Source organism: Brevibacterium sp. NPDC056726 (assembly GCF_042790515.1).
GTDB classification, from domain to species: Bacteria; Actinomycetota; Actinomycetes; order Actinomycetales; family Brevibacteriaceae; genus Brevibacterium; species Brevibacterium sanguinis.
In genome coordinates, this window is sequence record NZ_JBHTYZ010000001.1 from 442,912 (window position 1) to 673,597 (window position 230,686).

Consider the following 230,686-nt stretch of genomic DNA (forward strand, 5'->3'; position numbering starts at 1 on the left):
CTCGGCGCCGCCTCGGCGGACCTCGAGTTCACTCCGGTCCCCTTCGACCACCCGCTCGTCATCCTCTTCTCCTCCGGGACGACGGGGAAGCCGAAGGCGATCGTCCACTCCCACGGCGGGATCCTCCTCGAGACGCTGAAGAACCACGGGCTCCACTTCGACCTCGGTCCCGGCAGCACGTTCTGCTGGTTCTCGACGACGGCGTGGATGATGTGGAATGCCCTCGTCGGCGGGCTCGTCGTCGGGTCCGCGATCGTCATGATCGACGGCAACCCCAACCATCCGGATGCCAAGGAGCTGTGGAGACTCGCGGCGCGCACCCGGGCCACGCTCATGGGCATGGCCCCGGGCGCGATCATGGCCGCCCGCCGTGAGGGCCTGGACCCGACGACGGAGTTCGACCTCTCCGCTGTCGAGCAGTTCGGCGTCGCCGGGGCCCCGCTGCCCGCCGAGGGCTACACGTGGATCCAGGAGCAGTTCGGCGACGGGGTCCTCCTCAACGTCGGGTCCGGCGGCACCGACGTCTGCTCGGGAATCCTCCAGGCCTCACCCCTCACCCCGGTGTATGCCGGGCGGATGTCGGACACCTCGCTCGGCTTCGCGGCCACCGCCTTCGACGCGGACGGCAACGAGGTCCGCGACGAGCTCGGCGAACTCGTCATCACCGCGCCCGTCCCCTCGATGCCCGTGACGTTCTGGGGCGAGGACGGCGACGCCCGCTACCGCGCCGCGTACTTCGACACCTACCCGGGCGTGTGGAGGCACGGTGACTGGGTGGAGTTCTTCAGCGACGGCGGCGTCGTCGTCACCGGACGCTCCGATGCCACCCTCAACCGGGGCGGGGTGCGACTCGGGACCGCCGACTTCTACTCCGTCCTCGACACCGTGCCCGGGGTCCGCGACTCCCTCGTCATCCACCTCGAGGATCCCGCCGGCGGGATGGGTGAACTCGTCCTCTTCGTCCAGTTCGACGACGGGGGTCCCGTGTCGCCGGAGACGGCGGCGAGCCTCCGCGCGGCGCTCAAGACCCGTCTCTCTCCACGCCACATCCCCGACGACATCGTCGGGGTGTCCCGGATCCCCCTCGGTCGCACCGGCAAGAAGCTCGAAGTCCCGGTCAAGCGCATCATCCAGGGTGCCGCGGCGGACTCCGTCGTCAGCCCCGGATCCCTGCAGGATCCGCGCTCCCTCGAGGAGTACATCGCCTACGCGTCCCGGTTCTCACGCGAGGAGGCACCGGCATGAGGACGGCGATCATCGGCACGGGCGTCATCGGCGCGGCGTGGGCGGCGGGGTTCCTCGCCGCCGGTCACGAGGTCACCGCGTACGACCCCGCCCCTGGGGCCGCGGACCGCCTGCGCGACGACGTCCGCTCCGCACTCGAGACCACCCATCCCGAGGTGCTCGGCCGCCTCGCGCAGCTGAACTTCTCCGGCTCCCTCGCCGAGGCGGTCGGTGAGGCCGACTTCGTCCAGGAGAACGGTCCCGAACGGCTCGAGGTCAAACAGGCCATCCTCGCCGACATCGATGCGGCCGCGCCGGACTCGGCGATCATCGCCTCGTCGACCTCGGGCTTCGGTCCCTCGGCGATCGCGGCGAGCGCCGAGGTCGCCCCGCAGCGGATCGTCGTCGGACATCCGTTCAATCCGGCCCATCTCATCCCGCTTGTCGAGGTCGTCACCGCACGGGGCGCACCGGAGGAGATCGGCGAGCGGGCCGTCGAGGTCTATCGCGCGATCGGGAAGAAGCCGATCCGCCTGCGGGCCGAACTCCCCGGCCACGTCGTCAACCGACTCCAGGCCGCCCTCTGGCAGGAGGCGTACTCGCTGATCGACCGCGGTGTCGTCTCCGTCGAGGACATCGACACGGCGATCTCCTACGGCCCGGGACTGCGGTGGGCGGTGCTCGGTCCCCTAGCCATCCAGCACCTCTCCGGCGGGCCTGGCGGGATGCGCCATCTCCTTGAGCACCTCGGGCCGCCGCAGGAGGTGTGGATGCACGATCTGCGGCAGGTCCACCTCGGCGAGGAGCTCACCGAGAAGCTCGTCACCGGCGTCGAGGAGGAACTCGACGGACGCAGCACCGCAGCGCTGATCCGCGACCGCGATGCCATGCTCGCCGAGCTCATCGCCCTCAAAGAGCGTTACCCGACGCTGCCGTGAACCCGTCAGACCGCGGCGACCGCCGCACCCCCGCCGGCCCTCAGGAGGACTGCCCCCGATGAGATACGAACCCGCGATCGACACCGCGACGATCACCGCGCTCGACGTGCACACCCACGTCGAATCCGACGGCCACGACCACACCTCGCTCGACGACGAACTCCTCGCCGCCTCGGCGGATTATTTCCGGGCCGCGGTGCCGCGGACACCCACGGTCGCCGACCTCGCCGCCTACTACCGTGAGCGCAGCATGGCCGCGGTGATCTTCACCGTCGATGCGACGACGGCCCTCGGCGGCCATCCCCCGGTGTCGAGCGAGATGATCGCCGAGCAGGCCGCCGAGCACAATGACACCCTCATCCCGTTCGGCTCCGTCGATCCCCGCCGGCCCGCCGAGGCGGTCGCCCGGATCCGGGAGCTCGCGACGGACTACGGGGTGCGCGGGATGAAGTTCCACCCCAGCCTGCAGGGCTTCGACCCCAGTGAGCGGGAGTACTACGGGCTCTACGAGGCGTGCGCTGAGCTCGGGCTGGTCGCGCTCTTCCACACCGGGCAGACGGGGATCGGGGCCGGACTGCCCGGCGGTCGCGGCATCAAGCTGCGCTACTCGGATCCGATGCTCCTCGACGATGTCGCCGCCGACTTCCCCGACCTCACGATGATCCTCGCCCATCCCTCCGTCCCGTGGGCCGATTCGTCGATCTCGATCGCCACCCACAAGGCGAACGTCTACCTCGACCTCTCGGGCTGGTCCCCGAAGTACTTCCCACCGCAGCTGGTTCGGGCCATCGGTTCGATCCTCAAGGACAAGGCGCTCTTCGGGTCCGACTTTCCGCTCATCACCCCCGAGCGCTGGATGAGGGACTTCGAGGACCTCGGCATCCGGCCCGAGGCCGTTCCGCTCATCATGAAGGACAACGCCGTGCGCGTGCTCGGACTCTGAGCGTCCCGCGGGCTCACTGAGGGTCGGGATCGTCGGGGAGCAGGCTCACGGCCGGGCTCACTGAGCGGCGGTGCTCACTGGGGGTCGGCGTCCTCGACCCCGTCGGCGATGCCGAGCTGGCGGATGAGCGCCAGTCCTTCCCGGGCCCACCGGATCTCTCCGCGAGCACGCGCGGCAAGACCTTCGTACGAGTAGCGCTTGAAGGCGATGGTCGCCTCCCGGTCCTCGTCCTCGGTGACCTCGAGACGACGATTGAGCATCGGCGAGGTGAGGGTGTCGATCTTGCAGATCTCCTCCTCGACGGTCTCCAGCTCGACCTGCCAATGGCGGATATGACCGTTGAGGAACTCCTCGATCGCCTCCGGGTCGGCGGCCTCGAGGTACGCGGCCCGCAGATGCGCGGCGTCGCGGGTGCGCTGGTACTTCAGCGGAGCATTCATCCACTCGAGGAACTCCCGCTCCCCCGCCTCGGTGACGTGGTAGACCTTCCGCATCCCCGACGCTCCCCTGGCCTGCTCTTCGGCGGTGAGGAGACCCTGGTCGGCCATTTTGCGCAGCTCCGGGTAGATCTGGGAATCCGGAGCATGCCAGACGTGCCCGACGGACTGGGAGAACTGCTTCTGCAGGTCGTAGCCCGACATCGGTCCGATGCGGAGGAGCGCGAGGATCGCGTTCCGCAGACTCATGGCTTGCTCCTAGGATTCGACTCTGACCACTCGACAACGACGGAAGGGCCCGGGCTGTGTGCCCGAGCCCTTCCAGACTATAGCCGTCAGGAGTTCTGACCCGTGCGCCATCCCCCGCGGTAGGTCTGGCGGGCCACGGTCGAGTACGGCACCGGGCTGACGACGGCCTTGACCTGAGTCTGCTCGTGCGGTTCGACCGAGGCCTTGTTCGTGCCGCCGTCCGGCTCGCCCCAGACGACCGAGAGCTCCGCACCCTCAGGGACGTCGGGGTTGACGGTGGCCAGCGAGAGACCGCGGCGCTCGTTCGCCGAGTAGCCGGTGAACATCGAGAACCCGACGACGTTGCCGTCGGCATCGACGACCGAGTCGTAGTTCGCCGACCCGTAGTTCGCCAGCGGCAGGTCGAAGAACTTGTAGTTCGGTCCGTCGACGTCGAGCAGCGAGGTCCACACCTTGCCGAGGTCCTCGGCGTCCCACGCGAGCGTGACCTTCCGGCGCTGGGCGGCGGGGTCCATCTTCTCGAGCGCGTCGCGACCGATGAAGTCGTGGTCGAATTTCACGAACGAGCCGTAGCCGAGTTCCCACGGGGTGAGGTAGTAGTCCTTGATGTTATCGGAGACGAACGACCCGGCCAGGGTGCCGGTGGCCTCGTAGCTGTCGGCGCCGAGCCATTCGCGGAACGGCCGCTCGGCCTCCCCGGTGTAGATCGCCGGCAGCGGCGAGGGGATCCACCCGGATTCCAGGGTGTTCGACGGGTAGGCGCGCGATCCGACGGGCAGCAGACCGAACTCGGCCCCCGCCTCGACGATGGCGTCGCGGATGACGTCGTGGTCCTCGTACGGTCCCCAGATCTCGAGACCGGGGGCACCGGCCATGCCGTGGCGCAGCGTGCGCACCTCCTTGCCCGCGATCGTCATCGTCGACATGTTGAAGAAGCCGAGCTTCTCCAGCGGGCCGCCGTTGAGCTTCTCGATGACCGACCAGGCGTTGGGTCCCTGGATCTGGAACCGGTAGTACTGCCGCGAGACCGCATGACCGTAGGGACGCGACGGCGAGCGGCGGTCGACCTCGATGTCGAGGTTGGGGTAGTCACCGGTCTCGGCGTGGAAGAGCAGCCAGTTCGAGGCGGGTGCCCGGCCGACGTAGACGTACTCCTCGTCGGCTTCGCGGAAGAGGATGCCGTCGCCGATGACGTGACCGGAGGCCGTCGTCGGCACGTACTGCTTGGCCTTGTTCACCGCGAAGTTCGCCACCGAGTTGATCGCGGTGTCGGAGATGAGCTTGATCGCGTCGGAGCCCTTGAGGAACACGTTGTCCATGTGGTGGGACTGGTCGTAGAGCACAGCGGTGTCACGCCATGCCTTCTGCTCCTTGATCCAGTTCGTGAAGTCCGCGGGGACCACGGGGTAGATGTAGGAGCCGATCTGGGAGTTGCGCAGAAGGTCGACGGGATTGGTCGAATCGAGGATCTGCTGCAGGTTGTCGGACATGGTGGTCAAACCTCTCTGTTCTTGTCTCTCTTGCGTGGGAGTCTCTGGGGTGGGGTGGGGTGGCAGAGCGGGGAGGGGGTGCCGGGAGGACGGGTCAGGTGAAGACGATCGTCTGGTTGCCGTGGCGGATGACGCGGTCCTCGGCATGGAGGCGCACGGCCCGGGAGAGCACGGCGCGTTCGACGTTGGCGCCGCGCGTCTGCATGTCGGCGGCCGTCATCGTGTGATTGACGCGGGTGACGTCCTGTTCGATGATCGGCCCCTCGTCGAGGTCCTTCGTCACGTAGTGGGCGGTCGCGCCGATGAGTTTGACTCCTCTCTCCTTGGCCTTGCGGTAGGGCGCGGCGCCGATGAATGCGGGGAGGAACGAGTGGTGGATGTTGATGATCGGCACCTCGGCCTCGTCGATGAACGACTCCGAGAGGATCTGCATGTACCGGGCGAGGACGACGAAGTCGACGTTGCCGTCGAGGAGCTCGAGGATCCGCGCTTCGGCCTCCGACTTGTCCTCCCCCTGGGAGGGGACGTGGAAGAACGGAATCCCGAAACGGCGCACCTCCTCGGCGAGGTCGGAATGGTTGGAGATGACGAGGGGGATCGTCACCGGCAGCTCTCCGCGCTGGTGCCGCCAGAGGAGGTCGAGGAGGCAGTGGTCGCTCTTCGACGCGAGCACCGCCATGCGCTTGAGCGCACTGCCCTCGACGAGGCGGTAGTCGATCTCGTGGGGCCCGAGGGTCGCGGCGAGGTCGGCTTCGATCTCCGGCAGCGCCGCACTCAGGCCCTCGCGGTGGAAGACGACGCGCTGGAAGAAGTCGCCGCCGCGCGGATCGGTCGTGTACTGGTCGAGGGAGATGATGTTGCCTTTGTTGCGCGCGATGAGGGCGGTGATGAGGGAGACGAGTCCCGGCTGGTCGGGGCAGGTGACGATGAGCGTCGCGAAATCGCGTCGGCTCGCGGCGAGCTGGTTCACGGTCTACGCCTCCCCGACGAAGTCGCGGACCCATTCGGCTGTCGCCGCGAGGCCGCCGAAGGTGTAGAAGTGCGCTTTCACCGTCCCAGCGTCCCCCGCGCCTGCGAGGTCGGTCGCGAGTTCGCTGACGAAGCGATCGGGTCCGGCCGTGCCGACGAGGTTGGTCAGGGAGAATCCGTACTTCCGCACGATTCCCGCGCTCGCTCCGACCCCGAAGCGCCGGGCGTAGCCCATGAGCCGCTTGACCCCGGCCGGTCCGGGCACGCCGACGCGGATCTCGGCGTCGATGCCGGCGGCCCGCACCTCCTCGATCCAGGCCGTCACCCGGTCGGCGTCGAAGGCGAACTGGCTGAGCACGACCTGCCCGAGGCCCTGATCGGAAAGCGATGCGGATTTCGCCGCCAGGTGCTCGGCGAGAGTGGCCGAGTCGATGTCGGGGTGCCCTTCGGGGTAGCCGGCGATGCTCACCTCGCGCACCCCGTAGTCCTGGAGGATGCCCGAGCGGATGATCGTCAGCGAATCGGGGTAGGGGCCTTCGGGGACGGCCGGGTCTCCGCCGACGACGAAGACGTGCTCGCTGGCTCCGACGTCCTGAAGTGCGGAGAGGAACTCGCGCAGGCTCGGCTCGGAGGCGATGCGGCGGGCCGAGATGTGGGGAACGGGGACGAACCCGAGCTCGCGCACCGCCTCGGCGGCGGCCACGCGCATCGGAAGATCCTCATTGCCGAGGTAGGTGACGTTGATCCTCGTCCCGGTGGGGATGACCGCAGCGGCCTCCCGCAGTGCGTCGACATCCTTGCCGGTCATCTCGAGCGAGAAGTCCTCCAGAAGTCGAACCGCCGTTGACTCAACCATGGGGTCAGTTCCTTTCGTGAACACTGCCGTGGGTTCCCTCGCACTATAGGCACAATCATTTACCTATGTCCATAGGTATCCAGAAGATTTGCATTTCGCCTCTGTTTTGCTGAATAAGTTCTGAGACGGTAATGCGGATCACGTCGTTTTTCCCTATGCTTATAGCCATCTCGCACCGTCGCGGGATGAACTGCTTGCAGAATCGGAGACCAACGTGGATCTACGCGAACGCATCGACACCTCACGGATGTCGCCCTACCAATGGCTCATCGTCGGCATCTGCACCTTCCTCAATGCCCTCGACGGCTATGACGTCCTGGCGATCTCCTTCTCGTCGAACCAGGTGACCGAGGAGTTCTCCCTCTCGGGCACCGCCCTTGGCCTGGTGATGAGCGCGGCCCTGCTCGGCATGGCCGTCGGCGCACTCATCCTCGGCCCGGTGGCCGACCGCATCGGCCGCCGGCGGATGACGATCATCGCCCTCATCGTCAACTGCGCCGGGCTGTTCCTCTCGGCCACAGCCACCTCGGCGACGGAGCTCGGCATCTGGCGGGTCGTCACCGGGCTCGGCATCGGAGGCATCCTCACCGGCACCAACGTCATCTGCGCCGAGTACGCCTCGCGGAAGCGACGCGGACTCGCCATCAGCATCTACACCGCCGGCTACGGTGTCGGCGCGGCCGTGGGCGGGACCATCATGGTCTCGCTCATCAGCAGCTTCGGCTGGCGCTCGGTGTTCGTCTTCGGCGGCGTGCTGACGATCGTCGCGCTCATCCTCGTCATCGTCCTCATTCCCGAGTCCCCGTCGTTCCTCTACAACCGACAGCCGGCGAACGCACAGCGGCGGCTCGACACGATCGCCCGCCGCCTCGGGCAGACGGGCCCGGTCGAGCTCATGCCGGTGCCCGCCCTGGCACGCACGGATCGCGGCATTCCCGCACTGTTCAACGCCCGCAACCGCCGGGTCACCATCGTCGTGTGGGCGTCGTTCTTCATCATCATGTTCGGCTTCTACTTCGTGAACTCGTGGACACCGCGGCTGATGAACGAGACCGGCCTCAGTCCCACCCTGTCACTCATCGTCACCGTGGCCCTCACCCTGGGCGGGGCGATCGGGTCGGTGGCCTTCGGTCTCTTCACATCCCGGTGGTCGACGCGCGAGGTGCTCATGACGTTCATCGTCATCGCCGCCGTGCTCATGGCGGTCTTCATCTTCACCGCCCAGTGGGTCGCCCTCGTCATCGTCGTCGGGCTGCTCGTCGGCATGGCGATCAACGGCTGCATCGCCGGCCTCTACGTCCTCACCCCGCAGTCGTACGCCTCGAGCCTGCGCTCGACCGGCGCCGGGTGGGGCACCGGAATGGGACGGTTCGGCGCGATTCTCGCGCCCACCGTGACCGGAGCGCTGCTCGACGGCGGGTGGAGTCCGCAGGCGATCTACATCCTCGTCGGCGTCATCCTGCTCCTCGCCGTGGTCGCGCAGCTGGGCCTGCGCGGCGCCGACATCGAAGCCAACCGCAGGCCGACACAGCGCGCCGAGGCGGTTGTGGCCGACTAGGCGGTCGTGGCCGACTAGGCGATCGCGGCCGGCCGGGCGCGGTCACCGCCGGCCTGGCCGATGCAGCGCGCCTGAGGCAGGTCACGACCGGCCAGGGACAGCCCCCACACCGCGGGCCCCGGGACCAACAGTGGTCTCGGGGCCCGCGGTGTCGTGCGGCCTCAGTCGGTGCGCGGCGCGCCGAGGCCGAAGTTCATGAGGTCCTCGCCGACGACGAGGTTGCCGGAGAACCCCTCCTGCGCCCGCTGGAACTTCTCGACCGGGCCGTCGGCGGGGACGATGTGGGTGAGCACCACGGTGTCGACCCCGGCGGCCTCGGCCTGCGGTCCGACCTGCTCGATCGACGTGTGCGCGGCGAGCATGTGCTGCATGAGATTGTGGTCGGGATGCGGCGAGGCCTCGCCGATGAGTCCGTCGATCCACTCCATGTCGATGACCTCGTGGATGAGGATGTCGGCGCCCTCGGCGATCGTCACGAGGTTGTCGCAGACTCCGGTGTCCCCGGAGATGACGATCGACCCGTCCGGGGTGTCGAACCGGAAGGCGAAGGCGGGGAAGATCGGCCGGTGGTCGACGAGGATCGCGGTGACCCGCACGTTCTCGTCCGCGTAGACCTCGAACGGCTCCATCGCCGGCGTCGGGTCCCCGTTGGGATCGGAGCCGGTCGTGCCCGGCAGCTCGATGTCGTGGAACTCGAAGATCTCCCGCAGATCCTGTTTCGCGTTGTCGCGCATCCGGTCGTTGATGTCGAGCGCGTACCCCTGCAGCAGCCGCTGGGAGGACTCGACGAGACCCGGCGTCGGCGATTCCGGATTGAACACCTCGGGGATGGGGTCCCTGTTGTCCTCGTCGAAGATCGGCGGCAGGGTCCCGCGGTCGCCGGGCCCGAAGATCTGCACCGGCTGCCGGAGTCCGTCGGATCCGTTGTGCCACGCGAGGATGAGGAGATTCGGGTAGTCGACCATGTGGTCGGAGTGGTGATGGGTGATGAAGACGCTGCGGAGATTGTCGATGCCCTTCTGGAACCCCGTCGGGCCCAGTCCCGCCTTCCGGAACTGCGGCCCCCATCCCTCACCGCAGTCGATGAGGTAGACGGCGTCACCGACCGTGATCGCCGTCGAGATCCCGTGACGGTCCGAATCATCCCACCACGGCGGGCCGCCCGCGGTCCCGAGGAGTGTGACCTTGGTGCGGTAGGCGGAGGCTTCGGCGGCGGTGAGCGGACGATGAGCTGGCATGGTTCCTGCTTTCTGTGCGGGCCCGCCGAGGCGGACGCTGGGGATTCGTGGGCTCCTGGCTCACCCGATGCTCGCGTGTGACTGTGCGGCTTGGATGAGTTCGAAGACTTCGGTGCGGTACTCCGCGTAGGCGGGCAGACTCTTCGTCTCGACCTGGTTCCGCGGCTGCGGCAGAGCGACGTCGATCGTGCGGGTCACGGTGGTCGGAGCCCCGGAGAGGACGGTGACGGTGTCGCCGAGGTAGACCGCCTCGTCGATGTCGTGGGTGACGAAGACGATCGTCGTGTCGAAATCGGTGCGCACCTGGAGGACGAGGTCCTCGAGCTCGATCCGCGTCTGCGCATCGACGGCGGCGAACGGCTCGTCCATGAGGAGGACATCGGGCTGGAAGGCGAGACCGCGGGCGATCGCGGCGCGCTGCTGCATGCCGCCCGACATCTGCCAGGGGTAGAGGTCGCCTTTGCCGGTGAGTCCGACGGCATCGAGCACCGAGGTGACCCGGTCCCGCCGTTCAGCGGCGGGCACCGACTTGAGCAGGGGAAGGGCGACATTGTCGGCGGTGCTCAACCACGGCAGCAGCGACCGCGAGTAGTCCTGGAAGACGACGGCGAGTTTGGCCGGGGGCCCGGTCACCGGCTCCCCTTCGAAGACGGTCTGCCCGCCGGAGGGTGCCAGCAGCCCGGCCATGCAGCGCAGCAGGGTCGTCTTCCCCGACCCCGAGGGGCCGACGATGCAGACGAACTCGCCGCGGCGGATGGCGACGTCGATGCCGGCGAGGATCTCGACGTCCCCGTAGGACTTGCGCAGTCCCCGCAGTTCGAGGAGGACATCGGTGGTCGTGTCGGAGGTCATGATCATCCTTTGCTGGTCAGCGCACGCATGCCGTACTGCCAGCGCAGCACGAAGCGTTCGAGTCGGAGGAAGGCGAGATTGGCGAGGTAGCCGAGGATGCCGAGCAGGAGGGTGCCGGCCCACGTCTCGGCCACGGCGAAGGTCTGCTGCGAGTTGAGGAGATAGAAGCCGATGCCGCTCGTCGACGCCACCATCTCGGAGACGACGATGAGGATGATGGAGATCTGCAGGGTCGTGCGCAGGCCCGCGAAGATCTGCGGTCCGGCATTCGGGAGCAGGACGAACCGGATGTACTGCGGCATCGTCAGCCGGTAGGACCGCGACATGTCCTTGACGAGCGGATCGAGCGACCGCACACCGTCGACGGTGTTGAGCAGGGTCGGCCAGATCGCGCCGATGACGATGATCGCCACGCTCATCGACGGCCCGATCCCGAAGAGGAGCAGTCCGATCGGCAGGAGGACCGGGGGCGGCAGGGACCGGAGGAACTGGACGATCGGCTCCGTGGCCGCCCGCAGCGCCGAGGACATGCCGATGCAGATGCCGAGGACGATGCCGAGGACGGCGGCGATGGCGAAGCCGAGGAGGAACTTCGCCACACTCGGCAGGACATCGGTGACCAGTCCGTCGACGAGGAGGCCCGACCACAGTGTGGACAGGATCGTCTGCAGCGGAGGGAAATAGAGCGAGGTGCTGTTCGCCGAGGCGACCCACCAGACGGCCACGATGCCGACGGGCAGCCAGGCTCGGGTGAAGAACAGGGTGAGGTGGTTCGGGGCGCTCATGCCGCCTCCTCTCGGTGGGAGGGATGCCAGAAGAGCAGCGGCACCTCGGCGATCCTAAAGAGGCCGTTGATGGCCAGTCCGAGCAGCCCGGTGGCGAAGATGAGCGCATACATCTGAGGCAGCGCTCCCGCGGTCTGGGCGACGACGATCTCCTGGCCGAGGCCGGCCGCCCCGCCGATCATCTCCGTGACCACGGCGACGATCACCGCGATCGCCGCCGAGATGCGCAGACCGGTCATCGCGAACGGCAGCATCGAGGGCACGACGAGGCGGCTCGTCGTCAGCCACCAGCCGAGCCGGTAGCTGCGGGCCATGTCCGCGCTCGTGCCGCCCACCTCGCGGACGCCGTAGACGAGCTGGGTGAGCAGGGGCCAGATCGCGCCGAGGATGATGAGGAAGAGCTTCATCCCCGGGCTCGGCCCCCAGAGGAGGAGACCGAGCGGGATGAGGGCGACGGGTGGGATCGGTTTGAGGAATTCGATGACGAACCAGGCCGATTCCTCGGCGAAGCGGACGAGGCCCAGGAGGATCGCCAGCGGGGTGGCGATGACGATGATGAGGACGAGGCCGACGAGGACCACGGAGATCGTCGACCACAGGGCCGACCAGAAGACCGCCGAGCCGAGCAGGGTGAAGAACGCTGCGAGCATCTCCAGCGCCGAGGGGAGGGACGCCGCGGGCAGAACGCCGGTGACGGAGAGGAGCTGCCAGACGACGAAGACGGCGAGGACTGCGCCGAGGCCGAAGAGGAAGCGGCCCGCCGGGGTCTCGGCGGCGAGATTGATCCTGCGCGTCAGCCGATCGGTGGCCCGCCGACCGGTCGGCGTGGTGCGGGAGATGGTCGCGCTCATGGCCGCATCAGTCCCTTCGTGTCGACCGGCGCGGGGAGGAAGCCGAGGTCGGTCATGAGGTTCGCGGTCGTCTGCACCGCTTCGGGGTCGACCTGGGTCGAATACTGCGGCAGGAGCATCGTCTCGGCGACGGACGGGGCGAGCTTGCCGTACTTTGTGAGGACCTTCCGCACCGCTTCAGGGTCCGCGGCCGCCTTCTCGTTGGCCTGGTCGACGGCGCGGACGAAGGCGTCGACGACGTCGGGGTTGGCCTCGGCGAAGGGCTTCGCGGTGAAGGCGACGGCGAACGTGGCGTCGGGCGGGAAGGTCTCGAAGAGCGGATGGGAGATGATCCGGCCGCCGGCGGCCACCACCGGTCCCTGGAACGGTTCGGCGGTCGAGGCGGCATCGACCCGACCGCTCTCGACCGCGGCGATGCCGTCGGGCAGCGACATGACGACGTATTCGACTGTGCTCGGATCACCGCCGTCGGCGCGCACCGCGGCGGCGGTGCCGATCTGCGTGATCGCGCCGAGCGCGTTGATCGCCACCGTCTTCCCCTCGAGATCACGGGGGCGCTGGATGGGGCTGCCGGATCCGACGACGATCGCCGTCGGATCGGTGTCGGCCGTCGGAGCATTCGACGCGGCGTTCGCGACGATCTGCAGCGGCAGGCCCTTCTCGTAGGCGATGACGAGAGGCGGAGTCGCGGTGGTGCCGAACTGGAGTTGGCCGTTGATGACCGAGGGTGCGATGGCCGAGGCCGACTGCATCACCTTGGTCTCGACGTTGAGTCCCTCCTCGGCGAAGTAGCCTTCTTCGACGGCGAGGTAGATCGACGCGTAGTCGGCGACGGGAATGACTCCGACGGTGATCGTATCGCCGTCGCCGATGCTCTTGGCGCTGCCCATTCCGACTCCGCAGCCGGAGACGGCGAGGGTGAGCAGCACGGCGAGGACGGCGGCGCCGAGGCGGCGGGTGGTGGTGCGCTGGACAGAGGTCAGCAGGGTGGGAGTGGGCCGGGTGGTGATCGTCATCGATCCTCCTGGACGGGGGTGAGCCGTGATCGACGTCGATCGGCTCCCCACCAGCTTCAGGCCTGCACTGGTAGATGACAAATATCTTTATTCTGCTAACCCCATACAATGAACGACTATGAACCTCACGCGTCTCAAGTACTTCCTCGCCGTCGTCGACGAGGGATCGATCTCGGCTGCGGCGCAGAAGCTGCACATGACGCAGCCGCCGCTGAGCCAGGCGATCCTCGCGTTCGAGGCGGAGCTCGGGGTCAGGCTGCTCGACCGGCTGCCCCGCGGGGTGGCGCCGACTCCGGCGGGCCGTCAGCTCGCCAGGGACGGGGCACGGCTCGTGCAGTGGGGCGATGAGATCGCCGAGCGCACCCGTGCGCTCGGGTCCGGGACGGCCGGAGTGCTGCGGGTGGCGTCGGTGCCGACGTTCTCGTGGTCGCGGCTGCCGCCGCTGCTGCGGACGTTCCGGGAGACCGCGCCCGGGGTCGCCGTCGATCTCTCGGATCCGTTCCCCGCCCGGGTGCTCGACCTCGTCTCGGAGGGGCGGGTCGACATCGGCTTCGTCGCCACCTCCGATGTCGACGCGCTGGCCGCGAACTTCCCGGCGCTGACGATGCGCGGAGTGGCGACGATGCCGCTGGCGATCGCGGTACCGCCGGGCCGAGCGAACATGGGCAGGGCGGAGTTGGAGGCGGCGCACTGGGTCATCCCGTCGCAGATCCCCGGGTTTCCCGGGCTCGTGGAGATCTCCCAGCAGCTGTGGGATCTGCTCGGCATCGCCCCGGGCAGCGTGCAGCAGGTCTCGACGCTGCAGACGGCCCTGCCGCTCGTCGCCGCCGACCTGGCCGTGGCGCTCATGCCCCTCGACGGCGTCGGGGTCGTCTGGGGAGCGGTCAACACGGTCCCTGTGCCGCGCGAGCTGCCCCCGCTCTACGGCGTCATGGTGCGCTCGGCCCTCTTCGATCCGGGACCCACCCTCGAGGTGTTCCTCGACGTCGTCGATGCCGCCTTCGCCGAGGCGGGGGCCGGCGACGAGGCCGAATGACGGCGGGCCGCCTCGGTGGTGAGCGGGGGGATGCTGCGCCCGCCCCTGCCGCTCAGAGCAGTTCGATGAGGTCCGGAGCGAGGGAGGCGCGCACCGCTTCCCGGGCCGAGGCCGGCGTCTCCGCTGCGAGCGCCGCTGCGGCGAGAGCCCGACAATCCTCCTGCGAATGTCGTCGCAGTGCCAGTCGAACTGCGCCGATCCTGCTCGGGGCCATCGACAGACTCGTGATGCCGAGGCCTGCGAGGACCAGCGCCAGGAGCGGATCGCCAGCCGACTCACCACAGACCCCGAGCGGCTTGCCGGCTTCCTCGGCCCCGTCGGCCGCCGTCGCGATCATGGCGAGCACAGCGGGCTGCCACGGGTCGAGCAGCTCGGAGAGCTCACCCTCCATGCGATCGGCCGCCATCGTGTACTGCGCGAGGTCGTTGGTGCCCAGACTTCCGAAGTCGACGGCCTCGAGCACGCTTCTGGCGCGCACGGCGGCTCCGGGCACTTCGATCATCACCCCGGGTGAGGACAGGCCGTGGGCTCGCACCTGCTGGGCGAACCAGCGAGCCTCGGAAGCCGTCGAGACCATGGGCGCCATGACTTTGACGTCGGCGCCTGTGGCCGCTGCGGCTGCCGCGAGCGCCTGCAGCTGCGCGTCGAGGATCTTCGGGCGAGCCTGTGACAGCCTCAGACCCCTGCGGCCGAGAGCCGGGTTCTCCTCCGGACCGAGGTCGGCGAAGGCCAGCGGCTTGTCCGCGCCGGCGTCAAGGGTGCGCACGACGACCCGACGGCCGGAGAAGGGGGCGAACACCCGGCGGTAGATGTCCGTCTGCTCCTCGACCGTCGGGGCCACAGCGGCGGAGAGGAAGACGAACTCGGTGCGGAAGAGACCGACTCCTTCGAGATCCTCGGCGCCGGCGAGCTCAGCGTCCTCTACGCCTCCGATGTTGGCGAGCAGGGCGACCCGGTGGCCGTCGGAGGTCTCTCCGGGACCGGATACGCCGGCGAGCGCGGCGGAGAGCTGCTGACGACGTCGGCGCTGAGCGTCGACCGCCGCCGGGTCCGGTCGCAGGACGACGTCACCGCTGCCGCCGTCGATCGAGACGAGAGTGCCGTCGGGGATCGTCGTTGCGTCGGGCAGCTGCACCACTGCGGGAATGCCCATCTGCGCCGCGAGAATCGCCGTGTGACTCGTCAGTCCCCCTGCCCGGGTGATGATTCCCAGCACGAGAGACCGGTCGAGCGTGGCCGTCTCCGCGGGAGCGAGGTCGTCGGCCGCGACGATGCTCGGCTCGGCGAGGTCGGGCAGTCCGGGTGCCGGTTCGCCGAGCACCGCGGCGATGGTGCGCGCCCCCACATCACGGAGGTCGGTGACACGTTCGGCGAAGTATCCTCCGAGCGCTTCGAACCGTGCGGCGAACTCATCGATCGCCTCGGCGATGGCTCGGGTCGGGCCGCTGCCCGCGTGCAGGCGCTTGGTGACCTCACGGTGCAGCGAGCGATCACGGGCGATCATCGCCGTGGCCTTGAGGATGTCGCGGGCCGTCGGATCGGCCCTCAGCGCCTTCGCATCGAGGTCGTCCGCGACGTCCATGAAACTGGCGATGGCCGTCTCGGCCGCTGCTGCGGGATCCTCTGCGGCGGGCTCGTCGGCGGCGGGCATCACCGGTGCGGCCGCCTGCGCGATGGGACCGTACGCGGTTCCGGGGCTCACACCGATTCCGTGGAGGACGGCGGTGCCGCCTTCGGTCACCGCTGCCGTGCCGCGGGTGCTCATTGCGCGTCCATGTCCGTGGCGAGCAGAGCGACGAGGCGGTCGAGAACGGCGTCGGCTCCCTCGGCATCGGCTGAGAGTTCGACCTCCTCCCCGTGCTTGGCGCCGAGCGCCATCACGCCGAGGATGCTGCCGGCGTCGACGGCGTCTTCGCCGGGACGGCTGATCTCGACGTCGATCCCAGATTCGGTGACGGCTTCGACGAAGAGGGACGCGGGCCGAGCGTGGAGTCCGACGGCCGATGCGATGGTGACGGTGCGAGTTGCCATGATCTCTCCTTGGGTTGTGTTCATCGTGAGGTGTGCTCGGTCGCGAGCACGGGCCCGTCTGGCGGGCGGTTGAATCGTCGGGTCATGCGGCGACCATCGTGGTGTCGAGGTCCCGGTTCGCGGCCTTCGCAGTGCGCCGCCGAGCGGCCATCGCCTTGAAGAGCACGACGAGTGCGGCGGTGATGACCACGCCGACGGCCAGGGCGAGGACGAAGAGCAGCGGCTGCCCGATGAGGGGCAGCACCCAGATGCCGCCGTGCGGCGCGAGGAGTGTCGAGCCGAAGAGCATGACGAGGCCGCCGGTCGCCGCCGAGCCGATCGTCGAGGCGATGATGATCCGGATCGGATCGGCCGCGGCGAACGGAATCGCGCCTTCGGAGATGAAGGACGCGCCGAGCAGCCACGCCGCCTTTCCGTTCTCGCGCTCCGGTGCCGAGAAGAGCTTCGGGGCGATCGCCGTCGCCAGCGCCAGGGCGAGCGGGGCGACCATTCCTGCCGCCATGACTGCGGCCATGATCTTCAGCTGCGGTGCGTCCATCGCCGTGCCGGCCGCGGAGAGGCCGGCGGTGGCGAATCCGTAGGCGACCTTGTTGACCGGGCCGCCGAGGTCGAAGCCCATCATCGCGCCGAGGATCAGTCCGAGGACCAGCACTCCCCCGCCGGTCAGTCCGCTGAGCCCCTCGTTGAGACCGTTCATCAGGGCGACGATGGGTCGCCCGAGCACTGTGATGAACAGCCCTGCGGTGATGAGTGCTGAGAGCAGCGGAATGACGACGACCGGCATGACGCCGCGGACGCCCTTGTGCACCTTCCAGCCGGCGATCCATTTGGCGACGGCACCGGCGAGCAGGCCGGTGACGATGCCGCCGAGGAATCCCGCGTCCATGGTCACCGCCACGGATCCCCCGACGATGCCGGGAACGAGGCCCGGCCGGTCGGCGATCGCGAAGGCGATGTATCCGGAGAGGATCGGCACGAGGAATCCGAACGACGCGGCACCGATTACATAGGCGAGAGCGGCCCACGAGGTGAGGCTCGTGAGATCGAAGTTCTGTGCGATGTTGTACTGGTCGTCGCCGATGAGACTGTACTTGACGATCTCGATGGCCCCGTTCTCGCCGAGAGCGATCTGCGCGAGCATGAACGAGACGGCGATGAGGATGCCGCCGGCGGCGACGAACGGGATCATGTAGGAGACACCTGTCATCAGCCACTGTCGCAGCTTGGTGCCGAACCCGATCTGCTCGTCTCCGTCGTCGGCTCCGGTGCCGGCGGTGGTCGCGGCCGAACTGTCGGCGTCGCCGGGGCCACCCGATGCCGCGAGTTCTGCGGCCCTGCCGATGAGCTGCGGCGCATCGGAGATCGCCTTCTTCACCCCCACATCGACCGTCGGCTTGCCCGCGAAGCGAGCGCGCTCCTTCACTTCGACGTCGTGGGCGAAGATAACGGCATCCGCCGCGGCGATCTGCGCCGGCGTCAGCGGCGTCGAACCGGCCGACCCCTGAGTCTCGACGACGATCTCATGGCCCGCGGCGGCAGCGGCATTCTCCAGCGACTCCGCAGCCATGTACGTGTGCGCGATGCCGGTGGGGCACGAGGTCACGCCGACGAACCTCAGTCGGCGCGCGGACTGGTCATCCGGCTGTCCATCGGGAGTCGTTTCCGGTGCGGTGTCGGCCTGTTCGTCGCGAGCGGGCGGGGCCGCGGGTTCGGAGACGGACGGTGCCGGCGGTCCGGGTGCGGGTGGTCCCGCGGGTGCGGGACTCTCGGTCTCGGCGGCCTCGTCGAGATGGACGTGGTCGCCGACGATCTCGACGACGTCGGCGGGCGTCTGAGCGGTGAGCAGGGCGTCTCTGAAGTCCTCCCGCATGAGCGCGCGCGCCAGCTGCGGCAGAACCTTCATGTGGGCGTCGCCGCCGTCTGCCGGTGCCGCGATGAGGAAGACGAGGCGGGCGGGACCGTCCTTCGCACCCCAGTCGATGCCCGCTGCGGTCCGTCCGAAGACGAGGGAGGGTTCGGTGATCGCCGCGCTGCGCGCGTGAGGGATCGCGATCCCTCCGGGCAGCCCGGTCGCGGTCTTCGCCTCGCGTTCGTCGACGTCGGCGGCGAAGAGGTCGAGATCGGTGCAGCGGCCGGTCGCCACCAGGCATTCGGCAAGCCTGCGTGTTGCTTCGCGCTTGTCGCCTCCGGTGAGGCCGAGCACAACCTGTTCGTCATTGATCAGTGGCATGTCGATTCCTTTCGTGATCCGCGCCCGTCGGTGTGGCGTCGGATCAGTCGTCCAGTGGCAGGGCGAGCTCGGGGTCCTCCGAGATCGTCACCGCAATGTCGATGAGGTGATCGGGTGTCGGAACCGCAGTGCCCTGAAGCCTGACGGCGGCGGCTCCCCAACGCACTCCCTGGCCGAGAGCGCTCGGGAGGTCGGCGCCGCTGTCGAGGCCGTGGAGGAGTCCGGCGAGCATGCAGTCGCCGGCCCCGACTGTGGAGACCGGATCGGAGATGACGGCTGTCGCGTGCACTGCGGAGTCAGCGGTGACGAGCACCGCCCCGTCGCGGCCGAGACTCACCGCGACGCAGTCGATGCCCGTGCTGACGAGTTCCCGTGCGGTGTCGACGACGGCCCCGAGCGTGTCGAGGGGCCGACCGGTGAGTTCGGAGAGTTCGACGCGATTGGGCTTGATGAGGGTGGGTCCGGCCGCGACGGCGGCGTCGAACGGGGCGCCGGAGGAGTCGATCGCCACCCGCGCGCCGCGGGCCTGTGCCTCGCGCACAAGCGTTGCGTAGAGATCGGTCGGCACACCTGGGGGCAGGCTTCCGCAACCGGCGATCCAGACCCCGGGCGCCGCAACCTCGAGCGTGGCCTCCACCAGCGATGCGACCTCGCCGGGGGCGAGTTCGGGTCCCGCCTCGTTGAGCTTCGTCGTCGTGCCGTCGGGTTCGAGCACGCTGACGTTCATCCGCATGCTCTCGGCGATGGGCACGACCTCGGCGCGGATTCCATCCGCTCTCAGCAGCGTGTCGAACAGAGTGCCTTCGGGGCCTCCCGAGGGCACCACGACGAGCGGTCGGACTCCCATGGCGGTCAGGGCGCGCCCGACGTTGACGCCCTTGCCCCCGGGGTCGACCCGGGATGAGGCGGCACGGAGAACGTGTCCGCGGCGCAGTGCACCCACCGTGACGGCACGGTCGACACTCGGGTTCGGAGTGAGCGTGACGATCATACGGTCACGAGGTCCGGGCCGGAGTCGCGGAGAGACTCCGCAGCGGACTCGTCGAGGTCGGTGTCGGTGATGACGAGGTCGACGTCGGCGAGTTCGGCGAAGCGATGGAGGTGGACCTGGGAGGCCTTGCTCGAGTCGGCGACGAGCACAGTGGTGCGGCACGCATCGACCATTGCCCGCTTCGTCGCAGCCTCCGATTCGTCGGGAGTCGTCAGCCCGCGAAGGGCGTCGAAGCCGTTGGTGCCGATGAAGCCGACGTCGATGGTGAGGTCGGCGAGCGCCTCGGTGGTCCAGCGTCCGACCGCCGCACCGGTCCGCGCACGGACCCGTCCGCCGAGCTGCAGGAGTGTGATGCCGGGCTTCGAGGCGAGGACGGCGCAGATCATCGGGCTGTTGGCGACGACCGTCAGCGGCAGCTCGTCGGGGATCGCATGGGCGATGGCGAGGGTGCTCGTTCCCGCGTCGAGCAGGATGCTCCCGCCGTCGGGAATCTCCTCGAGAGCCCGCAGCGCCACCCGCTGCTTCTCCGCCGCACGGTGTCCGATGCGCTCATCGAGCGCGGGCTCCGGAGTCAGCGCATCCGCGGGGATGGCACCGCCGTGCATGCGCGTGAGCAGTCCGCGGCGTTCGAGGACGGTGAGGTCGCGACGGATCGTCTCGGCCGTGACGTTCAGCTCATCGGCGAGCGAACTGACTTCGACCCGGCCCTGCGAGCGAGCGGCCGCGAGGATCGTCTTCTGGCGTTCAGCAGCGTACACAGTTTCATGATGCCACACATACAGACATAAACACAGCGAAAACAACATTTATTTGGACCCGCGAACGAAGCGGGCATGCCGATGGCCCGGAATCCGCGGGTTCGACGACGAGGAGCCGAGCGTCAGCGAGTCAGTGGACGGCGGCTCAGACGCACAGAGGCCCTGTGATCCCTCCCTGACAGGGGATCACAGGGCCTCTTCACGCGCACGGTCCTGCCCGGACCGCTCGCGCGGGCTTGACGACGTCGGCTGCCGGGTCAGCGCTCGAGTCGGCCGGCACCGCCGAAGGCGCGCTGGAGCGGGATGCTCCCGTCCTGCCACGGGGTGATCGCCCAGACGACGAGGTAGGCGCCGACGCCGAGGACCGGCAGGAGGAACGAGGCGAGCACGAGGAGACGAACGATCCAGACATTGAGTCCGGTGACCTTGGCGAGGCCTCCTGCGATGCCGCCGACGATCCGCTCGGGGCCGCGGCGATAGCCGATCTTGCGAATGGAATCGAAGAGTGAGTTCATGTCTTCGACACTACGCCGCCAGCGAGCGGCCCCACAGGGTGATGACCTGAGACTCGACTGAGGAAACCCATAATCTTCCGGCCCCCGACCCGTGGAACGGTCGCCCCGGGCGCCTCAGGCGGCGCGCCGCAGGGACGCTCCCGACACCTTCTCCGTGACGTCGAAGCGCTCGCGGTAGCGGCCGGTGAGCAGGCACCACTGCGAGTAGAGCGCGGTGCCGGCGTTGAAGATCAGCAGCGTGAGCGGATAGAGCAGCCACTGCAGCCACATCGTCACGCTCCGCGAGACCGGCACGTGCACCGGCCGCGGCGGCAGGAGGGCACGGAAGACGAGCACCGAGACGAGGAGCGCGATCATGCCGATCTGCTGGATGAGCCCCACGGTCATCGGCATCGCCTCGATGAACTCGCTCGCCTGCCCGGTGTGCGAGGCGACGACGAACGGGATCCACCCGCCCACGGCGATGATGACGGAGATCGACGCGAGGCTGACGTGCCCTTCGAGGAGGGACAGGAAGCGCAGGAACCCGGGCCAGAACGGCGACTTCGCATCACCGGCGAAGACCCGCACCCCGACATAGGGGACGTCGCTGGCCCCGTACGACCAGCGGCTGAGCTGCTTGAACTGGGCGACCATCGTCTCCGTGAAGCTCCCGGCGAGCACCGCGTCCTGATAGATCGGCACGTGGATGGGCACGACCCGGTAGTCGCCGTCGAAGTGGAACCAGCTGCGCCAGTACTGGTGACCGTCCTCGACGATCGTCCGCGTCGACCAGAACCCCATGTCGATGAGCGCCGGCAGCGGCTGGGAGTGCGACGCGAAGTTCCGCAGCGCGAAGTGCCGCACCGTGGTCGTGAGATTCCAGAAGCAGTTGGCGCTCGCCACGACCCGCGACGGCGCCGGAGCGTCCCAGATGTTCGTCATGTAGAGGCTGATCGGCTGGAACGACAGCCGCGCCCGGTCGGGTGCCGTCGCGTACTCATAGGCCACATAGTCGAAGTACGACTCGTGCGGGGTGTTGTCGCAGTCGAGACTCGTGACGATGACCCGCTCCGGGTCGATCCCGCGCTCCCGCACCCAGCTCGCCAGCTTCCGCCCGGCATGGGTGATGTTCGCCCCCTTCCCGGCGATCTCACCGGGCACACCCGCCGGGTGCGGGACCGGGACGAAGGCGAAGAAGCCGTCCCCGTACTCGGCGGCGAGGCGGCGCGCCGTCTCCGCCATCACCGGCCCGCCCCGCTCCTCGAACGCGAAGAAGACGACGATCTGCCGCGGCGAGGTCGACGTGTGCAGCAGGGTGCGGATGGTGCCGGCGATGACGTCGAACGGCTCGTTGTACGCGGCGACGACGACGGCGTGGAGCAGCTGGGAGGGGCGCATCACCGCCTGCGGGTCCTCGCGCACCCGCGTGACGGTCGCCGCATGGTCGGCGGCCCGGAAACCGCACTGCGGGGACGGCAGGGCGGGCAGTCCGGCGATGGCGCGTTCGAGGTCGACGAGTCGGGCGCTCCAATCGACGCGGGCGCTGCGCCGGTACCGGTTGAAGCCGCGGGCGACGTCGACAGCCCCGCGCAGCGCCCGCACGAACGTCAGCCCGACGATCGTGAGGACGTAGACCGCGCCGACCATCGGATCGATGAACGGCAGGATGAAGACGAGCGCGATCGCCGTATAGCTGATGACCGCCGGCAGCGCTTCGAAGACGCGGTAGACCGGGGTGCGACGGCCCGTCGGCAGCTCGAGTCCCTGCACTTCACGACGCGAAGGGCGCCGAGGCGGGACGACGTCGATGACGGGCAGGCCGGCCCCCTGGGGTGCGGGAAGGCTGCGGTGGAGGGACAGGTGCTCCGACCTCGGACGGCGGTCGAATCCGGACGACGGTTCGCGACTGGTTCTCACAGTCCCGATCCTGCGCAAGGCATCTGACCACGGGCTGATCCGCAGATGCCGGTCAGGTGAACAGTTGTCGTCGGCAAGCTGACTTGCAGACGACCGTCACACCCAGAGAACGGCCTCCTGGGCACGGATCTGCTCGGCGGCGATGAGGCTCGCGAGCACGAGCGCACCGGCGAGCGGATCGCCGCCGGGTTCGACGACGGTGATGTCGGGGTCGATCCGCGCCGCCTCCGCACCGAACTCGGCAAGGAGGGCTTCTCCCGCCCTGGTCAGACCCCCGGTCAGGGCGATGCGGGAGGCGCCCGAGGCAGACGCTGCCGCGACTGCGCTGCGCGCGGCCTCCTGTCCCGCCTCGGCGAGGAGAGCCACGGCCACCGGATCCTCGACGCGGGCGAGTGCTGCGACGTCGACGGCGAACTCCGCGAGGAGGCCCGCGCGGTCGCTGCGGGTGTAGAACGTCGCCGGCCACGTGCTCGGATCCCCGAAGCGCCCGGTCGCCGCGGCGAGGAGGGCGGCCCCGCGCCGATCGACCCTGTCGTGCGCGCGCAGGGCGGCCTCGAGGGCGTGCCGACCGATCCACGCGCCGCCCCCGCGGTCGCCGAAGAGGTGGCCCCAGCCGTCGACGCGCGACCACTGCGCACCGAGGATCCCGTCGTCGTCGGCTCCCGGGTGCGCGATCGCGATCGCCCCGGTGCCGAGCACGGCGATCGCCCCGCCGGCGCCGCCGAGCGCACCGAGGTGCGCGGTGACCGCGTCGATCGTCACCGCGGTCCGCGCGTCCGCCTCGGCGGCGATGACCTGCGCGAGCACGGTGGGATCGGCGGCCAGGGACGCGATCCCGGTAGCCCCGATCCCGATGCCGGTCACCCGGGAGAAAGGCTCCGGCCAGGCCTGCCGGGCCGCGGCGACGAGCCGTCGGATGACGACGGGAGCGCTGGTGCCCTCGGCCCCGATCTCGACGCGGGGGCCGGTGAGTGTGCCGAGGATGACCTGGTCGCCGAGGCGGTCGGCAGCGGGCGCGGCGAGCGCGACGCGGCTGCCGGTGCCGCCGACGTCGATGCCGAGGACGAGGTCACCGGTGGCAGAGCCGGGCATCATGCGCCGGCCCCGGCACCGGGGCTGCTCTCCGCGGGGCCGTCGGCGGTGGTTGCCGCGGCGGCGATCGCCGCTCTCACCGAGCCGTCGTGCCCGGCGAGCAGCTCGGCGGCAGCGGCGGGGGCCACCTCGGCGAAGGAGACGACGAGCGCCGTCTTGAGGTCACCGTCGCACCGGGCGAGGAGCTCACGGGCAGCGTTGTCGTCGAGGTCCGCGGCCTCCCGGAGGATGCGGACGGTGCGCTCGCGCAGCTTCGCGTTCGTCGCGACGACGGAGACCATGAGGTTCTGCCACGTCCGCCCGAGGGCGACCATGAGCGCGGTGGAGAACCCGTTGAGGGCGAGCTTCTGCGCGGTGCCGGCCTTGAGCCGGGTCGACCCGGTGACGACCTCGGGTCCGGTGTCGAGGACGATGTGGGCCGCGGCCGCCTCGGCGACGGGCGCCTGCGGGTTGTTCGAGATGAGCACGGTGTGGGCACCGGCCTCCCCGGCGGCCTCGAGGGCCCCGCGGACGTAGGGGGTCGACCCGCTCGCGGCGATCCCGATCGCGACGTCCCGCTCCCCCAGCCCGGCGCCGTCGCGGCGCCCGTCGGCCAGCGAGTCCTCGGCGTTCTCGATGGCGTTGACGAGTGCCGGCTCCCCGCCGGCGATGTGTCCGACGACGCGGCCGGGCTCGAGGTTGAACGTCGGCATGAGCTCACTGGCGTCGAGGACGCCGAGGCGACCGGAGGTGCCGGCCCCGAAATAGTGGACGGTACCGCCGGCGCGCATCCGCTCCGCCGCGAGGTCGACGAGCGCGGCGAGATCCGGCAGGGCCGCGGCGACCGCGTCGAGCACAGCTTGGTCCTCGGCGTTGAGCAGGGTGAGCACGCCGAGGCTGTCGAGGTCGTCGAGGCCCGCGCTGCGCGGATTGCGCCGCTCAGTCGGCGAGAGCCCCGGCTGGGACTGCGGGTGAGCACCCGAGGGGCGCGCGCCGGGATCCGACTCCGGGGGCTGGGACTGTGCCGTGGTCATCGCAGGCTGCCCTCCGCCTCGGCGACGGCGGCCACGGGTGGGGCCGGATGCCGCAGGGACAGCAGCCCGCCGACGGAGACCATGACGAGGACGCCGAGGAGGGGATACCACTGCCACGCCACCCAGACCTCACCGGTGACGTACTTCTCCATGACGAAGAAGAACGCGTTGACGGCGATCGCGAGGGTGAAGGCGATGTTCGCATCGACAGCGGTCGCCCGCTTGTTGACCATGCCGAAGACGAAGGCGCCGAGCAGCCCGCCGTAGGTGATACCGGCGATGCCGAGGGCGAGGATGACGATGTTGCCGGAGTCGGATTCGAAGACCGTGGCCGGGAGGATGAACGCCACGCCCCACGCGATCGTCGCCCAGCGTCCGACCCTGAGCCCCTCGGCGTCGGTGAGCGGGGTCCTGCGGAAGCGGGCCCAGACGTCGTTGACCGTCGAGGACGACAGTGCCGAGAGCGACGAGGACAGCGTCGACATCGCCGCGGCGAGGATGCCGGCGAGCAGCAGCCCGGAGATGCCCGGCGGCAGGCCCTCGATGATGAAGAGCGGGAAGATCTCGTCGTCGCGGGTGAGCCCGAGATCGGCCGGCAGCGCCTGGTCGTAGTAGGCCCACAGGGCGAGGCCGACGGCGAGGAAGATCGCGAACTGGACGAAGACGACGATGCCCGACCAGATGAGCGCCTTCTGCGCATCGACCTTCGTGCGGCAAGCGAGCAGCCGCTGGACGATGATCTGATCGGCCCCGTGGGAGGCCATCGCGAAGACCGCGCCGCCGACGAACGAGGGGATGAACGATCCCGCGGCATTGATCGGGTTGCCCTCGAAGACGAACATCTGCAGCTTCCCGGCGGCGGCCGCCTCGGCGAACCATCCCCCGCCGACACCGGCGGTGATGACGATGATCGCGAGGATCCCGCCGAAGACGTAGAGGAACATCTGGGCGACGTCGACCCAGACGACGGCCTTGATGCCGCCGATGAACGTGTAGACGATCGTGACGAGGGAGAGGACGACGATGATGACGAAGTAGTTCGTGTGGATGCCGAGCCCGTCGAGGATGACCTTGAGCGGGATCGCGGCAGCGAGCACGCGGATGCCGTCGGCGAGCAGGCGGGTGAAGAGGAACGTGATGCCCGCGGTCGTCTGCGTCGACTGGCCGAAGCGCTTGCCGAGGTACGCGTACGCCGTGATCATCTCCCCGTCGTAGTAGCGCGGCAGCATGAAGAACGCGACGAGGACGCGGCCGACGATGTAGCCGAGCGCCAGCTGCAGGTAGGAGATGTCGCCGAGGTAGCTCATCACAGGAATGCCGATGACGGTGAGCGCACTCGTCTCGGTCGCGACGACCGACAGGCACACCGCCCACCAGGGCAGCTCCCGCCCGCCGAGGAAGTAGTCCTTGAGCCCGGTCTGTCGGCCGCTCAGCTTCAGGCCCAGCCACGCGGTGGCGACGAGGTAGACGACGATCACCAGGAGGTCGATGATCTGCATGGTCGTGACTCCTTCTCAGTGCGGCGGTCTCGGCTGCCGGCGTCCTTGCCGGTGAGGGCCGCGTCGGGGGTTGCGGTGGGGTGGTTGGCGGGTGGTTGGCGGTCGAAGTGGTTGCGGTCGGGGCGGCTGGTGCTTTCGGACCTGCCGGGGCCGGCGTCAGGTCCGGTTGTCGATGCGCATCCGTCGGGGTCTTCGGTGCAGCGGTGCGGGCAGCGCGAGCGGTCTCCATCCCGGGGTGAGCCGGCCGGCGATGCTCGGTCGGCTTGCCCCGGTCAGGCTCGGTTCGGTGGACGGCAGGCCGTGCCAGCTCAGCCAGCCGATGAGCGCCATGAGCAGTCCCTCCTTCGCGCCCTCGGGCAGGCCGAGTGCCGCATCGGTCGTCTCGAGCGCGACGCCGGGGCCGAGCGCGGTGTCGAGGGCGGCCATGAGCGTCGGATTCCGGGTCCCTCCCCCGGACGCGATGACCGCGGTGACCCCGTGACTGCCGGCCGCCTCGGCGATGGTGCGGGCGGTGAGCTCCGTGACCGTGGCGATGGCGTCGACCGCGCCGAGGTGGGGGTGGGCTGCGAGATGTCCGTCGAGGTAGGCGGCATGGAAGAGCTCCTTGCCCGTCGACTTCGGGGCGGGCCGCCGGTAATAGGGGTCGCCGAGGAGGTCGGCGAGCAGGGCCTCATCGACCCGGCCGCTCGCGGCGAGGGCGCCGCCGACGTCGCAGGACTGCGCACCGTCGGTGATGCGGCGAGCGAGGACGTCGATGAGCGCATTCGCCGGGCCCGTGTCGAAGGCGAGCGGCGCACGGTCGGGGGCGATGACGGTGAGGTTCGCGATTCCGCCGAGGTTGAGCAGCGCGGTCGGGCTCGTCACCGCGCCGAGGAGCATCGTGTCGAGGATCCCGACGAGCGGGGCGCCCTGCCCGCCGGCGGCGATGTCGGCGGAGCGGACGTCGGAGAGCACGGGGACGCCGAGGCGCTCGGCGATCCAGGCGGGCTGACCGAGCTGCAGGGTCGATGAGACCTCACCGTCGACGACGTCGTGGCGCACTGTCTGACCGTGGGAGACGACGAGGTCGGGGACGACGCCGGTTCTCGCGCAGACCTCGGCGAGCGCCTCGGCGGCCATCCTGCCGAGTCGGCCGTCGACGTCGCTGACGAGGGCGAGCGGAATGTCGCCGGGCTCGAGGAGGCGGAGGATGTCGGCGTGGAGGTCCGCGTCGAAGGGGACCTCGACAGCGGCGAGGAGGCGCACCGACAGGTCGTCGGGAACCGCGGGGTCGTAGGTGAAGTCGGCGAGGACGACGTCGAGTCCGTCGGCCGAGGTGCCCGTCATCAGGCCGGCGATGATCATGGTCGCGGCCCCTCGGCGGCGCTGCCCTCGGGGCGGACGGGCACGGTGAGTTCGGTGCGGACCTTGTAGCGGTCGCCGCGATAGACCGAGCGGACGAATTCGAAGGGCACCTCGTCGGCGCTGCGCGAGGTGCGCTCGAAGAGCAGGGCCGGGGCCTGGAGCGGGGCGCCGAGGTGGTCCGCTTCCTCCTCGTCGAGGAGCGTCGGTTCGATCGTCTGCACGCTGTGGGCGAGGTCGATGCCGAAGCGGGTGTGGAGGAGTTCGTAGAACGAGGCGTCGACGAGGTCGGCGGCGACGAGTCCGGGCACGCGCGCGGCGGGGATGTGGAGCTCCTCGAGGGCGATCGGTTCATCGTCGGCGAGGCGCAGGCGGAGGATCGTCAGCACCTCGTCCCCCTCGCCGAGGTGGAGCTTGCGTCCGATGTGCGCCCCGGCCTCCCCGCGGTCGAAGGAGAGCACCCGGGAGCCGGGATGCAGTCCGCGGGCGAGCATGTCCTCGGTGAACGAGCTCGCGGCCAGCGGCTGGTCGAACTTCGGGCCGAGGGCGAAGACCCCGGCCCCATGCCGCCGGCGGACGACACCCTTCGCGACGAGGTCGTCGAGGGCCCGGCGCAGGGTCATCCGGGAGATGCCGAGCTGCTGCGCGAGCTGGCGCTCGGGCGGGAACTGCTCTCCGGCGGCCATGCCGTCGAGGCGATCGAGGAGCTGATCCCGAATCGAGTGGAATTTCGTCACTCCCCCATTGAGTCACAGCTCACACGCGAAATCAAGACCACTGGTCTACTTTGGGGGCGCGGCGGGGCGCGACGGGGTGTGACGCCGCTGACGCACTGCCGGCGAAAAGCACGAATGCTTGCGAAAAGTTCGACACGCAGACCGGATGGCGGCGAAAAGTGTTTCTGCACGGTGACTAGTCGTGGCCGAATCGACTTTCGGCGAGCAGCCCGGCGCGTGTCACCCCAGCAGGCGCGCCTCACCTCGGCGCGACGACCCGGCTCAGCCCGCTCGGCACCAGCGCACCGGCCCCGAGGCGGTCGACGCGACGCGCCCCGCAGCGCGCGCAGCGGACGTAGACGATCAGCCCGGTCGAGACGCGGTGCTGCGACTCGGTCTGCCAGCCGTGCTCGCAGTCGCCGGCGGAGGCATAACCCCCGACGGCGGCGCCGTTGTCACGAGTCGCGCGGGTCTCACGTCCTGCTCTGGTGTCCATGCTGTCCACCCTGGTGTAATGGTCTTATGCAACTCAACCCTTACGGCGAATACGCGGTGCTGCTGGCGGCGTCACTCGCCGACGACTGGCCGAGTGATCGCGATGGGATCGAGACGCGCACCCGGGAGTTCGGGATGACGATGGGCTTCGACCCGACGCCGACCGACCTCGGCGACACGCGCGCCGTCATCGATGAGTGGCTGACGGTCGTCGACGCCGCCGACCCTCAGCGCCGGGCGGAGATCCTCAACGCGATCATGGCGAATGCCGCGGCCTACCCGCGTCTCGTCGACCACGACGATGAGGGCTGGCACCTCCACTACCGGGATTCGAACCAGTCGCTGGCCCATGTCCTGCGCGCCGTCATCTGCGTCGGCACGGCGCTGCACCTGACGACCCGCGGCATGCACCGGCTGGGTCGCTGCGCGGCCGGCCTGAGCCCTGGCGACCCGTGCGACAACGTCGTCGTCGACATCACCCGCAACGGCCGCCAGCGCTACTGCTCGGTCCGCTGCGCCAACCGCGACGCCGTCCGCCGCCACCGCGCGAAGGGCGCAGGGAATTCCGCCTGAGGGGTTTCCGTCCCGGCGATGTCTTTCTAGCATGGTGCCATGGCTGAATACAGAGGACAGGAACTGCAGGACAAGCTCGCCGAGGCGGGGCTGAGCGATTGGAAGGGCGGCTCGGACAGCATCACCGCGAAGTACCTCACCGGGGACTTCGCGACCGGACTCGATCTCGTCAACCGCCTCGGCGCCGCTGCCGAGGAGGCCAACCACCATCCCGACATCACTCTCACCTACCCCGTCGTCGAGGTGGTGCTCACCAGCCACGACACCGGCGCGGTGACGGAGCGGGATCTTCAGCTGGCGGCGACGTTCAGCGACATCGCCGCAGGTGCGGACATCTCCGCCGATCGCAACGGACAATCCTCGTGACCTAAGCTGAACGCGACCGCCTGTCACCAACTCCCGGGAGACGATCCGTGTACACCGCTGCCGATGACCGCTACGAGTCGATGACCTATCGCCGAGTCGGGAGCTCCGGACTCGTGCTGCCGGCCCTGTCGCTGGGGATGTGGCACAACTTCGGCGACGACGTCGCGTTCAACGAGCAGCGCGCACTGGTCCGCCGGGCCTTCGACCTCGGCATCACGCACTTCGACCTCGCGAACAACTACGGACCGCCGCCCGGGTCGGCCGAGATCAACTTCGGTCGTCAGCTGCGTGAGGACCTCGGTCGCTACCGCGATGAGCTCATCATCTCGACGAAGGCCGGCTGGGTCATGCACCCGGGCCCCTACGGCGGGCCGGGCGGCAGCCGCAAGTACCTGCTCTCGAGCCTCGACGCGTCGCTGGGTCGCCTCGGCCTCGACTACGTCGACATCTTCTACTCGCACCGCCCCGATGCCACGACCCCGCTCGAGGAGACGATCGGCGCGCTCGACACCGCGGTGCGCTCGGGTCGCGCCCTCTACGCGGGCATCTCCTCCTACTCGGCCGCCGACACGGCGCGGGCGGCGCAGATCGCCCGCGATCTCGGCACGCCGCTGCTCATCCATCAGCCCTCGTACTCGATGCTCAACCGCTGGATCGAGGACGACCACCTCCTCGACACCACCGCCGAGGAGGGCCTCGGCGTCATCGCCTTCTCCCCGCTCGCCCAGGGCCTGCTCACCGGCAAGTACCTCGACGGGGTGCCCGTGGATTCGCGCGCCGGGAAGGAGACCCCGTCATTCAAGGACGGATTCCTCTCCGCGGACAACCTCGACCGGATCCGCGGACTGGCCGACATCGCCGAGGCGCGCGGTCAGTCTCTCGCGCAGATGGCCCTGTCGTGGGCGCTGCGTGATCCGCGCGTCTCCTCGCTCGTCATCGGCGCCAGCCGCGTCGATCAGCTCGAGAACAATGTCGCCGCCCTGAGCGCGGGCCCCTTCACCGATGACGAGCTCGCCGCGATCGACTCCTTCGCCATCGACTCGGGCGTCGACATCTGGGGCGATGCCCGCCGCAGCACGCAGGACTGACGTTCCCGTGCCCGGCCGCTGCGCCGGGTCGGCGGCCTCACTCCGCGGCCGCGTCGAGCAGCGCTCCGGTCCGTGCGGCCCATCGCGGGCGGAACGCGTAGACGCAGACCAGCCTGAGGAGGCTCGCGCGTTCGTAGAGCCGAAGTCGTGACCGGTCGTACCCTCCTGCCGAGGTGACCCCGGCTATCGCACGGGTGACGGCCGCCGCCTCGGCGGGCGACCAGATCCCCTGCGCGCGCCGCCATGTCGCATGGGCGGACAGGTTGCCGAGATCGAGTTCGCGCTCACCACGGCAGGCCGTATCGACGTCGAGGAGACCAGGACCGGCAGCCTCATCCCACATCAGCTGCTTGTCGTGAAGATCGCGGTGCACCGGCCCCCACCGCAGCGGGCGAGCGGAAGCGCGCAGCTGCATGGTCACCTCGGCGAGGAGCGCATCGAAGCGCTCGGCGAGTCCGCCGAGCAGACCGTCGGACCGGTCCCGCCAGTCCTCGAGGACACCGGCCTCATCGTCGGCCGTGTGAGTGGGCATCGAGTCCGGAAGCGCCTGTGCGTCCGCGCGGTCCCATGCGCCGAGGCAGTCCGTCCAGGCCCGCTCCCAGTGCGCGCCGAGTGCCCTCGGGTCGTGGAGTTCGACCCCGGGGACCCGAGAGAGGAGGACGGTCGCATCGTCGGCATCGAGCACCCGCGGCAGGGTGAACCCGGCGGCGAAGGCGAGGGCCCTGTCCTGCCCGGCGAGGATCGCCCCGGCCTTCCCGCGGCGCACGCATTTCGCGAAGGTGCCGTTGGCGAGAGCGACGACGGCTCGACGTCCCGGCCGGTGGGAGACGAGCCGGTTGCCGCGGGCGGTCGGGCCGTCCAGGAGCCGCGCGAGGCCGGGGAGATCCGGGTCAGTGCCGGCCGGCAGCAGTGTCACTGCCGCGGTGGGCGGTGCTGTCGGTCGGGTGCCGACGGGTGAGGGTTCGCGGGAACCGGAGTGCGATGGTTCACGGTTGTCGCCGAGCGGTGTCTCTCCGGTGCCGGCATGCGGTGTCGCTCGAGTGCCGACGTGCGGGGTGCCCCGGGGCGTCGGGTCGAGGAACCCAGCGCGGATGCCGTCGGCTGTCGTCGCTTCGAACGCGATGCGGCCCTTCTTCGCCGGCCACGACCGGCGGATGTCGACCTCGGTCCCGTCGATGCGGATGGTCGCGGGGATCGGTGCGGAGCCGGGCCGAGTGCTGACAGTGGGCTGAGGCTGCTTCTCCAGCGCCTCCTCGGCGAGGTCGAGGTGCCGTTCGGTGTGCTCGCGCCAGGCGGGACGGCAGGTGCGCCAGGGCTCGACCGCAGTGAGGAGCAGCGCCCAGGCTGCCCAGATGTCGGTTCCGGCGATCCGTGGCGGACGCGCTGTGGTTGCGACCACCTCCTCCTCCGACGCCGCCTCCCCGGTGCCGGTGTCAGGGGCGGCGTGCGACACGGTGCCAGGGACGGGGCCCAGCGCAGCAGCACCGTATCCGCGGAGGAATCCGGTCTCCAGCCTCCGCCCGGCGGCGTCACCGCGCAGGCGGCACGCCGCGATCCACCGACCCAGGTCCATGCCGATCGGTCCGACGCCGGCTCGATCGAGGTCGATGATCCGGAAGTCCCCGCCGCCGACGAGGATCTGGTCCGGACTGAGGTCACCGTGGATGTCGGAGAGTTCCGTGAGAGCCCCATTCCGGTCGGTCGAGCTCAGCTCTGCGGCGATGGTGCGTGCGAGTCGTCCCGCGCGTGCGACCTCGGCATCGGGAAGCAGCCGGCTCAGCGTGCCCACGGTGTCATCGAGCATCGCAGAGGCATCGCCGACGGTGAGAGCACCCGCATTCGGCGCCCCCGCACGGTCGACATCGGCAACAGTGCGCCGGTCGACCATGGCGACAGTGCGGTCGTGAGAGCCGGCGACGCTGCGGCGGTGGAGGGCGGCGATGGTGCGGCCGACCGCCTCGGCGATCTGCGCATCCGGGTGCCCGGCGAGGTCGCCATCGCCCCACCACGGCGAGCGCACTGCCGTGGCATCCGCGCCGAGGCGGGTGACGGGCAGGGTGGGCAGCCCACGCCGCTGCCAGTCCTCGGCGGCGGTGAGCAGCCGCTGGTAGGGGTCCGTGCCGATCCGCACGAATTCGCCGGCGTGTTCGAGGAGGAGGCGCCTGGCCGGGTTGTAGCCGACGACGGTGCACGCGTCGAGGTCGAGGTCACCGCGCACCCGCGCGAGCGATGCTCCGAGCTTCGGATCCCCGAGCACTCCCCCGCTGAGGAGGGTGAACTCGCGTGCCTCCGCGGGCCGGTCCCGTCCCGGCGCGGCATCGTCAACCGCCGACGCGGCGTCGTGAGCTGCCGACGCAGCGTCGTGACCTGCGAACCCGCCAAGGTCCGTGACGATGGCGTGGACGTGCAGGGGCTGACTGCGCCGATCCGCCCGCCGCCGCAGGTTGGCCAGCTTGTCGGGGTCGCTCATCACCGTCGCCCAGCCCCATCCGGCCAGGCCGGGCACGTCGTCCCGCCGCCAGGCGACGATGGCGCTGCGACCGGGCTTGACGCGCAGCCGCACGGGCCGGGCGGCGAACCCGAGCAGTCGACTGAGCGCCGCCGCCTCACGCAGGTGATCGAGGAAGGGGATCCCCATGCCTGAGGATGCGTCGACGGACGCGGCCGCCGAACCGGCCCGTGCCGTCGGCGTCGCGGCAGCAGCGAGGGCTGCGTCGACCGCGGTCATCGGCGGACTCCGGTTCCCACGACCGGACGGTGCTCCGGCGGTGCGGGGTGAGCGGTCGGCAAGTGCCCGGTCACGGTGCCCGACGCGACGGGGGCGTCCGCCTCGGCGCTCTGTTGCGGGTTCGCTTCCTCCGCCTGATCGCGCAGCCATGCCGCCACCCGCGTCGTGGGATCGGCCGCGAGCTCAGCCGGTGAGCCGTCCTCGACGATGCGGCCGTCCTCGAGCCAGACCACGCGGTCGAGGCCGCGGACCATCGCCGCGTCGTGGGTGATGACGATGCCGGTGCGCCCCTCGGTGAGATCCCACAGCGCCTCCGTCACCTGCGCCCGGGTCGCCGGGTCGAGGCCCGTGCTCGCCTCGTCGAAGACGACGACCGGGGCCGACCGGACGAGGGCGCGCGCGATCGCCAGGCGCTGCCGCTGCCCACCGGAGAGCGTGTCCCCGCGGTTGCCGAGCACCGTGTCATAGCCTTCGGGCAGCTCCCGGATGAACTCGTCGGCGCGGGCGGCACGGGCCGCCGCCTCCACCTCGGCGTCGGTGGCGTCGAGGCGACCGTAGCGGATGTTCTCCCGCACGCTGACGGCGAAGAGCACCGACTCCTGGAGGAGGACGGAGACGTTGCCGCGCAGGGACGCACGCGTGACGTTGCGCGTGTCGTATCCGTCGAGGTAGATGTGCCCGGCATCGGGCTGGCTGAGGCGGAGCAGGTAGCTCGTCAGCGTCGACTTGCCGGCTCCCGAGGCACCGAGGATGCCGATCCTCTCCCCGGCGGGGATGAGCAGGCTGAGGTCGTCGAAGAGGCGACGGCCGTGTCCGTCGCGGGAGGTCACGCCGTCGAAGACGACATCGCCGGCGACGGGTCCCATCGTCACCGCATCGGGGCGGTCGTCGATCTCGATGGGTTCGTCGAGGAGGTCGGCGATGCGCTCCCCCGAGGCGGTGGCCCGGGCGATGCGGCCCGTGTACTTCGCCATGTCGCGCAGCGGCTTCATCGCGATCTTGAGGTAGAGGAGGAAGAGGACGAGGTCGCCCGGGGTCATCGCCCCGCGCAGCACCTGGTAGCTGCCGAACGCGAGGACGAGGGCCTGCGAGACGCCGACGAGGACGTCCGTGGAGCGTTCGAGACCCGCGGCCAGCCGGCGGGCGCGCACCCCGGCTTTGAGCGCGCGTTCGTTGCCGTTGGCGAATTCGGTGGCCACCGTCCCCTCGAGTCCGTAGGCCTGGACGACGCGGATGGCGCCGAGCGCCTCGGCGGCGGATCCGACGAGGTGGCCCTCGCCTTTGCGCGTCGACCGGGAGGCGGTGGTGATCTTCGGGGTCGCGACCCGGGAGAGCAGCCCGTAGACGACGGCGGTGGCGAGGACGATGGCCGAGAGCACCGGGTCGAGGACGACCATGACGACGAGGAGGACGGCGAGGGTGATGACGTTGCCGACGAGCGGCAGCCCCGCGGTCACGGCGACCTCCTGGAGGCGGCCGATGTCGCCGACGAGGCGCTGCGAGGTGTCCCCGATCGACGCCTTCGAGTGGTATTTCAGCGACAGCGCCTGGACATGGTCGAAGACCCGGGAGCGCAGCTGGGTCGCGACCCGCGCGCCGACGAGGGCGAAGCAGATCGTCGAGGCGTAGTTCGTCACCGCGCGGCCGGCGACGATGACGGCGAGACCGATCGCCGCGGCCACGAGCGTCGTCGCCACCCCGGAGCCGATGCCGAGGCTCGGGGCGATGTCAGCGCCGAGGGCGGCGGTGACGGCGTCGACGGCGATCTTGATCGGCCACGGCTCGAGGATGCGGAAGACGACGTCGGCGAGCAGCGCGGCGAGGCCGGCGAGGATGAGCCACCTGTGCCGGCCGAGGTGGGGGCGGATGATCGTCAGCGTCCGCTTGAGGGCGCTGGCGCTCGGAATGGTTCGGGACGTCATGCGGTCTCCACGAGGACGGGGGCGAGGATGTCACGGCACCGGCTCTCCCAGGAATGGCGGGCGATCGCCTCGGCGCGGGCGGCCCGACCCATCCGCGTCCGCCGGGCGGGATCGTTCAGGAGGGTCTGCAGCGCCGCGGTGAGTGCGGCGATGTCGTCGGGGGCGACGAGGATTCCGGCGTCCGTGCCGGCGAGCAGCTCGGGGATCGATCCGACCCTCGATGCGACGGTGGGCACCCCGGCGGCGAGGTATTCGTAGATCTTCAGCGGCGAGAAGTAGTTCGGGCCGGCCGGGTACGGGGCGACGGCGATGTCGAAGCGCCGCAGGTGGGCGGGCACGTCGGCCGGGGCGACGACACCGTGGAAGGTGATGCGGGTTCCCAAGCGGAGGCGCTCGGCCTGGGCGGCGAGCGCCTCGGCCTCAGGTCCGTGTCCGACGATGTCGAGGTGGAACGGCCCGTCGAGGTCCGCGCACGCCGCGAGGAGGCGGTCGGTGCCGTGCCACGGTTTGAGGGTGCCGACGAAGCCGATGCGCACGGGTGCCTGAGCCGACGGGACAGTGCCGCGGACGGCTGGGTCGGCGTCATGGACGGCGGTGTCGGGGGTCCCGGGCGCGATGCGGTCGGTGTTGACCCCGTTGGGGACGACGACCACCTCGGCGAGTCCGGGATAGTCGCGCCGCACCCAGTCGGCCACGGCGTCGCTCACGCACACGATCCGCGCGGCCCGCCCGAAGCTCGCGGCGGTCGAGCGCTGCGCATGCTCGGTGTGGACGAGTCCGCGGTGGGTGCGCTGCTCCTCGATGAGCGGCGCGTTGACCTCGAGGATGAGGGGAACGCCGAGGCGGTCGCTGAGCGCCGCGCCCGCGGTCGAGAAGAGCGAGTACCGCTCGTAGACGAGGTCGAAGCCCCCGCGGGTCGCGACGAGATCGGCGAGCAGGTCGGAGACCCGCAGCAGCGCGATCTCCCGGCAGCCCCGGTCGAGGCCCGGAGGCAGGTCGAGGCGGACGACCTCGAGGTCGGCGAGGTCGCCGGGCATCGCGTCGTCGGTGCGGGTGCAGAACACCGTGACCTCGTGGCCGAGCCGGCGGAAAGCGCGGATGACCTCTTGGGCGTGGACGCTCGCGCCCTTCGTGCCGAAGATCCCGATGCCGGGGTCGAGGAGGATGTAGGCGATTCTCATGAGGCACGCTCCCAGGCGTCGAGGGTGTCGCCGTCGAGGGCTGCACCGTCGCAGACGTCGCCTCCGGGGGCGTCGTCGCTGCGGTCTGGTGCCGTCACGGCGGAGACGGGAGCCTCGCCCCTGCCGATGAGGGCGGCCAGCTCGGCGGCCTGGACTCGGGAGTCGTGGAGGGCGCACACCCGCGCCCGCGCGGCATCGGTGACGGAGGTCAGCGAGGCGGGGTCGGCGACGGCCCGCCGGACCACCTCGGCGACGGCGGCGGCGATCGCGGTCGGATCGGTCCCGTCGACGAGCCACCCGGTCTGACCGTCGCTGACGATCTCGGGCACAGCGGTGACGTTGCCGGCCACGCAGGGGATGCCGGCGGCCATGCCCTCGAGGAGGACGGTCGGCAGTCCGTCGACGTTGCCGTCGGAGCCGTCGACGAAGGGGGCGACGAGGACGTCGTGGGTGTCGAACATCTCCCGCACCTCCTGCTGGGTCAGGGCGCCGTGCAGCGTCACGGCGTTGTCGAGTCCGAGTCCGCGCACCTGAGCGGCGAGGTCGGCCTCGAGCGGGCCGGTGCCGACGAGGTCGAGCCGGACCGGCAGCCCCGTGTCGCGGAGGACGGCGAGTGCGGAGAGGAGATGGCCGAAGCCCTTCTTCTCGACGAGGCGGCCGACGGCGAGCAGCGCGGGGACCTCCGCCCGGTCCCGGTGCGGCCGGTACGGGAAGCGGTCGAGTTCGAGGCCGTTGCGCACGACGGTGATCCGCTCGGCGAGCTCGGGCCCGAGGGTCCGGGCGAGGTAGTCCCGGTTGAAGTCGCTGATCGCGATGACATGGTCGGCGGACGCGGTCTTGCGGGCGAGGTCGGAGGCCTCGACGCTGTTGTGGAAGATGTCCTTCGCGTGCGTCGTGAACGAGTACGGGATGCCGGTGAGCTGGGAGGCGGCGCGGGCCACCGTCGTCGACACCGAGGCGAAGTGCGCGTGCAGGTGGGTGACCCCGTGCTCGCGAGCGAGCCGGGCGACGGTGAGCGCCTGACCTGCGTCATCGTGGTCGAGGGCGAGGAGTTCGCCGAGGTGGTCGGCGGCACCGGCGGCGATACCGGGATCGGCCGTCGCCTCCTGCCAGACCTCCCAGAAGCCGCGGGCGCTCGAGGAACGTCCGACGTGGACGACGGGGGCCTTGACGCGGGCGAGCTCCGGGTGGAAGCGCGCGTCGGTGCAGGGGCGCAACGAGAAGATGACGATGTCCTCTCCGGCGGCTTCCCGGGCGAGGATCTCGGAGACGATGAACGTCTCGGAGAACCGGGGGTACATCTTGAGGACGTAGCCCACGCGCGTGTGGGGGTTCGCCACGGTCAGGGCGGTCTCAGACGGCACAGCGGACCTCCTCGGTCAGCGTCGGACGGGAGTGGGCGAGCGCGGAGACGGCGGGCACGGCGGCGGCATCGATGAGGTCGGCGGCGAGAGCGGCCACGGTGCGCAGACCGTCGCGGTCGATGTGGTCCCGGGACGACTGCGTCCCGGCGCGGCGGGCGAACCACGCGGTGAGGAACTCCGGTATCGCCTCGTTCAGGTCGCAGGTGTCGAGGGCTCCGGCGGCGGCGAGCGCCGCGGCCCGCCGGGGCTGCTCCTCGCGGTGGCCGACCCGGGGGACGACGAGCGCGGGGGTGCGGGTGGCCATGACCTCCGAGAGCGTGTTGTAGCCGCCCATGCACACGAGTGCCGCAGCGCGGGCGATGAGTCCGGGCATGTCGGCGGTATGCCGGAGGATCTGTGTGTCCGGGCGGGCGAGGTCGCGCAGGCGCTCGACCTCGGGCAGGTCCATCTGGGGACCGACGACGACGAGGTGGGTGTGCCCGGGCGGCGGGGTCGCGGCGATCGCGCGTTCGGCGAGGCCCGCCCCGTCGGAGCCCCCGCCGAGGCAGGTGAGAACGAAGGGCTCATCGGCGTCCGGCAGCCCGGTGAGGGTCGCGGCCTCCTGCCGGGCGAGCGCGAGGTAGCCGGTCAGCGTCGCGATCTCGGCGAGTTCAGCAGGAACCTCCCCGGTCGCGCGGGGATCGTAGACGGCGGCATCGCCGTAGACCCAGACCTCGTCGAAGGCCGCGGCGACGCTGCCGGGGCCGCCGACTCGCTCCCACTCGGCGGCGATGACGGAGGGGGCGTCGAGGACCTCGCGGAGGCCGAGCACGGTGCGGGTGCCGCGGGCGCGGACGTGGTCGATCACCTCGGCGAGCTCCCCGGCGACGCCGAAGGGGTGCCGGTCGACGATGAAGAGGTCGGGCTGCTGCTGGTCGAGGACGGCGGTGATCGCCGCCGACCGCAGACTGCGCAGTCCGTCCATCGTCGCCGCGAGCGCCCGCGGCGCATAGCCGCCGGGGGCAGGGGTGACGCCGGGGAGGATGACCCAGTCCCACCCAGTGGGCAGGTCGAAGCGGGCGGCCTCGGGACTGCCGGCGATGAGGAGTCCGCTGACGGGACGTCCGGTGCGCTCGGGCAGCTGCGCGGCGAGCGCGAAGGCGAGCGCCCGATTGCGGCGGAGGTGCCCGAGTCCCAGTGAGTCATGGGAGAAGAGCGCGATTCTCAGGTTCTCTGTCATGGTTCCCAGCTTCGTCGCTGAGATTAAGGCCGAGATGAGACGCAGATGAGAACCGTCTTAGGAACGTTCTCCGAGGTGGGAGGGCCGAGAAGGCCAATCGATGGGATCAGGAGACTTGTTTCCAGTGGGTGCCCACAGGTTTCGCGGTGCCGCTCAGTCGACGCGGTAGCCGAAGCCTCGGACGGTGGTGACGAAGTCAGAGCCGAGCTTCTTGCGCAGGTAGCCGACGTAGACGTCGACGACGTTGGAGCCGGGGTCGAAGTCGAAGCCCCACACATGGGACAGCAGCTGTTCGCGGGAGAGGACGTTGCCGCGGTTCTTCAGCAGGATCTCGGCCAGTGAGAGTTCGCGGGCGGAGAGGTCGACGACGCGCTCGCGCACCCAGACCTGCCGGCTGAGCAGGTCGATGCGCACGTCCCCGCGCACGAGCTCGGTCGTCGGCGCCTCCTGCACGGTCTCCTTGAGGCGCAGCCGGATCCGGGCGAGCAGCTCACCGAAGCGGAAGGGTTTGATCATGTAGTCCACGGCCCCGGATTCGAGGGCGTAGATCGTGTCCTCGGCGTTGTCGCGGGCGGTGAGGACGAGGACGGGCAGTGTGGGGCGCTGGTCGCGCAGCTGCTCGAGGACGCTGAAGCCGTCGAGTCGGGGCAGGCCGATGTCGAGGACGAGGAGATCGAAGTCCCCGGTGATCGCAAGGTCGCGTCCGGTGAGGCCGTCGGCGGCGATCTCCGTGCTGAAGCCCGCGGCACCGAGCCCCTTGGCGATGAACGAGGAGATGCGCGCTTCGTCCTCGACGACGAGGATTCTCTTCACTGGCGTCCTTTCGGCAGGGTGAGACGGAACTGGGCTCCCACCTCGGTGGGGTCGAGGGTGACGGTCCCGCCGTGGGCGCGGGCGATCGCGTCGACGATGGAGAGGCCGAGCCCGAACCCGTCGCCGTCGGCGGTTCCGCGGTTGAAGCGGTCGAAGATCTCGTCGGCGATCTCGGCGGGCACGCCCTCTCCGTCGTCGCGGACCCAGAGGTGGACGTCGGCGGCGTCCTCGGAGGCGCCGAACGTGATCGTCTGGCCGGCCTCGGTGTGATCGACGGCGTTCGCAGCGAGTTGGAGGAGCGCCTGGGTCAGGCGCTGGCGGTCGGCGGTGAGGACCGGGAGGTCGGTGATCTCGACCTGCCAGTTCCGCGGACCGAGCCCGGTCGCCTTCGCGAGCACCCCGTGGAGGAGCGCGGAGACGTCGACGGATTCGGGGCGGACGAAGTCGGGACGGCGGGACCGGGCGAGGACGAGGAGCTCCTCGACGAGCCGTGTCATCCTGTCGGTCTCGTCGAGCAGGAGTGCACGGGTCTCGTCGACATCGGCGACGTCCTCGGAGTTCATCGTCTCGAGGTGTCCGCTGAGGATCGTCAGCGGGGTGCGCAGCTCGTGGCCGACGTCGTCGAGGAAGCGGCGCTGGGTCTCGAAGGCCGCTTCGAGCCGATCGAGCATCGCGTTGAAGGTGCGTCCGAGTTCGGCGATGTCGTCGCTGCCGCGCGTCTCGAGCCGGTTGCTCAGGTCGCCGCCGGAGATCGACTGCGCGGTCTGACGCAGCTGGGTGACCGGTGAGAGGAGGCGGCGGGCGAGCACGGAGGAGATCCCGGAGATGATGAGGGCGGCCAGCAGCGCGACGATGACGTAGATCTGCATGAACTGGATGAGGTCGGCGCGGCTCGCGGTGACGTTGTGGACGACGACGAAGGAGCCGTGTTCGCTCGCCGGCGGAGGTGCTCCCCCTGCTGCGTCGTTCGCCGAGGCGACCGCTGAGACGGGGAGGACGTAGCCTTCGTAGTCGTTGCCCTCGATCTGCAGTTCGATCTCCCCGCCGTCGGTCGCGACCCGCGACACCGCGTCTTCGAGGGCGCGGGAGCCGCCGAGGAGGGTGTCCGGTTCGCCCTGGTAGAGGACGCGGCCGTCGCTGAGGTAGGCGAAGAGGGATTCGTAGGAATCCGGCTGGTTCTGGGCGAGGAACTGGCTGAGCATCTGGTCGACCGAGGTGAACGGCTGACCGGTCTCGGGGTCGACTCCGGTCTTCGCGAACGACCGCATCTCAGCGACTTCCTGATTCATCGACCCGGAGATCCGGTTCGAGACGTTGTTCGACTCGACGGAGTAGAGCACCACGCCGACGATCGTCAGGGCGAGGACGGAGAGGACGGAGACGGCGATCGTCAGTCGGTTCTCGACGGTGAGTCGGATGCGACGATCAGTCGTCGTCATCGTCACCGCCGTCATCGTCGTCATCATCATCGTCGCCGTCGTCGTCATCATCGTCGTCGTCGTCGGCATCGTCATCGCCGTCGTCGCCGTCGGCGGGGACTTCGCGCGGCGGGTTGGGAGCGGGTTCGTACGAGTGCTCGATCTGGCCGGAGCCGCTGCCGCCTCCGCCGTCGGCGCGGCCGGCATTGTCGCCTCCGGCCCCGGCACCGGATCCCCCGCCTCCGGATTCGGTGCCGTCATCGACGGAGGTGTCCGGGTCGCCTTCGGCCGCTGCCGCACCGTCGGGAGCCGCGGACTCCGCAGAGTTCGGCGAGACCTGGATCGGGGTGAGGTCGGGGGTCTCGGACTGCGAGGTGCTGCGCACGATGATGAACGCGAGACCGGCCAGGACGACGACGAGTCCGGCGACGACCGCGCTGAGCACACTCGATTGCTTCCCCACACCATCAACCCTGCCCAAGGCGCACGCGCTTTGTCGAGCGATCGGCAATGAGAGTCTTCTTAGTCAGCCGGAGTTCATCGTCACAGGCGGGCAGGTCTTAGGCGCGCAGATGGAGGGCGTGCGATACTGAGAGCGCCCCGAATCGAGCCTCACCGAGGAGCCCCCATCAGCGAAGACCGCCGTCCCGACGACGAACTCGCCCGACCGGCTGCCGACCCTGCCGCGGGGTCCGAGGCAGCGGCGACTCCCGAATCCGAGACGCAGGAGTCAGAGGCGCGGGATTCGGAGACGCGGGCACCTGAGGCGCAGGCCCCGTCCGCTGAGGGCACCCGCAAGGAGAACCCGTGGGCGGCGATCACGCCCTGGCAGGGCAGAGCCAAGCCGCTCGACAAGTTCCTCCTCTTCATCATCATCGGCGTGCCCGTCATCTACCTCGCCCTGCTGCCGCTGCGGCCGTGGATGCTCGTCAACGCACCGGTCCTCCAGGAGTTCATCAACGGCGCGAAGACCGCGATCGTCGCCGCCGGGGCCTATGCCGCCGTCGGGGAGATCCCGCTGTGGCTCGTCATCGTCGCCGGGTTCGTCGGGATGGTGAAGTTCAACTGGGCGTTCTGGCTCGCCGGTCGCCGGTGGGCCGACGGCGTGCTCCGTCTCTTCGCCCAGAACGATCGCCAGCTGGCCCGCATCGAGCGCCTGCGCTCGATTCCCAGTTGGGCGCTCTTCCTCATGACGATGATCGCCCGCTGCCCCGGTGTGCCGGGCACCCTCGTCTACATCGTCGCCGGGTGGACGAGGATGCGGTTGTCGCTGTTCCTCATCGCCGACTTCCTCGGGTGCCTGATCTTCACGCTCATCTGGACGATCCTCGGCTATCAGCTCGGCGAAGCGGCCGTCTCCGTGCTCTCCGTCATCGACAAGTACTCGCTGTGGGTGACCTTGGCGCTCATCGCCGGCATCTTCGTCTTCGCCGTCATCAAGGAGAACCGCAAGGCGAAGTCGCAGGACTGAGCCTGTTCACGGCCCGAGGCTGAGGAACGTCTCCCGCATCCGCTGCGGGTCTGCGGTCATCCCGCTGAACAGTGCGAAGGCGTCGACAGCCTGATTCACCGCCATGCCCGACCCGTCGAGGGTGCGGCAGCCGATCGCGCGGGCGTCCCGCAGGAGCTGAGTATCCAATGGGAGGTAGACGACATCGGCGACCCACAGCTGCGGCCGGAGCAGCGCCGCATCGACGGGACTGCCCGGGTGGGCGCGCATTCCCACCGGGGTGGCGTTGACCAGCCCGTCGGCGACCGACAGAGCGGGCCCGATCTCGCCGAGGGCGACGACCCGCACAGCGTCGCCGACGTCCGCGGCCAGTGCCCGCGCCCGCTCCTCGCTGACATCGGCGATGACGAGTTCGCCGACTCCCGCCGCTGCCAGCGCGAAGGCGACCGCCCTCCCGGCACCACCGGCCCCGATCTGCACGACGCGCTTCCGGTCGGCTCCCGCGAGGCCCGCATCGAATCCGCGGGCGAAACCGGTCACGTCGGTGTTGTGGCCGCGAGTGCGACGGTCGCGGTCGATGACGACGGTGTTGACCGACCCGATCCTCCGCGCCTCTTCGGACACCTCGTCAAGAAGGCTGATCACCTCCTGTTTGAACGGGTGGGTGATGTTGAGCCCGTCGAACCCGAGGCGGATCGCCGCGGTGAGGAGATCCTCGAGAGACGCCGAGGCGACGGCGGGCTGGGCTGTGTCGACAGCACGGTAGATCGTCGGAACACCTAGACGAGCCCCTTCGAGCTCGTGCATCCGCGGTGTCCGCGACGCTGTGATGCCGTCGCCGATGAGGCCGAGCAGCAGGGAGCGGACCGGGGTTGTCGCAGGCAGGGGCATGGTCACCTCGGGAGTCGGGCGGCGATGGCAGCCGCAGTGGTCGTGAGTTCTGGTGTGAGAGCGACAAGATCCTCGAGTGAGCGCCGGAAGACCGGGGCGGCCAAGGCCAGTGCCGCGAGCAGCCGTCCGTCGAGATCGAGGACGGGGACGGCGACCGCGTTCATGCCGATGTCATTCTCCTCCGATTGTCCGGCCCAACCGTGTGAGCGCACTTCGTCGAGCCGCTGACGCAGCTGACCGGGGTCGGTGATCGATCGCGGGGTCCGCGCACTGAGGTCGAGTCGCTCGATGGACGCATCACGGTCGGAATCGTAGGCGAGCATGATCTGGCCCAGGGACGAGGTGTGCAACGGCGAATAATCGCCGGGATCGGTTGTCGTGCGGAACTGGGGGCCGTCGACAGCCACCACCGTGAGTGCCGCATCACCCCGGCGCACGGACAGGATGCTCGATTCGCCCGTCGAGACGGTGAGCTCGCGGAGGAGGTCCTTCGTGGCACCGTCGAGTCCACGACGGTGCGCGACCTTCTGACTGAGCCTGAAGACCTCGATGCCGAGCGTGTAGAGCTTCGAGTGCGCATCGAATGATGCGTACCCGGATTCGACGAGGCCCCCGAGAAGTCGATAGGCGGTGCTGAACGGGTAGCCCGTGATCTCAGCGGCCCGCGCGGCACTGATCCCGTCGGAGAATTCGCCGAGGAGTTCGAGCATCTCGAACGTCTTCGTCACGGAGTTCGATCCTTTGGCCGGCATCTGCGTGCCCCTCCTCGTCTGCTGAGCTGACGACTGCGCCATTGACAGTCGGTGTCGCCTCGGTCACACTGTAATCCATAATGTAACAGCAACTGCCATATTGTGGCAATACAACAATGCGAGGAAGCATGGCACACGCGATCGGCGAAGCTCGCCCGACTAAGACTCCATTGCGAGCGGCGCTGTCCAGTTGGACGGGTTCAGCGCTCGAGTACTACGACTTCGCGGTCTACGGGACCGCGGCGGCCCTCGTCCTCAATGTCCTCTTCTTCCCCGAGTCGACCGAGCCGGGAATCAGAATCCTCCTGGCCATGGCCACCGTCGGCGTCGCCTACGTCGTCCGTCCGCTCGGCGCCCTCATCATGGGTCCGCTCGGCGACCGGTACGGGCGCAAGTTCGTTCTCATGCTCACGCTGTTCATGATGGGCATCTCGACGTTCATCGTCGGCTGTCTGCCGACCTACGACCAGGTCGGCATTCTCGCTCCCATCCTGCTCGTCCTCTGCCGCATCGTGCAGGGACTCTCCGCGTCGGGCGAGCAGGCGAGCGCCATCTCCGTCTCCCTCGAACACGCGGCGGAGACCAGACGGTCGTGGACCACGGCATGGACCCTGCATGGGACGCAGTTCGGCACTCTCCTCGCAACCGCGGTCTTCATCCCCTTCACCGCTCTCCTTCCCGACGACCAGCTCTTCAGCTGGGGATGGAGGGTGCCGTTCTGGTTGTCAGCCGTCGTCGTCCTCACCGCCTGGCTGATCCGCCGGGGCCTCGAGGAACCGCCGGCGTTCAAGGCGGCACGGCCCAGCAGCCCACCGCTGCGGGCGGTGTTCACGTGGCACAAAACCGCAGTCCTGCGCGTTGCGGCGTGTGCGATGGTCAACACCGTGAATATGGTCTTCACCGTCTGGTCGCTGTCGTTCGCCACCTCGATCGTGGGACTTGAGCGCTCGACGATGCTCCTCGTGTCGGTGACGGCCAACGCGGTCGCGCTCCTGGCGATTCCCGTCGCGTCAGCCCTCGCCGATCGCGTCGGCCGCAAGCCGGTCTTCATCATCGGTGCGCTGTGCTCCGGGCTGATGATGTTCCCCTATCTCGGGGCCGTCTCGGCTGGCAACTGGACGCTCATCTTCGTCACCGGCGCGCTCATGGCCGGAGGCTTCTACTCGATGGCCAACGGCATCTGGCCGTCGTTCTACGCAGAGATGTTCCCGACATCCGTCCGCGTCACCGGCCTCGCCCTCGGCACTCAGATCGGATTCGCCGTCTCGGGCGGCCTGGCTCCGGCGCTGGCCTCGGCTGTCGCCGGTGCGTCGGGAGAGAACTGGGTGTCCGTCGCCGCAGTCACAGCCGGAGTGTGCCTCCTCGTCGCCCTGGTCGCGTTGACTGCCGGCGAGACCAAGAACCTCTCGCTCACCGACATCGATGAACTGCACGAAGCGCGGGCCGGGGTCTCAGCAGAACCGCCGGCCCGGACGAAGGAGGAGAAGTGAGGACATCGATCGCCACCGTCTGTCTGTCCGGAACTCTCGAGGAGAAGCTCCGGGCTGCGAGTCGCGCAGGATTCGACGGCGTCGAGATCTTCGAACAGGATCTCATCGTCAGTCCCCTGTCACCGGAAGCGGTCCGGGAACTCGCCGGCGATCTCGGCATCACCCTCGATCTCTACCAGCCCTTCCGAGACTTCGAAGGCGTCGACGAGGAGCAGTTCGCAGCCAATCTCGACCGGGCACACGCGAAGTTCACGCTCATGCGACGCCTGGGGATCGGCACCATGCTGCTGTGTTCGAACGTCGGCACGGCGACGATCTCCGACGACGCCGTCGCAGCGGGGCAACTGCACCGCCTCGGGGACCTCGCCGCGCAGTTCGACATCGATGTCGCGTACGAAGCGCTTGCGTGGGGGCGATTCGTCTCCGAGTACGACCACGCCTGGCGGATCGTGGAGCGAACGGACCATCCCCGCATCGGCACCTGCCTCGACAGCTTCCACATCCTCTCCCGCGACACGGACCTCGACCTCATCGCAGAGATTCCCGGCGAGAAGATCTTCTTCCTGCAGCTTGCCGACGCTCCCGCGCTCACCATGGACGTCCTCAGCTGGTCACGGCATCACCGGGTGTTCCCCGGCGAAGGGGCCTGGGACCTGCCGGACTTCCTCGCTCGGGTGGTGGACAGCGGCTACCGCGGCCCGGTGTCGCTCGAGGTGTTCAATGATTCGTTCCGGCAATCCGATACCGACCGCACGGCCGTCGACGGCCTGCGCTCGCTGCGATGGCTCGAAGCGACGACCGCGGACCTCCGCGCCGCCGCCGTCGCTCCGGCGCACGGAGTCGTGACCGACGGGGAGCAATCCCGTCCCAGTGGTGCCGACGGCTCCCGTGACCGGGGACGGATCGACCTGCGTCAGCTGCCCGAGGTCGCCGAGCCGCACGGCGTGGACTTCGCCGAGATCTCCACGACCGATCTCGGGGCGGTCACCCGTCAGCTTCATCAGCTCGACTTCCGCTTCACCGGGTATCACCGAAGCAAACCACACGTCCAGCTGTGGCAGCGCGGGAGTGCACGCATCATCGTCTCCGAGATCGACAGCGCCTCGACCGTCCACGCGCTGACGTTCCTTCGCGGCATCGGCTTCTCCGTCAGTGATGCGGAAGCCGCCATGGACCGCGCTTCTCTCCTGCTCGCCGCCGAAGTGCCGAGGAGGCAGACGCACGATGACGCAGTCCTGCGCGGGGTGTTCGCACCCGACGGGTCTGAGGTCTTCTTCCACACCGACCGCGGAGACACCCCTGGGTGGACGGCAGAGTTCGGCACCGTGAGCGACGACCGCCGGTCCGCGATCGACCACATCAACCTCTCGCAGCCCGCACAGCACTTCGACGAGGCGGTCCTCTTCTACACCTCGCTCCTCGACCTCCGAGCCCAGACCGCTCAGGAGTTGCCGAGCCCCACCGGCCTGGTTCGCTCCCAGGTGATGTCGAACGCGGACGACTCCGTGCGCATGCCGCTCAACGTGGCACCCCAGGCAGCCACCGGATCGAAGCTCGGCGGTCTCTCGCCGACCGTGGCCGCCCAACACCCCGAACACATCGCGATCTCCTGCGACGACATCTTCGACGCCGCCTCGACCGCGAGAGCACGCGGCCTGGACTTCCTGGTCATCCCCGACAACTACTACGACGACCTGGACGCACGATTCGCTCTGCCCGCGGACCTGCTCGCGCGCCTGCGCGACCATCACGTCCTCTACGATCAAGACGCGCACGGTGAATTTCTCCACTTCTACACGTCGACGACCGGTGCCGTCTTCTTCGAGATGGTGCAGCGAACGGGCGCGTACTCAGGGTTCGGAGCTCCGAACGCGCCGGTGCGCCTGGCGGCCCAGCATCGCCTCAGCTCTCCCCTCTGACCCTCACACCTTCGCCTCGGCGAGCACCGCGTGCGGCTCAGTCACCGCCAGGATCCTCCGATGCGCCGCCTGCCAGACGAGCCGTCCGACTTCGCCGGTGCCGAGTCCGAGGAGCCCGGCCGCCTCGGCGATGAGCTCTCGCGCCTCATCGGGCTGCAAGGTCTCGCGGTTCGGAGATTCCATCTCCATCGCGGAAGCGCCGCCATCGGGTGCCACCGGAACGCCGATGTCGGGGGCAGCACCACTCTCAGCACCGGAGGACTCCGCATTGCCGGCATCGCGTTCAGCACCGTCGGCGACAACCTCGGTGAGATGCCGGAGGACGGCACGATCCGATTGGAGATGATCGGATCCGGCCAGGGCGAGCAGATGGAAGTACGTCACGGCCGAGCTCTGGCTCGGCAGGGTCCGCCACGCGCTGATGACGGCGTTGTCGGCCGGATCCGCAGCGACCGCGGAGAGCAGATCGGGGACCGTCTCGATGTCGTGGTCGGCCATGAGCCGGGTCGCCTGGTTGACGACCTCCGCCTTGAGCGGTGCCCCGGGGTGCGTGTTCGCGGGTTTGAGGTTGTGGGCAACGGTCTCCGCCCATGCTCGCGATCCGCCTGCGGCAGCGATCGAGTAGCGCAGGGACTTCGCGCCGTCGACGAACCCGTGCCGGGCGACGTACCGGGCGATGATGTGCGCGACCGCCGTGGGATGGGACCCGGTCGCATAGATCGCGTCGATGAGGCAGAGTGCGAGGCTGGCGGGATAGCCGATCGGCGGCCTCTCCCCCGGCACGCCATCGAGCAGCCCCCGGCAGTGCTCGACCAGTCGGCGGACGCTGTCTGTCGTGATCTCCATTGGTCTGACCTTCCGTCAGGCACCGCGGGTGCGGTGCGTCGGTCCTGACCCCTGCGGCCAGGAAGGTGACGTCGACGGTAAGCGACGGCACTGACACGACATGATCCAGCGTGATTCGAACGTCAATGAATGACGGATTCACTGACACATGAATATTCTGCGGCTTCGCGGCCTCGCGGACGGTCTCACCAGGGGTGACAGCCGCCTTGGCAGTCTCCTCGTCCGTCTGGCAGGGTTAGGGCATGAGCAGCGAAGAGATCATCATCGACGGCCCCCTCGCCCGAGCCGCCCGCATCCTGTGCCAGGTCTCGGCGAAGGATGTGGCCGATCAGGCCGAGATCGAGAAGGCCGACCTCAAGGACTACGAGAAGTGCCGCGACGATCTCACCGCGGAACAGGAGCGGCGACTCATCCTCGCCCTCGAGCACTACGGTGCGCGCTTCATCCCCGATGACAGCGACGGCGGCTACGGTGTGCGCCTGAAGTTCAACCGCCTCAAGGTCCGCGCCGTCGAACGCTGGGAGAACGAAGGCGGAACTCCGGGCGCCGACGACGTCTGAGCCCGGAGACGAGTCCGGTCGCCGCTGGCTCGCAGGCAAAGACCGGCAGTGACAGACAGAGTGGGGCGCTCCTCGATTCCGAGGAGCGCCCCACTCTGCTCTGGTGACCTCAGTCAGCTGCGGCCGATGAACTCGAGGTTGTCGACGACGCGGTTGGAGAAGCCCCACTCGTTGTCGTACCACGCGACGACCTTGACGTGGCGGCCGTTGTCGACGCGGGTGAGCTCGGCGTCGAAGATCGACGACGCCGGCTGACCGACGATGTCGCTCGAGACGACGGGCTCCTCTTCGTAGTCGAGGATGCCGTTGAGCGGACCGTCGGCGGCGGCACGGTAGGCGGCGAGCACCTCGTCGCGCGTGACGTCCTTCGAGACCGTGGCGTTGAGCTCGACGATCGAGCCGACGGGCACCGGCACGCGCATCGCGTCACCGCTGAGCTTGCCGTCGAGCTGCGGGAGGACGAGGCCGATCGCCTTCGCCGCACCCGTCGAGGTCGGGATGATGTTCGCCGCAGCTGCCCGCGCCCGGCGCGGATCCTTGTGCGGGCCGTCCTGGAGCACCTGATCACCGGTGTAGGCGTGGACCGTCGTCATGAAGCCGTGCTCGATGCCGGCGAGGTCGTCGAGGACCTTCGCGAGCGGCGCCAGGGCGTTCGTCGTGCACGAGGCGTTCGAGATGATCGTGTGCTCGGGCGAGTAGGCCTCCGAGTTCACACCGTAGGCCAGCGTCACATCGGCACCCTTCGACGGGGCGCTGACGAGGACCTTCTTCGCTCCGGCATCGAGGTGCGCACGGGCCTTGTCCGCCTTCGTGAACCGGCCGGTGGCTTCGAGGACGATGTCGATGTCGAGGTCGCCCCACGGCAGCTTGGCCGGATCCTTCTCCGCGAAGACGCGGATCGAATGCCCGTTGACGACGATGCTGTCGCCGGAGACCTCGACGGTGCCGGGGAAGCGGCCGAGCGTCGTGTCGAACTTGAGCAGGCGAGCCAGCTCTTCGAGGTCACCGAGATCGTTGATCGCGACGACGTCGATCTCGCTGTTGCGCTCGCTGAGGGCGCGCAGCGTGGCGCGACCGATGCGACCGAATCCGTTGATGGCGATGCGAGTCAATGTCACTCCTTGGGAGGGTCTGATAACCGTTACATCACCATGATGGCGACTTCTCGCGCGCGCCAACAGTGGCCAGAGCGACAGTCTGCGAAAGGTTCTTGCCAGACTTATTGCCAGATACTGAAAGAATCCAGCCAGTGGTCGCGGCGCGACGGCCAACTGTCCCGGCGCGACGGACGGCGGGAGCTGCTCGACTGTCGGCGCGAGCGACTCCAGGACGAAATGGACAGATTTTTCTGCCGATTCTCTGTCCAGATCGTCCTGAAGTCGGGGGCGCGGGAGGCGGCGTGGGGCGATGCACGGGCGCGGTCGGCGCGGGGGCACTCACCTCACCCGGCGCCTCACCCGGAGAAGGTGTGCCGGTATTCGTTCGGGGAGATCGAGAGGATCCGCTGGAAGTGCATCCGGAGGTTCGCCCCGGTGCCCAGCCCCACCTGGTCGGCGATCTGCTCGATGCCGAGGTCGCTGTTCTCCAGCAGCTCGCGGGCGAGGTCGACCCGGGCTCGGAGCACCCACTGCATCGGCGTGTACCCGGTGTCCTCGACGAACCGCCTGGAGAACGTGCGCACCGACACTCCGGCGTTCGCCGCGAGCTGGGCGAGCGTGAGCTCCTCTCCGATGTGCTGGAGCGCCCACTGCCGGGTGTCGGCGAAGACGTCGCCGAGCGGTTCCGGAACGCTGCGCGGCACGTACTGCGCCTGGCCGGCGCTCCGATACGCGGCCGCGACGAGCCGCCTCGCCACCTGGTTGGACAGCCCGACTCCGTGATCGCGGCGGATGAGGTGGAGGCAGAGGTCGATCGCCGAGGCGGCCCCCGCCGAGGTGAGCAGCTGCCCTTCGTCGATGAAGAGGACGTTCTCGTCGACGTCGATCGTCGGGTACCGGCGGGCGAGCGCCAGCGCCGTCGACCAGTGCGTCGTCGCGCGCCGTCCGGAGAGCAGTCCGGTGCGGGCGAGGACGAAGGTGCCCGTCGAGAGCGCCGCGATGCGTGCCCCGCGTTCGAATGCCGACAGGAGTGCACCGACGACGGCTGCGGACGGTTCCCCGTCGACCACCGAGGCGGCGCCCGGGATGAGGATCGTGTCCGCCTCGGTGAGTGCGTCGAGTCCCCGATCGATCGCGTAGGCCAGCCCATCGGCGCCGGTGACCGTGCCGTCGTCGACACCGCACACGGTCACCGAGTACGGCCACTCCCCTGTCGTCGTCGACGCCGATCCGGTCGCCGTGGACGGGGTATTCGACTCGGCGCCGAAGACCTGCACGGGCACGCCGAGGTCCATCGCGGAGACCCCGTCGAGGGCGAGGATCGCGATCCGGTGAGGCGCGGCCGCACTGGGGCGGCGCTGAGGAGAAGAGAGGGCGTCGGCAGTCATCGTGTCACCCAGTCTAGGCACGCAGGAGGCTTCGTTCGGTCTCGCTCGGGACCGGACGGCGCTGTGCCGTGAGGGCTGTCAGTATGCGTACCCGCCGGGAATGATGCCCGGCACGGCGGCGACGCCGACGCCTCCGCCGACGGCATTGCCGTTGCCGACGAGCAGTCCCGCAGCCGTTCCCGCGGCGCCGTTGCCGGCAGGCGATCCCGCACCCGAGGCCGCCGGACCTGCCGGCCCGCTGGTTCCGGGATTCGGAGTCTGCTCAGCAGTCCCGGGCACAGCCGGGCGCGGAACCTCGGCGGCGTGGACCTCGGCGGCCGGTGCCGCCCCACCACCCGGCGCATCGGGATCGGCACCCGGAACCGAGGTCGCCGGTGTGCCGGTCGGCGCGCTGCCCGGCGCACCGGCGGGACCAGCCGGAGTCGTTGCGGGAACCGCCTCCGCGGCCGGTGCGCCGACCGCGGCCCCACCGACCGCCGCACCGAATCCATCGGTCAGCGGTCGGGTGTGGACGGGTTGGCCGGTCACCGTGGTCGGCGTCGGCGGGACGACGTCGAGGGGCACCGCCTCGGTGATCGCCTCGAACATCGCCAAGGTCCCGTGCTGGGCGGCGAGGCTGACCGGTTCGGGGTCATGGGCGAGCTTGACGCCCACGGTCTGCGTGGCCCGGTCAATATAGAGCATCTGGCCGTGGATGCCGATGCCGATGACGACGTCGCGGCTGGCCGAGGGCACCCAGAACTGGCTGCGATACATCCCGCCGGGGTAGGACTGGGCGGAGGCGGAGTCCGCGAAGACCTGAGTCGAGTCAGGGCCGCCTGAGAAGATGTCGTCGATCCAGGCCTGCGAGACCACGCGCGTGCCGTCGACGGTGACCCCGCCGCGGGCGATCATCTCGCCGAAGCGTGCGAGGTCGCGCAGGGTCGTGCTGATCGCGCCGTCGGCGATCGACCCGCCCCAGCGGTCCTGGCAGACCTGGGCGGCGTGGGCCGCACCGACCCGGGACCATACGAATTCGCTGGCCACGACGGCGAAGGGGCGGCCGACGACGTTCTCGCAGACCCAGGCGAGCACGTCGGTCTCACAGCTGCGGTAGACGAAGGACGAGCCGTGTTCGCGCTCCTTCGTCAGTCCGGTGAGGAAGGCCTTGATGCCGTTCGCCGAGGAGGGCGTCCGCGGCGCGAAATCGACGGCCTCGAACAGCGCACGGATCTCCGAGCCCTTCGTCAGGTACTCCTCGGAGAACTTCACGCCCGAGCGCATGTCGAGGAGATCGCGGACCGTGGCACCGGCGTAGCCGCTCTCGGACAGGGCGGGGATGTGGGTGGTGACGAGGTCGTCGACGCTGAGCAGGCCCGCGTCGGCGAGCGCGCCGACGACGATCGAGACGATCGACTTGGAGACGGAGAAGAGCATGTGGCGGCGGGCCGGCTTCATCGGCCACGCGTACTCCTCGGCGATGGCGACACCGCCGCGGGTGACGAGCCAGGCGTCCGTGTACGTGCCCTCGAGGACGTCGCCGACGGTCGACCAGCCCTCGTCGTCGGCCGCCGTCCACTTCTTCGCGTCGATGCCCAGCGACCGGAAGTCGTGCTCCTGGGTGACGTATTCGCGCACCGGTCCGATGCCGCGGGGGATCCCTGCGCTGGGGAAGATCTCCTCCATCCGGGTGAGCGCGAACGCAAAGTACTCCGGCCACTTCCAGGAGTCGAGGTCGATGCTCTCGAGGATCGCCTCGGAGGGGTCGACGATCGCGTCCTCGCTCGCCGAGGTGAGCTCCCCGACGTGCGGCAGCGCCGGCCGATTCGGGCCCGCATCCCCGTGGTCCGCGCCGGAGTCGTCCGGTGTGCGGCCGTCCCCGGAGCTGCCATCCCCGGTGTCGTCCGGTGCGCGGTCTTCCCCGGAGCTGCCGGTGCCGTGACCCGAAGATGCGGTACCGGTGCCGTCGCTGGGTGCCGCCGGACCCTCGCCTGGTGCCGCCGGACCCTCGCCGAGGCGGTCGTCGCCCGTGCGCGGGGACCGCTGCGAGTCTGTCGGGGAGTCGGTTCCGTCGGCGCGCTCGGCAGCGCTGTCCCTGTCCGTGTCGATCCCCTTGGTGTTGCCGGACAGAGCCCCGATGCGTCGGGTTGCGGGATTATGAGTCAGGCTGTGGAGCACCTTCTTCATATCCGCCATCTCTGCCTCCGTCAGTCGTCTTGTGCACGGTTGAGCCTACCTGTCGCACATGGACGACAACAGTCTTTCCGGTGTCCAGACGCGCTCATCCGCACCCCGCCTCAGCCCCGGCACCCCTGTCACCAGGCGGGACTCAGCCTGTGGTTACTCTGCAGTTATTCAACTTACAACCATCGGCCATCCGGTGTTCAAGTCATGGTCGTTCAGGTCACGGTCGTCCGCATTCACGTCCCGACCGGCTGGGCCGATCACACCGGCGAGTCGAACCGCAGCGGGAGCGCAGTCGGCGAATGGAACCGCAGCGGGAGCGCGGGCGCTGAGGCTCCGCACCGGGCGCACGCATCGGCTAGTCTCATGGGCAGAAGGAAGTCGACGACGATGTGAGGAGCTCACCGCACATGCCTCTCAGAGAACTCAGCGCCGACAGCTCAGCCGACACCCTCACCATCGCCTGGGAGCTGCCCGCGTCACCGGAGACGGTGTGGGCGCACCTGCAGAACGTCGAGACGTTGAGCGAATGGCTCGGCCGTCCCCTGACCTTCGACAGCCGCGTCGGCGGTGAGATCATCATCGACCACGACGACAGCTACCTCTGCCGCTCCGAGGTCCTCACCGTCGACGGTCACAGCGCCGAGCTGACGTGGTCGTTTCCCGACGAACCGACGAGCCGCGTCGCGGTCACCGTGACGGCCGCAGCGCCGCCGACCGACCGCGGCCCCGCTCCGCAGGCTGCCGAGGCCCGCGCTGCCGAGCCCCGGACAGACGCTCCTCCCGCCGCGGACGCACCGTCGGTGCTCGTGCTGCGCCATGCCGGACTCGGGGATCTCATCGACTCCTACCGTACCGGGTGGATCGCGCACCTTTCCTTCTTCGAGGCGTCCCTGGCCGGCACTCCCCTGCCGTCGTCGCAGTTCTGGCCGCTGTGCTCGACCGTCGATCGCCTCCTCGAACGCGGGGACGGCTGAGCGCCGACGGTTCAACCACCTCGGCGGCATTCCTACCTGTCGACGACGGCCCACATCGTCGTCGACCGCTCACCGCTGACCAGGGCGAATCGCGAACCGGATGTCAGGGTCGCGAATTCGGGTGCCGGATGCTCGGACACCGTCGTGCCCGTCGCCGCATCGTAGAAGCTCGTCGTCTGCGCATCCGTGACGACGGCGAGACCGAGCTCGGGAAGCACGCCCTGACCGCCCCACGTGGGGCCGGAGTCGTCGGTCTCCGCAGCCGAGGACGCGGGGGAACGGGTCACCGGGGCACCCGCTGTCCACGCAGTCTCTCCGGTCGCCGCGTCGAGGGCCATGACGCTCGTATCGAGTCCCGGCACGACGACGAGCGCCCGCTCACCGGCGTCGACGGGCACCGACTGCGGTGCGCCGGGCAGTCCGATGACGTCGAGTGCGGTCTCCGGCGCATCGGCGAACCACCCCTGCGGTCCCCCATCCGAACCCTGGTACTTGATCGCCGAGGCGAAGAGCTCGGTCTCCACGCACGTCGGCTGACCAACGGCGGTGAACTTCACGTCGGCCGCGCAGACGGGATCGACCGTGTCGGCCATCGCCGCCTCAGCGACACCGTCGCCGACCTGCAGCACGGTGCCGTCGGTGGGCTCGAGCCCCGTGGATACCGTGAGATCGGCGGCGCGCGTGATCATGGAGCTGAAGGGATCGTCGGGGTCCTCGGCGCCGTAGACGTAGATGAGCGCCTCCGGGTCGGCCGTCGGATAGACGTCGTAGTGGTCCGCGCCGGAGTCGTCGGCTTTCCGCACCTCGGTCAGGGACACCGTGGCATTGGCTCCGGTGCTCAGGTCGATCCGTGAGAGCACCGAGTCCTCCCCGTCGGCGCTGGCCGATGCCCGCCCGTCGGCGAACGAGAGGTACCCGACGGAGCGATCGGGTGAGATGTTGACCTCGGTGCCGCCGAACATCCTGGCCTGCGGTCCCGTCGACAGCGCCGGCCACGCCTCCTTTCCCGTGGCCGGGTCGAGTGCGATGACCGCGACGCTGCCGTCCTCGCTCGTCGGTGTGCACCCGGGTTCGTCAGCGACGCCGAGGTAGGTGAGGAGCAGGAGATCACCCTCGCCGAGTTGGGAGCTGACTCCCGTGGTCTGGGAGCCGAACGACTCCGGCCGGTGGCAGGACCGGGCGTCCCCGGGGATCGCATACGACCACTGCTCGCTGCCGTCGGCCCACGCGTAGGCCGTCGTCCCCGTGTAGTCGTGGACGATGACGGAGTCACCGGCCGAGTACGCTTCGGCGCCGCCGCGTTCGTCGTCGATGACCGCGTCCATGCTCCACAGCTCGGTGCCCTGCGCATCGATGGCCCGCAGCTTCTGCGCGCTCCAGTCGGTGACGAGTGCCCGACCGACTCCGTCATCGACGACGAGCGCGGCCGGGTAGTCGAGCACGATCGGCTCGGCGAGTTCGGGGGTGGTCGTCGGCGTCGGCGAGGGATCGGCGCTCGGCTGACCCGGAGTGCAGCCGGCGAGCAGCAGCGCCGCGGCGGCGAGGGCGAGGACAGGGCGGCGCATCGGTGAGGTCATGGACAGATCATAGGTCACCTGTAGTCTCGTCGTTCGTGTCACCCCTCGCCGCTACGATGGGCCCATGAGCACCGAGGCACCGACATCGCGCAGCGTGGGCATCCTCCTCTTCGACGGCTTCGAACTCCTCGACGTCTTCGGTCCCGTCGAACTGCTCAGCGTGCTGCCCAAGGAGTACCGGATCACGTACATCGCCCCCGAGGTCGGACCGATCCGCAGCAGTCAGGGCGCCGAGGTGGTCGCCACTCAGTCGCTGTCCGCGGCCCCCTCACCCGACATCGTCCTCGTCCCCGGCGGGAACGGCACCCGGCGGCTCGTCACCGACCCCGAGTTCCTCGCCCGCCTGTCCACGTGGGCTCGCGCCTCACCGCTGGTCACCTCGGTGTGCACCGGGTCCGCCGTGCTCGCCGCCTCCGGTCTCCTCGACGGGTATCGCGCCACGTCGAACAAGCTGGCCTTCGCGTGGGCGTCATCGCAGGGCGACGACGTCACCTGGGTGCCGCACGCCCGCTGGGTCGAGGACCGTGACCGCTGGACGTCGTCGGGAGTGGCGGCGGGGATGGACATGACCGCCGCCCTCATCGCGCAGCTCTCCGGCGCCGAGGCGGCGGCCGATGCCGCCCGGTACGTCGAGCTCGAGGTCCATTCCGACCCGGACTGGGATCCCTTCGCCGAGCACTACGGTCTCGGGAAGTAGCTCACGGCAGGACAGGGCGCTGGCTCACGGCAGCGGAGGGCGCTGGATCGGCAGCGCAGGGCGCTAGACGAGCCCCGTGTCCTCGGCGACGCGGATCGCCCGCGCCCGCGAGTCGACGCCCAGCTTCGCGAAGACGTTGACGAGGTGGCTCTTCACGGTCGCCTCGGTGACGAAGAGCTCCTGCGCGATCTGCGCGTTCGACGCCCCCGTCGCGAGGAGCTTGACGACCTCGCGTTCGCGCCGGGTCAGCTGCGGTCCGGGATTGCGCATCTGTGCGATCGCCTTCGCACTGATCTCCGGCGGCAGGTACGTCTGCCCTCGGGCCGCCTGCTCGATCGCGACGGTGATCTGCGCCGGTTCGATGTCCTTGAGGAGGTACCCGGCGGCACCGGCGCTCAGCGCAGCGACGATCTCCGCGTCATGGTCGAACGTCGTGAGGATGAGCACGGCCGGCGGGTGCGGCAGGGCCCGCAGCTGCGTCGTCACGGCGATCCCGTCCATGCCGTCTCCCAACCGCAGGTCGCAGACGACGACGTCCGGGGCGGTGCTCGCGGCGAGGGCGAGCGCCTCGGCGCCGTCACCGGCCTCCCCGACGACCTCGATGTGCTCGGGTGCGTCGATGACCGCGCGCAGGCCGGCGCGCACGACCGGATGGTCGTCGACGAGGATCACGCGGATCGTCATCGGCCCACCCCTCTAAGCGGCACGGTCGCCGAGATCGCGAATCCGGCACCGGGACTCGTCTCGATGACGAGGTCCCCGCCGAGTTCGCGCATCCGCGCGGCGATGAAGTCGAGCCCGAACCCCGACTCCGAGCCTCGGGTGCGCGAATCACCGGCGTCGACCCCGACCCCGTCGTCGACGATGTCCATGCGGATCGTGCCCTCGGAGTCGGCGAGGCTGACATTGACCCGCGACGCCTGCGCGTGCTGGCGGACGTTGGCGAGAGCAGACTGGGCGGTGCGCAGCAGCGCCACCTCCACCTCGGCGGGCAGCGCGGTGATCGTCTCGTCGACGTCGAGTCCGGTGGTCATCTCGGTCTCCTCCTCGAGCCGGGTGAGCAGGCGACGCAGCGCCGCCGGCAGGGCGCCGTCCTCGAGTTCGGCCGGTGTGAGCTCGGCGATGATCCGCCGGATGTCCCGCGATCCCTCCGCCGCAAGATCCTCGACCTGCCGCAGCACCTGCTGCGCGTGCGGGTCGGTCGTCCGCTCCGCCTCGGCGTGGGCGATGAGCCGGATCGAGGAGATCTCCTGCGCCACGGTGTCGTGGACGTCGCGCGAGATCCGGGTGCGCTCCCGCAGCTCACCGGCGTGACGCTGGGTGAGGGCAAGCTCGTCCTGGAGGTCGACGAGGCTGCGGTGGGCGGCCTCGAGTGAGCGGATGAGCTCCTCCCGGCGCCGCCCCTCCCGCAGCAGCTCGATGTACCCGCGGGACAGGCCGAGGGCGAACACGGCGCCGATGAGGGAGCCGATGACGCTCGCGGTGCCCACCGTGCCGTGGTGGAGCAGTGGCGCGGCGATCGTCGCGAGGTAGGTCAGTGCGGTGAAGACCACCGCGAGGCGCAGCGAGAGGAGGTGCCCGGCGAGCAGCCAGAGGAGGAAGGCGACCCAGATGAACTCGGCGGAGACGATGAGCGCGACGAGCCAGATCGCGGCGAGGACGAGCAGCCACCAGCGCGCGAGCACGACCGTCTCGGCCCGCGCCGCCCGGACCGCCCCGAGGACGTACCACGCGAGGAAGACGAGGCTGACGGCGATGACCGCGGCCACCGGAGCGCCGACGACGGCCGCGCGGACGGCCGAGATCACGGTGAGGACGAGGGCGATCGCGTGCTGACCGATCTCCATCGTCCGCACGGTCCATCCGTGTGAGCTCACACCGCCCCCTTCCCTCTCCCCGTCAGGATAGCCGTCACCGGCCATGGGCGACCTCGACCCGCGGCTCCTCGACCGCGACCGAGCCCGCGCCTGACCGCGCGGGGGCCGCGGAGTCCGCGACCGCCTCGGCGCGGGCGATCTTCCGATTCGGCCACCAGATCCGGCTGCCGGCCAGCCCGAGGATCGCGGGCACGATGATCGTGCGCACGAGCACGGTGTCGACGAGGACCCCGACGCCGACGATGAGCCCGAGCTGCCCGAGCACCATGAGCGGCAGCATGCCGAGGGCCGCGAAGACCCCGGCCAGGACGATGCCCGCACTCGTGATGACCCCGCCGGTGTGGGCGACGGCCTCGATGATGCCCCGGCGCGCACCGTGGACCTCGGATTCCTTCTTCGCCCGGTGGGAGAGGAAGATCGAGTAGTCGATCCCGAGTGCGACGAGGAAGAGGAACGCGAGGATCGGCACCTGTGCGTCGACCGCCGCCTGCCCGAAGATCACCCGGCTCAAGGCCGCGCCGAGACCGATCGCCGCGGCGGCCGAGGCGATGTTGACGACCAGCAGGGTGAGGGCGACGAGCGGTGCCCGGAGCACCCCGAGGAGGATGACGGCGCTGATGAGAAGGATGAGCGGGACGATCGTGCGGAAGTCCTCGGCGTTGCCGGCGCGGGCGTCGATTTCCATGGCCGCGGCACCGCCCACCTCGGCGTCGGCTCCGGCGATCGCGTGGACGTCGGTGCGGATCGTCTCGACGAGGTCGAGCCCGTCGGTGCTGTCGGGGGCGTATTCGCCGGTGACCATGATCTTCGCCGTCGGCTCACCGTCGATCGTCGTCTCCGCGACGGGCACGGCGCGCACGACTCCGTCGATCGCGCTGACGGAGTCGACGACGTCGGCGGCGCGGTCGGCGTCGGCGACGACCCAGATCGGCTGGGACTCCCCGGGCGGGAAGTGCTCCCCCAGCACCGTGAGGCCCTGCGCCGACTCCGACTGGACCCGGAACTTCTCCTCCTGGTCGAGACCCACTGTTGTGCCGAGCAGTCCGGTCGCCATGATCGCGAGCACCGCGATGCCGACGCCGAGGTGGAGGCCTGGCCGGCGCACGACCCACGTGGCGATGCGGCGCCAGAGCGACGGGCGCGCCGAGGCGGTCGACCGGGCCGTGGCGGGTGCGGAATCCGCAGCGGTCGCCTCGGTGGGGGTGGTCACGGTGGTGGCGGTCGCCTCGGTGGGGGTGGAGGTGGGGCTCCCCTCGACGACACTGCCGTCGACCGTGGGCACGAACGGCCAGAACACGCGTGTGCCGCAGATCGCGAGCACCGGGGGCAGGGCGATGAGCACGGCGGCAGCGGCGATGAGGAGGCCGGCGGCTGCGGTGATGCCGAGCCCGCGGGTGCCGGGGATGACGGCGACGACGAGGCTTGCCAGGGAGAGGACGACGGTGAGGTTCGAGGCGAGGATCGTGCCGACGGTGTGCCGCCAGGCCGCGGCGAGCGCGACCCGGTGGTCGGCGACGAGGGCGAGCTCCTCGCGGTACCGGGAGATGAGGAGGAGGGCGTAGTTGGCGCCGGCCCCGAAGACGAGGACGCTGATGATGCCGGCATCGAACTGGAGGTCGAAGGCATCGCCGAGTGCTGCGGTCACCGTCGAGGCGAGCCCGTCGGCGGTGCCGATGACGACGAGCGGAAGCAGCCAGAGGATCGGTGAGCGGTAGGTGATGATGAGGAGGAGGGCGACGATGACGACCGTGACGATGAGCAGGGTGAAGTCGGCCCCGTTGAACGCCGAGGCGATGTCCGCCCCGATCGCCGGGCCGCCGGTGACGAGGAGGGAGACACCGGCATCCTCGAGCTGTTGGGCCCCGGAGTCGCCGGCGATCGTCTCCCGCAGCGCGTCGACGGTGTCGGCGGTCTCCGAGTTCGTCAGCCCCACGGTGATCGGCACCATGAGCAGTGCCGCCTCCCCGTCGTCGCTCGTCACCGGACCGCTGACCTCGGCATCCGGCTGGCTGAGGCTGCCGCCCAGGTTCGTCAGGCCCGACTCGTCGGCTGGGCTCAGGGCCTGCCCGTCGGTGCGGGAGGCGACGACCATGACGGTCTGCTCATCGGCCTCGGGGAACTTCGCGAGGGTGTCGGCGACCTGACTCGCCTCCGAATCCGGCGGGGCCGACTCCATGGGGCGGTCCTCCCCGGCCCCGGAGAGGAGCCCGAAGAGGAGGGTGACGAGGACGAGGACGGCGCCGAGGACGATCCACGCGCCGCGTTTCGACACGAGGGCCGTGCCGATGTTCGCAAGGGAATTCTTCATGCATTCAGCACATCAATTTCCCCGTCAGGGCACATCGGAAGAGAGTTGAGACTTCGTCTGCAACTTTCGATGGGGAGGGGAGCGAGGAGCGGCGGTTCAGTCGATGGTCGCCCCGGCGGCCCTCATCTCCGCGAGTGCCGCCGCACTCGACTCGGCGCCGACGCCGGCGATGAGATCGTCGAGCACGCGGACGCGCAGTCCCGCGGCGAGACCGTCGAGGACGGTGGCGCGCACGCAGTGATCGGTGGCGATGCCGACGACGTCGACCTCGGCGACAGCGAGGCGGGTGAGAAGCTCGCCGAGGCTGTCCCCGGTCTCCGTCGTCCCCTCGAAGGCGGAATAGGCGGGCACACCCTGGCCCTTGCGAACGGAGTGGGTGACCGCGCTCGTGTCGAGGAGGGGATCGAACTCGGCACCCGCGGTGCCGGCTACGCAGTGGACGGGCCACGAGTCGACGAAGTCGGGGGTTGAGGCGAAGTGGCCGCCGTTGTCGCCGTCGCCGTCATGCCAGTCCCGGGAGGCGACGACGGCGTCGTAGTCGCCGGCATGCTCGCCGAGGTAGTCGGAGATTCCGGACGCGACGGCATCCCCGCCGGTCACGGCGAGCGCTCCGCCCTCGGTGAAGTCGTTCTGCACGTCGACGATGAGAAGTGCCTTCGCCATGCTTCGAGCATAGGCGCTCTGCGTGAGAATGCCAGGGGTCGGCTCGCACGCGATTCGACGGTCTGGCGTGCGAGCCGGCAGACTCGAGTCGAGGCCGACCGCGGGTGAGAGCCTCAGGTGAGGCCGGCGGCGGCGAACGCTCGGGCGTAGATGTCGCGGATGACCGCCTGTTTGCGGGCGTTGTAGTCCATCATCGTCTCCCCTGCCGCGTTCGCCTCGGCGGCGGCACCGCGTTTGGCCTCGGCATAGAGCTGCCGGTCGGCGGCATCGCGGGTGAGGTGGTCGCGGAAGATCCGGTGCCGGGCGAACTCCGGGCAGTGCGGCCCGAAGACGTGGAGGTTCGAGTGCGGCAGACGCGGTGTGCCGTCGGCGTCCTCGTGGCGGAAGGCCCGGTGCTCGTACCAGCCAGGCTCGCGGACGGCGAGGTCGTAGCCGACGGCGGTGAGCGCCGGGCGGTAGGAGTCCTCGTCGCTCGGGTCGGCGACGAGGATGTCGATGTCGATGACCGGTTTGGCGGCGAGTCCCGGCACCGAGGTCGACCCGACATGCTGAAGCGCGAGCACCCGTTCCCCGAGGGCCTCCCGGATCATCGCCGCCAGACGCTCGAAGTCGTCCGCCCAGGCCTCGTCGTGGTCGACGACGGCGATGTCGGTCCGCAGACTCGGCTTCATCCACAGCTGCGGGTCGTCGATGTCGTTGAAGGTGACGACCGCAGCGGGTGGGACGAAGGCGGGATCAGAGCTGGTCGGCTCTGAGGTCACTTCTGCTTCAGCGCCTCTTTGGCCTCGCGATATCCGCGCTTCTCGCCCTTGCGACCGGCTTTGTCGGCGGCCTTCTCGATCGCCTTGTGCGGATCGTCGGTGCCGGCGATGAGCAGGAGCCCTCCGAGGGCAGCGAGGTTCTTCGCGAACTGCATCTTCTGGGCGGTCGCCTGCGGCTCCTCGTCCTCCCAGAAGGCGTGCCCGGCGATCGTCGTCGGGATGAGGGAGCCGGCGAGGGCGAGCGCGGACAGGCGCGGCTTGATGCCGAGCAGCAGCGTCGTGCCGGCGGCGAGCTGGATGCCGCCGTTGATGCGCACGAGGAGTTCGTTGTCATCGGGCAGGGCGGGGACGTACTCGCGGATCTTATCGAGCGTCGGCGCCGCCATCTCGACCCGACCTCCCGGGTTCGTCAGCGCGGAGTAACCGCCGATGATGAAGATCGGTGCGGTCGCCATGCGTCCCACGGTGCGCAGCAGCGATGATCCAAGTGCCATGGGCTTCTCCCTCTCGTCAGCGGTGATCGGATTCCGAGCCTATAGGAACCCCGGCCCCCGCTCAACGCTGACCGCACCCGGGAGCGTCAGGGGTCGACCACCTCGGCGACCTGGGACTTCACGGGATCATTCCGGCGAGGCGGCTTGATGCCGGGGAACCGCGACTCACGGAACTGCCCGGTGGCGAGGAGGACGATGATGATGACGGCGATGCCGATCCACCCGGCGACCCCGAGGGTCGTGACGAGCGCCGGGTCGGGAGTCGGTGAGTTCGCGTCGATGACGAGACCGAGGAGCATGCCCGCCGAGGCGTTGAGGGCGGCGTGGGCGGTGACCGCGGGCCAGACCGATCCGGTGCGCAGCCGCAGCCAGCCGAGCAGGATGCCGACCATGACGCACCCGACGACCATGAGTCCGAGGCCGAGGAGGTCGGGGCGGGCGAAGTTGTAGCCGAGCAGGATGAGCGGGGCGTGCCACAGCCCCCACACGACGCCGATGATGACGAGCGCCGGCCACGTGCCGAGCGGGCGGAGACTCGTGATGAGCCAGCCGCGCCAGCCGACCTCCTCCCCGAAGGCGAAGAGTGCGGTCGCGCCGGTGTTGACGACGATGATGAGGAGGTAGACGGCCACGGACACGGCGATCGGCAGCGTGCTGATCCCCGGGATCGCCTGCTGCGCCAGCCGGTAGCCCGAGAGCCCGAGCAGGTCGATGTCCATCCAGCCGAATGCCGCGGAGACGAGGTAGCCGGCCATGACGATCGCGTAGATGCCGAGCACGGCGAGACCGCTCATGCCGAGCACCCGACCGACCGGGTAGAGCGGCCAGAGACCAAGGTAGCGCGGGATGCTCGCGAGGCGACCGACTCCGGCTGCGAGGGTGTCGGGGTCCGCGGCTTCGGGGTCCGTTTCGGCGGGGTCCGTGGCTTCGGGGTCCATGCCAGCGGGCGCCTCGGGGTGTGCGCCGGGTGCGGGATGGCGTTCGGCGTTGGGATTGAGTTCGGCGCTCGGGCGAACCAGGGTCTTGGGGTGACGCCGGCGTTGGACGATCAGCGCGGCGATGGTGGCGAGGAGCGGCGTGAACATCATCGCCATCGCACACAGCTGCACAAGGACGGGATCGCTCAGCCCTTTGCCGGAGACCCACAGCGGCAGGCAGACGATCCATGCCAGGACCCCGGCGACGAAAACGAAGACTCCGACGGCCGGCCACGGGACGCGTTGCGGCACGACGTCGAGCGGTCGCCCCCGGTCATCGAGCCGGCGCCCGTCGTCATGCGGGTGTGCATGGTCGTGCGGGTGGGTGTGGTCGTGCGGGTGTCCGTCGTCGTGCGCGGGCCCGTTCTCGCCCGGGGTCGTGGCCTCGGATGTCGATGACTCGTGATGCTCGATCGCTCGACCCATGATCTCCTCCGCTCCGGTGCTCTCGGTGCCGGTTCTCACCGCTCCGGTTCTCTCCAGCACTCTCGGTGCCGTGTAACTCTCGCCGGCGCTCACCGCTCCGGCACTCTGCGTGCTCGTCCCCCCAATGTACGACCGCCCGGACCGCCGGGCCTCCCGCGCGCGGATGATCTCCCCCTCCGTCCCGCGGCCGAGCCGCCTCTCGAATCCACGGCCGACACGTCAGCCCTACCGGTTCGGCTTCGTCCCTGGTCAGCTACGATGAGCTGGTTGAATCACCGTCGATTCGTGCAAAGGTGCACCCCATGTCCGATAGTCCCCAGCAATCCGCCCAACCCGGCCCTGCCGACGGCCCCGGCACCCCCGCCTCGGCGAGCCCCGGCCGACACCTCTCCGATGGCGACCATCTCTCCGTCCTCGGCTACAGCGACTCCTTCGACCGGTCGATGAGCCTGTGGGCGAACTTCGCCCTCGGATTCACGTACCTCTCCCCGCTCGTCGGCGTCTACTCGCTGCTCGCCGTCGCCCTGGCCGCCGGCGGTCCGCCCTCGATCTGGTGGATCGTCATCGTCGCCGCCGGTCAGCTCCTCGTCGCCCTCGTCTTCGGCGAGGTCGTCTCCCAGTTCCCCATCGCCGGCGGCATTTACCCGTGGACCCGTCGGCTCTGGGGCAAGCGGTACGCGTGGATGGCCGCATGGGTCTACATCTGCGCGATGATCGTGACGATCACCTCGGTGGCGGAGTTCGGGGCGGGCTTCGTCGCGAGCCTCTTCGGACTCGAACTCACCCGCAACGTCACCCTCATCCTCGCTCTCGTCCTTCTCGTGCTGGCGCTGGCGATCAACTTCAGCGGCACGAAATGGCTCGCCCGGATCGCCCGCATCGGCCTCTTCGCCGAGCTCATCGGCGTCATCGGGCTCGGCCTCTTCCTCCTCATCTTCGAGCGCAAGCACCCGTTCTCCGTGTTCTTCGACGCAATGGGAGTCGCCGGTGAGGGCAGCTACCTCGCCGCCTTCATGGGTGCTGCCGTCGCCGGTCTCTTCCTCTTCTACGGCTTCGAGGCGTGCGCCGACGTCGCCGAGGAGGTCTCGGACCCCGCCCGCCGCATCCCCAAGGCGATGATCATGACGATCATCGTCGGGGCGGTCTCCGCGCTCTTCTCCTTCGGCGGCTATGTCCTCGCCGCCCCGAACCTCGACGCGATCGTCGCCGGCGAGGTCGCCGACCCGATCCCCTCGATCCTCGAGGGCAGCCTCGGACCGGTCGGCGCGAAGCTCTTCCTCCTCATCGCGATCCTCGCGTTCATCTCCTGCGTGCTCAGCCTCCAGGCCGCCGCCTCGCGCCTCATCTTCAGCTTCGCCCGCGACGGGATGATGCCCGGCCACCGGTGGCTCTCGAAGGTCACCGAGGGCACGAAGGTCCCCCGCAACGCCCTGATCGTCGCGTGCACCGCGCCGGCGCTGATCTGCGTGCTCATCTGGTTCAACGACGGCATCCTCGTCGCCGTCACCTCGTTCGCGATCCTCGGCATCTACCTCGCGTTCCAGATGGTCGTCCTCGCCTCCCTGCGGCAGCGGGCCAAGGGGTGGAAGCCGGCCGGGCCGTGGTCGCTGGGGGCGTGGGGCGCCGTCGTCAACGTCGCCGCCCTCGCGTACGGCGTCTTCGCGATGATCCTCCTCGCGATGCCCGGCGATACGGGCGCGTTCTTCTCCGACTACATCGTCCTCATCGGGCTCGTCGTCGTCCTCGCCGCCGGGTTCCTCTACCTGTTCATCGCGCGACCGGATCGGAAGTCCGATGCGCCGCAGGACGATGCCATCGCCGTCGCCGAGGCGATCCGATCCCACCAGCGCCCCTGACCCGGCCGCGCCGAGCCTTGGCGGCGAAAAGTACGGGTGCGTGGGAATCGCACTTCTGCGGGCGAAAAGTACGGGTGTGTGCGAAACGCACTTCCGTGGGCGAGAAGTCGAGCTGCCAGCGTCAATGCGGGCCAAAAGTCGAATTGCCCCACAACTAGGCGCCGGCGAAACTACTTTTCGCCGACACGAGGAGTGTGTCGCCCGCGCTGCACCGGCCGGAAGGGCGCCGCGCGGAACCTCGGCGGCGAAAAGTGCGGGTGTGTGCGAAACGCACTCCTGCGGGCAAGAAGTCAAACGGCCGGCGACACGAACTTCCGCGGGCAAGAAGTTGAGCCGCCAGCGACAGTGCGGGCCAAAAGTCGAATTGCCCCACAACTAGTCGCCGGCGAAACTACTTTTCGCCGACACGTAGGGCGTGTCGCCCCGCGGTGCACCAGTCGGAGGGGCATCGCAAGCCGTCGCGGCGGCGAAAAGTACGGGTGTGTGCGAAACGTACTTCCGCGGGCAAGAAGACGAACAACCAGCGACATCGCGGGCCAAAAGTGAAATTGCCCCACAACTAGACGCCGGCGAGAGTACTTTTGGCCGACACGAGGGGTGTGTCGCGCCCACCAGCACCGATCGGACGGGTGTCGCACGGCACGGCGTCGGGTTGCACGGCGCCCCGCCCCGACCGCCCTGTGGGGCGAAACGGCAGGCCACGGGCAGCGGAACGGCGGGCCGCCTCGGCGCTGGCACATAAAAATACATAGCTCTGCATAACAATTCGACACGGACGGCGTCGGAGAGATACAGTGATGACCATGTCGAAAGTTCTCTCAACTCTGCCCGTCGGCGAATACGTCGGCATCGCCTTCTCCGGTGGCCTGGACACCTCGTGCGCGGTCGCCTGGATGCGCGACAAGGGCGCGATCCCGTGCACGTACACCGCGGACATCGGCCAGTACGACGAGCCCGACCTCGACGGCGTGACCGCGCGGGCGAAGGAGTACGGGGCGGAGATCGCACGCTTCGTCGACGCCAAGCGCCTCCTCGTCGAAGAGGGCTTCGTCGCCCTCCAGTGCGGTGCGTTCAACGTCCGCTCGGGCGGGAAGACCTACTTCAACACGACGCCGCTGGGGCGGGCCGTGACCGGCACGATGCTCGTGCGCGCCATGAAGGAGGACGGTGTCGACATCTGGGGCGACGGCTCGACCTACAAGGGCAACGACATCGAGCGGTTCTACCGCTACGGCCTCATGGCCAACCCGAAGCTGCGCATCTACAAGCCGTGGCTCGACTCGACGTTCGTCGAGGAGCTCGGCGGGCGGCAGGAGATGAGCGAATGGCTCGTCGCCCACGGCTACCCGTACCGCGACTCCGCGGAGAAGGCATATTCGACGGACGCGAACATCTGGGGCGCGACGCATGAGGCGAAGAGCCTCGAGTTCCTCGACAACGGACTCGACATCGTCGAACCGATCATGGGCGTCGCCGCCTGGCGCGACGACGTCGAGGTCGAGACCGAAGAGGTCTCCGTCCGCTTCGAAGCCGGACGGCCCGTGGCGATCAACGGCGAAGTCTTCGACGACCCGGTCGCCCTGGTCTACAAGGCCAACGAGATCGGCGGCCGGCACGGCCTCGGCGTCTCCGATCAGATCGAGAACCGGATCATCGAGGCGAAGTCACGCGGCATCTACGAAGCCCCGGGCATGGCGCTGCTCCACATCACGTACGAGCGCCTGCTCAACGCGATCCACAACGAGGACACCATCGCCCTCTACCACGAAGAGGGACGCCGTCTCGGCCGCCGGATGTACGAGGGCCGGTGGCTCGACCCGCAGTCGCTCATGCTCCGCGAGTCCATGCAGCGGTGGGTCGCCTCGGCGATCACCGGTGAGGTCACCCTGCGCCTGCGCCGCGGTGACGACTACACGATCGTCAACACCGAGGGCCCCAACCTGTCCTACCACCCGGAGAAGCTGTCGATGGAGCGCGTCGGCGACGCCGCGTTCGGCCCCGAGGACCGGATCGGGCAGATGACGATGCGCAACCTCGACATCGCCGACTCCCGTGCCCGCCTCGAGCAGTACGCGGCGATGGGCATCGTCTCCGGCCCGACCTCGGAGCTCGTCGGCTCGCTCGAAGCCGGAGGCGCCGAGGAGATCGCAAGCTCCCCGGTCGACGTCGATGCCGCGACCGACCGTTCAGGTCTCTCCGCCGCGTTCGACGCCGGCACGGACTGAGGTCACCACGGACTGAGGTCACCGGGCGAGGGCGCCCACACTGACACAGCGACGCCCCCGAGTCGGATCCGACTCGACATCATGACGATTCTCGAGCTCGATTCCCCTCGGGGGCGTCGTGTCAGGCGGCAGATCCCCGCATGCAGGCCGCCGACCTCAGCCGATCACCCGGCGCCAGCGGTGTCTGGAGCGGCCTCACGCCATCATCGTCGTCGCGGCCTCGTCGATGAGGTCGGCGACGGCCTTCGGCTGCGAGGCGAGCGAGGCGTGACTGGCGTCGAGGTCGATCGTCTTCTGCGGCTGCATCCGCTCGGCCATCCGGCGCTCGTTGTCCGGGGCGATCATCCGGTCCTGCGTCGAGACCTGGTACCACGTCGGCTTCGCCTTCCACGCCGGAGCCGTGATCATGTCCTCGAACGTCGAGCCCAGCGGCGCCTTCTGCGTCACCGCCATGACGAGGGCCTGCTCGTCGCCGAGGTCCTGGCAGAAGTTCTCGTGGTACTTGTCCTGGGCGATCCAGAGGTAGCCGTCGGAATCAGGCGCGATGCTCGCGGCACCCTCGGGCGGCATCTCCTGGGTGATCCCGCCGGGGCTCTCCCCGGCGTCGGGGGCGAACGCCGCGATGTAGACGAGGCCGAGGACGTTCGGCTGGTCGCCCATCTCGGTGATGACGGCACCGCCGTAGGAGTGGCCGACGAGGATGACCGGGCCGTCGATCTGGGCGACCATCTTGCGCGTGCGCTCGGCATCGTCGCCGAGCGAGGTGAGGGGGTTCTCGACCGCGTGGAGGTCGGTGTAGCCCATCTTGCTCAGCTCGACGATGACATCGGCCCAGTGGGCGGCACCTCCCCAGAATCCGTGGACCAGGACGACAGCAGGCTTCTCTGACATGTGTACTCCTCGGTTCGGGATAGGCGCTGCTGATCAGCGTCTTCCCACCATTGACGGGACGTGCCGGGCCGACGGCCCACTGTGAGAATACAACGGGACTTGATGCTGTTACCGGGGAGTCTCCTGGGAACCCGAGGCCCGATCGCGTCTCAATCGACCCTCGATTAAATGTCTGGACAAATTAACCGTCCGAAACTCTTTTGACCGGACAAATATCTCGCTATGGTGGAGGTGCCCACCTCGATCTTCGAAGGAGAAGTCATGGTCAACACTCTCGGCGTCGCCGTCATCGGCGCAGGCATGGCCGGTCGCGCACACGCCGCCGCCTGGCGCGCAGCCCCCAGCGAATCCACTCCCCCGGTCCGGCTCGTCTCCGTGTGCGACATGGTCCCCGAGGTCGCCGAGGCGGCCGCCGCCCACTTCGGCTACGAGCGCTACGACACCGATTGGCGCACCATCGTCGACGCCGAGGACATCGACATCGTCAGCGTCGTCGTCGCGAACTCCCTCCACCGCGAGCTCGTCGAGGCCCTGCTCGCCGCCGGCAAGAACGTCCTGTGCGAGAAGCCGCTGACCGACACCATCCCCGACGCCGAGGCGATGGTCGCCGCGGCCGAGGCCGCACCGACGATTGCGCGACTCGGCTTCACCTTCCGCCGCGCACCCGGGATCGCCGCGATCGCCGAACTCGTCGCCGACGGCACCCTGGGCCCCGTCCACCACATCGACGCCCACTATTGGACCGACTACGCGTGCTCACCGCTGGCCCCGATGAGCTGGCGCTACACCGGCGACATGGGCACCGGGGCCCTTGCCGACCTCGGCAGCCACCTCACCGACACCGTCGAATTCATCGCCGGCCCGATCCTCGCGGTCTCCGGCGGCCGGTTCCACACCGCGATCACCGAACGCCCGCTGCCGCTCGGTCACGTCATCGGCCACGACCACGTCGAGGTCAGCGATGAGTACGAGCCGGTGACCAACGACGACTACGCCGGCTTCGGCGTCGAATTCCCCACCGGATCGGGCACGATCCAGGTCTCGCGCATCTCGGCCGGCCACCCGAACACGCTGGCCGTCGAGGTCTTCTGCGAGAACGGCTCGGCCCGCTTCGACATGCGCTCGCCCGGCTCGATCGACCTCGGCACGACGAGCGGCGACCCGCTGCGCGACGGGCTGACGACGGTCCAGCTCGGCCCCGCCCACCCCTACATCGCCGATGGCCTGCCGATGGCGGCCCCCGGCATCGGCATCGGCCAGAACGACGGCTTCGTCTTCCAGGCCCGCTCCTTCCTCCAGGAGGTCGGCGGTCGCCCCGCCGCCGACTCCCTCCCCCGCTGCGCGTCCTTCGGCGAGGGCCTTCACGCCCTGGCGGTGCGCGACGCCGTCATCGCCTCGGCGGCACACGCCGGTGCCCGCGAGGAGGTGACGGCGTGAAGTTCGGCGTCTACACGGCGATCCTCCACGATCGCCCGCTGCCCGAGGCGCTCGCCGTGATCCGCGACCTCGGCCTCGACGCGGCGGAGATCAACGTCGGCGGCTTCCTCCCACCCGTCCACATGCCGACGATCGATGAGATCCTGACCTCCGACACCGCCCGCGACGACTACCTCGGCCTCTTCGCCGAGGCGGGCGTCGAACTCGCGGGCCTCAACGCCAACGGCAATCCCCTCCACCCGGATCCGCGCATCGGCCCGCCCACTCTCGCCGACATCGACCGCGCGATCCGCGTCGCGCACCGACTCGGCCAGACCCGGGTCGTGACGATGTCCGGTCTTCCCGGGGCCGGCGCCGAGGCGGCCGTTCCCACCTGGATCGTCAATCCCTGGGAGTCCTCCCTCCTCGACATCCTCGACGACCAGTGGGCCCGCGCGGTCCCCGTGTGGCGCGACCTCGACCGACTCGCCGCCGACCACGGGGTGAGGATCGCCATCGAGATGCACCCGCACAACCTCGTCTTCAATCCCGCGACCCTCGAACGCCTCATCGATGCCGCGGACGCGGAGAGCATCGGCGCGGAGATGGACCCCTCCCACCTCTTCTGGCAGGGGATCGACCCGATCGCCGCGATCGACCACCTCGGCGAGCGAGTCGTCCATGCCGCCGCCAAGGACGTGCGGATCAATCCGGCCGCCGCGATCCACGGCGTCCTCGATGACCGCCACACCCGCTTCACCGGCGACCGGATCACGCGGATCCGCGGCGATGCGGCGATCAGCCGATGGCCCGCGGAGTCCGCGTGGGATTTCGTCGCCCTCGGCCGCGGCCACGACCAGGCGTTCTGGGACCGGTTCGTCGCGGCCCTCCACGCCGTCGACCCGGACATGGCTGTGCACATCGAACACGAGGACGAGGATCTCGGCCGGATCGAAGGACTCGAAACCGCCGCCGAGGTGCTCCTGACCGCCCGCGATCGCGTGGCGTGAGAACGTCGGAGGGCCCGGTGCGCCGAGGCGGCCGGGCGGGCGTCCCCGCCCGGTAAGCTCGGGGAGAGAGCAAGGAGAGAACATGGCGCGTGCACCCGAGATCGAGCTCACCGAGGAGTTCTTCGGTCCCCTCGACCGTGCGAGCGGTGCGACGCCTCTCTACGTCCAGATCGCCCGTCGGCTCGAAGCCGCGATCGCCGCCGGTGATCTCGCCGCCGGCACGAGGCTCGAGAACGAGGTGTCGATGGCCAAGCGCCTCGGCCTGTCCCGACCGACGATCCGCCAGGCGATCCAGGACCTCGTCGACAAGGGGATGCTCGTGCGCCGCCGCGGCGTCGGCACGCAGGTGCTCCAGCGGCCCGTCGCCCGCGCCGTCGATCTCACGAGCCTCAACGAGGACCTCGAGAAGTCGGGCAACAAGCCGGCGACGACGGTGCTCTCCCACCAGGTCATGGCCGCTGACCGCGACACCGCCGACCACCTCGGCGTCGCCGAGGGAGCACCGACGCTGCATCTGCGCCGGCTGCGGCTCATCGGGGCGACTCCGCTCGCCCTTCTCCACAACATCCTGCCGGAGCCGTTCACCGACATCACGGCGGGCGAACTCGTCACCACCGGGCTCTATGAGACGCTGCGGGCGCGCGGGGTCGTCTTCTCCGTCGCCCACCAGCGCATCGGCGCACGCGCCGCCGCCTCCGACGAAGCCGATCTCCTCGACACCCCCGCCGAGGCACCGCTGCTGACGATGCAGCGGACCGCGCTCGACAACTCCGGGGCGATCGTCGAATGGGGAGACCACTGCTACCGGCCCGATCTCTACTCATTCGAGACGACCCTCGTCGCCCGGTGACGGGCGGGCGCAGCGATCGGCGGGGTGACCCCGCGGGCAGCTGCGCCGGATCGCCGACTCTTCTGCGCCTCAGCGATCTGCCACGCAGGGTTCTGCCACGCAGCGAGTTGCCCCGCCGGGCCCTCGGTGCGCCGACCGGATACGCGCCCCCTCCCCCTCAGCATCACCGAGACGATCCCCGAGACGAAAAAAGGGGGTGACGCAGACCTCCAAGAGTGATATTGTCATGACAAATAGTTTGTCCTGACAAAGATTGAGCACCCGCTCGGACTGCGTCAGACCACGGACTCACGGCAACGCCGCCGCACGGAAGGAACGGAAACGCCCATGCCCCAGGCACCCTCCTCGGAGCCGCAGACCACCACCGGCTCGACTGCGCCCTTCGACCTCGTCAGCATGGGTCGGATCGGCGTCGACATCTACCCCCTCCAGGACGGTGTCGGCCTCGCCGAGGTTGCGACCTTCGGCAAATACCTCGGCGGTTCGGCCTCGAACGTCGCCGTCGCCGCGGCCCGGTACGGGCTCGACTCGGCCGTCATCACCGCGACCGGCGACGATCCCTTCGGCCGCTACCTCAAGGCAGAGCTCACCCGCCTCGGCGTCGACAACCGCTTCGTCGGCACCGATCCCGAGCACAACACTCCGGTGACGTTCTGCGAAATCTTCCCGCCCGATGACTTCCCGCTCTACTTCTACCGCGACCCGATCGCCCCCGACCTCACGATCACCGAGGCCGACCTCGACCTCGCGGCGATCGCGCAGGCACGGATCTTCTGGGCCACCGTCACCGGGCTGAGCCGCGAACCGAGCCGGACGGCCCACCACGCCGCCTGGCAGGCGCGGGGCCGTGCCGAGCACACGATCCTCGACCTCGACTACCGCCCGATGTTCTGGTCCGATCCGGCCACCGCCACCGCCGAGGTGGGCCGTGCCCTCGAACATGTCACCGTGGCCGTGGGCAACCGCGAGGAGTGCGAGATCGCCGTCGGCGAGACCGATCCCGACCGTGCCGCCGACGCCCTGCTGGAACGCGGCATCGAACTCGCGATCGTCAAGCAGGGCCCCAAGGGGGTGCTCGCGAAGACCGCGAGCGAGCGCGTCGAAGTCCCGCCCTACCCCGTCGACGTCGTCAACGGCCTCGGCGCCGGGGACGGCTTCGGCGGTGCGCTCTGCTTCGGGCTGCTCGCCGGCTGGGACCTCGACTATCTCCTGCGCTTCGCCAACGTCGCCGGCGCCATCGTCGCGACCCGCCGCGAATGCTCGACCGCCATGCCCACGACCGCCGAGGTCACCGACGTCGTCGGAACCTCCCCGACCGCCTCGGCGAATGACACCACGACCCCCGCCGCCGCGACATCGAAGGACCGCTGATGCCGACCTCCACCCTCTCCCCCGCCGCGCTCGCCCGCCTCCGCGATGCCCGCTTCGACGACCCGGGCGCGATCTCCGCCGCCTGGTCGGCCCGGACGCGACGTCCGATCGGCGGCAGCGACTCCCGCCTCTTCATCGTCGCCGCCGACCATCCCGCCCGCGGCGCGAACAAGGTCGGCGACGAGCCGCTCGCGATGGCCGACCGCGCAGACCTCCTCGAGCGGCTCGCGACCGCACTGGCCCGCCCCGGCGTCGACGGAGTCCTCGCGACCCCCGACATCCTCGACGATCTCGCGTTCCTCGGCTGCCTCGAGAACCGGCTCGCCGTCGGCTCGATGAACCGCGGCGGGCTCGCCGGCTCCGGTTTCGAGATCGACGACCGCTTCACCGGCCACACCGCCGCCGGCATGGCCCGCGACGGCATCGACCTCGCGAAGACGCTCCTGCGCATCAGCCTCGGCGACCCGGCGACCGCCTCGGCGCTCGAAGCCAACGCCCACGCCATCAACGCATGTGCCGAGCACGACATCCCCGTCATGCTCGAGCCCTTCCTCAGCGAATGGGTCGACGGGAAGGTCCGCAACCTCCTCACCCCCGAGGCCGTCATCACCTCGATCGGCATCGCCCAGGGACTCGGCACCACCTCGGCGCACACGTGGCTGAAGATCCCCGTCGTCGACGACATGGAGCGCGTCCTCGCCGCGACGACCCTGCCGACCCTCCTCCTCGGCGGCGAGCGCTCGAACGACCCGGAGGCGACGTTCCGCAGCTGGGAGGCAGCGCTGGCACTGCCGGGAGTGCGCGGCCTCGTCATCGGCCGCTCGATCGTCTACCCTGCCGACGGCGACGTCGCCGGGGCCGTCGACCGCGCCGCCGCGCTCGTCCACGGATCCGAGAGGGCCACAGCATGACCAACGAATGGTTCCACCCCCGCGGAACGCTCGCCCGTGACGGCTTCGAATCGAACGTCGACGCGACGCTCGAGGGCTGGGCGCACACGGGACTGAAGATCGCCGACCTCGGCGGTCCGGTCCCCACGGAGACTGATGGCAGCGGGGACCGCGACGGCAGCATCGATCTGCCCGCCGAGGCGGTCGAGCGGGTCATCGTTCCGCTGAGCGGGGAGGCGTTCACCGTCGACTACGCCCTGGCCGACGGCACGACCGGAACGCAGGCGCTGACCGGCCGGCCCTCGGTCTTCCACGGTCCCGCGGACTGCCTCTATCTGCCCACGGGCACCTCGGCGAGCCTGCACGGGGTCGGTCGCCTCGCGGTCTGCGAGGCCCCGACGACGGAGACCCGCCCGGTCCAGTTCCTCACCGCCGCCGAGGTCCCCGTCGAACTCCGCGGTGCGGGCCGCTCGAGCCGCCAGGTCCACAACTTCGCGACCCCCGCGGGGCTCGACTGCGTGAAGATCATCGCGTGCGAGGTCATCACGCCGGCGGAGAACTGGTCGTCCTTCCCGCCCCACAAGCACGACGAGGCGATCACCGGGGAGGAGTCCCGCCTCGAGGAGATCTACTACTTCGAGACGGCCGTCTCCCGCGGTGTCGACGCCCCCACGTCCGCCGACCCGTTCGCCCTCTTCACGACCTATTCGTCCCCGGCCGGGGAGATCGAGACCTCTGCGATCGTGCGCACCGGCGACGTCGCCCTCGTCCCCTTCGGCTATCACGGGCCGCTCGCGGCCGCCCCCGGCTATGACAACTACTACCTCAACGTCATGGCCGGCCCCGACCCCGAGCGCGTGTGGCTCATCAGCGATGATCCGGCGCACGGCTGGGTGCGGGAGCAGTGGGAGGGCCAGGAGTTCGACGACCGGCTGCCCTATGGGCGTGAGACTGCAGATGCGACGGAGGAGAACTGAGATGACCACGACGATGACGGTCGCCCAAGCGCTGATGACCTTCCTCTCCCGCCAGTACACCGTCGACGGGGACATCCGGCAGCGGACGATCGCGGGCACCTTCGGGATCTTCGGCCACGGCAATGTCGCCGGCATCGGGCAGGCGCTGCGCCAGCTCGCCCACGACGACCCGGGGGCGATGCCCTACCACCAGGCCCGCAACGAACAGGCGATGGTCCACGAGTCCGTCGGCTTCGCGCGGATGAATCGGCGCCGGTCGACGTTCGCCTCGGCGGCCTCGGTCGGACCGGGGGCGGCGAACATGCTCACGGGCGCGGCCCTGGCCACCGCGAACCGGATGCCCGCCCTCCTCCTGCCCTCCGACACGTTCGCCACGCGGGTGGCCGATCCCGTTCTCCAGCAGCTCGAACACCCCCACGACACATCACTGCAGGTCACCGACGCGTTCCGGCCGCTGTCGCGGTTCTTCGACCGCGTCGACCGGCCCGAGCAGCTCTTCTCGATCGCCCTGGCCGCGATGCGCGTGCTCACCGACCCGGCGGAGACCGGTGCGGTGACGATCGCCCTGCCCGAGGACGTCCAGGCCGAGACCCTCGAGGTCCCCGAGGAGTTCCTCGCCGAACGCGACTGGCATCTGCGCCGGCCGCTGCCGGAGTGGGGGCCGCTCACCCGCGCGGTCGCGGCGATCGAGGAGGCGCAGACCCCGCTCATCATCGCCGGCGGCGGCGTCCTCTACTCCGGTGCCGAGGACGAGCTGCGCACCTTCGCCGAGGCGACGGGCATCCCTGTCGCCACCACCCAGGCCGGCGGCGGGGTGCTCGACTGGAATCATCCGCTCAACCTCGGCGGGATCGGGGCGACGGGGTCGACGGCCGCCAATCGGATCGCCGCCGAAGCCGATGTCGTCATCGGCATCGGCACCCGCTACAGCGACTTCACGACGGCCAGCCGCACGGTGTTCGGCCACCCGGACGTCCGCTTCGTCAATCTCAACGTCGCCGGCTTCGACGCGTTCAAGCACGGCAGCCGCTTCCCCATCGTCGCCGATGCCAGGGAGGGCATCCGCGGTCTCCGCGAGCACCTCGGCGATCATCGGGTGAGCACGGAGCTGCGGCGTCGGGTCGAGACCCAACGCGATGCGTGGACGGCGACGGTCGATGCCGCGGTGGCGCCGACGCCGGCCGCACTGCCGGGTCAGGCGGAGATCATCGGCGCGGTGAATCGCGCCGCCGGCCCCCGCGACGTCGTCATCCAGGCCGCCGGTTCCCTGCCCGGTGACCTGCAGAAACTCTGGCGCACCCGCAATCCCCTCGGCTACCACGTCGAGTACGCGTTCTCGTGCATGGGCTACGAGATCGCCGGCGGGCTCGGGGTGCGGCGCGCCATCGACGCCGCCGATGCGCTCGTCGCCGCAGCCGGTGACGACGGTTCGCCGGCCCCATCCGACGGCAGCGCCGTCGAGGCCGCGGACCGGAACGCGATCGTCATGGTCGGCGACGGCTCCTACCTCATGCTCCACACCGAGCTCGTCACCGCCGTCGCCGAGGGCCTCAAGCTCATCGTCGTCCTCGTCCAGAACCACGGGTACGCGTCGATCGGGCACCTCTCCGAGACCGTGGGCGCGCCCCGGTTCGGGACGTGGTACCGGAAGTACGACGCCGAGGCGACCGACTTCCGCACCGACGAGGTCCTCCCCGTCGATCTCGCCGCCAACGCCCGGTCCTACGGGATCGACGTCGTCGAGATCGCGCCGGGCCCGGACGCGAGCACCCGACTCGCCGAGGCGGTCGCCGCCGCCCGTGAGGCACCGACCTCGACGCTCATCCACATCGACTCCGACCCGCTCGTCTACGCCCCCGACGGCGAGGGCTGGTGGGACGTCCCCGTCGCCGAGACCTCGACGATGTCGGACACGCAGGCCGCCCGCGAGGAGTACGAGATCGCCGTGAAGAAGCAGAGGCCGCTGCTGTGACCGCTGCTGCTTCCGCGTCCACCGCTGCTGCGGCGATGAGCACGCCGACCACTGACCCGAACCGCACCCGAAGGACCACCGACATGACCACGACGACACCGACCGACTCCGCGCCTCGCCCCCAGACTCTGCGCATCGGCACGGCCCCGGACTCGTGGGGCGTGTGGTTCCCCGACCATCCCGGACAGGTGCCGTGGCAGCGCTTCCTCGACGAGGTCGCCGCTGCCGGCTACACGTGGATCGAGCTCGGACCCTACGGCTACCTGCCCACCGACCCCGCCCAGCTGCGCGAGGAACTCGAATCCCGCGGCCTCAAGCTCTCCGGCGGCACCGTCTTCACCGGCTTCCACAAGACCGACGACCAGTGGGGTCGTGCGTGGGCGCAGGTCGAGAAGATCGCGGCGCTGACGCAGGAGCTCGGCGGCGAGCACATCGTCGTCATCCCCGACCTGTGGCGCTCCGACGCCACGAGCGAGGTCCTCGAGCCGCGCACCCTCGACGCCGAGGGCTGGATGCGTCTGGCGGCCGGCCACGACCGTCTCGGTCGGGCGCTCGAGGAGGAGTTCGGCCTCCACCAGCAGTTCCACTCCCACGCGGACTCCCACGTCGGCACCCATTCGGAGGTCGAGCGGTTCCTCGAGCTCACCGATGAGGCGTACACGAACCTCTGTCTCGACACCGGCCACTTCTCCTACTACGGCGGGGACAACCTCAAGCTCATCGCCGACCATCCCTCACGGATCGGCTACCTCCACCTCAAACAGGTCGACCCGGTGAAGATCTTCGATGTCCTCAAGTCCGACACCCCGTTCGCCGAGGCGGTCGCCGACGGGATCATGGTCGAACCGAACCAGGGCATCCCTCCGCTCGATCCGATCATCGAAGCGATCGCCGGGCTGGCCCCGGACACCTTCGCGATCGTCGAACAGGACATGTTCGGCTGCAGCGTCGACGCGCCCTTCCCGATCGCCGAGCGCACGCTCTCGACGATCCTCACCTCCACCCCGGCCGCGGTCACCGACCGCTGAGCCGACCCACGACTCTGCACTGCAGCAGACGACCCGACCGAACTCAAGGAGAACCCCACCATGGCACAGCTGAACCCCACTGCCGACTTCCGCGTCGGAGTCGTCGGCGCCGGAATGATGGGCGCCGACCACATCAAGCGCATCGCCTCGTCGATCAGCGGGGCGACGGTCTCGGCCGTCATCGAACCCGATGAGGGGCGAGCGCAGGCCGCTCTCGCCAACGCCCCCGGGGCGCAGGCCTTCGCCCGCGTCGAGGATGCGATCGCCGCCGGTGCCGTCGACGGACTCCTCGTCGCCACCCCGGGATTCCTCCACGAGGCCGTCCTCCTGCCCGCCATCGAGGCGGGGCTGCCCACCCTGTGCGAGAAGCCGCTGACGCCGGACCCGGAATCCTCGTGGCGCGTCCTCGAAGCCGAGCAGGCGGGCGGGAGGAAGCTCATCCAGGTCGGCTTCATGCGCCGTTTCGACCCCGAGTACCGGCAGCTGCGCGAACTCATCGAGTCCGGTGACGACGGAGAGTTGCTCATGCTCCACTGCGCACACCGGAATGCGAGCGTGCCCGACGACTACGATCAGAACACGCTCATCGACGGGTCCGTGGTCCACGAGTTCGACATCGTGCCGTGGCTTGCGGGCTCACCGATCACGTCGATCGAAGTCAAGGAGACCAGGCGGAATCCGCTCACCCCCGATCGGCTGAGCGAACCGCTGCTTGTGCTCATCGGACTCGAGAACGGTGTCCTCGTCGATGTCGAGATCAACGTGAGCATCCAGTTCGGCTACCAGGTGACGACAGAAGCCGTCTTCTCCGAAGGCATCGCGCGCATCGGTGATCCCACGGGTCTGCAGAACTGGCACAGAGGCCGGTCGTCGATCACCGAGCACGCTGACTTCACCACTCGCTTCGCGACCGCCTACGCCGCCCAGGTTCAAGCCTGGGTCGACGCGGCCCGCCGCGGGGAGATCGCCGGGCCTTCCGCCTGGGACGGCTACCGTGTCGCCGTGGCATGCGGCGCGGGAGTCGCCGCAATGCGCGACGGACAGCTCCACACCGTCGACGTCCCGGAAACGCCAGCGTTCTACGCGTGAGGAGCCGATCATGAAGCTCGCCTACGACCCTACCCCGCTGCACCACACGCACCGGCTGCTCGACTTCGCGGCCGCGACCGCCGACCTGGGGTTCGAGCACATGCAGCTGACTCCGCATCCGGACTTCGCGACGCACTTCCGCTACCCGAAGATGGACAGGGAACTCATCGCCCGGTTCGCTCGCAGCGTCGACGCCGCTGGCATCACCGTGCCCGCCCTGCTGCCTGTGCAACGGATCGCCTGGCCGGATGAGGCGAAGAGGGAAGCGGCGGTGAGGAACTTCCTCCGGGTCATCGAGATCGCCGTTGACCTCGGAGTGGAGACGATCAACACCGAGTTCAGCGGCCGCCCCGAGTCCTTCGAGGAGTCCGAGGAGTCGTTCTACCGGTCGATGGATGAGATCCTGCCCGTCATCGAGCGGGAGGGGCTCAGGCTCAACTTCGACCCGCATCCCGACGACTTCGTCGAGGACGGGCATGAGGCGTGGCGGGTGCTGCGCGGCCTCGACTCGGAGGCGATCGGCTTCGTCTACGTCGCCCCGCACACCTTCCACTACGGCGACTGCCTCGACACCCTCGTGCCCGAACTCGGCGATCGCCTGCGGGCCGTCTACATCTCCGACGCCTTCGACCACCGGGCCTCGCATGGGCTGCGGTACATCGCGAACCCGCCGACCACCTCGGCGCGGGTGCACCAGCACCTCAAGGTCGGTGACGGGGACGTCGATTTCGATGCCCTCTTCGGCCGCCTCGGCGAGGCGGGGTTCCTCGACCGGCCCGATGCGCTCATCGTCTCCAACGTCTTCGGGGAGAACGAGAACAACGACGCGGTCAGCCGGTTCCAGAAGACGACGATCGACGACCTCGTCGCCCGGTACGGAGGCGATGCCGATTGACGACCGCACGCTCGATCTGATCGCCTCGGGCCGCTCGCTGCAGCCTCGGCGCTGACCATTCGACCACGCACTACCTGACCCCATCAGCCCTGTTCCCTGCGGGACCGCATCCGCGGTTCCGTCCCCAACCATTGCTCGAAACCAGAAGCGGCGCCGCACAGGCGCCCGGACGCACGTCATTCGAAGGAGAGTGAACGCCATGAGCGGACAACAGAAATCCCTGGTGGACCTGCCCCCGGACACGAAGGGGCCGCACACCTCGCGACTGGGCATCATCGCCGTCGTCGCGACGTTCGGCGGCCTGCTCTTCGGCTACGACACGGGCGTCGTCAACGGCGCCCTCGAGCCGCTCACCCAGGACTTCGGACTGACCCCGCGCACCGAGGGACTCGTCGTCAGCTTCCTCACGATCGGCGCGGCCTTCGGCGCGGTCATCGGCGGCAGGCTCTCCGACGCCTACGGACGGCGCTCGAACATCCTCGGACTCTCGCTGTTCTTCATCGTCGGGACGCTGGCGTGCGCGCTCGCACCGAACTGGCAGTTCCTCGCCGGTGCCCGCTTCGTCCTCGGTCTCGCGGTCGGCGCGGCCTCGACGACAGTGCCCGTCTACCTCGCCGAGCTCTCGCCGTTCGAGAAGCGCGGTTCGCTCGTCACCCGCAATGAGGTGATGATCGTGTCGGGTCAGTTCGCGGCCTTCGTCATCAACGCGATCATCTTCAACATCTGGGGTGAGCACGACGGAGTCTGGCGCTACATGCTCGCTGTCGCCGTGCTGCCAGCGATCGCCCTGCTCATCGGCATCCTCTTCCTTCCCGAGAGTCCTCGCTGGCTCATCTCGAAGCACCGCGACGATCAGGCCTTCGACGTCCTCAAGCAGGTGCGGTCGACCGAACGCGCCGAGGCGGAGATGAAGGAGGTCGAACTCCTCGCCGAACAGGAGGAGAAGTCGAAGACCGGTGGCCTCTCCGATCTCGCCTCGAAGTGGGTGCTGCGACTCGTCGTCATCGGCATCGGCATCGGCGTCGCCTCACAGCTCTCCGGCATCAACGCTGTCATGTACTACGGCACCCAGCTGCTCACCGATGCCGGCTTCTCCGCCGACGCGGCGATCGTGGCGAACACGCTCAACGGACTTGCATCGGTCCTCGGCATCACCGTGGGCATCATGCTCATCAACCGGCTGCCGCGACGGAGAATGCTCATCGGCGGATTCATGCTCACCACGTTCTTCCACATCCTCATCGGTCTCTCCGCCGCTTTCCTCCCGGAAGGCCAGTTCAAGGCCTACGCGATTCTCGTCTTCGTCATTCTCTTCGTCTTCTCGATGCAGGGCACGATCGGGCCGCTGACCTGGCTCATGCTCTCGGAGATCTTCCCGCTGAAGATCCGGTCGTTCGCGATGGGCATCTGCGTCTTCGCACTGTGGATGGCCAACGCGGCCGTCGCACAGTTCTTCCCACCGGTCGTCGCATCGCTGGGCATCTCTGCGACGTTCTTCCTGCTGGCCGGCTGCGGCGTGCTCGCGCTCATCTTCCTCATTGCGATGCTGCCGGAGACCCGAGACAAGACACTCGAGGATCTCGAGGAGGAGTTTCGCACGAAGTACGGGCAGTGAGCCGTGCGGACCGCCGAAGCCCACAGAGGTATTCGCATCCTCCGCGCGGGCGGTTGACCAGGTGCTGTTCCACACCCCATCAGCGAGAATGAACGGTGACTACCTCTGCCGGCACTACCCGCCCGGCGCACCCACCCCGATCAGACCCACCCCGACCAGAAGGAGAAGCCATGGCCATCATGGTGGCAGTTCCGGACAACCAGACCGCCGAGGCGGCGCTGACGGCAGCGATCAGCGAAGCCCGGCATTTCGACACCGGCCTCATCGTCATTCCGCTCGGCATCCAGTCGACGTTCGACACGACGACGCTCGACGCCTCGGAGGTGCCTTACGAACTCGTCGACCGGCGCGGGCGCGGTGACCGTGATCCCGCCGATGCAGTCCTCGACGAACTCGATGCCCGATCCGATGTCTCGCGCCTCGTCATCGGCATGAAGCGCCGGTCCCGCGTCGGCAAGGCGCTCATGGGGTCGGTGAGTCAGCGCCTCCTGCTCGACTCCCCGGTGCCCGTGCTCGCCGTGAAGATCGGGGAGGAGAACTGACGGGGATACGACACCCCTACTCCGCGTCCCACAGCTCGCGGTAGTACCGGATCCTCTTCTCGTCGGGGGCGATGCCGTAGGCGTCCCAGAAGACCGCCTCGTCGAAGGAGTCGTAGTTCCAGCCGAACGACATCGTCGCCACCGCGAGGTCGGCCCAGCGGTCGGCGACACCGAGGCGCTGCATGTCGACGTGCCCGACGAAGCGGCCGGCCGCATCGAGCAGGGTGTTCGGGGCACACGGGTCGCCGTGGCAGACGACGAGGCGGTCGATCTCCGGAGTCGGGCTGAGAGTGCTCGCCCGTTCGGTCGTCGCGGCGCGCAGTCGGTCCGCGACGGACCACGTCCACGGGCAGTCGTCGACGGGCAGATCGTGAAGGCGGCGCAGCCCTTCGCCGATGGCGGCGATGGCGGTGTTCGCTCGCTCTTTGTTCTCGGCGGCGACCGCGTTGGCGCCGGGGATCGCTTCGGTGATGAGGAATTCGGCGTCGCCTCGGCGGACATAGTCGATGACGCGCGGGACGGGATGCCGGAGGGTCAGCCACTCGAGCTTCTCCTTTTCGAGTGCGAGATCCTCACTGCTCGGCAGCGGGTTGCGCTTGAGGTACCGGAGACGGGTGCCGTCTCCCGCCGCGTCACCGTCGAAGCGCACCGTCACTCCTCCGGCCTCATTGAGCCAGATCGGTTCGGGGTCCGGGCCGGTGAACTCGAGGATATCGGTCGGCAGCGCGAAGTCGGCGGGGACCGTCGAGGCAAGCGTCACCGGCACGTCCCGCATGGGTTCGCGGTTGTCGGCGTCATCCATGCGGCTCCCGTGAACACATCAAACGTGCCTCCCGACCCGTGCCTGTCAGGTCCCATCTTCGCCTCTCAGGACTCGCCATGACCGCCGAGCGGGCTTCGGCGCTTCCGCCGATCGGGACTCGGAACCACCACTGATCGGGCTTCGGCCGATGCAATCGACGAAGGCCCCTCACCGGATGTTTCACCTGGTGAGAGGCCTTCTGTGGTGCGCCATGAGGGATTCGAACCCCCAACCTTCTGATCCGTAGTCAGATGCTCTATCCGTTGAGCTAATGGCGCATGTCGACCGGGCGTCCGCCCTGCAACTCGAACAACTATACACAGGATGTTCACCCGACCTCAAATCCCCGGCAGTGCCCTTCGCCACAGTTTTCGCGAGGCTCGGGATGCGCAGCCGCGGCAACCCTCAATCCGCGACGCCTGCGTCGAACGCCCCGTGATCATCAGTCGTTCTCCGCGAACCACCCCTGCGGACAATCGTGACCCTCGGGTGACCCGGCCGGCGGGAAACGCCGGACAAACGGGTGGGCGAACAACCTCGGCGAGGTGAACGGTGATGCAATTTTCAACGAAAGTCAGGATCTGCAACTATCCGTCATTGCTGTGAAAAAATACGTCACTCAAATGACGCATTTGCGTCAGCGACCTCGTCTTTGTGGCCCAATGCACATCTTCGGTTGCCGAAAACCGGTGAACTCCGCCTCTGCCGCCACCCTACCGTGGTTGTGTAACCACCGCTCGACATCCTCCCCAATGTCGTCAAACCCCGATCGACCAGGAGACCACTCATGACAGTCCTCGACCATGACGTCGTCGCTGACCAGCTGAAGAACGCACCGACGAAGAACGAGAAGGTGCTCTCGTTCGTCAGCCGGATCGCCCACCTCACGACCCCCGACGACATCGTCTGGATCGACGGCTCCGAAGGCCAGAAGGCCCTCATCACGCAGCAGCTCGTCGACGCCGGGACGCTCGTGGCCCTCACCGGCACGAAGGACTCCTACTACGCAGCGTCGGACCCCGAGGACGTCGCCCGCGTCGAGGACCGCACCTACATCTGCTCGGTCGATGAGAAGGATGCCGGCGCACTCAACAACTGGGTCGCCCCCGCTGAGATGAAGCAGACCCTCAACGGTCTCTTCGAGGGCTCGATGCGCGGACGCACGATGTACGTCATCCCGTTCGTCATGGGCCTCGCCGAGGCGGACCAGCCGATGTTCGGCATCGAGGTCACCGACTCGCCCTACGTCGTGCTCTCCATGCTCATCATGGCTCGCTCGGGCAAGTACGCCCTCGATGCGATCGACGCGCAGAACGCGGACTTCGTCGAGTGCGTCCACTCCGTCGGCGCCCCGCTCGCCGAAGGCGAAGAGGACGTCGCCTGGCCGAACAACTCGACGAAGTACATCACCCACTTCCCGGAGGAGCGCTCGATCTGGTCGTTCGGCTCCGGCTACGGCGGCAACGCGCTGCTCGGCAAGAAGTGCTACGCGCTGCGCATCGCCTCGGCGATCGCCCATGACGAGGGCTGGCTGGCCGAGCACATGCTCATCCTCAAGCTGACGAACCCGCAAGGGCAGGTCAAGTACATCGCCGCGGCGTTCCCGTCGGCCTGCGGCAAGACGAACCTCGCGATGATCGAGCCGACGATTCCCGGCTGGAAGGCCGAGACCCTCGGCGACGACATCGCCTGGATGCGCTTCGGCGACGACGGCCAGCTCTACGCCGTCAACCCCGAGTTCGGCCTCTTCGGCGTGGCGCCGGGCACCGGCTACTCGACGAACCCGACCGCGATGCACGCGATCGAGGCCGGTGGCAACATCTTCACGAACGTGGCGCTCACCGATGACGGCGACGTGTGGTGGGAGGGCAAGACCGACGAGAAGCCCGCGCACCTCACCGACTGGCGCGGCAACGACTGGACTCCGGACTCGGAGACCCCGGCCGCCCACCCGAACTCGCGCTTCTGCACCCCGATCTCGAATGTGCCCACGCTCGCTCCCGAGTGGCAGAACCCCAACGGAGTGCCGATCTCGGCGATCCTCTTCGGCGGACGCCGCAAGACGACGATGCCGCTCGTCACCGAGACGCGCGACTGGAACCACGGTGTGTTCATGGGCTCGGTGCTCTCCTCGGAGACCACCGCCGCCGCCACCGGCGCTGTCGGCGTCGTCCGCCGCGATCCCATGGCGATGCGGCCGTTCATCGGCTACAACGTCGGCGACTACCTCCAGCACTGGCTCAACATCGGCCAGACCGACGGTGCGAAGCTGCCGAAGATCTTCTACGTCAACTGGTTCCGTCGCGACGACGACAACTCGTTCCTGTGGCCCGGATTCTCGGAGAACTCGCGCGTGCTCAAGTGGGTCTTCGAACGCGTCAACGGCACCGTCGACGCCGCTGAGTCCCCGCTCGGCTTCACCCCGACCGAAGACGGCCTCGACACCGAGGGCCTCGACTTCACCGAGGAGCAGCTGCGCAAGGCGCTCGCGATCAAGCCCGAGGAGTGGGAGACCGAGCTCGCCTCGATCGAGGAATGGTACGCCGAACTCGGCGATTCGGTGCCCACCGAACTCCGCGCCGAGGTCGACAAGCTCCGCGAGCACCTGAACCTCGCCTGAGGCTGAGCTCCTGACGACGTCGGCTGAAAGCTTCGCCCTCGCCGTCGGCTGAGGGCTTCGAGCTCGTCGTCTGAGACGACCGATCCCCCGATCACCGCCGAGGTGGTCGGGGGATCGTCGCATTCACCCGGGGGTTCGCTACGGCGGCGAAGGGCTGGGGCGGCGACCGGAGCGGGCGCGCAGAGTGGCACAGTGCAGTGCGGATCAGAGTAGTGCAGTTCAGAGCGGTTCGGGCGGGGCGTCTGCGGCCCGAAGCTATCCCGCACCCGGAGCCCGACAAACACCGCCTGCACGGGGAGGATTTTACGCTCCACCGATGACGCAGCGAGCCACGGGTAGTGCGTGCAGCTGCGGGTTGTGCGAGGGGCTGCGAGTTGCGCGCGACGCTCAGGGAACGGGATGCTTCCGCCCCGAAGCTACCCCGTACCCGGAGCTCGATAGACACCGCCTGCACGGGGAGGATTCCGCGCTCCACCGATGACGTAGCGAGCCTCGGGTAGTGCGTGCCGCGGCGGGTTATGTATGCCGCTGTGGGTTGTGCGTGCGGCTGCGGGTGGTGCAAGAGGCTGCGCAGGACGGGCCAGGGACGCGCGGGGCTGCGAGGAGTGCGAAAGTCGGCCGAGCGCACCTGCGCTCCGGCGCGGCTGGCGTCCGGGGTCCCGCTGCCCGCCTACTGTCCGGCGCTGGCGCCGGCGAACCGGCGGTGTGGCCCCGGCGGCGGTGCGCTCAGCCTCCGTTGAGTGCCGGGACGATGAGGTAGACGCCGTAGAGGACGAGGAGGCCGCAGACCCCGAAGACCGCCCAGTAGCCGAGCTTGAGCAGCGGATTGGGATGCCCCTCCGCGATCTGGTCGATGTGCACGGCGCGCATGCGCACGGCAGTCGAGAACAGCCCGATGACGACGAGCGAGGACACCCACGTCGCAATGGCGACAACGGCGAAGGAGCTCCATTCGATCATTTCGCGTCTCCCTTGTCCTTCGAAGCGTCCGGGCCGACTGCATCAGCCCCGGTCAGATCGGCGGCGTCAGTGCCGTCGGTTCGATCTGAGCCGCGCGCACCGGCATCAGCCACGCCGACACCGGCCCGGTCAGCAACGGCACCGTCAGCAGCGGCACCGTCCGCACCGACACCCGGACCGACACCAGCACCAGATCCGGCACCGCCACCGTTCCCCGCGACCCCGCGGCGTGCCTGCGCCTTGCGCGCCTGCTTCGCGGCGGCCTTCTGCTCCATCGCCTCGGTGCGGGCCTCACGCTTGGCCGCGGCGCGCTTGCGGTTGCGGTCCTGGCGGAGCTTGCGCTTGCGACCGCGGACGTTGACCGCCTCGCCGACGGTGTCGAAGTTCGAGATCTCGGTCTCCTTCGCCCGCCGCGAGCTGAGGTAGATCCACAGCACGACGGCGACGGCGACGGCCGTGTCGACGAGGACGCCGAAGAGGCCGAAGTACGCGACGCCGGCAGCCGCGGCACCGACGATGCCGGCGGCCGGGATCGTCAGCAGCCAGCCCGAGGCGATCCGCCCGGCCGTCGACCAGCGGACGTCGGCGCCCTTGCGGCCGAGACCGGACCCGAGCACCGACCCGGAGGCGACCTGGGTCGTCGACAGGGCGAAGCCGAGGTGCGAGGAGGCGAGGATCGCCGCGGCCGTCGAGGTCTCGGCGGACAGACCCTGCGCGGGCTTGACGGTGGTGAGCTTCGTGCCGAGCGTGTCGATGATGCGCCACCCGCCGACGTACGTGCCGAAGGCGATCGCGAACGCACACGTGACGATGACCCAGAACTGCGGGCCGGTGCCGCCCTCCTGCAGGTTCGCGGAGATGAGGACGAGGGTGATGACGCCCATCGTCTTCTGCGCGTCGTTCGTGCCGTGGGCGAGCGCGACGAGCGAGGAGCTGAAGATCTGCCCGTACTTGAACGGCGCCCGGTGCGCGGTCTGACCGTCACCGTTGCGCCGCGTGATGTAGTAGGCCAGGCGCGTGCACATGTAGGCGCTGACGCCGGCGATGAGCGGGGCGGCGATCGCGGGGATGACGACCTTGGAGAGGAAGACGCCGAAGTCGACGGAGTTCACGCCCGCGCCGACGATGGCCGCACCGATGAGACCTCCGAAGAGCGCATGCGACGACGAGGACGGCAGACCGAAGCGCCAGGTCGCCATGTTCCAGATGATCGCGCCGATGAGGCCGGCGAGGATGAACTCGGGAGTGATCTGGACTCCCCCATCGCCCTCTTTGATGATCCCGCCGGAGATCGTCTTCGCCACCTCGGTGGAGAGGAAGGCCCCGATGAGGTTGAGGATCGCGGCGAGGGTGACGGCGGCCTTCGGCTTGATCGCACCGGTGGCGATGGGCGTCGCCATCGCATTGGCCGTGTCGTGGAAGCCATTGGTGAAGTCGAAGAACAGCGCCAGTGCCACGACGAGCACGACAACGAAGAAGATTTCCACTCAGCGACCTTGGATGTAGACACTATGAGGACGGGAGACGGCCGGGCCGACAGACTGCGACCTCAACCAGGTGCGAGTCTACAGCGTCCGAAGTCTGAACTTCACCCACTTTTCAGTGTCCGGCAACCCAGTTCATCCTGCGTTCATCTCCCAACTGGACAAACAGCGGAGCAAACGGTCCGACTGTATCAGCTTTCACATCCAGGGAGGTTGTCGCCCCGACCTCACCGAGGCGGTCGCCCGGACCTCGCCGAGGCGGCCGACCGGTGATCCGGCCGGCCGCCTTCCAGCGGCGGCTCAGTCGACGTAGCGGTCGGCGATGCTGAGCGCCTCATCGAGCACCGCGAGGCCCGCGCGCACCTCGGCGTCCGGGGTGTTGAGCGGCGGGACGATGTGGATGCGGTTGAAGTTCGCGAACGGGAGTACCCCGCCGGCCTTGAGCGCGGCGATGACCTCGTTCATCTCCGGCGAGCTGCCGCCGTACGCGGCCAGCGGCTCCTTCGTCTCCCGGTTGCGGACGAGTTCGACCGCCCAGAAGCAGCCCATGCCGCGGACATCGCCGACCGAGGGATGCCGGGACGCGAGTTCCTGCAGGGTCGGTCCGATCACCTCGGCGCCGAGGCGGTCGGCATTCTCGACCATCCCCTCCTCCCGCATCGCTCCGATCGTCGCGACGGCCGCCGCGCACGCGAGCGGATGCCCCGAGTACGTCAGCCCGCCGGGGTAGGCGCGGTCGCGGAAGGTCTCGGCGATCGCCGCGGAGATCGCGACCCCGCCGAGCGGCACATACCCGGAGTTGACCCCCTTCGCGAAGGTGATGAGGTCAGGGGTGACACCCCAGCGGTCGACGGCGAACCAGCGGCCCGTGCGGCCGAATCCGGCCATCACCTCGTCGGCGATGTAGACGATGCCGTGCTTCGCGGTGAGCTCGCGGACTCCCTCGAGGTACCCGGCGGGCGGTCCGTAGATGCCGGCGGTGCCGGGCACGGTCTCGAGGACGAGAGCAGCGATGTTCGCCGGTCCCTCGAGGACGATGAGGTCCTCGAGATGGCGCAGGGCCCGCTCCGTCTCCTCCGCCTCGGTGGTCGCCCCGAAGTACGAACGGTACTGGTAGGCGGGCATGAAGTGGACCACGCCCTCGGCCGAGTAGTCGTTGGGGAACCTCCGCGGGTCGCCGGTGACGTTGACGGCGAGCTGCGTGCCGCCGTGGTAGCTGCGATAGGCCGAGAGCACCTTCGTCCGACCGGTGTGCAGGCGGGCCATGCGGATCGCATGCTCGTTCGCGTCGGCCCCGCCGTTGGTGAAGAACACGTGGTCGAGGTCGCCGGGGGTGAGCTCGGCGATGAGTCGCGCCGCCTCGGAGCGGGCGTCATTGACGTGCTGCGGGGCGATCGTGCACAGCCGCGCCGCCTGCTCCTGGACGGCGGCGACGACCTTCGGATGCTGATGTCCGATGTTCGTGTTGACCAGCTGCGAGGAGAAGTCGAGGAGCTTCCGCCCCTCCCCGTCCCAGACGTGCGAGCCCTCCGCCGCAACGACGGTCATCGGGTCGAAGGCGCCCTGCGCCTGCCACGAGTGGAAGACGTGCCGGCGATCGAGGTCGTACGCGCGACGTCCGGCGGCGAGCTGATCGGCGGTGACCGCTGAGGTGGGGGCCGCCTCGGCGGGGGTGGTCGGGGTGTCTGCACTGTCGATGGTCGTCGTCATCGTCGTGTCCTTGTCAGTCGTGGGTCGGGAAGCCGAGGTTGAGTCCGCCGTGGCTGGGATCGAGCCAGCGGGAGGTGACGACCTTGCCGCGGGTGAAGAAGTGGACGCCCTCGTCGCCGTAGGCGTGGGTGTCGCCGAAGAGGGAGTTCTTCCAACCGCCGAACGAGTAGTAGCCGACGGGGACGGGGATCGGAACGTTGACGCCGACCATCCCGACCTCGACCTCCCGTTCATAGCGGCGGGCGGCGCCGCCGTCGTTCGTGAAGATCGCGGTGCCGTTGCCGTAGGGGTTGGCGTTGATGAGGTCGAGGCCCTCGTCATAGCCGGGGACCCGGACGACGGAGAGCACCGGCCCGAAGATCTCGTCGGTGTAGATCGACATGTCAGGGGTGACATTGTCGAAGAGAGTCGGATTGAGGAAGAACCCGTCCGCGGGCACGTCATCACGCCCGTCGAGGACGACGGTGGCTCCCGCCTCGGCGCCGGCATCGATGTACCCGGACACCTTGTCGCGGTGGGCGGCGGTGATGAGCGGGCCCATGTCCGGCTCGTCCCGACCGTCGCCGACGCGCAGGGTGCGGGTGCGTTCGGCGATCTTCGCCACGAGCTCATCGGCGATCGAGTCGACGGCGACGACGACGGAGATCGCCATGCACCGCTCCCCGGCAGCGCCGTACCCGGCGTTGACGGCGGCGTCGGCGGCGAGGTCGAGGTCGGCGTCGGGGAGGACGAGCATGTGGTTCTTTGCACCGCCGAGCGCCTGCACCCGCTTGCCGGACGCGGTGCCCGTCTCGTAGACGTAGCGCGCGATCGGGGTCGACCCGACGAAGGACACCGAGGCGACGTCCGGGCTGGTCAGGAGCGTGTCCACGGCTTCCTTGTCGCCGTGGAGGACGTTGAACACACCGTCGGGGAGGCCGGCTTCCTGCCAGAGTTCGGCGAGCCAGTTCGCCGCACTCGGGTCCTTCTCGCTGGGCTTGAGGACGACGGTGTTGCCGGCGGCGATGGCGATGGGGAAGAACCACATCGGCACCATCGCCGGGAAGTTGAACGGCGAGATGATCGCGGCGACGCCGAGCGGCTGACGCAGCGAGTGGACGTCGACGGTCGAGGAGACGTTCTCCGAGAAGCCGCCCTTGAGGAGGCCTGCGATGCCGCACGCGAATTCGACGACCTCCTGGCCGCGGGCGATCTCGCCCATGGCATCGGAGAGCACCTTCCCGTGTTCGGCGGTGATGATCTCGGCGAGTTCGGCCTTGCGGGAGTTGAGCAGCTCCCGGAAGGCGAAGAGGATCGCGGTGCGCTTGGCCAGCGAGGTGTCGCGCCAGCCGGGGAAGGCGGCCGCGGCTGCAGCGATCGCGGCGTCCGCGGTGGCCTTGTCGGCGAGTGCGACCTCACCGGTGACCTGTCCGGTGGCCGGGTTCGTCACCTCGCCGAGGCGGGTGTCCGCCCCGAGGGTCTCGGGGCGGCCGTTGATCCAATGGGCGATGGCGGGCATGAGGGGGTTCCTTCGACGTCGACGGCAGAGGTGCGTCCTCTCATCATCGTCGCCGAGGCGGTGCGACGTCAGTGTCAGAGTGTCAGCTTCAGTGTGCTTAGATTTACACTGTGTCAATGACGATCGATGACGAACTGAGCGCGGGGCACACCGCGGTGACGGCTGAGCCCGACCAAGGCGGTGGCCTCGTCGTCGCCGATGTGCTCGGCTTCGGGGAGATCCGTTCCGGCAGCCCCGAGATCCTGTCCGGCGGCGAGCGTCTCGACCGCCCGGTCCGGTGGATCCACATCGCCGATGCGCCCGAGGTCGAACAGTTCCTCGAAGGCGGAGAGCTCGTGCTCACCACGGCGCAGACGTTCCGTCAGTCGGCACCGGCGATGGCGCAGTTCCTCGATCAGCTCGAGCACGCCGGCGCCGCCGGGGTCGTCGTCGAGCTCGTCAACGACGACTCGACGCCCGATGATGCCGCCGCCACGGTGCTCCGCGCCGCCGCTGCGGACCGGAGCCTGCCCGTCATCTGCCTGCGGCGTCGGATCAAGTTCGTCCGCATCACCGAGCTCGCGCATCGGGCGCTGCTCGGCCAGCAGCTCGGTCGTCTCGAACGCGCCCGGGAGATCCACGAGACGTACACCCAGCTCAGTCTCGAGCGGGCAGAGGTCGGGGTCATCGTCGCGCGCACGGCCGCCCTCCTCGGCGCTCCCGTCATCCTTGAGGACGTCGGCCACCGGGTGCTCGCGCATGCCGGGGACGGGTCGGAGGCCCTCGCCGCCCAGTGGAGGGATCTCGTCGTCGAGACGGGCGCCGGACGCGCGGAGACCGGTGACCGCGCGGAGTCCGGTGACCGCCTCGGTGCGAGCTCGTCGGCGCTCGCTGGTCACCTCGGTGTCGACAGGCGATGGCATTCGGTGCCCGTGGGCCTGCGCGCCCGCCGTTGGGGCCGCCTCGTCGTGCCGGGAATCACGCACGCCGCTGTGCCGGATGTCGAACAGATCGTCGAGCGCGCGGCGCAGGCGCTCACGCTCACCAGGATGGCCGAACGCGATGAGCGTGACCTCGTGCTGCAGGCGCAGAGCGGTTTCGTCCGGGAGATCCTCGATGCGCGCCACGTCGACGAGGACGAGGTGCGGGTCCGCGCGCGGTCGCTCGGCTTCGATCCGCCCGCGAGAGCCCGTCTCGTTCCGGTCGTCGTGCGCATCGACCATGACCCGGCGGCCGATCCGACGCGGATTCAGCTGTGGGAGCGCGCTGTCATCGCGGAGGTCACTGAGGCGACCGCTCAGGCCGACATTGCCGCCGTCTCCGCCCAGCTGCAGTCCGGTTCGTTCGGCCTCATCCTCGCGCTGCCCGGCCGTCGTGACGAGACGAAGGTCCTCGACCGCGTGTTCTCCGCGATGCCCGACCTCGATGTCATGTGGACCGTGGGCGTCGGACGCAGCGACGTGTCGCTCATCGCGGCCATCGGCAGGCTGCCCACCGCCGCGCAGGTCGCCGAGGTGGCCTCGACGCTCGAGGTCCGCGAGCAGCTCTTCTACCGTTCTGCCGATGTGCGGCTGCGCGGTCTGCTCGCCGTGCTCGGTGAGGACTCGCGCCTGCGGGCCTTCGCCGAGGGCGAGCTCGGGCCGCTGCTCGACGGGGATGACGAGATGCTCGATTTCCTCGACCTCGTCCTCACCCACGGAGGGAACAAGTCGGCGCTCGCGCGGGCAGGGTTCCTCTCCCGCCCCGCCCTCTACGCGCGGTTGGCGAAACTCGAGGAGCGCCTCGGCGTCTCCCTCGACGATGCCGAGTCACGGACCGCGCTCCACGTCGCCCTGCTGTGGTGGCGGATGCACGCACGGTGAAGCGCGGACGCTCGTTGACGACTCATCTCAGCGAAGCTCAGACCGTGAGGACGCGTCCGGTGATGTTGCCTTCGACGGACCTCACGAACGCGGTAGCGACCTCTTCGTCGGACACCGGCGTCATCCCGGCGAACGCATCGTGGAAGTGCGGAGAGTTGGCCAGGACGTTGGGGCTCACAGCGTTGATCCGGATGCCGCGCGGCAGCTCGGGGGCTGCTGCCATGACGAAGGACTCGATTGCCCCGTTGGCCATCGCCGCCGCAGCGGCCGTCGGGACGGACTCGCGGGACAGGACTCCGGTCGTCAGGGTGATCGATCCCCCGTCGCGCACCGTGTCGACGCCTTGGGTGACGAATTCTAGCTGCCCGAGGACCTTCGAGGTGAAGGCACTGGCGTAGTCGTCTCGCGTGAGTTCGGTGACCGGCTTGAAGGGCACGGATCCGGCTGCCACGACGATGGCGTCGACCGGTCCCACCTCGGCGAGGAACGAACGGATCGATTCCGGATCGGCTGTATCGACTCCGGGGTCAGTGGAGCGGGACGCGGCAATGACCTCATGCCCACGGGCCGCGAGTCCGGCCGCGGCGACCCCGCCGACGTGACCTCCGGCTCCGATGACGATGATCTTCACGATTGACTCTCTCTCAGTTCACGTGCGTGTCCCTCGGTCGCCGGGACCGTCGCCTCACTGGGGCGCCGGCCGACTCCCGTTGGCTGATCGCTCCAGACTAGACCCCGGCACTGACGCGACGATCCCGGCAAGCAGCAGGTCGAGGCCGGCGATGAACTGCTCACGATCATCGTGGTCGCGAAAGTCTGCGGACACGCGGTGGAGGAAGGGATGCGTCCGGTCATCCATCTGCTCCCATTCCGCGGCGCGCTTCTCCAGCCATTCGGCCTGCGACTTCCCTCCGGCCGCGGACCGTGCGTTGCGTGCCATCTGGGCAGCGACCCCGAGGACGTAGTTGAGGATCGCCGTCGCCTGGTAGAACTGCGCGTCTCGGGCCACCCCCGCCTCGTCGAGGAGGGTGCCGATGCGATCGAGGGCCGTGAGCAGACTCGGCGCCGAGGCGGCTCCGGCCAGGATCACCCCGGCCCACGGATGCGCGTCGAGCGCGTCGAAGAGGCTCACCGCGATCCCTCGAACGGCGGCGATAGGCTCCGGGGTCGGTGCCGAGCCGCCCTCGCCTGCCACTCCGGACTCGCCTGCCGAACCGGCCTCCTCCGCGGCGGCGGCGAGCACGGCATCGCACGCGAGCGCGAGCAGACCGCTGCGATCCCCGACGTGCCAGTAGATGGATCCGGGTCCCGTGTGCAGGCGCGCCGCGAGCGCCCGCACGGTCAATCCGGGCTCCCCCGCTTCATCGAGCAGGTCGATGGCGGCGGCGACGATCGCCGAGCGGGTCAGCGAATCGCTCTTCGGACGACGTCCGGACGGTCGAGAGGAATTCATACTCACCATCTTGACACAAATGGATCACCGTTCCACTGTTAGAGAATGGAACAACGATCCAATAAGCAGCGTCCACTCACCCCGCCGCCGACCTCACCGACCTCAGCTCCCAACCAGACCGCAGATCCCGATACGACTGCACATCCACGCCCGCACTCCCTGCGCGGCGCTTGGCTCGCCCTCCTCGGGCTCTCTGCCGTCTTCCTCATCGAAATGCTCGACACCTCGGTACTCAATGTTGCCCTGCCGACGATCGCGACCGACCTCTCCGCGAACGCCTCGCAGCTGCAGTGGGCGTCGGGGGCCTATGCGCTCGTCTTCGGCGGACTCATGCTCGCCTTCGGGGCCATCGCCGACCGGTTCGGTCGCCGCCGCGTCATGCTCATCGGTCTGAGCCTCTTCGGGCTCGCGAGCGCAGCGGTCGTCCTCGTCACCACCCCGATCGGGCTCATCGTCGTGCGCGTGCTCATCGGAGTCGCCGCCGCAATGACGGCCCCCGGCGCGATGGCACTGTCGTTCCGGCTCTTCGACGAGGATGCCTTGCGTGTGCGCGCCACCGCACTGATCTCCACGGTCGGCCTCGTCGGACTCGCCATCGGCCCGACGCTGGGCGGCCTTCTCCTGGCAGTCGCACCGTGGCCGGCCCTGCTGCTCATCAATGTGCCGATCGCCGTGCTCGCGCTCGTCGGGGTCCGCTTCGGCATCGCCGCCGACGATCCCACCGAACTCCATCGCGTCCCCATCGACATCCTCGGCGCGCTTCTTGGCACTGTCGCCGTCATTGCGACCCTGCTCTCGCCCACCCTGTTCGTCGACCTCGGGGCGCAGGATCCGCGGCCGTGGATCATCGCGATCGCAGCACTGCTCGGGATCGGCGCGTTCATCGTCCGCGAACGACACACCAGCCACCCACTCGTCGATCCAGCGCTCATCCGCCGACCCGCGGTCTCGCTGGGCCTGACCTATCAGGCAGCACTCGGGCTGGCCACGGCAGGACTCGGCTACACCGTGACCCTGCAGCTGCAGCTCGCGTGGGGATGGCCGCCGGCCCTGGCCGCGCTCGGCTCACTCCCCCAGGTGCTCACGATGATCCTCATCGGCCCGTTCGTCGACAAGGTCATCCGCCGCGTGGGCATGGAACGGGCCGGGCACCTCGGCGCCGGTGCTGTCGTCATGGGCCTTGTTCTCTACGCGGCCGTCGGGCACGTCCACTACGTGTGGATCGCCGTATCCCTCGTCCTCGTCGCCGCCGGCATGCGGGTGGTGATGATCGCCGCGACGATCAGCGTCATGCGGGGTCTGCCGAAGGACAGGACGTCGATCGGTGCCGCGCTCAACGACACTGCGCAGGAGATCGCCTCGGGCATCGGCATCGCCGTGACCGGCACGGTCATCGCCGCTGCCGTCGCCGGATCGCTCACCGCTTCACGGTGGACCGCGTCTCAGGCGAGCGCTTTCGAGGGCGCAGTGACGATCGGCACTTTTGCGCTCGCAGTCGGCGCAGCCGCCCTCATCGTTTGTGCGAATCTCCGTGTCGCGCGAACAGCGCAGACGAGCACCCCCGAGCACGATACCCCTGAGCAGGAGACCGACAGGGCCCGTGCGGGTTCGCAGCCTGAGGAGCCAGCGGAACGATGACGTGAGACATCGACTGAACGATGACGTGAGACATCAGGTGAAGAACCGGAACGATGTCGTGAGACATACCCGGGTCAGAAAAGAGAAATGTGCCGCGACATCGAGTGAACGATGTCGCGACACATCACAGCGCGGAGCCGGTGGGATTTGAACCCACGGTCCCCAGTTCAAGGGACTTCACCTTAGCAGGGTGACGCTTTCGGCCGCTCAGCCACGACTCCAGATTTCGGCCCGAGATCTCGCGCATTCCGCGAACCTCGGCACCACAGTTCAGACTGCGAGCACCAGCCTATGCGAAAGGAAGCTCCGAGAGCAAAGTTCGCGCGCACGGAGTGGCCTTGATCATACGAGCTGACCTCAGATCGCCCGAGATGCCGCACGTTGAGGCAGTTTCCCAGGTCATCGCTGATCCGAATACCAGCATTCATCAATGTACCGGCGTAAAATCATAGTGATGTGACCCGTGATCTGCGCTTCGACACGCCCCATTCGTTCGCACATCGCTGGGTACGTCTGCGCCGCTGACCAGGCGTCAAGGGCCCGAGATGCGACGTACGAGAAGAGCAACAAGGAGTAGAGAACTTGCCAGAGTTTCCCCCTGACAAGAGAGGACCTCAGGGGAGCGACCCTGATTCCTCCTCCGCCGGTCGCCGTCTCCGTGCCTCGTCCCGTCCCCGTTTCCGCGGTGAAGCCGCCGCCAGCTCGACCGAGAATTCCGGTTCCGCTCCGTCGCCGAACACCCCAGCCTCTCCCCCACAGCCTCCGTCCGCTGCGCACAAGGACGCTCCGAACCTCTCGCTCAATCAGTCGCGACGCAGCAACTCCCCCGCAGATGTCCCCTCCTCCGGCCGCGCCGACGACTCCCGCGGCCGCAGCTCCGAGACACGCGGCAACAATCGCGGGACCGACCGCCACAGCTCAGAATCCCCGCGGAACTCCGACCATCGCGGCGACTCGAAGGCGCCGACCCCGCGCCCCGTCGCCCCTCGCACACGGCGTGAAGCACGGATGCTGCGCGCCGCCGCGGCAAGCGGCGCCAGCGCCGCCGGTGTCGCCGCAGCCGCCCAGCAGACTCCCACCGACCAGCAGTCCCCCGCAGCACACCAGCCGCCTGCCGGTCAGGAGCACTCTTCCGCGCAAGATCAGGCGCACCGCGCCGCCGGCGACGATGACCGTCGCCGCACGGACAGCGACCGCCGCCGCACCGGCGCTGGCGCTGCCGCAGCCGCAGCAGCCGGATCAGTCGGCAGTCCTCGATCACACGCCGCCACCGCCTCGGCGTCGGCACCGAACGCGAACGCCGCGGCCGACGACGCCCAGTCAGGGGACGCGTCCCCGGCCACCCGCGGACCGGCACGGGCCCGCCGTCATTCCTCCCGCCTCGGCGAGGGATTCCCCTCACTCGTCGGATGGACCTCGCTGAGCACGCTCCTGCCCGGTGTCGGCCTGCTGCGGACGAAGTTCCGGCCGCTCGGCCTCATCGTCTTCGGCGGTTTCGTCCTCACGATCCTCGTCGCGATCGGCTACCTCCTCATCAAGGGACCCGTCCACGCGGTCGCCACGATCATCGCCACCCCGACGCTGCTCAACGTCCTCGCGATCGGCGCGGTCCTCGTCGGTCTCATCTGGATCGTCGTCATCGTCATCTCCCACCTCGGCCTGCGCAAGGGCCACCGGTATGCGCCGTGGCAGAACCGGATGTCCGGCCTCCTCGTCGTCTCCCTCGTCCTCATCATCGGCATTCCCTTCGGCATCGGCTCCGTCTACGCCCGCGTCCAGGCCGACACGATCGCCAGCCTCTTCGGCGCGAGCACCGGCAGGACCCTCGACGCGCAGGAGCTGTGGAAGGACAAGCCGTTCATCAACGTCTTCCTCATCGGCCGCGACAACGGCGACGACCGCACCGGCACCCGCCCGGACACGATGCTCGTCGCCTCGATCGACACGAAGACCGGCAACGCCGCGCTCATCTCCGTGCCCCGCAACCTCGCGTTCCCGATCTTCCCCGCGGACAGCCCCGAAGCCCAGGCCTGGCCCGACGGGTTCCGCCCCACCGGCGACTCCTCCGTCGACCTCATCAACGCCGTCTGGCAGTGGGGCGAGGAGAACCCCGACGCTGTCGGCGAGACGAACGGCCTCGAACCCGGCATGACGGCGACGATGGCCGCCGTCGAAGGCTCGCTGGGCCTCAACCTCGACTACTGGGCCTCGGTCGACATGGCCGGCTTCGAAGACGTCGTCGACGCGATCGGCGGAGTCAACATCGACGTCGAACGCCCCATCCCGATGGGCGGCGGCAAATCGATGTCGGGCGTGCCGAACAAGGTCTTCGGCTGGATCGATCCGGGCCCGCAGAACCTCAAGGGCAAGAAGGCCCTCTGGTACGTCCGCTCCCGCGAAGGCAGCGACAACTACGACCGCATGTGCCGTCAGCAGCGGATGCTCAAGACGACCCTCGAGCAGATCGACCCGCAGGAACTCGCCGCGGCCTACCCGAAGCTCGCCGGGTCGGCGACGAAGAGCATCGCGACGTCGATCCCGCAGAACGAGATCCCCGCGTTCATCGAACTCGCCGTCGCGATGCAGAAGGGCGACGTCACCACCGTCCAGATCAACAACGACGTCACCCCCACCTACGACCCGGACTTCGACGTCCTCCACCAGTGGATCCAGGGCGAGATCCAGGGTGCCTCCGACGGCACCGAGACCCCGCAGCCGACGAACGATCCCTCGCAGAACAACGGCTCCGACGCCGGCGAGGACACCACCGATTCCGGGACCACCGACGACTCCCAGGACACGGAGGCCGGCACCGAGGCGCCCGCCGGCGACGGCGCGACCGCCGAGCCCACCCCGGAGACCGTGCCGGGCGAACCGAACGCGGCCGGCATGTGCTACCCGCAGGACTACCAGCCGGGCGACCCGTGGCCCGGCTACCCCGGCCCCGGCGCCGGCACGCAGGAGTGACCGCCGACAGCACGGTCGCGATCATCGGAGTCGGCCCCCGCGGGCTGAGCGTCCTCGAGCGGATCGTCGCCCTCGCCGCAGCCCGCTGGCCCGACTCCCGCGACCCCATCGCCGTCCACCTCATCGACCCGTACCCGCCCGGCGCGGGCATCGTGTGGCGCACCGACCAGCCGACGAGTCTGCTGATGAACACGACGATCGGTGAGCAGACGATCTTCCCCGATGCCAGCTGCTCCTTCCTCGCCGAGGCAGCGGCCGGGTCCGCTGACGACGTCCCCGATCTCGCCGAGGTGGGGGCCACGTCCGCTGCCAGCGCCCCCGATCCCGCCGAGGTGGGGGCCTCGTCCGCGACGGGCGACGCTGCCGAATCCTTCCCCATCGGCCCGACGATGGCGCAGTGGTACCGGGCCCGCGGGGGCACCGAGCCCGTCGACTCGACCTTCCCGAGCCGCACCCTCTACGGCGAGTACCTGCGCGACGCCTACGAGCGGATCCGCGCCGCTGCCCCCGATTTCATCGAGATCATCGAGCACCGCACCACGGTCGAGTCCGTCATCGACCTGCCCGCGGTCGACCTCCCCGGCGACGACTCGGCGGCGGCCGCTCCCCCGCAGCTCGTGCGCTGCGAGGACGGGACGACGATCATCGCCTCGGCGGTCGTCCTCGCCGTCGGCCACATCCCGAGCGCCCAAGCCGACGAACGCGCCCGCCTCGCCGCCTTCGCCCAGCGCAACGGGGGACTCTACATCCCCCAGAGCCTGCCTGCCGAGGCGCCGCTGACCGAGGTGCCCGCCGGCGCCCGCGTCATCGTCCGCGGCATGGGACTCAACTACTTCGACGTCCAGACCCTGCTGACGATCGAGCGGGGCGGACGGTTCACCGCCGACGAGGACGGTGCCGGCGCGCTCAGCTACACCCCGAGCGGGGAGGAACCCCTGCTCTTCCTCGGCTCCCGCCGCGGCATCCCCTACCGCAGCAAGCCGATCAGCCCCGACCATCCGCGCACCACGTGGCCGCTGCGCTACTTCACACGGGACAACGTCGCCCAGCTCGCCGGCCTCGACGACCTCGGGGGCGAGGCCAGGGCCGCCGCGCGCTTCAACGATCAGCTGTGGCCGCTCATCCTCGCCGACCTCCGCTTCGCGTACTACCGGACGCTGGCGCGCACCGCTCCCGACGCCTTCGCCGACGACCCCGGGCGTCTGCGCGAAGCGATCGCCGAGGCGGTCTCCCGCCACCTCACGCGCCGCACCTGGCAGGAGACCCACCCCGATGCCGATGACTCCGCCGAGTCCTCCCGCTCCGGACGCGTCACCCGCGAGGCCTTCGCGTGGGCCGAGATCGAAGAGGAGCTCGTCCCCGACCCGGCGCACCGGCTCTCCCTCCACGACCTCCTCGACCCCCTCGAGGACAAGGAGTTCGCCGGCCGCGAACCGGGCACCGAATCCTCGCTCCACGACTGGATGCTCGACTTCCTCCGCACCGACCTCCGGGATTCCCTCGCCGGTCCCCACGGCAGCCCCGTCAAGTCGCTCTTCATGGTGCTCTGGCAGGCGCGGCTCCTCCTCAAGGAGCTCATCGCCGAGGGCCACATCGACCCGGTGAGCACGGACATGGAGATCCGCGGCTGGTTCGAGAACTTCGTGTCCGGGATCTGCGACGGTCCCCCGCCGAGGCGGATCGCCGAACTCATCGCGCTCGCCGATGCCGGCATCGTCCGCTTCATCGGCCCCGACATGCACATCGCGGAGAACGATCCGACCGCCGAGGCTGCCGACGCCGGGGCCCCGGCCGGACCGGACCCCGCGGTCACCGATCCGCTGCCGCAGATCTTCACCGTCACCTCGGCGCGGGTGACGGGCGCTCTCACCGGCAGCGTCGTCATCGATGCGGCCTCACCGACGAACTCCGTGGCCCTGGCCTCCGACGTCCTCATCCACGGCATGGTCGACCGAGGTCAGCTCACCTCGGCGCGTCTGACCTTGGACGACGGTCGTGAGAAGCGGTTGAGCGGGCTCGCGGTGACGCCGCGCCCCTACCGCACGATCGACGCGTTCGGCACGGTCCATCCGCGCCGCTTCGCCCTGTCGATCCAGCTCTCCGCGGTGCAGTGGGGGCTGGCGATCGCCGCGAACCCGGACACGGACGCCGCGACCCTGTGCGACTCGCACGCCGCCGCCGAGGCGATCCTCGACCTCATCTGAGACTGGGCCGCGCGCACGGCAGGCACACGCCGCCGGCAGAGCTGCGCTGGGCTTGTGCGCCCGTTGCCGCGCGCCCGGTCCGCTCTCGATCAAGCGGCAGTGCGGATGCGGTCGCGTGCACGCCCCGCTATCCGTGCTGCCCCTTGATCGAGGCCTGGCGCGACTCTCGCGTCCCCGCTATCCGGGCTACCCCTTGATCGAGGACCGACTTGATCGAGGCGACCAGCGACCGACGCCGCGCTACGCCATCGCCAGGGCTTCCTCCGGCTTCGTCGTCCGGGCCCGGACGATCGCGAGCAGCGACATGACGAGTCCGATGACCGCCCACGCGAGCAGTCCGCCGTAGGCGGCGCCGAGGCCGCTCGTGCCCGCCGCGATGGCTGAGAACCCGTTCATCGCCGGGGTCAGCGGCAGCAGCGGGGCGACGAACTGGAAGAACTCGGGCACAGCCCCGATCGTGCGCCCGGCGACGGCGAGGACGACGGCGATGACCGAGAGGAATCGGCCGACCCCGCCGAACCACGCCACGAGCGCGAAGTTGAGCACCATGAACACGAGCGCGGAGACGAACGTGAGCACGGCGATGTCGAAGCCCTGGATCGCGTCGATGTCCATGACGGTGACGGCGAGGATCGCGAGGACGAGCGCCTGGACGAGTCCGACGGCGAGCCCCGGGACGAGACCGCGCAGCCACACCGACACCGACGACCGGGTCGAGAGCAGGGTCGAGGAGGGGATCGGCTTGAGCACCGTGTACGTGACGAGTCCCCCGACCCAGAGCGCGAGCATGATGAGCAGGGCGATCGTCGATCCGGTGAGGAGGTTCGCGACCGAATCCGTGTTCGGGGCCTCGATGTTCGCCGAGGCGACCCGGGAGAGCTTGTCCCGGTCCGGTGCCGAGTACGACGGCACCTCGTCCGCGCCGTCCTGCACGCCGTCGGCGAACTGTCCGACGCCGTCGGTGTACTCCTCGGAGCCGTCGGCGAGCTGGCCGAGCCCGTCGGCGAGGTCGGTCGAGCCCGTCGCCGCCTGTGAGACCCCCGTCGTGTACTGGTCGAGGCCGGTCGACAGCTGGCCTGCGCCGTCGGAGAGCTGACTCGCGCCGTCGGAGAGCTGGCTGGCGCCGTCGGCGGACTGCGCGATGCCGTCGGTGAGCGCCGGCATGCCATCGGCGAGCTGCTGGCTGCCGTCAGCGACCTGGGAGGCGCCGTCGGACAGCTGTGAGCTGCCATCGGCGAGTTCCGAGGCGCCGTCGCGCAGACCCTGCGAGGCTTCGAGCAGCTGCGGGGCGTTGTCGGCGATGTCCTGCATGCCGTCGGCGAGGTCACCGAGACCGTCTTCGAGTCCCTTGACGAACTCGCTCATCCCGGAACTGAGATCATCAGCTCCCGTCGCCAGCGTCGCTGCCCCGCCGAGGAGGGACTGCTCATCATCGGTCGAGCCGAGTCCCTCGACGGCCGAGTTCAGCCCACCCGAGGTGCCGGCGAGCAGACCCTGGGCATACGCCTGCTCCGCGCCCTGGCACGCAGGCTCCGGGGTGCCGGCAGGGCAGAGCTGGGCCCGGATCTGGTCGGCCTGACCGCTCGTGAGCAGACCGGCGCTGACCAGCGAGTCGAGACCGGTGACCGTGCCGCTCTGGGCGAGTTGGTCCGCGTCGTCGGCGCCGGACTGCAGGCCGTCCCGATACTCGCCGAGGCCGTCGGACAGACCGTTGGCCCCTTCGGCGACGCCCTGCGCTCCCTTGTCGAGCTCCTGCCCACCGGAGATGAGGTCGTCGAGTCCGCCCTGACCGGAACCGCTGCCCGAGTCCCCTGACAGGCCCCGGATGATCTCGTCGATCGACGTCGTGTACTCGTCGACGCCCCCGGACAGCTGGCCGGCACCGTCGGAGAGGTCGCTCGCCCCGGTGGAGAGGTCGCCCGCGCCGTCGGCGAGCTGCTGCGTGTCATCGGGCAGGCTCGCCGTCTCGTCGCGCATCGTGCCGAGCCCGGTCGAGAGCTCCCCGGCCCCGGTGGCGAGCTCACCCGCGCCCGAGGCGAGGTCGCCGGCTCCCGTGCTCAGCTCCCCGCCGGCGCTGTCGAGCTCTTGCATGCCGCCGGCGAGCTCACCGGCACCGTCGGCGGACTGCCGGGTGCCCTCGGAGAGCTGCTGGGCGCCGTCGTCGAGTTCGCCGGCGGCGTCGCCGAGCTTGCGCATCTGCGTGCCCATGTCGTTGAACCCGACGTAGATGTTGTCGAGGTAGGTCTCCGTCATCTCCGTGTTGAACGTCGTGCGCGCCACCTCGGCGACGGAGCGGGAGAGGAGCTGGTCCGAGGCCGGTGCGACGCCGGAGACGTCGATGTCGAGCTGCGTCTGCGTCGCGGTGTCGGCGTCGGAGACCGAGGTGACCGCCCGCGAGAAGCCGGCGGGGATCGTCAGCCGCGCCGCGTACGTCCCGTCGGCCAGCCCCTTCTCCGCGTCCTCCTCGTCGGTGATGACCCAGTCGACGTTGTTGTCCTTCTCCCCGACGAGCCCACTGGTGAGCTCCCGTCCGATGGGCACGGTCTGACCGTCCACCTCGGCGCCCTCATCGTTGTTGACGATGGCGGCCTCGATCGTGTCGAGCCGGTCCCCGCTCTTCCAGGTGGCGAGGATGAAGCCGGCGGCCACGATGATGGGGATGAGGACGAGACCTGCGAAGGACACCCAGGTCACGGGCTTCTTGGAGTTCGCTCGCTCGAGTCTCACGACTGTACGCCTTCCGTGTGGTTCGTCGCGGCGGCGCCGGTGCGCGCGCCGATGCTGTCGGTGCCCTCGGGTTCTCCCGCGGCGGGACTTCCCGCGGCGGGGTCGATCGTCGCCTGGTCGAGGTCGAGGTGGAGGTAGTCGGCGTGGGGCGGGAGGATCCCGCGCACATCCCCGCTCGGCAGGGCGAGGACGACGGCCGTGCCCTCGGCGGTGAGCTCGGGCAGCGCATCGGCGAGGTACCGGCCCTCGCTGCGGGTCAGCGCCTCGGCGCCGTCGATGACTAGCAGGGCGGGGGCATCCCGGCGGAGGCGGGCGATCTCCGGCACTCCCGGGGGCGGGGTCCCTCCCTCGCCGAGGTCGTAGAACGGGACCGTGCGCCTGACCTTGCCCGCGTGCTCGGGCAGGACCATTGCGCCGATCTTCATCTCCCCGGCCGTGAGCGGGACGCGACCGGTCATCGCGAGCAGGAGCGCGGTGCGGTCGGTGCCGCTGACGACGAGCGTCTGGCCCGGCAGAAGGGAGACGTCGACGTGGGAGAAGCCGCGCCCGTGGGCGCTCACTCCGACGCCGCGGCCGAAGACGCGGTAGGGCGAGTTCGGTTCGGGCCAGTCGCGCAGGGCCACCTCGTGGGCTAGTCCCTCCCCTTCGACGTCGAGGCGGGGCAGGATCGCATCGAGCCATTTCGGCAGCCACCACGCCTTGTCGCCGAGGAGCTGCATGATCGCCGGCACGAGCGACATCCGGACGAGGAACGCGTCGACGAAGATGCCGGCGGCCAGCGCCAGCGCGATCGATTTGATGATCGGCTCCCCGGCGGGCACGAACGCCGCGAACACGGAGAACATGATGACCGCGGCCGCGGAGACGACGCGGGCGGAGGAGAGGAACCCGGAGCGGATCGCCTGCCGGGCGCTTGCCCCGTGGACGTAGGCCTCCCGCATCCCGGAGACGAGGAAGACCTCGTAGTCCATCGCGAGCCCGAAGAGGATGCCCATGAGGATGATCGGGAGGAAGCTGATGACCGGTCCGGTCTGGTCGATGCCGAGGGGTTGGGCGAAGAGTCCGTCGTGGAAGACGAGGACGACGGAGCCGAACGACGCGAAGACGGACAGGAGGAAGCCGCCGGTGGCCTTGAGCGGCACGGCGATCGAGCGGAAGACGATCGTGAGGAGGATGATCGAGAGGCCGACGACGAAGATCCCGAAGGGCACGAGCGCCTTGCCGAGCTGATCGGAGACGTCGATCTGGATGGCCGTGGCACCGGTGACGGCGGTGTCGAAGCCGTAGTCGTCCTCGATCTGCGTGCTCAGCTCGCGCAGCCGGTTGACGGTGTCGAGGGTGGCGGGGTCATCCGAGCTCGTCGTCGGGATGATCTGGAAGAGCGCGGTCGTCGCGTCCCGGTTCGGGGTCGCGAGCACGACCTGTTCGACGCCGGGGACGTCGGCGATGCGGGCCTCGATGTCGTCGACGTCGCCGAGCGGATCATCGGAGGTGACGATCTCGCTCGTCATGACGAGCGGACCGTTGTACCCGGGACCGAAGTGCTCGTCGATGAGGTCGTACGTCGTCCGGGCCGGTGTCCCCTCCTCCTGCTGACCGGCCGTGGGCAGGGACAGCTGCAGCTGGGTGGCGGGGATCGCGAAGAGGCTCAGACCGCCGACGATGACGACGATCGTGAGGATCGGGAGCTTCGTCACCGCGGTCAGCCAGCCGGAGTAGAAGCGGTCCATGAACGTCTGCGGATAGGGTTCGCCCGCCTCGGCGAGGACGGTCTTGTCCGTGGACGCATCGCGCCCCTCGGCCTCCGCCCGGGCCATGGCCCGACGGTAGCGGCGGGAGGGCTTCGGGGTGATCTTCGCCTTCGCGAACCCGAGCAGGGCGGGCACCATCGTCAGGGAGATCATCACGGCGACCGCGACGGACCCCGAGGCGCCGATGCCCATGACGGTGAGGAACGGGATGCCCGCCAGCGAGAGGCCGAGCAGGGCGATCATCACGGTGATGCCGGCGAAGACGACGGCCGATCCCGCCGTCGCCACTGCCCGCCCGGCGGCTTCGATGGGTTCGTGGCCCTCGGCCAGCAGCGCTCTGGCGCGGGAGACGATGAAGAGCGCGTAGTCGATGCCGACGGCGAGGCCGAGCATGAGGGCGAGCATGATCGATGAGGAGTTGATCGCCCCGAACGCCGTCGCCCCGACGACGAGGAGGACGGAGATCGCCACGCCGATGAGCGCCGTGATGAGCGGCATGCCGGCGGCGCGGAACGATCCGAGGGTGAGGAGGAGGACGACGAAGGCGATGATGACGCCGATCCCCTCGACCCAGGAGACGTGGACGCCGGTGATCTGGAAGAGCTCACCGCCTGCGTCGACCTCGGCGTCGGGCAAGTCCGCGCGGATTCCATCGAGCGCGGCGACGAGTTCATCGGCGGCCGCGGGTCCTCCGACCTCCTGGAGGCTGCCGTCGTATTGGACGGAGATCATCGCCGCCTGCGCGTCGTCGCTGATCGCGCCCTCGACCATATCGTCGAACGGTGAGGTCACGGCGTCGACGTTGGGCAGCTCGCCGAGGTCGTCGACGGCCTGCTCGATCCCGTCCCGGTAGTCGGGGTCGGTGACGGACTGTCCGTCGGGGGCGACGACGATGACCGACGCCGAGGTGCCGGCCGCCTCGGGGAAGGTCGCCTTCATCGCGTCGAGGGCGACCTGCGCCTCCGAGCCCGGGAGCGTGAAGTCGTCATCGAAGTCCTCGGCGAAGGCGGCGACGCCGGCGGCGACGAGGCCGAGGATGACCAGCCAGAGAGCGATGAAGCGCACCGGCTGGCGGAAGGCCCGGCGCCCGAGGGCGTAGAGAAATGTCGACACGAAGACCTCGATACAAAAGTGTATTGGATACAGTCATGTATTCTTGTGGACAACGCCTCTCGAGCGCAAATCAGTATGAGAGAATCGTGTGATTTCCCATGGGATGCCCAGTTTCGGCCGGGCCGTCCCGGCCGGGAGGCGGACCAGCCGGGTGACGAGAGACGGGCGAGACTGACACGCGATGAACACCGAGAACCTCAGCGACCGCAGGCGACGGACCCGGTCCACCCTCGTCGAGGCCGGCGTCTCCGTGTTCGCGGTCAAGGGCATCGAAGGAGCGTCGATCGAGGAGATCTGCGAAGCCGGCGGCCTGACCCGCGGCGCGTTCTACTCGAACTTCTCCAGCCGCGACGACCTCGTCCTCGCGACCCTCGAGATCCGTGCCGCCGAGACCCTCGACCGCCTCGATGCGACGATCCAGCGGTGGAAGGAGCAGCTCGACGACACCGACGCCGCGGAGATCAGGCCGCTGCTCACGCAGTTCGTCGAGGAGATCTTCACCGAGAAGCTCCACACCGTCGCCGATGCGATCGCCGAACAGGAGGTCGAGCTCTACTGCCTGCGGGTCCCGGAGCTCTACGCGCGCTATCAGGAGATCGACGCCGGTCGCCGGGAGAGGCTCGCCCGGCTCGTGCGCACGGCGATCGAGAACGTCGGCGCGGTGCCGACGATCCCGCTCGACAGCCTGCTGACGATCCTCATCTCCCTCTTCACCCACCTCTCGCTGCAGTCCGCCGCCGGACGCGAACTGCGCGACCCCGTCGACATCGACCCGGGCCTCATCGTCGAGGTTCTCCTCCGGTTCCTCGATTTCACCGACTGCGCGACCCCTGAGGCCTGAGCTCCAGCGGCTAAGGTGGAGGGCGTGACTGAACTTCAGCGTGAATACACGGCCTTCATCAACAACATGGACGTCCGCCTCGGCGCGTTCGTGCTCGCGGACCTCCCTCAGTCCGTCGAACAGGAGGACGGCACCCAGGCGCCCTTCCGCAAGGACATGAGCCCGGAGTCCCTGCCTCTCATCGAGCACTTCGTGCTCTCCCGGTTCGCGAACCCCGACGAGGTCGTCTCCCCCGACAACCACCGCTTCGTCGAAGGGCTCATCCGCTACCTCGGCGAGACGTATCTGCGCGCCATCGGCGGGGCGTGGGACCACGATGAGACGACGGGCAACGGGATGCCGTTCATCCGCCCCGACAATGCCGACGGGCCGACCAAGGGCGAGCCGATCCCCCTCGTCGCCGTCGTCCTCACCGCCGTCGACCAGCGCACCGGCGGGATCTTCACTGCCGTGCTCGACCGTGCCCGCCAGGAGCTCGGCGGCGACGGCAGCCCGCGGCGGACCTCGACGGGTCTGTCGATCGGGATGCTCACGTCCGAGAACTCCTCCGAGGAGGAGGTCGAGTTCCTCTCCCGCTTCCTCGGCACCGTCGAGCCGGGCATCGCCTCGTGGACGAAGGAACAGGCCGACCCGCAGTCGTGGGCCCTCGACCGCGACAGTCTCATCCGGCTCGGCAAGCAGCTGAACGTCCGATACGACTCCCGCGACGAGATGATGGCCGACGACGAGATCGCCTTCGTCGGCGGGGCGATGCGCTTCATCGGCGAGACGATCCGGCGCATCGGGCTCGGGCAGTGGCGCTACGGGGCCGAGCTCGAAGCCGACGACCCCCGCAGCCAGCAGCCGTTCATCCGCTTCGTCATCGGCGACCAGAACCTCGACATCGTCCCGTGGAAGCTCGCCCAGGCCGCCCTGGACGACCCCGAGGCGATCGCGAAGGGCCTCGACACGATCATCGAGATGCGCACCGAGGAGGCGGAGAAGTCCGCCGAATGAGGTGACGGCCCGCGCTCGTCAGGCCCCGGGGCGGGTTTGCGCGTGTTGAACGCGGATTTGCGCCAGTTGAACCTGAGATGGCCACGACCGGTACTGGCCATCTCAGATTCAGCTGGCGCAAACTCGTCAGGCCCCGGAGCGGCCGGCGCCGGGTCAGAGCTGGAAGCGGCGGTTGCCGTGGAGGCCGTCGGCCGGTGACCCGGGTGCGAGCTCGATCGTCTTCGCACCCGGGTCGATCTGCACCGTGACGAGGGTCGCCGGCCGATCCCCGTAGGCGGCCCCGGGCTCCGGTGTGCAGCTCACCGGCGGATCCCCCGGCCCCGAGGTGAGGAGGGCGACGAGGTCGGCCGTCGTCTCCGGCGGGTTCCCCGCGGCGATTGCGGCAGCGGTGCGGGCGGCGAGGAAGTCGTAGCGCGGCCGTGAGCTCGAGTCCGCGCGCAGCTCCATCGCTCCGGTCTGCAGGTCGGGGTGGAGGAAGTGGTTCGTGTGGAGGAGGACGTCGGCCTCGGCGAGCGCCGCCTCGGTGTCGGCAGGCCTCGCGTCGCCGGTCCCCGCGGGGTCCCCGGGGCGGAGTTCGCGCTTGGCCTCCCCGGCGATCTCGACCTGGACGGCCGCCTCGGCGGTGACGACGGTGATGACCGACGACGATGAGGTCGGGGCGGAGCGGATGATCTCCACCGCCTCGGTGAGGGTGTGCGCGGTCGAGAGCACCCGGTCGAGGACGGCGTGGACGGGCACTCCCCCGGCCCGGTCGTCCGCGTGCTTGAGGATGTTGAGGTGGACGCCGACGCCGGCTTCATTGAGGCCGATCTTGCCGAGCATCCCGTACTCGGCGATGCCGACGTGGCGCAGCTGGCCGGGCACGGCCCCGACGTCGCCGATGTGCCACAGCGTCGAGAAGTCGGCGAGCCAGTCCCAGGTCTGCGCCGAGACCGTCGCCCCCGGCACGACCCGGGTCACCGTCGAGCACTCGGTGGGGGCCGCCTTGGCGAGCGTCATGATCTCCGTGCGGGCGATGACCTCCATGATCTCGGTGACGGTGCGCCCGGAGCCCTCGGCGACCGCGGAGATCTCAGCGGCGGCCTCCGGTGCCCACGCCTGCAGGCGCGCATAGCTGTCGTCGGCGGCATGGCGGGCGTCGACCTCGGTGATGCCGAGGTGGGCGAAGTACCGCTGGTAGCCGGCGATCGCCGCGCCGATCCCGGTGCGCAGTTCGCGGCCGCGCTGCAGCCCGCGCTGGATGTGGTCTCCGGCGCGGGAGACGAAGACCTCCGGACGCACCGCGGCGGCGGGCACGAAGTCCGCCGTCATCCGCGCATCGGGCTCGACTGCATGCCCCGGGGCATCGTGGGACTCGGTCGCCGACTGCGCGGCATCGGCGGGTCGCTGTGTCGTCACGGGAGGCTCCTCCGTTCGGGTTGCCGGTCATCTTCGCGCATCGCGGGAGCAGGTGACCCACGTGCCCACATCGCGGTCTGTTCGCGCTCACGCCGAGGCGGTGGGCAGTGAGGCGCTGCGGTGCCGGTCCGCACGGTCACCGGGAAAACGGTGCCGGCGGGTCCTTCCTCACCGATTCCCGACGAGGGAGCCCGTGCCGACGTCGAGGTCGAGGTAGTGCATGTGCGCGGCGGTCTCGGCGAGCGCGGCGAAGAGGTTGAAGTGGTGGAGCTGGTCGAATCCGCGGGCCCAGTGCAGGCCCTGGGCGATCGAGTAGACGGAATGGTCGTCGGTCTCGCTCATCCGTGCGTCGATCTCGGCGAGGCGCTCGCGGTGGTGCTCGACGAGCTCCCGCTGGCGCTCGTGGAGGCCGCGGAACCGGAAGCCGTGCGCGGGCAGGACGGCGATGTCGGCAGCGAGCGTGCCCATCTTCTCGAGCGATCCGAGATAGTCGCCGAGGCTGTGCGTGATCGAGCCGCTGTCGAGGCCGATGTTCGGCGTGATCGTCGGCAGGACGTGGTCGCCGGAGAAGAGGAGTTCGCCTTCGCGGACGAAGGCCGTGTGCCCGTAGGTGTGGCCGGGGGTCCACAGGGCGTCGAGGCGTCCGGTCTCGAGCGGCAGGGTCGCTCCGTCCTCGAGGATGCGCAGCGTGTCCGGCAGCTGCGCGAGTTGGAGGGCGAAGGGATCGCGCTCGCGTCCGGGTCCGTCCTCGCGCTTCGCCGGCCTGCTGACCTGGAGGGATTCGACCTCGTGCCAGCGCTCCTCGGGCACCCCGTAGGCGCGGGCGATGTTGAGGTTCGGATCGGTGCCCGTGCCGAGGTCGACGGCCCGTGAGGCGAAGCGCTTGACCGCGCGCAGGTCCTCGCCGTGGAGTGCCACCCACATCGCCGGGTTCTCCTTGATGAGCGCGGGGACGAGTCCGATGTGGTCGCGGTGGTAGTGGGTGATCGCGACGCCGTGGATGTCGCGCACGGCGAAGCCGAGGTCGGCCAGCGCCGAGGTGAGCGCGAGGTACTGGTCCCACCCGTCCCAGCCCGGGTCGATGAGGACGACGCCGTCGCCGTCGGCGAGCGCGTAGCAGAACGTGTAGACGAGCGGGTTGTTCGGAATCGGCACCGGGATCGCCCACACTCCGTCGGCGGTCTGCTCGACCGGTGGGAGGACCCTGTCCTGCCACGCGCGGGACTGTTGGGGGCTGAGCGTTTCGATCGGCATCGGTGCGGGTCTCTCCTCGTCGAGCAACGGTGATGGCGGTGAGTTCCTCCGCCCAACCTACTCCCAAACCCGGAAAACTGAAAGATCGTTCGACAATTGATTGCACCACTGACCTTGTGATCACTCAAGCCGCATCAGACGCAACGGATTTCGCACACCTCAAGCGCCGCCTCGGCGAGGTGGTCTTCTCTATCCGTGGTCACGATTTCGCTTTTCGTTGAAGTGCATTACCATCGGCATGGCGCAGGTCACATCTGCGCCCGCGTGGGGACGCTGCTCAGCGCCGCTCACGGCAAGACTCATCGGGGAGGATTGATATGGCGGCATCAGGATCGCTCAAACGGAACCTGGGACTGTGGTCCATCGTCGGGCTCGGGCTCGGGTACATGACGCCGACGGTCGTCTTCGACACGTTCGGGATCGTCTCGGACGAGACGAACGGGGCGGTGCCGGCGGCCTATCTCACCGCGCTCGTCGTCATGGTGTTCACGGCGTTCAGCTACGGGAAGATGGTCCGGGTCTTCCCCACGGCGGGCTCGGCGTACACGTACACGCGCGAGACCATGACACCGGGGCTCGGGTTCCTCGTCGGGTGGACCTCGCTCATGGACTACCTCCTGCTGCCGATGGTCAACTGCCTCATCATCCGCCTCTACATGGAATCGATGGTGCCCGACGCACCGCCGTGGATCTGGGTCGTCGCCTACACGGTCATCATGACCGGCATCGTCCTGTCGTCGATGCGGGGCACGGCGAACATCAACGCGATCCTCCTCATCTTCTCCCTCGTCCTCATGGTCACCTACTGTGCGCTCGCGATCGCCCAGCTCAATGCCGGTGAGGGCGCGGGCACGGTCTTCAGCCCCGAGCCGTTCATCCACGACGGGGTCGAGTTCACCGCGGTGCTCACCGGGGCGACGGTCGTGTGCTTCTCCTTCATCGGCTTCGATGCGGTGACGATGTATACGAACGAGGCCAAGCACGTCAATCTCATGCCCAAGGCGATCCTCATCACCGTGCTCGCCGGCGGCGGCATCTTCCTCATCGCGAGCTACATCACGCAGCTGCTCTACCCGGACAACTCGCAGTTCACGATCGTCGACGATCCGCTGCCGGAGATCGGGCTGCTCACCGGCGGGCCGCTGTTCCAGCTCTTCTTCGTCGCCGCCGCGTTCGCGGCGACCGTGGCCTCGGGGCTCGCCTCGCACGCCTCGGTGTCGCGCATGCTGCTCGTCATGGGACGCAACGGGGTGCTGCCGCGCAAGGCGTTCGGCTACATCAACCCGAAGACGCACACGCCGGTGTTCAACATCGTCCTCGTCGGCCTCGTGTGCCTCTTCGCGATGTCATTCAGCCTCGAGTTCATCTCCGCGCTCATCAACTTCGGGGCGCTCATCGCGTTCACCTTCGTCAACCTCACGGTCATCGCCCACTACGCGTTCCGCACCCGTCAGGTCGTCGACGCCAAGTCGGCGTTCAGCTACGTCGTCATGCCCGCCATCGGGGCGATCCTCACGGGAGTGCTCTGGGTGAGCCTGCATGAGACGGCGCTCATCGGCGGGCTCGTGTGGTTGGCCGTCGGCGTCGTCTACCTCGCGGTCCTCACGCGCGGCTTCAAGCGCACGGTCCGCAGCTTCGACGATCCCGAGGCCGACGCCGACATGTCGGAGCCCGAGGTTCCGGAGGACGGTGCGGCAGCGGACGCGGGAACCGGCTCGGGGCCTGGTGCGGGGTCTGCTCAGCCCGGGAAGACGGCCGACTGACCGGGGCGGGCCGGGCAGTGGGTTCTGGTCCATCAGTCCGCGGACGCTGAGTTGCGTCGGCCCACGGATGCTGAGGGCCGAACCGCGGACACTGGGGCATCCGCTGGGGCGATCGCGCAGGCTCGGAGCGTCGTTGCGCCGCCTCGCGGTGGGGATTGCGCCGGGTCGACGCGGGGGTGCTGCACAGCCGCTGCGCGGGGGCGCAGCGACCAGACCTTCGTAAGGTACCAACGTTCTCGACCGGCCGCCTCACACAAAAGTATGAATTCGGTCCGGTTTCGCGTCACATTATGTCGCCGAGGCGGCCGGCCGTGACAGGGCACCGTCCGGCATCCTTCCGAATCGGTCCGGAACGCAGAAATGCGCTGCGACATCCGTCGATGTCGCAGCGCATTTCGTCAGCGGAAGCGGTGGTGTTGAGTCTCACGACATCGTCAACACATGTCTCAATACATCGTCAACACCCCAGCAGCCCATGATGGGGAATGAGCACCCGAGCACAGATCATCCGCGCGGTGACCACGGGAACCATGACCCAAGCCCAAGCCGCACGCGCCTACAACGTCTCCCCATCGAGTGTTTCCAAACTCCTGAGACAGTGGAGACGAGAAGGCGACGCCGCGTTCTACCCCAAATCCCGCAGACCCCGCACCCACCCCGCAGCCACACCCCCGCCGACCATCGCCGAGATCAGACGAATCCGCACCGAACTCACCGAAGCAGGCCTCGACGCCGGACCCGCCACCATCCACGCCCACCTCATGGCCACCCCCACCGTCGACACCATCCCCTCACGGGCCACGATCGCCCGCATCCTCACCCGCGAAGGACTCGTCACCGCACAACCGAAGAAGAAACCCAAAACCGCTCTCACCTGCTTCGAAGCGGACCTGCCCAACGGTTGCTGGCAATCCGACGTCACCCACTACCGCCTGCTCAACGGCGACAGTGTCGACATCATCACCTGGCTCGACGATCACTCCCGCACCGCACTGCACATCAGCGCCCACGCAACCACGACCGTCAACACCGTCGTGTCGACCTTCACCGCCACCGCCAAACAGCACGGCTGGCCGGCCGCGACCCTGACCGATAACGGCCTGATCTACACGGCCAGGTTCCGCGGCGGGGTCAACCGGTTCGAGAAACTGCTGCGCACCCACGACATCGCCCAACGCAACGGACGCGGCGACCACCCGCAAACCCAGGGCAAAGTCGAACGCTTCCAGCAGACGATGAAGAAATGGCTCGACGCCCGACCCGCACCACAGTCCCTGTCCGAACTCAACACGGCCCTCACGGACTTCCAGACGGTGTACAACACCCAACGGATCCACTCAGCGAAGAAGACCACCCCCTGGGCCGCCTACATCAGCGCGCCCAAGGACTCCCCGTCCCCACTGCCCGAGGACACGCCTCGCTTCCGTGTCGACAGGATCGATCGGCAGGGCAAGGTCTCGTTGCGCTATGACTCGAGAATGTACTCAATCGGCGTGGGACGAACCCACGCCCGAACCCGCGTGGTCCTCATCGTCAAAGACCGACACATCATTGTCGTGGACCAACGCACCGGGGAGATCCTCAAGGACTTCACCTTGGACCCCACACGCCGGTACCAGAGGCAATGAAAAACACCCCGAACCGTGGGTTCGGGGTGTTTCCGATGTACTGAGACATCACATCAGCGGAAGCGGTGGGATTCGAACCCACGGTACGGGGTTGCCGCACAACGGTTTTCAAGACCGTCTCCTTCGGCCGCTCGGACACGCTTCCAGTGGTCAACCCGGCCTGCTCAGCGCGGAGCTGAGCCAGAACAGTTTCTCACAGTCGCGCGAACAACTGCCAATCGCCGAAGCTCGCAGGCGGTCGGCACCGCACCGTGATCGGTAGGGTCCTGCGATCGAAGCCGATCAGTGCTTGTTCTTGCCGTTCTTCGGCTTCTTCTCCCCGGGCACCTCACGTGCCGGTCCCCCATCGTGCTTGTGCCGCTCGGCCGGGGCGCGGCCGGTCGAATCCGCATCCGCCGAGGTGGCACCGCGGGCAGCGAACGTCGCCGGAACACGGGAGACGACGAACTCGGACTCTTCCTCTTCGTCGAACTCGTCCTCGTCGGTGGTCACACCGCCGGGCGCCGGACGGCCAAGGCGCTGCGCGGGCCGAATCGGGGCTTCGGCGACACCGGAGTCCTCCGACGCGGCACCCGCGTCAGCGGAGTCGGCGACCCCGTCAGCGGTGTCGGTGTCACGGGCCGGAGCCGGAACACTGTCGGCGCTGTCCACGCTGTCAGCACCGTCGATACGGTCGGCAGAGTCTGCGCTGCCGGCGACCGGCTCGTCGGCGGCAGGCACCGCTGACGCAGTCTCGTCTTCGGCCACGCGTGGTGCGTCGGGCAGCATGTCCGGGGCGTACTCCGGCGGTTCGGGCGGCAGCGGCGGCGCGTCCGGCATCGGCGCGGTCCGCTCGACCGGCGGCTCTTCGGCCAGCGGCGGGGCATCGGCGTCGACGCTCGATTCGGACTCAGAGGCAGGCCGCGATTCGAACTCGGTGTCGGACTCGGTGTCGGTCGTCGTTTCGGACTCAGCGACAGGCCGCGTTTCGTCCGAATCTGCCGGCTCGTCGATCGCTTCGACGTCGGCCTCGACGAGACCATTGACGCTCGAGTCCCCGGACGCCATTTCGCTGACGATGGGGTCGACCTCGGGCACGCGTTCGTCGACCGGTTCGACCGCCTCGGTGGTCACTCCGTCGACGTACGAGCCCTCGGTGGTCAGATCCGGTCCGGCGGGTCCGCCCTTGGTCGACTCGTGCTGGATGAAGAGCGTCCGCGTCACCGTGGTTCCGCGCACCGAGGTGGTCACCGCCTCGTCTGCAGACGCATCATCCGCGGGGTCAGGGTCGGAGGTGCGGCCGCCGGAGCGCTCGCCGCCGGCCTGGGCGTCGGTGGGTGCCTCGACGCTCGGCTCGGTGAAGCCTCCGCCGTCGGCGACCATATCGGCGATCGATTCGTCTGTGGTCGACACTGCCTCCGCCGACACGGCGTCGACCGGGGTGTCATGAAGCCCGACATCTCGTGAGGTCGTGGTCGCGGACTCGGAGCTCGCCGAGGCGGTCGCAGCCTCATCCGTGCGCTCGGTGTCGGGCCCGTCAGAGCCGGAGCGCTCAGCAGCGGATTCCTCCGAGGAGGCTGCCGTTGCGCCGGCGATGCCGGCCGCCCCGACGACTCCTGCGGCACCGGCGACGAAGGCCGCACCGGATCCCGAGGAGCGTTCGTCATCGCGGGCTGCACCATCACGCACCTCGGCGTCGTCACGCGGTGCAGCGTTGTCACCCTGTGCAACGTCATCACGCAGCTCAGCGTCGTCGGCCTCCGTGTCATCCGTCGTCTCGGACCGATCGGCAGCCGATTCGGGCGAGGCCGATCGTTCATCGGCGTCGGTCTCGGTGTCACCGACTGCGTCAGCAACATCAGCCGAGCCAGCAGACGTCGCTGTGTCTGCACCTACAGCGCCTGCACCGCCATCGCCGCTCTCGCTCGCGGCACCACCCGCGCCACCATCACCGGCACTCGCGCCGCTCGCGGGCACACTGAGCTCCGCCTCGGTGGGGTCGCCGGCACCGCGGGCGGGCTTGCCCTTGAGGATGAGCGTGAGGGTCGCCAACGGCACCGACAGCCAGTTCGGGCGGTTGCGCAGTTCGGTGACGGTCTCGACGAGGAGCCTGTCGATGAGGGCCGCGCGCAGCACCGGATCGCTGAGGCCGATGCTCTCACCGCGCGCCCGCGAGTACCCGCTGAGCAGCGAGTTCTGCACCTGCGAGGCCCACAGGTACTCCGGCGAATCGTAGATCGCCCGCAGCGCTGCGGGCTTGTCGCCGAAGCCGTTGACGACGAGGCTGCCGTCCTCGGCGTTCAGCGCATCCGTGCGCTGGAGCCGCGCGAACCCGGCGGCGTAGTCGACGCTGCGAAGCAGGGCGACGAGGTCGAGGGCGACCGGCCTGGGCTCCGAGTTCGACGCATCGCTGAACTTGACGACCGCGTAGCCATCGCTCGGCGAGCTGACGACATGGTCGAGCGTGAGCTCACCGTGGATCTTCTGCAGCTGCCCGATCGTGTCGAGCGAGCGCAACTTGGCCTTGTGCTGCTTGAGCTCGGGCACGAGCGCATCGAGCGCCAGCGGTGCCCGGCCGAGTGCCCAGTCGATGCGCTCGACCCACTTGTCGACGAACTCCTTCGTCGGCGCACCCCGGCCCTCGACGATGCCGAACTCGGCGGCCATGTCGGCATGGAGTTCGCCGATCCGCCGGCCCATCTCCGCGGCCTGCGCGTTGTACCCGCCGATCGATCCCGAATCGACGGCGCACACGATGTCGACGGCTTCGCGCCACGCGGGCTCGGCCTCGACGTCGGCGCGGGAGAGCAGCGCCATCGGCGCCTCCATCTCCGTGACCTCGAACATGTCGTACCAGCGACCCGAACTCCAGCCGATGACCTCCGGCACGCTGCGCGATCCCGCTTCCGTCAGCAGCACGGGGATCGTCAGCGATGACGGCATCCCGTTCTCGAGCACGCGGAAGAAGCTCAGCTCGATCGGCTCGTAGGCGTCGTGGATGACGACGGTCGACTTGTTCGCCCCCGAGTCGGCGACCTCGATCGGGCGGATCTCGACGTCGATCTCGTCCTTGACCTCGGTGAGCGGGGGTGCCGTTTCCGGCTTCGGGGGGACCGCCTCGGCGCCGGAATCGGCCGTCGATGCTCCTGCATTCGCCGAGGTGGCCGACCCCGACGTCGACCCGGTCCGTCCCGCGGTCGGCAGGCTCCCCCGCTCACGGCTGTGCCGGAGGGATTCGGTGCTCAGCTGGCCGCCGTCGAAGACCTTGCGCTTGGTGATCGCGTCGGCGAGGAGATTGACGAACACGGGGTCGGCGGCGCCGTCGTAGACGAAGACGCGGCCGAGGGCGAGGTCGTCGACGGTGCCGATGAGGGCGTGGCGGAGGTGGATGTCCTCGGCCCCGCGCAGGGAGAGGGGGATGTTGAGGCGGCGCAGGGTGGGGCCGTCGCCGACGGAGATCACGGTGACGAGGCCGGAGAATCCGCCGAGCTCCTCGGCGGTGAAGGTGAAGGCGCGAGCGACCGACATCGGCGTGATGTCGGGGTCGGTGCCGAAGTCAGCGGCGAGCTTCGGGAACCACGACTGCCGGGGAATCCAGCTGGCTAACAGTTGTTCCAGCTCACTGCTGATGGCCATGTCGCCTCCTTGAAGGGATTACGGGCATCTACCATCCAACCACGATATCGGCCTCCTGCGACCGAGGGCGCACCCGAAAACCCTGAAGTCAGCGGGGTCCCAGGGCCCCGAAGAGAGGCGCGACAGGCGGACAGCGCGTTTGCGATGCGGGACGGTTTGCCGAATAGCAAGACACAGGGCGCACAATGGAGGAGTGTTGAAACAAGACGAATCACCCCAGAAGCAATCACTCGCGCACGAGGTCGATGCGGCCGCTGCGCGAATTGCCGACTCCGTGATCACGTCACCGCTCCAGATTTCGGAGCGGCTGTCCGCCGCGACCGGTGCCACCGTCTACCTCAAGCGCGAAGACCTCCAGCCGGTGCGCTCGTACAAGATCCGCGGCGCCTTCAACTTCATGCTCCAGCTCGACGACGAGGAGCGCGCCCGCGGCGTCGTCTGCGCCTCGGCGGGCAATCATGCGCAGGGCTTCGCACTCGCGTGCCGGCAGCTGGGCATCCAGGGCACGATCTTCGTCCCGAAGACGACGCCGCGGCAGAAGGTCGACCGCATCCGCCACTTCGGCGGTGACCGGGTGACGATCGAGATCTCCGGGTCGACGTACGACGACGCCTCGGCGCTCGCGCACCGCTTCGCCGACCGGAACGCGGCCCTCCTCGTCTCCGCGTTCGACGACCCGCGCACGATCGCCGGGCAGGGCACCGTCGCCGTCGAGATCGCCGAGCAGCTCGACCCGCACCCCGATTACATCATCGTGCCCGTCGGCGGCGGCGGGGTCCTCGCCGGCATCGCCGCCTACGCGGCCGAGCACATGCCGAACACCAGGGTCATCGGCGCCGAGCCGTCAGGCGCCGCCTCGATGATCGCCGCGCTCAAGGCCGGCCACCCGGTGACGCTGGAGAACATCGACCGGTTCGCCGACGGCACCGCGGTCAAGCGCGCCGGCAACATCACCTACGAGATCATCTCCGACCTCGGCGTCGATGTCCGCCCCGTCCACGAGGGGGCGGTGGCCACGGAGATGCTCGCGATGTACCAGGTCGACGGCATCATCGCCGAACCCTCCGGGGCGCTGGCCTCGGCGGCGATCGGGACGGCCGGCAGCGGCAAACCCGTCATCGTCGAACCCGGGTCGAGTGTCGTCTGCCTCGTCTCCGGCGGCAACAACGACATCTCCCGCTACCCGGAGATCCTCGAGCGCTCCCTCGTCCACGAGGGCCTCAAGCACTACTTCATCGTCGACTTCCCGCAGGAGCCCGGCGCCCTGCGCCGCTTCCTCAACGAGATCCTCGGCCCCGACGACGACATCGCGATGTTCGAGTACGTCAAGCGCTCCGACCGCGAGACCGGGCCGGCGTTCGTCGGCATCCAGCTCGGCGCCGCGGAGGACCTGCCCAACCTCCTCGAGCGCATGGAGTCCTCCCAGATCGAGATCGAACGCGTGCACCAGAACTCCCCGATGTTCCGGCTCTTCGCGTAGGTCATCGGCCTTCCCCTCGCCGAGGTGGTCGTCCGTGGCCGTGCGCGCTGCGAGCGCGCGCGGCCAGCCGTTCACCGGTTGGCGGCGAGCACCGCGGCGAGCCCCGCCCGCAGGTCGTCGACGAAGTGCTCGGGCATCTCGAGCGACGGGAAGTGCCCTCCGCGCACGGGTTCGCGCCAGCGCACGATCCGCCGGTAGCGCTGCTCGGCCCAAGGCCTGGGACACTTCGACGAGACGTCGGCCGGGTACATCGTGATCGCCGCCGGCACGTCGATCCGCAGAGCCGGATCGAGGGAGTTGTGGCTCTCGGCGTAGATGCGGGCCGCTGAGGCGCCGGTGCCCGTCAGCCAGTAGAGGGTGATGTTGTCGAGCACACGGTCCCGCGACATCGTCTCGAACGGACCGTTGTCGGTGTCCGACCATTCGGCGAACTTGTCGAGGATCCACGCCATCTGCCCGACCGGGGAGTCGACGAGGGCGTACCCGACCGTCTGCGGACTCCATGCCTGCGCTTTCGCATACCCGGCGCGGTTCTGCCAGAAGTCGCGGTGGTCATCGACCCATGCCCGCTCTGCGGCGGTGAGGGAGTCCGGATCCAACCCGGGAGGCGCCTCGGCGAACGTCGAATGGATGCCGAGGACATGGTCCGGGAACCGGCCGCCGAGGATCGTCGTGATCACACCGCCCCAGTCGCCGCCGTGGGCGAGGAAGCGGTCGTAGCCGAGCCGGGACATGAGCTCGACCCACGCCGCCGCGGTCCTCTCCGTGCCCCAGCCCGTCTCCGCCGGCCGGTCGCTGAAGCCGAAGCCGGGCAGGGAGGGGATGACGACATGGAATACGGGAGCCTCGGGATCCGCCGGGTCGGCGATCTCATCGACGACGTCGATGAACTCGGCGATGCTGCCGGGCCATCCGTGGGTCATGATGAGCGGCACGGCATCCGGCCGGGAGGACCGGCGGTGAAGGAAGTGGATGCCGAGGCCGTCGATCGTCGTGCGGAACTGCCCGATCGCGTCCAGGCGGGTCTCGAACGCCCGCCAGTCGTAGTCGGCGGCCCAGACCTCGGCGAGCGCGACGAGGTCGGCGAGCGGAACCCCCTGCCGCCAACGCTCGGCTCCGACCGCGGTCGGCGGCAGAGGCTCGGGTTCGGGCCACCGGGTCGCGGCCAGCCGGGTACTGAGGTCACGCAGCTCCGCCTCCGGCACGGAGCTGTGGAACGGGCGGATGGCGCTGTCGTGCAGTGGCATGGGTCCTCCTCGACCGGATGCTCGCCTCGTGCTCCGAGACGTCGAACTCTCTGTCACCGGACGTCGACCGCGCCGGCAGGGGACGGCGACGACAGTTGATGAACCAGCTATGACGGTTCTACCATCGGACACCGGCCCCGCACAAGGGTCCCGCGTACGGGTCGACGGCGTTTAAGGTGAGTCCATGGGTGATGCATTTCCGGAGTTCCGGTTCGGCACGGTGCTCGCGACGAGTTTCACGGGGACGCTCACCGAACGGCAGGGCGAACGCCGTGAGCGGATCCCCACTCCGGCACGACTCGTCGACTGGCTGGCGGTCGTCGGCCTCGACGTCGCCGGGTGCACGGAGAGCGAACTCGCCCTCGCCCAGCAGCTGCGTGAGGCCATCCACCACGCGGCCACCGCAGCAGCACTCGGTGAGCCGCTGCCCGCCTCGGCGCTCGACATCATCAACGAGGCCAGCCGGCAGGGGTGGGCGGCACCCGTGCTCACCGGCGACGGCGAGCGCCGGTGGCAGCTGAGCAGCCCCGCCGCTGTCGCCGATGCGCTCAGCGTCATCGCCGCCGACGCGATCGACATCATCGCCGGCACGCGCGACGGACGCCTCGCCCTGTGCGCCTCACCGACGTGCCGCGCGGCGTTCTTCGACACCAGCCGCAGCCGCTCCCGGCGCTGGTGCGACATGAACACGTGCGGCAACCGGGAGAAGAAGGCCCGGTTCAACGCGAAGCATCGGTCGTGACCGCTCACCGGTTTCGGATCGGATTCACCGCCGAGCACTCCTGCCGGCCACTGCCCCACGGTCTACAGTGGTCACATGCGCGCTATCACGATTCCCACCCCCGGAGATCCCGAGGCACTGCAGCTCACCGACGTCCCCACCCCTGAGATCGGGCCGGACGAGGTCCTCGTCAGAGTCCACGCCGCCGGAGTGAATCGCGCCGACCTCCTGCAGCGGCAGGGCTTCTACAACCCGCCGCCGGGTGCCACGGAGATCCCCGGCCTCGAGGTCTCGGGCACGATCGTGGGGCTCGGCGCCGATGTGAAGAACTGGAGCGTCGGCGATCGCGTCGCCGCTCTGCTCTCCGGCGGCGGCTACGCCGAGGAGGTCGCCGTGCCCGCCGGTCAGCTCCTCGCAGTGCCCGACACCTTCGACCTCACCGCTGCCGCTGCCCTGCCCGAGGTGCTCGCGACCGTCTACTCGAACGTCGTCGGCCGCGGTCGCGTCCGCATCGGCGAATGGCTGCTCGTCCACGGCGGCGGATCGGGAATCGGCACCGCCGCGATCCAGGTCGCGAACCTCCTCGGGGTGAAGATCGTCGTCACCGTCGGCTCCGCGGAGAAGGCGGAGTTCTGCCGCGAACTCGGCGCCGACGCCGTCATCAACTACCGCGAAGAGGACTTCGTCGCCCGCGTCCACGAGATCTGCACCCACCCGGACGGGGCGACCGGCGCCGATGTCATCCTCGACATCATCGGAGCCAAATACCTCGAGCGCAATATCGCCGCACTCGCCACCGACGGCCGCCTCGTCGTCATCGGCATGCAGGGCGGCACGACCGCCGAACTCGACCTCAGCACGCTCATGCAGGGACGCAAGACGATCACCGCGACGACCCTGCGCGCCCGCCCGCCGGCGCAGAAGGCGGAGATCATCTCCGACGTCGGCGAACAGCTGTGGCCGGCGGTGATCTCCGGCGACATCCGCCCGATCATCGACACGACGGTGCCGCTCGCGGACGCCGCGAAGGCGCACCGCATCCTCGAGGACGGAAAGACCATCGGCAAGGTGCTCCTCCGCGTCGACGACGATGACTCAGCACACGATGACTCAGCCCAGGACGAAGGAGCGCGCTCATGACCGCAGACGCCACGCCCACCGCGCCCGGTGCCGCTGATCCGCAGAGAGCCCAGGACGGCCCGCAGAATGTCCAGTCCGATGAGCAGGGCGCACAGGCCCAGCAGGGAGCCCAGCAGAACACCGGCACCGAGGCGACCGGCAGTTCCGCAGACCGCGCCGGGGTGCCGGTGACGGCCGACTCCGAAGCGGACCAGGCCGGTCTCGCCCGCGGCGAGACGCTCACCGATGCCGCCTCGCATCCGGACCCCGCGACCGCGGCGCGCACCGGTGACACGCGCACGGCCGAACCGGCACCCGCATCCGCGACCGGGTCTGAGCCCGATGCCGACCCCGAGACCGAGGCCGACTCCGAGGCCGAGGCCGCCGAGGAAGGCGACATCGCCTCCCCGGGCAAGGTGATGCGCATCGGCACGATGGTCAAGCAGCTGCTCGAGGAGGTCCGCAGCGCCGACCTCGACGAGAAGGGTCGACAGCGGCTCGCAGAGATCCACCGTCGGGCGATCGCCGAACTCGAGGACGGCCTCTCCGCCGAACTCGTCGCCGAGCTCGGCCGCCTCGACCTCCCGTTCGACTCCACCGACGAACCCCCGTCGACCTCCGAGCTGCGCATCGCCCAATCGCAGCTCGTCGGCTGGCTCGAAGGCCTCTTCCACGGCATCCAGACGGCGATCATGGCCCAGCAGGCGATGGCGAAGCAGGAGACTCCCCCACCCGGCGGGCTCGTGCCCCCGGGCGCGCAGGCTGGGTCCGCGGCCGAGGGCACCGATGACAAACGCAGGACCGGCAACTATCTGTGAAGAAGCTCTTCTCGTTCCGCAGGCGGCGCGCTGACGGCCCCGACGAACAGTTCGGCACGGGACTGTGGCGCCACAACCACGACCGGTTCCTCCGCGCCGTCGACCGCTACTACACGACGGCCCTCGCGATCCACACCGCCGCCCCGACTGACGCCGCAGGTGAGGGCTCGGCCCCGACCGAGCCGGCAGCCGCCAGCCAGCCCACGCACGAGCCCGGCGCGACAGCACCCGAGCCGGCAGCCGCCTCGGCGCGGGATGCGATCATGGCCGGCACCCACCGCCTCAACGACCTGGCGACGCAGATCGACGAGATCACCGCGTGGCTGCACACGCACTGCCCCGTCGACGGCCAGGTCGTCCCCGGCCCCGTGCGCCGGGTCGTCGGGGACACCCCCGAACTGCTCACGCGGGCATCGTCGAAGGTCGCCGAGGCGGTCCTCGCGGCCTCGATGGCGCGCGCGGGAACCGCGACGCTGACCTCGACGGCGACCGCCGCCGACCGCTACATCACCGATGCCGCCGAGCTGCTCGCTCAGGTCAGGCGCATCCTCGCCGAGGCGGACGCCCGATGAGCGCGCTCACCTCACCGCCGCCGGACTTCGACCTCGGGCTCGTCGCCAGCGACATCGACGGCACCCTGCTCCTCGACTGGCAGCCGATCTCCCAGGTGACGATCGATGCGATCCACCGCTGCCAGCGGATGGGGATCCCGTTCGTCCTCGTCACCGGGCGCCCGATCCGCTGGCTGGCCGCGATCGCCGAGCAGATCCCCGACCTCGGTCGCGTCGTCTGCCTCAACGGCGCCGTCGTCTACGACATCGCCACGGACACCGTCGTCGATGCGCACCCGCTCGAGCAGGCCGGGGTCGAGGAGATCGTCGCGGCCATCGGCGCCGCCCACCCCGAGGCGCGCTTCGCGTTCGAAACGCTCACCGGGCTCTACGTCCAGGACGGCTTCGCCTCACGCTCTCCGCACGAGGCCACCGTCATCGGCGACCTCGGGGAGCTCGCCGACACCGACGTCGTGAAGATCCTCGTCAGCCTCGGCACGACCGACTCGGAGGCCCTCCACGACCTGCTCGGACCGATCGTCACCCGCTCGTGCCACGCCTCGTTCTCCGACCCGGACAACGGCCTCGTCGAACTCGCCCCCGCCGGGATCACGAAGGCGAAGACGCTCGAATCGGTGTGCGACCACCTCGGCGTCGGTCGGGACCGGGTGATGGCGTTCGGCGACATGCCCAATGATCTCGAGATGCTCACGTGGGCGGGGCTGGGGGTCGCGATGGGCAATGCGCTCGATGTCGTCAAGGACACCGCCGACGCCGTCACGGACCCGGTCGATGACGACGGGGTGGCGCACTTCCTCAATGCGGCCCTCGACGCCGTCCCCTCCCGCTGAGGGCGATCACGCTCAGCACTCCCGGTGTCCTCCGTGTCCGCCGTGTCCGCGACCCGAAGAGCACTGAGGACTGAGTGCTGAGCGCTACGGGCCGGTGGACCGGGACCCTTCGACGTCGAGCACCGCGGGGTCGAGGTCGAAGTGATCGACGAGGGCGACGGCGAGCCCATCGTCCTCGACCGGGTCGGTGACGACGCTGCCGAGGACCTTGAGCTCGTCCTTCGCCTGGCCCATGACGATCGAGTGGTCGGCCCATTCGATCATCTCGAGGTCGTTGAGGCCGTCACCGGCGGCGACGGTCAGACCGTGGTCGATGCCGAGCTCCGACTCGACGAGCGCGAGCCCGCTGGCCTTCGACACCCCGTCGGGGGCGATGTCGAGCCAGTTGCTCCACCCCACGGAATAGCTGACTTCGTGGAGCCCGAGCCGGTCGACCGCCTCGGCGAACTCCTCCGCCGTGCCGTTGACGTCGCGCATGACGATGCGGGTGGCCTGCTTCGTCAGCAGCTCGTCGAAGCCGACGATGTCGAGGGTGTCGGATTCGGAGAGCTCCCCGGGCGGGAACGCCCCGGACGCCCACCGGTGCAGGTCGGGGTCCTCGACGAGGAAGAGGGCCGTCGGCAGCACAGCGCGCATGCGCTCGAGCGCGGGCCGCGGGTCGAAGGAGACGACGTGGTGCATCTCCCAGCCCCGCGGCAGCGCGGGGTCGAGCTTGACGACGACGGAGCCGTTCGAGCACACGACGAAGCCCTCGGTGAGTCCGAGCGCCCGGACGATCTCGAGGGCTCCCGGCAACGCACGGCCGGTCGAGATGACGATGTGGTGCCCCGCCTCGGCGAGGTCGATGAGAACCTGCCTCACCGCCTCCGACAGCGTCCCGTCATAGTCGATGATCGTGCCGTCGATGTCGAGGGCGATGAGGTGTGCGGGCACTGCTTCTCCTTGGCCGGCGGTGGGGCTGCTCAGAATCGCGGACCCTCCGGTCCCTGGGCCACCATGCCGCCGAGGTAGGGGCGCAGGGCGACGGGCACCGTGACGGAGCCGTCGGCCTGCTGATGGTTCTCGAGGATGGCGACGAGCCAGCGCGTGTTCGCCATCGTGCCGTTGAGCGTCGCCACCGGACGGGTCGCGCCGTCATGGCGTTCGCGGATCTGCAGGCGCCTGGCCTGGAACGTCGTGCAGTTCGAGGTCGAGGTCAGCTCGCGGTACGTCTCCTGCGTGGGGACCCAGGCCTCGTTGTCGAACTTCCGCGCCGCGGAGTCCCCGAGGTCGCCGGCGGCGACGTCGATGACCCGGTAGGGCAGCTCGCACAGCTGGAGCATCTTCTCCTGGAGTTCGAGCATGCGGGCGTGCTCGGCCTCGGCGTCCTCGATCGCGACGTAGGAGAACATCTCGACCTTCTGGAACTGGTGGACGCGGATGATGCCGCGGGTGTCCTTGCCGTACGACCCGGCCTCGCGGCGGTAGCACGAGGAGATGCCCGCGTACCGCAGCGGTCCGTCGCTGAGGTCGATGATCTCGTCCATGTGGTAGCCGGCCAGCGGCACCTCGGAGGTGCCGACGAGGAAGAGGTCGTCGGCTTCGAGGCGGTAGACCTCGTCGGCGTGCTCGCCGAGGAAACCCGTGCCCCGCATCACCTCGGGCTTGACGAGGGTCGGGGTGATCGTCGGACTGAACCCGGCCTCCTCGGCGACGTCGCGGGCGAGGTTGAGCAGCGCCATCTCGAGCTTCGCGCCGAACCCGGTGAGGTAGTGGAAGCGCGCTCCCGAGACCTTCGTGCCGCGCGTCGTGTCGATGGCGCCCAGCGTCTCGCCGATCTCGAGGTGGTCGCGCGGGGTGAAGCCCTCGGCGGCGAAGTCACGGGGCTGGCCGACGGTCTTGAGCGTCACGAAGTTCTCCTCGCCACCGGCGGGGATGCCGTCGATGATGAGGTTGGGCAGCTTCGAGGCGAGGCTGTCGAACGCGAATGCGGCCTCGTCGGACTCCGCCTGCAGGGCTTTGACCTTGGCGGACTTCTCCTTGCCCTCGGCGATGAGGGCGGGCTTCTCGTCCTTGGGAGCCTTGGCGATCTGGGAGGAGAAGGACTTCTGGTCGGCGCGGGCGTCTTCGAACGCGGTGATGGCCGCCCGCCGCGCGGTGTCGGCTGCGAGCACCTCGTCGACGAGTTCGACGGAGGCTCCGCGAGCCCGCTGCGATGCTCTGAACAGGTCCGGGTTGTCTCTCAACTGCGCTAGATCGATCACCTCCTCAGCTTAACGGGGCGACCTGGGTTTGCGATATTCGACCACTGGGCACGCGCTCAGGTGGCCCGGAGTAGATTTGTGCCATGACCTTCGACCTCGATCCCGCCATGATGTGGCTCGTCATCGTCGGTCTCGTCGTCATCGTCTGCGGTGCGTTCCTCCTCGGCAATCGCATCGGCTCGCGCCGCATCCTCAAACGGCTGCGCCGCTACTCCCGGCGCCCCGAACTCGACGACGACGGAGTCGAGGAGTACGCCCCCAACCGCTACCGCGCCGCCCTCATCGTCAATCCGACGAAGGCGAGCGCCGGGCGGATCGCGTCGACCGCCGAGGCGATCTGCCGTTTCGAGGGCTGGAACCCTCCGCTCATCCTCGAGACCACTCCCGAGGACGCCGGGGAGGGACTGGCGCGACTCGCCCTCGAGGAAGGGGTCGACGTCGTCATCGCCGCCGGTGGGGACGGCACCATCCGCGCGGTCGCCTCGGCGCTGGCCGGCACGTCGACGCCGATGGGGATCGTCCCGCTGGGCACGGGCAACCTGCTCGCCCGCAACCTCGACCTCGTCCTCGACAAGCCCGAATGGGCGCTGCGGATCGCCCTGTGGGGGCGCAACCGCGCCGTCGACGTCGGCACCGCGCAGATCAGCCCGGGCGGGCCGACGCTCGTCTTCATGGTGATGACCGGGCTCGGCTTCGACGCCGAGGTGATGGCGAAGACGACGGCGAACGCGAAGAGCCGACTCGGCTGGCTGGCGTACCTCGAGGCCGGGTCCCGCACGCTCGTCGGCCGCCCCAGCCACGTGAAGATCACGTACGACGACGACTACCGGGTGACGGCGCGCGTGCGCTCGGTCATCGGCGGCAACTGCGGCAAGCTCCAGGGCGGGATCCAGCTGCTGCCCGAGGCGATCATCGACGACGGGCTCCTCGACGTCCTCGTCGTCAGCCCGAAGAACCTCGGCCAGTGGGTCGGTGTCGTCGCCTCGATCATCGGACGCCGGACGACGAAGGGCCTGCACACCGACATCCGCAAGTGCCACAACGTCGTCATCGAGTCCAAGGATCCGCTCGAGGTCCAGCTCGACGGCGATCCCCTCGGCACAACCGGGTATCTCGCGATGGCGGTGGACCCCGGTGCTATCACCGTGCGCGTGCCGACGACCGAGCAGCGCCGGGAGATCCGCGCCGAGGCGTGGCCCGTGTGAGGCCGGGACGCTGAGCACGGCCGGATTCCGGCGCCGAGGTGGGGCCTATGACCAGGAACAACGTCGCTCCGGTGGGGCAAGGTCACGAACAGGTCGCGAAAGCACCCTTGTGTTCACCAAAGCGTTACCGTAATTCCGCTCGACCAAAACGTACAAAAATAGTTCTGAGAATTGCCTGTACCTAGGATGACTTCCAGATGTGCACCCCCTCACACAGATAGAAGGCACTCCAATGAAGAAGCTCATCCTCGCGCCGGCTGTGGCCCTCGCGTTCACCGGACTCGTCGCCGCCCCTGTCGCCGCGGCCGAAACCCCCTCCACCCAGTCGGCTCCGACGAAGGCCGAGAAGGAGCAGGCGGAGAAGGAGAAGGCCGAAAAGGAAGCGGCTGAGAAGAAGGCTGCTGAGAAGAAGGCCGCCGAGAAGAAAGCGGCAGAGAAGAAAGCCGCGGAAAAGAAAGCCGCGGAGAAGAAGGCGGCTGAGAAGAAAGCTGCGGACAAGAAGGCGGCTGAGAAGGAGGCGGCCGATAAGAAGGCTGCTGAGAAGAAAGCCGCCGACAAGAAGGCGGCTGAAGACAAGGCTGCGAAGGACGAAGCGGCCAAGGACGCGAAGTCGACACCCAGCCCTTCCCCCAGCGACAAGGGCGCTGAGCAGCCGAAGGATGAGGAGAAGCCCGAGGAGATCAACGCCGATCTCAGCGTCTCCGCCGGCGAGGTGTCGGCCGAGGACCTCGCGAATTCCTCGAAGGGCGTGACGGTCACCGTCACCGGCCTGGAGAAGGGCGACAAGCTCAGCGTCTCCGGCCTCACGGCTCAGGCGGCGACCGCAACGGGCAGCTCGAAGTCGCTCCGCGTCTACTACGCCGGCGATGCCGAGGACCTCAAGTCCGGTGCGAAGTCGTTCTCCGTCAAGGTGCAGCGCGCCGGCGTCTCGAGCGCCACGCTCCAGGAGTCGGTCACGGTGCAGGCGACCGATCAGGCTGACCCGGTTCAGTCCACAATGACGATCGAACCGAAGCAGATCACGGCTGAGGATCTCACGGACGAGTCCAAGGGTCTGACAATCACGCTGACGAATCTCAAGAAGGATGACGTCGTCTCCGGTTCGTTCCTCAAGGGCGACAAAGTGGTCTCCGCCGACGGAGACTACACTTACACCGCCTACTTCTCCGGCGATCCGAACGACTTCAAGCCAGGCGACGAGGTTCCGGTCTACGCCTACGTGACCCGCGGAGATGCCGAGCCTGTGACCGTCGAAGGCAATGTGACCATTGTCGACGACGACGAGGTTGACCCGATCGAGGCCACGCTCAAGGTCGATCCGACGGAGATCACCCCTGACGATCTCGTCGACAACACCAAGGGCATTGAGGTGACGGTCTCCGGCGTGCAGGCAGGCGACATTGTGACCGACTCCCTCACGGGCGAGAAGAGGGAGGTCGACGCGGACGGGGACTTCTCGTTCAGGGTGTATCGGGAAGGCAGCGCGGACGACGTCGAACCCGGCAAGGTTCCCTTCACGGTGACCATTGACCGCGAGGGCACGAAGTCGGTCACGCTCAACGGCGAATTCACCGTCGTCGATGATGACGCTGTCGATCCGATCGAGGCCTCGCTCAAGGTCGATCCCAAGGAGATCACTGCGAAGGACCTCGCGACCAAGGAGAAGGGCGTCTCCGTCACGGTCTCCGGTGTCAAGGCCGGCGACAAGATCACCGACTCCCTCACCGGTGAGACCGAGACTGCGGAGAAGGACGGCGACTACGTCCTCCACCTGTGGTACGACGGCAACCCGGACAACCTCGAGCCCGGCAAGGTTCCGTTCACGGTGACCATCGACCGCGAAGGCACCGAGTCGGTCACGCTCAAGGGCGACATCACCGTCATCGACGAGAAGCCCGAGGCCCCGGCCGAGGCCTCGCTCACCGTCTCACCGAAGTCGATCGAAGCCGACGACTTCATCAACGAGAAGAAGGGTGTGACGCTCTCCGTCAAGGACTGCAAGCCCGGTTCGGACGTGCGCTTCATGGTCATGGCGGACGGCAACTCGCGCATCACCGCCTACGATCGCACCGTCCAGGCGGACAAGGACGGCAAGGCCTCGGTGAGCGTCTTCGGCACCTCGTCGGACGCCTCGGCGTACGTCGGCGGATACTCCGTGACCGCGACCTGCGGCGACGACACGATGAAGGACTCCTTCAAGGTCACCGCCGGAGCGAACGCCGGCGGTGGCGGTGACCACGGCAACGGCGGCGGTGACAACGCCGGCGGCGGCAGCGGCAGCGAACTGCCCCGCACCGGTGCCGAACTCGACGGCCTCGCCGCAGGCGCCCTGCTCCTGCTCGTCGGTGGAGCCGCAGTGACGATCACGATGCGCCGCCGCAAGGGCGACTTCTCACCGTCGTACGTCTGACACGACTGCGCTGAGTCGCTCCCTGCCTCGCCGAGGCGGGACAGGCCAGCCAGCCTGAGCTGAGTGAAATGGGTCGGGAATCTCTCCCGGCCCATTTCGCGTGCCCGGACGTCCACGCGTGCGCAGAACCGGACGACCACGCGTGCGCAGAAACTGTGATCGGGCCGTGATCAAAACCGGCCGGCCGCGACTATAAACTTCTGTAGTTGCCGAATTCCGGCATCCATCCCCCCGAGAGGACCTCATAGCCCCATGCCCAAGAAACTTGCGCTCATTCCCGCGCTTGCTCTGGCCATCGCCGGCCTCGGCGCGGCCCCGGCAGTCGCGGCACCCGCCGACGCCGACACCTCGCTCTCCGTCCCTGCTGCGGCGACGACCCCCGACACCGCAGCCGACGAGACCCCCTCGTCCGCGGACACGACCCCGGCCGCTCCGGCACCCGAGGTTCCCGAGACCGACGGCGCGGACGACACCGACACCCCGGCACCGGAAACCCCCGACACCCCGGCTCCGGACGAGTCTGCGACGGGATCGGACGAACCTGACGACGAGGTCACCGAGGATGAGGAACCGACTGAAGCCGCCTCGGCGCCGATTGCCGCCAAGGTCGACGTCGAACCGGGGACGATGACGGAATCGGAGTTCTACTTCGACGGTGTCATCATCACGGTCTCCGGCCTCGAGCCGGGCGACATCGTGACGAACTCGCTCACCGATGACGTGAAGAAGGCCAAGGGCAGCTCGGTCGAGTTCGAGTACTACGACGAGGAGGGCACGATCGAGGGCCCGCAGACCGTCGATTTCACGGTCACCGTCGAGCGCAAGGATCAGGACCCCGAAGAGTTCCCAGGGAGCTTCGAGATCACCGAGGATGAGGAGATCGAGGAAGGCTCCCTCACTCTCGGCACCGACTCGATGAGCGTCTCCGAGTTCATGAAGAAGGGCATCCCCTTCACCGGTGAGGGCTTCCTCCCCGGTGAGCAGGCGTTCGCCGTGGCCGCGAAGTTCGAGACCGACGAGATCATCTACCTCGACGAGAACGTGGAGGTCTCCGATGAGGGCGTGGCCTCCGGGGTCATCCGCCCGACGGAGACCGACGACGTCAAGCCCGGTGACTACATCGTCTACGCCGGCGGGGAGGAATTCGGTGCCACCGCCGAGTTCACCCTGACCGTCGACGCCGCACAGGCCGCCTCGCTGACAGTCTCCCCGAAGTCGATCGAAGCCGCTGACTTCGTGAAGAAGGACAAGGGAGTGGTGCTCACGGTCACCGACTGCACCCCCGGCAGCGACGTCCGCTTCGTCGTCAACCCCAAGGGGAACTCGAACGTCACCGCCTTCGACAGCACGGTGACCGTGGATGAGACCGGCACCGCCTCGGTGAACGTGTACGGCACGTCGTCGAACGCGTCTGCCTACGTCGGCGACTACTCGGTGTCGGCGACCTGCGACGATGACGTCCTCAAGGGATCGTTCGAGGTCACCTCGGGTGCCGCGGCCGGCGGCTCGGGCGGCAGCGACAGCGGATCCGGCAGCAAGGGCGGCCAGCTGCCGCGCACCGGCGCCGAGCTCAGCGCCCTGGCCGGCGGAGCCGCGCTGCTCCTCGTCGGCGGCGCCGTCGTCGCCCTGACGGTGCGTCGCCGGAAGTCAGCCGACTCGCTCTGATGCGACGCTGAACGCGAGAACGCCTGTGGCCCCGACTTCGGTCGGGGCCACAGGCGTTCTCGGTCATCGCAATGGGAACGACCGCCTCGGCGGGGTCATTGCACGGGAGGCGCTGATTCGGCGAGGTCGACGCACGCGCGCCACCGCCTCGGCGAGGTCACCGCACGCGCAGCGCCGCGGGTTCGATCGTCACGTCGATCTTCTCGGTCTCGCCGACCTCGTCGCCGTCGACCTCGACGACGCGCGGCTGCTCGAGTTCGATCGTCAGCGACGAGACCCGCTGATGGATCGCGCTCTCGCTGCTCTGCGCCGAGTCGTCCTTCGACATCATCCGGCGCAGACCGTTGTCCCACACCATGTTCTTCATCGTGTCGAGCCAGCCGGTGACGCCCTCGGCCTTGAGGATGAGGACGTCGAGCTCACCGTCCGAGGGATCGGCGTCGGGAAGCAGGGTGATCCCGCCCTGCAGGGTGCCGCAGTTGCCGACGATGAGAGTGTGCGCCGCCTCGTGGCCGATCCGCTCGCCCTCGCGCGACAGGTTGATCTCCATGACATCGCTGGCCGAGACCGCGCGACCGAGCGATTCGACGTAGGCCAGCCATCCCGCCTTGTCCTTGAGGTCGTCATTGGTCTCGGTGATCATGTGCGCATCGATCCCGAACCCGGCCATGACGACGAAGGGCTCACGGTTCGTGCCCTGCTCAAGGGTGACCTCGACCCAGCCCATGTCGATGTCGCGGGCCGTGCCGTTGAGTGCGCGATCCATCGCCTCGCCGAGGTTGTTGAGCGGAACATCGAGATTGCGGGCCAGGAGATTGCCCGTGCCCAGCGGCACGATGCCGAGCTCGGCCTCGGAGTCGATCTCCGCAAGGTGACCGGCGACAGCACGGACCGTGCCGTCCCCGCCTGCGGCGATGACCACCTCGGCGCCGGCATCGAGAGCGGCCTGGGTCGCGGACTTGCCGGGATCGTCCTCCTCGGTCTCATGCCAGGTGATGGTGAAGTCAGGGTTCTCCGGGAGGGCGGCCTCGAGGTCCTCCTTCTCGGTCTTCGACGGATTCCACACGATGCCGACGTGATTGGCTCTCATTTCAGGTCCTTTCGCAGACGGTACTGCTTGGTGGTGCTGCTCGTTCATCGGCCGCAGCGGGCGACCCCAGACCTCACACTAACGCAGTCCTCTGGGCGCCTTCGTGAAGCGCGCTTGTCGGGCGCCTGCGAGACGACGGGATCAATCCATCTTGTCGTATCGGGCGCGGAGGAAGAGGAACACGCCGTAGAGGACGAGTCCGACCCCGACGCCGAGGAGGAGGTAGGTGCCGAAGGGCTGTTCGCGCATGGCCTTGAGAGCGCCGTCGACGCCGGTCGACTTCTCCGGGTCGCCGGTGACGCCGGAGACTATGACGAGGATGCCGACGGCGATGAGCGTGGCGCCCTTGCCGAGGTAGCCGAGGACGCCGGTGATCGTCATCAGCTTCGCCACAGCGCTCGAGCGCGGGGTGCGCACATCGTCCTTCCAGTTGCGCCGGATGCCGTTGACGCAGAACACGATGCCGATGATCGTCACGACCCCGCCGATGACGACGAGGAGAAGGATTCCGCCGGGGGCCTGCGCGAGGGTCGACGAGGCCTGCTGCGACGACTGACCGGAGTCCGAGCCCTGGCCGAAGACGAACTTGCCGAAGAGCACAGCCACTGCCGCGTAGGTGATGCCCTGCGCGATGGCGAGGATGAAGTCCTTCCAGCGGTCGCGACCGTGCTCGTCGCGCGGATCGTTCGAGCCGTGTCCGCGCAGGGTGGCCGTGCCGAAGAACGCGTTGGCGAGGTTCCACAGCGCGAGCAGTGCACAGCCGAGCATGCACAGCCACAGCAGCACCATGCCGAAGGGCTGGGAGGCCATCTGCTGCATCGCGCCGGACTGTTCGGCTTCGCCGCTCTTGCCGAGCGCGAGGCCGGCGGCGGTGGCGCCGAGGATGATGTGGACGAGTCCGTTGGCCACGAAGCCGACTCGGGCGACCCGTTCGAACCACTTGCTGTCAGCGGCGTTGACTGCCGCATCGTCGGCCTTGCTGGCCGCCTTCTTCATCGTTGAGTCTCCAGTCACAGGACATATTGTGGCACTGTTTCGCCCAAGTGTCATTGGCTCCAAAGGCACTTTTCAGAGCCGGTGTGAGCGGGGGTGGGGGGGGTGGGCGGAGCGGCGGCTCAGCTGGTGGGTGGCGTCGTTAGTGGCGTGGAGAAGCGAGCGGTGCGAGAGGTGGCGGCCGGAGCGGCCGAGATGCTGCCGGAACGGAGATCACGGGACGGCCAAGGTTTCGCAACGACCAGGCGACGGTGAGGGTCTCTGCGTTGTTTCCATGGCGGCATCGCATGCTCGCGCGAGCGCCCCAGCACTGCTCTCCCCAGTGCTGTTCTGAAGAATTCACGTGACCAAAACGTTCTAAACTATGTGCGTCGTGAATGTGTCATTACTGTTACTTTCGGAAGCTCTCCTCCCTCAGCCTTTCGAAGGACAGATATGAAGAAACTCGCCCTCGCCCCCGTGGTGGCCCTCGCCATCACCGGCCTGGCAGCATCCCCGGTCATCGCCGCCCCGAGCACCGACGCCTTCGGCCAGACGAACGTCCAGGCCCCGAAGAGCGCCGGCCAGCCCGACGCGACCGACGCTCCGACCGCGCCCGCTAAGCTCGACGCTTCGGTGTCGGTTTCGCCCGAGACGATCTCGCAGACGGATCTCGTCGAGAAGGGCGTCACCCTCACCGTGACGAACCTCGAAGCCGGGGACACCGTCACCGACGACGCCACCGGCGAGACAGTCACTGCCGAAGGCGACACGGTCTCATACGAGATCTACAACATCACCGGCGACCCGAAGGCCATTCCTGAGGGCCCGATCGAGTTCACCGTCACTGTGAAACGTGGCGAACAGTCTCAGACTTTCGACGAGAAGTTCACCGTCACCGCAGACGAGACCGAAGAGCCCACTGCTCCGGCCGTCGACCCGAAGGCGAGCCTCGTCGCTGACGAGATCACCGTCTCAGAGTTCGAAGGCGAAGGCCTGAAGTTCTCGGGCGAAGGCTTCACCCCCAACGGCACCGTGAGCGTCGAGGGCCAGGCACTCCCGGCACAGGTCGCCAAGCAGGCTGAAGAGCAGCTCAAGGCGGACGAGAACGGCAAGGTCACCGGCACGGTCGTGGCTCCGAAGGACAGCGTCAAGCCCGGCAAGTACACGGTCACGTTCATCGACGACGAGTCGGGCGAGAAGACCGAGCCGCAGGAGTTCACCGTCGTCGAGGATGCCACCGAGACGCCGACGACTCCCGCCGCCGAGGCGAAGCTGACCGTCTCTCCCGAGTCCGTCACCCCGAAGGACTTCGTCCAGAAGGACAAGGGCGTCAAGCTCGTCGTCGAGAACTGCGAGCCCGGCGAAGACGTGCGCTTCGTGGTCAATCCGAAGGGCAACTCCTCGGTGACGGCGTTCGATGAAACTGAGAAGGCCGACGATGAGGGCAACGCCTCCGTCACGGTCTACGGCACCTCGGCGTCGAACCCGAGCGCGTACATCGGCGACTACGACGTGACCGTGACCTGCGGTGACGACGAGCTCACCGGCAAGTTCTCGGTGGAAGAGGACCCGAACGCCGGCGGCAGCGACGGCAATGACGACGGTGGCTCCGATGGCGGCAACGGCGGCGGAAACGGTGGAGGCGACCTGCCCCGTACCGGTATGGAGCTCACCGGCCTCGCAGCCGGTGCCGGCCTCCTCCTCGTCGGCGGCACGGCGATCTTCCTGACGAAGCGCCGCAAGAAGGGTGTCCCCTCGCCCTCGGACATCTGATCCGGCCGGCCGGCTCACCTCGCTGAGCGGAGTCCCCGGCAACCCTGAGGCGCCTGGTTCGACACTGTCGGACCAGGCGCCTCAGTCAGTTCCAGAACGCGTGCGACTGGGCATGAGCGAAGAGACGACGGTCGGAACCCGCTGCGGATCAGGTTATTTTGAGCGGCTCTGTTCGAAAGGTGAGCTGCCCATAACAGGCTGAGCCGCAACCGGGTTCCTGCGGCTGAGGTCGAGCGTTCAGCCTGAACCCACAGTGATTTCGGCGGCGTAGTCACTTCCCCAGCCCTCCATCGCGACGATGACGGGGTGAAGGGCCGCGCCCAATTCGGTCAACCGATAATCGACTCGAAGCGGCAGCTCACCGTGATCGGTGCGGATGACGATGCCGTCGGCTTCCAGCTCCGTGAGCTGCCTCGTCAAGGTCTTCCGATTGACCTCCGGCACCTGCCGCTGCAGGTTGCCGAAGCGGATCGGACCGTCGAACATCGCCTTGACCACAGTGATCTTCCACGTGCCGCCGAGGACTGCCACGACAACCTCGGCGGGGCAGGTCTGAAGCGCCACCGCCACTTTCTCACGCATCGCCACCACTCATCTCTCTTGTTGCGCTGAGGACCACGACGCGTCCCCAGCCTCGATATCGGCTGCGCCCTCGACATCGCCGCGGCCGGCCAGGGACACGAATGTCCGTACTGTTGCGAGCCGTCATCTGCCTCCACGATAGAGGCATGGATGATTCCGCGTCGGTCCTGTGGGTGAGCGCCCACCCGGAACCGCTGTCTCTCAATGGTTCTCTTCGCCGGTTCGGCATCGACGCCCTCGAACAACGAGGCCACCCCGTCGAGCTGTCCGACCTCTATGCCATGGATTGGGACCCCGTACTCCGGCGTGAGCAGTTCCTCGGGTCGGAACTGCGCGCCTGCGAGAACCACTCCGGTCGGGACGGTGCCTGCGGCTCGCGATTCGATGCCACCGGCGATGTTCGCCACGCGTTCATCTCAGGCCGATTGCCTGCAGACGTCGCCCAGGAGCAGGACCGACTTCAGCGCGCGGATGCGCTCATCGTTCAGTTTCCGCTGTGGTGGTACGGCATGCCGGCGATGCTCAAGGGATGGTTCGATCGGGTGTTCACGAGCGGTTTCGCGTTCGGCAAGGAGCCCGAGACCGGGAGGAGGCTCCGGTTCGAGAACGGACCGTTCCGCGGCCGCCGCGCGCTTGTCATCGTCACCGCCGGGGATCGCCCTGGAGCTCTCGGGCCGCGCGGCATCAGCGGCGATCCGGTCGACCTCATGTTCGGGCTTCTCCACGGGACTCTGGCCTACACCGGCTTCGATCCGCTTGCGCCTTTCGTCGTGCCCTCGGCGGACTTCCTCGCCGGAGCTGATTCCGCGGGCATCAAGGCGCAACTGGGCGATCGGCTGTCCCGGCTGTTCACTGACGAACCACTGAGAGCCCGACCGCAGTTCACCGGCGACTACACCGACGACTGGGTTCTCCGCAGTGATGTCGCGCCCGGTGCTCACGGCTTCGCCGCCCATTGGCTGTGATGGCGGGGCATTGTTCGGTGTAGCCGCGAGGCAGCGCCCACCTCTGTCGATCGACCCTGGTCGTGACACTGTACTCCGGGCCCAGGCTCTCTTTCTCAGAGAATCGGGTCCTGCTGCCCGCGGCGAGCAGAGGTCCGATCGCCGTTGCGGCTCAGGTTATTTTGAGCGGCTCTGTTCGAAATATGAGCCGCCCGAACCAGCCTGAGCCGCAGCGACATTCGGGCGGTTGGTCGGGGTTACCCAGGACGAGCGGGCCGGCGGCGCGTGCCGGACAATCGACCTCCCCGCGCCTGTTTGCCCGTGGAATCCGAGTCGGGCCCCGGTTTGCGCCAGTTGAGACTGAGATGGCCAAGGCAGCCTTGGCCATCTCAGAGCAAACTGGCCCAAACCTGAACTGGCCACAACCCGGTCCGGCCGCGACGGCGTGCTCCCATGACCCGAAGGCGAGGCCGACCAGAACATTGAGGCGACCACCGCCGCCGCGCGGCGCCCGTCACTCGTCGCGGGACTCCTCAGCCACCTCGGCGCCCAGATCTTGCGCCTCGTCCCTGCGTTCAGCGGTTGCCGCCCGGCGTCGCGCTGTGAGAAGAGCCGCGACAGCGATGACCACGAACAAGCCGGTGGCGACGAACCCGGCGTACTCCGTATCTGGGGCGGGAAGGGTGAACGTCGCGGTCTCCGCCCCCGCCTCGGCGACTCCGGCGATGACGACGATGGCCGCGATGAGCACTGAGAGCCCGGTGACGATGAGGTTGTAGCGGCGGAATCGCCCGCCGTCACCAGCGGCCCAGCGATAGAGCCTCGCCATCATCACGCTGTCCCCGGTGTCGCACGCCGCCATACCTGCGGCGAAGAGCAGCGGAAGCGAGAGCGCGAGCAGCGGCGACGTGCTCGCGGCCGTCGCACCGGCCGCGATCATCAGTCCGATCGTCGCCGCGGTGTCAAACCCGAGCCCGAAGAGGAGCCCGATGGGATACATCCGCGCCGGTCGATCGACGGTGCCGATGAGCCGGGAGAAGACTGTCGTGAGAGGTCCTCGAGGTGCGGCACCGGCTCCGCTGTCACCGTTCGGATCTGCCGCGGGTGCACCCTCGGTGCGACGATCGCGCAGAAGGCGGATGAACGCGACGAGGTTGACGATCCCGAAGACCCCCACGACGCAGGTCGCGAACAGCAGTCCCCACATCCCGAGACCGGCACGCAGATCGGAATCCTCACTCACGACGAGGCTGCGAGCCGCGGCGGCACCGGTGGTGACGAGGGCGGCGGTGATGATGACGACGCTCGAGTGCCCGAGCGCGAACCAGAATCCGACGGCACCGCCGCGAAGCCGGGACTGGTCAGCGGTCGCGAGTCGCCGGGTGACGTTGTCGATGACGGCGACGTGGTCGGCGTCGAAGGCATGGCGAGCGCCGAGGAGCACAGCTGTTGCCGCCAGACCCCAGGCCGCGGCGTGGCCGATCTCGTTCGTCGAGGCGAGGACCAGGCTGAACCCTGCGATCGCGAGCCCCGCGATGACGATCAGCGGCGTCCGCATCCGCCACCAGTCCGCATCGAATCGGGTGCCGTCCACCTGCCCCGTTCCCGGCCGTCCCGCTGTAGTGGTATCCATTGTCGGTCTCCTCGTCTCCATCTTCGGTGTGCCTGTATCCATTGCGTCCCTCACTTGTTCACCTTCCCGGTCAGGTGTGACACCCCGGGGTCCGGGGATCGTATTCCACGCCCCGGCAGCTCACCGTGAGCAGCTGCCGCATGCTCACTCGGCCGGTCGGGTCCACCGCTGCCACACGGAGTCGACATGTGATTCGTGAGCAGCGGCACCGATCGCTCTCGCGATCGTCCCGGGCCGTGAGAGCTCGAGCATTCGCACTCTCGTGGAGTCGCCCATGTCGTCACCCGCCGTCGGACCGGCGGCGTCGTCTCTCCTGCCGAAGAGCATCGCCGTATCGAGCACCGAGGCGGACCCGAGGACGCCCGGCAGCGGATCGGTCCCGTCGACATCGAGGTCCTCGACGAAATACGGCCTCCCCGCGCAGTCGCGCACATCCGTGCTGCTCCGCAGAGCCCCGCCGACCTCGCCCGAGCGCCCGAGCACGATCGTCTCCCGCAGATACACCGTCGCCTCGGCACCGATGCGCACCCGCGTCGACCGGCGCACCCGCGCCCCCGACGCGACGACGAACGGGAACGTCTCCCAGATGAGACCGCCGGCCGCGCCCACCTCGATGTCGACGTCCCACCGTGACTCCGCGCCATCGGCCGGGTAGGCGACCGTGCCCCCGACGTCTTCGATGACGAGCCGGCATCCCTGCCCGACCCGGATGCCGATCGTCACCGCATCCCCGCCGAGGAGCGCCGCGCCTCCGGCGACGATCGCCACATGCGCGCGCCCTCCGGCCGCGCGGGAGATCAGCCGCGGCTGCATGAGACCGGGAGCCAGACGCACCTGCGGAAGCTCGCGCCCGGCGACCAGGTCGACGGCGATGTGCGTCATCCCCGGCCATCTGCAGGCACCCGATCCGCTGGGATCCGAACGCCGCCGTCTGCGTGCTCCAGAGGGTCGGGGCCGCCGGCACCGTCGTGGCCGGCACCGTCAGCGTGCCCGTGGCCGGCACCGTCAGCGTGCCCGTGGCCCTCGCCGTCAGCGTGCCCGTGGCCCTCGCCGTCAGCGTGCCCGTGACCCTCGCCGTGGGCGTGCGAGTGCATGTATCCCCCGTCCTCATCGGCATGAAAATGCGGTGCCATCGGACCCGGATCCTGCGGTTCGTGCGCCCCGGACCGATGCGTTTCGAGCAGGGCGAGCAGCCATGACCGCAGGCGCGCGACGGACTCCTCGTCGGTGCGGGAGAGCCCGAGCACCGGGCCCTGCTCACGTGCCGCCTCGGCGTCGGAGATCATCTGCTCGACGTCGACGCCCACGTACGGCGCGAGATCGGTCTTGTTGACGACGAGGAGATCCGCGCGCCCGATGCCGGGCCCGCCCTTGCGCGCCACATCGCCACCGCCGGCGACGTCGAGGACGAAGATCTGGGCGTCGATGAGAGCCGGCGAGAACGTCGCAGTGAGGTTGTCCCCGCCGGATTCGACGAGCACGAGGTCGAGCGGATCGAAGTCGGCTTCGAGCTCCTCGACTCCCGCGAGATTGGCCGTGACGTCGTCGCGGATCGCCGTGTGAGGGCAGGCCCCGGTTTCGATGGCGCGGATCCGGTCGGGGTCGAGGACCCCGGCGGCCCTGAGCAGCCGGGCATCCTCGTCGGTGTAGATGTCGTTGGTGATCACCCCGATGCGGATCTCGTTCGCCAGGGTGCGGCAGATCATCGCGATGAGCGAACTCTTGCCGGTGCCCACGGGGCCGGCGACTCCGAGTCGCAGGGAACGATGCGGGGTGGGGAACTCAGGCACGGAACAGCCTCCTCGGCAGTGCGGACTGGGCCTCTGCCCAGTCCTCGATGAGCGGTGCCCCGGCAGCGGGAATCGCTGCGGGGTCGGTGAGCGTCGCCAGATCGGCGACACTGGGCTCGAAGGCGGTGCACGCCTCGAGCACCCAACCGGTGGCCGCAAGCGGGTCCATCGGTTCGAGTTTGAGCATCGCCGCGGCGACCGTCTGCGCATCGTCGTAGGCGACGAGGCGCACGAGGTCGGTCGCCGGAATCCCGGCGGCAGCGGCGATGGCGCCGAGCACCACAGGGCGCGGAAGTCCGCGTCGCGGCAGCACCGGGTCCAACTCGGGCCACAGCGTGACCGCCACGCGACGCAGTCCCGCACCGAGCACCTCGGCGATCTCCCGCAGTGCCGGGCTGGGAGTGCGGGCCGCCCATTCGTCGCTGATGTCGGCGAGGACCGCACCGGACTCCCGGTCGCGCCCGCCGCCGCGGTCGATCTCAGCTCCGGCGACGCGAGTGCCGATCAGGGCATGGCGGGTGACGACGGCGGTGCCGGCCTCCACGCGGACGACGGTGCGCATCCGCGCGCGCATGTAGGCTGCGACCTCCCTCGGCGCGAGCCCATGGCGCAGTCCGGCTTCGACGCCGTTCGAGGTCACGTGCGCCCCCGCGGGCAGGCGGGCGTCGGCGAGGAGCATGATGATCGCCGAGGCGGCCCCGGGCCCCAGCGCGCCGAGCGTCACCGTGTCCATCAGAACATCTGGTAGAGCTGGGCGAGCGGCAGCGCGTGTGCGGGTGCCGCAGTGACGAGGTCGCCGTCGATGGCGATCTGGAACGTGTCCGGGTCGATGTCGATGGTGGGACGGACGTCGTTGTTGCGCATGTCCGCCTTCCCGATCCCCCGCGTCGGCGCGACGGCACGCAGTTGCCTACGCAGACCCAAGCTCTCCCGCAGCCCGCTGTCGACGGCGGCCGGAGCGACGAACGACACCGAGGTCGTCGCCCCGAGGGCATCCCCGAACGCCGGCCGCATGAGCACCGGCTGCGGCGTAGGGATCGACGCGTTCGGATCGCCGAGGCCGGCCCAGGCGATCGTCCCGCCCTTGATGACGAGGTCGGGGCGGACGCCGAAGAAGCGCGGATCCCACAGCACGAGATCGGCCATCTTCCCGACTTCGACGGAACCGAGGTGCGCATCGACCCCATGCGCGATCGCCGGATTGATCGTGTACTTCGCCACGTACCGGCGTGCCCGCTCATTGTCTGCCGGCATCGTCTCGCCGAGGCGCCCCCGCCGTAGCTTCATCGCGTGGGCGACCTGCCAGGTCCGGGTGATGACCTCGCCGATGCGGCCCATCGCCTGAGCGTCCGAGGAGGTGATCGACAGTGCGCCGAGGTCGTGGAGGATGTCCTCGGCGGCGATCGTCGTCGCCCGGATGCGCGATTCGGCGAAGGCGAGGTCCTCGGGCACGCTGGGGTTGAGGTGGTGGCAGACCATGAGCATGTCGAGGTGCTCGGCGACGGTGTTGACGGTGTGGGGAAGAGTCGGATTGGTCGAACCGGGGATGATGTTCTCCAGCGCGGCGATCGAGAGGATGTCGGGGGCATGGCCGCCGCCGGCACCTTCGACGTGGAAGGCGTGGATGCTGCGCCCGGCGATCGCGGCGATCGTCGACTCGACGAAGCCCGACTCGTTGAGCGAGTCCGAGTGGAGTGCGACCTGCAGGCCGTGATCGTCGGCGGCCCGCAGCGCGGCGTCGATCGCGGCCGGTGTCGCGCCCCAGTCCTCGTGGATCTTGTACCCTGCCGCCCCGCCGAGGGCCTGTTCGGCCAGCCCCGCGGCGGAGACGGTGTTGCCCTTGCCGAGGAGCAGGACGTTGACCGGCAGTGCGTCGAGTGCGCGCAGCATCATCCCCAGATGCCACGCCCCGGGCGTGACCGTCGTCGCCTTGCTCCCCTCCGACGGGCCCGTTCCGCCGCCGACCACGGTGGTGATTCCGGTGGCGAGCGCCTCATGGATCTGCGATGGCGACAGCAGGTGGACGTGCGAGTCGATCCCACCGGCGGTGAGGATCCGGCCCTCGCCGGAGATGACGTCGGTCGACGGGCCGATCTGCAGACCCGGATCGACCCCGTCGGCGATGTCGGAGTTGCCCGCCCGGCCCAGAGCCGTGATCACGCCGTCGCGGATGCCGATGTCGGTGCGGATTATCCCCCACCAGTCGAGGACGATGACATTCGTGATCACGGTGTCCGGTGCACCGTCGACGCGCGTCGTCGTGCCCTGGAGCATCGATTCGCGAATCGACTTGCCCCCGCCGAATACCGCTTCGTCACCGCCGAATGTCCGATCGTCCTCGATCTCGATCCACAGGTCGGTGTCGCCGAGGCGGACCTGGTCCCCGGTCGTCGGTCCGTAGAGGGAGGCGTAGCGCTGAGCGGAGATCTCAGCCATCAGTGCCGCCCGTGCGAATCTGCAGTCCGGGTACCCGGGCACGCCCGCCGAGGCGGACGATCGGCACGGTCCGCGACGCCCCCGGTTCGAACCGGATCGAGGTCCCTGCCGGAATGTCGAGCCGGCAGCCCTCGGCTCGTGCCCGGTCGAACGCCAATGCGGCGTTGACGTCGGGCAGGTGGAAGTGCGATCCGATCTGCACCGGACGATCTCCCGTGTTCTCGATGGTGATGCTGCCGGTGTCTGCCTCGGCGGCGCGTGCGTTGAGGAGGCGGGTGCCCTCGCGCACCCGCACGGCTCCCGGCCCGTGGTCTCTCGTGCCTGCCATGACGCGGTCCTGTCAGTCGATGGGGTTGTGGATGGTGACGAGCTTGCGCCCGTCGGGGAACGTGGCCTCGACCTGGACGTCGTGGAGCATCGGCACCACATCGTCCATGACGTCGTCGCGGCTGAGGACCTCCCGTCCGGTGACCATGAGCTCCTCGACCGCGGCCCCCTCACGCGCCCGCTCGATCACCCACGTGCTCAGCAGCGCGACGGATTCGGGATAGTTGAGCGGCACTCCCCGCTCCAGACGATCGCGGGCGACCATGCCGGCGACGGAGAGCAGCAGCTTCTCCGTGTCCCCCGGTGTGAAGTGCATCAGCGCTCCCGGACGGGGTCGGCCGGCAGGACATGTTCGCCGAGGCGGTCGGTCGACAGTGCCAGAGAGCTGAGATAGAGGGTCTCCCCGTTCGGTCCGGTCTTCGCCGAGGCGATCATGTCGGGACGCTCGAACTCCATCTCCGTGACGTGGCACCACAGGGTCGCATCCGTGGGGTTGCCGTGGTCGTCATACATCGGCACGTCGATGCCGTCGTCCTGTCGACGCAGGTAGAAGCGCCCCCGGGTGATGATCGCCATGAGCGGTGTGGCGACGATCGCGATGCCGACGGCGAAGAGCGGGGAGAACGGCTGGACTGCGGCCCCGAAGGCACCGAAGTAGATGGCGATCGACACCCCACCGGAGAGCACGAGGGAGACGACGCCGACCGGGTTCCAGTCGTAGAGCATGCCGCGGCGGAACTCCGGAGTCTTCGGCGAGAGTCCCAGCACGTACTTGTTGATGGCGATGTCCGCGGCGACGACGCAGATCCACGACATCGCGAGGTTGGCGTAGAAGCTGAGGATCGCGTTGAGGAAGTCGAACATGTTGAGTTCCATGAGCGTCAGAGCGAAGAGCAGGTTGACGACGAGGAAGGTGATCCGCCCGGGGTAGTGCTTGGTGATCCGGGTGTAGGCGTTCGTCCACGCCAGTGACCCGGAGTAGGCGTTCGTCACGTTGATCTTCACCTGGGAGATGACGACGAGGACGACGGCGAGCAGCAGGGCGAGCCATTGCGGCATCATCTGCTCGTAGGTGGCGAGCAGCTGCTGGACCGGCTCGGTCGCGAATCCGGTGGCCCCGGGCACGTTGGCGATGAGGTAGACGGCGAGGAACATGCCGATGATCTGCTTGATCGCCCCGAAGATCACCCAGCCCGGACCGGCGAGGATCACCGCCGTCCACCAGCTGCGACGGTTGCCCGGAGTGCGCGGGGGCATGAATCGCAGGTAGTCGATCTGCTCGGCGATCTGGGCGATGAGCGAGAGGCAGACTCCGGCGGCGAGCATGGCCGAGGCGAAGTTCGCGCTCTCGCCGCTCTCGCCCTGGTACGCGAAGAAGGTGCTCACGGTTTCCGGTTGGAAGGCGATGAGGTAGCCGACGGGGACGACCATGAGGACGAGCCAGAGCGGTGTCGTCGAGACCTGCAGTCGGGCCAGCGCCTTCATGCCGAAGATGACGAGCGGGAAGATGATGACGGTGGAGAGGAGGTAGCCGAGCGGACGCGGGATGCCGAGTCCCAGGTAGAGCCCCTGGGCCATGATCGAGCCCTCGAGCGCGAAGAAGATGAACGTGAAGGTGGCGAAGATGATGTTCGTGATCACCGAGCCGTAGTACCCGAACCCTGCGCCGCGGGTGATGAGATCGAGGTCGAGGTTGTAGCGTGCGGCGTAGAAGGCCAGGGGCCAGCCGGTGAGGAAGATGATGATGGCCGCCGTGAGGATGCCGAGGATGCCGTTGGCTGTGCCGTGCGCCAGGCCGATGCTCGCGCCGATCGAGAAGTCAGCGAGATACGCGATGCCGCCCAGTGCACTCGTCGCCACCACGGCCGGTGCCCACGTGCGGTAGGAGCGCGGCGCGAATCTCAGAGTGTAGTCCTCGAGACTCTCGCGCGCTGCGGCCTTCGCCTCGCTGCTCGTCCCCGGTGGCGCCGTCGACTTGTCTGCAGACATCGTCATGGTGGTCTCCTCGGTCGCTCGTCGATCTCAACAGCGCCCATCCTGACAGTCGATTGTTTCGTCCCGTGGCGGGCAACGTTTCGCCCGTGTTTCGACAGCGGGCAACGCCGCGCACAAGGTGCCCTGGTAGGCGCAGTGCGCTCACACGAACCTGGCCGCCGGAGGGTTGCCCGTCGTGAGTTCTCGCACCCCATGACTCGCGCCCTCTGAGGCTCCCACCCTCGCAGCCTCACGCTGCGGCTCATCCTGGTTCGAGCGGCTCTGTTCAAAACGTGAGCCGCCCGAAACAGGGTGAGCCGAAGCGCCGTTCGGGTGGTTCGGCGGGGTTGCACAGATCGAGCGATGTCGGCGAAACGGGCGTGTGCCGGACATGCCGCGCAGTCGGTTGCCTGTCGCGGACGTGCGACCCGCAATCGACGACGATCGCGCCGAGACCAGCGCTCTCCCCAGTAGCGGCGCCCGTGGAGTCCGGGTCGCGACCCGGTTTGCGCCAGTTCGCTCTGAGATGGCCAAGGTTGCCTTGGCCATCTCAGAGCGAACTGGCCACAACCCGATCCGGGCATGAGAAAGGGGCGGATCGCTCCGCCCCTGGAAATGGTGCTCCGCCCCTGGTCACTCCCGCGCTGGGCCGCTCAGGTTGCCGTCACAGCCGCTCGGTACCGCTCGGATCGCCCTCACGCCTTCGCCGGACCGCGGACCCTTCGGGTGGTGAAATCGTCGTAGAGCACGACGGCACCGGCCTCGGATTCGGCGGTGACCTTGGGTCGCCGGCCGCGCGCGATCGAGACGACATCGCCGCCGGAACCGGCAGCGAAGACACGCGAATCGCGTTCGCGTGCCGCCGCCTCGGCGAGGACCTCCTCCTCGAGTTCCCGGTTCCGGCTGCGCAGGGCGTCGATCTGGTTCTGCATCTCCATGATCTTCTTGATCCCGACGAGGTTGACCCCCTCGTCCTTCGAGAGATGCTGGATCAGGCGCAGCTTGGCGATGTCCCGCCCCGAGTAGCGTCGGCCCTTGCCGGCCGTGCGCTGCGGGGTGACGAGACCCATCCGGTCATACTGCCGCAGGGTCTGCGGGTGCATCCCCGCCAATTCCGCCGCCACCGAGATGACGTAGAGCGCTGCGCTCTGAGAGAACTGCATCCTGCCTCACTGCCTCAGCTTGCCTTGGCCCGATCGAGCAGGCCGGCACGCGGGTCGTCGGATTCCGTCGCCGCCTTGTAGGCTTCGACGGCTTCCTTCGCTTCCTTCGAGAGGTTCTTCGGCGCGACGATCTCGACGGTGACGAGCAGATCGCCCGTGCCCTTCTTCGTCTTCACGCCCTTGCCGCGCACCCGCAGGGTCCGACCCGAGGGCGTGCCCGCGGGGATCTTCACCTTCACCGGCTGACCGCCGAGCGTGGGCACCTTGACCTCGGCGCCGAGCGCCGCCTCGTCGAAGCTCACCGGCAGGTCCATCCGCAGGTTGTCCCCGTCGCGGGTGAACACCGGGTGGGGCTTGACGTGGACGGTGAGGATGACGTCACCGGGATCGCCGCCGTTCGGGCTCTGCTTGCCCTTGCCGGCCAGTCGGATCTTCTGTCCGTCCTTGACGCCGATCGGGGTGCGCACGGTCAGCGGCTTGCCGCCGGGCATCTGCAGCTTCACGGATGCGCCGTTGGCCGCCTCGGTGAAGCTGAGGTTCGTCGAGGACTTGATGTCCCCGCCCTTGACCGGTGGCGAATATCCGCCGCCGAAGCCCGTGTCGTAACCGCCGCCGTAGCCGCCGTACGACCCGCCGCCGAACCCGTTGAGGAGATCGGCGAGATCCGGGGGCACGTCGCCGTAGCCGCTGCCGCCGCCGAACCCGCCGCCGCTGTAGGTCGTCCGGGTCCGGGTGCGCCCGCCGCCTCCGAAGAGGTCGGAGAACACGTCGTCGAAGCCGCCGCCGGCTCCCCCGGCACCACCGGCGCCGGCGCTGAACCTGGCACCGCTGCCCATGGCGCGGACCTGGTCGTACTGTTCGCGCGATTCCTTGTTCGACAGCACCTGGTGGGCCTGTCCGATCTCCTTGAACTTGGCCTCCGCCTCGGCGTCCCCCGGATTCGCGTCCGGATGGTACTTCCGCGCGAGCTTGCGGTAGGCCTTCTTGATCTCGGAGTCCGACGCGTCCTTGGAGACGCCGAGGGTCTTGTAGAAGTCCTTCTCGAACCAGTCGTTCTGCGGTCCGGTACTCATCTGGCACCTCCCTTCTTCTCAGTCCTGTTGTGCCTGCCGGTGCGTGTCCGCCCCGGCTCTGTCATTCGTCCGTTCATCTGTCTGCTCACAATCCGCAATCCCCGCGAAGGCTTCCCTCCCGGTGATTCCGGACCGTCGCCGAGGCGGTCCCCGCTCCCAGCGTCCGTGGCCGGACGCTGGGGTGGCGGGTCACCTCGGCGAAGGTGGAACGGTCAGTCCTCTGGCTGCTGCACGCCGACGCGGGCCGCGCGGATGATGCGATCACCCATGCGGTAGCCCGGCTGCATGACCATGAACACCGTCGGCACCTCGACTTCGTCCGACGGCTGCTGCATGAGAGCCTCATGCAGGTGCGGATCGAACTCGTCGCCGACTGCGCCGTACTGCTCGACGCCGACCTTGGCCAGCGCGTCGATGAGCTTGTTCACGTGGGCCTCGAAGGGCCCGGAGACGTCGCCGTTCTCCTGCGCCAGACGCACCTCGTCGAGGACGGGAACCAAGGCCTCGACGACCTTGACGGTTCCGCCCACGGACGCCCGCTCGCGTTCGCGATCGGCGCGCATCCGGTAGGCCGCGTACTCGGCGTTGATGCGCTTGAGGTCGGCGAGGTGGGCCGCGGCCTCGGAGCCGGGAGCGGGTTCGCTGCCGGCCGCCTCGGTGTCGTTGAGCGATGAGGCGTCGGCCGGGATCTCGACACCGAGGTCGCTGGCGTCGGCCAGCACCTCCTCGGTGTCGGCTCCCTCACCGGACTCCCCCGAAGCCGACTGCGGGTCGGCTTCGGGACGGAGCTCACCGGTCTCGGGATCGACCCGACGCTTGTCATGGAAGGTGAAGCCTGGCTCCTCGGACGACGGATCGTTGCCCTCGGTCGTCATTACTTCTTCCCCTCGTCCTCATCATCATCCACGACCTCGGCGTCGACGACATCGTCGTCGGCACCGGTGCCTGCGTCGCTGCTGCCCTGGTCGGCACCACCGGCAGCGCCACCGGCCGCGCCGGACTCCTGCTGCTGGTAGATGGCCTCACCGATCTTCTGCTGCTTCTCGGTGAGCGTGTCGAACGCCTTCTTCACGGCGTCGTCGTCTTCGCCGTTGAGAGCTTCCTTGACAGCATCGACGTCGCCCTGGAGCTCGGTCTTGATGTCCTCGGGCAGCTTGTCGGCGTTGTCGTCGAGCAGCTTCTGCGTCTGGTAGGCGAGGTTCTCCGCGTTGTTGCGGACGTCAGCGGCCTCACGGCGCTTCTTGTCCTCTTCCGCGTGCTCCTCGGCCTCACGCACCATGCGCTCGATGTCCTCCTTGGGGAGGGCCGAGCCGCCGGTGATCGTCATCGACTGCTCCTTGCCGGTTCCCTTGTCGGTGGCCGAGACATGGACGATGCCGTTGGCGTCGATGTCGAACGCGACCTCGATCTGCGGCACGCCGCGCGGAGCCGGCGCGATGCCGGTCAGCTCGAAGGTGCCGAGGTTCTTGTTGTCGCGCGTGAACTCGCGCTCACCCTGGAAGACCTGGATCGACACCGACGGCTGGTTGTCCTCAGCCGTGGTGAACGTCTCCGAGCGCTTCGTCGGGATCGGGGTGTTGCGCTCGATGAGCTTCGTCATCACGCCGCCCTTGGTCTCGAGTCCGAGCGAGAGCGGGGTGACGTCGATGAGCAGGACGTCCTTGCGTTCGCCCATGAGCACACCGGCCTGGACGGCAGCGCCGATCGCGACGACCTCATCGGGGTTGACGCCCTTGTTGGGCTCCTTGCCTCCGGTGAGCTCGGTGACGACCTGGGTGACGCCGGGCATGCGGGTCGAACCGCCGACGAGGACGACGTGGTCGATGTCCTTGACGGACACGCCGGCATCCTTCATCACCGCGTGGAACGGGGCCTTCGTGCGCTCGAGGAGGTCCTTGGTCAGATCCTCGAACTTCGCCCGGGTGAGGGTTTCGTCGAGGTGGATCGGACCGTTCTCGCTCATCGAGAGGTACTGCAGGGAGATGTTGGTGCTCGTCGCGGACGAGAGCTCCTTCTTCGCCTGCTCAGCGGCCTCCTTGAGGCGCTGCATCGCCGTCGAGTCCTTCGTCAGGTCGACGCCGTAGTTGTTCTTGACCTGCTCGACCAGCCAATCGACGATCCGCTGATCCCAGTCGTCACCGCCGAGGCGGTTGTCACCGGAGGTCGCACGGACCTGAATGGTCGAGAAGCCGTCATCGTCCTTGCCGACTTCGAGCAGCGAGACGTCGAACGTACCGCCACCGAGGTCGAAGACGAGGATGAGCTCGTCTTCCTTGCCGCGCTCGAGGCCGTAGGCCAGAGCAGCAGCGGTGGGCTCGTTGATGATGCGCAGGACGTTGAGGCCGGCGATCTCACCGGCGTCCTTCGTGGCCTGGCGCTCTGCGTCGTTGAAGTAGGCCGGCACGGTGATGACCGCGTCGGTAACCTTCTCCTGCAGGTACTCCTCAGCGTCGTGCTTGAGCTTCTGGAGGATGCGGGCGGAGACCTCGGGAGCGGTCAGCGTCTTGCCGCCGATCTCGGTGTTCCAGTCGGTGCCCATGTGGCGCTTGACGGACGCCACGGTGTTCTTCACGTTGGTGACAGCCTGGCGCTTGGCGATCTCGCCGACCAGGGAGTCTCCGTTCTTGTTGACTGCGACGACGGACGGGGTCGTGCGACCGCCTTCCATGTTCGCGATGACCTTGGGGTCGCCGCCCTCGAGGACAGCGACGACGGAGTTCGTGGTTCCGAGGTCGATTCCAACTGCACGTGCCATATCGTTTCTCCTTAACTCTCAGAGTCGTCTCGGGCTGAATGCGAGCGGCCGAACCGGAGGGCCCGATCGCGCACATTGAGTCTGATGGACTCAAGTATTCTCTTCCCGGCTGAGATCGTCAATCCCCGCCTCATCAAAGTTGCGTACACTAGACTCAACTTTGTGGAGCGCCGAGTTATTCCACATGTGGAGAATTTTTCGCAGAATTTCTTCGCCGAGGTGGCTGAGGCGCATTCGGGCGCGCCAGCACTGGGCAGGCGGCTGGGTCCGCGGAGGGTTGCGGGCAAGCCCCGACCCTCGAAGGGTCTACCAGACCGATCACCCAGATCCTGTGCACGTCAGCGTCATTACCCAGGTCTGGTCTGCGACCACGGGCGGCCACGTACCGCATGAAAGTCGGTTAGGGCTCTAACCGGCAAGAGCTGAATGGGTCAGGGTCGCCGGCAAGGGTCTGGTTTGTTCGAGTAGTACGCTGGGCGCAGGCCTGCGGTACTGCCGGGAGCGCTGAAGTGTGTACCTCGGGCGGATTTCGTTGCGTTCTGGTGTTCATATCGTGGAAGTCATGATTACAGCTGAGAACTTGACCAAGAGATATGGCGCGACGACAGCCGTCAATGATCTCTCTTTCACTGTTCGTCCTGGGGCTGTCACTGGGTTCCTTGGGAGGAACGGTGCCGGGAAATCTACGACGATGAGGATGCTTGTTGGGCTTGATCGGCCGACGGCGGGACGAATCAGCATCGATGGGAAGGACTACCGTGAGTTCAACGATCCGCTTCGGCACTTGGGTGCGATGCTCGATGCTCGGGGTGTGCACCCGGGCCGCAGCGGTTACGACCACTTGTTGGCCGTGGCGTATTCCAACGGGATACCGAGGCGGCGCGTCGAGCATGTCGTGGAAATGGTCGGTCTCCGGTCGGTTGTCTTCCGGCGAGCTGGTGGTTTTTCCTTAGGGATGGGGCAGCGTCTCGGGATCGCGACTGCGCTGCTCGGAGACCCGGAGATTCTGGTGCTCGACGAGCCGACGAATGGTCTCGATCCGGACGGCATCTTGTGGTTGCGCACGCTGCTCAGCCGGATAGCGACGGAGGGGCGGACGGTGTTCTTGTCCTCGCATCTCATGAGCGAACTCGCCCTGATCGCCGAAGACCTCGTAGTCATCGGCGGTGGAGAGTTGCTGGCCGTCGGATCGGTTGAAGCGGTCGTTTCTTCGGTTTCGCCGGAGACTGTCCGCGTGATCACGCCCGAAGCCGGGGCGTTGGCCAGAGCTCTGCAGGGGCCGGGCGTGAGTGTGTCATCGACCGATTCCGAATCTCTCGATGTGCGAGGTCTCGCTGCGCGCGAGATCGGCAGCATCGCCGCGGGGGCACGTATAGTTTTGTACGGGCTCGAGACACATCGGGCTTCGTTGGAGGAAGCCTTCATGCAGATCACGCAAGGCGCCCCTGTGCACGGCGCGCACCTTCAGGAGGCTGCGGAATGAACGGCGCGGCACAGAATTCCCTGGCCACGACTCTCTCGAGGCCACATCAGGACGACCTGGGAGCCGCCCGGGTCACTACGCTCGGGCTGTTGCTCTCCGAATGGACGAAGCTGCGGTCGGTGCGTTCGCTCGTTTACACCGTGCTGACGGCGTTTGCGGCGACCACTGCCGTGACAGTTTGCCTCATCATCGATGGGACGAAGTTCTCCAGCGGGCAGGCCGGGGATATCCCCTTTGCCTTCACGTCAGTCTACCCTCTCGGGATGATCGTGCTGATTATCGCGGGCGTTCTCGCGATAACCAGCGAGTACAGCAGTGGCTCCATAGGAATGAGTCTGGTTGCTGTCCCTCGCCGCACCGGAATGTTCATGGCGAAGGCGGCTGTTCTCGCGGCTGTGACTGCGGTTTTGGCGATGGTGATGTCGTTGCTGCTATATGTCATCTTGCAGATCACAGGCACTGTTCCCTCGGCCGATGGGATGTCATTGTTTGATCCTCGTATGTTCTGGGGCGTTCTCGGAGCTACAGCTACCATGCCGTTCGGGGCCGTGTTCGGCCTGGTGCTGGGAGGTCTGACGCGCAATGCCGCCGCGGCCATCTGCCTGTACTTCGGCGTCTTCCAGCTTGGACCGCAGCTCTTACCCTCTCTCGTGCCCGACAATGTCGCTGGCCTCGCTGACTTCATGCCCCTGACCGCGATCAATGTGATCCGCTCCGGTGGCTTGATTGCCGATCCGTATGGCAGCGGGACGGCAGCCATTGTCCTGCTCGGTTGGTTGGTTGTGCTCGGCGGGGCGGCCTGGTTGTTGTTGAAGCGGCGGGACGTGTGATCGTCCCGGGTGGTGGGGTAACGTGAACGGATTATTGCGTTGGGTGCGTGCTTTCGACCGGAGGCACCCGTTGTGGTGGGATGTCATGCCCCGGGGATAATAGAGGCAGGGAGATTGGAAGAAGGAGATTCTCTCTTGCCAGTGAAATACACCGACGAACTCAAGGCTCGTGCTGTCGAGCTCGTCATCCATGCCCAAGCCGATCCGGACACTGCGAACGGAGCCATCACCCGCGTCGCGAAGGAACTCGGCCTGAGCAAAGAGACCCTGCGAGTTTGGGTACGCAAGCACAAGGACTCCGGTAAAGCCACACCGACTGAGTCAGTCGACCTGGAAGCGGAGAACCGCCGGCTACGGGCAGAGCTGGCTGAGGCGAAACGAGCCAACGAGATCCTGAAGAGGGCGTCGGCTTTCTTCGCGGCGGAGCTCGACCGCCCATCGAAGTAGTCGTCGGTTTTATCGACGAGAACAAACACGAGTTCGGAGTCGAGCCAATCGTGCGCGCCTTGTCCGGGACTGCTGCACGGATTGCTGTGAGCTCGTATTACGCGTACAAGAAACGTCAACCATCAGCCAGGGCCCGACGGGACCAGGCTCTGATGGTGGTGATCCAGGATGTCTATGAGGCGAACTATTCCTGCTACGGAGTACGGAAGATGTGGAAGGCGATCAACCGCGGCTACGCCGACCAGTTCGGGCCGGTGGCCCGGTGCACGGTGGAGCGGTTGATGGCCCAGTTGGGCATCGACGGGATCCGGCGGAGACGGAAGCGTCCGAAAACGGCTTCAGCCAGGGCTGAGGACTGCCCGGACGATCTCGTCGACCGTGAGTTCACGGCTGCTGGTCCGAACTGTCTGTGGGTCGCCGATATCACGTACGTGCCGACGCAGGCTGGGTGGGTGTACGCGATGTTCATCCTTGATGTGTTCACCAGGGAGATCGTGGGCTGGCAGGTGACGAACCATCTGCGGGAGTCGCTGGCCAGGGACGCTTTGACGATGGCGCTAGCGGCGAAATTCCGGGCTGGTGAAGATGTGTCGGGGCTGGTCCACCACAGCGACCGTGGGGTTCAATTTCGGTCGATTCGCTATGGCGAGGCTCTCGCGGAATCCGAGCTTGTCGCGTCGGTGGGATCGCGCGGAGATTCGTATGACAATGCGATGGCTGAGGCTCTGAACTCGGTGTACAAGGCTGAGCTGATCGACAGACGGGTGTGGTCAGGATTGATCGAGGTGCTCGCGGAGACGTCTGCGTGGGTGGCCTGGTACAACCAGGAGCGGTTGCATTCAGCGGTCGGGTACCGTCCGCCGATCGAGGTCCATTCTGAATGGGTCAACCAGTCCGCGGCAGAACCCGTGGCTGCTTAGGAAACCAAGAAAAAGAGCCTCTACGAAACCCGGGGCTTGACAGGTTGATGGCCCTTGCCAAGATGTGCTCCCGGCCATAAGAAGAGGCATGGTCCTGTTGGGTATTTGCCGTGTTCGCCAGGCCGGAGCATAACCTCATCGGGCGCCGGTGGAATCGGTGACGCCATGACTTGGCTCTGCCGCGACGTCATGGTTTTCAATATTCCAAATGAAGAAAACCGCGACTCTGTACTGGTTACGGCCAAGGCACCGAGAAAGCCAGTGGCCTCTGCAACCTATGCCATCGACCGAGTCGGCAGGTCCCAGATCACCGGACCCGATCAGTTCGATTCGATGTGTGTCAGGGCCCTGCGGCGCTGGCAAGGACTGCCGGGCATCGTGGCGGGAATCTTCCATGATCCGAACCTCGCCTATACGCCTGAGGCGGCTGCGGCGCATTCGGGCCCGCCAGCACTGGGCCGGGGGGCGTGATCTGCGGAAGGTCCATGGCGAAATCGGCTCCGAAATCGCCATCGAGGTGGCGCAGAATCACCTCGGATGTGGCGCAGAAGCACATCGCGCCCGCCCGCGTGGGCCGAGCGGCCTCTCGCTGACGAGCGCGATGGAGTGGAGCGGGACAGAGAACCGAGACGGGTCAGTGAACCGGGTCCGACAGCCGGCCAGAGAGTTCTGACCCCGCGCAGCCAAACCGGCCGTCCCGACCGACCCGACCGACCCGTCCTCAGCCCACCGGCCAGCGACATCCCTACTTGACGACGAGCACCGGGCAGTCGGCCTCGAGGATGACGCGCTGGATGCTCGACCCGAGCAGCAGCTTCATCATCGTCGACCGCCGCCGGGTGGAGAGGACGATGAGCTCGGCCGCCCACTCCTCGGCGAGGTCGAGGATCTGGGAGGCGACGTCGGAGTCCGCGCGCTGGATCTCGAAGGGCACGGCCGCCTCGGCGAGGATCCCGGCCAGCTCCTCCGTCTCCGCGGGATCGTTGTCCATCGGACCGGCGGGACTGTCGGTGGAGAAGACGACGATCCGCAGGGCCGCCTCCTCCCGTCGCGCCGCGGCGATCGCCTGCGTGAGCACGGCCGCGGGGGCATCGTTGCGGTAGGCGACGACGACGGTCCTGGCGATGTCGTCGATGTCTGCCGAGCCGGCGATGCGCAGCGACGGCACGGGCCGGTGCCCGGTCGGAGTCGAGTAGAAGTCGGTCATGAGCAGCGGTCCCCTATCCGATCGCGATGACGCCGATGAGCACGCCGACGGCGAGCATGACGAGCGAGACGACGAGCGCCCTCCACAGCACCTTCTTATGATGGTCGCCGAGGTCGACGCCGGCGAGCGAGACGAGCAGGAGGATCGCGGGCACGAGCGGCGACTGCATGTGCACCGGCTGACCGGTGATCGAGGCACGAGCCATGTCCGCGGCCGAGATCCCGTAGTGCGCCGCGGTCTCGGTGAGGACGGGCAGGATGCCGAAGTAGAACGCGTCATTGCTCATGAAGAACGTCGCCGGGATCGACAGGAGACCGGTGATGACGGCCATGTACGGTCCCATCGCCTCCGGGATGACGTCGACGAGCCACGCGGCCATCGCATCGACCATGCCGGTGCCGCTCATGATTCCGGTGAGCACACCGGCGGCCATGACCATCGCGACGACGGCGATGATCGCCGAGGCGTGCGAGGCGAGCTCCTCCTGCTGGTCCTTGATCTTCGGGAAGTTGACCATGAGCGCGATGACCATGGCGATCATGAACAGGTACGGCAGCGGCAGGATGTCGAGGACGAGGGTGACCATGACGGCCACCGTGAGCGCGAGATTGAACCAGAAGAGATGCGGGCGCAGGGTCGCACGGTTGGGATCGAGTGCGGTGTTGGCGAGGGAGGAGTTCCCCTTCGCCGAGGCGGCCGCATCGGTCGCATCGGCACCGTCGTCGGGTCCGCCGACCGAGGTGCTCGCGCCGGTCGTCCCGGCGCTTCCCGAGCCGGTGCCGGCCGAACCGGTGCCGGCCGAACCGGAGCCCGCGGCGGCGCGGGCCGCGGCGCCGACGAGCTCGGACTTCCGCGACGCGGGACGACCGGTGCCGAGTCCGGTCACCCAGGTGACGCCGTTCTTCGCGAGGCGGCGACGCTCGGAGAGTCCGAGGAAGTAGGCGAAGACGAAGCAGACGAGAAGACCCACGAGGAGCGAGGGCACCATCGGGGTGAAGATCTCGTTGGCGTCGATCTGCAGCGCCGAGGCGGCACGCGCCGTCGGTCCGCCCCACGGCACGATGTTGAGCGTGCCGTTGATGAGACCGGCCACACAGGTGAGGACGACCGGCGACATCTCGAGCCGCTGGTAGATCGGCAGCATCGCGGCGGTGACGACGATGAACGTCGTCGACCCGTCACCGTCGAGGGAGACGGCACCGGTGAGCAGCGCCGTGCCGAGGACGACCTTGACCGGGTCATTGCCGGCGATCTTGAGGATGAACTCGACGAGCTTGTCGAAGAGCCCGACATCGATCATGATGCCGAAGTAGATGATGGCGAACAGCAGCAGCGCCGCCGTCGACGACATCGATGCGATCGCTTCCATGACCATCTCGCCGATTCCCAGACCGGCGCCGGCGAAGAGACCGAAGATGGTCGGGACGATGATGAGCGCCAGGATCGGCGAGAGGCGTTTGGTCATGATCAGCGTCATGAAGACGATGATCATGGCGAAGCCGAGGATGACGAGCACGGACTTCTCCTTCGAAGACGTTTGTGAACCGCCTGTGGATTTTGTGAGGCGCGATACACGCTAGGGCCGACCGGCCGGACCGCGCGCGTTTAAGTGCACTGATCGCGTTCTGCCCGTTCTGTCCCTTTTGCGCATTCTGCTCAGCACTGGCTACTGTGGAGGAGTGCCACGCTCCTCCCGAGCCTTCTCGCGCCGTGTCCTGCTCAGCCAGCTCGCGGTCATCATCGCGACCCTCGCGCTGGTCACCGGTGTGTTCTCCTGGATGGCCGCCCAAGCGGTGACCGATGTCAGCGAGACCGAGGCACTCGCCACCGCCCGCACGCTGGCCTCGGCGACGGCAGTCCGGGAGGGCGCGACCCGCGCCTCGGCGACGGAGGAACCGGCGTCGGCGGAGATCACGGACCCGCTCGGCGCGATCGCCCGCGACGTCCGCACCCGGTCGGGCATCGAATTCGTCGTCATCACCGACGACCACGGCCTGCGCCTGACCCACCCCAACCAGGATCTCATCGGCCAGCGCGTCTCGACCTCGCCCAAGGAGGCGCTGGCCGGACGCGAAGAGGTCACGCAGGAGGCGGGCACGCTCGGCAGCACGGTGCGGGCGAAGGTCCCGATCTACTCGAGCACCGAGGACGGCACCGTCGTCGGCGAGGTGTCGGTGGGCATCCACACTTCCGTCCTCAACGCCGACCTGCGCCGGGAGTTCATCGCCCTCGGCTCGGTCACCGTGCTGGCGCTGGGCATCGGCATCTTCGCCTCCTTCGCCCTCGGACGCCGCCTGCGCCGGGAGACCCTCGGCGTCGGACCCGAGGAGCTCGCCGAGATGGCCCGCGACCAGGGCGCGGTCCTGCGCGGCCTCGATGACGGTGTGCTCGGCTTCGACTCCGACAATGAGCTCACCCTGAGCAATGTCGCGGCCCGTGACCTCCTCGCCGGCGACGCCGCCATCGACGACGAGCGCCGCCGCACGATCGACGACGTCCCCCAGGCGATCCGGACGATGATGGCCGAGGCCCCCGAACGCGGAGCGCTGCGCCGGCGGGTCAGCGTCGGGGACAAGATCCTGCTGGCCACCGCCGTGCGCGTGCGCCGCGACGGCGTCGAGGTCGGCGGTGTCGTCACCCTCCGCGATGAGACGACGATGCTGACGATGGCCCGGCAGCTCGAATCGGTCACCGCGATGGCCGAGGCGCTGCGCGCCCAGCGCCACGAGTTCGCCAACCGGCTCCACACCGTCCTCGGCCTCGTCGACACCGGCGCCACCGACGAGGCCCGCAGCTACCTCGAGTCGATCCTCGGCACCGGCCCCCTGACCACCCCGGTCGAGGGGATCGAGACGATCACCGACCCGTACCTGCGCGCCGTGCTCGAGGCGAAGGGCACCACCGCCGCCGAGGCGGGGGTGAGTGTGCGCGTGGCCCCTGACTCCCTCGTCGTCGGGCAGGTCACCGACCCCGAGGACGTCACCCTCGTCCTCGGCAACCTCATCGACAATGCGGTGCGCGCGGTCGTGCGCAGCCGGTCCGCCGACCCGGTGCGCGACGCCGCGGCCGACGCCGACCCAGCCAGCGGAGCCGCCGCCCCAACCGCCGACCCAGCCGACGACACGACGGAGCCGGGAACCGCCTCGGCGCGGGGACCCTTCGAGGGCAGGGACCCGGCGACGGCGAAGCTGCCGTCCGGCAACGGCGACCAGGTCGTCGAGGTCCAGCTGCTCAGCGCCGACGGGGAGCTGCACGGTCTCGTCACCGACACCGGGATCGGCATAGACGCAGCCGACGCCGAGCGCATCTTCGACGAGGGCGTCAGCGGTGACCGCGAATCCCAGCAGGCCGCCGGCGGTGACGGCGTCGAGGCCGCGCACGGGCACGGCCTCGGCCTGGCGCTGTGCCGCCGGGTGGCGAAACGACATGGAGGGCGGGTGTGGCTCGTCGACGGCCACGACCCGGTGATGGGCGGCGCGAGCTTCGGCGTCATCCTGCCCGACGTCCTCGTCGGCGACGCAGACGATGTGCAAGGAGTGAGCTGATGGTCAATGTTCTCGTGCTCGACGACGACTTCTACGTGGGGAAGATCCACTGCCAGTACGTCAACGACGTCGCGGGCTTCCGCGCGCTCGATCCGGTCCAGGATCTGCGCACGGCCCGCAAGGTCCTCGCCGAGGAGGAGGTCGGCCTGCTCCTCGTCGACTACGTCCTGCCCGAGGGCACCGGCGTCGACCTCATCCGCGAGACCGACGTCGACGCGGCCGTGCTCTCCGCCGTCGCCGACCCGCAGATCGTCCGCGCGGCCCTGCGGGCGGGTGCCCTGACCTACATCGTCAAGCCGTTCGCCGCCGATCATCTCCACGGCTTCCTCCGCCGCTACGCCCGCTACCAGCGGTTCTGGGAGCGGGAGAAGGTCGCTCAGTCCGACCTCGACCGGCTGCTCCGCAGCCTCCACGACACCTCGGCGCCGGGGTCGACGTCGTCACCGGGCACGAAGTCGTCGACGACGGGGCGGATCCTCGATGCCCTCGAGGCGACGAAGCGGCCGATGACGGCCATGGAGATCGCCGAGGCGGTCGGCGCGTCCCGCGCGACCGCGCAGCGGCATCTCGCGAAGCTCGCCGAATCCCGGGCGGTCACCGTCACCCTGCAGTACGGCAGCACCGGCCGACCGGAGCACCTCTACCAGACGGGCTGAGCCGCGACAGAGCGGTAGTTCCGGATGACACTGAGCGCTCCCGCGGTGGATCCAGCTCGATGATTCCGCGAAATTCGAGCTGGATCCACCTCGCTGCGGCCGGTCGCGACCCCGCGGTCAGCCGAGGTAGCGCTCGACCTCGTCGATGGCATGCCGGTCGTCACGGCTGAAGCGCTTGAGCTGCGTGACGTGGCGCGGTTCGAGCTCGGCGATCGTCGAGACCTGGAGGAGCTTCATCGTCCGCTCGATCTGCTCGCGGAGGATCGCGATCGTGCGGTCGACGCCCTGCCGGCCACCGGCCATGAGCCCGTAGAGGTACGCGCGGCCGATGAGCGTGAAGTCCGCTCCGAGGGCGAGCGAGGCGACGATGTCGGCGCCGTTGCGGATGCCCGTGTCGAGCATGATCTCGATGTCCTCGCCGACCTCGCGCACGACCTCGGGGAGGAGTTCGAAGGGCACCGGTGCGCGGTCGAGCTGCCGCCCCCCGTGGTTGGACAGGACAATCGCGTCGACGCCGAGGTCGGCGAGCTTCTTCGCATCGGCGAGCGTCTGGACGCCCTTGACTGCGAACCGGCCCGGCCACATCTCACGGATCGTGGCGAGGTCGTCGAAGTCGATCGTCGGGTCCATCGCGGAGTTGATGAGCTCGCCGACGGTGCCCCCGGTCTCCGACAGGGACGCGAATTCGAGCTTCTCCGTCGTCAGGAAGTCCCACCACCACCAGGGACGGGGAATCGCGTTGAGGACCACCTGCGGGGTCAGCTGCGGCGGGATCGAGAACCCGTTGCGGCTGTCGCGCAGACGAGCGCCGCCGACGGGGGTGTCGACGGTGAAGAAGAGGGTGTCGAATCCGGCCGCGGCGGCGCGCTCGACGAGGCCGTAGGAGATCTCGCGCTCGCGCATGACGTAGAGCTGGAACCAGTTGCGGCCGTAAGGGTTGGCGGCCCTGACGTTCTCGATCGAGATCGTGCCGAGCGTCGAGAGCGTGAACGGGATGCCCGCGGCGCCGGCGGCCGAGGCTCCCGCGATCTCCCCCTCGGTCTGCATGAGCCGCGTGAATCCGGTGGGAGCGATCCCGAACGGCATCGCCGAGCTGCCGCCGAGGATCTGGGTCGTCGTGTCGACGTGGGAGACGTCGTTGAGGATCGCGGGATGGAACTCGATGTCCTCGAAGGCCTGCATCGAGCGCTGCATCGAGATCTCGCCCTCGGCGGCCCCGTCGGTGTAGTCGAACGCAGCGGCAGGGGTGCGCCGTTTCGCGATCTTCCGCAGATCCTCGATCGTCAGCGCCGCATCGAGCCGACGCTTCCGACCGTCGAGTTCGAACTTCTTGAACTTCATCAGTTCGAAGATCTCCGCGGGCTTGGGGATCTGCCGCTTCATGGGTGGGCTCCTTCGCGTCGTCGAATGCGTATGACATTTATGAGGTCAGACCATTAATCTGAGCATAGGACCGTGGTCGGGAACGCGTCAAGAGCGTCCCGGCGCCGAGGTGGTGGCTGATGAAGGGAAGGGACGAGGAGTGAGCGAAACGAACGAGAGCATGAACGATGTGCGCCGTGCGTCCGACGACCACGCGGCCGGACCAGCTTCCGACCGGACGCCTGAGCCAGCGCCCGAGCCGACGCCGGACAGCGCGGCGGGGCCGGCCCCGGCGTGGACGCCGGTCGTGCGCCCGAGCACGCATGAGCTCGTCATCGATGCGATCGAAGAGCAGATCATGGCCGGGTCCCTCTCCGTCGGGGACCCGCTTCCGGCCGAACGCGAGCTCGCCTCCCAGCTCGGGGTGAGCCGGGCGAGCGTCCGCGAGGCCCTGCGCGTGCTCGAGAGCCTCGGGGTGGTGCGCTCGAGCGGAGGGTCCGGGCGCGGGGCGGGCACGTTCATCGCCTCGCTGCCGAGGGAGGCTCTCACCCGGTTCCTCCGCCTCCACGTCGCGCTGACGAACTTCAGCGTCGACGAGGTCATCGAGACCCGGATCCAGCTCGAGCGCTCGAGCGCCGCACTCGCCTCGGCGGCCGCCGACGACGATGCGCTGGCCCGGATGAACGCACCGCTGGCGATCATGGACACCCCGGGAGTCAGCCTCGAGGTGTTCAACGACGCCGACACCGCCTTCCACGTCGCGATCGCCCAGGCCACCGGCAATCAGCTCTTCTCCGACCTCACCGGAGCGATCCGCAGCTCGCTGCGGCGACCGATCCTCGCGGCCTTCCAGGCGGTCGATGACCCGGCCGCGCTCATGGACTCTCTCCAGGAGCAGCACCACGCGATCATGGCGGCGATCGTCGCCCACGACGCCGAGCGTGCGGCGCGGCTGACCGAGGAGCACATCCTCACCGCGGCTGCCGCTCTGCCGGCCCTCGCTGACCCCCGCGGCGGCTCCGGCACCTGAGCACCGGAGCCGCGCACGGGAGGTCACTCGGCCGCGTGACGACCGGTCACCTCGGCGGTCTCCTCCTCGATCCTCTGCCGATCGGCAGCGCGCTTCGCCTCGTCCTTCTCCGCCCTGCGCGCCGCCCGGCGCTCCTTGCGCCTCTCGACGAGGAGATAGAGGGCGGGGACGAGGATGAGCGTGAGGACCGTCGACGACGTCAGCCCTCCGATGACGACGATCGCCAGCGGCTGGGAGATGAACACTCCCCCGCCGGTCAGCCCAAGCGACATCGGCACGAGCGCGAACACCGTGGCCGCCGCCGTCATGAGGATCGGGCGCAGGCGCAGACGGGTGCCGTGGACGATCGCATCCTCGAGCCCCATGCCGTGCTCGCGGAGCTTGTTGATGAGGTCGATGAGCACGATCGCATTGGTCACGACGATGCCGATGAGCATGAGCAGACCGATGAGCGACGGGATGCCCAGCGGCGTGCCCGTGAGCAGCAGGAGGAGCACGGCACCGGTCGCGGCGAACGGGATCGACACGAGGAGGATGAGCGGCTGGATGAAGCTGCGGAACGTCGCGATCATGACGAGGAAGACGAGCGCGATCGCCACGAGCATCGCGAAGCCGAGCTGACTGAACGACTCCGCCTGCTCCTGGCTGGCACCGCCGACGTCGAAGCTCACTCCGGCGGGCAGGTCCATCGTCGTCGACACCTGCCCGGCTGCGGCGGTGACGGCGTTGAGCTGACCTTCGGCGGGCGTGGCGAACACCGTGACCTGGCGGTCGCCGTCCTCGCGGGCGATCGTCGCCGGCGTCGTCGTCTCCGTCACCTCGGCGATGTCGTCGACGGTGATGGGATCGCCCTTGATGTCGGGGATCGCCTCCTGTTCGTCGGCGAGGCGCTCGTCGGCGGCCTGGGACTCGCGGGCCTCGGCCTGGCCGTCGATGATGTCGTCGATCGCCTGGTTGGCATCGCGCAGACCCTGCTCCGCCTGATCGACGCCCTTCTGCGCCTGGTCGATCTGGTCCTGGCGCATCTCGTCCGGGCTCTGCGGCGGCGGTGGATTCTGCACGTCGCGCAGCGCCTGCCGGGCCTCTTCGAGGGCGTCGGCGGCGTTGTCGCGGGCTTCGCGGGCGGACTCGAGCTGCTCGGCCGAATCGTCCTCGGCCTTGCGCTGGGCCTCATCGGCCCGCCGGTCGGTCTCCTCCTTGACGCGGTCGGTCGCATCCTCCTGGGCGTTCTTCGTCTGCACCTCGGTGACGGGCAGCTCGAGGGCGCGGATCTCATCCGGTGAGGCATCGGGATGCGTGGGCGCGATGACGATGTCGCGCTCCTTGCCCTCGAGGGTGAGCGTTCCGGCCTGCGCTCCCTGGAGTGCTGCGGACACGGCCTGCCCGACCTCGGCCTGGCTGAAGCCGAAGTCCGCCGCCTTCTCCCGGTCGACATCGACTGAGATGATCGGCTGATCGGCGGCGAGGTCGTTGCGGGCGTTCGACACACCCGGCGTCTCGGCCATCCGCTTGGTCACGGCGTCCGCGGCCTCGCCGAGGGCACCGAGGTCGGAGCCGGAGAGCTTGATCTCGACGTCCTCGTTCGCCCCGCCGCCGGCGCTCTGGACGTTGATGTCCCCGGCGTCCTCGCCGAGGCCCTCGAGCTGGCTGCGGATCCGGTCGGTCGCCGCCTGCGCGTCGGAGTCCTCGGCGAGCGTGATGTTGAAGGTGTTCTCGGCGCCGGTCTCGGGCCCGTTGATCGTCGTCGAGTACGCCTCGACGTCGCCGTCTCCGGCGAGGACGTCCTCGACCTGCTTCGCAGCGGTGTCGCTGGCCTCGAGGGAGGCGCCGGCGGGCAGGGTCTGGGTGACGGCGAGGGAGTTCTGTCCGGCCGAGCCGAGCAGGTCGGTCTTGAGGAAGGAGGCGAGGACCATCGTGACGAGGAAGATGACGACGGAGAAGGCGATCGTCCGACCCGGGTGGCGGAGAGCGGCGAGGATCGCCGGCAGACCGCGCTGCTGGAGTCGGTCGATCCGGTCGGAGGCCTCCCCGTCGCCGGGGACGGGGCGGACCGTGGCCACCGGTGCGGCGGCCGGCAGCGGCTCCCGGCCCTTGGCGGCGCGCTTCTCGTTCCGCTTGTCGATCTTCGCCTGCCGGCGCTCGGCGCGCTTGAGCGACTTCTCGTCCTGGCGCTGCGCCCACGCCTCGAAGCGCTCGTCGGCGGCGGCCTGGCGCTTCGGCGAGAGCGGTTTGGGGCTGCGGCGCAGCACCCAGTAGCTGAAGACGGGCACGATCGTCAGGGCCACGAGCAGGGAGGCGAGCAGCGCGAGGGTGACGGTGACGGAGAACGGGCGGAAGAGCTGGCCGGCGATCCCGTCGACGAAGGCGATGGGCAGGAACACGGCGACCGTCGTCAGGGTCGAGGCGGTGATGGCCCCGGCGACCTGTTTGACGGAGGCGACGATGTCCGCGATCGTCAGATCGGACGTGCCCTGGCGCCGCCGGATGTTCTCGATGACGACGATCGAGTCGTCGACGACGCGGCCGACGGCGATCGTCAGGGCGCCGAGGGTGAGGATGTTGAGCGTGTAGTCGCCGACCATGAGCCCGATCATCGCGATGAGCAGCGACATCGGGATGGAGATCGCGGCGACGATCGTCGACCGGAACGATCCGAGGAACGCGAGGATGACGAGGATCGCGAAGAGGAGGCCGAGGCCGCCCTCGACGGAGAGGTCCTTGATCGACTTCTCGATCTCGGGGGCCTGGTCGAAGATCGTCGTGAATTCGACGTCGGAGCCGAGCTTCGGCCCGACGGTCTCAAGGACCTCGCCGACCCGGTTCGAGACCTCGACGACGTTGTCGTCCTGCCCCTTCGTCACGGCGACGGTGACGGCATCCTTGCCGCCGGCGCGGGAGAGCGAGGTCTTCTCGACCGAGTCGAGGGTGACATCGGCGACGTCCTTCAGCAGCACTGTGCCGTCGGCCGTGCGGATGGGGGTGTTGCCGATCTGGTCGACGGCGTCCATCTGGGTGCCGACCTCGACGGCGAGCGATCGGTCGCCCTGCCCGCTCTGACCGGCGGGCACGACGGTGCTCGCGCCGGTGAGCTCATCGGGCACCGAGGCGGTGACGACGCCCTTGTCGTTGACGTCGTCCGGGCGGAAGGTGATGTCGACCCGCTGCTCGGCCTGGCCGGTGACCTCGACGCCCGCGACGCCGTCGACGGCCTGCAGCTCGGGGACGAGGTCCGTCTCGAGGCGATCCCCCAGGGTCTGCGCGTCCCCACCGCCGGAGACGGCGAACATCACGACGGGGAAATCGTCGATCTGCTGGGACAGGACCTCGACCTCGGCGTCGTCGGGGAGGTTCGACTTCGCGGCATCGACGGCGGAGCGGACGGAATCCGTCATCTTCTCGGAGTCCTTGCCGAAGGGCCAGGTCACCGAGGCGGTCATCATTCCCGACGACGACGTCGTCTGCACGGAGTCGAGGTCGCCGACGGCGTCGAGCGCCGTCTCCAGCGGCTTCGTCACGGTCTCTTCGACGACCTCGGGAGAGGCGCCGGGGACCGTGGCCTGCACCGTGGTGCCGGGCAGGTCGATGGAGGGCATCGTCTCCTGGTTGAGCGAGGTCGTCGCGACGACGCCGAAGACGGCGATGACGAGGGTGAGCAGTCCGATGATGAGGCGATTCTTCAGGCTCATCCTGGTCAGCTGGGACACGGGTTCCTCCGGGTCGTAACGGTTTTCGGGCGCGCGGCAGCGCCGAGCGTCAGGCGGGAAGTGCGCGGCGGCGGGCGGTGGCCCGGCTCGCCGTCAATCAGTCTTTCATTCGGGAGGGGACGTGCGCGTCACCCGAAAGTTGCCAATCGCCTCCACCCATCGGGGGATATTCGACGCAGCGTTCAGCAGTCTCACGGGGGATGCTCATGATTCGAGCATAGGGTCGCGCCGATCACGCCACAGGGGTGTTATCCCCCGTCTTCGACCTGCGGAAACGCCCATCCCATCGCCGCCCACCGGACCTGTCTGCGATGATGCGGTCATGGGCGGTTCGGATTTCCTCAGCCTCGATCCCACCTCGGCGCCGGAGCGCGGGCGGACGGGATGGCTCACGGACCGGCTCCGGGAGGCGATCGCCGAGGCGACTCTGCGGCCGGGGACCCGTCTGCCGGCCACCCGTGAGCTCGCTGCCGAACTCGGGTTCTCGCGGGGAACCGTCGTCGAATCCTATCGACGGCTGACCGAGGAGGGTCTCCTCGAGACGAACCGCGGCGCCGGCACCGTCGTCGCCAGTCGGCCGGGTCCGCCTCCGGCCGCCCCGAGTTCCCGTGTCGACGAGAGGGGCCGGAGGCGTGCGGTCGACGAGACCCGGCCCGCAGTCGTCGACATCTCCAAAGGCGCACCCGACCTCAGCGCGTTCCCGCGTGCGGCGTGGTTGCGGGCCGAACGCGAAGTGCTCGCCACCGCCTCGAGCGACGACCTCGGCTACGCGGATCCGCAGGGCGTGCCCGCCCTGCGGGAGGCACTCGCCGCGTGGCTGGCCCGCAGCCGCGGCATGACCGTGGGCGCCGAGCGCATCATCGTCACCTCCGGGGTCACCGGGGCGATCAGCTTGCTCTGCCAGGTGCTCAGGGACCGCGGGCTCACCGAATGCGCCCTTGAGGACCCCGGCGCCGACGGCAACCGCCGAATCCTCGACTACTGGCTCGACCGCCTCCACCCGATCCGCGTCGACGGCGAGGGCATCGACGTCGACGCCCTCGCCCGGTCCGGTGCGCGGGCGGTGCTCGTCACTCCCGCCCACCAGTTCCCCACCGGGGTCGTCCTGTCGCCGAGGCGGCGGCGGGAACTCATCGCCTGGGCGGAGGAGTCGGACGGGCTGATCGTCGAAGACGACTACGACTCCGAGTATCGGTACGACCGGTCGCCGGTGCGCGCGCTGCACCCTGCAGCGGCCGAGCGCATCGTCCACGTCTCCAGTCTGTCCAAGGTCATCGCTCCCGCTCTCCGGCTCGGCTGGATGGTCGCGCCGACCCACCTGCACGAGGACCTCGTCCGCCGGCGCTGGGCGACCGACCTCGGCTCGCCGGTGCTCCCCCAGCTCGTCCTCGCCAACCTCATCTCCTCCGGTGTCCTCGAGCGTCAGCTCCGCAGCCTGCGCCGCCGGCACCGGGAGCGCCGGGACGCCGCAGTCGCTGCGATCGAGGAGCACTTGCCCGGATGTCCGATCGAGGGCATCGCCGCGGGACTGCACCTCGTCGTCACCCTGCCCGAGGGCATCGACGATGCGGCGGTGGCCGCTCACGCTCGGCAGGAGGGGATCGCGGTCCAGGCGATGTCGGGCCTGCGCGTCGCCGCGGGACCGCCCGGCCTGATCATCGGCTACGGTCCGCATTCGCCTGCCCGCCTCGGCGAGTCGATCAGAACCCTGGGTCGTCTCATCGCTGAGTGAGCGCGAGCATGACGGCGAGCCCGACGAAGGTCAGGGCGAATCCGACGTCAAGGGCCCGCATCACGGCGGGACGCCCGATGACGAAGCGACGCAGCCATGCCGCGACGAAGCCGTAGAAGGCGAAGATCCCGAACGTCAGCGCCATGAAGATGAGCCCGAGACCCGCCATGGCTCCCAGAGCATCAGGGGGCGTGGGATCGACGAAGATGGGCAGGAATACGAAGAAGAAGAGCGTGAGCTTCGGGTTGAGAAGATTGACGAGGATGGCGCTGCGGATCACCCGCCCCGGCGACGGTGAGGCCGGGGCGCGGACCGGTCCCACGGGGCCGGAGCCTAGTGCGGTTGCGCCGCTGCCGGGTGCGGCCGTGTCGCTGTCGGATGGAGAAGCGAGCACCCCGGAGCCGCGCCACATCCCCACCGCGATGTAGACGAGGTAGGCGACGCCGAGCCATTTGAGGGCTTGAAAGGCCACCGGGCTCGCCGCGAGCACGGCCGCGGCACCGGTGAGCGCGAGCACGAGGTGCGGCACGATGCCGAGCGCGCATCCGAGGGCGGCGATGACTCCTGCGCGCGATCCACGGGAGAGCGCTGCGGCGATGGTGAAGAGGGCTCCGGTTCCCGGTGTTGCGGTGACGATCACTGACGTCACCCAGAATTCCAAGCTCATATGCCCAGCGTGGATGCCTCTTGGACTCGGCATAAGAGCCAAGTCGGGTGCGAATACGTGGACCAAGTATCGTGACTCCGGATCCGGTCGCCGGCGTCCGGGTCGCGGGGAGGCCGACGGCACACACCTAGGCGACGCTCGGGCCGCTGCACCGAACGCGCACCGTCGGCCGTTCAGCCGTCCCCAACTCAGCCGCGGTCGATCTGACTGCGTATCCGAGCGAGTTCGTCTGCCGTGTCGAAGTCGACGACGACCTCGGGGTCGACGTCGATGACGCGCGGTTCGCCGTCGTCGAAGAGCAGCCGGACGGCCTTGTCCTCGGGGTCGCCGATCCGCGCGAGGCGCTGCCGCAGCAGGGAGTGCGGCCACGCCGCGCAGAGGAACTGCGCCTTCCCGCGGTCGTCGGTGCCGGTCACCGGACCGCCCGAGGCCTCACTGAGGGAGACGATCTCGCCGAGGTGGGCCGCCGTGACCAACGGCATGTCTCCGGCGATGATGAGGGTGGTGCCCTCGCTCGCACCCATCTGCTGCGCGGCTGCGGCGATTCCGGCGAGCGGTCCTGCGAATTCCGGATCCTCGCGCACGGCGTTCACCGACTCCGCCTCGGCGTCGCTCAGTCCCTCGGTCGGACCGGCCACCCACACCTCGGCGTCGGTGTCGAGCGCGCGCACTGCTGCCAGGATGCGGGAGATCACGGTCCGTCCGCCGAGGTCGACGCCCGGTTTGTGGACGCCGCCGAACCGACTCGACCGGCCGCCGCTGAGGATGATCGCGCTCACTGCCATGCACCGATCCTACGGTGCGCGACCACCCGGCGACCCCGTCAGTCGGCAATCGATCTTGTCACTGCAGCGCCGTCTCCGACGGAAATCGAAGCCCCGCCTCGGCGCGTCTGGGCGATACTGGTGGGGCACCCCCAGCACTGACCCACCGAAGGAGCAGCGAGAATGACGAAGTTCGACGCGGTCGAGGCCTCCATTGCGACTCTGCGCGCGGCGCTCCAGTCCGGGGAGACCACCTCGGCGGACCTGGTCGATGCCTACCTCGAGCGCATCGCCGCGTTCGACGGACCGGACACCGAGACCAAGCTCAACTCCGTCATCGTCGCCAACCCCGAGGCCCGCGCCGAGGCGGTCGCCGCCGACGAGCGCCGCGCCCGGGGGGAGACGCTCGGTCCGCTCGACGGGATTCCCTACACGGCGAAGGACAGCTACATGGTCGCCGGGCTCACCGTCGCCTCGGGATCTCCGGCCTTCGCCGATCTCATCGCCCAGAAGGACGCCTTCACGATCGAGCGCCTGCGGGCGGGCGGGGCGATCTGCCTGGGCCTGACGAACATGCCGCCGATGGCCAACGGCGGCATGCAGCGCGGGCTCTACGGCCGCGCCGAGAGCCCCTACAACGAGGAGTGGCTGACCAGCGCGTTCGCCTCGGGGTCGTCGAACGGCTCGGGAACGGCGACGACGGCGAGCTTCGCGGCGTTCGGCCTCGGCGAGGAGACCTGGTCATCGGGCCGGGCCCCGGCCTCCCACAACGCGCTCATCGCCTACACCCCCTCGCGCGGTGTCATCTCCGTGCGCGGGAACTGGCCGCTCGTGCCGACGATGGACGTCGTCGTCCCCCACACCCGGTCGATGGCCGACCTCGCCGAAGTCCTCGACGTCATCGTCGCCGACGACACCGAGACCCGCGGCGACTTCTGGCGCGTCCAGCCGTGGGTCGAGATCCCCGCCGCCTCCGAGGTCAGGCCCGGCTCGTACGCCGCCCTGCTGCCGGCCGACCGCGCCGCCGCGCAGGACGTGCTCGCGGGCAAGCGCCTCGGCGTGCCGCGGATGTACATCAACGCCGATGACGAGGCCGGCACCAACCCCGACGGCGGGATCGGCGGCCCCACCGGTCAGCGCGTCGAGACCCGGGCCTCGGTCATCGACCTGTGGGAGGCCGCCCGCCGCGACCTCGAGGCCGCCGGGGCCGAGGTCGTCGAGACCGACTTCCCCGTCGTGAGCAACTACGAAGGCGACCGTCCCGGTGCGCCGACGATCCGGACCCGCGGCTTCGTCTCCCCCGAGTACCTCGACCGGGAGATCGTCGACCTCTCCGCGTGGGCGTGGGACGACTTCCTCCGCGGCAACGGCGATCCGCACCTCGGCACGCTGTCCGAGGTCGACGGTGCCGACATCTTCCCGCATCCGGCCGGTGCCCTGCCCGACCGCTACACGGGCTTCGACGACGACATCGCCGAATACCCGGAGCACGTGCGGACGCACCCGTATGCCGCGATGACCGACATCCCGCTGCTCGAAGAGGGTGTGCACGGCCTCGAGCTCACACGCCGCATCGATCTCGAGGCGTGGATGGACGAGAACGACCTCGACGCCGTGATCTTCCCGGCGATGGCCGACGTCGGCCCCGCCGACATGGACGTCAACGAGGCCTCGGCCGATCTCGGCTGGCGCAACGGCACGTGGGTCGCCAACGGCAACCTCGTGCCCCGCCACCTCGGGATCCCCTCGGTGACGGTGCCGATGGGCACGATGGCCGACACCGGGATCCCCGTGGGCCTGACGATCGCCGGACGCGGCTGGGACGACTCGGCGCTCATCGAGCTCGCCGCCGCCTTCGAGGCCACCGGCGACCGCCGCGACGCACCCCCGCGGACCCCGCGCCTCTGAGGTCGCGCGCTGCAGTCTCTCCCGCGCCCGCCCGAGTCCGTGCTCGTGCGCGGGAGCGCCGCCGCGGCGGTTTCTGAGACCTTCGGGTGAACACTGGCGCGGCAGGCCGATGTGATGGAACAGTGGGCACCATGACTGACTTCACTGTGCTCGCCGAACGCGCTTCCGCCCTCCTCGATGCCCATCACCAGGCCAAACCCGTCGTCCTGCCGACCGTCTGGGATGCCTGGTCCGCGGGTGCGATGGTCGAGGCCGGGTTCACCGCCCTGACGATCGGGTCGCACCCGCTCGCCGACTCCCTCGGCTACGCCGATGGGGAGAACATGCCCCTCGAGGAGGCTCTCGACGGCATCGCGCGGATCACCTCGTCGGTCGACGTGCCCGTCAGCGCCGACCTCGAATCCGGCTACGACACCGATGCCCCCGACCTCATCGCCGGTCTCCTCGAAGCCGGTGCCGTGGGCCTCAACATCGAGGACACCGTCCACAGCGCCGGCCGGCTGCGCACTGCCGAGGAGCATGCCGAGTACATCGGCGACCTGCGCCGCGCCGCCGACGCCCAGCGCGTCCACGTCGTCATCAACGCCCGCACCGACGTCTTCAAATCGCCCGAGGGCTTCCCCGACCCGACCGCCGAGGTGATCCGTCGTCTCAATCTCTGCGCCGAGGCGGGCGCCGACTCCGTCTACCCCGTGGCCATGCCCGACACGGAGACTCTCAAGCGGGTCGTGTCCGCGGTGCCGCTGCCGCTCAACGTCACCGCGCGTCCCCTCGAGGGCGCGATCCCCGATGGGCTCGGCCTCGTGCAGCTCACCGAGATCGGCGTCAAGCGCGTGTCCTTCGGTCCTCTCCTCCAGGCGACCCTGCGTCCGCAGTTCGCCGAGGTGACCCGCGCCTGGCGCTGACGACACCGGGTCGCGACCCTGTCGGCCGCGCGACCGCTTCGCCGGATCGTGCCCGCAGACCTCTCCCACCAGCTACGATCATTCCAACAGACGACCCCCGTCTGCACAGCCACCAGGAAGCATCACGAAGAGGAGTTGCCATGCCTGATAATCCCCGTCAAGGACAGCCGGTTTGGATCGACTACGTCTGCCAGGACTTCGATGCCATGAAGAACTTCTACTCCGAGGTCTTCGGGTGGGAGATCGTCGATCAGGGACCCGATTTCGGTCACTACCACCAGGCGTACAAGGACGGTGCGCCCGTCGGCGGGTTCATGCGGGCGATGACGATGGACGGGAACCCGGATCCGACGATGCCGACCGCCTGGTCGACGTACCTCTACACCAGCGACATCGACGGCACGTTTGCGAAAGCCACCAAAGACGGCGCCGCTCCCGTCGTCGGTCCGATGGCGGTCGGCCCGCTGGGCTCGATGGCCGTCGTCGTCGATCCCACCGGCGCCCCGATCGGCATGTGGCAGTCCGACGAGTTCACCGGGTTCGAGCTGCCGCTCGTCCCGGGCACTCCGGTGTGGTTCGAGCTGATGACGACGAACTACGACACTGCGTGCGAGTTCTACGTCGACGCCTTCGACTTCCAACTCGTCGAGGTCGAGGGCCAGGAGATCAAGTACGCGACCTACGGGGCCAACGAGACGGCGGTCGCCGGCATCTGCGATGCGAGCCAGTGGACCCCGAACTCGTACTGGCGCACCTATTTCAACGTCGCCGATGCCGACGCCGCCGCGGCGAAGGTCGTCGAACTCGGCGGCTCCGTGCTCGACGGTCCCATGGATTCGGAGTTCGGCCGCGTTGCCACGGTCGCCGACCCCGAGGGAGCGACGTTCCAGCTGCACCAGGAACTCTGAGTCGGCTGCTCCCGTTCACGCCCGCAGCGCGAGCGCGAACGGGAGCACCGCCGTCGCTCCGGCCTGCCGCAGCGCGCGGGCGGCGATCGCCATCGTCCACCGGGAGACGATCTCATCGTCGACGAGGAGGACGGACTTTCCGGCAACCGCCTCGGCGACCTCCGGAGGAACGACGAACGCATCGTGGAGGCCCTTGACGCGGAAGGCGCTGTTGACGTCGGGCGTCCCGTGCTCGTGGACTTGGAGCAGCTCACCGCCGTCGATGAGGCGTCCTGCTGAGGCGAGGTTCGCCGCAAGCGAGCGGATCGTCTTGGGCCGGCGGGCGCTCGGCAGCGACACGACGACCTCGGGCCGGTCCTCCCAATCCCACTGCCCGAGCACGTCGAGGCACCATCTGCCGATCTGCGCGGGGACCTCGGCGTCGGGCGCATCGGGGGCGAGGAACTCCCGCAGGACCTGCCCCTGACCGAGGTCGGAGAGTCGGGCGATGACACGTCCTTCGGCGGCGAGCTCCTCGGCGGGGATCCTGCCCTTGAGGGAGACGCCGATGTTCGCCATCCCCGAGGGCCACGTGCTGCGCGGTTCGATCGGCAGGCCGATCCGGTGGAGGGTTCCCGCGGTCTCGCGCTGCGTCTCCGCGGAGATCTCCGTCGACCACCACACACCCGCGCAGTTGTCGCAGCGTCCGCAGCGCTGCGGGTCGGGATCGTCGAGCTGCCGGATGAGGAATTCCATCCGGCACTCCCCCGTCGCCTCGTAGTCGAGCATCGCCTGGGCTTCGGCGGCGCGCACCTCGGCGACCTTCTCGTAGCGCTCCCGGTCATACGTCCACCCGCGACCGGTCGAGACGTACCCGCCCCGGACCTTCTCCACGGCCTCCTCGACTTCGAGGGTCTTGAGCAGCAGCTGCAGGCGGGTGCGCTTCGTCCCGACGAGCGTCTCCAAGCGGGCCACGGACAGGGGGCCGTCCGCCTCGGCGAGCGCGGTGAGGACGGCATCGGCATCGGCGTGACTCGGCATCGACGCGGTCGCGAAGTACTCCCAGATCTCGGCGTCCTCGGACCCCGGAAGGAGGAGGACGTCGGCGGAGTCCGTCGCACGACCGGCGCGACCGACCTGCTGGTAGTAGGCGACGGCCGAGGACGGCGCCCCGACGTGGACGACGAAGCCGAGGTCCGGCTTGTCGAATCCCATCCCCAGCGCCGAGGTCGCCACCAGCGCCTTGAGCCTGTTGTCCTTGAGCTGCTGCTCGAGGTCGGCGCGCTCCTCGGCGTCGGTGCGGCCGGTGTACGCGCGCACCTCATGCCCCTGGTCGCGGAGGATACGGGTGATGTCCTCGGCGGCGCTGACCGTGAGCGTGTAGATGATGCCCGATCGCGTGAAGTCGCCGAGGTGGGAGCTCAGCCACGCGATCCGCGCACTGGGGTCGAGGCCGGGTTGGACGCCGAGGCGCAGCGAATCGCGGGCGAGTTCGCCGCGCACGACGGTGGTGTCGTCACCGAGCTGTTCGGCGACGTCGGTGACGACGCGCGAGTTCGCCGTCGCCGTCGTCGCGAGCACCGGGGTGTCGGTCGTGAGGTCGGAGAGGATGTGGCCGATCCGGCGGTAGTCGGGGCGGAAGTCATGCCCCCAGTCGGAGATGCAGTGGGCCTCGTCGACGACGATGAGCCCGAGGATCTGGAGGAGCTGAGGGAGCACCTCGTCGCGGAACTGCGGGTTGTTCAGCCGCTCCGGGGAGACGAGGAGGACGTCGACGCTCCCGGCGCGCAGATCGGCGAGGACGCCGTCCCATTCGGTGACGTTCGAGGAGTTGAGGGTCGCCGCCCGGACCCCGGCTCGTCCGGCCGCGGCGATCTGGTCGCGCATGAGGGCGAGCAGCGGGGAGATGATGAGGCTCGGCCCATTGCCCTGGGCGCGCAGCAGCCGGGTGGCGACGAAGTAGACCGCGGACTTGCCCCACCCGGTGCGCTGGACGACGAGGACGCGTTTGCGACCCTCGACGAGGTCGCTGATCGCTTCGAGCTGACCGTCGCGGAACTGGGCGTCGGGGTTGTTCGTCAGCTCCGCGAGGACGGACTGCGCGCGGGCGTCGAAGTCGGTGAGCTGCGTGGTTTCCGTCATGGGGTCAGTCTAGGTGCCGGCACTGACACGGCCCGCCCGGAGCGGAATCCAGAACTCAGCAGACACCGCTCGTCCTTCCGCACTGGGTCGGCGAAATGGTCAGGTGGGTATGACCGTTCTGCCGACCTGAGGGCGTCGCGGAATCATCCCGTCAGCGGGGCGAAATGACCTCGAGGCCCACCGACCGTGCCGCCTCCTCAAGGCGCTTGTCATAGGTCAGAAGGGCATCGACATCCAATCGGAGCGCGGCCTCCAGGTGCAGCGCATCGAGGGTCCGCAGATACGGCATGGGCAGAAGTCCGGCCGAGCGAAACACCGCCCGATCGAGAGCGGCGATGGAGACTCCATCGAGGAGCACAGAGACTTCTGCCTGCTCGCGCTCCTCTCGCACGGCCATTCGACGCAGTTCGGTTTCGAGCAGGTCGCTCGACACGAGTTCTGCTGAGGTTCCATTCAGCCAGCCGACCAGAGCGTCCGACTCCGGCTGAGCCACAAGAAGAGCCCCGAGTGCAGAGGTGTCAACGTAAACGATCGACGGGTCGCTCACAGGCGCTCCTCACGGAGCTCGTCAATGATCTCCGTCATGACGCGGTTGTCGCTCGACGGCCGGCGATCACGCGCAGTCCAGCCACCCACTCTTTTAGCCGGTCGAGCGATCGTCAGCCGAGGAGCAGGAGCGTCCAACGGAACGATGCGCCCAACCGGCACACCCCGATTGGTCAGCACGAACGAATGCCCTTCACTGACCGCGCGAAGGACCCTCCCGGACTCATTGCGCAGCTCACGCTGCGAAAGGCTTTCAGCCTGCACTCCCTCTGCATTCATCAGCAAATTGTAGCACCGATGCTACAAGCTCAGTGAAGGTCCGCCTCGGCGGGCATCACCGCAGTGCGGCGTTGACGCCGAGGGTCGCGAGCACGCCGAAGAGGACGCCCCAGAGGATGATCGAGATGATCTGCCAGAACGCGACGACGTTGCGGTTGGCGCCGAAGCTCACCATCGCCATCGACGTGATCTGCGAGGGCAGGACGGTCTGGCCGAGCAGGGAGACGCCGGGGACGCCGAACTTGTCGAACATGCGCTTGAGCCGCTGCCGCCTCGGCGAGGTGGCCTTCTCCCTGTTCTTCGTCGCCCTGTCGCGGATCGCGCCCGCGCCGTAGACGAACGCGAGCATCGAGATGACGTTGCCGATGACGGCGACGAGGATCGCGACGACCGGGCCGAGTCCGATGGCGACGCCGATGACCGAGCCGAAGTACGACTCGACGAACGGGATCGCGGAGACGAGCATGACCCCCAGCCATTGCAGCCAGTCGGGGAACGAATCGGCGAAGTTCTGCAGGTTCTCGATCATGGCGTGCTCCGATCTCGAGGGTTGCTAACGTTTCTAGTACAGCGTACTAGTACACTGTACTATACATGCTGAGTAGAGTGATGCGAGAAGAGAGGAGGGGTGATGTCCCGACGCGATGAGATCATCGAGGCCGCGATCCGCCTCGCGGAGTCCGGCGAACAGCGCAGGACATCACTGAGTGTGCGCGCCGTCGCGAAGGAGGCGGGGATCGGCGCGTCGACGCTGCGCCACTACTTCCCGACCCAGGCCGATCTCTACCTCGAAGTCGCCCGCCGGTCGATGCAGATGCAGATCAGCGATTTCCGGATCGAGGACGCGAGCATCCCGCCCCGCGAGCGCCTCTATGAGGTGCTCTCGCAGTTCCTCACGACCCACGAGCACCGCGATGCCCAGCTCGACCTGTGGCTGGCGATGCACTTCAACGCACTCGGACCGAATCCGCGCGAAGGCTCGCAGGCGCTGCTCGAGTACGCCCACGAGATCACGTACGACTGCCTCCACCGCTGGCTCGGAGTCCTCGCCGACGAAGGACACCTCGATCCCGCCGAGGTGGCACGCGCTGCGACGATCCTCTTCACCGCGATCGACGGCATGGGCCTCCACTCGATCATCTCCCCGGACCGGATGACCGTCGACGAGATGCACGCGAACATCAAGTGGCTCATCGACCGGATCCTCGCCTGAGGCGCTGGCGTCAGCGCATCTGTTCGGCGGCGCGGGTGAGCGCCGAGGTGAGGCGGGAGAGCCGATCCGACGCGAGCTTCCAGTGCTGCCAGTAGAGCGGAACGTCGACCTCCGGGGCGGCAGTGATCGGCACGAGTTCGGCGTCGATCTCGCTCAGCTGCATGACCGGGATCATCCCCCAGCCCACGCCGGCGGCCACGGCGACGGCGAACTCCGCCGAGCTCGGCACCACCGACATCGGCGGCATCGTCGTCACTCCGTGCCGGCGGAGGAAGTCGAGCTGAAGGTCGTCGTCCTTGCCGAAGTTGACCATCGGCAGGGTCGCGAGGTCCACTTCGGCGAACGATGACGCCGCACCCCCGTCAGGTCGAGTCCATCCGTGCCGGGCGAGCAGACCGGGCGCCGCGACGGCGAGGTAGCGCATGCTGCCGAGCCGTTCGACGCGGGTGCCGTAGGGACTCGACGCCGCCGAGGTGATCGTCCCGAGCACCTCCCCCGACGTCAGCAGCGGAAGGAGTTTGTCCTGGTCGGCGACGACGAGTCGAAGGACGGCATAGTCCCAGGTGGCCGCCTCGGCGAAGATCGGACGGAACCACGTGGCGAGCGAGTCGGCGTTGACCCCGATGCGCAGCACGGTCGGTTCCCGCCGCGCCCCGGCCTCACCGGTGCCGATGCCGTCAGGAGCGTCGACGGCGATGCCGTGGAGGCGGTCCATCGCCTCGGATTCGAGGAGCTCGACCTGCCGGGCATAGCGGAGGACCGCGGCGCCCGCCTCGGTGACGGTGACGGGGTTGGACCGTCGGAGGAGGACCTGGCCGAGCCGGGATTCGAGGGCGCGGATGCGCTGACTCGCCGCCGAGGCGGTGATGCCGAGGACATACGCGCCGCCTTCGACGGTGCCTTCGTCGACGGCGGCGGCGAGGGCTCTGACATGCTCGAGGTTCATGAAGCTATTCTGCATCAGATGTAGATTATTTTGTTTTTCTTCACTCGCCGATCGTCCTACTCTGGCGATATGGTCACTCACGCACTCAGCGGTCTCCTCGCAGGCTGGTCGCTCATCATCGCCGTCGGGCCGCAGAACGCGCTCGTGCTCCGGCAGGGGATCCGCCGCGAGCATCTCGGCGTCGTCCTGACGATCTGCATCCTCGCCGACGTCCTCCTCATCGGGGCGGGGTCGGTGGGGATCGGCGCGATCGTCCTGCTGGCACCGTGGGCGCTCGAGATCCTCCGCTGGCTCGGGGTGGCCTACCTCCTGTGGTTCGCGTGGACGAGCCTGCGATCGGCCCGCGAGGCGACAGGGCTGCGGGCCGACACCGAGCAGCGCGGCCTGCGCGGGGTCATCGCGACGACGCTCGCCCTGACGTTCCTCAATCCCGGCGTCTACCTCGACACCGTCGTCATGCTCGGCAACCTCGCCAACCAGCAGGGCCCCGGCGGCGTGCTGCCGTTCACGCTCGGGGCGATGGTCGGGTCGATCACGTGGTTCCTCGGCATCGGCCTCGGTGCCCGGGCGCTGTCGGGCTGGCTTGCGCGCCCGCGGGTGTGGCAGGTCCTCGACGTCATCATCGCCGTCGTCCTCATCATCCTCGCCGTGCGGCTCGCGCTCGGCTGATCCTCGCCGAGGCGGTCGTGTCAGATGTCCGCGCTACCCTCGGTGCCATGGATCCCCGAGTCACCCTCCCGCTGCGGTCTGTCGCCGCGCACGCGCACTCCCCACCGCAGCTGCCCGACTGGCTGGCCGACATCCCGGCGGTCGGTGATCTCCTCGCGGGGTTCGAGTTCGAGGCGACGACGATCTTCGTCGGCGAGAACGGTGCGGGGAAGTCGACGATCATCGAGGCGATCGCCACCGCGCTCGATCTCCCGCACGGCGGCGGCTCGGCGTGGGAGGTGCGCGAGCACGCCGAGGAGGCACCTGTGCTCACGGAGCACCTGCAGATCATCAAGGGCGCGACGACGAATCGGCAGGGCTTCTTCCTCCGCGCCGAGACGATGCACGAGAGCATGGCGCACCTCATGGAGATCGGCGCGCTGCGCGGCTTCGAGCTCTCCCAGCGGTCGCACGGCGAGACGTTCGTCGACACGCTGACGGGCACATTCCTCGACTTCGGTCTGTGGATCCTCGATGAGCCCGAGAGCGCGTTGTCATTCACGTCCTCGCTCACGCTGCTCCAGCTCATCCGGCAGCGTGAACGGGCCGGACTGCAGACGGTCATGGCCACCCACTCCCCCATCCTCGCGAGCGCCGAGGGTGCAAAGCTCGTCGAACTCGGCGAGTGGGGCATACGAGACTCGACCTGGGACGACCTCGACATGGTCGCGCACTGGCGGCGGTTCCTGGATGACCCGCGGAGGTACACCCGCTACTTCGACGAGGAGTGAGACGCCCCGCGGGGAGGCAGGCACGGCTTGAGCTGACGGATGCCGCTCGACGCGCTGGTCGCCGTAGGCCGCAGTCCGGCACACCGCTGCCTGGCGCAAAGCCGTCTAGCGCAGCCCGGTCTGGCGCACCGCGGTCCGGCACAGTGTTGCCTGCCTCGCCGCGGACTGCCGCCTCAGAGCGATAGGCTCGGGTGGAGCTGTGTGAGGGTGACCATCCGCTTCCGACTGCACACGAGCACGGTCGCGAGCAGGCAGATGCCCGTCATGAGCAGGAGCACGACGGCTGACTGCACGGCGATGATCATGTCTCCGCCGGCGATGAGGGTGCGCAGGCCCGTCACGGCGTAGGTCATCGGCAGGAACGGCGAGATGATCTGGAAGATCTCCGGCGCCGTCTGCACCGGGTAGGTGCCTCCCGCCGAGGCGATCTGGATCATCAGCAGGACGAGCGCGATGAGCCTGCCGACACCGCCGAGCGCCGCCACGCAGAGCTGGTGGACAGCGTGGAAGCTCGCCGCGATGAGGATCGAGAACACCAGGGTGCCCAGCCACGCGCCGGCCGAGAAGTCGAGGGCGAACCACAGCACGCCGTAGAGCACCGCGACCTGCGCGATGCCGAAGAGGAGGCCCGGGACGTAGCCGGCCCAGGCGATGCGGTTCGACTTCGCCGTCGAGGCGAGCGCGCGGTACGGAATCGCGTTGAGCACCATGTAGGTGATCATGCCGCCGATCCACAGGGCCAGGGAGATGAAGAACGCGGCCAGTCCCTCACCGTACGTGCCCACGGCATTGTTCTTCACCTTCTCGGCGTCGACGGGCACAGCGACGACATCGGAGCGCTTCTCGCGATCCTGCTTGTCATACGTCGGGATCTGCTCGGCGCCCTTCGTCAGCTGGTCGGCAAGCTCACCCGAACCGTCGTCGAGCTTGCCCGCGCCCTCATCGAGATCGGTCGCGCCCTGCGCGAGCTGGGACGACCCGTCCTTGAGCTGGCCGACGCCGTCCTTCGCCTGCGCCGTCCCGTCCTTGAGTGCGACGGCGCCGTCATGGAGGTCACCGGCGCCCTTGGCGAGGTCATTGGCGCCCTTGTCGAGCTTGACGAGACCGGAATGGAGATCGTCGGCACCGTCGGAGACCTGCTGCGCACCGTCGTCGAGTTCGCCGATCTTCTTGTCAGCGTCCCGGATCTTCTGCATCACCCCGTCGACGGCATCCTTGACCGGCTTCTCCAGCCCACGTGCGTCGTCGGCTGCCTTCGTGGCCCGCTCATGTGCGGAGTCGAGGTCGTCACCCAAGGTGCCGACCTCCTCGGCGAGCTTCTGGACGTTCGGATCGTCCGGGTAGTCCTTCTCCAGCTGATCGATGCGATCGGCGACGTCACCGCGGACCGAGGTTCGCGCGGTTTCGAAGTCCTTCTCCGCATCGTCGAGCTTCGGTCGAGCGCTCTCGACGAGGTCGTCGGCCTTGCCCTTGAGATCCTCCGCCTTGTCGGTCGCATCGTCGGCGACGCCGCGCAGCTGACTCGTGCCGTCGGCGACCTGTCCGGCGCCCTTGGCGAGCTTCTTCGCCCCGGTCTCGGCATCTCCCGTGCCCGTGGCGAGAGTGTCGGCACCGTTCTCGAGGTCCCCGGCTCCCTTCGCGAGCTTGCCCGCGCCGTCGTCGAGGTCCCCGATCCCCTTCTGGAGATCGCCGACTCCCTTGTCGAGATCGTGCGCGCCCTTCGCGAGCTTTCCCGACCCGTCATGGAGTTCGACGGCGCCGTCATGGAGGTCGGAGGCGCCGTCGGCGGCCTTGACCATGGAGGACTGGATGTCGTTGAAGCCGACGTAGACCTGGGAGACGTACTCGGCCGTCGTCGTCTCGTTGAGTCCCGCCTTGATCTGGGAGAGCACCGTGCCCGCGAGCTGCCCGACGATGAAGTTGTGCGCATCATCGGTGCGCAGCTCGAGTCCTGCCTGCTCGGGGTCGTCACCGCCGGTGGAGACGAGGCGCTGCGAGAAGTTCGAGGGGATCTCGAGGATCGCGAAGTACGTGCCGTCGGCGAGGCCCTCGTTGGCCTCTTGGAGCGAGGTCTCCTGCCAGTCGAAGCCGCCTTCGCCCTTCGGGGTGATCTTGTCGACGAGTTCATCGCCGGCGTTGAGCCTCTCGCCGTCGGAGTCCGGCTTCTCCGCACCGGTGTCCTCGTTGACGACAGCGGCCTGGAGTCGGTCGATGTTGTCCGTCGGCGACCAGTTCGACGCCAGGTAGAGCCCGCCGTAGATCGCGGGAATGACGGCGACGACGATCATCGCCAGACGCGTGATCGTGTGTCGTTTGAACCGAGTGAGTTCGAGCCAGGGGAGGGAGAACATCGAAGAATCACCTTCACAAGAATCTGTGGTGCCGAAGGTCGAGCGCAGACAGGGGTCTGCCAGGTCTATGGAGCTGAGGTCAGGAGGATTGCGGGGTCAGATTGAGTTCGGTCACCGAGGCGGGATGCACCTGGGTGGAGAGCTGGTCGAAGGCGAGATCGATGTCCGAGGAGTCCTCGCACGTGACGATGAGCGTCAGCGGCTTCTCGGGATCCCGCTCCCGACGCAGCTCCTGGTAGATGAGCAGAGCGGCCCACGCGCGGGCGCGGTCCTCGCGCTCCCGGAGGAAGTCGATGTTGTCGATGACGATGACGGGCTTCTGCGCCAGGGAGGCGAGACCGAACTCGAGGAGGAACTTCTGCAGCTCGCTGAGTTCGGAGACGAAGGTGTCGCCGTCGGCGTCGACGAGGAAGTCAGCGCTCTTGGCGTCGCTCGAGGTGAAGGTGTCCTTCGGGAGGCGGCCGATCACCTCGGTGGCGGAGTCGAAGGTCTCCTTGATGCCGTCGATGACCTCACGCAGGGACTTCTTCGACACCCACGGCTTGTACCAGGGCTGGAGCATGATGAGGCGTTCGGCGATGTGCTGGGCGACCGTGAAGTCGTTCTCGAGGTCCGTCAGTCCGGCGACATGCCCGATCGACACGGTTTCGCGGACCGCGCGGGCCTGTCTGCGGATGTTGAGGTCGAAGACGTGGCCCTCGCCCGTGTCGACGCGCATCCGTCCCGCGATCGACAGCAGCAGCGAGGTCTTGCCGGAGCCGGCCGCTCCGCGGATGATCGCCAGCGACCCACTGGCGACGGTGAGATCGATGTCGGAGAACACCGGGCCCTGCTTGCCCGACATCCCCCAGTCGCGCAGGGTCACTGCCGCGCTGTCGACCTCGGTCGGGGCCGCGAGCGTGTGTGAATCGCTCTGCATTGTCCTGCTCCCTCACATGTCTCGCAAGCGTCGTTCGATCATGCCGATGCCAGCGGACCGCGCTGCCTGCTTGTCAGCACACTACGGCAAACATGCGGCCTTGGCTCTGTGGCGAATGGTGCGGCGGATGCAGCCGCGGAATGTTACCAGTAAGTAACTATACGACGCGAAACTGGGAATCGGCCAGATCATGCGGGCAGATGTCTCCAAGGACACACTATGGCCGAGACCCGCACAGCGAAGCGGCCGGTCTGCACAGGAGGAATCCTGCGCAGACCGGCCGCTCGGCGGAACCGGGTCCGGCTCAGGTGTCGAAGCGTCGGCCTTCCGGCTTCGACGGCAGGATCATCAGCACGAGGACGATGAGTCCACCGACTCCGGGAATGAACGTGAGGAACCAGAACGGACCGGCGAGGTTGGCGTCATGGAGCCGCCGCCAGCTGATCGCGAGGTAGGGAACGACCATAGCCAGGGCGAGGATCACCAGAAGGATCCAACCGATGATCATGATCGCGACACCCGGACCGGAAGGTTCAGCGGTCGGCGTGCTGTACGGAGAGTACGACGAGCTCGCGGTCGTCGCCGTGGACATCACCGTTCCGACGATCACGAGAATGTAGGGCACGAGGAGAACGAGCACCTGGAACAGGTAGGCGAACCAGTACTCACTGCGGGAGGCACGGCCCGAGAAGACCGAGAACTTCTTCCAGAAGCGACGGACGGCCTGGCCGAAGGTCGCTCCGTAGAGGGGGCGGGACAGATCGTCGGGGCTCTTGGCGCCATCGAGGTCGGCTCCGAAGGCAGCTCCCGGTCCGTATCCGGCGCCGGGAGCATTCTCCGCACCGGACCCGTAGGCGTTGTTCGCGTCGTCAGTCATGATGGCTTCCTGGTCGAGGGGTGAAGCGCCGCCGCGGTGACGGGCGCCTTGTTCTCACCATTCTTACACCCGACTGCGATGAATGACGGAGAACTCGTGTTTCGGATCTGCCACAGAAAGTCGTCGCCCCTCGCCTGAGAGGCAACGGTGGACTCTCAGGCGAGGGGCGACGACGGCGTGGACCGTCCGGGAACTGCGAGGGGTCAGGCGTCTCCTCCGGTGATGGCGTAGGCCTCATCGACTGGGGATTCGTCGATGTGACCGTCGATCCGGCGCAGGGCCTTCCATCCGAAGGCGAGGACGAGGATCGAGAGCACGACTGCCGCAGCACCGAAGAGGTAGGGGGCGCCGGCCCCCACCGACTCGGAGACCCCACCGGCGACGATCGGGGCGACCGCACCGCCGAGGAAGCGCACACCCGAGTACGAGCCCGAGGCGACGGGTCGCGGCAGATCGCTGACCTCCATCGCCGATTCCGTGAACACCGTGTTGAGCACACCGAGGATGAGCCCGGCGACGATGACGCAGATGATGAGCCCGATGAACGACTCGGCGAGGAACGACATGACGACGAGGAGGACGGCGAGCACGACGAGAGCGGTGATGAGGCTCTTGCGCCGCCGCAGGCGGTGCGTGAGCAGGGGTGCGCCGAACACCGAGGTGATCGCCAGGCAGATGCCCCACCCGAAGAACACGTATCCGAGGCCCATGGCCCCGAAGTTCTCGATGCCGGCCGCCGCAGCGGCAGCTTCGACCGGGAATGGGCTGTAGGCGAGCAGGATGAAGAAGCCGAAGTTGTAGAGCAGGGCGGCGACGGCGACGACGCCGACACCGGGGTGGGCGAGCGCACGGAAGGTCGCGCTCAGGCTGACCGGTTCGGCGGAGGTCCGCAGCGCCTGCCCACCGGTCTTCGAGTTCGGCAGCAGAACGAGGATGGCGATGAAGCCGATGGCCATGAGCACTGCGGTGCCGAAGAACGGTCCGCGCCAGGAGATTCCGCCGAGGACGCCGCCGAGCAGCGGGCCGGTGGCGATGCCGACGCCGAGCGCGGCCTCGTAGAGGATGATCGCCTTGTCCGCACCGCCCGCGGCGGCCCCGACGACGGTGGCCAGGGCGGTGGAGATGAAGAGCGCGTTGCCCAGACCCCATCCGGCGCGGAAGCCGATGATCTGATCGACGCTGCCGGAGAGCCCGGCGAGCGCGGAGAACGCGACGATGAGGACGAGTCCGATGAGCAGAGTCGTCTTGGCACCGATGCGCGAGGAGATGAAGCTCGTGAAGAACATCATGCCGCCGGTGATGAAGAGGTAGCTCGTGAAGAGCAGCATCGACTGCGCCGGGCTGGCGTCGAGTTCACGTGAGATGGCGGGAAGGATCGGGTCGACGAGGCCGATGCCCATGAACGCGATGATGCACGCGAACACCACCGCCCATACTGCTTTCGGTTGGCGCAGGATGGACCCCTGCTTCGCTTCGTCCTGTGTGGTGTCTCCGTCTGCTGCTCTCATCTCTGCGACCGTGTGTCCTTTCCGTTGGTGCTGTCGGTATCGGGGGCTGGGGATCCGTCGGGGGCGTCGTCGCTGTCGACGGGGTGCTCGTTGTGCAGGTAGTCGCCGACGAGCAGGAGTGCCCGGTGCACGCTGAGCCTGTCCTCCGGAGTGAGGGCCTGAAAGTAGGGCACCATCTGGTCGATCATGATCTCGCGGTTGACCGCGAGCCGGGACCGACCGGCATCCGTGAGCGAGAACTGCGACGCCCGGCGATCGGTGGGACTCGCCTCTCTGACGACGAGCCCGTCGTCCTCGAGCCGAGCGAGGAGCTTCGTCGCCGCCGGCTGCGAGCTGAGGTAGCCCTGCGCGAAGTGACCGACGCGCACCGGCTGATACTGCTCGACGACGGCGAGGGCACGCAGGGTGACGAGCTCACTCTCATTGCCGATGAGCCTCCTGAACGCCCTGGTCAGGCGCAGGGAGACGACGACGAGGCCTTTGACGAGCTCGTCCGGATCCACATCTTCCATAACTCATGTATATACCTGGGTTATATAACTGCGCAAACGCGTCCCACGGTTGCGACCCATTCCGTTGCCGCTCAGCTGGCCAGGTCCACGTGACGGACGCCATAGGACCACCGGTCGGCGGCGTGCTAGCCTGATCCCAACATGTTCCGGGGACGGTGAAATTCCGTGCCGGCGGTGACAGTCCGCGACCCGAACGCGTCGAACGCGATCGGCTGACTCGGTGAGATTCCGAGACCGACAGTAAGAGTCTGGATGGGAGGAACATGGCGGCCGCGGTCGTCGTGTCAGCGCCGGCAGGCGCACCAGGCAGACGCCCGCGAACCGCGATGGCTGCACCCGCACGCTCCTCCCTCCCGGCATCGGCTCGGGAGGTTTTCTCATGGGCGCACCCGCCCACGATCACGCGGCGATGTCCGCCGCACTCACCGCTGCCCGCGACGGTCGCCGAGGCGCGAACCCCCTGGTGGGTGCCGCCATCCGCGCCGCTGACGGGCAGATCGTCACCGGCCGCCACCTCGGCGCCGGTACCCCGCACGCCGAAGTCGACGCGATCACCACAGCCCATCGTCACGGCATCGATCTCACCACTTCGACGCTGTTCGTCACGCTCGAACCGTGCGCGCACACCGGTCGGACGGGGCCGTGCACGCAGGCGATCCTCGACGCCGGCATCCCCGACGTCGTCTTCGCCCTCCCCGACACGACCGAACCCGCCGGGGGCGGCGGGGCCCTCCTCGCCGAGGCGGGGGTCAGGGTCCGCTCGGGCCTCGGCAGCGAGGAATCGGCCGACCTCAACGCCCGCTGGCGAGCGGCGACGGCGCAGGGGCGTCCGTTCGTCACGGCGAAGCTCGCCCAGAGCCTCGACGGGAAGGCCGCCGCCGCGGATCGCACGAGCCGGTGGATCACCTCGGCGGCCTCCCGCATCCATTCGCACAGTCTGCGCACCGAGGTCGACGCGATCCTCGTCGGCACCGGCACGGCGGCCGACGACGATCCGCGGCTGAGCGCCCGCGACGAGGACGGGGAGCTCCTCGACCCGCAGCCGATCCCCGTCGTCATGGGCCTGCGCGACCTCGCACCCGACTCAGCGCTGGCGACCAACCCCGCCACCATCCACGTGCGCACCCGCGAGGTCGACGTCGTGCTCGCCGAGCTCGCCGCCCGCGGGATCCGGCACCTCCTCATCGAGGGCGGGCCGCAGGTGCTCGGTGCCTTCTTCTCCGCCGGCGTCGTCGACGAGGTGTACTGCTATCAGGCCCCGCTCATCCTCGGTGAGGGCCTGCCGAGCATCCGCGGTCTCGACATCCCCACCCTCGCCGAGGCGGTCGGCCTCATCCCCGACGACACCGCGGTCCCGGCGGTGTCCGTGCTCGGGCCCGACGTCCTTCTCCACTTCACGACGAGCAGCCCATGAGCGCCCCGCTCGTCGTCCACCACCCGCTTCGACCACAGGAGGAACCCGTGTTCACCGGAATCATCGAGGGCATCGGCACCGTCGTCGACCTCACCACGCACGAGGACTCGGCCGTCCTCACCATCGCCGCCGGTGACGTCGTCGCCGATCTGCCGCCGGGCGGATCACTCGCCGTCAACGGCGTGTGCCTGACCTCGGTCGTCGAGCCGGCCACCGAGAGCGGGGTCGGCTCAGCCGGGGGCGACGTAGTGCCCGGGGAGCCCGCCGCCGCAGGACAGGGCACTTTCGTCGCCGAGGTGATGGGTGAGACCCTGCGACTGACCGGGCTCGGGTCGCTGACTCCCGGCGACCCGGTCAACCTGGAGCGCTGCACCCCGGCGGCCGGTCGCTTCGACGGGCACATCGTCCAGGGCCATGTCGACGGCCTCGGCGAAGTCATCGCCCGCACCGACCACGCCGAGTGGACGACCCTGCGCATCGGCATCCCCGTCCACCTCGCACCGCTGACGGCGGTCAAGGGCTCGATCGCGCTCAACGGCGTCTCCCTCACTCTCACGGCGGTCTCCGAGGCCGTCCCGTCGGCGGCCGCAGCCCCTGAGGGATCGGTCGCCGAGGGCACCGCGCTTGCCTGGGTCGAGGTCGGTCTCATCCCGGCGACGCTGACGCACACGACGTTCGGCGGCCTCCGCGTCGGCGACCCCGTCAACGTCGAGGTCGACGTCATCGCGAAGTACACCGCGAGGCTCCTCGCCTTCGCCGCCCCTGCCGCCTCGGCGTCGTCCATGACCATTCCCACCCCTGTCACCACCCCTGCACCACAAGGAGCCGATCATGACTGAGACCGTTTCACCGCTCGGCGAGTCCACCGCCGGACTCGACACGATCTCCCGCGCGATCGCCGAGATCGCCGCGGGCCGCCCGATCGTCGTCGTCGATGACGAGGACCGCGAGAACGAAGGCGACCTCATCATCGCCGCGGAGTTCGCCGACGCCGCGACGATGGGCTTCATCGTCCGGCACAGCTCGGGCGTCGTCTGCGCTCCGATGTCGGCCGCGCGGGCGGCCGCGCTCGACCTGCCGCCGATGGTCGCCGCGAACGAGGACCCCAAGGGCACGGCGTACACGATCAGCTGCGACGCCGTCGGAGTGACGACGGGCATCAGCGCGGCCGAACGTGCGCTGACCGGCCGGGTGCTCGCCGCCGAGACCCCCGACCCGGCCGCGATCACCCGCCCCGGTCATGTCTTCCCGCTCGTGGCGAAGGACGGCGGAGTCCGTGAGCGGCCCGGCCACACCGAAGCCGGCGTCGAGTTCGCGCGCCTCGCCGGGGCCCGTCCGGTGTCGATGATCGCCGAGGTGGTCCACGACGACGGCTCGATGATGCGCTTCGACGCCCTGCGCGAGTTCGCCGATGCGCACGGCCTCGTCATGGTCTCGATCGAACAGCTCATCGCCTACCTCGACGAGGATGGTGAGGGCGCCGATGGTCCTGCTGCCGCGGCGGCCGCGGTCGGAACTGCGGGCCTCGGGCCGGTCGGACCCGAAACGACAGCGGAGGCCTCCCAAGAGGTGCCGCTGCCGACGCGCTACGGCCGTTTCACGGCGCGGGCGTTCACCGTCGACGGGCTCGACCACCTCGGCGTCTACACCGGACTCGACAACGACGACCCCGCAGGTGCATCGGAGAGCCCCGCTCCCCTCGTGCGCGTCCATTCGGAGTGCCTGACCGGGGATGTCTTCGGGTCGCATCGCTGCGACTGCGGCGAGCAGCTCGATCGGGCGCTGCAGACGATCGCCGAGGACGGCGGGGCGGTCATCTACCTCACCGGGCACGAGGGCCGCGGGATCGGACTGCGCAACAAGATCCGCGCCTACTCCCTCCAGGACTCGGGGCTCGACACCGTCGATGCGAACCTCGAACTGGGGCTCAGCGACGACGCCCGCGACTACCGGGCGGCCGCGGCGATCCTCACCGAGATGGGGCTGACGCGGATCCGTCTGCTGACGAACAATCCGGCGAAGACGCAGGCGCTGGCCGACCTCGGGATCACCGTCGAGGAGGTCGTGCCGCTCGAGATCCCGGCGCGGCCGGAGAACTCGAAGTACCTCGAGACGAAGCGCACCCGCATGCACCACACGCTCCACCTCGCGTGCTGAGCGCCCCCGCACCGGCACCGCGCCGGCGTCGGCTGAGCAGCCGACCGCCGAACGACCACTGACCCGGCTCACGACCAGCCGAGTCATCACCGGCCCGACTCACGACATTTCGACCCACCATTGACCAACTCACCACCAGCCGGTTCACCACCGGCCCGACTCCCGACTTTTCGACTCACAACTTTTCGACCCACCACATCGAGAACCACCACTGAGGAGCATCACTCATGGCACATCACGGAGCACCCGACATCACCCTCGACGCCACCGGCCTCAACGTCGCGATCGTCGCGGCGTCCTGGCACACGGAGGTCATGGACGGGCTCGTCGCCGGCGCCGAGCGCGCGGCCGCGGAGGCACACGCGACGACGACGCTCATCCGCGTCCCCGGCAGCTTCGAACTGCCCGTCGCCGCCGCACGCGTCATCGAGAGCTTCGATGCCGTCGTCGCCCTCGGCGTCGTCATCCGCGGCGGCACCCCGCACTTCGACTACGTGTGCTCGGCGGCGACCGATGGGTTGAACCGGGTCGCCCTCGACTCCCGCAAGCCCGTCGGCTTCGGGGTGCTCACCTGCGACAACGACGAACAGGCCAGGGACCGCTCGGGCCTTGAGGGCTCTCGCGAGGACAAAGGCCACGAAGCGATGACCGCGGCCCTGGCAACCGCCTCGGCGCTGGCGGACTTCCCAGTCTGACGCGGCGCACCCCGCGGCACACCGCACCTCTGTCGCACCACCCTCGGAGCAGCGCACCACCCCCGCAGGTCGCGAAAGGCACCCCCAGCGAAAAATCGAGGACGCAGAGTGTCGAAATCCGAATCGGAAATCGACACTCTGCGTCCTCGACTCTGCCGGTCCGCCGCCAGAACGCCGCCGCCGGAACGCCGTCGCCGCCGCTGCTGCCGGCACCGCGCGGTCTCACCGACCGCTGGCGCCTCCGGTCGTCAGAACAGCTGTCGGACGTTCGTGCGTGCGAGGTCGATGAGTTCGTCGCCCTTGCCCGAGAGCACCGTGCGGATGGCGTAGAGTGCGAAGCCCTTCGCCTGCTCGGCGGTGATCGACGGCGGCATCGAGAGCTCCTGGCGTTCGGTCGTGACGTCGAGGACCGCAGCTCCGTCGTGGTTGAGGAACTCGGTGACGACCGAGGGGAGGTCCTTCGACTTCTCGACGCGGAATCCCTTGATGCCGACCGCCTCGGCGATGGTGGCGAAGTTGGGGTTCTCCAGGTCGGTGCCGAAGGTGACGAACCCGGCCGCCTTCATCTCGAGTTCGACGAAGTTGAGCGAGGAGTTGTTGTAGACGACGACCTTGACGGGCAGGTCGTTCTGGGTGAGCGTGATGAGCTCGCCGAGCAGCATCGCCAGGCCGCCGTCGCCGGCCAGCGCGATGACCTGACGCCCCGGGTAGGCGGCCTGCGCACCGACGCTCTGGGACAGGGCGTTGGCCATCGACCCGTGGCTGAAGGAGCCGATGAGGCGGCGCTTGCCGTTCATCGTCAGATACCGGGCCGCCCACACGACGGGCGAGCCGACGTCGGGGATGAACACCGCGTCGTCGGTGGCCGCCTCGTCGAGGAGCTTCGTCAGATACTGCGGATGGATGGTCCGCTTCGACGGCGTGGCGAGTTCGTCGAGGTCCTTGCGGGTCTTCGCGTAGTGCTTCGTCGCCGTCTTGAGGAACGAGCTGCTGCGGCCCGTCCTGATCAGCGGCAGCAGGGCATTGACGGTGTCGGCGACGGTGCCCGTGAGCGCGATGTCGACCTTCGTCCGCTTGCCGATCTGCGACCCGCGCACATCGACCTGGATGACGGTCGCCTCGTCGGGGTAGAACTGCTGGTAGGGCAGGTCGGTGCCGAGCATGAGCAGCGTGTCACACGACTTCAGGGCATGGTAGCCGGAGGAGAAGCCGAGCAGACCGGTCATGCCGACGTCGTAGGGGTTGTCGTACTCGACGAACTCCTTGCCGCGCATCGTGTGGACGATCGGCGCTTGGAGGGCGTCGGCGATCGCGAGGAGCTCGGGGTGGGCGCCCTCGGTGCCGGCACCGGCGAGGATCGCCACCTTCTTGCTCTGGTTGAGGGCGGCGGCCGCGTCCTCGATGAGCGGTTCGGCCGGGGTGACGTGCGAGGGGAAGAACCTGATCTCCTCGGCTGCGGCGTCGATGTCGGCGAGGCCGACGTCGCCGGGGATGACGAGCACGGCGACGCCGCGCTTCTCGATGGCCTCTCGCATCGCGATGCGCAGCAGGCGCGGCATCTGCGAGGGGTGGGCGACGTGTTCGGCGTAGACGCTGCACTCGCGGAAGATCTCCGTCGGGTGGGTCTCCTGGAAGTAGTTCGAGCCGATCTCCTCGCTCGGGATGTGCGCGGCGATCGCGAGGACCGGGACGCGGGAGCGCTGAGCGTCGTAGAGACCGTTGATGAGGTGGAGGTTGCCGGGACCGCAGCTGCCGGCGCAGACGGCGAGCTCTCCGGTCAGGGCGGCTTCGCCGCTGGCGGCGAACGCGGCGCCCTCCTCGTGGCGGACATGGACCCATTCGAGTTCGGGATTGACGCGCAGAGCGTCGGTGAATCCGTTGAGCGAGTCACCGGGGATTCCGTAGACGCGCTTGACCCCACTCGCGACGAGCGTGTCGACGATGTTTCTGGCGACGGTGGGCATGGTGCTCCTTCCGTGGAAACACGAGCACCGGAGCTCTGGCATCTGCCCCGGTGCGAGGCGTGGACTGCTGGTGTCAGTCTAGACCGGGGCCGCAGCCGCGGAACTGTGAGTGTGGCGACAGGATCGGTTGTGCGTCACATGCGGTGAGGAGGCTTGTCGGCCGCATGCGATCGTCGAGCGAGTCACTGGGCTGCTGCCGCCCTGCGGGCCTCCGGCTATGTGTAAAGCGAGTTTCCATGTCAGTGGAACGTGTAAAAGTTTCGGCGATTTTTCTACACGTCACCCGGTCGCGGTCGCTGGCCGGTCCGGCACCTCACATATCGCTCCTGCCCCATCCCGAACAGAACGTCAGACAGTTCGGGGCATGGCACCGCGACGCACGCTCACGTCCGCGCCGACAGGCCGGTGGCGGCGGTGAGGACTGCCGCCATGGCGATGGCCATGATCGAATATCCGCCGAGGAGGTCGGCCAGAGCCGGGCCCGCGACGGGGGCGAGCGCCGTGCCCACGGTGATCGGGGCGACGAAGACGCCGTTGATGGCCCCGAAGTTCGCCGTGCCCCACCGGTCGGAGACCGCCGTCGCCTGGAAGAGCGTCATGCAGCCGCGGATGCCGCCGGTGATCATCGCGATGCCGATGATGAGCCAGAGCGGTCCGGGCACGAGTGCGAGCAGCCACAGGCCCACTGCCCCGGCGGCGAAGAGGAGTACCGTGCGGGAACGTGCGCTCGTGTGCCGTTCGATGCTCGGATATCCGAAGCGGCCGGCGACCTGTCCGAAGCCGACGAGACCGAGCGCGATCGCCGCGAGACCGTAGGCGGCGCCGCGTTCGATGAGGACGGGAATGATGTTGATCGTCACCGCGAAGAGGGTGAACGTCGCCAGCGCCACGGCTGACTGCAGGATGATGAAGCGCGGGCTGCGGGTGACCGTGCGGATCTCGGAACGGGAGGGGCGCTGGTACCGCGCGGCCGCGTCGTCGGTCCACCGTGCGTTGAGGAAGATGAGCTGGACGGGCAGGGCGATGACGACGAGGATGCCCGCGAGGACGACGTAGGTCGGCCGCCACCCGAAGGCGCCGATGAGCCAGGCGATGATCGGCGCGAACACGGTCGAGGCGAGACCTCCGACGAGCGTGAGCATCGTCAGCGGTTTGACGCGCTGCGCGCCGTACCAGCGGGTGACGACCGCGAACGCCGGCGGGTAGAGCGTCGTCGCCTGGGCGAAGCCCGCGAGCGCCCACGCCAGGTAGAACACCGGCAGATTCGGTGACACCGCGACGAGCAGGAGTGCCACGACGCCGATGCCCGTGCCGGTCGCCATGATCGTCCGCGGTCCGTGCGCGTCGAGGAGCCGTCCCACGCGCACCCCGGCGGCCGCCGAGACGATGAGGCCGATCGTCAACGCACCCGTCACCGTCGTCTCGCTCCACCCGGTGTCTGCGGCGATCGGGGTGACCGCAACGGGCAGCGAGTAGTAGAGGAGTCCCCAGCAGACGAGTTCGGCGATGCAGAGCCCGACCAGGCCGCCCCGAGGTCTGTCCGTCACACCTCCCTCACGCTTCTCTGCCGCCGAAGCTCGCCGGGTCGACCGGGCGATCCCTGCGCGGCATCTTCGCGACGACGAGGCAGTACGACTCGAGGACGAGATCGTGGAGGAGGTCCTCATCGAGAGCGGCCCGCGCCGAGGTGGTCCCCGGGTCGGTCCCGACTCCCCCGTCGGCGCCGTCGCCGGTCCCGACTCCCCTGTCACCGCCGTCGCTGTCGATTCCGTCGGCGCCGTCGATTCCGTCGGCGCCGCAGACGGTGATCCAATGCCGTTTGTTCATGTGATAACCGGGCGTGATCTCGGCGTAGGCGTCGCGCAGCACCTCACCGTCGAGCGGGTCGATCTTGAGGTTCATGCTCGGCACTCCGCGCAGCTCGTACTGCATCATGAACATCCTGCCGCGGACCTTGAACACCGCGTACTCGGGTCCGAAGGGGTGCTCGATGACGACGGACGGATACTGCACCGCCTGGTCGTGGGCGAGTCGAAGCACGGTCACCGAGTCCATGCGTGGATGCTAGCAAAGGGCACAGACATCAACGGTGCGGCGACCGCAGATCGGATGGTGCCCACATCCGGTATAGCAGCGACAGGCTGGTCGAGCACCGATTCCCGCTGCACCGCCACTGAGCCGCCTCGAATCGCCCTACGCGGCAGCGCCCCACCGCCGAATCAGCGCAGCGCTGCGTCGACGGCGGCGAGCGCTGCGTCCCAGGGGATCCGCTCCTGCTCGAGTCGCACATCCCCTTCGCTGCGCAGTCGGTCGAGCGCCCGCTGTTCCGACCCGGTGAGGCCGAGCAGGCTCCCGCGGTGCGGCGTCGGCTCCCGCACCCACAGATCGCGGTGGGCCAGCAGCGTGTCCTCGTCCATGAGCAGCGATTCCACCGCGGGGAGATGCGCCCGCAGGCGGTTGAGTATTGCGAATCCGTGCGAGTCGAGATCGCCCCAGTAGGCGACCCTCGCCGAGGCGGCCCATCGCAACCGTGCGACGACCCCGACCGTGTAGCCGGATCCGTGGATCGCAACGGTGCCCGGGCGATCGGGCAGCGCGAGCACCGATTCGAGGTTCTCCACGATGAGCACGGTCCGCGGTTGCAGGTTCAGCCGGGCCAGCTGGTCGACCGGTGCGGCGAGGTCGCGCAGCGGACCGAACGCCATCGCCGGGTCGAGGAGGCGCAGGCGGACATTCGCCTCGGCGTCGAGGATGTCGAGCCCGCCCGGGGCACCAGCCAGCGAGAGCAGCGCGCGGACGAGTCCCCGGTGCGTACCGAACCACTTCGAATCGACGCCGCGGATCGGCAGCTGCCGGGGGCGCATCGTGCCGAGCGGATTCTCCGCAAGCCAGCTGACGACATCGATGACCTGGGCGAACTCGTCGTCACCGAGGTCGAGGAGCCGCTTGGCCAGTGATCTCACGACCGCCGTGAACTCCCCCGCAGACGCCGTGAACCCAGACGGATTCCCCGCGCCTCGGTCCGCCACCACACCAGCCGCCGCGACCCGGTCCTGCCCCGCCGTCGTCTCGGCATCCCCAGTCGCAGGATCGCCGTCGACGCTCGGACCAGTGGAGTGCGCGGTCGTCTGCGGCCAGCGCTGTCGGATCTCGCGCACTCGCGCCGAGAGCCGCCGCCAGTCACGCTCTGCACTTCCGCCGACGAACACCGCGACATCCTCCGGCGTCGGGAACCGCGCCCGCACCGGCACGTCCTGCCTGCCCACGGACTTCCACGCGCGCGACTGCCAGTCGAGGTCGAGAGAGTGATCGGTCGCGGCGGCCCGCCACGACCGCACCCACGCTTCGGCACCGGCGAGGTCGCCCATGACCTCCTTCTCGGTCGGTGGTTTGAGCCCGAGCTCGAACGCCGGTGAGCCGACCTCCGCCTCGGCGGGGCGGACACCAAGGGCGCCGTCGGCCTCGGCGAGGACCGCCTGCTCCCCCGCCCACTGGCCCATCCGGGTGCGCAGGCGCTTCTCGGCGAGCCGGCGCGCCTCGGCGACATCGATCATGGCCTCACCCTACCGAGTGCTGTCCGCACCTCATCGCGCGCGGCTCTCCCCTATCGGCTGCCGTCCCCGGTCGAGATGGCCTCGGCTGTCGAGACGGATTCCGCTGCCGCGACCGTCTCCGCAGCCTCACCGGCCTCCGGGCTCACAACCGGTTCCACCGTCGCACCCGGTTCCACCGTCGCACCGGACTCGACGAGGACAGGGTCGCCCGCCCCCGCCTCGGCGCCGGAATCACCACCACCAGAAACATCCTTCCCCGCAGCCCCGTCACCAGCCCCGTCCCCGTCGGTCTCCCAGACCATGTTCGCGACGACGGACTTCGCGCGGGTGGGATTGTCGATCGCGGCGGCGGCGCCGACGTAGGGCTCGATCGTCTGGAGGAGCTTCTGCGGGGTGGCGAGCACCATGTGGAAGCCGAACTCGACGAAGATGTTGAGCGCCATCCGCGTGTAGCGCGAATCCGCCTTGTCGAAGGCCTCGTCGAGGATGATCGTGCCGTACTTCGCGACCGGTTCGTCGGGGTCGGCGAGCTGGTAGCGCAGGGCCGCGGCGAGGCAGAAGACGACGAGCTTCTGCTGCTGCCCGCCCGACATCGCCGCCCCGGAATCGTACGTCGCCTGTGGAGTGCCGTCGCGGTCGAGCTCCTCGGCGAGGAACGTCACGTGCAGACGCGTGTCGAGGCACTGGGTGCGCCACACGCGGTCGATGTGCTCGCTCGAGGCGAACCGGCGCATGATGTCGGCGAGCAGCTCGTACTTCATCTCCGCCGTCTCGAGGTCCTCATCGCCCCAGCTGCCCTCGGAGATCGTCGCGAGATCGCGCATGAACGCCTTGACCGTCTCACTCCGCCGGGTCTTGACGCGCAGGTGGAGGAAGCGATCCGTGTCGAACTCCGACCGCTGCAGCGAGGCGTTGACCGGGTCGACGCGGTCCTGGATCTCCCGCGGCGCCCCGAGGATCTCCCCGCGCAGCTCGCCGATGAGGTCCCGCGAGCGCTTCCGCAGCAGGTCGAGGAACCGTCCTTCGTGTTCGGGCAGGCCGTGGGCCTGGATCTCGGCAAGCATGTCGAGGAAGCCCTGCCGGTCCTCGACGTCGGAGGTGAGGTTCGCCGAGGCGGACGGCCAGGCCGCTTGGAACTGCGCTGCCAGCCGGGTGACGTCCTGCCCGGCTGCGGTCGCACGGTCCGCGGCGGCGTCCCGTTCGTCCTGCAGCCGGGTCATGACGGCCTGTCCGACGTCGCCGAGGATGTCGCGGGTGATCTTGCGCCTGACCGCCCGGAACCGCTCGTCGAGTGCCGTGCCCACGGCCGCCGACACCTCCGGGTACTCGCCGGCGGCGATCGCCTCCCGCAGGGCCTCGGCCGCAGCGGCGAGGCCGTCGCGGGTGGCGCGGGCGGTGCGCAGCCGGAAGCTCACGTCGTCGGCGCGGGTGCGCGCGTCGTCGAGGGCGGTCTCCGCCTCGTCGCGGGCGCGGTTGGCGGCCTGGAGGTCGCTGTCGCCGGCCATGAGCTCGTCGAGGCGCGCCTGGAGGGTGTCGATCTCCTTCTGCGCCCCGTCGGCGTCGACGTCGCGCCATGTCTGCCGGCGGACTCCGGCGAGGAGGCCCCGGCGTTCGTTCGCCTTCGCAACGTCCGCCTCGGCGGTCTCGACGATCGTGCGCACGGCCTGCAGGTCCGCCTCGGCGGCCTTGAGTTCGTCGATGAGGGCTTCGAGCTTCGCATCCCGGTCCCCGAGCACCCACTGCGAACGGTCGTCGATGCGGCGCCGGTCGTCCTTCTCGTACCGGGTCCGGGAGGTTTTGATCTGCCCGTTGATCGTCACGGCCTTGACGTGGTCGTCCATCTCGGACAGGTGATCGACGCATGCGTAGTCGTAGCGCTCCGACAGTGCCCAGCTCACCCACTCGCCGACCCCGGTCTCCGCCACCCGCACCCGGTTGACCAGGGAGATCGCGCTCTTCGCGGGGCGCGGGGAGGCAGCGGTCTGGGGCACCTCCTCGAACACGAGGCGGGTTGTGATCCGGTGGGAGTCGACCCAGGAGCGGACCGTTCCGAGGTGGTCGGAGCGGACGAGGAGCGTGAGCGCGAACGGTCGGAGCACGCGTTCGATCGCCCCCGTCCACGCGGCGTGCTCGGGTTTGACCTCGATGAGCTCGGCACCGAAGGGCAGGGCGGATTCGGGCAGGCCGACCGCCTCGGCGAGCATCGTGCGCACCTCGAGGAGGTGCCCGGGCACGGTGGTGCCGCTGCGGCGCAGGGCGGTGATCGCGGCTTCGGCGGCGGCGACGCGGGCGCGGGCCTTCGAGAACCGGTCGTGGTCGGCGTGGCTCGGGCCCGCCGGGGACTCTGAGCCGTCGAGGATGCGTGCGATCTCGGCCTGGAGTTCGGCGAACTCGGCGGCGGTCGTCGGGGCGTCGTCGATGCCCGCTTCGCTCAGCTGCGTGCGCAGGGACTCCCAGCGGTTCTTCGCGGTCCGGCGGGTCTCCTCCCCGGCGCGGATCTTCTCGTGGAGGAACGCGGTCTCCGACCCGCCGAGTTCGAGGGCGGCGCGCTCGGCCCGTTTGAGGTCGTCGGCGGCGGCGCGCAGGGTGCGGTCGGCGTCGTCGGCTTCGGCGTCGAGGGTGGCGATGCGCTCGTCGAGGGTCGAGCGCTCGGCGTCGAGGAGGTCGAGCTCCCGGCGCTTCTGGAACGGAATGACGCTTGCGGCGAGTTCGCGCACTTCGGCGACGGCGGCGTGCGCGGTGTCGTACCTCGTCGCCGCGTCACGCAGTTCGAGGAGGTGATCGCGCTGGTGACGGAGCTGGACGACGTGTTCGTGGGCGTCCTTGAGGTCGCCGAACTCGTCGACGGCGGTGTCGGCGAGGGCGAAGGTCGCCGGGGGTTCGAGCATGTGCTCGCGGAAGAGCTGGTCGAGGCTGTCGAGGTGCTTGGCCGACTGCGTCTTGTGGAGGAGTTGCAGCGCGGATTCGTGTTCGATGTCGAAGAGTGAGCGCATCCGGGCGTAGAACCGGCCGTGGGCGCCGTTCGAGGTGATGACGGCGTCGGGGTGGGCGGCCTTGAGCGCCCGGGTCTGGATCCCGCCGAGCGCGTATTCCTGCAGGTCAGCTAGGTCGATGCCGGAGCGGTCGAGGAGGCAGAGGTCGGAGACGTCGGAGTTCTTCGTCCCGCTGCCCTTGACGAAGAACAGGCGGGCGAGGGTCACCGGCGGGTCGATCTCGTTCTCGAAGCGCAGGACGATGCCGCTCCACGTCGCGTGCGGGCGCAGGTAGCGGCTGACGACGCGGTCCTCCTCGGCGTCGGTCATCCGCGTCCACGCCCCGCGGACGTAGCTGATGATGCTCCGCTGCTCGGTCCGGGCGCCCGCGGTCTGGGCGGCGACGTTGAAGCGCAGCCATTTGTCGGGTGTGAGCACCGAGGCGATCGCGTCGAGCAGCGACGACTTCCCCGAACCGGAGGGTCCGGTGATGAGCTGGCCCTGCCGGGAGACGGGGATCGTGTGGATCTCCCCGTCGAAGGTGCCCCAGTTCGCGAGCTGGATCCGGCTGAGCCGCCACTGCCCCGACAGCGCGGCGGTGACCTCGGCGTCGGGTTCGGGGACGCCGTCGAAGACGGAGCCGCGGGCGTCCTCGGGCAGGATCGAGAGGAGGTCGGTCTCGGTCATTCCGCGTCCTCCTCGGTGGTGGTGTGGTCTGGGCTGTCGGGGTCAGGGGCGTCCGGATCGGGGGTATCGGAGTCAGGCCCATCCTCGCCGAGGCTGTCCCCGGTTCCGATGCCACCGGCAGGATCGTCGACCTCGGCGTTGTCGCCGTCCTCTCCGGCGGCGATGCGCTGGTACGTGGCGGTGAGTTCGCGGACGCGGTCCTCGTCGATGAGGAAACGGACCATCGGGGAGATCTCGAAGCGCTCGTCGCCGACCTTGTGGAGGACGCGCAGGCGGTTCGACATCCGCGCCCACGCGCCGTTGAGGTTGCGGAGAAACGTCGATTCGTCGCCGGTGCGGTAGATCATCAGGGAGTCGTAGACCTCGTCCTTGCCGACGATGACGCGGCGTTCGCCGGGGGCGGCGAGGAGGAGCTGGCGGAGGACGAGGAGCATCGCGGTGTCGATGAAGGTGAGCCGTTCGCTGCGGACCGCGCTGGGGACGTCGATCTCCTCGGTGACGACCTTGCGGGTGAACGCGAATTCGTCGACGGGGTCGATGACGAGGTCGAGGAAGAGTTCGTGGAGGCGTGAGCGCACGCTCGTCTCGTCGGCGATGAGGGCGGCCCACAGGCCGGGGTTCTGGGCGCCGGAGACGTAGGGGCCCTTGAGGAGTTCGAGGAGGACGCGGCGGGTGCGTTCGTGGAGGACACCGGTGTCACCGGACCACAGACCGGTCCCGGCGGGCCGGTCCTCGAGCGGCTGCTCGTCGGGATCGAGATCAGCAGGAGGCAGATCGTCCTGACGCAGATCGTCCTGGCTCAAACGGGGATCTCCTTCGTGAAGAGGCGGCGGTGGGTGGCCGCGCGGCGGGGCACACCGTCGGTGCCGGTCCAGGTGAGCACGTCGGCGGTGGTGGGGTCGACGGTGCCGTGGGTGGTGGCGAGCGAGAGCAGCCCGACGACGCTCGCCAGGCCCTGGCTGGCCGGGAAGCGTTCGAGCACCTCGGCGACGGTGATGTCGGCGGCACCGGCCAGGGCGGTGTTGACGTTGTCGGTGAGTTCGGTGAAGTCGATCTCGGATTCGCGGGCGACGCGGATGAGCTCGCCGAGGTCGACGGTCGATTCGCCGGCGGCGCTCAGGGCGACGCCGGCGTCGAATTCGTCGGGGTCGTGCAGCGTGACCTCGCCGAGCGAGGCGATCGGTACGGTCGAGAGGTCCAGGGCGACCCCAGAGTCCGCATAGGGTTTGCGCTGCTGGGCGGCGGGCACCGCCTCGGCGAGCGCGTCCTGGAGGAGGGTGCGCATGACGCGGTCGCGCTGGAACTCGTGGGAGTGGACGTAGCGGCGCAGGCCGCGGGCGAAGTCGGACAGCGCGCTGTGGACTTCGCGGCTGCCGTCCTTCATGTCGCGCATGAGTCCGCGCAGGGTGCGTCGGGTGGCCAGCGGCAGGGAGCGGGCGAAGTCGCGGTCGAGGATCGCCGAGACGTCGTCGTCGAAGGCCGAGGACTGTTCGGGGTCGCGGACGAGCCCGGAGAACGCGGTGAAGGTGCGGCCCTCGTCGGAGGATTCGATGAGGTCGACGCCGCGGAAGATGTCGTCGAGGACGTGGGTCTGGGCGTCCTCGGAGCTGAGGATGCTCGTGCGCAGGTCGTGGTTGAGCTCTTCGAAGCGGGCTCGGACGCGGGCGAAGTCGGCGGGCAGGCCCTGGGCCTGGCCGAGGATGTCGCTGACCCTCTCACCTGCGCGTCTGCGGTCGAGCGTGGTCGACATCGCGTCGCCGCGGCGGACGCGGGCGATCTCGGCGTCGATGCGGTCGCGTTGGGCTTCGAGGGAGCGCAGGCGCCGTGAGGTGTCGGGGTCGGTGTCGATGGCGAGCTGTCGGACCGCCTGGGCGAGGGCGACGAGGCGGGATTCGGTGGCCGTGCGGGGTGGGGTGCGCAGCTGTTCGAGGATGCGGATCGCATCGAACCCGGCCGCGGAGAGTTCGTAGGTCTCGCCGCGGGCACCGGTGGCGGGGCGGCGGATGATGATGTCGGCCCGGCGCCAGTCGTCGCAGTAGGCCTTCGCCGTGCGGGTGCCGAGGTCGAAGTGGTCGCGCAGCTCCTCGAGGTCGGCGTCGATCGCCTCGTGGACGTCGTCGGTGGACAGACGGCTGCCCGGGCTGCCGAGGAGGTTGCCCAGGGTCGCGGCCATGATCGCGAGGTTGTCGGCCCGCAGCATGCGCAGGGTCGCGTTGTCGTCGATGAGGCGACGGAACGCGAGCGCGGAGGACAGAGCGGACATGGCCTCCATTGTCCCGCGCGGTGCCGGGGCGGGGAAATCGGGGCACGGGCCTCGTTAGACTCGGGGGCATGCCTGAGTCTCCTCATCTGCTCGTCGCCGCGCTCGGCGGCACCATCGCCTCGACCGCTGACGGCAGCGGCGGGGTTGCCCCGGCTCTCAGCGGTGCGGAGATCGCCGCGGCCGCGGGTCTCGATGAGATCTGGCCGGATCTGCGCACGGATTTCACGCAGGTCGCGCAGGTGTCGAGTGCGAACGTCACACTGGAGATGCTCCTCGACGTTGCGCAGCTCGCCCGGGAGACCGAGGCGCACGGCATCGTCCTCACGCAGGGCACAGACACCCTCGAGGAGAGTGCCTTCGCGCTGTCGCTGCTCAATGACTCAGGGGTGCCGATCTCCGTCACCGGGGCGATGCGCAATCCGACCCTGCCAGGCGCCGATGGTCCCGCGAACGTCCGGTCCGCCGCACTGACGGCGCTGTCCCCGCAGGCGCGGCACCTGCCGGTGACGCTCGTGTTCAACGACGAGATCCACGATCCCCGGCATGTCCGCAAGGCGCATGTGTCGTCGACGGCGGCGTTCTCGTCCGGTCCGGTGCTCGGCGCGATCGGGTGGATCAGCGAGGACGTCGTCCGCGTCCCCCATGCCCCGGCCGCGCTCACCTCGCCGTTCGCCCGGCGGGATCGCCCTGAGGCGATCGCCCCGGTCGCGCTCGTCGAGGTGGGGATGGGTGAGCCGGCGGAGACGTTCGCCCACCTCGCCGAGGCGGGGTTCGCCGGCGCGGTCATCGCCGGCGTCGGCGGTGGTCACGTGCCCGAGCTTCTCGTGCCCGCGGTCTCCCGCCTCAGCGCGCAGATGCCCGTCGTCCTCGCCTCCCGACCGGGGGCGGGGGCGAGCCTCACCCGCACGTACGGCTACGTCGGCGGGGAGATCGGTCTGCTCGAGGCCGGTCTCCTGCCCGCGGGCGTCCTCGATGCGAGGAAGGCCCGGATCGCGCTGACCCTGGCACTGAGCTTCGGAGTCGATCCCGCCGAGGTGTTCGCGCAGTTCCGGTGAGGTGCGAAGATGTTCGGCATCCAGCGGGACCGACGACACCGAGCCACCTCTGCGACATCAGTCTTCGTATCCGCCTGCCCAAGTCCAGTTTGAGCCGGTTCAGTCCGACGAACGCCCCTCTTCGGCAACATGTGACCGCAGAGACGTCGCAAGTGAGGGCAGGTATTCCGTGACCACATCGGTGACGATGTCTCGGTCGATACCGAAATACTGGTGAACGAGGATGTTCCGAAAGCCGCGGATCTGAGCCCACGCAACTTCCGGGTGGGCGTCGACGATCTCAGGCGGAAGTCGATTCGCCGCTTCCCCGATGATCTGAAGATTGCGCTCAATGGCGTCCTCTGCCATTTCAGCGAGCTGCTCATCACCACTGGTCAGCGCCTCCAGGTAGCGCTGACTGCGTTCGATGCCCTCAAGGATGTCGGCAACGCGCTGAGCGGCACTTCTGCTCACAACGCCACCGCGTCATCGATGGCCGTTCTCGAAACCGAGCGCCTGAGCAGCTGAACGGGAAAGACGTCGATGTCGTCACGACCGTAAAGTACGCGGGTTTCCTCCATGAGCCCAGATGCGCGCATCAGCAGATTCCCGTCGGCGGGGTCCATATCGACGAGAATGTCGATGTCGCTTCCTTCGACGGCGGTTCCCCGTGCGACTGAACCGAACAGCCTCGGATTCGTCGCAGAGTACTTCGTCAGCAGCTGCTCGAACTCCTCGCGTTTCACGCCGATCAGCTCGCGGAGGGCAAGCGATTCGGGTGTCACGTCGTTCGTCGACATGCACCCAGGTTACCGGGCACGAACGGACTCATCGACGGGGTCGTCCGCCTCGTCCGTCCGTCAGGGCTCGAACCGCGCAGACGATCGGGACCGCTCGCGCCTCCGCCATCAGACGGCCGAGGAGGAGTGGCCCCGGGCCCTTACTCCCGCTCCCCCACCGCGACGACCATCTTGCCGAAGTTGCCGCCGGTGAGGAGTTCGTTGAAGTACTCGGGTGCCCGGTCGAGGCCGGACCGGATGTCCTCGCGGTAGCGGATCCTGCCCTCCTGGATCCACGTGCTCATGTCGTGGAGGAACTGCTCGCCGAGGCGGTCGACGAACTCCGACTGGATGAACCCGCGGAACGTCAGCGACTTCCGGAGGATCGCCCCCATGAGCAGTCCCGTGCGATCGGGGCCCGCCGGGAGCTCGGTGAGGTTGTAGGAGGAAACGAGACCGCACACGGGCACGCGCGCGAACGGGTTGAGCAGCGGCACGACAGCTTCGAGGACCTTTCCGCCGACGTTCTCGAAGTAGACGTCGATGCCCTGGGGCACCGCCTCGGCGAGCTCCTCCTTGAAGTTCGGGGAACGGTGGTCGAGGACGATGTCGAAGCCGAGCTCCTTGAGGTGGTTGACCTTCGCGGGCCCGCCGGCGATGCCCACCGAGGTGGCCCCGACGATCTTCGCGATCTGCCCGACGACCGACCCGACGGGTCCGGTCGCGGCGGCCACGGCCACGGTCTCGCCGGGTTTCGGCATGCCGATCTCGAGCAGACCGGCATAGGCGGTGAACCCGGGCATGCCGAGCACCCCGAGGGCGGTGCTGATCGGCGCGATCTCCGGATCGATCTTCCGCAGCTGCGACGCCGGCTCGATCGAGTACTCCTGCCATCCGCCGTAGCCGAGGACGATGTCACCGGGTTCGAAGTCCGGTGACTGCGACTCGACGACCTCGGAGACCGTCGCCCCGACCATCACCTCGCCGAGCTCGACGGGCTTCGCGTACGACTTCGCATCCGACATCCGTCCGCGCATGTACGGATCGAGCGAGAGATAGAGGGTCCGCAGCAGCACCTGGCCCTCGCCGGGGGACTCGACCGGCACCTCGTCGTGGAGGAAGTTCTCGGCGGTCGGGGCGCCCACGGGGCGCGAGTTGAGGCGGATGCGGTGGTTCGTCGCCATGTCAGTTCAGTCCTCTCATCGGCTGTCCGGTCTCCTGTAACAACCGCTCGGTATCCGCTGATGTTCCCGCTGACCAGGAGAAATTCCGCCCGCCGAGGTGGTCGGTGCCGGCCCGAGCCGGAGCGTGGCCGGGTGCTCGGTCGGTCCGAATCCGGCGAGATCGAGTGCGAGATCGGCCCACCGCGGGTCGAAGGCCCACCGGAACTCCTCGAGGCGGTCGAGGACGAGTGCGCCGTTGGCCCGGACGATGTCCGACCACTGCGGCGGCCAGTACCCGTAGGCGCCCGCCGCGGCGATCTCGTGGACGTCCTTGAACACCGCGCCCCGCGGGTTGAGGCTGCCGTCGGGCAGGTGGAGCGGTTCGCTCGCGACGGGGAACGTGATGTCGAGGATGAGATCGCATGTGAAGACCGCCTCGGCGGTGCGACGGTGAGTCGTCTCGAGATTGACGTACCACTCGACCCGCGGCGGATTCGGGGCACCCTGCTGAGGTGCCGTCGTCTCCGCGGCCGATGGCACCGCGGCGGTCGCCTCGGCGGGTTTGACGAGCACCCACACGGAGAAGGGAACGTTCGGCGGGGCGAGCTTGAGCACGCCGTGACCCTGCCAGCGCGCGGGGATCATGATGCGTTCGGGGGCCTGTCCGCGGGGGCGGAAACGGACGTCGAGCGGGACGTCGTGGGCGCTCATGCCCTCCCAGCCGACGAGACCGGTGTCGACGACCTCGGTGCCGCCGGGCATCCAGAGCACCGCGCCGTTCGGGCCGTCGTCGATGACGCGCATCGGGCGGCGCACCTCGACATGGTCGAGGTCGTAGTCGAAGCGCCGGTACGTCCAGGTCACAGCCTGACCGGGTGTCCAGAACGGAGGTTCGCCGAGGCGCGCGGCCGTGCCGGGGACCGTGATCTCGAACGGGTCGGTGAACTCCATAGCCGCAGTCTAGGGTCGCTCACTGCGCGCATCCTGGGGATGGGATTCGGCCGTCCCCGCATAGTTGTCGGTACCGCAAAGTGTCGGTACCGCACGGTGTCGTCCTCGCATCGTGTCAGTGCCGCACGGTGTCGGTCCCGCGCCGCGTCGGTACCGCACAGTAGGGTGGGGACATGATCGCACCACCCCGCAGCGACGCGGAGATCCCGACCTACGTCGAGGCGCTCGGGCTGCCCGGGCTCGCCGACATCCACGTGCACTTCCTCCCGCAGAACGTCCTCGACAAGGTGTGGTCGTACTTCGACGACGCCGAGGCGAACTACGGAAGGCCGTGGCCGATCCACTACCGCTTCGACACGGACACCCGCCTGCAGATCCTCCGCGAGCTCAGCCTCCACGCGATTCCCGCGCTCACGTACCCGCACCGGCCGGGTATGGCCGCCTGGCTCAACGACTGGAACCGCGACTTCGCCGCCGCCCACCGCGACGTCATCCACTGTGCGACCCTCTTCGCCGAGCCCGAGTCCGCCGACTACGTTCCTGCCGCGCTCGCAGCCGGGGCGCGACTGTTCAAGGTCCACGTCCAGGTCGGCGGGTTCGCCCCCGATGATCGGGTCCTCGATCCCGCGTGGGCGGCGCTGTCCGAGGCGCAGGTGCCCATCGTCATCCACGCCGGATCCGAACCGCTGCCGGGAGCCTTCACCGGCCCCGAGGCGATCGCGCGGGTGCTCGAGCGCTTCCCCGCGCTCAACTTCGTCATCGCCCACATGGGCATGCCCGAATACGAGGCGTTCGCAGATCTCGCCGAGGCCTACAGCGGCGTCCACCTCGACACGACGATGTACGTCTCCGGGTTCTTCTCCTCTCCCGCCGAGGTGACCCCCGCCTTCCGGGAGCGCCTGGTCTCCCTGCAGGACAAGGTCGTCCTCGGCTCGGACTTCCCGAACATCCCGTACCCGTACGCGGATCAGATCTCGGGTCTGGCCGGGCTCGAGCTCGGCGACGAGTGGATGCGCGCGGTGCTCTGGGACAACGGCGCGCGCCTCCTCGGGCTCGCGCAGCGGGTGCCTGGCGAGCCCTGACTCAGCCGTCGCGGTGCACGCGGTCGGCGCGGCCGCCGCGCGGGCCGGGTCAGGCCCGGGACCGCCTCGGCGCGCCGGACGACCTCACCGCGTCGCCAGCCATTCGTCGACGGTCACGGCCGACAGCCTCGGTGCGGGCGGGATGAGTCCGTCACCAGAGCTCGCCCCGGGCACGGGGACGGGGACGACGCGCCGCGGGCGGCGACCGGCGGCGTCGACGCGGGCGATCTTCGCGGCGATCGCGGCGAGATCGCTGATCTCGGGGCCGGCGACCTCGACTGTGCCGCGCTCTCCGGCCTCGATCGCCTCGGCCATCAGCCGGGCGGCTTCGTCGGCGGCCAGCGCCCGCACCCGCATCTTCGGGGTGAAGATGACGCGACCGACGCTCACTGAGGTCGTCTCCGCGAGTTCGTACCACTGAGCGGAGCGGAACATGAGGAGCTGGTCGGCGGGCACGAGCCGGCGGTACACGCGTTCCTGCAGGTCCTTGCCCTGGTAGTAGGCGAAGAGCTTCGACTCGGCGACCTCCGGACGGAACGCGATCGACAGGCACACCATCGCCGCACCGGGGTTCTCGGCGGCGGCCAACGCGATCGAGCGGGCGCTGCGGGAGAAGAAGTCGAGGGCTCGGTGCCGGTTGTTCGTCATGAGATTGACGGCATCGACGAGTACATCGCTGCCGACGGCCGCCTCGGTGACGCCCTCACCGGTGTACGTGTCGACGCCGATCCCGCGATGGGCCGCGATCACCGAGTGCCCCTGCGCCCGCAGGCGTGAGACGAGCCGCGACCCGAACGTGCCGGTGGCTCCGTAGACCGTGACCTGCATGTGCCCGTCCTTCCGCCCCGAGGCGCTCCCGGCCTCGGGCTTCCTCAGCCCAGTTCCGGCTGCCCAGTTCCGGTTGCCCGGTTCCGGCTGTCTAGTTCTGCTCGATCGAGATCGCTCCGGTGTCCGCGGACACCGTGACCGGAATGATCGCCTTGCCCTCGGCATCCGGCGAGTTCTTCGCGGCCTCGTACTTCTCGAGGTCCTTCGCGATGTCGACGCTGCCGTTGTTCGACTTCGCATTGATCCGGTAGAAGAGGTCCTTGACCTCGTCGCCGCCGGATCCCTCGCCGCCGTTCGCAGCCTCGGCGGTCATGTTCTCCTTGACGAGGTCGAGGCGGGGCAGCTGCAGGTCGATCTTGCCCTCTTCCGCATTGAGGCTGATGCCGGCGGTCGGCACCGTCTCGGCGGCGAGCTCGACGTCGATCGCGCCGGTCGTCGTCGTGGCGTCGAGGCGGTCGCGGACCCGCAGATCGGAGCCGTCGACGGTGCCGACCTCGGACTTCGCCTCGATCGTGCCGTACGTGCCCTTGAACTCCGTCTGGCCCCACTCCGTCGACGTCTGCACGCGGTCGAAGGTGCCGTTGAGCTCGATCGATCCGGCGTCGGTGTTCGCCGTGACCTCGTTGAACTCACCGGTGACAGCGACGGTGCCGAGGCCGCCGGCGAAGTCGAGGTTCGTCTCCGGGGACGTCGCGGTCGGCACAGTGAGCACGAGGCGGGCGTTCTCGAACGTCGGCTTGTCGTCGATCGAGATGACGGACTTGCCGTTGATCTCCTCGACCTGCAGCTGCGGGACGTTGTCGCGTGGGCCGGTGCCGGTCAGTGCGACCGTCGGCGCTGGGACATCCTCGGTGCGCACGACGACGGCGGCCCCGGTGTCGAGGTCGAAACGGACATCGGTGGTCCCGACGGGCAGGTCCTCGCTCGACTCGACCTTCGTGTAGTTGAGTCGGGATGCCCCGTACGCGACGCTCGCGACGACGGGGATGAGGAGGGCGATGACGGCCGCGATGATGAGGACGGCGCGCAGACCCGTGCGGGCCGAAGGGCTGACGAGGACGGTGGCTGGCATTCTAGGCTCCGAGGAATGTGAGGACGGCGAGGACGCGACGGTTGTCCGAGGTGTCCGCGGTGAGGCCGAACTTGGTGAAGATCGAGCTGATGTGCTTCTCGACGGCGCCGGCGCTGAGGAAGAGGGTGCCGGCGATCGCGGCGTTCGACTTGCCCTCGGCCATGAGCTGGAGGACTTCGAGTTCGCGGGGGCTCAGGGTCGACAGGCCGTCGGTCTTGCGGGTGCGCACGAGGATCTGGGAGACGACCTCCGGGTCGAGGACGGTGCCGCCGGAGGCGACCTCGTCGACGGCGCCGAGGAAGTCCTCGACATCGGCGACCCGGTCCTTGAGCAGGTAGCCGAATCCGCCGGTGTTCTCGGCGATGAGCTCGGAGGCGTACTGCTCTTCGACGTACTGGCTGAAGACGAGGACCTTGACGTCGGGGTTCTGCTTGCGGATGAGCACCGCGGCGCGGATGCCCTCATCGGTGAACGTCGGAGGCATGCGCACGTCGATGACAGCGAGGTCGGGAGGCGTCGTGTTGACGGCGGCGAGGAGTTCGTTGGCATCGGCGACGGCCGCGATGACGTCGTGTCCGGCGTCGACGAGGAGTCGTTCGAGTCCGGCCCTGAGGATGGCTGAGTCTTCGGCGATCACGATGCGCATGGCACCTCCACAACGATGGTAGTCGGCCCACCTGCGGGGCTGGTCAGGTTCAGTGTCCCACGGGCGGCTTCGACCCGGTCGACGAGACCGGCGATGCCGGTGTGCCGACCCGAGCGGTCGACCCGGGCCCCGCCGTGACCGTTGTCGGTGACGACGATCTGGACTCCCGCCTCAGTGGGGGTGATGAGGACCTTCGCCGAGGTGGCTCCCGAGTGCTTGGCGATGTTCGTCAGGCATTCGGCGACGACGAAGTAGGCGACGGCCTCGGCTTCGCGTTCGATGCGCCCGCCCAGCCGGACATCGACGTCGACGGGGATCGGCGAGCGGCCGGCGAGCGCGGAGACGGCTGCGTCGAGACCGCGGTCGGTGAGCACGGCGGGGTGGATGCCGCGGGCGAGCTGGCGGAGTTCGCCGACGATGCCCTTCGCCTCGGCGTGGGCTTCGGAGATGAGCTCTTTGGCGCGTTCGGGGTCGGAGTCGATCTTCGACTTCGCCAGGCCCAGGGTCATCGTCAGGGCGACGAGGCGGGGCTGCGCGCCGTCGTGGAGGTCGCGTTCGATGCGGAGGCGTTCGGCCGATGCGGCATCGATCCCGGCCATGCGCGCCCGGTCGAGTTCGGTGACCTCCGCCTGGAGGGCGGCGGTGCGGGCCGGCGGCAGCAGGCTGCGGTCGAGCGCCCGGTCGAGGTACGGGGTGAACCAGAGGATCGCGAGCGACGAGGCGAGGACGATGAGCGCCCCGATGGTCAGCCCGATGCGGCCGAGGCCGCCGGTGGGACCGCCGAGGAAGAAGGTCTCGACTCCGTCGGGGTTGATCGCGGCGAAGACCGCGGTGATCGAGGCGGAGATGCCGGCGAAGGTGCCGCCGATGACGACGAGTCCGAGCAGCATCTTGACGTAGTGGTGGGCGGTCGAGCGCCAGAAGGATCCGGAGGAGACGAGCAGCCAGCGGTTGTGGAGGAAGCGCGTGAACCCGGAGTCGCGGTCGCTGCGGGGGATCTTCGGCACGGGGATGCGGTCCCCGTAGACGAGTTCGGCGCGGTAGCGTTCGAAGACGTTGGCGACCTGTTGGACGAGGACCCATACGACGAGGGCGAGCACACCGAGGCCGAGGGCGAAGATGCCGCCGATGCCGGTGAAGAGGAGGCCGAGCGGGATCCAGGCCCAGATGATCGCCATGACCGCTGACAGGATGACGTTGGCGACTCCGACGACCCCGACGGGGCGCTTGGGCCATTCGACGGGTCCGTCTGCGGGGATCTCCGTGACGTCGGTGCGGGTCAGCGGCATCGAACCGGTGACCGGCACGTACTCGAGCGGCGCGGTGCGGGTCCGCTTCCGCCGAGGCGGCCTCTGGGGCTGCATCGGCTGCTGGGGCTGCATCGGCGGCTGTCCTCCCGGCAGCGGCTGCGCATGGTGCGGGTAGCGCACGGCCTGGCGGGGTTCGCGCGGCTGTGGCTGCGGGGTCTGCGACGTTTGGCCCTGCGGATGGTGCGGGGGCTGGGGGCCGACGGCGTGGAGCGGGCTCCCGGAGGCCATCGGCTCGTGGTACGTCTGCGCGGGAGTGCCGTAGGCCTGCGTCTGCGGGTACTGGGCCGTCGGCTCCGGAATCGGTCCGGGTGCGCCACCGGGAACCTGTCCCTGCGGGTAGGCACGAGTGTGCGGGTATTCCTGAGTGTGACCGTCCGTCCACCCGTATTGCGCGGTCGGCGCCGCGAAGGGAACGTCGAGGTCGAGCGGGGTGGTGCGGAACTGTCCGGCCTCGGTGGCCAACGGCGCTGCGGTCTGCGCCTCCGCCGGAGGTGCAGTCGGTGCCGGCGGCGGGCCGCTGGCAGGTGTGTGCACCTGTGCGTCATGCGCCGAGGCGCCGTCGCCGCGGGTGCGCTGGTCCTCAGCGCGGTCGGGGCCGGTCGGCTCCGAGTCCTGCGGATGCTCGGGGGTCTTCTCACTCATACCGAATACGCTACGCGTCGCCGATGTCGGGCAACAGCACGTTGACCACCCACCGCACCTCGGGTTTTCCCCCGGGCTCGACCTCACCGTCGGCCGCGGACCCGAGCATCTCCTCCGACCCGCACGGCTCTTATTCTCCCGTCACCAGAGGAATCCCCAGGACGTTCTGGACAGAATCCCGGCGCGAAAATCTGTCCAGAACGACCTGAACTCGGTCGCGGCCAGCCCAGCACGCCCGGCCGCCCCGCGCACTGACGCAGTGGAGCGACAAATACGCGCTGAACCGACACCTACGCGCCGAACCGACGCTTCCGGTGCCCCGCGCCGCCGTTCTCCGGACGCAGAGTGTCGATCATCGAGTCCGAAATCGACACTCTGCGTCCGCGACTCCGGCAGAGGCACTGGGAGACATGTTTCTTGCGGGCGCATCCTGAAGGCATCCAATCGTGCGCTGGAAACCTCAACCCGCCACGGTGATCCTGACCAGAACGACCCGAAGTTCGCCAGCCGGGGCGCGACGGGAGACTCAGACGTTCTCGAGGACCGTCACCGAGGCGCGCGGTGTGCTGAGGTCACCGAGAACACTGCGCAGGGCCCGGATCACCGCAGGGATATCGACCGAGCGCCGTCAGTACACCGAGTCCTTCTGATCCGGTATGACGTTGCCGTCGGCGTCTTTCAGCGGGCCCTGAGTGCCGTCGGTTTCGATGCGCCCCGACGTCGAGCACGGGTAGACGTCCTTCTGCTGCGGCTCGGGAGCGATGAACATCGGATTGACGATCCATTTGCCGTCGACGTTGGCGTACGCGTTGCACATCAGCTCCGTCTTGTTGCGGTTGATCGCCAGACGCAGGCCGGTGGCGTCGCCGACGAAGGTGACGTCGGTGTCCGAGTCTCCGGCGGCGAAGACCTGACGCTGCGCCTCGGGGGCGGGCTCGAATGCCTGGGCTGAGGGGATGCCCAACAGCTGCTCGTTGATGAAGCAGCGCTTGCCCTCGATGTAGGGCATCGCGGCCGCATCACCGCCGCACGAGGCGAGCGTGCTCGTGAGCTTGCCGCCCTCCTCGAGGGTCTGCACCCCGGTGACCTGATCGGCGTCGACCCCGACCTCGGAGGCCCAGATCCTCACGGCCGGCTGCGATGACGCCGAGACGATGCGCACGTCGAAACCGGCGTCCTGCAGGGTGGTGATGAGGTCCTTGATCTGCGGGTAGATGCGCACCCATCCGGTCACCTCGGTGCCGCCGACCTCGTTCATCGTGCCCTCGGCGGCATCGAGGTTCTCCTTCTTCGCCGCGGTGACGTACTCGGTCACCTGCTGCGGCGTCAGGCCTTCGAGCAGCTGCGCGGCGAAGGCGTAGGCCGGTTCGATCCGGCGGGCGTCGAACCCCTCATAGGCAGCGGCCTTGTCCGTCGTCTCTCCCTCGGAGTACACCGAGAGGATCTCCGCGGCGCAGTCCTCGCCGGCCTTCTCGCCGGTCGGCAGCGGGGCGCCCGGGTCGGCGAGGTCACCGCAGACCTCGTTGAGCCTGCCTGTCGCCTCGTCCGTGAGGTAGTCGCTCATCGTCGCCCAGTCCCGGCCCGCAGGCTGGAGCACCTTGCTGTTGCGCAGCATCCAGAACGTCGTCGCATCGCCGATGTCGTTCTTGACCACGGTGTTGTCCCAGTCGAACACCGCCATCGGCCGCACCCCTCCCTCCGGGGTGGCTCCGTCGCACGTGGCGTTCGCGTCGATCATCTCCTGGAGCCGCTGCGCATTGTCCCCGTACCACCCGTCGGCGACCCCCAGCTGCGCGCAGCTGCCGTCGCCGGACTCCTCCGGCGCGCTCCCTGCATCGCCGGCGGCACATGCCGAGGCGCCGAGGAGGAGCGCAGCGAGAAGGACGCCTGCGGCCGCACCCCGCTTCGGTCGGACCGTCCTGCGGTGGCTGTCTCTGACTCCGAGGTGCTTGATCGTCGTGCCCATGTTCATCCCCATCGATTCATTGGATCACTTTCAGACCTTTGGCCGGGGATCAATCTAATGGGGCCGCGACGACAGCGTCAAGGGTGTCGTCGGTCCTCGGGCCGCCCCGCGAAGACCGCACAGCACCGACGAGAGCGCGCCCCGGACTGCCGGAGCCCTGCGACTGCGAGCAGCGGACGCGCTGGTGAGGAGGTGCGTTTCGTCCAGCACGTGTTCGGTTCCGCCCGCAGCTGCACCGGACGGCGGGACTGCCGAGGACTGCGCAATCTCGTCGCTCGCTGTCTCAGCTGGCGGTCATCGTGTCGAGTGCCGGGAGCCTCAGACGTTCTCGAGGACCGTCACCGAGGCGACTCCCGCCTGCGCGTCGGGCGCCGACTTGGACTCGGGGGCCGACTCGATCCCACTCGCTGCCTCCGGGACTGTCTCGTCGACCGCCTCGTCCGCCTCAGTCTCGGCTGCACCGACCACAGAGTTCGTCGCCGCGAGCGCCGCGTCGAGATCGGCGAGGATGTCCGCGATGTCTTCGATGCCGACGGAGAGGCGGATGAAGCGGCCGGAGATGCTCAGCTCGCAGTCGGCGACGGCGAGGTGCGTCATCGTCGCGGGATGGTCGATGAGGGATTCGACGCCGCCGAGCGATTCCGCGAGGGTGATGAGCTTCGTGCTCCGCACCAGGGCCAGCGCTCGCTCCTCGGTGTCGGTGGAGAACGAGACGACTCCCCCGAACCCGCTCATCTGCCGCTTCGCGATCTCGTGCCCGGGATGTGAGGGCAGACCCGGGTAGTAGACCTCGGCGATCTCCGGTCTTGCCTCGAGCCATTCGGCCACGGCCTGCGCATTCGCGCAGTGGGCGGCCATGCGCACCGGCAGCGTCTTGATGCCGCGCCTGGTCAGCCACGCGTCGAACGGGGAGATGCCCAACCCCACGGACGCGAAGTGACTGGTCAGACGGTCGATCACCTCGGCGGCGCGAGGACAGGTCTGCCCATCGCCGGCGAGCACGGCCCCGCCGATGACATCGGAATGGCCGTTGATGAATTTCGTCGTCGAGTGGATGACGAGGTCGGCGCCGAACTCGATCGGACGCTGGAGGTACGGGGTCGCGAACGTCGAATCGACGGCGAGCAGCGCGTTCGCGGAATGGGCGATCCGCGCGGTCTCGGCGATGTCGATGACGTCGAGGCCGGGGTTGCTCGGGGTCTCCGCCCACACGATCGCCGTGCGGTCGGTGATCGCCGCCGCCAGCGCCTGCGAGTCGGTGAGGTCGACGGTGCGGATGACGACACCCCAGCGCGCGTACTCGTTGACGAGCAGACGATACGTCCCGCCGTAGACGTCGCGGGGGATGATGATCTCATCGCCGGGTCCGAGCAGCGCGGAGAACACCGCCACCTCGGCGGAGGTGCCGGAATTGACGGCCGCCGCATAGGACGCGCCCTCGAGATCGCAGAGCACCTCCTCGAGATCGCTGCGGTTCGGGGTGCCCGTGCGGGCGTAGTCGAAGCCGGCCCGAGTCTCACCCGGGACGTCCATCTGGAAGGTCGAGGTCTGGAAGATCGGGGCGACGACGGAACCGGTGTGCGATTCCGGGGCGGCGCCAGCGTGCACCGAGCGGGTCGAGACTCCGCTGCGGCCGGTCGAGCTGCGGTCTGATGCGCTCACGGCGTTTCCTTCCTTCTCATGAGACCCTCGACGTCGATGCCGAAGTCCCACCAGTCTGGGGTCGGATCGCGGCTGCGACGGAGCCGCGCGTCCCGTGGAGTCACCGAGCGTCATCGGACCGTCACGGGGTGTCATGTTTCGTCATCCGGGGCGTCGGGGACGCACCCCAGGCACTTCCCTTCCGCCGCCGGGCATGCGATGTTTGGCATACGCCCGACCACTCATCAGGAGACCCCATGGCCCTCAGCTCCGACTCCGCCCGCGAACCCGATCGCGCCATCGATCCCGACCGGGATCTCCTCATCGAACGCGTCATCCGCGCGCCCCGGGAGGCGATCTGGGAGGCATGGACGAATCCCGCCCAACTCGTCCAGTGGTGGATCCCCAAGCCGCTCGTCCTGCGCGTCGACGCCCTCGACCTGCGTCCCGGCGGCGCGTTCGTCACCCGGATGAGCGAGGACGGCCAGACGTTCGTCCCGCACGTCGACGCCGTCTTCCTCCGCATCGAGGAGAACGACCGACTCGTCTTCACCAATGCCGTCGACAGCACGTGGCATCCGGCGCTGCCCGCTCCCGTCGCGATGACCACGGAGATCATCCTCGGCGACGGGGAGGCCGGCACCGACTACCGCGCGATCGTCCGCCATGCCGATCCGCAGCAGCGGGCCGCCCATGAGGAGCTCGGCTTCTTCGAGGGCTGGGGCACCGTCACCGAGGCGCTCGCGAGGCTCGTCGAAGACTGACGTCTGCGGCCGGAGTGCGATCCGGGTCCGGAGCGACGTCCGCGGCCGGTCGGCCAAGGCCCGCCGCGAGAACGAGCCCGGCGGAGAGCAGTCCTGCCGAGAGGAGCGTCCAGACGAACGGCGCGAGTCCGACGAGCAGGGCGATGCCGATTCCCGCAATGGCGCACCCGATCGCGGACATTGCCCGGACGCGCTCGGAGAGTCTCAGTCCCAGGGCCGATTCGAGCCCTCGCCCGAGTCGTTCCAACCGTGCCGGTGAGGGCAACGAGATCTTCGCAATCCCTGCCGCGAGCCCCGCGGACAGTCCGCCGACGATGAGCACCCACGGCACCCGTGTCAGCCACCACCACGGGGATTCGACGTCGGGCAGCACCGCACTGCCCATCCATGCCCCGGCGCCGGTGCCTGTCCCGGTGAGTGCTCCGGCGACCGCACCGAGGAGGCCGATGAGAACGATGATGACGCTCATGTGCCAAAGGTAGACGTGCATGCCGTTGGCGTTGCCCCACGCGATCACCCGATCCCAGGCCGGGACGCGCTCGAGGGCGGCGGCGAAACGGTCGTGGACCAGCCGCAGCAGACACAGCTGCACGACGCCGAGGAGGACGAGGGCTCCTGTGGGCGGGTTGAGGTTGACGAGCATGTTCGGGCTGTAGGCGCCGCCGGAGACGAGCAGGACGAGAGCGCCGAGCGCCATCGCTGCGATCGCGACGAGCCCGGTCGGTGCCACCGTGCGCCGGCGCAGGTCGTCGTAGACGAACCCCAACTGCTGGATGAGCGGCCAGACGAAGAGAAGATTGAGATATCCCAGCCCGGTCAGCCCTGTCACACCGGCGAGGACGTCGACCATCGCGACGGCACCGGCGAGCCCGACGAGGGTCCGCCTCGGCGCGCGCTCATGGAACCGCGCCATGACCGGCACGAGCGCGGTGAGCCCCACGTAGACGGCGAGGAACCACAGGGGCTGGCCGATGCGCAGGCTCGCCTCGGCGAGGAGGTCGCCTGGCGCGCCGGATTCGGAGGCCAGCGCGAGCCCGGAGCCGGCACCGAGGACGAGCACGAAGACCGGGGCGACGAGCCTGCGGACGCGCACCCGCAGGTAACCGGACCAGGTTCCTCCCCTCGCGGCGGTGCGCCGCCACTGCTGGAGAGCCGCGAAACCGCCGATGACGAAGAAGAGGGGCATGATCTGAAACGCCCATGAGGCGAGCGCGAACCCGGTCGTGCCCGACAGCGCCACCGTCGGGACGATCGCACCGTCGGTGCCGAGCTCGACTCCGCTCATCATCGTGTGGAGGACGACCACGACGATGAGGCAGCCGAGCCGCACGAGATCGAGAACCCGATCGCGGGTGAATGGTCGATCCTCTGTGATGGGCGCGGTTGTGCTGAGGGACATCGTGACTCCTTCTTCGGCGGCGGGTGCCTGGCGGGAGCGACGTTAGGGAACGGGTCCGGGAGTCCGCATCACCTCACAGGTGCGAGCTGGCGATCCGGTGTCATACCTGCGAGGGAGGCGGCGCTGACGGACAGCGTCTCGCGCCACGGTCCCGAGTGCGAGAATGGCACCAGACCCGACGTCAGGAGTGCCGGATATGACCATCGCCTTCGCGACCACCGCCCTGCCGATCATCGGCGCCCCCATGGCCGGTGGGACCACGACCCCAGAGCTCGTCGCCGCCGTCGCCCGCGCGGGCGGGTTCCCCTTCGTCGCCGCCGGCTACCTCACCGCCGAGGCGATGGCCCCGCTCGTCGAGCGCGCGCGGGAGGAGACGGAGACGTTCGGAGTCAACCTCTTCGCTCCCAATGCCGTCGAGCTCGACCGCGAATCCTTCGACGGTTTCGTCACCGCCCTCGAACCGCGGGCCGCCGACCTGGGAGTCGACCTCGATCGCGACCCGGTCAGCGACGACGACCACTACCCGTCGAAGATCGACTGGCTGATCGCGCACCCCGTGCCCCTCGTGTCGATGACCTTCAACCTCCCCACCGCCGAGGTGGTCGACCGCCTCCACGGAGTCGGCACCCAGGTCGCCGCCACGGTGACATCGGTCGACGAAGCCCGCGAGGCAGCCGCTCGCGGCGTCGACGCTCTCATCGTCCAGGGACCGAGCGCCGGCGGCCACACGGGCACCGCCGATCCGACCCGTGAGATCGAGGACCGTCCCACTGTCGATCTCGTCCGGGAGATTCGCGGCGAGGTGGACCTCCCCCTCGCCGCCGGTGGCGGAGTCGACGGTGAGGACGCCGTGGCCGCTCTCCTCGATGCCGGGGCGAGCGCGGTCGTCGTCGGGACGCTCCTGCTCCTCGCCGATGAAGCGGGCACGTCAGCACCGCATCGGGCCGCCCTTCAGGATCCGGCCGTCTATTCGGAGACCCGCCTGACAAGGGCGTTCACCGGTCGACCGGCGCGGGCCCTCGTCAACGACTTCGTCCGCGAGTTCGATCCGGTCGCCCTCGATGCCTATCCGGCGCTGCACCATCTGACGAAAGGACTGCGCGCCGCGGCGAAGCAGGCCGGCGACCCCGACAATCTCCACCTGTGGGCCGGCACCGGCTACCGGGCGGCGGCACCGGGGCCGGCTGAGACGATCGTCAAGGAGCTCGGCAACCGGTTCGCGCGGTAGGGTGCCGGGGCGCGCTACCCTCCTGCGACGACGAGACCGGACTCATAGGCGGCGACGACGATCTGCGTCCGGTCCCGCAGTCCGAGTTTCGCCAGGATCCGTGACACATGGGTCTTCACCGTCTGCTCGGCGAGGAAGAGGTCGGCGGCCACCTCGGCGTTCGTCCTGCCCTTCGCGACCAAGGTCATGACGTCGATCTCGCGTTCGGTGAGCTGACCGAGGACCGCGGTGTCCTTCGCCACCGTCGGGCCGCTGACGTATTCGGCGATGAGGCGGCGCGTCACCGACGGAGCGAGCAGCGACTCACCGGCCGCGACGACGCGGACCGCGGCGACGAGATCATCGGCGGTCGCATCCTTGAGGAGGAACCCGCTGGCCCCGGCGCGCAGGGCGGCGAAGACGTACTCATCGGCGTCGAACGTCGTGAGCATGATGACCTTCGGGTGATCACCGGGCATCGCGAACACCGCCCGGGTGGCGTCGAGCCCGTTGAGCTGGGGCATGCGGATGTCCATGAGGATGACGTCGGGAGCGGTGCGCCGCACGAGGTCGACGACCTGCGCGCCGTCCTCGGCGCTGCCGACGACGCTGACATCGGGCTGTGCGTCGAGGAGCGCTCCGAACCCCTGACGGACCATCGCCTGGTCGTCGACGATCGCGACGCGGATGGGGGTGGGCTGAGAGTCCGGCATGGTCTCACGCTACCCGACTGCAGGCATCCGACGTCACGCACACGGACATCGCCTGACAATGTCGACCGCGAGGTCCACCTCAGCGGATGCCAGGTTCACCCCTGAGTATGATGTGCGACCGCAGACCGCCTCCCTAAAGTGCCTCTCGTCGGCGAGCCCCTCGTCGATCCGAGAGCACACAGGAGCAGCCTGATGAACACCTTCGCCGCGCAGCCACCGCACACTGATGCCGCACCCACATCCGCCGACCGACCACCGAACGCACCGGCAGCGCCACCCCGCAACCACGGTTCAGGGTGGTCGCGCCTGTTCCGCACCCTCGGCGGCGACGCGCGACTCGTCGCTCCGGGCCTGGCCGTCTCGGTCGCGGCCGTCATCATCCTCATCCCTCTCTTCGCCCTGGCCCTCGGCACAGCGGTCATCTGGGTCGGCGTCCTCCTCCTTCCCGTCGTCCTCGTCGTCGCCTCGAGCTTCGCTGATCTCTCCCGCGCTCGTGTCAGGCGGTGGGGTGCCCCGCTCGCCGCAGTGCCTCACCGTCTTCGTGGGCGCGGACTGTCCGGGTGGCTGAGCATCATCGGGGACGGGAGGAGATGGCTCGACCTCCTCTTCGAATCGCTCTTCGCCCTGCCCGTGCGCATCGTCACCTTCAGCGTCGCGGTGTCCTGGTTCTTCGGGGCGTTCGGCGGCCTCACCTACGTGGTGTGGGGCCGCTTCCTCCCCGACGACGGGTCGGGCCTCATCGACCTCATCGTCGCCGGATGGAATCAGACGCCCGTCGTCGATCTCGGCTTCGCTGCCGAGGCAACCTTCCAGTTCGCCGCCGGTCTCGTCCTTCTCCTCACCTTCCCCTTCGTCCTCCACGCCATGGCCCTGCTCGAGGTCGCCGCCGTCACCGCCGGGCTCAACCCGGCCGCGACACCCTCGACCCCGGCGCATGCGCCCGGCACTGCGCCACGGGATGCATCGACTCCTGCGTCTTCATCAAGCGGTGCCCGCTCGACCCCCACTGCCTCGACTGTGTCACACGCCACTGACACGATGGTCGTGGACACCGCCTGGGCGGTGTCACGATGACCACGCTCGTCCGACCGCCGCACCACCCCACACCACAGCGATCACCCGAATCGCAGGAGACCACTGACATGCACACGCCTGCCGCACCGCCTCAGCCCGCTGACACGCAGGAGCCCACCCAACTGCAGGCCTTCATCGGCTCCGACGGCTGGTACTGGCTGACGACGGTCTTCGCCGGCGTCGTGCTCGTGGCCGTCGGCTGGCCCGTCTACGCCTCGGCGTACGGGATGTGGGTCGTCGTCGCCATGCTCATCGCCGTCGGCCAGGCGATCGCCCCCGTCCTCGCGATCCGCCTGCCCACCCTCGCCGTCGTCGTCAGCGCGGTGTCCTCGACCGCCGGCATCGCCGCCACCGCGCACACCTCCGGCCTCGTCTGGCCGTGGGCGGTGACGGCGACGATCGCCCTCGGGCTCACCTGCATCGTCCTCGGTCTCCGTCACCGCTGGCCCCACCTCGTGACTCTCTGGGCGGTGAGCGCGGCGATCGGTGCGGGCAGTCTGCTCCTCCCGCACGCCGGGGACTTCCAGGGAGCGTTCGCGAACGCGATCACGACCGCGGCGGTCACCGCGGGGGTCGGGGGCATCGCCGTCCTGCTGCGCCTGTGGCTGACGGGGCGCCGGCAGTTGGCCGTCGAACGTCGGCTCGGCGCCGAGGAGACCGCCAGGCGCACCGAGCTCGACAACCGCAATCGCATCGCCCAGGAGCTCCACGACGTCGTCGCACACAGCATGTCCGTCATCAGTGTGCAGGCGACGACGGCGCAGTATCGGCTGCCCGACCTCGACGACCGCAGTCGTGAGGAGTTCGACTCGATCGCCGAGGCGGCCCGACAGGCACTCACCGAGATGCGCGGACTCCTCACGATTCTCCGTGGTGGACGCGACGCCGACCTGGCACCGCAGCCGACCGTCGATGACATTCCGGGTCTCGTCTCGGCGACGCGGAGTTCGGGAGCGCACGTCGACATCGAGTTCGCCGTCGACTCCGCCCGAACCGCTCCGACAACCGGACTCACCGCCTTCCGGGTTGTTCAGGAGGGCCTGTCGAACGCGCTCCGTCATGCCTCGGGAGCGCCGATCCGGGTGGACGTCGCACCCGTCGATGACGGGATCGTCGTCTCCGTCCTCAATGGCGCACCGGGCGCGGGGAACCGAACAGCACCCGACGCGGTGAACGGGACCGCACCCGACCCGAAGCCGATGGCCGGTGCGGGTTTCGGTCTCACTGGCATGCGCGAGCGGGTCGAGGCACTCGGCGGCACTCTCACTGTGGGGCCGACGCCGGACGGCGGCTTCGCCATCACCGCGGTCCTGCCGACAACGTGAGCCGGACTGCACCGACGGACCCGCCGCCGATCATTCGATTTCGTGCACAGATACGTTATCGGCATGCTTGTCGATTCCGGAGTCCGCTGCGGGCTGAGGCTCACTAGGATCGAGGACGAACGGTCGCGGCTCACTCGCCCGGCCGAGGACGAAGGAGTCGCACCGTGCACCAGACACCCCACCCGTGGATCCCCGCCGAGAGCCGAGCGCGCATCGAAGAGATCGCCAGCGACCGCCTCGGCGGAGACATGGCCGCCGTCGCATCGACGATCGAGGACCTGCTGGCCGCCTCCGACCGACTCCACGACGAGGAGGCCTTCAACCTCAACCCCGCGTCGAACGTCCTCAACCCGCGGGCAGCGGCGCTCCTGGCGGGCGGTTCGGCGTCGCGGACCTCGCTCGGGTATCCAGGCGCGAAGTACGAGATGGGGCTCGAACACATCGAGCAGGTCGAGGTCATCACCGCCGAGCTCGCCGCGTCTCTCTTCCACGCCGACTTCGCCGAGGTGCGCGTGCCCAGCGGGGCGATGGCCAACCTCTACGCGTTCATGGCCACATGCGCTCCCGGGGACACGATCATCGCCTCACCTGCGACGATCGGCGGTCACGTCACCCACCACGCCGCCGGTGCCGCCGGCCTCTACGGGCTGACCACGGTGGGCGCCCCCGTCGACGCCGCCACGTACTCCTACGACCTCGACGCCCTGGCATCGCTCGCGCGGGAGGTCAGGCCCGCGCTCATCACGATGGGCGGTTCGCTCAACCTCTTCCCGCACCCGGTCGCCGCGGTCCGTGAGATCGCCGACGAGGTCGGCGCCCACCTCCTCTTCGACGCCGCGCACCTGTGCGGGATGATCGCCGGCGGGCAGTGGGCCAACCCGCTCGACGAGGGCGCCCACCTCATGTCGATGAGCACGTACAAGAGCCTCGGCGGCCCGACCCACGGACTGCTGCTGAGCACCGACGACGACCTCTCCGAGCGCATCGACGCGATCGCCTTCCCCGGCATGACGGCGAACTTCAACGCCGCCGCGGTCGCGGCCCTCGGGGTCACCCTGGCCGACTGGATCGAGACCGGCGCCGACTACGCCGCGCAGATGCGCGCATGCGCCGCGGCCCTGGCCGAATCCCTCGCCGAGGCGGGGGTCGAGCCCTTCCGCTGCGCACAGGGGTTCACCGACTCCCACCAGTTCGCCCTGCTCGCCGCCCCGTTCGGCGGCGGCACCGCGGCCGCCCGGGTGCTCGAGCGGGCCGGGTTCCTCACCTCGGGGATCGGCCTGCCCGTCGCGGAGGTCCCCGGCGACCAGAACGGCGTGCGAATCGGCACCCCGGAGATCGTGCGCCGCGGCATGACCGTCGACGACATGCCGCGGCTGGCCGGACTCATCGCCCGGGCGCTCGAGACGGCACGGGTGCCCGGTGGATCAGTGCCCGGTGTGTCTGTCTCGCGCGAAGGATCGGCCTCGTCGTCAGATCCATCCGCCGAGGCTGTCCTCGACGACATCGCGACCGAGGTCGCCGCGTGGCGGAGGGAGTTCACGGGGGTGCGCTTCACGGTGTGAGCGCAGCTCGGGCGCAGGCACTCCCGAGGGGGATCCCGGGCCGAGGTCGCGATGGGCGCGGGCAGGACTCCGCGCACCTGCCGCACCGGCGGCGCTCGCGCCGTCCGTGACCGCCGACCGCGGCACCCGCAGTTCGGGACCGCGACGACGAGCGTCGAGGATGACGACGAGGGCGAAGACGATCGGTGCGGCGGTGCCGACCGCGAGCACCGCCGGAGCCGTGTCCGTCGCATTGAGATCGGTGCCGGTGATGATGCCGAGGCCGAAGGCGAACAGGTTGTTGACCGTGTGGAAGGCGATCGCCGCCTCGAGCCCGTTCGTCAGCAGTGTGATCACCCCCATGACGACGGCGAAGACCCCGACGCTGATGAGACCGGGCACATCAGAGATGTGTCCGGCCACGAAGAGCGGGACGGGAAGGAGGAGTGCCCACGCCGGATGACGCAGCCAGCTGCCGATGACGGTCATCGCAAGCCCGCGGAACACGAGCTCCTCGCTCATCGCCTGGAGAGGGACGAGCAACAGGACGAGGACCAGCAGCAGCGCGAGCCGGTGTCCCCAGGCGGCGCCGTGTTCGATGGCGACCGTTTCGGGCGCGATGATCCCGAGGACGACGAGACCGACCGCCCACACCACCAACGACAGCAGAAGATACCGCCCCAGCAGCCGCCACCGCATTCCACCGGGAACCGAGGCCGGCCGGGCGGGAGCCTGCTGAGCCCTTGGGGCAGCCGCTCCGTCGGCCCTTGCACCAGCCGGGTCCGCCGCCGCACCAGCCCCCGCATCTTCCGGGTCCGTCGCCGCATCGGCCCCAGCGTTGACCCTTGCGTCGGCTGCCGCGCCGCTCTTCCGCACGGAGATGAGCGGGAAGAACCAGCGCTGGTAGACGGTGAGCATCGCCAGTTCGAGGGCCGGCCACATGAGGATGACGGACAGCAGGGTCGTGAGGAGACCCGTCGCCGTGTTCAGATCGTCGATGCCAGCGACGGCAGTGTCGACATCGTCGGCACTCAGCCCCAACCAGACGGCGACAACGACGAGGAGTCCAACGACGAAGACGAGGTAGTAGAGCGCAGCAAGTCCGCCGAGGAGAGCGGGCTTGAACCAGCGGTTGCCCGGCAGGTCGCGGAGCAGACGAAGATACGCGGTGGGGAGTCGGGGCGTCATGCTCTCCACCCTGCTGCCGGATGTCGACGACCGCCATCGACCAGGGGCATGGACATTCTCATCCTTTCGGCTGACCTCGCCGAGGCGACCGCCCGGGTATCGTCGAAGGGTGCCCTTTCGCGCCCGCCACCACCGTTTCTTCCGCGCCGCCCTGTGGACGACGATCAGCTTCGTCATCGGCGCGCTCATCGTTGCCGGTCTCATTGCCGCCAACTGGTCGAACCCGAACGATCCCGCCGTCGACGAATTCAGCCGGAACGCCGAGATCACCATCCACATCGTCTTCGGGGCGATCTCCCTGGCCTGCCTGCCCATCGTCCTCTGGCTCGACGGGCGGACCGTTCCCCGCTCGACGCTGAGGCCCAAAGTCCTGGCGGCCGAGAAGCTCCGGGAATTCCTGTCGACGAGCGGCCGCGGAGGCGAGACGTTCCTCGACCGGGACGGATCGGTCGAATCCCTGCAGCGGCACACCGGAGGGTGGATTCCCGTCACCCTCGGTCTCATCGGCGTCGCCTTCGGAACGATTGGAGTCCTCGGAATCGCGTCGTCGGGGCTGCTGATGATCACGCTGTGCGCGCGGCGGAACTGGCTCCTCACCATCGCGACGCTCCTCGTCTCGATCGCCGCGCTGACCTTCGCCTACGTCATCACCCCCACGGCCCTCGGCGGCTTCCAGCTGCCCGTCTACCTCTTCAATCTCTCGTCCCTGTCGATCATCGTCGTCATCGGCGTCATCCGCGGTGCCCGTGAGCAGGGCTTCATCGACTCCGCCGCCCAGACCCTCCTGCGCGGGCAGTCCCGGCAGGAACGGGCGATCGCCGAGGTGCGCCGGAGCATCGCCCGCGACATGCACGACTCCCTGTCACACCACCTCAGCGTCATCGCGATGTACTCCGGTGCGCTCTCCGTCCGCGAGGACCTCGACCCGGCGTCGGTGCGCGAGAGTGCCCGCCTCATCGCCGACAGCGCCCGCCGCTCCGGCGTCGAACTGCGCGAAGTGCTGACGATGCTGCGCGGTGACGACCAGGGCACCGTCGTCGATCCCGACCTCGAACCCCTCGTCCGCGGCCGCGCCGACAGCGTCGACCTCGTCTACGAACCGCCGCTCACCGCCGCATCGCTCCACAGCCTAGGCGCCCTTGAGCGCACGACGATCTACCGCTTCGTCCAGGAGGCGATGACGAACGCCGTCAAGCACGCGCCCGGCGCGCGGCTGACGATCACAGTCGCCGTCGACGACACCCCGCACTCCCTGCTGCTCACCGCGAGCAACCCGCTGGGACGCGCCAGCGCAAGCGGTGCCGGACGCAGCACCGCGGTGCCGCCGCAGATGTCGCCGATCGCCGGCTCCGGGCTCGGGCTGCTCGGCCTGCGCGAGCGGATGGAGGCGATGGGCGGCGATCTCACGGTGACCGCCGGACCCGATTTCGTCCTCCGTGCGCGGATTCCCGCGCCCGGACTCCGTGCCGAACCGGATTCCGTACCCGCTGACCACAGCGCGGGGCAGACCAGTGACAGCGCGCGCCCGGAGACCGAGGTGCACGGACGGTCGAGTCTCGAACGCGCGGTGCCCGACCGATTGCCCAACGACCGACCCGCCTCTGCCCCGCCGACCGAGGAGACCGCATGAGCCTGAGGATCATCATCGCCGACGACGAGTCGCTCATGCGCTCGGGACTCAGGCTCCTCCTCGGCGTCGCGAAGGACATCGAGATCGTCGCCGAGGCGACCAACGGCGAGGAGGCCGTCGCCCTCTCCCGTGAGCTCTCCCCCGATCTCATCCTCATGGATCTGCGGATGCCGGTCATGGACGGCCTCGCGGCGACCCGCACGCTCATGGCGCAGGCCGAGCGCCCCGAGGTGCTCGTCCTCACCGCGTTCGGCACCGACGAGTTCGTCCACGAGGCGCTGCGCGCCGGGGCAGCCGGCTACATCCTCAAGGACACCCCACCCGATGAGCTCATCAACGCGGTGCGCGCCGCCGCCGGCGGCACTCGCACGCTCTCACCAGGAGTGATGGATTCCCTCCTCGATCAGGCGCGATCGGCTGACGGCCGTGCACCGCAGCGGCAGGACGGGTTCCCGAGCGCAGGCGGTGGCGATGCGTTCCTCGCCGGTGCGCTCGACGGCATGCGAGGTCCTGCTCAGCCGAGTCGCCCCGATCCGCTCGCGACGCTGACCGCGAGGGAGCGCGAAATCGCCGAGGCGGTCGCGAGCGGCATGACGAACGCGCAGGTGGCGCGGTCGCTCTTCGTCTCGACGGCGACCGTGAAGACCCATCTCGCGCGGATCTTCGACAAACTCGAGGTGAGCACTCGCGTCCAGCTCGCCCTGCTCGTCAACGAGTCACGCTGAGCTCAGATCACTTCGGCGCCATGCGGATCGCGCCGTCGAGGCGGATCGTCTCTCCGTTGAGCATCGGGTTCGCAACGATCGACTCGACGAGCTGCGCGTATTCGGCGGGCTTGCCCAGCCGCGCGGGGTGAGGCACGGACTTCCCCAGCGATTCCTGCGCCTCGGCGGGCAGTCCCGCCATCATCGGGGTCTCGAAGATGCCGGGGGCGATCGTCACGACGCGGATGAGGGAGGCGGCGAGTTCGCGCGCCATCGGCAGGGTCACCGCGGCCACGGCGCCCTTCGACGCGGAGTAGGCGATCTGTCCGATCTGGCCGTCGAACGCCGCGACCGAGGCGGTGTTGACGATGACGCCGCGCTCTTCGCCGACCGGCTCCTCCTGCTGCATCGCAGCGGCGGCGAGACGGCAGACGTTGACGGTGCCGACGACGTTGATGGCGAGGACCTTGGTGAACGCGTCGAGGGGCAGCGGGCCCTTCTTCGACACGAGCTTGCCCGGGGTCGCGACACCCGCGCAGTTGACGACGATGCGCAGGGAGCCGAGTCCGGTGGCCGTGTCGACGGCCGCCTGCACCTGAGCTTCGTCGGTGACGTCAGCGGCGACGAAGTGGGCGCGGTCGCCGAGTTCGCGGGCCACCTGCTCCCCCACCTCGGCGTTGAGGTCGACCATGACGACCTGCGCCCCGCCGGCGAGCAGCGCCTCCGTGGTGGCGCGGCCGAGCCCCGAGGCTCCGCCGGTGACCAGGGCGACTGTGTCTGTGATGTCCATGGGATTCCTTCGCGTCGGGGACGGCGGGGATCGCGGCGCCGGGTCCGGCGCTGAGCGATCGTTCACTGATCCGACCCTACCCCAGCGGTGTCGTCCAGATCACAGGGGGTCACTCGCCGAGGCGGTGCCCGGCCTCCGCGGCCACCGGAGTTCCCGGCGCCGAGGTCCGACCGCCTCGGCGAGGTTGCCCGGACACGACACAGCCCGCCTGCCGCGGACATGGCAGGCGGGCTGGGTCATTCGCTCAGACGGCGACGGAGGCGGCGTCCTCGCGGACGCCCTTGAGCGCGCCGCCCCAGGCGACAAGGTCATCGACCATCGAGGTGAACGGTGCGGCGGACACCTCGGTGGGGGTGAAGGTGCCGTCGGTGACATCGGTGAAGATGCTGAAGGAGGCCTGGTCGCGGACGACGGCGACCTTGTAGTTGGCGAGGATGTGGCGCAGGTGCTCGGCCGCGCGCACGCCCTTGTCGGCTCCGTAGTTGACGATGCCGGCGACCTTGTGGTTGAACTCGGCGGCGACGAAGTCGAGTGCGTTCTTCAGCGAGCCGGAGATCGAGTGGTTGTACTCAGGCGTGACGAAGATGAAGGCGTCGAACTCGTCGAGCTTCGCCGCCCAGGCCTTGGTGTGGGCGTTCGCGTACATCTGGGCACCTGCGGGAATGACCTCGTCGAGGAGCGGGAGGTCGAAGTCGGCGAAGTGGACGACCTCGGCGCTGACATCGTCGCGGACGTCGAGCTGGTCCTTGACCCAGGCGACGACCTGCGGATTGAGGGCCTGGGGACGGTTGGTGCCGGGAATGATCGCGACTTTGAGCATGAATGTCCTTCGCTGTCTGTCGATGGTGAGCGGTGGACCGGCGACGTCCGCCGCCGGAACCGGGCCGACGCCGGAGATGACGACGGCTCCAACGACTGGCAACATGCTTGAAACTTTAATCATTCCGAAGTTGCAGGGTGACGGTCCTCACAGTGGGGTTCTGCGGTATTGTCGAGGGGCGAGTGAACCCACTTGAAAGAATGTTCGATCCCCAATGACCGAGGAGCGTGGTCACGTGAGAGCAACGAACGGCCGCAACAACATCCTCCGGTCGGCCCGCGACACCTTCGCGACGAAGGGCTTCGACGGTGCGTCGATCCGCGACATCGCCCAGGCGGCGGGGCTGAGCCTCTCCGCCCTCTACTACTACTTCCCGTCGAAGCAGGAAGCCCTCTACGAACTCGTCCACACCGCGTACACGTGGTACATCGAGCACAGCAGGGCCGTCATCGCCGAGGTGGACGACGATCCCGTCGACCAGCTCGCCGTCTCCGTTCGCTACCTCTCCCGCTACCGCATGGCGAACGTGTCGGTGTCGACGGTGCTGCTGCGCGACACCGAGCGCCTGGGCGGGGAGAACGCCGCCCGGATCAAGACGCTGCAGCGGGAGGCGAGGGACATCCTCGGCGACATCATCCAAGCGGGCATCGACTCGGGTGCGTTCCGGGTCAGCCACGCGCAGCTCGCGACCCGGGCGATCCTCTCGATCTGCAATTCGCTCTCGATCTGGTTCCGGCCCGGCGGTGAGCTCGACTCCGAGCAGATCGAGCGCGAGTTCACGCTCTACGCGCTGCGCATCGTCGGCATCGACGCCGACGAGGCCGAACTCGACCGTCTCCTTGCGCTGCCCGTCAACGAGGCGGGCATGCTCGACTTCATCTCCGACGGCAAGTAGGAGAGTCCGCACGGCCGCCTTCCAGGCGCTGCGTCACCCTGCGCAGGGTGACGCAGCGCCCGGAAGGCAGCTGCTGCGTTACGCCCCGGCGGCGACCCGCAGCTGCCGCGCGAGTTCGCGCCGCTCCTTCTGCTCGACCGGGTCGGGCACCGGCAGGGAGGCGATGAGCCGCTTCGTGTAGTCGTTGCTCGGCGCCCCGAGCACCTTCTCGCCAGTGCCCTCCTCGAGCAGCCGGCCGTGGTAGAGCACGCCGATGCGATCCGAGAGCATGTCGACGACGGCGAGGTCGTGGCTGATGAAGAGCGCCGCGAAGTC

At 68.9% G+C, this 230,686-nt stretch carries 191 protein-coding genes, 3 tRNA genes, 1 pseudogene, 1 riboswitch and 1 other annotated feature (2 of these 197 running past the window's edge); of the genes and pseudogenes, 78 read left to right on the top strand and 117 right to left on the bottom strand.

The genetic code is table 11. The annotated features are described in order from the left end of the window. The 3 genes in view from ACFQ91_RS02030 to ACFQ91_RS02040 are tightly spaced (at most 58 nt apart) and all read left to right on the top strand, a layout consistent with a single transcriptional unit that may run on beyond the window. Positions 1-1,245 carry the 3' portion of an acetoacetate--CoA ligase gene (locus tag ACFQ91_RS02030; protein ID WP_376904022.1) on the top strand. Its footprint begins 774 nt before the window's first position, so only the last 1,245 of its 2,019 coding nucleotides appear in the window; its start codon lies off the left edge, out of view; its stop codon occupies positions 1,243-1,245. After that, positions 1,242-2,162: a 3-hydroxyacyl-CoA dehydrogenase NAD-binding domain-containing protein gene (locus ACFQ91_RS02035; protein ID WP_198499669.1), complete on the top strand. Its 921-nt coding sequence runs from the start codon at positions 1,242-1,244 to the stop codon at positions 2,160-2,162. The genes ACFQ91_RS02030 and ACFQ91_RS02035 overlap by 4 nt, the downstream gene beginning before the upstream one ends. A gap of 58 nt (positions 2,163-2,220) precedes the next feature. Next, positions 2,221-3,105: an amidohydrolase family protein gene (locus ACFQ91_RS02040; protein WP_198499670.1), complete on the top strand. Its 885-nt coding sequence runs from the start codon at positions 2,221-2,223 to the stop codon at positions 3,103-3,105. A 74-nt stretch (positions 3,106-3,179) separates the two neighbouring features. Here the strand turns inward: ACFQ91_RS02040 and ACFQ91_RS02045 are convergent, their stop codons facing one another. From ACFQ91_RS02045 to ACFQ91_RS02060, 4 genes are all read right to left on the bottom strand, one after another. Next, complete coding sequence (locus tag ACFQ91_RS02045) at positions 3,180-3,791, bottom strand: PadR family transcriptional regulator (RefSeq protein WP_198499671.1); 612 nt, start codon at positions 3,789-3,791, stop codon at positions 3,180-3,182. An 86-nt stretch (positions 3,792-3,877) separates the two neighbouring features. Next, positions 3,878-5,281: an aminomethyltransferase family protein gene (locus tag ACFQ91_RS02050; protein WP_198499672.1), complete on the bottom strand. Its 1,404-nt coding sequence runs from the start codon at positions 5,279-5,281 to the stop codon at positions 3,878-3,880. A 94-nt stretch (positions 5,282-5,375) separates the two neighbouring features. Next, positions 5,376-6,251, bottom strand: a complete 876-nt coding sequence (purU, locus tag ACFQ91_RS02055) for a formyltetrahydrofolate deformylase (RefSeq protein ID WP_198499673.1) — start codon at positions 6,249-6,251, stop codon at positions 5,376-5,378. A 3-nt stretch (positions 6,252-6,254) separates the two neighbouring features. After that, positions 6,255-7,106 (bottom strand): methylenetetrahydrofolate reductase, encoded by an 852-nt coding sequence (locus ACFQ91_RS02060; RefSeq protein WP_198499674.1) that lies wholly within the window; start codon positions 7,104-7,106, stop codon positions 6,255-6,257. Between the two features lie 214 nt (positions 7,107-7,320). On the opposite strand from ACFQ91_RS02060, the gene ACFQ91_RS02065 reads away from it, so the two are divergent. Beyond that, positions 7,321-8,664 (top strand): MFS transporter, encoded by a 1,344-nt coding sequence (locus tag ACFQ91_RS02065; protein WP_198499675.1) that lies wholly within the window; start codon positions 7,321-7,323, stop codon positions 8,662-8,664. Between the two features lie 161 nt (positions 8,665-8,825). On the opposite strand, the gene ACFQ91_RS02070 is transcribed toward ACFQ91_RS02065, so the two are convergent. Genes ACFQ91_RS02070 through ACFQ91_RS02090 form a run of 5 tightly spaced genes read right to left on the bottom strand, consistent with a single transcriptional unit; the run spans position 8,826 to position 13,406 of the window. After that, positions 8,826-9,902, bottom strand: a complete 1,077-nt coding sequence (locus tag ACFQ91_RS02070) for an MBL fold metallo-hydrolase (RefSeq protein WP_198499676.1) — start codon at positions 9,900-9,902, stop codon at positions 8,826-8,828. A gap of 60 nt (positions 9,903-9,962) precedes the next feature. Further along, the gene (locus ACFQ91_RS02075) at positions 9,963-10,754 is read right to left on the bottom strand and encodes an ABC transporter ATP-binding protein (RefSeq protein WP_198499677.1); all 792 of its coding nucleotides are present in this window, start codon (positions 10,752-10,754) and stop codon (positions 9,963-9,965) included. 2 nt (positions 10,755-10,756) lie between these two features. Further along, positions 10,757-11,539 (bottom strand): ABC transporter permease, encoded by a 783-nt coding sequence (locus tag ACFQ91_RS02080; RefSeq protein ID WP_198499678.1) that lies wholly within the window; start codon positions 11,537-11,539, stop codon positions 10,757-10,759. Next, positions 11,536-12,390 carry an ABC transporter permease gene (locus tag ACFQ91_RS02085; protein ID WP_198499679.1) on the bottom strand — a complete coding sequence of 285 codons (855 nt, stop codon included), beginning with the start codon at positions 12,388-12,390 and terminating at the stop codon, positions 11,536-11,538. Before ACFQ91_RS02085 ends, ACFQ91_RS02080 begins: the two co-directional genes overlap by 4 nt. Beyond that, a complete protein-coding gene (locus ACFQ91_RS02090) occupies positions 12,387-13,406 on the bottom strand; it encodes an ABC transporter substrate-binding protein (protein ID WP_198499680.1) in 1,020 nt (339 codons plus the stop codon). The genes ACFQ91_RS02085 and ACFQ91_RS02090 overlap by 4 nt, the downstream gene beginning before the upstream one ends. A 118-nt stretch (positions 13,407-13,524) precedes the next feature. Here ACFQ91_RS02090 and ACFQ91_RS02095 point away from each other — a divergent pair, with 118 nt between their 5' ends. Further along, complete coding sequence (locus ACFQ91_RS02095) at positions 13,525-14,442, top strand: LysR family transcriptional regulator (RefSeq protein ID WP_198499681.1); 918 nt, start codon at positions 13,525-13,527, stop codon at positions 14,440-14,442. Positions 14,443-14,494: 52 nt separating this feature from the next. On the opposite strand, the gene ptsP is transcribed toward ACFQ91_RS02095, so the two are convergent. The 13 genes from ptsP to ACFQ91_RS02160 form a co-directional block, all read right to left on the bottom strand. Then, positions 14,495-16,207, bottom strand: a complete 1,713-nt coding sequence (gene ptsP / locus ACFQ91_RS02100; RefSeq protein ID WP_198499682.1) for a phosphoenolpyruvate--protein phosphotransferase — start codon at positions 16,205-16,207, stop codon at positions 14,495-14,497. Beyond that, complete coding sequence (locus tag ACFQ91_RS02105; RefSeq protein WP_198499683.1) at positions 16,204-16,473, bottom strand: HPr family phosphocarrier protein; 270 nt, start codon at positions 16,471-16,473, stop codon at positions 16,204-16,206. The genes ptsP and ACFQ91_RS02105 overlap by 4 nt, the downstream gene beginning before the upstream one ends. An 82-nt stretch (positions 16,474-16,555) precedes the next feature. Beyond that, positions 16,556-18,703 carry a fructose-specific PTS transporter subunit EIIC gene (locus ACFQ91_RS02110; protein WP_198499684.1) on the bottom strand — a complete coding sequence of 716 codons (2,148 nt, stop codon included), beginning with the start codon at positions 18,701-18,703 and terminating at the stop codon, positions 16,556-16,558. A 43-nt stretch (positions 18,704-18,746) separates the two neighbouring features. Then, positions 18,747-19,694, bottom strand: coding sequence for a 1-phosphofructokinase (gene pfkB, locus ACFQ91_RS02115; protein ID WP_198499685.1), 948 nt, complete (start codon positions 19,692-19,694; stop codon positions 18,747-18,749). Then, the gene (locus tag ACFQ91_RS02120) at positions 19,691-20,452 is read right to left on the bottom strand and encodes a DeoR/GlpR family DNA-binding transcription regulator (RefSeq protein ID WP_198499686.1); all 762 of its coding nucleotides are present in this window, start codon (positions 20,450-20,452) and stop codon (positions 19,691-19,693) included. The genes pfkB and ACFQ91_RS02120 overlap by 4 nt, the downstream gene beginning before the upstream one ends. A 257-nt stretch (positions 20,453-20,709) precedes the next feature. Further along, positions 20,710-20,967: a PspC domain-containing protein gene (locus ACFQ91_RS02125; RefSeq protein ID WP_198499687.1), complete on the bottom strand. Its 258-nt coding sequence runs from the start codon at positions 20,965-20,967 to the stop codon at positions 20,710-20,712. A gap of 114 nt (positions 20,968-21,081) precedes the next feature. Then, positions 21,082-22,866: a glycosyltransferase family 2 protein gene (locus tag ACFQ91_RS02130; protein ID WP_198499688.1), complete on the bottom strand. Its 1,785-nt coding sequence runs from the start codon at positions 22,864-22,866 to the stop codon at positions 21,082-21,084. 96 nt (positions 22,867-22,962) lie between these two features. Continuing rightward, the gene (locus ACFQ91_RS02135; RefSeq protein ID WP_232623707.1) at positions 22,963-23,961 is read right to left on the bottom strand and encodes a BadF/BadG/BcrA/BcrD ATPase family protein; all 999 of its coding nucleotides are present in this window, start codon (positions 23,959-23,961) and stop codon (positions 22,963-22,965) included. After that, positions 23,958-24,971 (bottom strand): N-acetylmuramic acid 6-phosphate etherase, encoded by a 1,014-nt coding sequence (murQ, locus tag ACFQ91_RS02140; protein WP_198499689.1) that lies wholly within the window; start codon positions 24,969-24,971, stop codon positions 23,958-23,960. Before murQ ends, ACFQ91_RS02135 begins: the two co-directional genes overlap by 4 nt. Next, on the bottom strand, positions 24,968-26,470 hold the full coding sequence (locus ACFQ91_RS02145; protein ID WP_198499690.1) for a sodium:solute symporter: 1,503 nt from the start codon (positions 26,468-26,470) through the stop codon (positions 24,968-24,970). The genes murQ and ACFQ91_RS02145 overlap by 4 nt, the downstream gene beginning before the upstream one ends. Before the next feature lie 156 nt (positions 26,471-26,626). After that, positions 26,627-27,814: an anhydro-N-acetylmuramic acid kinase gene (locus ACFQ91_RS02150; RefSeq protein WP_198499691.1), complete on the bottom strand. Its 1,188-nt coding sequence runs from the start codon at positions 27,812-27,814 to the stop codon at positions 26,627-26,629. Continuing rightward, positions 27,811-28,548, bottom strand: a complete 738-nt coding sequence (locus tag ACFQ91_RS02155) for a GntR family transcriptional regulator (protein WP_198499692.1) — start codon at positions 28,546-28,548, stop codon at positions 27,811-27,813. The genes ACFQ91_RS02150 and ACFQ91_RS02155 overlap by 4 nt, the downstream gene beginning before the upstream one ends. A 238-nt stretch (positions 28,549-28,786) precedes the next feature. Further along, entirely contained in the window at positions 28,787-29,023 is a 237-nt protein-coding gene (locus ACFQ91_RS02160) for a hypothetical protein (RefSeq protein WP_211978727.1), read from the bottom strand. A gap of 26 nt (positions 29,024-29,049) precedes the next feature. Here ACFQ91_RS02160 and ACFQ91_RS02165 point away from each other — a divergent pair, with 26 nt between their 5' ends. Genes ACFQ91_RS02165 through mgrA form a run of 3 tightly spaced genes read left to right on the top strand, consistent with a single transcriptional unit; the run spans position 29,050 to position 31,049 of the window. Continuing rightward, complete coding sequence (locus tag ACFQ91_RS02165; RefSeq protein WP_211978726.1) at positions 29,050-29,595, top strand: CGNR zinc finger domain-containing protein; 546 nt, start codon at positions 29,050-29,052, stop codon at positions 29,593-29,595. 39 nt (positions 29,596-29,634) lie between these two features. Continuing rightward, complete coding sequence (locus tag ACFQ91_RS02170) at positions 29,635-29,961, top strand: 4a-hydroxytetrahydrobiopterin dehydratase (RefSeq protein WP_137825802.1); 327 nt, start codon at positions 29,635-29,637, stop codon at positions 29,959-29,961. A 47-nt stretch (positions 29,962-30,008) separates the two neighbouring features. After that, positions 30,009-31,049 carry an L-glyceraldehyde 3-phosphate reductase gene (gene mgrA / locus ACFQ91_RS02175; RefSeq protein ID WP_211978725.1) on the top strand — a complete coding sequence of 347 codons (1,041 nt, stop codon included), beginning with the start codon at positions 30,009-30,011 and terminating at the stop codon, positions 31,047-31,049. A 37-nt stretch (positions 31,050-31,086) separates the two neighbouring features. Here the strand turns inward: mgrA and ACFQ91_RS02180 are convergent, their stop codons facing one another. The 8 genes from ACFQ91_RS02180 to ACFQ91_RS02215 form a co-directional block, all read right to left on the bottom strand. Further along, positions 31,087-33,777, bottom strand: a complete 2,691-nt coding sequence (locus ACFQ91_RS02180; protein ID WP_211978724.1) for a hypothetical protein — start codon at positions 33,775-33,777, stop codon at positions 31,087-31,089. Continuing rightward, positions 33,774-35,699, bottom strand: coding sequence for an ABC transporter ATP-binding protein (locus tag ACFQ91_RS02185; RefSeq protein WP_211978723.1), 1,926 nt, complete (start codon positions 35,697-35,699; stop codon positions 33,774-33,776). Before ACFQ91_RS02185 ends, ACFQ91_RS02180 begins: the two co-directional genes overlap by 4 nt. Continuing rightward, positions 35,696-36,880, bottom strand: coding sequence for a glycosyltransferase family 4 protein (locus ACFQ91_RS02190; protein ID WP_211978722.1), 1,185 nt, complete (start codon positions 36,878-36,880; stop codon positions 35,696-35,698). Before ACFQ91_RS02190 ends, ACFQ91_RS02185 begins: the two co-directional genes overlap by 4 nt. After that, positions 36,877-38,244 (bottom strand): glycosyltransferase family 4 protein, encoded by a 1,368-nt coding sequence (locus tag ACFQ91_RS02195; protein ID WP_232623708.1) that lies wholly within the window; start codon positions 38,242-38,244, stop codon positions 36,877-36,879. Before ACFQ91_RS02195 ends, ACFQ91_RS02190 begins: the two co-directional genes overlap by 4 nt. Beyond that, a complete protein-coding gene (locus ACFQ91_RS02200) occupies positions 38,234-39,463 on the bottom strand; it encodes a glycosyltransferase family protein (protein ID WP_198499699.1) in 1,230 nt (409 codons plus the stop codon). Before ACFQ91_RS02200 ends, ACFQ91_RS02195 begins: the two co-directional genes overlap by 11 nt. A 153-nt stretch (positions 39,464-39,616) precedes the next feature. Then, complete coding sequence (locus ACFQ91_RS02205) at positions 39,617-40,276, bottom strand: response regulator transcription factor (protein WP_137825808.1); 660 nt, start codon at positions 40,274-40,276, stop codon at positions 39,617-39,619. Further along, on the bottom strand, positions 40,273-41,790 hold the full coding sequence (locus ACFQ91_RS02210) for a HAMP domain-containing sensor histidine kinase (protein WP_232623709.1): 1,518 nt from the start codon (positions 41,788-41,790) through the stop codon (positions 40,273-40,275). Before ACFQ91_RS02210 ends, ACFQ91_RS02205 begins: the two co-directional genes overlap by 4 nt. After that, entirely contained in the window at positions 41,702-42,157 is a 456-nt protein-coding gene (locus ACFQ91_RS02215) for a hypothetical protein (protein WP_198499700.1), read from the bottom strand. Before ACFQ91_RS02215 ends, ACFQ91_RS02210 begins: the two co-directional genes overlap by 89 nt. Before the next feature lie 417 nt (positions 42,158-42,574). Between ACFQ91_RS02215 and ACFQ91_RS02220 the strand changes: the two genes are divergently transcribed. Further along, positions 42,575-43,165, top strand: coding sequence for a DedA family protein (locus tag ACFQ91_RS02220; protein WP_232623710.1), 591 nt, complete (start codon positions 42,575-42,577; stop codon positions 43,163-43,165). A 6-nt stretch (positions 43,166-43,171) separates the two neighbouring features. Here ACFQ91_RS02220 and ACFQ91_RS02225 read toward each other — a convergent pair whose 3' ends face one another. Next, positions 43,172-44,035 (bottom strand): shikimate dehydrogenase, encoded by an 864-nt coding sequence (locus ACFQ91_RS02225; protein ID WP_198499701.1) that lies wholly within the window; start codon positions 44,033-44,035, stop codon positions 43,172-43,174. A 2-nt stretch (positions 44,036-44,037) separates the two neighbouring features. Further along, the gene (locus tag ACFQ91_RS02230; protein ID WP_232623711.1) at positions 44,038-44,763 is read right to left on the bottom strand and encodes an IclR family transcriptional regulator; all 726 of its coding nucleotides are present in this window, start codon (positions 44,761-44,763) and stop codon (positions 44,038-44,040) included. Between the two features lie 152 nt (positions 44,764-44,915). Between ACFQ91_RS02230 and ACFQ91_RS02235 the strand changes: the two genes are divergently transcribed. Beyond that, entirely contained in the window at positions 44,916-46,277 is a 1,362-nt protein-coding gene (locus ACFQ91_RS02235) for an MFS transporter (RefSeq protein WP_198499703.1), read from the top strand. Next, positions 46,274-48,196 carry a bifunctional sugar phosphate isomerase/epimerase/4-hydroxyphenylpyruvate dioxygenase family protein gene (locus tag ACFQ91_RS02240; RefSeq protein ID WP_198499704.1) on the top strand — a complete coding sequence of 641 codons (1,923 nt, stop codon included), beginning with the start codon at positions 46,274-46,276 and terminating at the stop codon, positions 48,194-48,196. The genes ACFQ91_RS02235 and ACFQ91_RS02240 overlap by 4 nt, the downstream gene beginning before the upstream one ends. A gap of 3 nt (positions 48,197-48,199) precedes the next feature. Here the strand turns inward: ACFQ91_RS02240 and ACFQ91_RS02245 are convergent, their stop codons facing one another. Then, complete coding sequence (locus tag ACFQ91_RS02245; protein WP_198499705.1) at positions 48,200-49,042, bottom strand: hypothetical protein; 843 nt, start codon at positions 49,040-49,042, stop codon at positions 48,200-48,202. 242 nt (positions 49,043-49,284) lie between these two features. Here ACFQ91_RS02245 and ACFQ91_RS02250 point away from each other — a divergent pair, with 242 nt between their 5' ends. Next, on the top strand, positions 49,285-49,602 hold the full coding sequence (locus ACFQ91_RS02250) for an XRE family transcriptional regulator (protein WP_198499706.1): 318 nt from the start codon (positions 49,285-49,287) through the stop codon (positions 49,600-49,602). 113 nt (positions 49,603-49,715) lie between these two features. Here the strand turns inward: ACFQ91_RS02250 and gap are convergent, their stop codons facing one another. The 3 genes from gap to ACFQ91_RS02265 all read right to left on the bottom strand — a co-directional run bounded on the left by gap (position 49,716) and on the right by ACFQ91_RS02265 (position 54,262). Further along, a complete protein-coding gene (gene gap, locus ACFQ91_RS02255) occupies positions 49,716-50,714 on the bottom strand; it encodes a type I glyceraldehyde-3-phosphate dehydrogenase (protein ID WP_198499707.1) in 999 nt (332 codons plus the stop codon). 341 nt (positions 50,715-51,055) lie between these two features. Then, on the bottom strand, positions 51,056-52,087 hold the full coding sequence (locus tag ACFQ91_RS02260; protein ID WP_198499708.1) for a GlxA family transcriptional regulator: 1,032 nt from the start codon (positions 52,085-52,087) through the stop codon (positions 51,056-51,058). A 78-nt stretch (positions 52,088-52,165) separates the two neighbouring features. Further along, positions 52,166-54,262: a serine hydrolase gene (locus ACFQ91_RS02265; protein WP_198499709.1), complete on the bottom strand. Its 2,097-nt coding sequence runs from the start codon at positions 54,260-54,262 to the stop codon at positions 52,166-52,168. 398 nt (positions 54,263-54,660) lie between these two features. Between ACFQ91_RS02265 and ACFQ91_RS02270 the strand changes: the two genes are divergently transcribed. Further along, positions 54,661-55,227 carry an SRPBCC domain-containing protein gene (locus ACFQ91_RS02270; RefSeq protein WP_198499710.1) on the top strand — a complete coding sequence of 189 codons (567 nt, stop codon included), beginning with the start codon at positions 54,661-54,663 and terminating at the stop codon, positions 55,225-55,227. 32 nt (positions 55,228-55,259) lie between these two features. Here ACFQ91_RS02270 and ACFQ91_RS02275 read toward each other — a convergent pair whose 3' ends face one another. Next, entirely contained in the window at positions 55,260-56,804 is a 1,545-nt protein-coding gene (locus ACFQ91_RS02275; RefSeq protein WP_232623712.1) for a PQQ-binding-like beta-propeller repeat protein, read from the bottom strand. A gap of 64 nt (positions 56,805-56,868) precedes the next feature. Here ACFQ91_RS02275 and ACFQ91_RS02280 point away from each other — a divergent pair, with 64 nt between their 5' ends. Then, the gene (locus ACFQ91_RS02280) at positions 56,869-57,501 is read left to right on the top strand and encodes a DJ-1/PfpI family protein (RefSeq protein ID WP_198499711.1); all 633 of its coding nucleotides are present in this window, start codon (positions 56,869-56,871) and stop codon (positions 57,499-57,501) included. Between the two features lie 63 nt (positions 57,502-57,564). Here ACFQ91_RS02280 and ACFQ91_RS02285 read toward each other — a convergent pair whose 3' ends face one another. From ACFQ91_RS02285 to ACFQ91_RS02315, 7 genes are all read right to left on the bottom strand, one after another. Next, the gene (locus ACFQ91_RS02285) at positions 57,565-58,185 is read right to left on the bottom strand and encodes a response regulator transcription factor (protein ID WP_198499712.1); all 621 of its coding nucleotides are present in this window, start codon (positions 58,183-58,185) and stop codon (positions 57,565-57,567) included. Further along, positions 58,182-59,378 carry a sensor histidine kinase gene (locus tag ACFQ91_RS02290; protein ID WP_232623713.1) on the bottom strand — a complete coding sequence of 399 codons (1,197 nt, stop codon included), beginning with the start codon at positions 59,376-59,378 and terminating at the stop codon, positions 58,182-58,184. The genes ACFQ91_RS02285 and ACFQ91_RS02290 overlap by 4 nt, the downstream gene beginning before the upstream one ends. A 34-nt stretch (positions 59,379-59,412) precedes the next feature. Further along, entirely contained in the window at positions 59,413-61,686 is a 2,274-nt protein-coding gene (locus ACFQ91_RS02295; protein ID WP_198499713.1) for an MMPL family transporter, read from the bottom strand. Positions 61,687-61,782: 96 nt separating this feature from the next. Beyond that, a complete protein-coding gene (locus ACFQ91_RS02300; protein ID WP_198499714.1) occupies positions 61,783-62,349 on the bottom strand; it encodes an isochorismatase family protein in 567 nt (188 codons plus the stop codon). A gap of 113 nt (positions 62,350-62,462) precedes the next feature. Continuing rightward, positions 62,463-63,110, bottom strand: coding sequence for a GrpB family protein (locus ACFQ91_RS02305; RefSeq protein ID WP_232623714.1), 648 nt, complete (start codon positions 63,108-63,110; stop codon positions 62,463-62,465). Continuing rightward, positions 63,107-63,604: a DoxX family protein gene (locus ACFQ91_RS02310; protein WP_198499715.1), complete on the bottom strand. Its 498-nt coding sequence runs from the start codon at positions 63,602-63,604 to the stop codon at positions 63,107-63,109. The genes ACFQ91_RS02305 and ACFQ91_RS02310 overlap by 4 nt, the downstream gene beginning before the upstream one ends. Before the next feature lie 86 nt (positions 63,605-63,690). Further along, complete coding sequence (locus ACFQ91_RS02315) at positions 63,691-65,046, bottom strand: CPBP family intramembrane glutamic endopeptidase (RefSeq protein ID WP_232623715.1); 1,356 nt, start codon at positions 65,044-65,046, stop codon at positions 63,691-63,693. A 263-nt stretch (positions 65,047-65,309) separates the two neighbouring features. On the opposite strand from ACFQ91_RS02315, the gene ACFQ91_RS02320 reads away from it, so the two are divergent. Further along, positions 65,310-66,863, top strand: a complete 1,554-nt coding sequence (locus ACFQ91_RS02320; protein WP_232623716.1) for an APC family permease — start codon at positions 65,310-65,312, stop codon at positions 66,861-66,863. 803 nt (positions 66,864-67,666) lie between these two features. Further along, entirely contained in the window at positions 67,667-69,088 is a 1,422-nt protein-coding gene (argG, locus tag ACFQ91_RS02325; protein ID WP_198499716.1) for an argininosuccinate synthase, read from the top strand. Positions 69,089-69,283: 195 nt separating this feature from the next. Here the strand turns inward: argG and ACFQ91_RS02330 are convergent, their stop codons facing one another. Continuing rightward, a complete protein-coding gene (locus ACFQ91_RS02330; protein ID WP_198499717.1) occupies positions 69,284-69,979 on the bottom strand; it encodes an alpha/beta hydrolase in 696 nt (231 codons plus the stop codon). Between the two features lie 261 nt (positions 69,980-70,240). Here ACFQ91_RS02330 and ACFQ91_RS02335 point away from each other — a divergent pair, with 261 nt between their 5' ends. From ACFQ91_RS02335 to ACFQ91_RS02390, 12 genes are all read left to right on the top strand, one after another. After that, complete coding sequence (locus tag ACFQ91_RS02335) at positions 70,241-71,416, top strand: Gfo/Idh/MocA family protein (protein WP_211978721.1); 1,176 nt, start codon at positions 70,241-70,243, stop codon at positions 71,414-71,416. Next, positions 71,413-72,405 carry a sugar phosphate isomerase/epimerase family protein gene (locus ACFQ91_RS02340; protein ID WP_376870233.1) on the top strand — a complete coding sequence of 331 codons (993 nt, stop codon included), beginning with the start codon at positions 71,413-71,415 and terminating at the stop codon, positions 72,403-72,405. Before ACFQ91_RS02335 ends, ACFQ91_RS02340 begins: the two co-directional genes overlap by 4 nt. Positions 72,406-72,487: 82 nt before the next feature. After that, positions 72,488-73,255: a GntR family transcriptional regulator gene (locus ACFQ91_RS02345; RefSeq protein WP_198499720.1), complete on the top strand. Its 768-nt coding sequence runs from the start codon at positions 72,488-72,490 to the stop codon at positions 73,253-73,255. Positions 73,256-73,582: 327 nt separating this feature from the next. Continuing rightward, positions 73,583-74,626: a 5-dehydro-2-deoxygluconokinase gene (gene iolC / locus ACFQ91_RS02350; RefSeq protein WP_232623717.1), complete on the top strand. Its 1,044-nt coding sequence runs from the start codon at positions 73,583-73,585 to the stop codon at positions 74,624-74,626. After that, the gene (locus tag ACFQ91_RS02355) at positions 74,626-75,537 is read left to right on the top strand and encodes a class I fructose-bisphosphate aldolase (RefSeq protein WP_198499721.1); all 912 of its coding nucleotides are present in this window, start codon (positions 74,626-74,628) and stop codon (positions 75,535-75,537) included. The genes iolC and ACFQ91_RS02355 overlap by 1 nt, the downstream gene beginning before the upstream one ends. Beyond that, positions 75,534-76,493 carry a 5-deoxy-glucuronate isomerase gene (gene iolB, locus ACFQ91_RS02360; RefSeq protein ID WP_376870237.1) on the top strand — a complete coding sequence of 320 codons (960 nt, stop codon included), beginning with the start codon at positions 75,534-75,536 and terminating at the stop codon, positions 76,491-76,493. The genes ACFQ91_RS02355 and iolB overlap by 4 nt, the downstream gene beginning before the upstream one ends. A 1-nt stretch (position 76,494) precedes the next feature. Further along, on the top strand, positions 76,495-78,465 hold the full coding sequence (locus tag ACFQ91_RS02365) for a 3D-(3,5/4)-trihydroxycyclohexane-1,2-dione acylhydrolase (decyclizing) (protein WP_376870240.1): 1,971 nt from the start codon (positions 76,495-76,497) through the stop codon (positions 78,463-78,465). A gap of 83 nt (positions 78,466-78,548) precedes the next feature. Then, on the top strand, positions 78,549-79,493 hold the full coding sequence (locus ACFQ91_RS02370) for a sugar phosphate isomerase/epimerase family protein (RefSeq protein ID WP_376870243.1): 945 nt from the start codon (positions 78,549-78,551) through the stop codon (positions 79,491-79,493). A gap of 60 nt (positions 79,494-79,553) precedes the next feature. After that, a complete protein-coding gene (locus tag ACFQ91_RS02375) occupies positions 79,554-80,582 on the top strand; it encodes a Gfo/Idh/MocA family protein (RefSeq protein ID WP_376870246.1) in 1,029 nt (342 codons plus the stop codon). Positions 80,583-80,592: 10 nt separating this feature from the next. Then, positions 80,593-81,477 (top strand): sugar phosphate isomerase/epimerase family protein, encoded by an 885-nt coding sequence (locus tag ACFQ91_RS02380; RefSeq protein ID WP_376870249.1) that lies wholly within the window; start codon positions 80,593-80,595, stop codon positions 81,475-81,477. A gap of 199 nt (positions 81,478-81,676) precedes the next feature. Next, positions 81,677-83,092, top strand: a complete 1,416-nt coding sequence (locus tag ACFQ91_RS02385; protein WP_376870252.1) for a sugar porter family MFS transporter — start codon at positions 81,677-81,679, stop codon at positions 83,090-83,092. Between the two features lie 170 nt (positions 83,093-83,262). Next, the gene (locus ACFQ91_RS02390) at positions 83,263-83,634 is read left to right on the top strand and encodes a universal stress protein (protein WP_376870255.1); all 372 of its coding nucleotides are present in this window, start codon (positions 83,263-83,265) and stop codon (positions 83,632-83,634) included. A gap of 16 nt (positions 83,635-83,650) precedes the next feature. On the opposite strand, the gene ACFQ91_RS02395 is transcribed toward ACFQ91_RS02390, so the two are convergent. Further along, positions 83,651-84,436 (bottom strand): aminoglycoside 3'-phosphotransferase, encoded by a 786-nt coding sequence (locus tag ACFQ91_RS02395; protein WP_376904024.1) that lies wholly within the window; start codon positions 84,434-84,436, stop codon positions 83,651-83,653. A 202-nt stretch (positions 84,437-84,638) separates the two neighbouring features. Next, positions 84,639-84,714, bottom strand: a tRNA-Arg gene (locus tag ACFQ91_RS02400). A gap of 509 nt (positions 84,715-85,223) precedes the next feature. Between ACFQ91_RS02400 and ACFQ91_RS02405 the strand changes: the two genes are divergently transcribed. After that, complete coding sequence (locus tag ACFQ91_RS02405; RefSeq protein ID WP_376870261.1) at positions 85,224-87,056, top strand: phosphoenolpyruvate carboxykinase (GTP); 1,833 nt, start codon at positions 85,224-85,226, stop codon at positions 87,054-87,056. 726 nt (positions 87,057-87,782) lie between these two features. On the opposite strand, the gene ACFQ91_RS02410 is transcribed toward ACFQ91_RS02405, so the two are convergent. The 4 genes from ACFQ91_RS02410 to ACFQ91_RS02425 all read right to left on the bottom strand — a co-directional run bounded on the left by ACFQ91_RS02410 (position 87,783) and on the right by ACFQ91_RS02425 (position 92,708). Beyond that, positions 87,783-88,016 (bottom strand): hypothetical protein, encoded by a 234-nt coding sequence (locus tag ACFQ91_RS02410; protein ID WP_376870264.1) that lies wholly within the window; start codon positions 88,014-88,016, stop codon positions 87,783-87,785. After that, on the bottom strand, positions 88,013-89,503 hold the full coding sequence (locus tag ACFQ91_RS02415) for an anion permease (protein WP_376870267.1): 1,491 nt from the start codon (positions 89,501-89,503) through the stop codon (positions 88,013-88,015). The genes ACFQ91_RS02410 and ACFQ91_RS02415 overlap by 4 nt, the downstream gene beginning before the upstream one ends. A gap of 297 nt (positions 89,504-89,800) precedes the next feature. Continuing rightward, entirely contained in the window at positions 89,801-91,210 is a 1,410-nt protein-coding gene (locus ACFQ91_RS02420) for an aspartate aminotransferase family protein (protein ID WP_376870270.1), read from the bottom strand. Between the two features lie 13 nt (positions 91,211-91,223). Next, positions 91,224-92,708 carry a CoA-acylating methylmalonate-semialdehyde dehydrogenase gene (locus ACFQ91_RS02425; protein WP_376870273.1) on the bottom strand — a complete coding sequence of 495 codons (1,485 nt, stop codon included), beginning with the start codon at positions 92,706-92,708 and terminating at the stop codon, positions 91,224-91,226. A 116-nt stretch (positions 92,709-92,824) separates the two neighbouring features. On the opposite strand from ACFQ91_RS02425, the gene ACFQ91_RS02430 reads away from it, so the two are divergent. Then, positions 92,825-94,549, top strand: a complete 1,725-nt coding sequence (locus ACFQ91_RS02430; protein ID WP_376870276.1) for a PucR family transcriptional regulator — start codon at positions 92,825-92,827, stop codon at positions 94,547-94,549. A gap of 37 nt (positions 94,550-94,586) precedes the next feature. Here ACFQ91_RS02430 and ACFQ91_RS02435 read toward each other — a convergent pair whose 3' ends face one another. Both ACFQ91_RS02435 and ACFQ91_RS02440 read right to left on the bottom strand, forming a co-directional pair. Beyond that, the gene (locus tag ACFQ91_RS02435; RefSeq protein WP_198499735.1) at positions 94,587-95,180 is read right to left on the bottom strand and encodes a short chain dehydrogenase; all 594 of its coding nucleotides are present in this window, start codon (positions 95,178-95,180) and stop codon (positions 94,587-94,589) included. Positions 95,181-95,234: 54 nt separating this feature from the next. Next, the gene (locus tag ACFQ91_RS02440; RefSeq protein WP_198499736.1) at positions 95,235-96,002 is read right to left on the bottom strand and encodes a TetR/AcrR family transcriptional regulator C-terminal domain-containing protein; all 768 of its coding nucleotides are present in this window, start codon (positions 96,000-96,002) and stop codon (positions 95,235-95,237) included. 45 nt (positions 96,003-96,047) lie between these two features. On the opposite strand from ACFQ91_RS02440, the gene ACFQ91_RS02445 reads away from it, so the two are divergent. Further along, the gene (locus ACFQ91_RS02445; protein ID WP_198499737.1) at positions 96,048-97,640 is read left to right on the top strand and encodes an MFS transporter; all 1,593 of its coding nucleotides are present in this window, start codon (positions 96,048-96,050) and stop codon (positions 97,638-97,640) included. 132 nt (positions 97,641-97,772) lie between these two features. On the opposite strand, the gene ACFQ91_RS02450 is transcribed toward ACFQ91_RS02445, so the two are convergent. Then, positions 97,773-97,861 (bottom strand) — tRNA-Ser (locus ACFQ91_RS02450). A gap of 787 nt (positions 97,862-98,648) precedes the next feature. On the opposite strand from ACFQ91_RS02450, the gene ACFQ91_RS02455 reads away from it, so the two are divergent. Next, positions 98,649-100,607: an LCP family protein gene (locus ACFQ91_RS02455; protein ID WP_376870281.1), complete on the top strand. Its 1,959-nt coding sequence runs from the start codon at positions 98,649-98,651 to the stop codon at positions 100,605-100,607. Next, positions 100,604-102,811: an FAD/NAD(P)-binding protein gene (locus tag ACFQ91_RS02460; RefSeq protein WP_376870284.1), complete on the top strand. Its 2,208-nt coding sequence runs from the start codon at positions 100,604-100,606 to the stop codon at positions 102,809-102,811. Before ACFQ91_RS02455 ends, ACFQ91_RS02460 begins: the two co-directional genes overlap by 4 nt. A gap of 240 nt (positions 102,812-103,051) precedes the next feature. Here ACFQ91_RS02460 and ACFQ91_RS02465 read toward each other — a convergent pair whose 3' ends face one another. Both ACFQ91_RS02465 and ACFQ91_RS02470 read right to left on the bottom strand, forming a co-directional pair. Beyond that, positions 103,052-105,538 carry a YhgE/Pip domain-containing protein gene (locus tag ACFQ91_RS02465; RefSeq protein WP_344251597.1) on the bottom strand — a complete coding sequence of 829 codons (2,487 nt, stop codon included), beginning with the start codon at positions 105,536-105,538 and terminating at the stop codon, positions 103,052-103,054. Then, positions 105,535-108,402, bottom strand: coding sequence for an MMPL family transporter (locus ACFQ91_RS02470; protein WP_376870287.1), 2,868 nt, complete (start codon positions 108,400-108,402; stop codon positions 105,535-105,537). Before ACFQ91_RS02470 ends, ACFQ91_RS02465 begins: the two co-directional genes overlap by 4 nt. 181 nt (positions 108,403-108,583) lie before the next feature. Here ACFQ91_RS02470 and ACFQ91_RS02475 point away from each other — a divergent pair, with 181 nt between their 5' ends. Further along, entirely contained in the window at positions 108,584-109,243 is a 660-nt protein-coding gene (locus tag ACFQ91_RS02475) for a TetR/AcrR family transcriptional regulator (RefSeq protein ID WP_198499742.1), read from the top strand. A 24-nt stretch (positions 109,244-109,267) separates the two neighbouring features. After that, a complete protein-coding gene (locus tag ACFQ91_RS02480; RefSeq protein WP_198499743.1) occupies positions 109,268-110,239 on the top strand; it encodes a hypothetical protein in 972 nt (323 codons plus the stop codon). A 153-nt stretch (positions 110,240-110,392) separates the two neighbouring features. On the opposite strand, the gene ACFQ91_RS02485 is transcribed toward ACFQ91_RS02480, so the two are convergent. Both ACFQ91_RS02485 and ACFQ91_RS02490 read right to left on the bottom strand, forming a co-directional pair. Beyond that, positions 110,393-111,637: a C45 family peptidase gene (locus tag ACFQ91_RS02485; protein ID WP_232623719.1), complete on the bottom strand. Its 1,245-nt coding sequence runs from the start codon at positions 111,635-111,637 to the stop codon at positions 110,393-110,395. Positions 111,638-111,805: 168 nt separating this feature from the next. After that, the gene (locus ACFQ91_RS02490) at positions 111,806-112,891 is read right to left on the bottom strand and encodes an MBL fold metallo-hydrolase (protein WP_198499744.1); all 1,086 of its coding nucleotides are present in this window, start codon (positions 112,889-112,891) and stop codon (positions 111,806-111,808) included. A gap of 317 nt (positions 112,892-113,208) precedes the next feature. Here ACFQ91_RS02490 and ACFQ91_RS02495 point away from each other — a divergent pair, with 317 nt between their 5' ends. The 3 genes and pseudogenes from ACFQ91_RS02495 to ACFQ91_RS02505 all read left to right on the top strand — a co-directional run bounded on the left by ACFQ91_RS02495 (position 113,209) and on the right by ACFQ91_RS02505 (position 116,282). Next, the gene (locus tag ACFQ91_RS02495; protein WP_232623720.1) at positions 113,209-114,654 is read left to right on the top strand and encodes an APC family permease; all 1,446 of its coding nucleotides are present in this window, start codon (positions 113,209-113,211) and stop codon (positions 114,652-114,654) included. 485 nt (positions 114,655-115,139) lie between these two features. After that, positions 115,140-115,295: pseudogene (locus ACFQ91_RS02500) on the top strand (helix-turn-helix domain-containing protein); the annotation flags it as partial. Positions 115,296-115,415: 120 nt separating this feature from the next. Then, entirely contained in the window at positions 115,416-116,282 is an 867-nt protein-coding gene (locus ACFQ91_RS02505) for a DDE-type integrase/transposase/recombinase (protein WP_376870296.1), read from the top strand. Positions 116,283-116,339: 57 nt separating this feature from the next. Here ACFQ91_RS02505 and ACFQ91_RS02510 read toward each other — a convergent pair. Continuing rightward, a tRNA-Ser gene (locus ACFQ91_RS02510) sits at positions 116,340-116,427 on the bottom strand. Positions 116,428-116,564: 137 nt separating this feature from the next. After that, positions 116,565-119,897 carry a hypothetical protein gene (locus ACFQ91_RS02515; RefSeq protein ID WP_198499746.1) on the bottom strand — a complete coding sequence of 1,111 codons (3,333 nt, stop codon included), beginning with the start codon at positions 119,895-119,897 and terminating at the stop codon, positions 116,565-116,567. Between the two features lie 193 nt (positions 119,898-120,090). Between ACFQ91_RS02515 and ilvA the strand changes: the two genes are divergently transcribed. Next, positions 120,091-121,377 (top strand): threonine ammonia-lyase IlvA, encoded by a 1,287-nt coding sequence (ilvA, locus tag ACFQ91_RS02520; protein WP_232623721.1) that lies wholly within the window; start codon positions 120,091-120,093, stop codon positions 121,375-121,377. A 71-nt stretch (positions 121,378-121,448) separates the two neighbouring features. Here the strand turns inward: ilvA and ACFQ91_RS02525 are convergent, their stop codons facing one another. Further along, a complete protein-coding gene (locus ACFQ91_RS02525; RefSeq protein ID WP_344251601.1) occupies positions 121,449-122,624 on the bottom strand; it encodes an epoxide hydrolase in 1,176 nt (391 codons plus the stop codon). A gap of 184 nt (positions 122,625-122,808) precedes the next feature. Here ACFQ91_RS02525 and ACFQ91_RS02530 point away from each other — a divergent pair, with 184 nt between their 5' ends. The 5 genes from ACFQ91_RS02530 (at position 122,809) to ACFQ91_RS02550 (ending at position 126,684) form a co-directional block, all read left to right on the top strand. Then, positions 122,809-123,366, top strand: a complete 558-nt coding sequence (locus ACFQ91_RS02530) for a CGNR zinc finger domain-containing protein (protein ID WP_376871648.1) — start codon at positions 122,809-122,811, stop codon at positions 123,364-123,366. A gap of 75 nt (positions 123,367-123,441) precedes the next feature. Beyond that, on the top strand, positions 123,442-124,485 hold the full coding sequence (locus ACFQ91_RS02535; protein WP_376871651.1) for an NAD(P)H-quinone oxidoreductase: 1,044 nt from the start codon (positions 123,442-123,444) through the stop codon (positions 124,483-124,485). Beyond that, positions 124,482-125,282 carry a proteasome activator gene (locus ACFQ91_RS02540; protein WP_376871654.1) on the top strand — a complete coding sequence of 267 codons (801 nt, stop codon included), beginning with the start codon at positions 124,482-124,484 and terminating at the stop codon, positions 125,280-125,282. Before ACFQ91_RS02535 ends, ACFQ91_RS02540 begins: the two co-directional genes overlap by 4 nt. Continuing rightward, on the top strand, positions 125,279-125,854 hold the full coding sequence (locus ACFQ91_RS02545) for a hypothetical protein (RefSeq protein ID WP_376904027.1): 576 nt from the start codon (positions 125,279-125,281) through the stop codon (positions 125,852-125,854). Before ACFQ91_RS02540 ends, ACFQ91_RS02545 begins: the two co-directional genes overlap by 4 nt. Further along, positions 125,851-126,684, top strand: a complete 834-nt coding sequence (locus ACFQ91_RS02550; RefSeq protein WP_198499752.1) for a Cof-type HAD-IIB family hydrolase — start codon at positions 125,851-125,853, stop codon at positions 126,682-126,684. The genes ACFQ91_RS02545 and ACFQ91_RS02550 overlap by 4 nt, the downstream gene beginning before the upstream one ends. An 84-nt stretch (positions 126,685-126,768) precedes the next feature. Here the strand turns inward: ACFQ91_RS02550 and ACFQ91_RS02555 are convergent, their stop codons facing one another. Further along, on the bottom strand, positions 126,769-127,617 hold the full coding sequence (locus ACFQ91_RS02555; protein WP_376871660.1) for an HAD family hydrolase: 849 nt from the start codon (positions 127,615-127,617) through the stop codon (positions 126,769-126,771). A gap of 29 nt (positions 127,618-127,646) precedes the next feature. Beyond that, entirely contained in the window at positions 127,647-128,927 is a 1,281-nt protein-coding gene (gene serS, locus ACFQ91_RS02560) for a serine--tRNA ligase (protein ID WP_198499754.1), read from the bottom strand. A gap of 83 nt (positions 128,928-129,010) precedes the next feature. On the opposite strand from serS, the gene ACFQ91_RS02565 reads away from it, so the two are divergent. The 3 genes from ACFQ91_RS02565 (at position 129,011) to ACFQ91_RS02575 (ending at position 134,207) form a co-directional block, all read left to right on the top strand. After that, positions 129,011-130,132, top strand: a complete 1,122-nt coding sequence (locus tag ACFQ91_RS02565; protein ID WP_376871663.1) for a diacylglycerol/lipid kinase family protein — start codon at positions 129,011-129,013, stop codon at positions 130,130-130,132. Positions 130,133-130,364: 232 nt separating this feature from the next. Beyond that, a complete protein-coding gene (locus ACFQ91_RS02570) occupies positions 130,365-132,542 on the top strand; it encodes a hypothetical protein (protein WP_376871666.1) in 2,178 nt (725 codons plus the stop codon). Positions 132,543-132,794: 252 nt separating this feature from the next. Further along, complete coding sequence (locus ACFQ91_RS02575) at positions 132,795-134,207, top strand: hypothetical protein (RefSeq protein ID WP_376871669.1); 1,413 nt, start codon at positions 132,795-132,797, stop codon at positions 134,205-134,207. A 157-nt stretch (positions 134,208-134,364) separates the two neighbouring features. Here the strand turns inward: ACFQ91_RS02575 and ACFQ91_RS02580 are convergent, their stop codons facing one another. Both ACFQ91_RS02580 and ACFQ91_RS02585 read right to left on the bottom strand, forming a co-directional pair. Next, entirely contained in the window at positions 134,365-135,297 is a 933-nt protein-coding gene (locus ACFQ91_RS02580; RefSeq protein ID WP_376871672.1) for a diacylglycerol/lipid kinase family protein, read from the bottom strand. Between the two features lie 141 nt (positions 135,298-135,438). Then, positions 135,439-136,311 carry a DUF1206 domain-containing protein gene (locus ACFQ91_RS02585; RefSeq protein WP_198499758.1) on the bottom strand — a complete coding sequence of 291 codons (873 nt, stop codon included), beginning with the start codon at positions 136,309-136,311 and terminating at the stop codon, positions 135,439-135,441. A 414-nt stretch (positions 136,312-136,725) separates the two neighbouring features. Here ACFQ91_RS02585 and ACFQ91_RS02590 point away from each other — a divergent pair, with 414 nt between their 5' ends. After that, positions 136,726-138,045, top strand: coding sequence for an LPXTG cell wall anchor domain-containing protein (locus ACFQ91_RS02590; protein ID WP_376871675.1), 1,320 nt, complete (start codon positions 136,726-136,728; stop codon positions 138,043-138,045). Between the two features lie 237 nt (positions 138,046-138,282). Here ACFQ91_RS02590 and ACFQ91_RS02595 read toward each other — a convergent pair whose 3' ends face one another. Then, complete coding sequence (locus tag ACFQ91_RS02595; RefSeq protein WP_376871678.1) at positions 138,283-138,627, bottom strand: winged helix-turn-helix transcriptional regulator; 345 nt, start codon at positions 138,625-138,627, stop codon at positions 138,283-138,285. Between the two features lie 146 nt (positions 138,628-138,773). On the opposite strand from ACFQ91_RS02595, the gene ACFQ91_RS02600 reads away from it, so the two are divergent. Further along, positions 138,774-139,592 (top strand): NAD(P)H-dependent oxidoreductase, encoded by an 819-nt coding sequence (locus ACFQ91_RS02600; protein ID WP_376871681.1) that lies wholly within the window; start codon positions 138,774-138,776, stop codon positions 139,590-139,592. A gap of 493 nt (positions 139,593-140,085) precedes the next feature. Here the strand turns inward: ACFQ91_RS02600 and ACFQ91_RS02605 are convergent, their stop codons facing one another. The 12 genes from ACFQ91_RS02605 to dnaK form a co-directional block, all read right to left on the bottom strand. Further along, positions 140,086-141,204, bottom strand: coding sequence for a HoxN/HupN/NixA family nickel/cobalt transporter (locus ACFQ91_RS02605; protein ID WP_376871684.1), 1,119 nt, complete (start codon positions 141,202-141,204; stop codon positions 140,086-140,088). 144 nt (positions 141,205-141,348) lie between these two features. After that, a complete protein-coding gene (locus ACFQ91_RS02610) occupies positions 141,349-142,086 on the bottom strand; it encodes an urease accessory protein UreD (RefSeq protein ID WP_376871687.1) in 738 nt (245 codons plus the stop codon). Next, complete coding sequence (gene ureG, locus ACFQ91_RS02615) at positions 142,083-142,994, bottom strand: urease accessory protein UreG (protein ID WP_376871690.1); 912 nt, start codon at positions 142,992-142,994, stop codon at positions 142,083-142,085. The genes ACFQ91_RS02610 and ureG overlap by 4 nt, the downstream gene beginning before the upstream one ends. Beyond that, positions 142,987-143,727 (bottom strand): urease accessory UreF family protein, encoded by a 741-nt coding sequence (locus ACFQ91_RS02620; RefSeq protein ID WP_376904029.1) that lies wholly within the window; start codon positions 143,725-143,727, stop codon positions 142,987-142,989. The genes ureG and ACFQ91_RS02620 overlap by 8 nt, the downstream gene beginning before the upstream one ends. After that, positions 143,727-145,430 carry an urease subunit alpha gene (locus ACFQ91_RS02625; RefSeq protein WP_376871696.1) on the bottom strand — a complete coding sequence of 568 codons (1,704 nt, stop codon included), beginning with the start codon at positions 145,428-145,430 and terminating at the stop codon, positions 143,727-143,729. Before ACFQ91_RS02625 ends, ACFQ91_RS02620 begins: the two co-directional genes overlap by 1 nt. Beyond that, a complete protein-coding gene (gene ureB / locus ACFQ91_RS02630; protein WP_376871699.1) occupies positions 145,423-145,758 on the bottom strand; it encodes an urease subunit beta in 336 nt (111 codons plus the stop codon). Before ureB ends, ACFQ91_RS02625 begins: the two co-directional genes overlap by 8 nt. A 12-nt stretch (positions 145,759-145,770) precedes the next feature. Continuing rightward, on the bottom strand, positions 145,771-146,073 hold the full coding sequence (locus ACFQ91_RS02635) for an urease subunit gamma (protein ID WP_376871702.1): 303 nt from the start codon (positions 146,071-146,073) through the stop codon (positions 145,771-145,773). After that, positions 146,073-147,746, bottom strand: a complete 1,674-nt coding sequence (locus tag ACFQ91_RS02640) for a purine-cytosine permease family protein (RefSeq protein ID WP_376871728.1) — start codon at positions 147,744-147,746, stop codon at positions 146,073-146,075. Before ACFQ91_RS02640 ends, ACFQ91_RS02635 begins: the two co-directional genes overlap by 1 nt. A gap of 680 nt (positions 147,747-148,426) precedes the next feature. Further along, positions 148,427-148,894, bottom strand: coding sequence for a heat shock protein transcriptional repressor HspR (locus ACFQ91_RS02645; protein ID WP_137824518.1), 468 nt, complete (start codon positions 148,892-148,894; stop codon positions 148,427-148,429). A gap of 14 nt (positions 148,895-148,908) precedes the next feature. Continuing rightward, positions 148,909-149,967 carry a DnaJ C-terminal domain-containing protein gene (locus ACFQ91_RS02650; RefSeq protein WP_344251610.1) on the bottom strand — a complete coding sequence of 353 codons (1,059 nt, stop codon included), beginning with the start codon at positions 149,965-149,967 and terminating at the stop codon, positions 148,909-148,911. Between the two features lie 212 nt (positions 149,968-150,179). Then, positions 150,180-150,842 carry a nucleotide exchange factor GrpE gene (locus ACFQ91_RS02655; RefSeq protein WP_137824516.1) on the bottom strand — a complete coding sequence of 221 codons (663 nt, stop codon included), beginning with the start codon at positions 150,840-150,842 and terminating at the stop codon, positions 150,180-150,182. Then, positions 150,842-152,722: a molecular chaperone DnaK gene (gene dnaK / locus ACFQ91_RS02660; protein ID WP_376871707.1), complete on the bottom strand. Its 1,881-nt coding sequence runs from the start codon at positions 152,720-152,722 to the stop codon at positions 150,842-150,844. The genes ACFQ91_RS02655 and dnaK overlap by 1 nt, the downstream gene beginning before the upstream one ends. Before the next feature lie 562 nt (positions 152,723-153,284). Here dnaK and ACFQ91_RS02665 point away from each other — a divergent pair. The 5 genes from ACFQ91_RS02665 (at position 153,285) to ACFQ91_RS02685 (ending at position 156,873) form a co-directional block, all read left to right on the top strand. Continuing rightward, positions 153,285-154,205, top strand: coding sequence for an ATP-binding cassette domain-containing protein (locus tag ACFQ91_RS02665; protein WP_344251612.1), 921 nt, complete (start codon positions 153,285-153,287; stop codon positions 154,203-154,205). Then, a complete protein-coding gene (locus ACFQ91_RS02670) occupies positions 154,202-155,035 on the top strand; it encodes an ABC transporter permease (protein WP_344251613.1) in 834 nt (277 codons plus the stop codon). The genes ACFQ91_RS02665 and ACFQ91_RS02670 overlap by 4 nt, the downstream gene beginning before the upstream one ends. 141 nt (positions 155,036-155,176) lie before the next feature. Next, positions 155,177-155,482, top strand: a complete 306-nt coding sequence (locus ACFQ91_RS02675; protein ID WP_181365656.1) for a transposase — start codon at positions 155,177-155,179, stop codon at positions 155,480-155,482. After that, positions 155,443-155,571, top strand: a sequence feature (AL1L pseudoknot). It overlaps the preceding gene by 40 nt. Continuing rightward, a complete protein-coding gene (locus ACFQ91_RS02680) occupies positions 155,494-156,402 on the top strand; it encodes an IS3 family transposase (protein WP_259800805.1) in 909 nt (302 codons plus the stop codon). It overlaps the preceding feature by 78 nt. A 165-nt stretch (positions 156,403-156,567) precedes the next feature. Continuing rightward, complete coding sequence (locus tag ACFQ91_RS02685; RefSeq protein ID WP_344251147.1) at positions 156,568-156,873, top strand: hypothetical protein; 306 nt, start codon at positions 156,568-156,570, stop codon at positions 156,871-156,873. A gap of 274 nt (positions 156,874-157,147) precedes the next feature. On the opposite strand, the gene ACFQ91_RS02690 is transcribed toward ACFQ91_RS02685, so the two are convergent. Together ACFQ91_RS02690 and ACFQ91_RS02695 are read right to left on the bottom strand one after the other, a co-directional pair. Then, positions 157,148-157,609, bottom strand: a complete 462-nt coding sequence (locus ACFQ91_RS02690) for a universal stress protein (protein ID WP_344251146.1) — start codon at positions 157,607-157,609, stop codon at positions 157,148-157,150. A 13-nt stretch (positions 157,610-157,622) separates the two neighbouring features. Continuing rightward, positions 157,623-159,125: an SLC13 family permease gene (locus ACFQ91_RS02695; RefSeq protein WP_344251145.1), complete on the bottom strand. Its 1,503-nt coding sequence runs from the start codon at positions 159,123-159,125 to the stop codon at positions 157,623-157,625. Positions 159,126-159,288: 163 nt separating this feature from the next. On the opposite strand from ACFQ91_RS02695, the gene ACFQ91_RS02700 reads away from it, so the two are divergent. Both ACFQ91_RS02700 and ACFQ91_RS02705 read left to right on the top strand, forming a co-directional pair. Then, on the top strand, positions 159,289-161,154 hold the full coding sequence (locus ACFQ91_RS02700; protein WP_376871716.1) for an ATP-binding protein: 1,866 nt from the start codon (positions 159,289-159,291) through the stop codon (positions 161,152-161,154). After that, positions 161,154-161,810, top strand: coding sequence for a response regulator (locus ACFQ91_RS02705; protein ID WP_198499774.1), 657 nt, complete (start codon positions 161,154-161,156; stop codon positions 161,808-161,810). Before ACFQ91_RS02700 ends, ACFQ91_RS02705 begins: the two co-directional genes overlap by 1 nt. Before the next feature lie 117 nt (positions 161,811-161,927). On the opposite strand, the gene ACFQ91_RS02710 is transcribed toward ACFQ91_RS02705, so the two are convergent. Next, the gene (locus ACFQ91_RS02710) at positions 161,928-163,193 is read right to left on the bottom strand and encodes an alpha-hydroxy-acid oxidizing protein (protein WP_376871719.1); all 1,266 of its coding nucleotides are present in this window, start codon (positions 163,191-163,193) and stop codon (positions 161,928-161,930) included. A 139-nt stretch (positions 163,194-163,332) separates the two neighbouring features. Between ACFQ91_RS02710 and ACFQ91_RS02715 the strand changes: the two genes are divergently transcribed. Continuing rightward, positions 163,333-164,202 carry a FadR/GntR family transcriptional regulator gene (locus ACFQ91_RS02715; RefSeq protein ID WP_376871722.1) on the top strand — a complete coding sequence of 290 codons (870 nt, stop codon included), beginning with the start codon at positions 163,333-163,335 and terminating at the stop codon, positions 164,200-164,202. 23 nt (positions 164,203-164,225) lie between these two features. Here the strand turns inward: ACFQ91_RS02715 and ACFQ91_RS02720 are convergent, their stop codons facing one another. Next, the gene (locus tag ACFQ91_RS02720) at positions 164,226-167,888 is read right to left on the bottom strand and encodes an efflux RND transporter permease subunit (protein ID WP_376904039.1); all 3,663 of its coding nucleotides are present in this window, start codon (positions 167,886-167,888) and stop codon (positions 164,226-164,228) included. Positions 167,889-168,228: 340 nt separating this feature from the next. Between ACFQ91_RS02720 and ACFQ91_RS02725 the strand changes: the two genes are divergently transcribed. Further along, positions 168,229-169,638 carry a PLP-dependent aminotransferase family protein gene (locus tag ACFQ91_RS02725; protein WP_376872606.1) on the top strand — a complete coding sequence of 470 codons (1,410 nt, stop codon included), beginning with the start codon at positions 168,229-168,231 and terminating at the stop codon, positions 169,636-169,638. On the opposite strand, the gene ACFQ91_RS02730 is transcribed toward ACFQ91_RS02725, so the two are convergent. Then, complete coding sequence (locus tag ACFQ91_RS02730) at positions 169,625-170,305, bottom strand: LysE family translocator (protein ID WP_376872603.1); 681 nt, start codon at positions 170,303-170,305, stop codon at positions 169,625-169,627. The two genes, ACFQ91_RS02725 and ACFQ91_RS02730, sit on opposite strands and share 14 nt — an antisense overlap. Positions 170,306-170,493: 188 nt before the next feature. Then, on the bottom strand, positions 170,494-171,090 hold the full coding sequence (locus ACFQ91_RS02735; RefSeq protein ID WP_376872600.1) for a molybdenum cofactor guanylyltransferase: 597 nt from the start codon (positions 171,088-171,090) through the stop codon (positions 170,494-170,496). Positions 171,091-171,252: 162 nt separating this feature from the next. Here ACFQ91_RS02735 and ACFQ91_RS02740 point away from each other — a divergent pair, with 162 nt between their 5' ends. The 3 genes from ACFQ91_RS02740 (at position 171,253) to ACFQ91_RS02750 (ending at position 174,790) form a co-directional block, all read left to right on the top strand. Continuing rightward, positions 171,253-172,977: an amidase gene (locus ACFQ91_RS02740; RefSeq protein WP_376872597.1), complete on the top strand. Its 1,725-nt coding sequence runs from the start codon at positions 171,253-171,255 to the stop codon at positions 172,975-172,977. Between the two features lie 131 nt (positions 172,978-173,108). Then, complete coding sequence (locus ACFQ91_RS02745; protein WP_344251135.1) at positions 173,109-173,882, top strand: isocitrate lyase/phosphoenolpyruvate mutase family protein; 774 nt, start codon at positions 173,109-173,111, stop codon at positions 173,880-173,882. Positions 173,883-174,022: 140 nt separating this feature from the next. Further along, entirely contained in the window at positions 174,023-174,790 is a 768-nt protein-coding gene (locus tag ACFQ91_RS02750) for a VOC family protein (RefSeq protein WP_344251134.1), read from the top strand. A gap of 15 nt (positions 174,791-174,805) precedes the next feature. Here ACFQ91_RS02750 and ACFQ91_RS02755 read toward each other — a convergent pair whose 3' ends face one another. From ACFQ91_RS02755 to ACFQ91_RS02770, 4 genes are all read right to left on the bottom strand, one after another. After that, positions 174,806-176,911 carry a RecQ family ATP-dependent DNA helicase gene (locus ACFQ91_RS02755; RefSeq protein ID WP_344251133.1) on the bottom strand — a complete coding sequence of 702 codons (2,106 nt, stop codon included), beginning with the start codon at positions 176,909-176,911 and terminating at the stop codon, positions 174,806-174,808. A 151-nt stretch (positions 176,912-177,062) separates the two neighbouring features. After that, positions 177,063-177,458, bottom strand: coding sequence for a type II toxin-antitoxin system VapC family toxin (locus ACFQ91_RS02760; protein WP_344251132.1), 396 nt, complete (start codon positions 177,456-177,458; stop codon positions 177,063-177,065). After that, complete coding sequence (locus ACFQ91_RS02765) at positions 177,455-177,736, bottom strand: type II toxin-antitoxin system Phd/YefM family antitoxin (RefSeq protein WP_198499784.1); 282 nt, start codon at positions 177,734-177,736, stop codon at positions 177,455-177,457. The genes ACFQ91_RS02760 and ACFQ91_RS02765 overlap by 4 nt, the downstream gene beginning before the upstream one ends. A 55-nt stretch (positions 177,737-177,791) precedes the next feature. After that, positions 177,792-178,265 (bottom strand): hypothetical protein, encoded by a 474-nt coding sequence (locus tag ACFQ91_RS02770; protein ID WP_344251131.1) that lies wholly within the window; start codon positions 178,263-178,265, stop codon positions 177,792-177,794. A gap of 102 nt (positions 178,266-178,367) precedes the next feature. Here ACFQ91_RS02770 and ACFQ91_RS02775 point away from each other — a divergent pair, with 102 nt between their 5' ends. Further along, on the top strand, positions 178,368-178,949 hold the full coding sequence (locus ACFQ91_RS02775) for a TetR/AcrR family transcriptional regulator (RefSeq protein ID WP_344251130.1): 582 nt from the start codon (positions 178,368-178,370) through the stop codon (positions 178,947-178,949). A gap of 10 nt (positions 178,950-178,959) precedes the next feature. Here the strand turns inward: ACFQ91_RS02775 and ACFQ91_RS02780 are convergent, their stop codons facing one another. After that, positions 178,960-179,910, bottom strand: coding sequence for an ArgP/LysG family DNA-binding transcriptional regulator (locus ACFQ91_RS02780; RefSeq protein ID WP_376872590.1), 951 nt, complete (start codon positions 179,908-179,910; stop codon positions 178,960-178,962). 54 nt (positions 179,911-179,964) lie between these two features. Here ACFQ91_RS02780 and ACFQ91_RS02785 point away from each other — a divergent pair, with 54 nt between their 5' ends. Next, positions 179,965-180,564: a LysE/ArgO family amino acid transporter gene (locus ACFQ91_RS02785; RefSeq protein ID WP_376872587.1), complete on the top strand. Its 600-nt coding sequence runs from the start codon at positions 179,965-179,967 to the stop codon at positions 180,562-180,564. 47 nt (positions 180,565-180,611) lie between these two features. Further along, positions 180,612-181,334 carry an AAA family ATPase gene (locus ACFQ91_RS02790; protein WP_376872584.1) on the top strand — a complete coding sequence of 241 codons (723 nt, stop codon included), beginning with the start codon at positions 180,612-180,614 and terminating at the stop codon, positions 181,332-181,334. Between the two features lie 173 nt (positions 181,335-181,507). Here the strand turns inward: ACFQ91_RS02790 and ACFQ91_RS02795 are convergent, their stop codons facing one another. From ACFQ91_RS02795 to ACFQ91_RS02815, 5 genes are all read right to left on the bottom strand, one after another. Continuing rightward, a complete protein-coding gene (locus tag ACFQ91_RS02795) occupies positions 181,508-183,685 on the bottom strand; it encodes a YhgE/Pip domain-containing protein (RefSeq protein WP_344251126.1) in 2,178 nt (725 codons plus the stop codon). Between the two features lie 79 nt (positions 183,686-183,764). Beyond that, positions 183,765-184,604, bottom strand: coding sequence for an ATP-binding cassette domain-containing protein (locus tag ACFQ91_RS02800; RefSeq protein ID WP_344251125.1), 840 nt, complete (start codon positions 184,602-184,604; stop codon positions 183,765-183,767). 304 nt (positions 184,605-184,908) lie between these two features. Then, positions 184,909-185,481: a DUF805 domain-containing protein gene (locus ACFQ91_RS02805; protein WP_344251124.1), complete on the bottom strand. Its 573-nt coding sequence runs from the start codon at positions 185,479-185,481 to the stop codon at positions 184,909-184,911. Between the two features lie 203 nt (positions 185,482-185,684). After that, positions 185,685-186,989 carry an MFS transporter gene (locus ACFQ91_RS02810; protein WP_344251123.1) on the bottom strand — a complete coding sequence of 435 codons (1,305 nt, stop codon included), beginning with the start codon at positions 186,987-186,989 and terminating at the stop codon, positions 185,685-185,687. Then, a complete protein-coding gene (locus ACFQ91_RS02815) occupies positions 186,986-187,501 on the bottom strand; it encodes a MarR family transcriptional regulator (RefSeq protein ID WP_344251122.1) in 516 nt (171 codons plus the stop codon). Before ACFQ91_RS02815 ends, ACFQ91_RS02810 begins: the two co-directional genes overlap by 4 nt. 138 nt (positions 187,502-187,639) lie before the next feature. Continuing rightward, positions 187,640-187,769, top strand: a riboswitch (FMN riboswitch). A 111-nt stretch (positions 187,770-187,880) separates the two neighbouring features. Between ACFQ91_RS02815 and ribD the strand changes: the two genes are divergently transcribed. The 4 genes from ribD (at position 187,881) to ribH (ending at position 191,767) form a co-directional block, all read left to right on the top strand. Continuing rightward, a complete protein-coding gene (ribD, locus tag ACFQ91_RS02820) occupies positions 187,881-188,915 on the top strand; it encodes a bifunctional diaminohydroxyphosphoribosylaminopyrimidine deaminase/5-amino-6-(5-phosphoribosylamino)uracil reductase RibD (protein ID WP_344251121.1) in 1,035 nt (344 codons plus the stop codon). Further along, positions 188,912-189,754, top strand: a complete 843-nt coding sequence (locus ACFQ91_RS02825) for a riboflavin synthase (protein ID WP_344251120.1) — start codon at positions 188,912-188,914, stop codon at positions 189,752-189,754. Before ribD ends, ACFQ91_RS02825 begins: the two co-directional genes overlap by 4 nt. Next, complete coding sequence (ribB, locus tag ACFQ91_RS02830) at positions 189,747-191,072, top strand: 3,4-dihydroxy-2-butanone-4-phosphate synthase (RefSeq protein WP_344251119.1); 1,326 nt, start codon at positions 189,747-189,749, stop codon at positions 191,070-191,072. The genes ACFQ91_RS02825 and ribB overlap by 8 nt, the downstream gene beginning before the upstream one ends. Positions 191,073-191,299: 227 nt before the next feature. Further along, positions 191,300-191,767: a 6,7-dimethyl-8-ribityllumazine synthase gene (ribH, locus tag ACFQ91_RS02835; protein ID WP_344251118.1), complete on the top strand. Its 468-nt coding sequence runs from the start codon at positions 191,300-191,302 to the stop codon at positions 191,765-191,767. Positions 191,768-192,015: 248 nt separating this feature from the next. On the opposite strand, the gene poxB is transcribed toward ribH, so the two are convergent. The 7 genes from poxB to ACFQ91_RS02870 form a co-directional block, all read right to left on the bottom strand. Next, the gene (gene poxB, locus ACFQ91_RS02840) at positions 192,016-193,731 is read right to left on the bottom strand and encodes a ubiquinone-dependent pyruvate dehydrogenase (RefSeq protein WP_344251117.1); all 1,716 of its coding nucleotides are present in this window, start codon (positions 193,729-193,731) and stop codon (positions 192,016-192,018) included. 383 nt (positions 193,732-194,114) lie between these two features. Next, positions 194,115-195,278: an MFS transporter gene (locus ACFQ91_RS02845; protein ID WP_344251116.1), complete on the bottom strand. Its 1,164-nt coding sequence runs from the start codon at positions 195,276-195,278 to the stop codon at positions 194,115-194,117. Positions 195,279-195,285: 7 nt separating this feature from the next. Further along, entirely contained in the window at positions 195,286-195,786 is a 501-nt protein-coding gene (locus ACFQ91_RS02850; protein ID WP_344251115.1) for an MmcQ/YjbR family DNA-binding protein, read from the bottom strand. Between the two features lie 164 nt (positions 195,787-195,950). Beyond that, positions 195,951-197,285, bottom strand: a complete 1,335-nt coding sequence (locus ACFQ91_RS02855; protein ID WP_344251114.1) for a Wadjet anti-phage system protein JetD domain-containing protein — start codon at positions 197,283-197,285, stop codon at positions 195,951-195,953. 50 nt (positions 197,286-197,335) lie between these two features. After that, a complete protein-coding gene (locus ACFQ91_RS02860) occupies positions 197,336-200,944 on the bottom strand; it encodes an ATP-binding protein (protein WP_376870355.1) in 3,609 nt (1,202 codons plus the stop codon). Further along, entirely contained in the window at positions 200,941-201,747 is an 807-nt protein-coding gene (locus ACFQ91_RS02865; RefSeq protein WP_376870352.1) for a DUF4194 domain-containing protein, read from the bottom strand. Before ACFQ91_RS02865 ends, ACFQ91_RS02860 begins: the two co-directional genes overlap by 4 nt. Next, positions 201,744-203,207 carry a DUF3375 domain-containing protein gene (locus ACFQ91_RS02870; RefSeq protein ID WP_344251111.1) on the bottom strand — a complete coding sequence of 488 codons (1,464 nt, stop codon included), beginning with the start codon at positions 203,205-203,207 and terminating at the stop codon, positions 201,744-201,746. Before ACFQ91_RS02870 ends, ACFQ91_RS02865 begins: the two co-directional genes overlap by 4 nt. A gap of 68 nt (positions 203,208-203,275) precedes the next feature. On the opposite strand from ACFQ91_RS02870, the gene ACFQ91_RS02875 reads away from it, so the two are divergent. Further along, a complete protein-coding gene (locus tag ACFQ91_RS02875; protein ID WP_344251110.1) occupies positions 203,276-204,262 on the top strand; it encodes an asparaginase in 987 nt (328 codons plus the stop codon). Between the two features lie 99 nt (positions 204,263-204,361). Here ACFQ91_RS02875 and ACFQ91_RS02880 read toward each other — a convergent pair whose 3' ends face one another. The 4 genes from ACFQ91_RS02880 to ACFQ91_RS02895 all read right to left on the bottom strand — a co-directional run bounded on the left by ACFQ91_RS02880 (position 204,362) and on the right by ACFQ91_RS02895 (position 207,134). Beyond that, positions 204,362-204,715 (bottom strand): HepT-like ribonuclease domain-containing protein, encoded by a 354-nt coding sequence (locus tag ACFQ91_RS02880; RefSeq protein WP_344251109.1) that lies wholly within the window; start codon positions 204,713-204,715, stop codon positions 204,362-204,364. After that, the gene (locus ACFQ91_RS02885) at positions 204,712-205,041 is read right to left on the bottom strand and encodes a nucleotidyltransferase domain-containing protein (RefSeq protein ID WP_344251108.1); all 330 of its coding nucleotides are present in this window, start codon (positions 205,039-205,041) and stop codon (positions 204,712-204,714) included. The genes ACFQ91_RS02880 and ACFQ91_RS02885 overlap by 4 nt, the downstream gene beginning before the upstream one ends. 140 nt (positions 205,042-205,181) lie before the next feature. Next, positions 205,182-206,204, bottom strand: coding sequence for an NADP-dependent oxidoreductase (locus tag ACFQ91_RS02890; RefSeq protein WP_344251107.1), 1,023 nt, complete (start codon positions 206,202-206,204; stop codon positions 205,182-205,184). Positions 206,205-206,219: 15 nt separating this feature from the next. Beyond that, positions 206,220-207,134, bottom strand: a complete 915-nt coding sequence (locus ACFQ91_RS02895; protein ID WP_344251106.1) for a DUF402 domain-containing protein — start codon at positions 207,132-207,134, stop codon at positions 206,220-206,222. 173 nt (positions 207,135-207,307) lie between these two features. Between ACFQ91_RS02895 and ACFQ91_RS02900 the strand changes: the two genes are divergently transcribed. After that, the gene (locus ACFQ91_RS02900) at positions 207,308-208,216 is read left to right on the top strand and encodes an amidohydrolase family protein (RefSeq protein ID WP_344251105.1); all 909 of its coding nucleotides are present in this window, start codon (positions 207,308-207,310) and stop codon (positions 208,214-208,216) included. Between the two features lie 84 nt (positions 208,217-208,300). On the opposite strand, the gene ACFQ91_RS02905 is transcribed toward ACFQ91_RS02900, so the two are convergent. The 6 genes from ACFQ91_RS02905 to ACFQ91_RS02930 form a co-directional block, all read right to left on the bottom strand. Beyond that, positions 208,301-209,044 carry a hypothetical protein gene (locus tag ACFQ91_RS02905; protein ID WP_344251104.1) on the bottom strand — a complete coding sequence of 248 codons (744 nt, stop codon included), beginning with the start codon at positions 209,042-209,044 and terminating at the stop codon, positions 208,301-208,303. A 91-nt stretch (positions 209,045-209,135) separates the two neighbouring features. After that, on the bottom strand, positions 209,136-210,116 hold the full coding sequence (locus tag ACFQ91_RS02910) for a hypothetical protein (RefSeq protein WP_344251103.1): 981 nt from the start codon (positions 210,114-210,116) through the stop codon (positions 209,136-209,138). A gap of 1 nt (position 210,117) precedes the next feature. Continuing rightward, a complete protein-coding gene (locus ACFQ91_RS02915) occupies positions 210,118-210,762 on the bottom strand; it encodes a response regulator transcription factor (protein WP_137824472.1) in 645 nt (214 codons plus the stop codon). Continuing rightward, a complete protein-coding gene (locus tag ACFQ91_RS02920; RefSeq protein WP_376870343.1) occupies positions 210,750-212,714 on the bottom strand; it encodes a histidine kinase in 1,965 nt (654 codons plus the stop codon). Before ACFQ91_RS02920 ends, ACFQ91_RS02915 begins: the two co-directional genes overlap by 13 nt. A 628-nt stretch (positions 212,715-213,342) precedes the next feature. Beyond that, the gene (locus ACFQ91_RS02925) at positions 213,343-214,692 is read right to left on the bottom strand and encodes a haloacid dehalogenase-like hydrolase (RefSeq protein ID WP_198499810.1); all 1,350 of its coding nucleotides are present in this window, start codon (positions 214,690-214,692) and stop codon (positions 213,343-213,345) included. A 306-nt stretch (positions 214,693-214,998) separates the two neighbouring features. Next, positions 214,999-216,342 (bottom strand): PLP-dependent aspartate aminotransferase family protein, encoded by a 1,344-nt coding sequence (locus ACFQ91_RS02930; protein WP_232623731.1) that lies wholly within the window; start codon positions 216,340-216,342, stop codon positions 214,999-215,001. A 236-nt stretch (positions 216,343-216,578) separates the two neighbouring features. Between ACFQ91_RS02930 and ACFQ91_RS02935 the strand changes: the two genes are divergently transcribed. Beyond that, entirely contained in the window at positions 216,579-217,085 is a 507-nt protein-coding gene (locus tag ACFQ91_RS02935; RefSeq protein ID WP_198499811.1) for an SRPBCC domain-containing protein, read from the top strand. Here ACFQ91_RS02935 and ACFQ91_RS02940 read toward each other — a convergent pair. Further along, positions 217,051-218,484, bottom strand: a complete 1,434-nt coding sequence (locus tag ACFQ91_RS02940; RefSeq protein WP_198499812.1) for an acyltransferase — start codon at positions 218,482-218,484, stop codon at positions 217,051-217,053. The two genes, ACFQ91_RS02935 and ACFQ91_RS02940, sit on opposite strands and share 35 nt — an antisense overlap. A 196-nt stretch (positions 218,485-218,680) precedes the next feature. Between ACFQ91_RS02940 and ACFQ91_RS02945 the strand changes: the two genes are divergently transcribed. After that, positions 218,681-219,712 (top strand): nitronate monooxygenase family protein, encoded by a 1,032-nt coding sequence (locus ACFQ91_RS02945; protein ID WP_211978692.1) that lies wholly within the window; start codon positions 218,681-218,683, stop codon positions 219,710-219,712. A 14-nt stretch (positions 219,713-219,726) separates the two neighbouring features. On the opposite strand, the gene ACFQ91_RS02950 is transcribed toward ACFQ91_RS02945, so the two are convergent. Next, positions 219,727-220,404 carry a response regulator transcription factor gene (locus tag ACFQ91_RS02950; RefSeq protein ID WP_198499814.1) on the bottom strand — a complete coding sequence of 226 codons (678 nt, stop codon included), beginning with the start codon at positions 220,402-220,404 and terminating at the stop codon, positions 219,727-219,729. A 192-nt stretch (positions 220,405-220,596) separates the two neighbouring features. Between ACFQ91_RS02950 and ACFQ91_RS02955 the strand changes: the two genes are divergently transcribed. From ACFQ91_RS02955 to glyA, 3 genes are all read left to right on the top strand, one after another. Then, entirely contained in the window at positions 220,597-221,478 is an 882-nt protein-coding gene (locus tag ACFQ91_RS02955) for a sensor domain-containing protein (RefSeq protein WP_198499815.1), read from the top strand. A 68-nt stretch (positions 221,479-221,546) separates the two neighbouring features. Continuing rightward, the gene (locus ACFQ91_RS02960) at positions 221,547-222,803 is read left to right on the top strand and encodes a sensor histidine kinase (RefSeq protein WP_198499816.1); all 1,257 of its coding nucleotides are present in this window, start codon (positions 221,547-221,549) and stop codon (positions 222,801-222,803) included. 164 nt (positions 222,804-222,967) lie between these two features. Further along, complete coding sequence (gene glyA, locus ACFQ91_RS02965) at positions 222,968-224,365, top strand: serine hydroxymethyltransferase (protein WP_198499817.1); 1,398 nt, start codon at positions 222,968-222,970, stop codon at positions 224,363-224,365. Here the strand turns inward: glyA and ACFQ91_RS02970 are convergent. After that, positions 224,273-225,532, bottom strand: coding sequence for a CPBP family intramembrane glutamic endopeptidase (locus ACFQ91_RS02970; protein WP_198499818.1), 1,260 nt, complete (start codon positions 225,530-225,532; stop codon positions 224,273-224,275). The genes glyA and ACFQ91_RS02970 overlap by 93 nt on opposite strands. Positions 225,533-225,641: 109 nt before the next feature. On the opposite strand from ACFQ91_RS02970, the gene ACFQ91_RS02975 reads away from it, so the two are divergent. Together ACFQ91_RS02975 and ACFQ91_RS02980 are read left to right on the top strand one after the other, a co-directional pair. Further along, complete coding sequence (locus ACFQ91_RS02975) at positions 225,642-227,162, top strand: sensor histidine kinase (RefSeq protein ID WP_232623732.1); 1,521 nt, start codon at positions 225,642-225,644, stop codon at positions 227,160-227,162. Further along, a complete protein-coding gene (locus ACFQ91_RS02980; protein WP_198499820.1) occupies positions 227,159-227,887 on the top strand; it encodes a response regulator transcription factor in 729 nt (242 codons plus the stop codon). The genes ACFQ91_RS02975 and ACFQ91_RS02980 overlap by 4 nt, the downstream gene beginning before the upstream one ends. 7 nt (positions 227,888-227,894) lie before the next feature. On the opposite strand, the gene ACFQ91_RS02985 is transcribed toward ACFQ91_RS02980, so the two are convergent. Both ACFQ91_RS02985 and ACFQ91_RS02990 read right to left on the bottom strand, forming a co-directional pair. Next, positions 227,895-228,656, bottom strand: a complete 762-nt coding sequence (locus ACFQ91_RS02985; protein WP_198499821.1) for a 3-hydroxyacyl-CoA dehydrogenase — start codon at positions 228,654-228,656, stop codon at positions 227,895-227,897. 244 nt (positions 228,657-228,900) lie between these two features. Then, positions 228,901-229,581 carry an NADPH-dependent FMN reductase gene (locus ACFQ91_RS02990; protein WP_232623733.1) on the bottom strand — a complete coding sequence of 227 codons (681 nt, stop codon included), beginning with the start codon at positions 229,579-229,581 and terminating at the stop codon, positions 228,901-228,903. Positions 229,582-229,711: 130 nt separating this feature from the next. Here ACFQ91_RS02990 and ACFQ91_RS02995 point away from each other — a divergent pair, with 130 nt between their 5' ends. Beyond that, the gene (locus tag ACFQ91_RS02995; protein ID WP_198499822.1) at positions 229,712-230,371 is read left to right on the top strand and encodes a TetR/AcrR family transcriptional regulator; all 660 of its coding nucleotides are present in this window, start codon (positions 229,712-229,714) and stop codon (positions 230,369-230,371) included. A 78-nt stretch (positions 230,372-230,449) separates the two neighbouring features. Here ACFQ91_RS02995 and ACFQ91_RS03000 read toward each other — a convergent pair whose 3' ends face one another. Continuing rightward, positions 230,450-230,686, bottom strand: the final stretch of a protein-coding gene (locus ACFQ91_RS03000) for an ABC transporter ATP-binding protein (protein WP_198499823.1). 1,521 nt of this gene lie beyond the right edge of the window; 237 of the gene's 1,758 nt are visible here — the last part of the coding sequence; its start codon lies off the right edge, out of view; it ends in the stop codon at positions 230,450-230,452.

Bases quoted from the DNA above. Each gene is read 5' to 3' on its own strand.
- ACFQ91_RS02490 (WP_198499744.1), bottom strand. From the start codon at position 112,891: ATGCCGATCGAAACGCTCAGCCCCCAACAGTCCCGCGCGTGGCAGGAC.
- ACFQ91_RS02160 (WP_211978727.1), bottom strand. From the start codon at position 29,023: ATGGACACCAGAGCAGGACGTGAGACCCGCGCGACTCGTGACAACGGC.
- ACFQ91_RS02775 (WP_344251130.1), top strand. From the start codon at position 178,368: ATGTCCCGACGCGATGAGATCATCGAGGCCGCGATCCGCCTCGCGGAG.
- ACFQ91_RS02330 (WP_198499717.1), bottom strand. From the start codon at position 69,979: ATGTCAGAGAAGCCTGCTGTCGTCCTGGTCCACGGATTCTGGGGAGGT.
- ACFQ91_RS02235 (WP_198499703.1), top strand. From the start codon at position 44,916: ATGGCACACGCGATCGGCGAAGCTCGCCCGACTAAGACTCCATTGCGA.
- ACFQ91_RS02190 (WP_211978722.1), bottom strand. From the start codon at position 36,880: ATGAGAATCGCCTACATCCTCCTCGACCCCGGCATCGGGATCTTCGGC.
- ACFQ91_RS02070 (WP_198499676.1), bottom strand. From the start codon at position 9,902: ATGCCAGCTCATCGTCCGCTCACCGCCGCCGAAGCCTCCGCCTACCGC.
- ACFQ91_RS02790 (WP_376872584.1), top strand. From the start codon at position 180,612: ATGGATCCCCGAGTCACCCTCCCGCTGCGGTCTGTCGCCGCGCACGCG.
- ACFQ91_RS02515 (WP_198499746.1), bottom strand. From the start codon at position 119,897: ATGGCCATCAGCAGTGAGCTGGAACAACTGTTAGCCAGCTGGATTCCC.
- ACFQ91_RS02870 (WP_344251111.1), bottom strand. From the start codon at position 203,207: ATGTCCGCTCTGTCCTCCGCGCTCGCGTTCCGTCGCCTCATCGACGAC.
- ACFQ91_RS02270 (WP_198499710.1), top strand. From the start codon at position 54,661: ATGCCTCTCAGAGAACTCAGCGCCGACAGCTCAGCCGACACCCTCACC.
- ACFQ91_RS02475 (WP_198499742.1), top strand. From the start codon at position 108,584: ATGAACACCGAGAACCTCAGCGACCGCAGGCGACGGACCCGGTCCACC.
- ACFQ91_RS02210 (WP_232623709.1), bottom strand. From the start codon at position 41,790: ATGACGATGCCGACGACGACGACGATGATGACGACGACGGCGACGATG.
- ACFQ91_RS02505 (WP_376870296.1), top strand. From the start codon at position 115,416: ATGGCCACCCCCACCGTCGACACCATCCCCTCACGGGCCACGATCGCC.
- ACFQ91_RS02445 (WP_198499737.1), top strand. From the start codon at position 96,048: ATGGAACAACGATCCAATAAGCAGCGTCCACTCACCCCGCCGCCGACC.
- ribH (WP_344251118.1), top strand. From the start codon at position 191,300: ATGGCACATCACGGAGCACCCGACATCACCCTCGACGCCACCGGCCTC.
- ACFQ91_RS02355 (WP_198499721.1), top strand. From the start codon at position 74,626: ATGCCGACCTCCACCCTCTCCCCCGCCGCGCTCGCCCGCCTCCGCGAT.
- ACFQ91_RS02985 (WP_198499821.1), bottom strand. From the start codon at position 228,656: ATGGACATCACAGACACAGTCGCCCTGGTCACCGGCGGAGCCTCGGGG.
- ACFQ91_RS02320 (WP_232623716.1), top strand. From the start codon at position 65,310: ATGTCCGATAGTCCCCAGCAATCCGCCCAACCCGGCCCTGCCGACGGC.
- ACFQ91_RS02040 (WP_198499670.1), top strand. From the start codon at position 2,221: ATGAGATACGAACCCGCGATCGACACCGCGACGATCACCGCGCTCGAC.
- murQ (WP_198499689.1), bottom strand. From the start codon at position 24,971: ATGACCACGGCACAGTCCCAGCCCCCGGAGTCGGATCCCGGCGCGCGC.
- ACFQ91_RS02645 (WP_137824518.1), bottom strand. From the start codon at position 148,894: ATGCAGTTCTCTCAGAGCGCAGCGCTCTACGTCATCTCGGTGGCGGCG.
- ACFQ91_RS02990 (WP_232623733.1), bottom strand. From the start codon at position 229,581: ATGTTGCCAGTCGTTGGAGCCGTCGTCATCTCCGGCGTCGGCCCGGTT.
- ACFQ91_RS02735 (WP_376872600.1), bottom strand. From the start codon at position 171,090: ATGGCAGTGAGCGCGATCATCCTCAGCGGCGGCCGGTCGAGTCGGTTC.
- argG (WP_198499716.1), top strand. From the start codon at position 67,667: ATGTCGAAAGTTCTCTCAACTCTGCCCGTCGGCGAATACGTCGGCATC.
- ACFQ91_RS02670 (WP_344251613.1), top strand. From the start codon at position 154,202: ATGAACGGCGCGGCACAGAATTCCCTGGCCACGACTCTCTCGAGGCCA.
- ACFQ91_RS02285 (WP_198499712.1), bottom strand. From the start codon at position 58,185: ATGACGATCCGCGTGATCCTCGTCGACGACCATCCGGTCGTGCGCGCC.
- ACFQ91_RS02280 (WP_198499711.1), top strand. From the start codon at position 56,869: ATGAGCACCGAGGCACCGACATCGCGCAGCGTGGGCATCCTCCTCTTC.
- ACFQ91_RS02620 (WP_376904029.1), bottom strand. From the start codon at position 143,727: ATGGACACGGTGACGCTCGGCGCGCTGGGGCCCGGGGCCGCCTCGGCG.
- ACFQ91_RS02095 (WP_198499681.1), top strand. From the start codon at position 13,525: ATGAACCTCACGCGTCTCAAGTACTTCCTCGCCGTCGTCGACGAGGGA.
- ACFQ91_RS02080 (WP_198499678.1), bottom strand. From the start codon at position 11,539: ATGAGCGCCCCGAACCACCTCACCCTGTTCTTCACCCGAGCCTGGCTG.
- ACFQ91_RS02075 (WP_198499677.1), bottom strand. From the start codon at position 10,754: ATGACCTCCGACACGACCACCGATGTCCTCCTCGAACTGCGGGGACTG.
- ACFQ91_RS02955 (WP_198499815.1), top strand. From the start codon at position 220,597: ATGAACACCTTCGCCGCGCAGCCACCGCACACTGATGCCGCACCCACA.
- ACFQ91_RS02850 (WP_344251115.1), bottom strand. From the start codon at position 195,786: ATGGACTCGGTGACCGTGCTTCGACTCGCCCACGACCAGGCGGTGCAG.
- ACFQ91_RS02635 (WP_376871702.1), bottom strand. From the start codon at position 146,073: ATGCACTTCACACCGGGGGACACGGAGAAGCTGCTGCTCTCCGTCGCC.
- ACFQ91_RS02940 (WP_198499812.1), bottom strand. From the start codon at position 218,484: ATGTCCCTCAGCACAACCGCGCCCATCACAGAGGATCGACCATTCACC.
- ACFQ91_RS02690 (WP_344251146.1), bottom strand. From the start codon at position 157,609: ATGACCGACTTCTACTCGACTCCGACCGGGCACCGGCCCGTGCCGTCG.
- ACFQ91_RS02740 (WP_376872597.1), top strand. From the start codon at position 171,253: ATGACGAAGTTCGACGCGGTCGAGGCCTCCATTGCGACTCTGCGCGCG.
- ACFQ91_RS02730 (WP_376872603.1), bottom strand. From the start codon at position 170,305: ATGAGCTTGGAATTCTGGGTGACGTCAGTGATCGTCACCGCAACACCG.
- ACFQ91_RS02390 (WP_376870255.1), top strand. From the start codon at position 83,263: ATGGCCATCATGGTGGCAGTTCCGGACAACCAGACCGCCGAGGCGGCG.
- ACFQ91_RS02625 (WP_376871696.1), bottom strand. From the start codon at position 145,430: ATGGCTGAGATCTCCGCTCAGCGCTACGCCTCCCTCTACGGACCGACG.
- ACFQ91_RS02575 (WP_376871669.1), top strand. From the start codon at position 132,795: ATGCCCAAGAAACTTGCGCTCATTCCCGCGCTTGCTCTGGCCATCGCC.
- ACFQ91_RS02430 (WP_376870276.1), top strand. From the start codon at position 92,825: ATGACGATCGATGACGAACTGAGCGCGGGGCACACCGCGGTGACGGCT.
- ACFQ91_RS02910 (WP_344251103.1), bottom strand. From the start codon at position 210,116: ATGCCAGCCACCGTCCTCGTCAGCCCTTCGGCCCGCACGGGTCTGCGC.
- ptsP (WP_198499682.1), bottom strand. From the start codon at position 16,207: ATGAGCACCCGCGGCACGGCAGCGGTGACCGAAGGCGGCACCGCCGTC.
- ACFQ91_RS02165 (WP_211978726.1), top strand. From the start codon at position 29,050: ATGCAACTCAACCCTTACGGCGAATACGCGGTGCTGCTGGCGGCGTCA.
- ACFQ91_RS02295 (WP_198499713.1), bottom strand. From the start codon at position 61,686: ATGAAGAATTCCCTTGCGAACATCGGCACGGCCCTCGTGTCGAAACGC.
- ACFQ91_RS02570 (WP_376871666.1), top strand. From the start codon at position 130,365: ATGAAGAAGCTCATCCTCGCGCCGGCTGTGGCCCTCGCGTTCACCGGA.
- ACFQ91_RS02750 (WP_344251134.1), top strand. From the start codon at position 174,023: ATGCCTGATAATCCCCGTCAAGGACAGCCGGTTTGGATCGACTACGTC.
- ACFQ91_RS02045 (WP_198499671.1), bottom strand. From the start codon at position 3,791: ATGAGTCTGCGGAACGCGATCCTCGCGCTCCTCCGCATCGGACCGATG.
- ACFQ91_RS02770 (WP_344251131.1), bottom strand. From the start codon at position 178,265: ATGATCGAGAACCTGCAGAACTTCGCCGATTCGTTCCCCGACTGGCTG.
- ACFQ91_RS02060 (WP_198499674.1), bottom strand. From the start codon at position 7,106: ATGGTTGAGTCAACGGCGGTTCGACTTCTGGAGGACTTCTCGCTCGAG.
- ACFQ91_RS02795 (WP_344251126.1), bottom strand. From the start codon at position 183,685: ATGTTCTCCCTCCCCTGGCTCGAACTCACTCGGTTCAAACGACACACG.
- ACFQ91_RS02665 (WP_344251612.1), top strand. From the start codon at position 153,285: ATGATTACAGCTGAGAACTTGACCAAGAGATATGGCGCGACGACAGCC.
- ACFQ91_RS02800 (WP_344251125.1), bottom strand. From the start codon at position 184,604: ATGCAGAGCGATTCACACACGCTCGCGGCCCCGACCGAGGTCGACAGC.
- ACFQ91_RS02780 (WP_376872590.1), bottom strand. From the start codon at position 179,910: ATGCAGAATAGCTTCATGAACCTCGAGCATGTCAGAGCCCTCGCCGCC.
- ACFQ91_RS02265 (WP_198499709.1), bottom strand. From the start codon at position 54,262: ATGGCGGATATGAAGAAGGTGCTCCACAGCCTGACTCATAATCCCGCA.
- ACFQ91_RS02495 (WP_232623720.1), top strand. From the start codon at position 113,209: ATGGCGGCATCAGGATCGCTCAAACGGAACCTGGGACTGTGGTCCATC.
- ACFQ91_RS02765 (WP_198499784.1), bottom strand. From the start codon at position 177,736: ATGAATGCAGAGGGAGTGCAGGCTGAAAGCCTTTCGCAGCGTGAGCTG.
- ACFQ91_RS02455 (WP_376870281.1), top strand. From the start codon at position 98,649: ATGCTGCGCGCCGCCGCGGCAAGCGGCGCCAGCGCCGCCGGTGTCGCC.
- ACFQ91_RS02825 (WP_344251120.1), top strand. From the start codon at position 188,912: ATGAGCGCCCCGCTCGTCGTCCACCACCCGCTTCGACCACAGGAGGAA.
- ACFQ91_RS02905 (WP_344251104.1), bottom strand. From the start codon at position 209,044: ATGCAGGTCACGGTCTACGGAGCCACCGGCACGTTCGGGTCGCGGCTC.
- ACFQ91_RS02145 (WP_198499690.1), bottom strand. From the start codon at position 26,470: ATGCAGATCATCGACCTCCTGGTGATCGTCGTCTACCTCGTCGCCACC.
- ACFQ91_RS02540 (WP_376871654.1), top strand. From the start codon at position 124,482: ATGACCGCAGACGCCACGCCCACCGCGCCCGGTGCCGCTGATCCGCAG.
- ACFQ91_RS02920 (WP_376870343.1), bottom strand. From the start codon at position 212,714: ATGAGTGAGAAGACCCCCGAGCATCCGCAGGACTCGGAGCCGACCGGC.
- ACFQ91_RS02980 (WP_198499820.1), top strand. From the start codon at position 227,159: ATGAGCCTGAGGATCATCATCGCCGACGACGAGTCGCTCATGCGCTCG.
- ACFQ91_RS02525 (WP_344251601.1), bottom strand. From the start codon at position 122,624: ATGCCACTGCACGACAGCGCCATCCGCCCGTTCCACAGCTCCGTGCCG.
- ACFQ91_RS02245 (WP_198499705.1), bottom strand. From the start codon at position 49,042: ATGGAGATCACGACAGACAGCGTCCGCCGACTGGTCGAGCACTGCCGG.
- ACFQ91_RS02185 (WP_211978723.1), bottom strand. From the start codon at position 35,699: ATGACGTCCCGAACCATTCCGAGCGCCAGCGCCCTCAAGCGGACGCTG.
- ACFQ91_RS02085 (WP_198499679.1), bottom strand. From the start codon at position 12,390: ATGAGCGCGACCATCTCCCGCACCACGCCGACCGGTCGGCGGGCCACC.
- ACFQ91_RS02950 (WP_198499814.1), bottom strand. From the start codon at position 220,404: ATGCCGGACTCTCAGCCCACCCCCATCCGCGTCGCGATCGTCGACGAC.
- ACFQ91_RS02550 (WP_198499752.1), top strand. From the start codon at position 125,851: ATGAGCGCGCTCACCTCACCGCCGCCGGACTTCGACCTCGGGCTCGTC.
- ACFQ91_RS02875 (WP_344251110.1), top strand. From the start codon at position 203,276: ATGCCTGAGTCTCCTCATCTGCTCGTCGCCGCGCTCGGCGGCACCATC.
- ACFQ91_RS02170 (WP_137825802.1), top strand. From the start codon at position 29,635: ATGGCTGAATACAGAGGACAGGAACTGCAGGACAAGCTCGCCGAGGCG.
- ACFQ91_RS02105 (WP_198499683.1), bottom strand. From the start codon at position 16,473: ATGGCAACTCGCACCGTCACCATCGCATCGGCCGTCGGACTCCACGCT.
- ACFQ91_RS02275 (WP_232623712.1), bottom strand. From the start codon at position 56,804: ATGACCTCACCGATGCGCCGCCCTGTCCTCGCCCTCGCCGCCGCGGCG.
- ACFQ91_RS02970 (WP_198499818.1), bottom strand. From the start codon at position 225,532: ATGACGCCCCGACTCCCCACCGCGTATCTTCGTCTGCTCCGCGACCTG.
- ACFQ91_RS02310 (WP_198499715.1), bottom strand. From the start codon at position 63,604: ATGGCACTTGGATCATCGCTGCTGCGCACCGTGGGACGCATGGCGACC.
- ACFQ91_RS02365 (WP_376870240.1), top strand. From the start codon at position 76,495: ATGACCACGACGATGACGGTCGCCCAAGCGCTGATGACCTTCCTCTCC.
- ACFQ91_RS02895 (WP_344251106.1), bottom strand. From the start codon at position 207,134: ATGGAGTTCACCGACCCGTTCGAGATCACGGTCCCCGGCACGGCCGCG.
- ACFQ91_RS02530 (WP_376871648.1), top strand. From the start codon at position 122,809: ATGGGTGATGCATTTCCGGAGTTCCGGTTCGGCACGGTGCTCGCGACG.
- ACFQ91_RS02725 (WP_376872606.1), top strand. From the start codon at position 168,229: ATGGGCGGTTCGGATTTCCTCAGCCTCGATCCCACCTCGGCGCCGGAG.
- ACFQ91_RS02885 (WP_344251108.1), bottom strand. From the start codon at position 205,041: ATGTCGACGAACGACGTGACACCCGAATCGCTTGCCCTCCGCGAGCTG.
- dnaK (WP_376871707.1), bottom strand. From the start codon at position 152,722: ATGGCACGTGCAGTTGGAATCGACCTCGGAACCACGAACTCCGTCGTC.
- ACFQ91_RS02860 (WP_376870355.1), bottom strand. From the start codon at position 200,944: ATGACCGAGACCGACCTCCTCTCGATCCTGCCCGAGGACGCCCGCGGC.
- ACFQ91_RS02590 (WP_376871675.1), top strand. From the start codon at position 136,726: ATGAAGAAACTCGCCCTCGCCCCCGTGGTGGCCCTCGCCATCACCGGC.
- ACFQ91_RS02385 (WP_376870252.1), top strand. From the start codon at position 81,677: ATGAGCGGACAACAGAAATCCCTGGTGGACCTGCCCCCGGACACGAAG.
- ACFQ91_RS02125 (WP_198499687.1), bottom strand. From the start codon at position 20,967: ATGAACTCACTCTTCGATTCCATTCGCAAGATCGGCTATCGCCGCGGC.
- ACFQ91_RS02720 (WP_376904039.1), bottom strand. From the start codon at position 167,888: ATGAGCCTGAAGAATCGCCTCATCATCGGACTGCTCACCCTCGTCATC.
- ureB (WP_376871699.1), bottom strand. From the start codon at position 145,758: ATGGCAGGCACGAGAGACCACGGGCCGGGAGCCGTGCGGGTGCGCGAG.
- ACFQ91_RS02810 (WP_344251123.1), bottom strand. From the start codon at position 186,989: ATGAGAGCAGCAGACGGAGACACCACACAGGACGAAGCGAAGCAGGGG.
- ACFQ91_RS02200 (WP_198499699.1), bottom strand. From the start codon at position 39,463: ATGACAGAGAACCTGAGAATCGCGCTCTTCTCCCATGACTCACTGGGA.
- ACFQ91_RS02050 (WP_198499672.1), bottom strand. From the start codon at position 5,281: ATGTCCGACAACCTGCAGCAGATCCTCGATTCGACCAATCCCGTCGAC.
- ACFQ91_RS02755 (WP_344251133.1), bottom strand. From the start codon at position 176,911: ATGACGGAAACCACGCAGCTCACCGACTTCGACGCCCGCGCGCAGTCC.
- ACFQ91_RS02595 (WP_376871678.1), bottom strand. From the start codon at position 138,627: ATGCGTGAGAAAGTGGCGGTGGCGCTTCAGACCTGCCCCGCCGAGGTT.
- ACFQ91_RS02395 (WP_376904024.1), bottom strand. From the start codon at position 84,436: ATGGATGACGCCGACAACCGCGAACCCATGCGGGACGTGCCGGTGACG.
- ACFQ91_RS02300 (WP_198499714.1), bottom strand. From the start codon at position 62,349: ATGGCGAAGGCACTTCTCATCGTCGACGTGCAGAACGACTTCACCGAG.
- ACFQ91_RS02710 (WP_376871719.1), bottom strand. From the start codon at position 163,193: ATGAAGCGGCAGATCCCCAAGCCCGCGGAGATCTTCGAACTGATGAAG.
- ACFQ91_RS02410 (WP_376870264.1), bottom strand. From the start codon at position 88,016: ATGATCGAATGGAGCTCCTTCGCCGTTGTCGCCATTGCGACGTGGGTG.
- ACFQ91_RS02655 (WP_137824516.1), bottom strand. From the start codon at position 150,842: ATGACGACCGAGGGCAACGATCCGTCGTCCGAGGAGCCAGGCTTCACC.
- ACFQ91_RS02935 (WP_198499811.1), top strand. From the start codon at position 216,579: ATGGCCCTCAGCTCCGACTCCGCCCGCGAACCCGATCGCGCCATCGAT.
- ACFQ91_RS02915 (WP_137824472.1), bottom strand. From the start codon at position 210,762: ATGCGCATCGTGATCGCCGAAGACTCAGCCATCCTCAGGGCCGGACTC.
- ribD (WP_344251121.1), top strand. From the start codon at position 187,881: ATGGGCGCACCCGCCCACGATCACGCGGCGATGTCCGCCGCACTCACC.
- ACFQ91_RS02250 (WP_198499706.1), top strand. From the start codon at position 49,285: ATGAGCAGCGAAGAGATCATCATCGACGGCCCCCTCGCCCGAGCCGCC.
- ACFQ91_RS02135 (WP_232623707.1), bottom strand. From the start codon at position 23,961: ATGATGCCCGGCTCTGCCACCGGTGACCTCGTCCTCGGCATCGACGTC.
- ACFQ91_RS02405 (WP_376870261.1), top strand. From the start codon at position 85,224: ATGACAGTCCTCGACCATGACGTCGTCGCTGACCAGCTGAAGAACGCA.
- pfkB (WP_198499685.1), bottom strand. From the start codon at position 19,694: ATGATCGTCACGCTCACTCCGAACCCGAGTGTCGACCGTGCCGTCACG.
- ACFQ91_RS02890 (WP_344251107.1), bottom strand. From the start codon at position 206,204: ATGGCGACGAACCACCGCATCCGCCTCAACTCGCGCCCCGTGGGCGCC.
- ACFQ91_RS02605 (WP_376871684.1), bottom strand. From the start codon at position 141,204: ATGGATACCACTACAGCGGGACGGCCGGGAACGGGGCAGGTGGACGGC.
- ACFQ91_RS02900 (WP_344251105.1), top strand. From the start codon at position 207,308: ATGATCGCACCACCCCGCAGCGACGCGGAGATCCCGACCTACGTCGAG.
- ACFQ91_RS02150 (WP_198499691.1), bottom strand. From the start codon at position 27,814: ATGATCATCGCCGGCCTGATGACGGGCACCTCGGCCGACGGACTCGAC.
- ACFQ91_RS02535 (WP_376871651.1), top strand. From the start codon at position 123,442: ATGCGCGCTATCACGATTCCCACCCCCGGAGATCCCGAGGCACTGCAG.
- ACFQ91_RS02805 (WP_344251124.1), bottom strand. From the start codon at position 185,481: ATGACTGACGACGCGAACAACGCCTACGGGTCCGGTGCGGAGAATGCT.
- poxB (WP_344251117.1), bottom strand. From the start codon at position 193,731: ATGCCCACCGTCGCCAGAAACATCGTCGACACGCTCGTCGCGAGTGGG.
- ACFQ91_RS02375 (WP_376870246.1), top strand. From the start codon at position 79,554: ATGGCACAGCTGAACCCCACTGCCGACTTCCGCGTCGGAGTCGTCGGC.
- ACFQ91_RS02705 (WP_198499774.1), top strand. From the start codon at position 161,154: ATGGTCAATGTTCTCGTGCTCGACGACGACTTCTACGTGGGGAAGATC.
- ACFQ91_RS02600 (WP_376871681.1), top strand. From the start codon at position 138,774: ATGGATGATTCCGCGTCGGTCCTGTGGGTGAGCGCCCACCCGGAACCG.
- ACFQ91_RS02640 (WP_376871728.1), bottom strand. From the start codon at position 147,746: ATGTCTGCAGACAAGTCGACGGCGCCACCGGGGACGAGCAGCGAGGCG.
- ACFQ91_RS02855 (WP_344251114.1), bottom strand. From the start codon at position 197,285: ATGATCGATGTCGCCGAGGCGCGCCGGCTCGCCGAGAAGCGCCTGCGC.
- ACFQ91_RS02685 (WP_344251147.1), top strand. From the start codon at position 156,568: ATGACTTGGCTCTGCCGCGACGTCATGGTTTTCAATATTCCAAATGAA.
- ribB (WP_344251119.1), top strand. From the start codon at position 189,747: ATGACTGAGACCGTTTCACCGCTCGGCGAGTCCACCGCCGGACTCGAC.
- iolC (WP_232623717.1), top strand. From the start codon at position 73,583: ATGCCCCAGGCACCCTCCTCGGAGCCGCAGACCACCACCGGCTCGACT.
- ACFQ91_RS02225 (WP_198499701.1), bottom strand. From the start codon at position 44,035: ATGCCCCTGCCTGCGACAACCCCGGTCCGCTCCCTGCTGCTCGGCCTC.
- ACFQ91_RS02180 (WP_211978724.1), bottom strand. From the start codon at position 33,777: ATGACCGCGGTCGACGCAGCCCTCGCTGCTGCCGCGACGCCGACGGCA.
- ACFQ91_RS02260 (WP_198499708.1), bottom strand. From the start codon at position 52,087: ATGACTGCCGACGCCCTCTCTTCTCCTCAGCGCCGCCCCAGTGCGGCC.
- ACFQ91_RS02925 (WP_198499810.1), bottom strand. From the start codon at position 214,692: ATGGGGATGAACATGGGCACGACGATCAAGCACCTCGGAGTCAGAGAC.
- iolB (WP_376870237.1), top strand. From the start codon at position 75,534: ATGACCAACGAATGGTTCCACCCCCGCGGAACGCTCGCCCGTGACGGC.
- ACFQ91_RS02335 (WP_211978721.1), top strand. From the start codon at position 70,241: ATGGTCAACACTCTCGGCGTCGCCGTCATCGGCGCAGGCATGGCCGGT.
- ACFQ91_RS02110 (WP_198499684.1), bottom strand. From the start codon at position 18,703: ATGCCACTGATCAATGACGAACAGGTTGTGCTCGGCCTCACCGGAGGC.
- ACFQ91_RS02745 (WP_344251135.1), top strand. From the start codon at position 173,109: ATGACTGACTTCACTGTGCTCGCCGAACGCGCTTCCGCCCTCCTCGAT.
- ACFQ91_RS02440 (WP_198499736.1), bottom strand. From the start codon at position 96,002: ATGAATTCCTCTCGACCGTCCGGACGTCGTCCGAAGAGCGATTCGCTG.
- ACFQ91_RS02425 (WP_376870273.1), bottom strand. From the start codon at position 92,708: ATGCCCGCCATCGCCCATTGGATCAACGGCCGCCCCGAGACCCTCGGG.
- ACFQ91_RS02580 (WP_376871672.1), bottom strand. From the start codon at position 135,297: ATGAGAGCCAATCACGTCGGCATCGTGTGGAATCCGTCGAAGACCGAG.
- ACFQ91_RS02420 (WP_376870270.1), bottom strand. From the start codon at position 91,210: ATGACGACGACCATCGACAGTGCAGACACCCCGACCACCCCCGCCGAG.
- ACFQ91_RS02370 (WP_376870243.1), top strand. From the start codon at position 78,549: ATGACCACGACGACACCGACCGACTCCGCGCCTCGCCCCCAGACTCTG.
- ACFQ91_RS02960 (WP_198499816.1), top strand. From the start codon at position 221,547: ATGCACACGCCTGCCGCACCGCCTCAGCCCGCTGACACGCAGGAGCCC.
- ACFQ91_RS02815 (WP_344251122.1), bottom strand. From the start codon at position 187,501: ATGGAAGATGTGGATCCGGACGAGCTCGTCAAAGGCCTCGTCGTCGTC.
- ACFQ91_RS02035 (WP_198499669.1), top strand. From the start codon at position 1,242: ATGAGGACGGCGATCATCGGCACGGGCGTCATCGGCGCGGCGTGGGCG.
- ACFQ91_RS02610 (WP_376871687.1), bottom strand. From the start codon at position 142,086: ATGACGCACATCGCCGTCGACCTGGTCGCCGGGCGCGAGCTTCCGCAG.
- ACFQ91_RS02380 (WP_376870249.1), top strand. From the start codon at position 80,593: ATGAAGCTCGCCTACGACCCTACCCCGCTGCACCACACGCACCGGCTG.
- ACFQ91_RS02565 (WP_376871663.1), top strand. From the start codon at position 129,011: ATGACCTTCGACCTCGATCCCGCCATGATGTGGCTCGTCATCGTCGGT.
- ACFQ91_RS02945 (WP_211978692.1), top strand. From the start codon at position 218,681: ATGACCATCGCCTTCGCGACCACCGCCCTGCCGATCATCGGCGCCCCC.
- ACFQ91_RS02090 (WP_198499680.1), bottom strand. From the start codon at position 13,406: ATGACGATCACCACCCGGCCCACTCCCACCCTGCTGACCTCTGTCCAG.
- ACFQ91_RS02785 (WP_376872587.1), top strand. From the start codon at position 179,965: ATGGTCACTCACGCACTCAGCGGTCTCCTCGCAGGCTGGTCGCTCATC.
- ACFQ91_RS02650 (WP_344251610.1), bottom strand. From the start codon at position 149,967: ATGAGTACCGGACCGCAGAACGACTGGTTCGAGAAGGACTTCTACAAG.
- ACFQ91_RS02345 (WP_198499720.1), top strand. From the start codon at position 72,488: ATGGCGCGTGCACCCGAGATCGAGCTCACCGAGGAGTTCTTCGGTCCC.